Source organism: Streptomyces seoulensis (assembly GCF_004328625.1).
Lineage (GTDB): Bacteria > Actinomycetota > Actinomycetes > Streptomycetales > Streptomycetaceae > Streptomyces > Streptomyces seoulensis.
Map to the genome: position 1 here is coordinate 5,957,318 of NZ_CP032229.1, position 223,885 is coordinate 6,181,202.

A 223,885-nucleotide genomic window follows, 5' to 3' on the forward strand; every position below is an offset into this window, starting at 1 on the left:
GTCGAGCCCGGCGACCGCGTGTTCGGCGAAGGGACCGACACCTACGCCGAGTTCGCCGTGCTGTCGGCCTGGGCCCGGATGCCCGGGAACCTGACGTTCGAGGAGGCGGCCGGATACCCCTCGGTGGTGGAGACCGCGCTACGTGTCCTGCGCGAGGTCGGCGTGCGGCCCGGAGAGACGCTGCTCGTGAGCGGCGCGTCCGGGGGAGTGGGGTCGGCGGTACTGCAGATCGCCCGCGACCGGGGCATCACCGTGATCGGCACGGCCGGTGCCGCGAACCAGGACTACCTGCGCGGCCTCGGCGCCCTCGCCGCCACCTACGGCCACGGCTGGACCGAGCGGGTGCGGCGGCTGGGCCGGGTCGACGCGGCCCTGGACCTCGCCGGCTCGGGCGTCATCCGCGAACTGACCGAGCTGACCGGCGATCCGGCACGGGTGATCTCCATCGCCGACCTCGACGCGCCCCAACTCGGCGTCCACTTCTCCGGGGTGGCCGGCGACATACGGGCCGCCCTCACGGAGGCCGTCGACCTCATCTCACGGGGGCGCCTGCACATCCCGGTCGACAAGTCGTACCGCCTCGATGAGGCCGCGTCGGCACACATCGACAGCCGGGCGGGGCATACCAGGGGGCGCCGGGTGCTGGTGGTCTGAGCCGTGGGCTGTGAGCGTCGGTACCAACGCTCCCCCAAGACGCCGCCCCGCACGGAAGCGCAGGCACGACGCGCCGATCGCGACGATGACAACCGCTTGACCCGGCTGCCCAATGCCGTCTCCCCTCGGACTGGTTGACCTTTCCCACTCGCGCGATGGTGGCACGCGCCGGTCGGCCCGGTACCTGTCACATTACGGCGGGGTGGCCCCCCGATCGGCCGACAGCCCCGCACACGGCCCGTACCGGGCACCCGGGTCCACCGATCGGTGGACGGACAGTTCAACCGGGTGCCTCTGTCGGAGAACTGTGCACTTCAGCAACGCTCTTGGGCATGAACTCATTCACGGTGCGCGTGGCGCGCTGGAGCGCTCGGCATCCCTGGCGGGCCATCGTCGGCTGGCTCGTGTTCGTGGCGCTCTGTCTGGGAGCCGGCAGCGCCGTGGGTACCAACGGCGCGACAACGGCGGACTACCGCGTCGGCGAGGCCGGCCGGGCGGAGGCGATGGCCGCCGAGGGGCATCTGGAGCGCAGGCCCACCGAGCAGGTGCTGTTCTCCTCCCGCTCCGGACCCCCCGACCGGGCCTCCGCCGATGCCGATGCCGCCGCGAAGGAACTGAGCGCCCGGATGCGGCGGCTCCCCGAGGTGGCCGGAGTCGCCGCACCGCTGCTGTCGCGTGACCACCGGATCACCATGGTCGAGGTGGCCCTGAGAGGCGAGGAGCGGGACGCGAAGGACAAGGTCGACGCGCTGGCCGCACAGACCCGGGCCGTGAGCGAGGCGTATCCGGGGCTGCTACTGCGGGAGACCGGGAGTCCGTCCATCAGCAAGGGAGTTGACCAGCAGCGCGGCGACGACCTGGCGCTCTCGGAGGAACTGACCCTCCCCGTCACTCTGATCACCCTGCTGGTCGCCTTCGGCTCGGTGACCATGGCGGCCGTGCCGCTGCTGATCGCCCTGTCCGCGATCGCCGCGGCCGTCGGGCTGTCGATGGTGGCCTCGCACATCTCCCCGGACGCCGGGGTCGGCACGAACGTCATCCTGATGATCGGCCTGGCCGTGGGCGTGGACTACACCCTCTTCTACCTCAAGCGGGAGCGGGAGGAACGGGCCCGCTCCGCCGGGCGGCTGAGTTCGCGGGCGCTGGTGGAACTGGCCGCGGCGACATCGGGCCGGGCGGTGGTGGTGTCCGGTGTCGCGGTCGTCGCCTCCACGGCGACGCTCTACCTCGCCGCCGACGTCATCTTCTCCTCGCTGGCCACCGGCACGATCGTGGTCGTCCTCGTCGCGGTGGCGAGTTCCCTGACGGTACTGCCCGCGCTCCTGGTCACGCTCGGCGAACGGCTGGAGCGCAGGGCACGTTCCCGCGCTGAGCGCGGAAAGCCACAGCGGAGGGTGCGGGACCACGGCGGGAGCCGGTTGTGGGCCGCTCTGCTGCGGCCCGCGAGCAGGCATCCCCTGGTCACCCTGTGCGTCGCCGTACTCGCCCTGCTCGCGCTCGCCGTCCCGCTGGCCGGACTGCGGATCACGGAGATGAGCCGGGACACCCACTCCCGCGAGATCCCCGCCATGCGCGTGTACGACCTGCTCAACGAGGAGTTTCCCGAGCACCGGGTCACGCATCAGGTCGTGGTGCGGGCCGATGCCGCACGCTCCGCCGAGGTGGTCGCGGCCCTGCAGGAGGTGGCCCGACGCGCCGACGAGGACCCGTTGTTCGCCGGTGCCTCGCCCGTCCGGACATCCGCCGACCGTCGTATCAGCACCCTCGAATTGAAGGTGCCGCACCTCGGCAACTCCGAGCAGGCGTACGCCTCTCTCGGTCACCTGCGGAAGAACTACCTGCCCGCGACCGTGGGCCGGGTGGCCGGAGCGGAGTTCGGGGTGAGCGGGGACGTAGCCCGGTACGCCGACTATCCCGCGCACCAGAACAGCAAACTTCCCCTGGTCCTGGGGGCGTTGCTGCTGGCCACCTTCGCGATGACCGCGTACGCGTTCCGCTCGGTGGTGCTGGGGCTGCTCGGCGTCGTGCTGAACCTCCTGTCCGCGGCGGCGGCGCTCGGGCTGCTCGTGCTGGTCTTCCAGCGGACGTGGGCCGAAGGGTTGCTGGACTTCCACTCCACGGGGTCGATCGGGTCGCGCGTACCGCTGTTCCTGTTCGTGATCCTTTTCGGGCTCTCGATGGACTACCAGGTGTTCGTGGTGAGCAGGGTGAGGGAGGCCGTGGTCGCGGGCGTTCCGACGCGGCAGGCCGTGCTCGACGGCATCCGCCGGTCGGCGAGCGTGGTGACGAGCGCGGCCGTGGTGATGACGACCGTCTTCGCGAGCTTCGTCTTCCTGCACATCATCGAGATGAAGCAGATCGGCTTCGTCCTCGCGGCGGCCGTACTGCTCGACGCCTTCATCGTGCGGATCACCATCCTGCCGTCGGCGATGCTCCTGCTCGGCAGGCGATGCTGGTGGCCGTCGAGGACGGGGCGGGAACCCACGGCGGCATCAACGGGAAAGACCGACAAGCGCCCAGCGGCCGAAGTACGTTGACCCGCATGGCTGTCCTGACCGCATCCCCACCCGACGCCCTGTGGGCCACGTCGCTGCGCCGCTGGAACATGGTGTGCTGGGCGCTGTTCGGGGCGATGACCGTCGGCCTGGTGACGTCGGCCCCGCCGGGCGGGAGCAAGTACGCGGCCCTCGCCCTGCTCGGCAGCGTGATGCTCTGCTACGCGGTGCTCGACCGCTTCCCGGCAAATCCCGTCGTCCGTCCACAGGTCTACCTCTGGGTCCTCGTACTTGCCCTGGGCGGCCTGGCCTACCTGGGCAGCAGTTACGCGGCGCTGTTCATGGTGACGCTCCCGCACTACTGGATGTTCGCGCGCACCCCGCGCGCCTCGATGGGCTTTCTCGGGTTCGCCACGGGTGCCACGCTCGCCGGAAGCCTGAGCCGGCAGGGCTGGTCGGCGGAGTTCTTCGGCGAGACCCTGGTGTCCACGCTGATCGTCGTCGCCGTCGGCGTACTGATCGGCCTGTGGGCGCACTCGGTCGTGGCCCAGAGCAGTGAACGGGCCCGGCTGATCGAGGAACTGGAGCGGACCCAGGCACGGCTCTCCGAGGCGCACCAGCGGCAGGGCGCCGCCGACGAACGGGAACGTATCGCACGCGACATCCACGACACCCTCGCCCAGGGCTTCGCGTCGATCATCGTGCTCGCCGAGGCGGTAAGGGGCGGGCTGTCCGACGATCCGGCGCGCAGCGCCCGGCAGCTACGGTCGATCGAGTTCACCGCGCGGGAAAACCTGGCCGAGGCAAGGGAGTTGGTCGCATCGGCGCAGCCTCCGGGACCGGGCCGGGTCGATTCCGGCTCGGTGGCGCAGACCCTGCGCCGCACCCTGGCCCGCTTCGCGGAGGACACCCAGCTCACCGTGGACGCCGATCTGGCGGACCTCGACTGCGACCAGCAGACCCGGATCGCGCTGCTGCGCTGCACCCAGGAGTCGCTGGCCAACATACGCAAGCACGCGTGCGCGTCCACGGTCGGCGTGGTGCTGGCCCGGCGGCCGTACGGTGTGGAGTTGGAGATCACCGACGACGGGACCGGGTTCGTGGTGGGGGAGTCCAAGGGCTTCGGGCTCGACGGCATGCGCAACCGGCTGACGGAACTGGGCGGAAGGCTCACGGTGACGAGTTCGGTGGGCGACGGGACGCGAATCCTGGCGACGCTCCCGGTGCCGGACGGGGTGGGGGAATGAACGGGAGTGGTCTGCGCGTCGTCGTGGTCGACGACCACACCGTGATGCGCGCCGGAGTCATCGCTCTCCTCGCCGACGAGGACACCATCGAGATCGTCGGCGAGGCGGCGAACGGGCGTGCGGCGCTGGAACTCGTCGAGCGGCTCGACCCCGACCTGGCCCTGGTCGATCTGCGGATGCCCGTCCTGGACGGTGTGACGACTACGGCCGAGGTCGTCGCCAGGTTTCCGCGCACCCGTGTCCTGATCCTGACCACCTACGACACGGACGCCGAGATCGAACGAGCGGTCGAGGCCGGCGCCATCGGCTACCTGCTCAAGGACACCACGCGCGAACAACTCGTCGACGCCGTCCACGCCGCCGCACGCGGCGAGACGGTACTCGCTCCCCGCGTCGCCGCGAAACTCGTGGCGCGGATGCGCCGGCCGGCCCAGGAGCCCTTGACCGACCGCGAGACCGACGTCCTGGACGCGGTCGCCGACGGCCTCACCAACGCCGAGATCGGCAGACGCCTCGTCATCGCCGAGGCCACGGTAAAAACCCACCTCCTCCGCCTCTTCGCCAAGCTGGACGTGAACGACCGCACAAGAGCAGTCGTGGTAGCCCTGGAACGAGGACTCCTCCCGAGACCCCGGCCGTGACCCGCATGACGCTCCGGCCGGCCGTCAGAGCGCGGCGGAAGGCGCGTCGCCGTTCTGGGCCTGTCGGGCCCGCTTGGCGAGCATCGTTGCCAGGTCCCGGGCACGGTCTTCGTTGACGGCGTCCTTGCTCTTCTCCATCGAATCCACCATCGTCCACAGCAGCGTCGTACCGACCCGGGTCTGGGTCACGGTCCTGGGCTCGCCGTGGAAGCCGGGCGAGTCGAATCGGGCGTCGCGCCGCTCACCGATCCGGCCGAGGCTGAACGCCTTGCCCCGCTGTCCCGCTCTCTTGCCGTAGTGGTTCCAGAGCACGTCGTACGCCTCACGGGCGGCCTGCCCACTGTCGTAGGCGACGATCATGAAGGTGACCATGGCGGCGCTGTCGTCGCGTCTGAAGGTCGAGGCGCCGAAGAAGCGGGAGTTCTCGCAGCCCGCGTTGCCCTTGATGGGGCAGGCTTGTGAACGGTAGAGCTTGTCCATCTCTACGGCTGCGGGGCGGGCGGACTCCTTCCAACCCGTCATGGCCCCGTCGTTCGGCAACGTTTCCCGTACCTGTTCCTTCGTGAGCGCCACCGCCTTGCCGTTCGCGCTGTCGATGTCGCCGCCGCCGGCGCAGCCCGCCAGCATCATGGCCGCCGCGATCGCCGCGAACCACCGGTCGGTCCTCATGAACACGTGATCACCCCTCAACTGGTGATCCTAGGGGGGCGTTCCCCGGACAGGAGCTGCTGCCCCAAGTCCCCAGTTGGGCAACGCACCGTAAGGGAAGGAGATCACCACGATGACTACCGCAGTTACAGGGTCCTTGTCGGAGCGGTTGCCGGGGCCTTGGGGATGCTGGTGGTCGGGCGTCGCCGAAGCAGGAGGCGCCAGCTCGGTCAGCGAGGCCGGTAGGCGGTGGCCAGGACGGAGACGGTGACCTGATCGGGCAGGGCTCCGCCGTCGGCGAGGTCTGCGCGGCTCACGTGGCGTGCACTCGGCGTCATCCCGATCAGATCCAGGATGTTCAGCTTGGTCAGGGGAACGCAGTACTCCACCTGCTGGGTGACGACGGCCTCGAAGAGGGGGTCGAGCGCTCGGTGCAGGCGCTGTTCCTTGGCCGGGTCGATCGTGACCATCGCAGGCATCTGGCCACGTAGCTCGGCCAAGTGCCGCCTAGGGGGTGTCTTGTCGATCACGCCGGGCTCGCGACGCCTGGCACCGCACCTCGCCGCGTTGTCGTCGGTCCCCGATGCTCCGCATCGACTCCCTCCTCCGCCTTGCGATGCACGGCACCAGACGCCGCTCCCTGATCCGGCCTGATCGACAAGACACCCCCTAGGTCGTGTCCGGAAAGTGGCGCCGTCTGCCCGGAGGGCAGGGCTCGCGGCGTCTGGTGCGTGCGCTCGCAAGGCGGAGGGTCGCCCTCGTACTGGGCGTACGAGGGCGACCCCGACAACGCCGCTGGGGGTCCCCCCTGCTCGCAGAGCTTGGGGGAGCGTGCCAGGCGTCGCGAGCCAGGCGGGACTTTCCGGACACGGCCTAGTGGGACGGATCACGATCAGGCGGCCGGTCGGGCGCAGAACGCGGTGGAACTCGGTCGGATTGCGTGGGGCGAAGACGTTCAGCACGACATCGGCCGCCCCGTCGGCCAGTGGGAAGGGACGGAAGACGTCCCAGGCCACTGCGGCAGCCCGGTCGTGTGCACGGGCTGCCGAGCGCAGTGCCCGCACCGATGTCTCCAGCCCCAGACCACGGGTAGAAGGCAGTCGGTCGAGTACGCCGGCCAGGTGGTAGCCCGTGCCGCACCCCGCATCCACCACTGTGCCCTGACCGGGGACGGCGTCGACCGCCAGGCGGACGCCGACTTCGCGGAGGGGCTCGTAGGCGCCGGTGGACAGAAAACGGTCCCGGGCCTGGACCATGGCCGCGTCGTCACCGCTGGTGGCGCGGGCGCCCGTCAGCAGACCGGCATAGCCGTGCCGGGCGATGTCGAAGGTGTGACCCACCGGGCAGCGCAGTGCACCGCGGTCGGGGTGCAGGCGCCGCGTACGGCACGTCGGGCAACGCAGCAGGTCGAGGGACAGATCGAGGGCAGGGGGAAGCGACACGGGCACGAGGCACTCCTGGCAAGGGGTGAAGGGAAGGGATCGTGCCTGAGGGGTCAGCGCCGCACTGCCTCGGAAAGGAACGGGCAGCATCGGGACGTGACTCGCGCAGCAGGTACACCAAGGAGGGCGACGCCGTCCGGCATCGCCCTCAGCGCTTTCCCATCACAGGAAGCAGCAGTGCGGGGTGCTCATGAATGCCACGTCATGAGTCTACGAGCATGGCGGGGAACCTCACGCCCGGTGGTCAAGAAGACGCTCCCTTTCGCAATGAGGCGGTCCGACGCGCCGTGGGTGAATCGGTCCGCGGTCAGGCGGGTTGAGGGGCGTCGGTGGCGTGCGGAGGCTGGGCATGATTGTCTAGCGACAACTAATTGTCCCCGCGGCCCAGAAGGAGGAGTGTGCGTCCTTCGGTGTGGGCTTTCAGTCATGCGGCGAGGGCGCTCGCGGCTCCTGTGGGGGCGCTGTGGGGGGTCAGGCTGTGGGGGGACTTCGACGCCGAGTCGATCCACGTCGTCGAGCGGGTCACCTACGAGGTGCTGCACAGCAGCCTCGCGCCCGTGGTGTTCGACCTGCGGCACGTGACCTTCGCCAACACGGCGCTGCTGAACCATCTGATCGCGCTCCGTCGGCACCGGCGCGTCGGCCTCATCGGGGCCGACCGTCTGATGCGGCTGATGATCGAGGTGAGCGGGGCCGAGCTTCCCGTCTTTCCCGACCTGGCCGCCGCCCTCTCCGCCCTGTCGGCGGACGACACGCCCTAGCGGTGCTGCCACCGGGCGAGGGACCGGTCCCGGTACCCAGAGGTGTTGATGTTGTTGGTGATGTCGCCGACGCTGAAGTCGATCAGTCCGCCGCAGGCGAGTAGGCAGAAGCCCGGTGTGGTGCCCGCGGTGGTGAAGGTGGCCGTGTAGCCGGCCTGCCCGTTGGCGTTCACCGCCACGGTGTCGAGCAGGTCGCCGCCGTCGAAGAAGGTGACGCCGAGACCGCCGGTGGGATCGGCGGGGCAGTCGACCGTGGCCAGAAGCTGTACGGGGTTGTTCACCGTGGTCGACTGCGGGCTGGCCGTCACGGTGGTGCTCGACGGTACGGCCCAGGCGGGTGAGGCGAGCCCCAGTACGGCGGTCAGGGCGGCCGCGACGGTCAGTCTCGCTTTGCGTGGCGTGAAGTGCACCGGTTCGGTTCCTTGTTCGCTTCCCGGCCCGCTGGGAGCGGGTGCCGTGGGGAGCCTCACGCTAGGGCGGTCGCTTCCGTCCCCCGGGACATGGCGCCAGAAGCAGCCTGGTTGGATCAGCCGACTGCGCCGCTCGCCGGGCGATCGGGTGAGCGGCTGCGTCAGATGCCGGGCGCGGCGGTGCGTGTGTAGGGCAGCCCGGAGCTGGTACCGCCCGCGGTGGTGACGGTCACGGTGACCGGGCCCGGGGCGCCCGCGGGCGCGACGGCGGTGATCTTCGTGTCCGACACCACGGTGAAGGGGACGGCCGAACATCCGAACGTGACGGCCGTGGCGGTGGCCAGGTTGGTGCCGGTGAGGGTCACCACCGTGCCCGCGGACGCCGGTCCAGCGCTGGGTACCAATGCCGTCAGCGTGGGCGGGACGACGTAGACGAAGGCCAGGGGGTTGCTCGTACCGCCCGGCGTGACCACCGTGATGGGCACGCTGCCCGTCCCCGGCGGGGCGGACGCCGTGATCTGCGTCGCCGACACCACGGTGTACGAGGCGGCGTTGGCGGCCCCGAAGAGGACGGCGCCGGCGTTGAGCAGGTTGCTCCCGGTCAGGGTGACCACGGTGCCACCGGCCGTCGGGCCCTGTACGGGGTCGGCGCTCTGGAGCACGGGCGGCGCGGCGTAGAAGAAGAACGCGTCCGGCGCGCTGGTGCCTCCCGGGGTGGTCACCCGCACCTCGGCCGCCCCGGGGATTCCGGAGGGCGTGACGGCGGTGATCCGGGTCGCCGAGTTCACCAGGAACTACGTGGCCGGAACCCCCGCGAAGGTGACCGCCGTGGCCCCGGTGAATCCGGTCCCCGTCAGGACGACACCGGTGCCGCCCGCCGTCGGGCCGTTGGCGGGCGAGACTCCGGTGACCTGGGGCACCTGCGCCACCACGTAGGTGAATGTCACCGAGTTGCTGTTCCCGGTCGGATGGACGACCGTCACGGCCGTCGCTCCGGCGGCACGGGGCGGGCTGACGGCGGTGATCCGGGTGGCCGAATTGACGGTGAAAGATGTGGCGTTGGTGCTGCCGAAACGTACGGCGGTGCTCCCGGTCATCCCCGTGCCGGTGAGGGTGACGGTCGTACCCCCGGTGGTGGGCCCCTGTGTGGGATTGATGGTGTTGATCGTGGGCGGCATGAGGATGCTCCAATGGCAGCCTGGGCGAAGCCCGGGGCGACGGGGCTGCCGCCCGGTCCGGACCGGGCGGCAGCTGGGGGTGGGTCAGATACCGGGTCCGGCGACGTAGGTGAAGGCGTCGGCGGCCGTGTCGGAACCGGCCGCGTTGGTCACCACCACGTCGACCGGACCGGCGGCACCGGGCGGGGTCACCGCCGAGACCGTGGTGCTGTTCACCACGGAGAACGGCGCCGGGGTGCCGTCGAAGGTGACGGACTCGGTGGTGTCGAGGTTGGTGCCGGTGATGGTCACACCCGTACCGCCCGAGGGCGGCCCGGAGGCGGGCGCGACCGTGGTCACGGTGGGGGCGTCCACGTAGGTGTAGGACAGGCCGTTGTTCGTCCCGCCCGCCGTGGTCACGCTCACCCCCACCGGGCCGGCCGCCGCGCCCGCCTGGCGAGCAACTTCGTCTGGCAGCACCCGACCATCGCGTCCCTGGCCACCGCCCTGGCGGCGCGCATGGGCCTCGCCCTGCGGGAGGAGGCGAGCTGATCGCCGTCGGCTCACACCGGTAAGCACAGGCGTTCGCCCGGACGGGCGGTTCCGGTCCGGCAGGACTACCGGGCCGGAACCGCCCACCAGGGGGCCTCCCGGCGTTTCGCCGACCCTGTCCGGCTGCCGGAGAAGGGCCGACGGACGGGTGAGTCATGGTCGTTGCTCTCTGGTGGGAGCCGGTCCCGGCGTGTAGCGTCGCTGACAGATGCCGTGTTCCCGCCCGCGCTCTGCGTGGGCTTTTTGCTGTGCCCTCGGGAGCGGGGCATCACCTTCGGGTTCGCACGGTGCGGGCCCGATTTCGACCGGAAGGCTCAGTATGACCAGCGGTACCGTCAAGTGGTTCAACGCCGAGAAGGGCTTCGGCTTCATCTCTCAGGACGGCGGCGGCCCGGACGTCTTTGCGCACTACTCGAACATCAACTCTTCCGGCTTTCGCGAGCTCCTCGAGGGCCAGCAGGTGACGTTCGACGTCACCCAGGGTCAGAAGGGCCCGCAGGCGGAGAACATCACCGTCGTCTGACCGGGCGTCCGGCCGCAGGCCCCGGATCACGCTCCGGGGCCTGCGCCGCCGGCCGGACACGATCGGGTGAGTGACCGCGCGCGTCCCGTCGGTTCACCCGGATGGCAGCGCCTGCATGCCGAGGCGGAGGGGCTGCACCAGTGTGATGCTCTCAGGCTGTCACTGCGGCGGCCTGCCGTCGAAGGAGCGTCATGCGAACATCCGGTAAGTCACGGCGTCGCGTCCACGCACTCCGCTGGGGTGCGGGCGCACTGGTCCTGTCGGGCACCGTCTCGGTGGTCGCGGCCATGGGGGCGTACGCGGGCGGACCGCCCAGCGGGCCCAGCGGGGAGAAGCCGACGATCGTGCTCGTGCACGGCGCCTTCGCCGACGCCTCCAGTTGGAACGGCGTGGTGGGCGCGCTGCAGAAGAACGGCTACAAGGTGGTCGCGGCGGCCAACCCGCTCCGTGGCATACCCCAGGACTCGACCTACGTGGCGAGCCTCCTGAAGAGCATCAAGGGGCCGATCATCCTCGCCGGCCACTCCTACGGCGGCGAGGTCATCTCCCAGGCCGCGGCGGGGAACAGCAACGTCAAGGCGCTGGTGTACATCAACGCGATCATGCCCGACGTCGGCGAGTCCTTCTCCAGCCTCTCGGCGAAGTTCCCGGCCCCGCCCCTCACGACGGCGCTCGACCAGGTGCCCTTCCGCAACGGCGACGGCACCGGCGGCACGGATGTCTACGTCCAGACCGACAAGCTCCGCCAGGTCTTCGCCCAGGACCTCCCCGTCACGCAGACCGACCTGCTCGGCGCCACCCAACGGCCCCTCGCCCTCTCCGCCTTCAACGACAAGCTCACGGCCGCGGCCTGGCACGACAAGCCCGTCTACGTCCTGGTGGGCAAGCAGGACAGGTCCATCGACCCCGGGCTGGAACGCTACGAGGCGAAGCGCGCCAAGGCCCGCAAGACGGTCGAGATCAACTCCTCCCACGTCTCCCTGATCTCCCACCCCCAGGCGGTGAAGGACCTCATCGTCAACGCGGCGGAGGACTACCAGTGGAACAGGTAGGGAGCGTTGGGGCGCGCCGCTGCGTGATCGGCACCAGGTGAGCCGGTCGGTGAATGCGGGGCCGCGATGCCGTGTGGATTTCTCCCGAACGGATATGCGTATGTCGCCGGTCGTCCTTGCGGAGTGACCGGCGACAGTCCCGGCGGAAACCTCTTGGGGTCCACCTCGGGTTCGTCCAGAGCACTCGTCGAAAGCAAAGGAAGCACACCGTGGGCATCATCGCCTGGATCCTCATCGGCCTCATCGCGGGCGCCATCGCCAAGGCGCTCATGCCCGGCAAGGACCCGGGCGGCTGCCTCGTCACGATGCTCATCGGCATCGTCGGCGGTCTGCTCGGCGGCTGGCTCGGCAAGGTGATCTTCGGTGTGCACTCCATCAACGGCTTCTTCCACCTGTCGACGTGGATCGCCGCGGTCGTCGGCTCGGTGATCGTGCTCCTGCTGTACCGCCTCGTGACGGGGCGCCGCTCGCACTGACCGCGACCGGCGGAACGGAACGGCATCGGCCTCGGGGCTCGTCCCCGCGACCGGTGCCGTTCGCCGTTTTCCGTCGCGGATCTGTTCACCCGCCCGCCTGACAGGTCTAGGCGGTGTCCGCCCGCTGCATCTTCTTCTCCTGACCGTGGGCCTCGGTGACCCGCAGGGTCTTAGACGCGCCGTCGGGCAGGCCTTTGCCGATCGCCCAGGTGATCAGGGCGCAGGTTGCGAATCCGGCTCCCAGGAGGCTGGATCCGACCCATCCGTGGGAGGCGAAGACGGTGGTCGTGGCGGCTGCTCCGAGGGCGGAGCCGAGGGAGTAGAAGACCATGTAGGCACCAATGACGCTGCTGGTGCGTTCCGCGTATGCGCTGGTAAGCGTGTGCTGGTTGCTCACGTGCACGACCTGGACCGCGAAGTCGAGCAGCACGATGCCGATGATGGGCAGCCACAGGGACCAGGACAGGGGGGCGATCGCGGCCCAGGAGACGATGAGAAGGGCCAGCGCGAAACCCGCCATCGGCACTGCCCGTCCGGCGTCCGCCCAGCCTCCCGCGCGAGCAGCGCCCAGCGCGCCTGCGAGTCCAGCGAGACCGAACAAGCCGATCTGGCCCTCACTGAAGTGCCATGGCGCGTCCGCCAGCGGCAGCGATAGTCCGCTCCACAGCGTTCCGAAGGAGGCAAACAGGAAGAACGCGATGAGGCCGCGCGTCAGAAAGAGACGCTCCCTGAACAGTGTGCCAAGCGCGGCGAGGGCCTGCCCGTATCCCGCAGGCCGGCGAGATCGCTCTTCCGGGGACAGGGCACGCGGGACGAGGACGGCGATCCCGAGGGCCAGCACGCCGAGCAGTACGTAGATGCTCCGCCAACTCCACTGCTCGGCGAGCAGGCCGGTGACAATTCGCGCGCCAAGGATGCCGATCACCACGCCGGAGGTGACGATCCCGATGTTCCGCCCACGTTCGGCGGGCGGTGAGACCGATGCAGCATAGGCCACCGTGGTCTGCACCACGACCGCGAACATCCCGGCCAGCGCGAGTCCTGTGAAAGCCATCCAGGCGGTCGAGGCCGCCGAAGTCAGGAGAAGGCCGGCGGCGGTGATCACGAGGTGCACCGCAATGAGTCGACGTCTGTCGGTGACCACGTCGCCGAGCGGGACCAGCAGCACCAGGCCGGCCAAGTAGCCGAACTGACCGACCGAGACGATCCATCCCAACTGTCCCGCCGGGATGCCGAGGCTGTCTCCCATCGGTGCGAGAACCGGTTGCGCGGCGTAGACGCTTGCCACCGCGACACCGCACACGACTGCGAGTAGTAACCGCCGCCAGACGTCCATCGCTCTCCGATCAGAAAATCAGTAGCAGAGTGAAACTTATTTGAGCCTAGGGCATAATGGTCTCGATCTGCAACTCATCTAGGAGGTGTTATGCCGCGCTCCTCCACCGGCGCCCCGAACGACGCCTGGACCGATCCCCACTGCCCCGTCGCCCGCGCGCTCGACCTCGTAGGCGACCGCTGGAGCCTCTTGGTCGTCCGGGACGCGATGGACGGGGCCCGCTCCTTCACCGAGTTCCAGCGCCGCACCGGCATCGCCCGCAACATCCTCAGCGACCGTCTCCGGAAGCTCAGCGCCCACGGGCTCCTCGCTAAGCAGACCGCACCCACGGGCCGCCGCCTGGAGTACGTGCTCACCGACAAGGGCCGCGACCTGTTCCCCGTACTCCTCACCTTGCGCCAGTGGGGAGAACACCACGCCTTCGAGCCCGGCGAACCCCACTCCACCCTGCTCGACGAGCAGGGCGTCCGCGTCCCGGACCTCACGCCCACCGGAGCCGACGGCGCTCCTCTCACCGCTGACTCCACCTGGGTACGAAAGATCGACAGAAGCCGATGAGGCACGCGCGGAATGCGTCAGCGCGCCTGCCCGTGCACGCTGAGCCGCAGCGCGCGACCGGACGCCTGACGAGCCGCTCCCGCGGGCCAGACGACGTCCACCGGAATGCCGTGGGCACGTGCGTACGCCACCATGTGGGCGGTTGCGTCGTGGCCGCAGGACGGAGAGCCGTCCCAGATCGCCCACAGTCTGCCGCAGCCGCGGATGAGCTGCTCGTCCGCGCTGACGCAGGCGTCCCGGTCCAGCGGGTCGAAGGGCAGCACCTTTATCCCCTCGGCCAGTGCCAGCAGTTCCCGGTGCGCCTCCTCGTCCTGGGGCGAAGCTCCCATGGAGGTCTCTGAGTGTTCGGGGAAGCACACCACCAAGCTCCGCCCCGCCTCACGCACCATCCGCCCGAACTCCAGAGGCAGTCCCGCGCCGGCGCGTACAAGCCCGGTCGCGTCCATCGGCAGGCCGTTCAGACGTGCCCGTAGATCGTCCCGGACCAGCCCCCATGTGTCCGGAGTCAGGTCGACGTGTCCCAGTGCTGTGATCATCCGCCCGCTCCCCTCTTCACCATGTGCCGTGTTCCGCTCGTGTCGTTCCTGTCTGGTCCCTCATGGTCAGTCGGCACGGTCTGCACGTGTGAGCTCGGTGTGTAAGAGGTCCAGGCCCATCGGCCCCAGGTTCAGGGCCTGCTGGTGGAACTGCTTGAGGTCGAAGTCGGTGCCGTCGCGGCGGCGGGCCGCTTCACGCGACTCCAGCCACACCTTCTCCCCGAGCTTGGACGCGATGGCCTGCCCGGGGCGCCCCAGGTACCGGTCGATCTCGAAGTCGACGAAACCTGCCGGACCGAGTCCGCAGTGCTCGGTGAGGAACGTGCGGCCCAGTTCCGGAGTCCACCGCTCACCCTCGTGGAATCCGGTGCCTTTGGGAATGGGGAGTCTCAGGTGCAGGCCGATGTCGAGGACGATCCGCGCGGCGCGCAGCAGCTGTCCGGTGGCCAGCATGCCCAGACGGTGTGCGGGGTCGGCGAAGTACCCCAATTCGTCCATCAGTCGTTCGGCATAAAGGCCCCATCCTTCGCAATGTCCTGGGTGCAGCTCGAACGCCAGCCGCTGGAACCGATTGAGGGTGGTGGTGTTCAGCGCTGTTGTGCCCAATTGGAGGTGATGGCCTGGAGCCCCTTCGTGGAACATCGTGCCCGGTACCGTCCACGTCGGAATCAGCCCGTCCGGGGCTGCCCGCGTCCACCAGATCGTTCCGGGGCGCGACAGGTCCTCGCTGGGCGCCAGGTAAACGGCGGGCCCCTCGCTGACGGATATCCGGCAGTCGATCCGCCGCAGGGGCGCGGGGAGCGTGAAGTGCGTCCCGTCGATGTCGGCGATGGTGCCGTCGGCGAGTTCCTGCAGCCAGTCGCGGAAGGCAGCCGCACCCTTGATCTGATATCGGGGGTCTTCGTCGAGCGTCGCCAGCACAGTCGGAACCGGTTCGCCCGGTGCGATTCGTGCTGCGGCTTCGACCATGTCCCGCTGGATCCGGGCCAGTTCCTCCCAGCCCCACGCATAAGTCTCCTGCAAATCCAGCTGGATGCCGAGGAACTCGCGCACCCCCAGCTGGTATCGGTCCTCGCCCAGCGCGTCCAGTTCGGGTGCCAGCGGTGCGAGTTTCTTCGTCAGGTATCCGGCGAACCGCGTCAGCGCCACGTCCGCAGCGGCCACCGCTCGGTCCAATGCGGCCCGAGGCACGCGGGCGCCCGGCGGGTCCCGTCTCGTCGGGCGCGGCTTCGACAGCCCCGGCTCCCTGGTCCGCGCCCTCACCACGGACGTCCACCACTGGACGGGAGGCGGACAGCAGGACGACATGGCCATCCTCGCGGTCGCCCGGGAGCCGGTGGCGGACGGCCCGCTCCCGGGCGGGGTCAGGTAAGCCGCCGGCCCAGCTTCGCCGACCGCCGGTTGTGTCCCTTCGTGTCCCACCACTCCTCCAGGTGGGTGTGGACGAGGTGCACGAGCTGCCGCAGCCGGTCGGGCGGGGGCGCGGGTGAGCCGAGGACATCCGCCCAGGACTTGTCCTCCCAGGGGAGGGCGACGGCCCACCGTTCATCCGGGTGGCCCTGGCGGCGCACCGTCAGCGAGTACCGCAATGTCGCGCTGCGGTCCGGATGGTGCTCGACCGTCATTCCGCCGACCTCGAACCGGAGTCCGTCAGCGGTGATGTACGAACGGCTCAGGGCCTGCTCGGCCGGTGTCTGTTCCTCCACGGGTATCCGCCCTTTCACCTCGGCCCACACCGACACCCTGTTCAGCAGCGAGCGGCACCGGCGGCGGCCGGCCGGTCGACGTTGTAGGCCGTCAGGAGGTCGCCCCGCCCGGCCGGTGTACCGAGGATGGTGCGGAACTTCTCCACTCGCGGGCACTGGTTGAGATAAGTGGAGTAACCGCCACGGCCGTTGGGGCTCCCGGTGTCGATGGCGGCGCTGATCTTCCGGTCCATCGTGCTGTTCCAGCCGTGCCGCGCCTTGATGTGCTTCCAGCCCCAAGTGCTGGTGCCACAGCGCAGGGTGTAATAGCTGGGCGGGCCGACGGGCACCCGGCGGTAGTACTTCTTGAGGACGTAGGTCCGGCTGTGGCTCCTGCACGTCGCGTCATAGCTGTTGGCCCGCGCGGTGACGGTCGTCCCGGACACGGGTGACGCGGCGGACGCGGAACCGGCTGCCGGGATCAACAGAGCGGATACGGCGGTGGCAGCGGCGAGCGCTGCCCTGGCCGCAGTCCTGTGCAGCATGTGTTCCCCCTTGATCTCCCCGTGGTCAGCGAGGAGTTGAAGTTTGTACCAAGCGCCTCATTTGTGACGCTGCTTCACCGTTTCATCGCTGATCACATGCCGTCAACCGGATTTGCGGGGCGAGTTGACGGGAGACGCCGGACCCGCGCCGCATCTGCGTGAGGTACGAAAGGCCCCGCGGCCGCGAGAATTCGATCATTCTTGCCTCGTCGGCGGCGGGAAGCGCCGAGTCTGCTGGGTAGTCTCATTGATCTCGTTCGATGGCGAGGACACAGGGGCGGCGGGGGGCCGGCCAAGTACCGTGTCGGCGCTCCGGCATCGACCGGAGGTCGTTCCGCTCGATCACAGCCCCCGCAGCATGTTCCCAACGCACTGTCGGGCAAGAGGCATGCCCGCGCGAGACAGGAGTTGTAGTGGCACTGAAGATACCCAGATCACGGACCGCCGTCGCCGCGTGCGCGGCGGCAACCGCGACGGTACTCGCGGTGGGCACGGCGCTGCCTGCCGCCGCTGCTGGGTACGCGGCGTCGGCTGGCCCCTTCGGTTCCGCGGTCGGTCTGTCCGGCACCGGCAGCCGGCAGAGCCTGATCGACGTCAAGGTGGCGGGAGACGGCACCGCGTTCGCCCTGTGGCGCAACAAGGCTCCCGGCGCCCCCACTTGGGACATCCAGGCTGCGGTCAGGCGCGCGGGCAGCGACACGTGGTCCGCTCCCCGCTCCCTGTTCACGAGCGACAACGAGACCGCCCCGGCCGTACTGACGGTGACCGCCGACGGGCACGCCGACGTTGCCTGGACGACCGGCAGCTACACCGACAGCTCGCTGGCCGCCGTCTCGGCCGGATGGGACTCTGCGACGGGCCGGTGGTCGGAGCCGGTCACGCTCACGTCCTACGCCGGAATGGATCTGTCGATGCCCCAGTTGGCCACGGCGGCGGACGGCACCGTCACCGCCGTATGGGTACAGGGCGACGCAGGCTGGAACTATGAGGCGATGACGGCCACGCTCGCCCCCGGCGCGACGGCATGGTCGACGCCTCACCGTCTGGGAAGGTTCTCCGACGGCTTCATCGAGCAGTTCTCCCTCGCGGTGGCTCCCGATGGAGCGGCCACGACGGTCTGGGACGCCTGGGACAGGAACACCGACTCCGACGTCGATTCCATCGTGACCCGGGCCACTCCCGACGGAGACTGGAGCGCCCCGGCCGCCCTGCCGGGGACGGACGCCAGGTCCACCGACGTCCAGGTGTCCATGTCCGCCGGGGGCGCCACCACCGTCCTGTGGCAGAAGGCCACCAACGGGATCGAGGCGCTGAAGTCGATCACCAGAGCCTCTCCGAAGGGCAGTTGGGGAGCCGCGCAGACCGCCGTGCCGATCGTCCAGGACACCGACGACAGCGGCCCCCTCACCGGCCCCAACGGGGACATCACCTATGTGTGGGCGGGCTGGACCGGCAGCGCCGGCATGCCGATCATCCAGGCCGTCACCCGCAGCGCGAGCACGGGCGCCTGGTCCGCGCCGAAGACACTGTCCACCGGGTACGTCAACTGGCAGGTGGACGCGTCCATCGGTGCGGACGGGACGGTACAGGTCGTGTGGCCGCAGACACCCGGCATGGACAACGGCAACGACCACTACCTGGAGTGGGCCGTCCGCACCGCCGGCTCCTGGAGCAAGGCCACCGCGCTCAACGCCACACCGGTCCCGGACATCCCCGACGTGGACGCCCTGACGGGCGAGGTGGCGGCAGGATCGGACGGCCGGGCCACCGTGCTGGGACGCACCGCCCTCTACGCCCCCGGTTCCTCCGACCGCTACACCTCACAGGTGTGGAGCCGGTCGCAGACCCTGCTGACCAAGCCGAACATCACCCAGCAGGCCACGGTGACCGGCACCGCCCGTACCGGGTCCAAGCTGACCTGCTCCGCCGCCTGGTCCGGCTACCACGCGACCGCCACATGGTCATGGCTGCGTGAGGGCAAGCCCATCTCCGGCGCCACCGGCACGACGCGCACCCTGACCTCGGACGACTACACCCACAAGATCGCGTGCAAGGTCATGGTCAGCAACGGCGCCGGTACGGTCAACTCCACGGCACAAGCCGCCACAGTCGCCGCCGGCCCTCCTCTGAAGGCGACCAAGGCCCCCGCCCTCAGCGGCACCCCCAAGGTCGGCCACCGCCTGACCGCCGCACCCGGCACCTGGTCGCCGACGGCCACCTCGTACTCCTACACCTGGAAACGCAACGGAAAGGCCATCACCGGGGCCACCAAGCCCACCTACCTGCCGCTGAAGGCCGACAAGGGCCAAAGGCTCACGGTGACAGTGACCACCCATCGTTACGGCTGGACCAACGGAACGGTCACCACCGCAGCGGTGACGGTGCACTGAGGAAAGCTGTGGCCTATGGGGCTGATTCAGCTGCGGATGGAGGACACAGGCTATGACCCGGCCGCGGAGGATGATGCGGCCGAGGTGGGCCACGGCGGAAGCGTCGAACGAGGGGCGGTGTCGTAGGCGACGAGAACGGCAAGGGTTCCGCCGACCAGGCCGGGCGGCCAAGGTAGGAGCGGGTCGACCACGCGGCCGCACCCAGCGCCGCCCCGGGCGACAGGCGCGCACGGACGAGCCGCTCGATCTCCGAGGTGACGGTTCCGCACGGAAACCTGTCGGTGCCGGCCAGGATGGTGACCTCGTGTGCGGCCGCCACTTGGCAGCATCGCGTCCCATCCGGCCCGTCACGCGCTCACTGGACCGCGAGGCCGCCGCGTCAGCGAAGGCGACGTTGGCAGTGGGTTCGCCGTCCCGGACAGCCCACAACGCGTCCAGGCCGCCCGGCGGCACAAGCGTCGGGCCCGAATCAGCAGACTGAGGCTCTCCTCTGCCGCCATTGAGACCTCACGGGAGCCCTGTGGCCTGCCGAAGTTTCGTTCGCTGACCAGGACCGGCCAGTTTCTCCGCCAGTGTCGCCACGACACCCGCATGCTGCGCGAACACCGCCCGGCACTGCTCGCGTTCGGGATGTTCGCTGTCACTGCCGAACCAGAGCACCGACGCCTCGGCGCCGGCGTCGATCGACTCGGAGAACTCTGCGATCGTGACCAGAAGGTCCCGTAGTCCGGACCGCGCAGGGACCCGGGGGTCATCGGCCAGGCGTAACAGGAACGGCAGGGCCATCGGCGCGGCAACGTTCATCGCCGTGATGCCGTCGAGAAGGGAGTTGGTGAGCGCTCGGTTGGCTTCGGATGCTGCTTCCCGGTCGAGAAGGGTGCGCAGCAGCATCGGAATCCCGGCGGGGCACTCCGGGAACCCGGACCAGCGGACATCCTCGCACCCCTGGAGGGCGGGATGGCCTTGGCCGGCATCAATCGCCCGTGGGTACGCATCGAGGAACCGACCGATCGCCGCCTCCTTGGCAACCACATCCACCCTGCACACCAGGCTGTCCCCGTCCTGCCGACAAGAGGCCCAGGTTCCGCATCTATCGCACTCTTACGCACCCGCGCCGTCAAGGAGAGCCACGCGGAAATGGCTACGGGAACGCGGCATCGTCCCGCGCATCGCACGTCGAGAGCCCCGGCGCCCCGCCCCTCGGCTATACGCCCTCGGGACGCGAGTCCCTTTCCCGTTGCGCCCGGAGCGCACCGCCACTGTCACCGGGTGGCGTCCTCCGCGCCGGAGCAGCGGCGACCAGCAGCGCGGCGAACACGAGGGGAGCGGCTGTCTGGTACCCCATCCACACCTCACCCCCCGCGCCGCTGCCCTGCCTCGCCATCAGGAAGCCGACCAGGGCTGCCAGCATCCAGCCGCTGTCATAGACGATCATGAGTCGTACGTAAGTGCGCATCGACCGGCTTCCCGAGTACCCGAGCTCGGCGCCGCCGCCGAACAGCAGGGCCAGCCCTGCGACGACCATCAGCCAGGTTGCCGTGCCGAGCAACCTGCCGAGCGGGGCGGCACCGGCGATACAGGCAACAGCGAGCAACACCTTGAAGACGCCGTCGGCGAGGGCACCTACCGTCTGGCGGGTCACCCGCGACCCCGCAACTTCGGCCATGAGCATCCTCCTTGAAGCTCGTCCCGACCGATCTCGTAACGAGATTACGGTAATAATCGAGCTATGAGAATGACGAGAGCAGAAGCCAAGGAACGCAACCGGCGAGCCTTGCTGGACGCGGCGTTCGAGATCGTTTCCCGGGACGGATACCGGGCCAGGCTTGACGAGATCGCCGAACGCGCCGACCTGACGACCGGCGCCGTCTACTCACTGTTCGGGAGCAAGAACGGCCTGGTGGTCGCCCTGGTGACCGACTACCTGCGGCCGTACTACGAAGAGGTCGAGCGGGCGGTCCCCGCTGGACTGGATCTGCTGGAAGCGGTGGACGCCTTCGCGCGGCACTACCGGCGCGGCTGTGACGGTCCTGACGCGCTGCCTCGTCTGTCGCTCCAGATCACCCTGCTGGACATGGCCCTCCATGACCCGGAGTTGGGGTCCCAGCTCGCCACGTCCGTCCGATCGCAGGAGAACCACCTGATCGCGCTGTTCACCGGAAGGGCGCATAACAGAGGGCATGTGACGTTGCGTCAGGCAGAGCGTCTGACCACCGCACTCAGGGCGCTGCTCGTCGGCCTCAGCCAAGGCGTCCCCCTCGGCCTGGCCCCTGGCGCCGACGAGGATTACTTCGCCGCGGCTGCTCGTGCTCTGGTGACCGACGTATCCCTCATCGACCACGACTCGGCCCCTTCGCGAGGGCGCCGCGGAAAACCTACGGACGCCGCAACGAGGCCGAGCACGCGACCATGCTAGAGATCAGTCCTCGCCGGCCCCAGCGATTGCTGTGCGCAACAACTCGGCCATCGATCTCCCCGCCACCCGCAGCGGTTCCGGGTCACGGGCGGCCCGGCTGAGCATGAAAGCCCCCTCCAGCATCATGATCATCGAGTACGCAAGGGACTGCGCAGCCTTCGGTTCAGCCACCCAACGGCTGAACCACTCCGTCGCCGCGCCGACCCACTCCTCGAAAACCTCCGCCGTCGCGATCCGCAGCCCCTCGTTGCTGCTCGCGACCTCCAAGGCCACCGTCCCGATCGGACACGCGTCGGCATAGTCGGCCGCCGCAAGGTCGTCCGCGGCGGCTTCGAATGCGTGCACGAGCGACTCCGCCGGGTCCGGCACGCTGTCCAGCAGAGCCAGGACCAGGCGCCCGTACTCGGTTCCGGATGTTCGAATCATCTGCTCGGCCAGTTGCTGCTTGCCGCCGGGGAAGAAGTGGTAGATCGACCCGAACGGCGCGTCCGCCTCAGTCGCGATGCGCTTCAGGCCGGTGGCCGAGTAGCCGTATCGGCGGAACAGCATCGCGGCGGCGCCCTGGATCCTGGCGCGCGTGTCCGGCTTTCCCATTGCGTCCCCCTCTTCCCTTCGACAAGATTACAGTAGAACGATCTATCAAGGGGGTAGAAGTGCCGAGGATCCAGCTGTCGTCCGGACCGATCGACTACCAGGACACCGGCGGGGAGGGGCCTGTGCTGGTGTTCGGCCACGGCCTGCCGATGAACGAGACCCAGTGGCGCAAGGTGGTCCCGCTGCTGCACGGATACCGCTGCGTCCTGCCCACCCTGCCCCTGGGGGGTCACCGTCAGCCGATGAACCCGGATGCCGACCTGTCGCAGCGCGGTGTCGCCCGGCTTTTGGGCGAGTTCATCGAGGAACTCGGTCTGGACCAGGTGACTCTCGTCCTCAACGACTGGGGCGGGGGCCAGTTCCTGGTGTCGGAAGGGCGGGATCAGCGGATCGCGCGCCTGGTGCTGGTGGCATGCGAGGCCTTCGACAACTTCCCTCCGGGGCCGGCCAAGGCCATGGCGCAGGTGTGCAGGATTCCCGGCGGCGTCTGGCTCCTGACGCGGCTCATGCGCGTTCCCGCTTTCCGTCACCACCCGGGCGGATACGGCGGGATGAGCCTGCGGAGGGTCCCCGACGAGATCATGGACGACTGGTTCGCCCCCGCCACCCGCAGCAGAGCCATCCGCAGGGACTTCGCCAAATTCGCCACCGGGGCACCCGGGCGCAAGACCTTGCTCGCCTGGAGCGAGCGTTTGCGTGCCTTCGACCGCCCGGTACTGGTCGTCTGGGCGACCGAGGACCGGTTGATGCCGCGCGAGCACGGCCCCCGGCTGGCCAAGCTGTACCCGCAGGGTCGGCTGGTCGAGATCGCCGACTCGTCCACCCTCATCCCGGAGGACCAGCCCGAGCGACTTGCGGAAGCACTCACCGGGTTCCTGATCGAAACTGGAGCAGATCCGGTTCGACGCGTCTCCTAAGCCTAGTTGGCGCAGACCCGGGTGCATCCGAGCGGGGGGGGGACTCCGGAGCCCTGATCGACGGCTGCGCCGTCATTCCGATCACACGGTTGTCACATTCAACTGAGAGAATCGGGCTCGTTCCCGGCCGAGTGTGGCCGGAGCGCTTCGAGTGTTGTCCGAGTGGTGGAGGAGGCCGTGGCGTCCATGTCGCGTCCGCTGCGCAAGCTGGGGTTTTTGACGATCGGGCTGTTCGATCCGGCGGAGCCCGCCCGGGGGCACGCCGAGACGTTGGAGATCATCGAGCTGGGCGAGCGGCTGGGCTTCGACAGCGCCTGGGTACGGCACCGGCACCTCCAGTACGGCATCTCGTCGCCCGTCGCCGTGCTGACGGCCGCCTCGCAGCGCACCCGGCGCATCGAGCTGGGCACGGCGGTGATCCCGCTGGGCTGGGAGAACCCGCTGCGCCTCGCCGAGGACCTGGCCACGGTGGACGTGCTTTCCGGCGGCCGCCTCAATCCCGGGGTCAGCGCAGGGCCGCCCGTCCACTACGACCAGGTCAAGGAGGCGCTCTATCCGGCCTCCGCCGAGACGGAGGACTTCGGGTACGGGCGAGTGCGGCGGCTCCTCGACTTCGTCGAGGGTGAGCCGGCCACCCACTTCAAGGGCGCCGAGGGCTTCGAGGAGTACTCCGACGTCGTCCAGCCGCACTCTCCCGGTCTCGCCCGACGCATGTGGTACGGCGGCGGCAGCCTGGCCTCGGCGCGCTGGGCCGGTGAGCAGGGCATGAACCTGCTCACCAGCAGCGTGGTCAAGGCCGAGGACCCCGACGCCCCGCTGGACTTCGCGGCGATCCAGGCGGCCCAGATCCGGGAGTTCCGCGCGCGGCACCCCGAGGGGGCGGCGGCCCGGGTCTCCCAGGGCCTGGTGGTGATCCCGACCGACTCCGCGACGGCCGAACAGCGCGCGCGGTACGCCGAGTTCGCCGCCGCCCGGCTGCCCCGCACAACCTCCCCACAGGGTCCGGCGCGCCTGCTGTTCGCGCCGGACCTGGTGGGCACCAGCGTGGAGATCGCCGACCGGCTGCACGCGCACGCGGGGTTCCGCGAGGTGGACGAGGTGGCGTTCGCGCTGCCGTTCACCTTCCGGCACGAGGACTACGTACAGATCCTCACCGACATCGCGACGAAGCTCGGCCCCGCGCTGGGGCGCGCTGACGGCGGGCACCTCAGCGGCTGATCACCAGGGGTCCGGTGACGTACTCGTCGAGGGGTCTCTGTTCGGAGGACGATCGCCGGCGGTGTCGGTGAGCTGGGATGTGACAGCGGGCTGGTGGAGGAGTTCGGGTGAGGACCCCCGACGGGCTGGATGAGTGTCGCTGATGTGGGACCAGACAGGCCCGTCCGGTCTGCAGGCGCAGTTGGCACAGGAAATGCCGAGCAGCGTCACAGCGTTCGCGTTCGGGCAGAGCGTTCGGCTTGTGCGTGGGGTCATTGAATGACCCGGAGCGACATGATGTCGGCCGTGTCGTGTTGTGGGACGGTCAGCAGCTGGACACATCAGTTGCCGTTGACGTGCCACTCACGGACACACACGGAGCGATCATTTCGGCAGGGGATCTTGGGGCCGCCCTGCGAAGCGCAGTGGCCGACTTGTCCGACGGCGAGGTCGAGGAGGCACCACGCGATGCCTTCGGAATCCCGGCGGTCGACGCCTAGCCGTTCCGGGAGTGAACCGCGACGGAACTGACTTGGTCGAGGCGCCCACGGCTGTGCGCTGGTCCCTGACTGTCGGTCGGGGCGGACCCGCCCAGGAAGAGTCACCAGGGACGACGTGAACTCTCCAGAGGCTTCACAGCCACGGCCCGACCGATGTGCGAGCTGCCGCCCGTCGAGCAGGTCCTGGGGGACGCAGCAGCGTCGTGCCGACCCGGGCCTGGGTGATGGTGCCGGGCTCGCCGTGGATGCCGGAGGTGCCGAACCGTGCGTCGCGCTTGTCATCTATCGCGCCGAGGGCGAACGGTTCGGCCCGCTGTCCCCGCCGTCGCGGCCTGTTCGCCGTCGTATGGCCCGCCCCCCGACACTGCGGCCGTGAGGGTACTTCCCCACCGCCGGGGGAGCCTGTCGGCGGATTCGATGCTCACAGATCGTCGCCGCGCTCAGTGGTGGCTTGCCGCGTCGATGTACATCCTGGTGACGCCGGCGATGAGGACGCGGCTGCCGGCGGGGCTGAGAGCCTGGGCCTGAAGGCGGTCGTGCAACACGCTGTAATGCTGCACGTCGGACGGCTCGTCCAGGTAGGGGTCGCTGGTGAACCGTCCCAGACACACCACCTCCGCCGCGGGACCGTCGGCGCACCGCGTGGGCGTAGGTGCCCGGATTCCTTGGCCATCTGCAGCAGGGCATCGGTGGCCTGCTGGTCCGTCACCCCGTAGAGCACACAGGTCGCGCACATCGCGGGGGGCTGATGGCGCGGCGGCCGTTCTCCAGGTGGCTGACCCTTGGGCTGGGACACCATGAGCTGCTCGGCCACTTCGGTGCTCTTCAGCCCACTGGCCTGGCGGAGCCGGCGGAGCTTCCTGGGCAGTGCGCCGACCTGGCGAGACGGTCCGTGCCCACGCCGACGCCAAGAGCTCGGTCTTCGCACCGTGGCCGTCTCGTTGATCAAGCGTGTGGTGCACAGCGTCTCGCGGGCCGGCAGTAGCGAGGCCACCGTCATCGACATTGCCTCGCCGGGTACGCGGAAGAGTGCCCCGAGCCGTAAGGCGGCGGCGCAAGAGCGTGCCTCACGGGGCAGGTACGCTAAGGCAGTTGCAGAAGCCTCCTCGCTCCATCCGGGTTCTCGCGGTGAGCCATGGCCTGCGGCGAACGGGTCTTCGGGCATGGGGAAAGAGACAGGGTGCTGATAGCGGGCCGATACCGGCTGCGGGACGTCATCGGGCGGGGGGCGATGGGCGAGGTCTGGCGCGCCGTCGACGAGATACTGGGCCGAACGGTCGCCGTGAAACTGATGCTCACCCAGCATGCCGACCCCACCGCGGTATCCCGCTTCCGGCTGGAGGCACAGACCGCCGGGCGCCTCAACCACCCCTACGTGGTCGGTGTCCGTGACTTCGGCGAGTACGACGACCGGCTGTTCCTGGTGATGGACCTGGTCGAGGGCGACAGTCTCGCCGGGGCGCTCAACGCTCAGGGAACCTTCCCTGCCGAACGCGTCGCCCGGGTCGCCGCCGAGGCCGCGGACGGGCTCGCCGCCGCCCACCGTCAGGGCATCGTCCACCGCGACATCAAGCCCGCCAACCTCCTGCTGGACGCCGACGGCACCCTGAAGATAGGCGACTTCGGCATCGCCCGCTTCCTGGACGACCCCGGCAACGCCCTCACCGCCACGGGCCAGATCGTCGGCACCAGCCTCTACCTCGCGCCCGAACGCGCCCTGGGCCGCCCTGCCGGCGCGGCCTCCGACGTCTACTCCCTGGGCTGCGTCCTCTACCAACTCCTCACCGGACGGCCGCCGTTCCAAGGCGACTCCGCACTCGCAGTGCTGCACCAGCACCTGGACGCCGTCCCCGTACCGCCCAGACAACTCTGCGCCGATCTCTCGCCCGCCTTCGAGAACTACCTGCTCGGCCTGCTGGCCAAGGAGCCTCAGGATCGGCCCACGGCCGAAGAAGCGGCGGCCTGGTTCGCACACGGCCACTGGCGCGGAGCCCCGGCGCCCCTCCCACGTGAACACGCCCGCCGCGACGAGCGACCCGCCCCCAGCGCGGCACTCGGCGGTCCCACGACGTCCCCGCGCACCGCGCCCGTCGGGAGTGCCTTGCCCCCCTCGACGGACACCGAGTGGACGACGAGCGTCCACCGAGCCGTGCCCCGCCGCACTCGCGCGTCACGGCCGCGCCGGACCGGACTCGTGGCCGCGCTGGGCACCGTCGCCCTGTTCGCCGTGGCGCTCCTCATCGGCATGAGCTGGTTCTCTCCTGACACCGGTGCGGCGAAGAAATCACAGGCCGATCCGTCGACTCCCGCCTCCTCCTCTCCGTCCGTACCGGCGTCCTCCGCCTCTTCGGCACAGCCCGCCGTACAGGAACCCCGGAAGCCGGACGACCACACCAAACCCTCGCCCGACGAACAGGGCAAGCCCGACAAGCCTGACAAGCACGCCGGCAAGGGCAAGGGCAAGGGCAAGCACTGACGAGAGCCGAGCATTGACGCATCCTGGAGGCCCGGAGCTTCGCTGACGCGGCGTACCCGCTTCGTGAGGTGGCCCTGGTGTGGCCCGCAGCCCCTTCGCGCAGGCCGGGGCGGAACAGCCCGGTGCGCAGGTCGGGGAGGAAGGCTTTCTGCACGATGCGGCGGAAGCGCCGGCGTTGGGCGAGGGTGGGGTGTCGGAGGTCGGCGGCGAAGCGGGGGAGTGAGTTCGACGAGCAGTGGCTTCGACGCTGCCTGAGCAACCCTGAAATGTGCTGCTGACTCGGCACGCTCATCCGTCCCCGCCTGAGCACTTTCCGGAGTGCGCCGGCAGGACGAAACGCGATGATCACGCATCCTGCTGGATCAGCGCGGCCGGCCGGTGAGGTCAGGGCTGCACGAGGCGGTGCAGTGCGAGGCGGGCCAGGGGCGCGTAGGTGAACAGGACGAGCCTCGGGCCGTGCATCGTCAGGCTGGTGGTGGTGCCGGGCCCCTGTGGCTGCACCTCGTGGTGCAGCCGGAGCTGGACGCGTCCAAGGCGTACGCGCCACGTCCAGGTGCGGCGGTCACCGTCGACGGCATCCACGACGAAGGCGGCGCGGATACCGGCGACCGATTCGACCGTGCCGCTCATACCGGGCCGCAGGCGGCGGGCAACGCAGTGCACTGTCTTGATGTGCGGAGACCACGACGCCCACTGGTCGACGCTCGCGTAGCGCTCCCAGGCCGTATCGGCACTGGCCGCGCCGCTGGCGCACAGGGTCACGCGCGCCATGACGGGTCAGAGCGCCGTCGGGGCGAGGGGCTGGTACGAGCTGGTGTCATCGGTCCGGTCCTGACGCTGGGTGAGGGCTGCGCCCGCGGTCTCGTCCCAGCATTCCGACGGGCATGGCGGCTGTCACGGCGAATTGCGGCAAAGGGAGCAGGACGCCTCGTGCACTCGGGCCCACGGACGAGGCGTTCGGGTGGCGGAGGTTTCCCGCCCGGTTCGGCCCCGAGCGTCGACCGGCTCAACAGGCCTTCCACAGCCCGCAGGGTCCACGGTCAGTTGGCGCCGCGTTCGGCGAGGGTGTGGGCGACAAGGGCGTTGGCGTGCCCGTGACCGAGGCCGTGCTTCTTCTCGATCGACGGGAAGTAGCTGGCGGGGCCCTTCAGCGGTGAGGTCATGACGCGGCGTCCTGTCTGTCTGAGTAGGTGGTCTCGGGGTGCTGCCGCGCGTGCGGGAACCGGGGCCGCTGTCGCAGCACGGTCGGGGCGAGGCCGGCCGGCCGGGCGATGGCTGCGGTGAGTGCGAGCAGGCCGAGGCCGGCCGCGGCGGTGAAGGCCGGCCGCCCGCGGCCGGTTGTGGGGCAGCTTGCCCAGCATGACCGGCGTGCCGAGGTGGCACGAACACGGTGACTGCCGTCGTCCCGCAGCGATCGTGTGCGGCTCAGAGGCTCGCGGTGTGATCGGGGACGTAGTTCTGCAGATCGCGCGGCGGTCGCTCGTATCCGGTCGACGGCGGCCGAGGCGGCAGTTCGAGAACCGGTGGCGGTACCTCGTGGTACGGCACGGAGTCCAGCAGGTGGGCGATCATGTTGAGGCGCGCGCGGTGCTTGTCGTCACTCTCGACGACGTACCAGGGAGCCTCGGCGGTGTCGGTGTGGACCATCATCGCGTCCTTCGCCCGTGAGTACGCCTCCCAGTGGGTGATCGACTCCAGGTCCATCGGCGACAACTTCCAGCGGCGCAGTGGATCCTCCAGCCGGCGCCGGAACCGCTCCTGCTGCTCGGTGTCGCTCACCGAGAACCAGTACTTGCGCAGCAGGATTCCGTCCTCCGCCAGCATCCGCTCGAAGATCGGGCACTGCCGCATGAAGAGTTGGTACTCCTCCTTGGTGCAGAAGCCCATCACATGCTCGACGCCGGCGCGGTTGTACCAGGACCGGTCGAAGAGCACGATCTCGCCGGCGGCCGGCAGATGCTCCACGTACCGCTGGAAGTACCACTGTGTACGCTCGCGCTCGGTCGGCGTCGGGAGTGCCGCGATCCGCGTCACCCGCGGATTGAGACGCTCCGAGACCCGCTTGACGGCGCCGCCCTTGCCCGCCGCGTCCCGTCCCTCGAAGACGACGACCAGCCGGGCGCCCTCCGCCCGCACCCACTCCTGCATCTTCGCCAACTCGGTCTGCAGACGCAGTAGTTCCTTCTCGTACGTTGCGCGCCGCAGGTTTGCCGCCTTCTTGCCGGCCATGCCGCTCCACCGCCTGCCGAGTCAGGACGTCACCCAGGACCAAGGTCGAACACCAGGACATCACCGTGGTTCCGACGCAGAACGCTACGCCACCGCGACAGGCCGTGGGCGGCCGCCACGCGCGTGCGCCGTCGTGGCCAGGGCGACGGAACCGATCCGTTCGAGTCTCCTGGCCGGAACTGGACCAGCCGTCCATGTCGTCACGATGAAGTGGTGTGGGTCTTTGCGGGCAGCGCTCGTCCGGCCCCGGGTTGCGCCCGGCAACCGTCGTTTCTTCGCATCGAACTGCCCGGGCAACGGCATCCCGATCACCGACGTCGCCGAATTGATGGGTCACAAAAGCCGTGAGAACCGGAACCGCCCGTCGGTGGTTCCGGTTCTGTGAGAGGCGCAGCGTGGCCGACCGCCCGGTCACGGTCCGTGCTGTGACGCCGGCCGCCCCCCCCCCGTGCGGGCATCGACGCGCTCGACTCACCGCCCCAGGGGTGGCCGTTGTGGTACTGAGCCGTTTCCGCGAAGCGCATCGGCCGCCGGCTTGTCGCGGATCGCCTGACCGCATGGTTTTCAAGGTCCTGCGGACGCACCAACCGCATCACCGGTTACGGGACAACCTCTCGTTCATCTCCGCACAGAGCTCGCCGACGTGGGCCGATGCGTCCGATCGGGCGTCCTCAGAAGGAGCCTCAGGCCCCCCACTCCGCATAGTCTCCGATGATCCTGTCGCCGAGGTTGCACCATGCGACGCTCTCCGCGCTCGCCCATACCCAGGGACCGTAGTGCGTGTACTGGTAGCCGCCCAGGGTCTCGCACTTGATCACTTCACGGTACCGTCCCGAGTCGCACCAGGTCTTGTTCCCCTGATGGCCCGCGCTGCCGGTCACCCGTTGGCCCCAACATGAGGCCAGCGCGGAGTCGCTGGACGCGGGGAGGGCGGTCACCGACGAGCCGCTGTCCGCCACCGCGCTCGGCGCGACCGTCATCGCTCCCCCCAGGACGAGCGCCGTAGAGGCCAACGCCTTTGCGATACGACCTTTGATCATGCAGATCTCCCAGGTGTCGACGAGATGTGTATGCGTCGCCGGGTCGCTCCGCCCGGCGCTTGATCGCTCGTCGACGACCGTACGCGCAACCCGCGACCCGCGAGCACCCATATGCGCACCGTGACTCTCCAATTCGTGCACGGTGCACAATTGGGACTGAACAGCACATGCGCACAGGGGGCTGGGGGTACATCGGCATGACCGACCGCAAGGATTCCCGATTAAGGGGAACCGAGTCGTTCGAGGCAGTCGCCTCGGCCTTGTTCGCCCCGTTGCGGGTGACTGATCCCGGTCCGCAGGGGTTCGAAGCCGTGGTGGACCACGCGGTCATCGGACCCGTGGTCGTCGCCCGTATCCAGGCCACCGCCGCGACGGTGACGCGGGACAACCGCAGCATCACCTCCGGCGACGTGGAGTGGATGCATTTCACTCTGCACCACCACGGCCCGGTCACGGCGATCCAGGACGACCGGACCACGGCGGTGAGGCCCGGTGAACTGTTCGCCTGTGACAACACCCGGCCCTACCGGCTCATCGGTGCCGACCCCAGTGACATGACCGTGCTCTGCGTTCCCCGGGCAAGTCTGGGCAGGCACGCGGACTCCATCAGCCGGCGCACGGCGCTCCCCATGTCCACTCAGGACGGGATCGGCAGACTGCTCGGCCACGCCCTGTCCGCAGCCGACGAGGACCTTCCCGTTCAGCGTGTGTCACGTACGTATCTGGCCGACGCGCTCACCGCACTCCTCCTCGCCGCCTTCGCCGACACCACCCCCGAGCGGGCGTCCGTCGCCAGCGACCTTGCCGACCGCATCCGCGCCTACGCGCTGGCCCAGCTCGGCGACCCCTGCCTCAGTGCAGAACGAGTCGCGCACCAGCACCACATCTCCGTCAGGTACCTCCATGCGCTCTTCAAGGGCGGTGACCTGACCTTCGCCTCCTGGGTCCGCCATGAACGCCTGCTACGGATCCGCCGAGACCTTCTCGACCCCGCCTCCGCGGACATCCCCACGGCCAGGATCGCAGCACGATGGGGAGTACACGACACCAAACACCTCGGCAGGTCCCTGAAACGCGAGTTCGGCGAATCCGTCAGCGACCTACGCCGCAAGCAAATGGACTGAGCGGCAGTACGCGCCCGCCGCTCCACTGCGACGAAGGCGGCAAGCAGGGGGGGGACTCCGAAAAGCCCTGGCTCCCGCGCACCCACAGCGCGGCGCAGACCAGGACCAGAACTCCTACGGGCGCGTTGATGAGCAGCATCCGCCCCGACGTGCAACTGCTCAGGAGCCCGGCCGATTTCAGCCGTCTGTGCGCCGCGTGTATCTGCCTCAGCCTAGGCGTACGCGAGGGTCGATGCCCCTGTCTGTCCTCATCTGATGTTGATTGGCTGCCTGAGAAGTCATCTCATTTGGCGAGTCTGCGGTAGCAGATGAGGGTGCAGGCGATGGCGGTGAAGGCGAGGAAGTGCTCGGCCTCGCGCTCGTGGCGACGATGGAGGCGACGGCATCCGGCGAGCCAGGACATCGTGCGTTCGATGGTCCAGCGGTGGCGGCCGAGCCGCTGCGAGGTCTCGATCCCTTTACGGGCTATGCGGTGCCGGATGCCTCGCCGGGATCGGAGGTATGCCCTTCACGAGCGGGATCAGGGCCTGGCTGTCGTGGACGTTGGCACCGGAGATTCCGACAGACAGGGGCAGACCGGTCCGCTCGGTGAGCAGGTGGATCTTCGAGCCGTACTTGTCCCGGTCGGCAGGATTCGGACCTGTCAGGTCCCCCTTTTCAGGGCTCGCATGTTCACCGATTCGATCGCGCAGCGGGACCAGTCCAGGTCACCACGGGAGCCGAGCTCGTCGAGGACCAGGCGATGCAGCTTGGCCCACACACGGGCCTTCGACCACTCGGTGAACCGCCGGTGAGCCGTGGCACCGGACGGTCCGAACGACGCTGCGGGAAGCTGCTGCCACGTGCAGCCCGACGTCGCCACAAATACGATCGCCGCCAGTACCTCGCGGTCGCCGTGCCGGCGTCGGCCGCCGCCTTGAGGCCGCGATGGCGCCTCCGGCACGACCCGCCGGAACAGTTCCCACAACTCGTCCGGCACCAATCGCTCGACAATCTCCACCACAGCCGACAGCCTACTCAGCCAAATGAGTTGAATTCTAAGGGAGGGACGTCTCTCGGCCCACCTTGAAGCCCGCACCCGACGCCGTAGAACCAGGTGTTAGCCGGGGCTGACAGATGTCGCTTGCTCTGTGATATCGACTCGCATCGGGTTGATCTGTTCCCGCCGCCCCTAGATACTTCCGCAAAGAACGCAACAGTGGATGCGTCCAGTCAGTCTGTGAAATGGTCGTCCGCTGTCTGGGGATTTTCGCCCAACGCCGGGGTCGGTTGGGGGAGGAGGGGCCAAGTGACAGGGGCCGAGTTTCTGGCAGGACAGACGCACTGGCATTGCCACGCGGGGGAGTTGAGCGTGAGGCGCTGGCAGAAGGCACCCTTCGTTGGCCTCTTGTTGGGGATGCGTTCATTTTCGGTCTTGTGCCCTCTCCGGCCTTTTCAGGTCAACCTGAGCTGACTAATTCGTCACTGCGAGCTGTCGACCAGGGCGAGTGTCGTGAGGGCTACCTCGAACCTCCGGCGCGTTTCGGTCTCCGTCATCAGGTCCCCTTGATCGACAGGCTGAATTGATCAAGCATCACTGGGCCCACTCTTCACTTCGACCCCTCAGGTGATTCATCATGCGCACACGCGCGCGAAGATCTGTCATAACCATCCTGGCCATGGTCTTACTGGCCGTAGCGGGTGTGGTCCCCTCCTGGGCGGCGCCCGAGCAAGACCCGCCCTCCGTGCCGACCGCTGCGGTGATTGAGTCCAAGCCCCGTACCGCCGCAGACCTGCCCAAGCCGCCCAAGGCCATGACGCTGGGCGAGCGACGCAAGCAGGTCACCAGGCACCGACTGGACCGGTCCCCGGTCAGTGACTACATGAAGGCGCCGGGCAGGAAGCCGACCGGCAAGCTCGGCCGACCTGACGGCCAGGGTGTCACACGCGGTCCCGCCGCCCAGTCGCCGAATGCCGTTCGTCCCGGCGTAGCGGCCGCGCCGGAGAACCCGACCTGGGTGTCGTCCTGGGCAACGGCCTATCCGGGTCTGCTGTCCATCGGCGGACATGTGAAGCTGCCCAAGCGTGGGTCGACCTACAGCGGAATGTGGTTCTACGTCCTGGACGAGGCGGGCAACTTCGTCATCCAGCAGGAGATCAAGAAGTCGACGGACGACCCCAGCGGCGACACGTCGCCTACCGGGGTCTGGTGCTACGACTGGTGGTCAAGTAACTCCTACCCAACCGACGAGTGCTTCTGGTGGGCCAGCAACGCTCTTGGCGGCCCTCTCCAGGACGGCAAGAAGTACTACGCGTGGATCTTCCTGAACAGCTCTGACGGATCATCCAGCCCGCAGGGAACGACCTCCCCGCTGGTGGAAGCCTTCTACACCCCGGTCATCCCCGGCGCTCAGGCCGGCATCTGCACCTGCTACGCGCAGGCCCACCGTGCCGACCCGGTCAACACGGCGACCGGCATGTTCTACGAACAGCTCACCGACGCCTCCCTGGTGGGCGCCGGTGTTCCACTCACTCTGGAGCGCACCTACCGGTCTGACTCGACCGTCACCGGCCTCCTCGGACGCGGCTGGTCCACCCCGTTCGACACGAGTCTGGCGGTCGCGACGGGCAAGGTGACGTACCGGTCGGACGACGGGGCGTCGTTCGTGTTCACGCAGGCCAGTGACGGCTCCTACACATCCCCAGCGGGGTCTGCGGCCAAGCTGGTCAAGGGCACCAGCACCTACACGATCACCACTCCGGACCACATCAAGCGGACCTTCGACAGCGCCGGGCTGCTCACCGCTGTGGTCGACACCGCAGGCAAGGGCCTGAGCCTGACCTACACCTCCGGGAAGCTCGCGTCCATCAAGGATGCAGCCGGCCGTACCACCTCCTTCACGGTCGGCAGTGACGGGCTGCTGTCCAAGGTGGCTCTGCCTGACGGCACTTCGGTGTCCTACACCTACACGGCCGGCTTGCTGACCTCGGTGACCGACCCTGCGGGCAGAGCGTCGTCCTACGCGTACGGCACCGACAAGCGGCTGTCCTCCTACACCGACCCGGCGGGCGGCAAGGTCGCCAACTCCTACGACACTTCCGGCCGGATCAAGTCCCAGACCGACCAGAACGGCAAGACGACCGCGTTCACCTGGGACGGCAAGAGCGAGTCGCACACCACGGCGCCCGACGGTGGCGTGTGGACAGATGTCTACGCCGGCAACGTCCTGATGGAGACGATCGACCCGTACGGCAAGAGCGTCAGCTACGACTACGACCGCTACCTGCATCCCGTCGCGATCACCGACCAGCGCGGCAACACCACCTCCATGACCTACGACAGCGCCGGGCGCATGCTCACCCGCAGCGCACCGTCGGCGCTGGGCTACTCGGAGAGCTGGACCTACGACTCGGCCGGCAACATCACCAGCCACACCGACGGCCGAGGCAACAAGACGACGTACACGTACAACTCTTCGAACCAACTGACGGCTGCCACTGACCCGTTGACTGGCAAGATCGCCTACACCTACACCGGACTCGGCGCCCTGGCGACCGTGACCACCCCGCGCGGCAAGACCACCACCTACGGGTACGACACGGCGGGCAACCGGACCTCGGTCACCACCCCGCTGAACGAGAAGACGACCTTCACGTACGACAAGGCCGGCCGCGTACTGACCAAGACAGACCCACGCGGCAACGTCTCAGGCGCCGACCCGGCCGCCTTCACCACGACGTACACCTACGACGGCCGGGGACTGCTCAGCTCGGCCACCGACCCGCTGGGTCACACCACGGCCTACGAGTACAACGGCGCCGAGCAGGTGACGTCCGTGCGGAACCCGGCGGGCGACAACAGCACGTTCGCCTACGACGACACCGGAAACCTGACCCGCGCCACCGATCCCTCCAACGCCTTCGTCAGCCGCGTCTACGACGCGAGCGGACGCCTCACCTCCGAGACCAACGAGGCTGGCGGCAAGACCACTTACACCTACGACAAAGTCGGCCGCCTGCTGAGCAGCGTCTCCCCGCGCGGCAACGTCTCCGGCGCCGACCCGGCCGCCTACACCACGAGTTACACCTACGACGCCGCCGGGAACCGCACCGCGGTCACCGGACCCACGGGGGCGTCCACGACGACGACCTACGACGCGATCAACCGGCCGCTCGTGGTCACCGACCCCCGCAAAAGCACCACGAGCTACACCTACGACGCGAACGACAACGTCACCAAGGTCACGGATGCCGCGTCCAAGACGGTCACCTCCGTCTACGACAAGAACAACCGGCTCACCAGCAGCACCAACCAACTGACGAAGACCACCGCGTACGCCTACGACACCGACGGCAACCTGCTCAGCCGCACCTCCCCCCTGGGCGGCAAGGCAAGTTGGACCTACGACGCGGACGGGCGGCAGGCCACCTCGGTCGACCCGCGCGGCAACGTCTCCGGGGCGGACCCGGCCCAGTACACGACCACCTACGGCTACGACCCGGCCGGCAACACCACCACGGTCACCGACCCGCTCGGGGGCGTGACAACCACCGCCTACGACGCGGTGAACAACGTCCTCAAGCAGACCGACGCCGACAAACGCGCCACCGACTACGGCTACGACAAGCTCGACCACCTCACCGAGGTCACCGCCCCCGGCGGCGCGAAGACCGCCTTCACCCGTGACAGCACCGGCAACGTCACCACCCGCACCGACGCCAACGACCACGTCACCACCTACGGCTACGACACGGCCCACCGCCTCACGTCCGTCAGCGATCCGCTGAAACGTGAGACGGCCTACGAGTACGACGCCGAGAACAACCTCACCAGGAAGACCACCCCACGCGGGATCACGGGCTACACCTACGATCCCCGCGGCCTGCTCACCAAGGTCGACTACTCCGACTCCACACCGGACGTGACGTACGGCTACGACGCAGCCGGACAGATGACCGCCCGCGCCAACTCCAAGATGTCCGAGGACTTCGTCTACGACGCCCTCGGCAACCTCACCAAGACCCGCGGCTTCGCCTACACCTACGACGCCGCCGGACAGATGCTCACCCGCAAGTACTCCGACGGCAACACGATCACCTACACCCACGACAACGACGGCCGCATCGCCACCATGGCGGCCGACGGCAAGACCACCACCTACACCTGGGACGTGGCCGGCAACCTCACCACGTCCGCACTGCCCAACACCGAGACAGAGGACCGCACCTACGACCGCGCGGGCCGTCTCACCGCCGTCACCTCGGCCAAGGCCGGCACCACGGTCACCAAGACCGCGCTCACCCTCTCGGCCGCGGGCCTGCCCTCCCACATAGACGTCACCAGGGCCAGTATCGGAAGCGGCGGCTACGACCTCACCTACGACCCCGCCGGCCGCCTCACCGCCGGCTGCGCACCCCAGCCCTGGGCCACCGGCTGCCCCACCACCCGCGCCACGTCCTACACCTACGACAAGGTCGGCAACCGCCTGACCTCCACCCTGGGTACCACCTCGACCAACTACGCCTACGACGCGGCCGACCAGCTCACCTCAAGCACCACCGGCTCCGCCATCACCGCGTACGGCTACGACGACGAGGGCAACCAGAACAAGGCGGGCAACGACACCTTCACCTACGACCTCGCCGGCCAGATCTCCGCCGCCACCGTGGCAGGGGCCGCCTACACCTACGACCACGACGCCGAGGGCAACCAGGTCACCGCCAGCAAGGACGGCGCGGTCACCAATCGCACCCAGTGGGACCCGAACGCCGCGCTGCCCATCCTGGCCAGCGAGTACGACAGCGCCTGGGCCCTGAAGCAGTCCTACCGCTACGACCCGCTCGGCCAGCCCACCGCCACCGCGACGGGCACCGGGTCACTCTTCTACTACCACCACGACACCCAGGGCTCGCCGGTCGACGTCACCGGCAACACCGGCACCCTGTACCAGCGCTGGTCCTACGACTCCTTCGGCACCCGAGTCCTGGCCACCGCCACCAGCGGCGCCCCCGCGAGCACCCCGTCCTACACCGGCGCCCGCTACGAGACCACCACCGGCAACCTCGACCTCCACGCCCGCCAGTACAACACCGGCACCGGCCGCTTCACCCGAACCGACCCCGCCACCCGCGACCAGGCGACGCCGTACGTCTCGCCCTACGCCTACGCCGACAACACACCCAGCCTGCTGACCGACCCCAGCGGGCTGACCCCCGCCGACCCTGATGACGAGCACGTCCACAGCCTCGGCCAAGTCCTCGGCATCTTCGGCAACGCCTTCGTCGACGTCTTCAAGTCGCCGTTCGTGTTCATGGGCGACGTCCACGACGCCTTCACCGGCGAGAACGGCGGCGCCGGCGGCTTCGTCGACAAGTACCTCCCCATCCGCCCCGCCTACCGCCTCTACCGCGCCGAGAGCATGCTCCGCGACCAGGGCTGCGACACCTTGGCCGACCTGTACAGGGACGCGGCAGATGAACTCACCCAGCAGATCGCCGTCACCGGGGTCGGCGGGCTGACCGGCTGGCGCCGGGACGTCTACGAGTCCGAGACTTCCGTCCTGAGATCGGAAGGAGCGGTTCCCAAGCGTGGCGTGCTCGATCAATCCGCCAAGACGTTCGATGAGGCCGAAGGGCGCATAGCCGAGCTTCTCCTGTCCGAGGGGAAGAACGTAACGGCGCTCGTGGAGTCGGTCATTGACGGTGTGAGAACACCGGATGCCGAAGTGAACGGAGTCAGGACGGAGTTCAAGAGCCTGGAACCGGGTGCCTCTGCGAACACCGTCAAAAACGCGCTGAACAAGGCAAAGGGGCAGGCGCGGCACGCCATCATCGATGTGCGTGGAACTGGTCTGAGCGAAGACGGGGCCCGCGATGGACTGGGCAAGTTCTTGCGCAATAATCCGCCCGGCCGGATGGATTACATCCGGATCGTAGGAGACGCCTACGACATCACCTACCCCTAGGAGCATGATCGATGACCGCATATCACGAGATCTTCATGCATCCCGGTCATCCCGAGGAGACGCTTCTGGCGGACCTGGCCGAGGCCTGCGGTGTGAGGTTGCGGCTCATTGGCCATGAGGGAGTGGACTACGCCGCAAACGTAGGGGACGCAGCACTCGAGCTCGAGCTGGATCACGACTACGAGGAGGACAAGGGCGTCCCGTTCGAACGCTACCGCGCGGTGCTGACCGTTCGGGATTTCACCGGCGACAAAGATCGTGAACGGTTGGTGGCCGAACGTCTCTTCCATCGCCTGGCAGCCCTCCAGCGGTACTGGCTCGTCCTGGTCCACGACCTCCAGCGAGTCATCGACCGCAGTGCCCCGCCGGGAGAGGAACTGTACCCGCCGGTCTGAGTCGGTGCGCTCTCGTGAGACGACGAAGCCCCAGCCCCGTTCGGCTGGGGCTTCGTCGTAGCGTGATCGGTAGTCACACCAACGCGTGCGTTCCTAGACTCCATCCCGAGGTTCAATTGGTAGCCCACCTCTAGCGGGAGGCGGCCATCAGTGGAGTCGGATAACGCAGTGTGGGGGGTTGGCCGCAAGGGATGCCGCGGAGACGGGTGCAGTGGTCGGTGCGCTGCCCGGGAGAGCGGCACAGGTCGAGCATGCAGCGAATGCGGCGGCGCTGGTCGGAGAACCGACGGAGACACCAAGACTGTGTTCACGAGAGTAGGCCGCGACTGAAGTAGGGCGCGAATGTGCTGCTGCTTCCTGAGTGAGGCGCCGGCCCCGGGGCGCCTCAGGTGCCCCGGGGCCGGCGCTTCGTGCTACCGGAGGCGTTCGGCCGTCAGAACAGTGGTGTAGGCGATGACGGAATACGGTCGGACGCCGAGTTTGCCGGTGTCGCCCTGCAACTGTTCTTCGGTGGCAAGGAGGTTGCCGGTGGCCTGGTCGAAGACCAGGGTGCGCTTGTTAGGGAGACCGCCGAAGCGGCCGGTGAGGGAGAACGCTTCGAGCGCGGTCGCTCGTGGTCGGCTTCGGTCCACGGGTGTACGCCCCTCGCTGTTGGTGTTTGTCGAGACTTCACAACTGTGACGCTGCTGTCTCGCTGCCGGGATGCAATTGAAGCGGTCGGGTGTCTCATGGGCGTGATGGCTCGCTGTGACGTGCGGTGTGGACGGCGCCGCCGGCAAGCGGGATAGGTGGGGTTAAAGCGTGAGCGATGTCCAGTCCCAACCTGACAAGCCGTCAGTAAAGTCAGCATTGGGTCAGCATCAGTCCGGCCAAAGCTGGCCACGGTTGGCGAAGCGTGCACTTCGCCACTGGGCGAATCGGGCCAGCTAAGGTCGTTTGCTTCAGCGACCTGGCGAACCGTGGCTGGGGCTTCCGGGTAGGCGCACTCGGTGATGAGGACCGACGAGGAAGTTCCAGTTCAGCGCACTCTCCCTCGTGGCTTCAGTGGTGCGGCGGGGAGTTGAGGGGCTGTCAGTGGAGCGCCGTCATACCCCTTCACCTCCCCAAATCGCAAACCCTTCATCCAGTCCTCCCGAGCCCGGCTGATGTCCTCCTGCGTCCGCCCCACGAAGTTCCACCACATGAGCAGCTCCTCCGCGAACGGTTCGCCGCCCAGCAGCATGACCGAGGCGTCGGAGTCCGCGTGGAGGGGGAGGGAGTGGCGGCCGCAGCCGAGGTAGAGCATGGAGCCCGGGGTGACGGGGACGCCGTCCACGTGGACGGAGCCCGACATGGAGAGGACGCCGTACTCGAAGTCGGGGTCGAGGGGGAGGCGGGTTCGGGTGCCTTCGGTGAGCGTCAGGTCGGCGCCGACCAGGGGGGTGTACGTCGTGCCGGGGGACGTCGTGCCGTCCAGGGTGCCCAGGATCACCGTGGCCGTGAGGCCGGGCGCGGTCACCGTAGGCAGGTCGGCGTGGTACTCGAAGTGCGGCTCGGTGTGGCGGTGTTCGTCCGGGAGGGCCACCCACAGCTGGGCGCCGTGCAGATAGCGCGCGTGGCGCTTCGGGCTCTCCTCGGAGTGGCTGATCGCCCGGCCCGCCGTCATCAGGCCCAGCTCGCGCGGGCGGATGGTCTGCAGGCTGCCCGTGGAGTCCCGGTGCAGCACCTCGCCCTCGTGCAGCCAGCTCACCGTCTGGAGGCCGATGTGCGGGTGCGGGGGTACCTGCATGCCGGGCTCGTCCGCGATGTCGTCCGGGCCGTAGTGGTCCACGAACGCCCACGCGCCGATCATGCGCCGCCCCAGGTTCGGCAGCAGCCGGCGGACCTCGGTGGACTCCCCGAGCTTCACCGTACGGGGGCTCAGCAGCTCACGGACCGGTTCGGCGACGACAAAGCCACGGCCACCGCATGCGCTCGGCTCGGGCGCGAGGTCAAGGTTGCTCATACCGCCAACTTAGCGCCCGGCCCGCCGGACCCCGTCGCCCCGGCATCGACCTGACGAGAGTCCCGGCACAATCGCGCCCCCTCACCCCGCCAGCTCCCGCGCCCTCTCCGTCGTGGCCTCCAGCGCGGTGCGGACCGATTCACCCACCCGGTGCTCGCGCAAGGTGGCGATGCCCTCGGCGGTGGTGCCGTTCGGGGTGCTGGCCTGTCGGTAGAGGGACTGGGGGGTCACGGCCGGCTCGGCGAGGACGTCCGCCGTGCCCCGGAGGACCTGGGTGGTCAGCAGCAGGGCGTCGTCGGGGGTGAAGCCCGCGCCCCGGGCGAAGTCGGTGAAGGACTGGGCGAGGTAGGCGACCAGGGCCGGGCCGCTGCCCGCGACGGCGGTCGCCGCGTCGAGGAGGGACTCGTCCTGGACCACCAGGACCTTGCCGATCACCGACAGCGCGGCCTTCGCCCGGTCGACCCCGGCGGCGGGGACCTGCTCACCGGGGCAGAGGACCGTCATGCTCTGCCCGACCCGCGAGGCGAGGTTCGGCATGGCGCGCAGGACCCTGCCCGTGCCCAGCGCCGACGCCAGGGTCTCCAGCCGTACTCCCGCCATGATCGAGACGACGATGGTCTCCGCGCACGCGCCGTGCGGCAGGCCGTCCGCGAAGGAGTCGAACGCCTGGGGCGGGATGGCGAGGACGAGGAGGTCGTCCGGGCGGGGCTCGTACGCGGCGACCGCCTCCGCGCGGCTGTCCAGGGTGGCCCGGCGCTCCGCCGAGGGCTCCACGATGACGACCTCGACCTGCGGCATCCCGTCCAGCAGGCCCCGTACGACGACCGACCCCATGTGGCCGGCACCGACGACGACGATTCGTTCCACAGCCGCCACACTCCTCGTTTCGGATGCCAGCAGTGATACCAAAAGGGCCGTTCCGGCCCCCGTACGGGCGACCACAACGCGCCGACCCGCTGCCCCGGCCGGTGCAATGGAGGGGTGACCGCCGCCCCGGACGACTGCCTCGCGCGCAACGAGTGGATCTGCGGCGACTATCTGAGCACCCGCCGCCAGATCCTCCTCGACGCGGTCGGCCAGCACCTGGAGCTGACCGCGCTGTCCGTGCTGATCGGGCTCGTCATCGCCGTGCCGCTCGCCGTGCTCGCCCGCCGCTGGGGGTGGGCCGCCGGGCCGGTGCTCGCCGTCACCACCGTGCTCTACACCATCCCGTCCCTGGCGATGTTCTCCCTGCTGCTCCCCGTCTACGGGCTGTCCGCCACCCTCGTCGTCGCCGGGCTGGTGCTGTACTCGCTCACGCTGCTCGTCCGGAACATCCTCGCCGGGCTGCGCGCCGTACCCGAGGAGACCAGGCAGGCCGCGCGCGGGCTCGGCTTCGGGCCCGTACGGCTGCTGCTCACCGTGGAGCTGCCGCTCGCGCTGCCCGCCGCGATGGCCGGGCTGCGCATCGCCACCGTCTCGGCGGTCTCCCTGGTCACCATCGGCGCGATCGTCGGCTTCGGGGGGCTCGGCAATCTGATCTACGCGGGCATGAACACCTACTTCAAGGCGCAGGTCCTCACCGCGTCCGTGCTGTGCGTGCTCATCGCCGTCGCCGCCGACCTGCTCCTGCTGGGCGTGCAGTGGCTGCTCACCCCGTGGGCGAGAAAGGGCCGTACATGAAGGTGCTCGGCTCCACCTGGGACTGGCTCGCCGACCCCGCCCACTGGTCCGGCGACGACGGGGTCTGGCACCGGCTGCTGCAACACCTGCTGCTCACCGTGGTCTGCCTGATCGTCAGCTGTCTGATCGCGCTGCCGGTCGCACTGGTCCTCGGGCACCTCGGCAAGGGCGGCGCGCTGGCCGTCAACATCTCCAACGTCGGCCGGGCCGTGCCCACCTTCGCCGTGCTGGTGCTGCTCCTGCTGACGCCGGTGGGGAAGTGGGGGGAGGGGCCCACCGTCGTCGCCCTGGTGCTGTTCGCCGTACCGCCGCTGCTCACCAACGCCTACGTCGGCATGCGCGAGGTCGACCGGGGCGTGGTGCAGGCCGCGCGCGGCATGGGGATGACCGGGCGGCAGACACTGACCCGGGTCGAGGTGCCGCTCGCGCTGCCGATGATCCTCAACGGGGTACGGATCGCCGCCGTCCAGCTCGTCGCCACCGCCACCATCGCCGCGCTGGCGGGCGGCGGCGGCCTCGGCCGGATCATCACCGCCGGGTTCAACCTGGCCAGCACCCCGCAGGTCGTCGCGGGCGCGATCCTCGTCGCCGTGTTCGCCCTGCTCGTGGAGGGCGTCTTCGAGGTCGTGGAACGGCTCGGGCCCGCCTGGGCGAGGGCCGGCCGATGAGGGCCCGCGCGGTCCTCGCCGCCGCCACCCTCGTCACCCTCACCGCCTGCGGCTCCGGCCCCTCGCTGGAGAACCAGGACGCCGTCACCGCGCCGCCCGGCGACAGCCACCACCTGACCATCGGCTCGGCCGGCTTCACCGAGAGCGACCTGCTCGCCCAGCTCTACGCCCAGCTCCTCGACCAGGCCGGATACCAGACCTCGCTGATCACCGTCGCCAACCGGGAGCTGTACGAACCCGCCCTGGAATCCGGCCAGATCGACGTCGCCCCCGAGTACGCCGCCACCTTCGCCGACTGGCTCAACGCCAAGGAGCACGGCGCCGACGCACCCCCCGCCGGCTCACCCGACCTCGCGAAGACCATGAGGAACCTGCGCGCCCTGGCCACCCCGCGCGGACTCACCGTCCTCCCGCCGGGCCGGGCCGTCGACCAGAACGCCTTCGCGGTCAGCGCCGACTACGCCCGCCGCCACCACCTCAGGACCCTCAGCGACCTCGGTGCCTCCGGCCTCAAGGTGCGCCTCGCGGCGGGCGACGAGTGCGTGAAGCGGCCGTACTGCGCGCCCGGCCTGAAGAAGGTGTACGGGATCGACATCACCGCCGTCGATCCCAAGGGCGTCGGCACCACCCCGGCCAAGCAGGCCGTGCAGTCCGGGCGGGACCAGATGGTGCTGACCACCACCACGGACGCCACCCTCGGCTCCTTCGGCCTGGTGCTGCTCGCCGACGACAAGCACCTCCAGAACGCCGACTACATCGTCCCCGTCGTCAACCGCGCCCGCGCCGGCAGCGAGCGGGTCGCCAAGGCGCTCGGCAAGCTCAACGACGTCCTCACCACGCAGGACCTCGCCGACATGAACCAGCAGGTCGACAGCTGGCGCCGGCTGCCCGCCGACGTGGCCCGCGCGTACCTGGAAAAGCACGGCCTGATCAAGTGACCTACGCGTCCGACACCGAGTCGAACGGCACCTGACCCCGCGCCACCCCCAGCGCGTCCGCGTCCACCGACCGGCGCAGCGCCTCGTGCAGCTTGGCCGGGGTCAGCACGCCCAGCAGGCGGGAGCCGTCCAGCACCGCGACCCACCCGGCGTCGTACTGGAGCATCACGCCGAACGCCTGCTTCAGCGGGGCGCCCACCGGGACCCAGGCCGTCATCCGGTGGGCCAGTTCGCCGACCGTGCCGCCCGCCGCCAGTTCCTCCAGGCCGACCCAGCCGTGCAGGTCGCCGTCCGTGTCCAGGACGACCGCCCAGCGGGCGCCCTCCTCGCGCAGCCGCCGGGCCGCGTTCCCGGCGGGCTCGTCCGGGCGGGCCACCGGGGGCTGTTCCAGGTCGTCCGGCTCGATCGCGGTCACCGACAGCCGCTTCAGACCCCGGTCGGCGCCGACGAACCCGGCGACGTACGGGGTCGCGGGGGCGCCCAGCACCGCGCCGGGAGTGTCGTACTGCTCGATGCGGCCGGCGCCGTACACCGCGATCCGGTCGCCGAGGCGGACCGCCTCCTCGATGTCGTGCGTGACCAGCAGCACCGTCTTGCGCACCGCCTGCTGCATGCGCAGGAACTCGTCCTGCAACTGCTCCCGCACCACCGGGTCGACCGCGCCGAACGGCTCGTCCATCAGCAGCACCGGCGGGTCGGCCGCGAGCGCCCGCGCCACCCCGACCCGCTGCCGCTGGCCGCCGGAGAGCTGCTCCGGGTACCGGGCGCCGAACGTCCTGGGGTCCAGGCCGACCAGGTCCAGCAGCTCGGCTGCGCGTTCCCGCGCCTTGGCCCGCTTCCAGCCGAGCAGGGACGGCACGGTCGCGGTGTTGTCCAGCACCGTGCGGTGCGGGAAGAGGCCGACCTGCTGGATGACGTACCCGATCCGGCGGCGCAGCCGGACCGGATCGACCCCCGCGATGTCCTCGCCGTCCACGACGATCCGGCCCGCGGTGGGCTCGATCAGCCGGTTCACCATCATCATGGTGGTCGTCTTGCCGCAGCCCGAGGGGCCGACCAGCGTGACGAGTTCGCCCTCGGACACCTCGAAGGAGAGGTCGTCCACGGCCGTCGTACCGTCCGGGTAGCGCTTGCTGACCTGCTCGAACCGGATCATTCCCCCACGCTAGCCGGGGTCCCGTCCGCCTGCCCGGTCCCGCCGACCGAAGGGATGACCCCGGCCAGCACGACCTCCAGTGTGCGCGGCCCGTGTACCCCCTCCACCCGGTCCAGCTCGATGTCGCTGGTGGCCGAGGGGCCGGAGATCCAGGTCAACGGGCGGGTGGGGGAGAGGCGTTCGAGGGCCTGCGGTACGGACGCCACGACCTGCTCGGGAACGCGGACCACACAGATGTGGTGGTCCGGCACCAGGGTGATCCGGCGGCGCCCCTGACCGGGCCCGCCGTCCAGCACGAGGGTGCCGGTCTCGGCGACGGCCACCGCGCAGCCGGTGACCACGCTGTCCACGGCGTCCAGCTCGTACGGGGTGCTCGCCGCCAGGTCCGGGACGGCCACGAGGTCGGCATCCGCCAGCCACGCCGACGGGAGTCCGTCCGGCGCCAGCACCTTCCGGGCGCCCCGCGCCACCAGCAGACGGGCGAGCAGCGCGGGCAGCTCCGCCTCCGCGCACCGGTGCACCACGGCCCGGTAGTCCGCCAGGTTCTCCGCCAGCAGCTCCACCGTCTCCGCGACCGTCCGCGTGCCGTGCTCGCGCGCGTAGTCACGCGGGACCGCCCGCTCGTACGGCGTGTCGTCCTCGGGTACGTCGGCCAGCGCGCGCCGGACCCGGCCCAGGACGCGTTCCCGGTCGCTCACGTCGTCTCCTCCTTGCCGCCTCGGGTGCGTTCCCACCAGTCCCGGAACGGCTCGGCCGGCACCTCCGGCAGATCGCGCGTGGCCGTCCAGGCCGCGCCGGGCCCCGGCAGGGTGCGCGGGCGCAGACGGCGGGCGCGGGAGGCGAGGCGCTGGCCGGTGCGCAGGGCGCCGGGGTGGGTGAAGGTCCAGCGGGCCGCCCGCATGGCCGCCCGTTCCGCCGCGTGCCCCCGGGCCGGCCGCAGCACCACCCGGTTGCCCTCACGTACCGCCGGACCACCCTCCACGACCCGCTCGCGCAGCCGGACCAGTACCTCGGGGATGTCGATGGCGACCGGGCACACCTCGTAGCAGGCACCGCACAGCGAGGACGCGTACGGCAGCGAGACGTCGATCTCGCTTGCCGTGCCGCGCAGTTGGGGGCTGAGGATGGCGCCGATCGGGCCGGGGTAGACCGAGCCGTAGGCGTGGCCGCCCGCGCGCTCGTACACCGGGCAGACGTTGAGGCAGGCCGAGCAGCGGATGCAGCGCAGCGCCTGGCGGCCGACCTCGTCGGCGAGGGTGTCGGTGCGTCCGTTGTCCAGCAGCACGAGGTGGAAGGCACGGGGTCCGTCGCCGTCGGTCGTGCCGGTCCACATGCTGGTGTACGGGTTCATCCGCTCGGCCGTGGAGGAGCGGGGGAGGGTCTGGAGGAAGACCTCCAGGTCACGCCAGGTGGGGACGACCTTCTCGATGCCGACCACCGAGATCAGGGTCTCGGGCAGGGTCAGGCACATCCGCCCGTTGCCCTCGGACTCCACGACCACCATCGTGCCGGTCTCCGCCACCATGAAGTTGGCCCCGGAAACCCCCACCTTGGCCCGCAGGAACTTCTCCCGCAGATGCAGCCGCGCCGCCTCCGCCAGCTCGGCCGGACGGTCGGACAGCCCCTCGGGCGCCGGACGGCCCCAACCGGCCATCGCGGTACGGAAGATGTCGCGGATCTCGGCCCGGTTGCGGTGGATGGCCGGGACCAGGATGTGCGAGGGGCGGTCCTCGCCCAACTGCACGATCAGCTCGGCGAGATCGGTCTCGTAGGCCCGGATGCCGGCCGCTTCCAGGGCTTCGTTGAGCCCGATCTCCTGTGTGGCCATGGACTTGACCTTCACGACCTCCGACTCGCCGGTCTCCCGGACGAGTTCGGTGACGATCCGGTTGGCCTCCGCCGCGTCCGCCGCCCAGTGGACCGTGCCGCCCGCCGCGGTGACCGACTCCTCCAACTGCTCCAGATAGCGGTCGAGATGGCGGAGCGTGTGCTCCTTGATCCGGCTGCCCGCCTCGCGCAGCTCCGCCCAGTCGGACACCTCCGCCACGGTCGCCGCGCGCTTGGCGCGGATGGTGTGGGTGGCGTGCCGCAGATTGCCGCGCAGGGTGGTGTCGTCCAGCGCTTCCCGTGCCGCCTCGGGAAAGGCGGGCATTCCGACGAAGGTCTCGTTCACCGGGCCGGTTCCTCCTCCGTGCTCGCCAGGATCTCCGCGATGTGCACCGGTCGCACCACGGAGCCCGCCCGGCTCATCGTGCCACCCAGGTGCATCAGGCACGAGTTGTCGGCCGCGCACAGCACCTCCGCGCCGGTCGACTCCGCGTTGCGCATCTTGTCCGCGCCCATCGCCGCCGACACCCCGGCGTTCTTGACCGCGAAGGTGCCGCCGAACCCGCAGCACTCGTCGGCGCCGGGCAGCTCGACCAGCTCAAGACCGCGCACGGCCTCCAGCAGCCGGCGCGGCCGGTCGCCGAGACCCAGCGAGCGCAGGCCGTGACAGGTGGGATGGTAGGTGACCTTGTGCGGATAGACGGCGCCGACATCGGTGACGCCCAGCACGTCCACCAGGAACTCCGTCAGCTCGTACGTCTTCGGCACCACCGGCGCCAGTACGCCGGCCAGTTCCTCCCCGCGTCCCTCGGCGCGGGCCCGCTCGCCCAGCCTCGGGTACAGCTCGCGGACCATCGCCGCGCACGAACCCGACGGCGTGACGATCGCGTCGTACTCCCCGAAGACCTCCGCGTGGTGCCGGGCCAGCGGTTCCGTCTCGTGGCGGTAGCCGGTGTTGTAGTGGGCCTGGCCGCAACAGGTCTGTGCCAGGGGGAAGTCGACGTCGACCCCGAGGCGGCCGAGGAGTCTCACCACGGCGCGGCCGGTGTCCGGGTAGAGCGTGTCGTTGACACAGGTCAGGAACAGGGCGACACGCATCGCGGCTCCTCGGGCCTCGGAGATCGGACAGGGGCAGCGTAGCCAGAGCCCGTACCCTGGCCGCGATGCCTGATCACATACCCCTCCTGCGCGCCGACTGCGCCGACTGCTTCGGCCTCTGCTGCGTCGCCCTGCCCTTCGCCCGCTCCGCCGACTTCGCGCACGGCAAGCCCGCCGGGAAGCCCTGCGCCAACCTGCGCGAGGACCACGCCTGCGGCATTCACACCGAGCTGCGCCCCAAGGGCTACGCCGGGTGCACGGTGTACGACTGCTTCGGCGCGGGCCAGCGCGTCTCCCAGGTCACCTTCGGCGGCCGGGACTGGCGCACGGGCGGCAAGGAGCACGCCCGGCAGATGTTCGAGGTGTTCCCGGTGGTCCGGCGCCTGCACGAGCTGCTCTGGTACCTCACCGAGGCCCTCGGCCTCGACGCCGCCCGGCCCCTCCACCCGGAGCTGCGGCGCGCGTTGGAACAGACCGAGCGCCTTGCCGCGCGGCAGCCCGAGGAACTTGCCGTGCTGGACCCGGCCGAGCACTGGCACGAGGTGGCGGAACTGTTGCTTCAGGCGTCGGAGCTGGCCCGCAAGGGCCGGAGGAAGGGCCGGGACCGTCGGGGCGCGGATCTGGCGGGCGCCAAGCTCAAGGGCGCCGATCTGCGCGGGGTCAGCCTGCGCGGTGCCTGCCTCATCGGAGCCGACCTGACCGGGGCCGATCTGCGGCAGGCCGACCTGATCGGCGCGGATCTGCGCGGCGCCGAGCTGACCGGCGCCGACCTCACCGGCGCCCTGTTCCTCACCCAGCCGCAGGTCAACGCCGCCCGAGGGGGACCCGGCACCCGGCTGCCGGCCTCACTCGTCCGTCCCGCGCACTGGGCAGCGTCCCGCTGACCCGGCGTCCGGCCCGGGAGCGGCGGCCGGAGCGGCGACGGGGGCCTTCCGGCGCTCCAGGCCCAGGCGCAGGCCGTCCGGCATCAGCGTCAGGCGCTCGGTGACCTTCAGACGGTAGCCGGGGTCGGGGATCAGCTCGTACCGGCGCAGCAGCAGGCCGAGCACCAACGTGGCCTCGTGCAGGGCGAACTGGCGTCCCACGCAGGCCCGCGCGCCGGTGCCGAACGGCTTGAAGGTGTGCGGTGGGCGGGCCCGTACCGCCTTGGCGTCGAAGCGGTCCGGGTCGAACCGCTCGGCGTCCTCGCCCCAGACCTCGGGGTCGCGGTGCAGCATCGGGGTGAGCACCAGCGCCCAGCCGCCCCGGCGCATCGGGTGCTCGCCGGCCAGCACGGTGTCCTCCGTGGCCTCCCGGGCGAAGGCGGGCGCCGTCGGCCACAGCCGCAGCGACTCGTCCAGCACCCGGCGCAGATAGCGCAGCCGGGCCACCTGGTCGTAGCCCGGCTCGGGGGTGTCGCCCCAGACCCGGTCCACCTCGGCGCGGGCGCGGGCGGCGATCTCGGGGTGCTCGGCGAGGTAGTACAGGGCGAACGAGAGGGCGCCGGAGGTGGTCTCGTGGCCCGCGACCAGGAACGTGATCACCTGCTTGCGGACGTTCTCCGCCGACAGCCGCTCCCCGGTCACCGGGTGGGCCGTCTCCAGCATCCGGTCCAGCAGGTCGCCCTCCCCGCGCCCGGAGTCGCGGCGGGCGGCCACCAGGGCGTCGACCGTGTCGTCCAGGTAGGCGATGTCGGCGGCGTTGCGCCGGGCGGCCCGCCGCTGGAGTACCGGGGGCATCGGCAGGCTGTTGAGCCGCTGGGCGTGGGCGAGGGTGCCGACCATGGCGGTGACGAAGGGGTGCGGCCGGTCGCGCTCGAAGGAGCCGAAGTCGTGCCCGAAGCCGGTGCGGGCGATGGTCTCCAGCGTCAGCCGGGTCATGTCGCCGGGCACGTCCACCGTGCGCCCGGCCGCCAGTTCGCGGTCCCAGTGGCCGGTCAGCCGGCCCGCGACCGCCAGCATCATCGTGTGGTACCCGGCCATCGCCTCCCGGCTGAAGCCGGGCGCCAGCACATCGTGCGCCAACTGCCAGTTGGGCTCGTGGTTGTACGCGGTGAACAGCCCGTCCCCGGCCACCGGGCGCAGGTTGGCCACCCCGAGGCCGACGTGCTTGGCGAACCGGGTCTCGTCCGCCATGTCGGCGGCCGGCTTCGCGCCCCACAGGAACACGAACTCCCGGTTCAGCACCCGGCGCCGGAAGATCGGGCCCAGTTCGCGGGCGAGCCGCATCGAGTCCTGGAGCGGGGTGCGCCGGTCGACGCCCAGGACGTCACCGAGCAGCGGGAGCCTGCGGGGCGGATGCGGGATGCGGTCCAGCTCCGGCCAGCCCTGCTCGGCACCCCGGAACCCCTTGGGCAGCCCGGCCCCGGTCGTCTCGGCCATGACGTGATCTCCCTTGATCCGGCGGCCTGTTGTGTGTCCAGCACCCGCGTGTTGAACGCGAGTTCAATAGTGCTGGCAGTCTGGTCCGCCTACTGAACCCACGTCAAGCAACACGTCCAGTAGGGTGACGGCATGGCCGCCAACCAGGGGGAACGCGCCCGGCGCCGGCTGAGCACCGAGGAGCGCCGCGAGCAACTGCTGGCGGTCGGGGCGCGGTTGTTCTCCGAGAGCCCGTACGACGACGTGTGGATCGAGCGGGTCGCCGAGATCGCCGGGGTGTCCCGGGGGCTGCTGTACCACTACTTCCCGACCAAGCGGGACTTCTTCGCCGCCGTGGTGGAGCGGGAGAGCGAGCGCATGCTCCGGATGACCGCCGCCGTGCCCGGTGTGCCGGTCCGCGAGCAGCTCGGCGCCGGTCTGGACGCCTACCTCGGGTACGTCGAGGCGCACGCCCACGGCTTCCGCGCCTTCCACCGCGCCGACGCGGCCGGCGACCAGGCCGTACGCCGGGTCTATCAGCGTGCGTTGGCCGCGCAGGAGCGGCAGATCCTCGCCGCGCTGGCCGCCGACCCCGAGTTCGGGTCCGCCTTCGAGGGCTCCCCGCAGGCCCGGCTCGCCGTGCGCGGCTGGCTCGCCTTCACCACCGCCGTCTGCCTGGAGTGGCTGCGCGAAGGTGAACCCGGCCGGGGCCAGGTGCGCGAGCTGTGCGCGCGGGCGCTGCTCGGCGCCATCGCCTGACGGCGGGTTTCCGTAACTCCGTGCACGTCACCCGATCGGGGCGGCGTGGTTGGCGTATGCCCGGATCTTCGATAGGTTAGGCAAGGCTTACCTAAGGAGGGCACGGGATGGGTGACACGCAGGACTGGGCGGCAGGGCCCGGAGCGGCGGAGCGGGCGCGGTCGGTCCTTGCCGCCGCGTGGTCGTGTGCGGTGACCGCGGACGGCGCCCGCGAGGAGTACGTCGGCGCGCACACCGTGACCGGCGACGGCGGGGTGCTGCTCGACGTGCCCGAGGACAGCGCCCTGTTCGCCGCCGCGCTGTGCGCCCCGCGCGGCGAGCCCACCGCGGTGCTGGAGTTCGCCGACGTGGCGCCCGTACCGGTGCGCCGGCGCATCCGGGCCCGGCTGTGGCTCGCCGGCTGGTTCTCCCGGCGCGGCGCGCGGCTGCTGTTCACGCCCACCCGCGTGGTGCTGCGCCGGCCGTCGGGGGCGGTGCTGATCGAGTCGGCGGAGTACGCGGCCGCCCGGCCCGACCCGCTGGCCACCGCCGAGGCGCAGCTGCTCACCCACCTCGCCGACTCCCACCCGGACGCGGTGGAGCGGCTCACCCGGCTGGTCCGGCCGGAGAGCCTGCACGCCGTGACCCGGGTGGCACCGCTCGCGGTGGACCGGCACGGGCTCACCCTGCGCGTCGAGCGCGCCCGCGCCCACGGCGACGTACGGCTGGCGTTCCACACGCCCGCCGACGACGTCTCCCAGCTCACCGAGCGCATGCACGCGCTGCTCACCCAGGCCGGTGCCGCTTCCTGCCCGCGCGCCCTACAGCGGCACCGCGCAGACGGCGACCGGTGACGCGAACGGCTCACCCGCGAGGCTGAGCGCTCCGGTACCGGTGTCGACGTGGAACACGCTCACCGTGCCGGAGCGCTGGTTCGCCGCGAACAGCAGTCGCCCGTCCGGGGCGAGCGCGAGCTGGCGGGGGAAGTCCCCGTCCACCGGCACCGTGTCCAGCAGCCGCAGCCGGGCGCCGTCCTCCTCGACGGCGTACCGGGCGACGCTGTCGTGCCCCCGGTTGGCGAGGAAGGCGAAGCCGCCGCCCGGCGTCACCACGAACTGCGCCGGGTAGTTGGTGGCGTCCCCGGTCACCCCCGAGGACTGCGGCTCGCCCACGGTCAGCCGCCCGGTCTCCGGGTCGTACGCGCAGACTGCCACCGTGTCGTCCACCTCGTTGGCCAGGTACGCGTACCGCCCGTTCGGATGGAACGTCAGATGACGCGGGCCGGCGCCCGGCCGGGTGTGTGCCTGGGAGACCTCGGTCAGCGTGCCGTGGTCGGTGTCCAGCCGGTAGGTGTAGACGGTGTCGGTGCCCAGGTCGACGGAGAGCACATGGCCGCCGTCCGGGCTGGTGATGAACTGGTGCGCGTGCGGCCCCTGTTGGCCCGGTCCCGGCGCCGGGCTGGAGTGCGTGACCAGCGCGGTGCGCTCACCCAGCGCGCCCGAGGCGTCCAGGGGATGCACGGCGACACTGCCCGAGCCGTAGTTCGCGCTCAGCAGCCAGCGCCCGCCGGGGTGCACCGACAGATGGCAGGGCCCCGAACCGCCCGTGCTCCGGCTGCCCAGCACCTGACCGTCCGCCAGCCGTACGGCGGTCACCGCGCCGTCCTCGCGCTCGTCGACCGCGTACAGCGTGTGCCCGTCCGGGTGGACCGTGACGTACGACGGGTCGGGGATCTCGGCCAGCGACTCCGCGTCGGTGACCGCGCCGGAGACCGGGTCGTACTTCGCCACGGTCACGCCCTTGCCGCCGCCCTCGACGGAGGTGTAGGTGCCCAGGTACAGCGGGCGGGGACCCGGTGCGGCCTGCGGGCGGTGGGGTGCCGGAGCGGCGTCCGGGGGCGGTGCGGCGGGCGCGGGGACCGTCACGACGGCGGCCGTGCCCGCCATGGCGCCGACGAAGCGCCGCCTGCTCCAGCCGTCCCAATTCGTCCGCGCGTCCATGTCCCCACCGTCCCTCGAATGCTCCCCCGTCACCGTGGCCACCCTGTCGCGGACCGGGCGCCGAAGGCAAGACGGGGCGCGTGCTCACCAGTCCCCGTCGGCCACCGGCCTGCCCGGCGCGTCCTTCAGCGGGACCACCTGACCCGGCGCCGGCTGCTCCCAGGGGTCCAGGTCGTCGCCCAGCCAGTCGCCCACCGGGCGCACCGGCTTCAGGGGTCCGGCGGGGGAGAGGTCGCCGGCCTCGTCGTCGTAGTGCTCGAACCAGGGCAGGCCCGCCCTGGTGTAGGCGGCCCGGTCCACGGGGGAGGGCGGGGGTTCCTCGCCGGTGATGCGGCGCCACTCGGGCGGAGTGACCAGGTGGACGAAGACCCGGCCGGCCGGGGCGTCGGACCAGTCCGACGCGGGGCGTTCGTCCCGGTACACCTCCTGGCGCATGGAGCCGCCCACGCCCAGACCCATCGCCGCCGCCTGCCGGGGAGCGGCGCCCGGTGCCGGGGCGGCGAAGGCGGGCGGGGCGCCGTAACCCCCGGCGAGCGGCGCGCTCCTGGCACGCTGGGCCTCCCGCCACCGGGCGAGCGCCTCCGGGCGCAGCCCGTACGCCTGCAACTGCACCCCGCCCCAGGTCTCCTCGCCGGTCACCTGGCCCTCCACGGTCGCGCCGAGCCCGAGGGGTACGGCGACGAACTGGCGGACGGTGCCCTTGCCGGAGTTGATGCCGTCCAGCCAGGGCTGGCGGGGGAGCGTGAGGTAGTTCTGCGGGTCGCGTGCCAGCGCGGCTTGCCAGGGCTTGCCGGAGACCGCGCACACCTTGCCGACGCCGACCTGGAGGGCGGCCGGTTCCGTCGTCCCGGAGAAGCTGAGCCACATCGCCTCGCGCAGGTACATCGGCAGCAGCACCCCGCCCCGCGCCCGCCACGCCTGCGGCACCCGGTCGGCGTGGTCCGCCACCCGGCGCAGCGGGAACTCGCCCAGCCCCGGCGGCAGCGGATGCGTACCCCGCTCCGGCAGCCGCAGGGTGCGCACGAAGCGCACCACCACCCCGTCGCCCAGCCGCAGCGTGTTCCCCTCGATCCGCACCCCGGCCCGCCCGGCCATCGGCCCACCCCCGTCAAGTCCCGGCACCGGTCGTCCGGTGTCCCGTCACCCAGAACGCCCGCCGACCCCCGTACGGTTCCGCCACAGGTCCTCCTGGACGCCCAGGCGCTGGCGCAGGCGGTTCACGCGGGGCATCTTCGCGCGTTGCTGGCGGGAGACCCGGTCCAGTTCCTCCAGCAGGCGGCGGCTGCGGTGCTCGGTGTCCAGCTCGTCGATGATCCGGTTGATCTCGGTGAGGATCGCGCCGAGCAACTGCCAGTCCTCGCGGTCCTCCTGGACATGCTCGACGAGCTGCTCCGCGAGCCGGTCACGGGTGGCGGCGGCCGTGTGCAGCTCGGCGGTCAGCCGCGACTCGGCCGACTCGGCGTTGGCGCTCAGGTCGGTGGTCACCAGGACCGCGAAGCTCACCACCGCGTCCGCGATCTCGGACAGCACCTGTTCCACGGTCTGCCCGATCGGCGGCGGGAAGAGCTCCTTGGCGCCGCGCGCCTTGGCCAGGTCGGTGAAGGAGCGGGCCAGTACCCGCAGGACGACCGTGCAGATCTCCAGGGTGTCCAGACCGGTGCGCAGCACCACCCGGTGCAGCAGGCCCTCCTTGACGCGCGGGTTGAGCCGCAGGCTCTCCTCGGCCTGCCGCAGGGCGGCGTCGACCTGGATGATGTCGTGGTCCAGCCGGCGCGCCTCGTGCAGCCGTTCGGCGGCCCGCTGCCAGGGGATGGAGCCCGCGGCCTCCTCACCCATCCGGAGCATGAGCTGACGCAGCCGGCGGGCCAGCCACTCGATGGACCGCCCGGCCGCGTCCACCCACACCGGGGGCGGCAGCAGCAGATTGCAGGCCATGCCGATGATGGCGCCGATCAGGGTCTCCACGATCCGCGCCCACGCGGTGAACCCGACGGTGGTGACGCCGAGCACGAGCATCGCGCTGATCGCCACCTCGTTCACGTACTCGTCCACGCGCACCAGATGACCCACGCTCAGCGCGGCCACCAGCAGCAGGGCCAGGCTCCACCAGGTCAGGCCGACCAGGAGGCTGAAGACGATGGCGACCAGCACGCCCGTCACCACCGCGTTCACCCGGCGGATGCCGTTGGTGAGGGTGGCGAAGAAGGTGACCTGGACGACCAGCAGCGCCGTCAGGGGCGCGGTCAGCGGCGCCGGTTCCGGGCTGAGCTTGAGCGCGATCACATAGGCGACCGTGGCCGCGGCGGCCGACCGCAGTGTCTGGACGACCACCGGCTCCCGGCGGCGCGCGACCAGGCGGCGCAGCGCGTCGGCCCACTTGCGTCGCGCCTGCGCGTCCGTCCACTTCCGTACGTCTGGCATCCTTTGGCGTCTTCCCTTTCCGTAACCGTGCCGAACGGGGCCGTTCGAGCACCGTGTACGCGAAAGGGGCGCCCCTCAGACGTACAGGCGCTCGACGAAGGCGGCCAGATTGCCGCGCGCTCGGGCGATCTGCTCCTCCGTCGTGAGGCTCTCCTCGAACCTGCTCCCCGACTCCGGCACCTTCTTCCCCCGGACATACAGGGAACACGCCAGGTCGGCGCACATGTACACGCCGACCGAGTTGCCCTCGCGGCCCGCCGGCCCGGCCTTGCGGGCGGTCATCAGGGAGACCCCGCCGCCGCGATGGGTCGTCAGGCACACCGAGCACATGCTGCGGTGCTGGGAGCCGCGCCGGACCGTCGGACAGCGCAGCGCGATGCCGGCGAGGCCCCCGTCGCGTTCGAGCACGAGGTAGCTGCGGTCCGGCGCGCCCGGGTCGCGCCAGCCCAGGAAGTCCAGGTCGTCCCAGGGGCGTTCGGTCAGGTCGCGGGGGACGGTCAGCCGCTTGGCGTCGCCCTTGGAGCAGTTGACGAAGGAGGCGCGGATGTCCTGCTCGGTGAGGGGTCGCATCGGAGGATTCCTTCTGCTGTAGCCATGAGCCTAGGGGGTCTAGGTTTCCGAGGGTATAGAGCGCCCGGGCGCGGGGCCAAACGGTTTTCCGCGTGCCGTCCCCTACTCGGCCCCGGCATCCCGTACCCGGGGAGGCCACACGCCCGGCGCGAGCACGCCCAGGGCGTAGGCGCGGGCGACCAGCTCGGTGCGGTTGGCCGCGTGCCAGCGGGCCGACAGGCGGCGCAGGTGATAGGCGACACCGTCCCGGCTCAGGCCCAGCTCACGGGCGGCCCGGCCGGTCGTGGCGCCCTGCGCCAGCAGCGCCAGCACCGCGCCCTCGACCGGGGTGACGGGCTCCGGGCCGGGAACGGTCTCCGGCTCGCTCTCCCCGAGCACCCGGAGCATCACCAGCAGCGCCGGGGTCTCGTCCGTGGAGTCGCTCACCGGGTCGGCGGTCAGCTCCCCGTACCGCTCGGTCCCGCCGGGCGCGCTCCAGCTCACCGAGATCTGGTAGCGGGAGCGGTGCCGCAGCCGCAGCGCCTGGGCGATCCGCGCGACCTGGCCGGCCTCCTCGGGGCGGAACAGCTCCAGCACGTCACAGCCGCGCAGCCGCCCCGGTGACGTTCCGCACTCGGCGGCCATCGCCGGGTTGGCCATCAGCACCTTGCCGTACACGTCGCAGACCGCGACCGGCACCGCGACCCGGTCGAACAGCATCAGGGCCCGGTTGCGCCACACCACGGCATCCGCCAGCCCCCACTCCACGCCAGCCTCCCAAGATGCCGTACCGTCCCCACCATCCAAGACGAAAACCCAGGTCAGCGGCAACTTAGGGTGCGAAGGGGAGCCGGTGCGCAAGGCTCCGCACCCACTTTCCACTGCACGTTCGTGTAGTGCCCCGGCCCGGCCGCCCTCCCCGGCGGGAGCACGCTGGAAGAAGCCAGCCCCCACGCGAAACGCCAGCCCCGCGAAAGGCAGTTGCCGCGCATGCCCCCCACCGCACCGCACCCCGAACCCCCCGCACTCACCGGCGTCCCGGTCGTCGACATCTCCGCCACCGGACCGACCCGCACCCCCATCCAGCAGGTCATGGAGCTGATGCGGACCCACGGACCGGTGCTGGTGCGCCGCCTGCACGGGCGCGACGCCCTCTTCGTAGCCGACGCCGACCTGATCGCCGACCTCGCCGACGAGGACCGGTTCACCAAGCACATCGGGCCCGCGCTGGAGAACGTGCGCGCCTTCGCCGCCGACGGGCTGTTCACCGCCTACAACGACGAACCGAACTGGGCCAAGGCCCACGACATCCTGATGCCCGCCTTCGCGCTCGGCTCCATGCGCGCCTACCACCCGGTGATGCTGAAGGTGGCCCGGCGGCTCATCGAGGCATGGGACCGCTCGGCCCGTACCGGGCAGCCGGTGAACGTCCCCGACGACATGACCCGGATGACGCTCGACACCATCGGCCTCGCCGGGTTCGACTACGACTTCGGCTCCTTCGAGCGTGCCGAGCCGCACCCCTTCGTCGAGTCGATGGTGCGCTGCCTCCAGTGGAGCATGACCCGCCTGGCCCGCGTGCCGGGCGGCGACTACACCGAGGCGGACGCCGCCTTCCGCGAGGACGCCGACTTCCTCGCCGGAGTCGTGGACGAGGTCATCGCCGCCCGCACCGGCACCGACCAGAGCGAGGCCACCGACCTGCTCGGGCTGATGCTCACCGCCCAGCACCCCACCGACGGCACCACCCTGGACCTGGCGAACATCCGCAACCAGGTCATCACCTTCCTCATCGCCGGCCACGAGACCACCTCCGGCGCGATGTCCTTCGCCCTGTACTACCTGGCCAAGCACCCCACCGCGCTCCGCATGGTCCAGCGCGAGGCCGACGCCCTGTGGGGCGACACCGCCGACCCCGAGCCGTCCTACGACGACATCGGCAGGCTCACCTACACCCGGCAGGTGCTCAACGAGGCGCTCCGGCTGTGGCCGACCGCCGCCGCCTTCAGCCGGGAGGCCCGCGAGGACACCCTGCTCGGCGGGCGGGTCCCGCTGCGCGCCGGACAGGCGGTCAGCGTGCTGGTGCCGATGCTGCACCGCCAGCCCGTCTGGGGCGACAACCCCGAGCTGTTCGACCCCGACCGCTTCACCGCCGAGGCCGAGGCGGCCCGCCCGGTGCACGCCTTCAAGCCCTTCGGCACCGGTGAACGCGCCTGCATCGGGCGACAGTTCGCACTGCACGAGGCGACCATGCTGCTCGCCATGCTGGTCCACCGCTACCGGCTGCACGACCACGCCGACTACGCGCTGGACATCAAGGAGACCCTCACCCTCAAGCCCGAGGGCTTCACCCTCACCCTGACCCCGCGCACCGACGCCGACCGCGTCCACTCCCCGCTGCCCGGCGCCGCCGCCGTGACCCCCGCCGAGGACACCGGCGCCCAGGCGCTCCCCGCCCGCGTCCGCCCCGGCACCGCCGCCCTGTTCCTGCACGGCAGCAACTACGGCACCTGCCGCGAGTTCGCCGGACAGCTCGCGGACGAGGCCGCGGCCCTCGGCTGCGCCACCGAGGTCGCCCCGCTGGACGCGTACGCCGACGGCCTGCCCACCGACCGGCCCGTGGTCATCGCCGCCGCCTCCTACAACGGCCGCCCCACCGACGACGCCGTCGCCTTCGCCGCCTGGCTGGAGGGCGAGCACGACCTCAGCGGGGTCACCTACACCGTGCTCGGCGTCGGCGATCGCAACTGGGCCGCGACCTACCAGCACATGCCGACCCGTATCGACGCCCGCCTCGCCGAGCTGGGCGCCACCCGGCTCACCCCGCGCGCCGCCGCCGACGCCTCCGGCGACCTCACCGGCGCCGTCCGCGACTACACCGCCGGCCTGCGCATCGCCCTGCTCACCGAGTACGGCGACCCCGACGCCACCGCCCCGGCCGACGAGCCCGAGAACGCCTACGAGGTCCGCGCCCTGACCGGCGGCCCGCTGGACGCCCTCGCCGAGCGGCACGAGCTGGTCCCGATGACCGTCACCGAGGCGTACGACCTCACCGCGCCCGGACACCCGCGCGTCAAGCGGTTCCTGCGCGTCGCCCTGCCCGACGGCGTCACCTACCGCACCGCCGACCACCTCACCGTGCTCCCGGTCAACGCCCCCGGCACCGTGGAGCGGGCCCTGGCCGCGCTCGGCGCCCACCCGGACACGGTGCTCGACATCCGCGCCACCCGCCCGCGCCGTGACGGCCTGGCCGTGGACCGCCCGCTCACCGTGCGCGAACTCCTCACCCGGCACGTCGAGTTGCAGGAGCGGCCCACCGCGCGCCAGCGCGAACTGCTCGCCGCCGCCAACCCCTGCCCGCCCGAGCGCGCCGCCCTCGCCGCCCTCACCGGCGACGACCCGCGCACCCTGCTCGAACTCCTGGAGGACCACCCCGCCCTGCGCGAGGCCCTCGACTGGCCCCGCCTGCTCGACCTGCTCACCCCGCTGCGCCCCCGGCACTACTCGATCTCCTCCTCCCCGGCCGCCGACCCGCACCACGCCGACCTCATGGTCTCCGTGCTCGACGCCCCCGCCCGCTCCGGCAACGGCCGCTACCGGGGCACCGGTTCGGGCCACCTGGCCGGCATCGCACCCGGCGACACGGTGTACGCCCGGGTCCAGCCCTGCCGGGAGGCGTTCCGCACCGACACCTCCACCCCCGTCGTGCTGATCGCGGCCGGCACCGGACTCGCGCCGTTCCGGGGCGTGGTCATGGACCGGGCCGCCGCCCGTGCCGAGGGCGCCGAACTCCCGCCCGCGCTGCTCTACTTCGGCTGCGACGCGCCCGATGCCGACTATCTGCACGCCGGGGAACTGGCCGCCGCCGAGGCCGCCGGAGCCGTCTCGCTGCGCCCCGCCTTCAGCGCGGCCCCGGTCGACGGCGCGCGGTTCGTCCAGCACCGGATCGCCGCCGAGGCCGACGAGGTCTGGGACCTGCTCGGCGCCGGGGCCCGGGTCTACGTCTGCGGCGACGGCGCCCGCATGGCACCCGGTGTCCGCGAGGCGTTCCGCACCCTGTACCGCGAGCGCACCCCCGGCGCGGACGAGACGGCGGCGACCCGCTGGCTTGACGAGCTGGTGGGCGCGGGGCGCTATGTGGAGGACGTGTACGCGGCCGGCTGAGCCGCACCCGCCCCACCCGCACCCCCTGGAAATCTCACAGCATGAAATAAGGGGGCCCGCGAAGTCGTGCCCGGCCTGCTCCGAAGGGTATGTTGCAGGTCGGGCACGGGTCGGAAGGGGCCACATGGCGGGGCGGAACGGGCGCACGGTACGCGATCTGAGGCGGGGCAACCGCACGGCCGTGCTGCACAGGCTGTACTTCGACGGCCCCCTCAGCCGCTTCGAGCTGGGCCCGGCCACCGGACTCAGCTCAGGCTCGGTGAGCAACGTCGTGGCCGACCTCATCGCCGACGGACTCGTGGAGGAGGCCGGCAGCGTCGACTCCGACGGCGGCCGCCCCCGCACCCTGCTCCGGGTCGCCCCGCACAGCGGCCAGATGATCGGCGTGGACGTCGGGGAGACCCGCGTCCGCGTCGAGCTGTTCGACCTGGCTCTCACCGAACTCGCCCGCGCCGACCGCCCGTTGACCCGCCCCGGCTACGACGTGGACGACATCACCGGCCACATCCGGGACGGCGTCGCCGAGGTGCTGGCCGCCGAGGGGGCGCGGCCCGAGCGGCTGCTCGGGGTCGGGGTGGGCGTACCCGGCATCGTGGAGCACACCGCGGACCGGGGTGCCGTGGTGCACGGCCAGACCATCGGCTGGGACGCCGTCCCGCTGGAGCGGCTGCTCCGGGCCACCTCCGGGCTCCCCGAGACCGTGCCGTACTTCATCGACAACGGCGCCAAGACGCTCGGCCAGGCCGAGATGTGGTTCGGCGCCGGGCGCGGCGCGCGCAACGCCCTGGTGGTGCTCTTCGGCTCGGGCGTCGGCGCCTGCCTGGTCACCCCCGAGGTGGAGCAGGGCCGCGCGGTCGAGTGGGGGCATCTGACGGTACGGGTGCGCGGGCGCCGCTGCCGCTGCGGGGCGCCCGGCTGCCTGGAGGCGTACGCGGGCGCCGAGTCGCTGCTGGCCCGCTGGCGCGAGGAGGGCGGACGCCCGCCCGAGGGCACCGACGAGGAGACCGCGCTCACCGCGATGCTCGCCGCCGCCTACCCGGCCGGGGACGCGGAGCCCGACCCGGTGGCGCTCGCGGTGCTGGAGGAGACCGCCGAGTACCTGGGGGCGGGCCTTTCCGACCTGATCAACCTCTTCCAGCCCGAGCGCATCCTCATCGGCGGCTGGGCCGGGCTCCAGCTCGGCACCCGCTTCCTGCCCTCGGTACGCCGGCACGCGGCCACCTACGCGCTGCGGCACCCGGCGGACCGGGTCACCATCGACCTGGGACGGCTCGGCCCCGACGCGGTCACCGTCGGCGCGGCCATCCTGCCGCTGGCCGACTTCTTCAGCCGGGGCGGCCGCCGCGCCGAACCGGCGCCCGAGGACCGGCCGCCCGCCTGGCGGGCCGCGCTGGACGAGCGCGCCCCGCGCTGAGCCCGGACACGGAGATGCCCCGGCCGTGACGGGGGAATCACGACCGGGGCGGTCCATCGCGGACGGGGTCCAGGTCAGGGCGGGCCCGCGTCCACATCTGGTTCAACGGAGAACCAGGGGGTGGCGTTCCCGGACGGCGCCGTGATCCGAGTCACGCGCTCTCACGGCGTGGGCACGCGCCCCTCCCGGGTCCAGTCCAGCAGCTGGTCCGCCGTCCAGGTGTTCACCACCCGCCCGGCAGGCACCCCGCACTCCTCGGCGCGGGCACAGCCCAGGATCTGCCAGTCCAGCTGGCCCGGCGCGTGCGCGTCGGTGTCCACGGAGAACAGCGTCCCGGCGTCCACCGCCCTGCGCAGCAGCCGTCGCGGCGGGTCCAGCCGCTCCGGGCGGCTGTTGATCTCGACTGCGGTGCCCGCCTCGGCGCACGCGGCGAACACCTCGTCCGCGTCGAAGGCCGACTCGGGCCGCCCGCGCCCGGTGACCAGCCGGCCGGTGCAGTGGCCCAGCACGTCGGCGTGCGGGTCGGAGACGGCGGCCACCATCCGGCGGGTCATCGCGGCCGCGTCCATCCTCAGCTTGGAGTGCACCGACACCACCACGACGTCCAGCCGGTCCAGCAGCTCCGGCTCCTGGTCCAGCGAGCCGTCGTCCAGGATGTCGCACTCGATACCGGTGAGCAGCCGGAACGGCGCCCAGCGCTCGTTCAGCGCCTCGACGAGGTCGAGCTGCTCGCGCAGCCGCTCGGGGGAGAGGCCGCGGGCCACGGTGAGCCGGGGGGAGTGGTCGGTGAGCGCGGTCCACTCGTGGCCCAGCTCGGCGGCCGCCCAGCCCATCTCCTCGACGGTGCTGCCGCCGTCCGACCAGTCCGAGTGGGTGTGGCAGTCGCCGCGCAGCAGCGCCCGCAGCTCCTCGCCGCCGTCCGCCGTCAGTGGGCCCCCGGCCTCCTCCTCCAGCGAGCGCAGATAGGCGGGCGTCTGACCGGCCACCGCCTCCTCGACCACCTTCGCGGTCTTCGGGCCGATGCCCTTCAGCGTCTGGAGCGTCCCCGTCGAGACCCGCCGGGCGATCTCGTCCCCGGGGAGGTCCTTCAGTACGCGCGCGGCCGTGCGGAACGCCCGCACTCGATAGGTGGGCGCGAGCGAGCGCTCCAGCAGGAAGGCGATCCGGTCCAGCGCCGCGACGGGTTCCATGGCCACCTCCCGGCTCCGTACGGACCTCCAGGGTTGCCCACCGGGACGGTCCCCGCACGGTGGCGGCCCGGACGGCCTGTGCGGACGAGCCGTCCCCGCGCCTCGCGTTCTACGCTCGGAGGCATGACCGAACAATCAGCTCCGTACATGTCCAATCCGCGCATCCGGGTGCTCGGGGTCTGTCCGGGCAAGCCGGGCTCGCCGCCCTTCCGGGTCATGGAGATCGACGGAGAGGTGATCGGCGAGGTCACGTCCATCACGGGGGTGCTGGAGGCCGCCGCCGCCCGCGGCATCGTCATCCACGACCTGGACGACCCGGACGTGGTCCGCTGGGTCGGCGGCGACAAGTTCACCTGGCGGGTGCGCGGCACCCGCCGGGGTCAGGGCTGATCAGCCCACGGTCCACTTCTGGGCGGCGGTGCCGTTGCAGGTCCAGAGCTGGAGGCGGGTGCCGTTGGCCGAGTTGGCGCCCGTCACGTCCAGGCACTTGTCGGCCTGTGGATTGACGATGTCGTTGGCCGAGGACACCACCCATTTCTGGTTGGGGCCGCCCGCGCAGTCCCACAGTTGCAGGGGGGTGCCGTCCGCCGTGCCGTTGTCCTTGAGGTCCAGGCACTTGCCGAGCGCCCGTATCGTGCCGTCCGAGCCGACCGTCCACTGCTGGGCGGCCGAACCGTTGCAGTCGTAGAGCTGTACGGGGGTGCCGTTGGCGGAGTTCGCCGCGGCCACGTCCGCGCACTTGCCGGCCAGGCCCCGGATGGCCTTGCCGCCCGTCGAGCCGCCGCTGGTGGTCACCGACACCGAGTCCACGACGAGCTGCGCCGGGAACTGGGTCGAGCCGTCCGGGTCACCGGGCCAGTAGCCGCCGACCGCGAGGTTCAGGATGAGGAAGAACGGCTTGTTGAACACCCAGGTCTTGCCGCCGAGGTCGGCCGGGGTGCGCCGCTGGTAGACGTTGCCGTCCACCGTCCAGGTGATGGAGTCCGGCGCCCAGTCGACCGCGTAGGTGTGGAAGGCGTCCGCGAACGCCTGCCCGTTCGGCAGCGAGTAGCCCGCGCCGATGCCGCCCGAGCCGGAGTAGCCGGGGCCGTGGATGGTGCCGTGCACGGTGGAGGGCTCGAAGCCGACGTTCTCCATCACGTCGATCTCGCCCGAGTCCGGCCAGTTCACCGGCGTGCCCAGCATCCAGAACGCGGGCCACATGCCCTGCCCGCGCGGGATCTTCATCCGCGCCTCGACATGCCCGTACTGCGCGTTGAACTTGCCCGAGGTGTTCAGCCGGGCCGAGGTGTACTGGCAACTGCCGTACCAGCACTGGTAGTTCGCGGGGTTCTCACGCTTGGCCGTGATGACCAGATGGCCCTGGCCGTCCAGCGCCGCGTTCTTGGTGCCCGAGGTGTAGTACTGCCGCTCATGGTTGTTGACGTTGTCTCCGGTCTCCAGCGTCCACTTGGAGCCGTCGACGGCGGAGCCCGCCGGGCCGTCGAAGGAGTCCGAGAACGTCGCCGCCGCGACGGCCGGGGCGGCGGCCGTATCGGCCCTGGCGGGACCGACGGCCGCCGCGCCGACCAGCGCGGCGGAGAGAGCGGCAAGGAGGCATCTGCGGAGCAGGCGTGGGGATGCCATGACTCTCCGTTTCACATGGGGGGAGTGACGCCTCTTGTTGTAGAGACCGGGACCGGGGCCGTCAATAGCTTGGTACAGACCAGTGCTCGGCGGCCCGGACAAACCGGTGGAGGACGCTCAGTCCGCCACCACCTTGGGCCGTCGCGCGTGCACCGCCCGTCCCAGCCGGCGCCCCAGCAGCAGCCAGCCCAGCAGCGCGCCGGTGGTGTTGAGGATGACGTCGTCGATGTCGAAGGCCCGCCCGGTGATCAGCGCGCCCTGGGTCAGCTCCACCATCAGCATCACCAGTGCGGTCAGGAACAGGACCTGGAGCACGCCCCGCGCGCGGGGAGCCAGCACCGGCACCAGCACGCCGAACGGCACGCCCAGCAGGACGTTGCCGCCGATCTGCTTCAGGGTGTCGCGCACCGTGCCGTAGTCGAAGTACGCCTTCAGGGAGTTGCCCGGCCGCAGGTTGCTGTGCGTCAGCGCCTCCGACGCGGGCGACGGCTCCAGGGTGATCCGGGCCAGCGCGATGGCGAACGCCACCATGAAGATGAACGCCAGCAGCATGATCGGCAGCCGGATCGGCAGTGGCAGCGGCCTGCGCTCCGCCACCGGCGCCGGCTCGGTGACCCGCTCCGGCTCGACGACCGGCTCCGGCTCGGTCTTCTCCAGGCGCCCCCGCCGCAAAGGGGTGCGCAGTACGGTCGGCAGGCGAAGGGCGGTACGGGCCATGCGGTGGTCCTCCAGTCGTGAACATCCCCGTGAGAAGCAGCGAGTGCCCGGGAAACGGCCGGTGATGCCGGACCGGGCAGGGCGTCAGGAGCCGTACGACACGCGTACGTCCGTGAAGCCGAGGGAGCGCAGCAGGCCCTGGAGCATGCCGGTGGTGTTGGACTCGGCGCGCGCGGTCAGCTCGCTGTCCTGGGCGGCCTCGCCGATGTGCTTGACAGCCAGCTTCTGCACCGCCTGCTCGCCGTTGGGGTTGTCCGAGAACAGATCGCCCAGCCGGTCCAGCAGGCCGCGCTGCTTGGAGACGGCGTAGGAGCGGTCCGGGTCCAGCGCGGGCTTGCCCAGCTGGGCGTGCGGCAGCTTCAGCACGGCGGAGGTGCGGTCGTCGTTGACCGTCACGTCCTTCTCGCCGACCTTGCCGAGGTCCACATAGGCGTCCACGGTGCCCGCGCCGACGTACAGCGTGCGGGTGCCGCGCAGCGCGTCCGGCAGGTACTTGGCGTTCTTCTCCAGGTCCACGACGACCTGGAAGTTGCCCGAGGCGGCCTGGTAGCGGCTCATGTCCTGGATGGACTGGAGCAGCGCCGGGCCCGAGCGGTCCCGGGACTCGGTGCCGAACAGGTCCTTGATGCCGGGCAGCACGGCCAGCCGTATCCCGGCGAACAGCAGCACCAGTACCAGCGCGATACCCGCCAGCACCTTGACCCAGACCGGCGTCCGCCGGGGCCGCTGCTGGACCGGAGCCGTACCGCCGGCCGTAGTCGTCTTCTCCACGGTTCTCCCTTCCCCCTCCTCGGATGCCCACCAAGTAAGCGAACAGGCAAGCGAGTTGACCATCCCCCATCACTGACGTACGTATCCCTGCCGCTCCGGTACGAGACCCGCCACGCCCGGCGTCCCGGCCGGGCGAGAGGTGGCCGGTAGCATGGCCGCCCAGCCCGTACCGATCATGCGAGGAGCGGATCGTGCGAGACATCGCCGTCTTCAGCGGCAGCGCCCACCCCCGGCTGGCCGAGGAGGTGTGCGCGCACCTGGGCGTCGCGCTCAGCCCGGTACGGGTCAGCAGGTTCGCCAACGACTGCCTGGAGGTCCAGCTCCGGGCCAACTGCCGGGAACGGGACGTGTTCCTGATCCAGCCCCTGGTACGGCCGGTGCAGGAGCACCTGGTGGAGCTGCTGATGATGTGCGACGCGGCGCGCGGTGCCTCGGCGGCCCGGATCACCGTCGTCATGCCGCACTACTCCTACGCCCGCTCGGACAAGAAGGACACGCCCCGCATCTCGCTCGGCGGCCGCCTGGTCGCGGACCTGCTGGTGGCGGCGGGCGCCAGCCGGGTGCTCACCATGACGCTGCACGCCCCGCAGGTGCACGGGTTCTTCTCGGTGCCGGTCGACCATCTGCACGCGCTGCGCGAACTCGCCGCGCACTTCCGGCAGTACGACCTCTCCCGCACCACGGTCGTCTCCCCGGACCTCGGCAACGCCAAGGAGGCCGCCGCCTTCGCCCGGCTGCTCGGCGCCCGGGTCGCGGCCGGTGCCAAGCAGCGGTTCGCGGACGACCGGGTCAGCATCAGCTCGGTGATCGGCGACATCACCGGCCGGGACGTCATCGTGCTGGACGACGAGATCGCCAAGGGCAGCACGGTGCTCGAACTGCTGGACCGGCTGCGGGAGCTGGGCCCGCGCTCGATCCGGGTCGCCTGCACGCACGGGCTGTTCGCGGCGGGGGCGCTGAAGCGGCTGGGGGAGCAGCCGGACGTGCTGGAGATCGTCTGCACCAACACCGTGCCGGTGCCGGAGGACGAGCGCACCGACAAGCTCAGGGTGCTGTCCATCGCGCCCGCCCTGGCGGAGGCGATGCGGCGCATCCACGACGGGGAGTCGGTGAGCGCGCTGTTCGAGCAGCCGGCGGAGACCTAGGGGGTGTCTTGTCGATCAGGCCGGATGAGGGAGCGGCGGCTGGTGCGGTGCCAGGCGTCGCGAGCCCGGCGTGATCGACAGGACACCCCCTAGGAGCCGCCAGAGGCCCGCAGCGCCGACTCCAGGGTCGGGTGCGGGGGCAGGACGCGGGTCAGGCCCGTGACTCCGAGGACGCGCAGGGTCAGCGGGTGGACGCAGACCAGATGGAGGCGGCCGCCGCGTTCCAGGACGCGGTGCCGGGCCCGGCTGACCAGGCGCAGCCCCGAGCAGTCGAAGAACTCCACGGGGCGCAGGTCCAGCACCACCCGGGCGTGCTCGCGGCCGGTGAGCCGGTCCAGCAGGGGTGAGATCTCCGCCGCCGAGGCGATGTCGATCTCCCCCCGTAACTCCAGCACGATGTGTCCGTGCTCCTCGCGCATCCGCAGATGCCGGCTGAGCGGGACGGGTTCCTCCCGCACGACGGCATCACCTCCCACCCGTCCCACCCGCGCCCGCGACGGACCGCGCCGCGTGGCGACCAGCTCGACAGGAGGAATTTGAGCATGTTCGCTTGACATATGTCTTCGAGTTTGACGGAGCAGGTTCGAATCTGTGTGTTTGTGATCCGCTCGTTGCCTCCGGCCCGGTGGACGGCCGGGTGACTCAGCGTTTGGCCGCAACCGCGTTCGGGTGCGGCCAGGTGCCGGTGGAGCGGGCGACCGCCTTGGCCCGGGTCCGGTCCACCACGCTGCGGGCCACCGCGAAGATCGCCCCCTGCACCGCGGCCGCCAGCAGGATCTCGCCCCAGCCGCGGTCCGGGTCCAGCGGGTCGGGCGCCTCCTCCTCGTGCCGCAGCACCATCCACGCCCTGCGGAAGGCCAGCCCGGCCAGCGCGCCGCCGGCCCAGCTGAGCGCGAAGCCCACCGGTTTGTGCAGCAGGGGCGCCTTGATCTTGCTCACGTTCCTGTTCTTCTTCGCCATGTGTCACTCCTTCCTCACCGGGCCCGCGTCCTCCCCGCAGAGCCCCCGACCTCCCCCGTCCGGGCCCGTGTGATCCTCTCCACCCGGGGCAGTCGGCGACAGGTGAGCGCTACTTCGGAAACACAGCCGGAAACGAAGACCGGCGACAGCGACGGCCAGGAGGCCGCCAACTCCGACGGACACACCCGCGTCACCGTCCTCGTGGCCCTCGCCGCGAACCTGGTGATCGCGGTGGCCAAGGCCGTGGGGGGTGTCTTCGCGGGCTCGCCCGCCCTGCTGTCGGAGGCCGCGCACTCCGTGGCCGACAGCCTGAACGAGGTGTTCCTGCTGGCCGCGCTGAAGCGCAGCCGCCGTCCGCCGGACGCCCGCCATCCCTTCGGCTACGGCAAGGAACGGTTCTTCTGGTCGCTGCTCGCGGCCGTCGGCATCTTCGTGATGGGCGGCTGCTTCTCCTTCTTCCAGGGCTTCGAGGCGATCCGGAACGGCAGTGAGGAGACGTTCAGCGGCTACATAGCGGGCCTGATCGTGCTCGGCGTCGCCTTCGTCGCCGAGGGCATCTCCCTGATCCGGGCGGTGCGCCAGGCGCACCGACAGGGGGAGAGCGTCGGCGACGTCCAGGACCCCGCGCTGCGTACCGTGCTGGCCGAGGACGGCACCGCGGTGCTCGGCGTGACCTTCGCCGCCGTCGGCATGGTGCTGCACATGCTCACCGGGCAGGCCCTCTGGGAGGGCTGCGCCTCGATCCTGATCGGCGCCCTGCTGGTCTACATCGCCTACCGGCTCGGCAGCGACGCCCGCGACCAGCTCATCGGCGAGGCCGCCGACCCCGAGCTGACCGGGCGCATCCGGGAACTGCTTCGCGCCCAGCCGGAGATCGACAGCGTGGAGGCGCTGTTCACGATGAAGACCGGCATCGACTCCGCCCTCGTGGCCGCGCGCGTCGACCTGGCGCCCGGGATGGACAGCGAGGAGGTCGAGGAGGTCGCCGTCCGCATCAAGCGCTCCGTCGCCGACATGTTCCCCGACGCCGGGCAGATCTTCCTCGACGTGACCGACCGCGACCACATGGGCCGTCACCACACGGACCACGACCACACCGGGCGTGACGCACAGGAGAGCCCCGCCGCGACGGGGGAGCGCGGCGGGGCCTGACCCCCGCGTGCCCTTGGGGGGACGGTTCACACCCGCCGTACGCGGAAGGGGTGAACCGTCCCCCGCATCGTTCAGCTCGCGTCGGCCGGCTCCAGGACGAAGACCGGGATCTCGCGGTCGGTCTTCTCCTGGTACTCGGCGTAGGGCGGGTAGGCCGCGACGGCCCGGTCCCACCACTTCGCCTTCTCGTCGCCCGTCACCTCACGGGCGCGCATCTCCCGCTTGTCAGGGCCGTCCTGGAGCTCGACGGTGGGGTCGGCCTTGACGTTGAAGTACCAGACCGGGTGCTTCGGCGCGCCGCCCACGGAGGCGACGATCGCGTACTTCCCGTCGTGCTCCACCCGCATCAGCGGCGTCTTGCGGATCTTGCCGCTGCGGTTGCCGCGCGTGGTCAGGATGATCACCGGCATCCCGGTGTCGCGCAGCGTCGTCCCCTCCGTCCCGCCGGAGCTCTCGTACTGCTCGACCTGATCGCGCACCCACTGCTCCGGGCTCGGCTCGTACTCGCCCTCAAGAGGCATGGCTTCGTCCCCTCTGTCGTGTCCGTCGTGTCTCGTCCTGCCTGCGGCTTCACGCCCGCGGTCCACCGCAACACCGGGGGCCGCCGGAATCATCCGTACCGCGCATCCTCTGCGCCACACGGATGAATAGCCGGATCTCTCGGTCCGTTCGCGGCCGGGGGTGGCCGAAAAGGGGCGTACGCGACGACACTGGAGGGACCGATGTGCGTCGGACGACCGGATTCCGGTGCCCGGACACCTCGGGCGGACGTGCTTCTTCGGCCAGATCCCACGGGTCGCCGATCTGGCCGAACTTGCCGTCGCCCTATAGGTGCCCTGGGCATCTAATGAAGATCGGTTCGAGGTACTTCTTCGTCTGCGAGGTCCATCCATGACGGAACTGACGGACACCACCGGCCCGGCGAAGGCGGCCGATCCCGTCGCCTTCCCGCAGGACCGCACCTGTCCCTACCACCCGCCCACCGGGTACGGCCCGCTGCGCGAGGGCCGGCCCGTGTCCCGCGTCACCCTGTACGACGGCCGCGAGGTCTGGGCCGTCAGCGGGCACTCGGCGGCCCGCGCGCTGCTCGCCGACCCCCGGCTCTCCAGCGACCGGCGCCGCCCCGAGTTCCCCATCCCCACCGCCCGGTTCGCCGGCGTACGGGACCGCCGGGTCGCCCTGCTGGGCCTGGACGACCCCGAGCACCAGATCCAGCGGCGGATGATGATCCCGTCGTTCACCGTCAAACGCGCCACCGCGCTCCGGCCCGCCATCCAGGCGATCGTCGACGACCTCCTGGACGCGATGATCGCACGGGGGCCCGGGGCCGAGCTGGTGTCGGCCTTCGCGCTGCCCGTGCCGTCCATGGTCATCTGCGACCTGCTCGGGGTGCCGTACGCCGACCACGAGTTCTTCGAGGAGCAGTCCCGCAAGCTGCTGCGCGGGCCGACGGCCGACGACAGCCAGAACGCCCGCAAGGCGCTGGAGGACTACCTCGGCGGACTCATCGACGCCAAGGCCGGCCACCCCGAGCCGGGCAAGGGGGTGCTGGACGACCTCGTCCACAAGCAGCTCAGCGAGGGCGCGCTGGACCGGGCCGAGGTCGTCTCGCTCGCCGTCATCCTGCTGGTCGCCGGGCACGAGACCACCGCCAACATGATCTCGCTGGGCACCTACACCCTGCTCCAGCACCCCGACCGGCTGGCCGAGCTGCGCGCCGACCCCACGCTGCTGCCCTCGGCCGTCGAGGAACTCATGCGGATGCTCTCCATCGCCGACGGCCTGCTCCGGGTGGCCGTCGAGGACATCGAGGTCGAGGGGGTCACCATCCGGGCCGGGGAGGGCGTCATGTTCTCCACCTCGGTGATCAACCGCGACGACTCCGTGTACGTCGACCCCGACGCCCTCGACTTCGGCCGCTCCGCCCGCCACCACGTCGCCTTCGGCTTCGGCATCCACCAGTGCCTGGGCCAGAACCTGGCGCGCGCGGAGCTGGAGATCGCCCTCGGCACCCTCCTCGCCCGGCTGCCCGGCCTGCGCCTCGCGGTCCCGGCCGAGGAGATCCCCTTCAAGCCCGGCGACACGATCCAGGGGATGCTGGAACTCCCCGTGACCTGGTAAGAGGCTGCTCGCCATGCACACCGACATCGAGATCGACAAGGACCTCTGCATCGGCGCGGGCCAGTGCACACTGGCCGCCCCGAGCGTGTTCACCCAGGACGACGACGGCTACAGCACGGTGCTGCCCGGCGCCGAGGACGGAGCGGGCAGCCCCATGCTCCGGGAGGCCGCCCGCGCCTGCCCGGTCGGCGCGATCACCGTCACCGAGAGCTGACCACCGTCCAGTTGGGCCTATAGGGTTTCCCGGTGACCGAACTCGCCGGGAAACCCTTCCTCTACGTCGTCGTCTGCGCGGCCGGGATCGCCTCCGGAGTCGGCACGCTGATCGCCGAGGCCCAGGAGCGGGGCTGGGAGGTGGGCGTGATCGCCACCCCGGCGGCGATGAACGGCTTCTTCGACGTGGCCGGCACCGAGTCCCGCACCGGCCGCCCGGTCCGCTCCGCCTGGCGCTCCCCGACCGATCCGCGCCCCTTCCCGCCGCCGGACGCGGTCGTGGTGGCCCCGGCGACCTTCAACACCGTCAACAAATGGGCGCTCGGCATCGCGGACACCCTGGCCGTCGGGACCCTGTGCGAGGCGCTGGGGCTCGGCGTGCCGATCGCGGTGCTGCCCAGCGTGGGGGAGGCGCTGGCCGCCCACCCCGCCTACCGGGAGAGCCTGACCCGGCTGCGCGGGCTCGGCGTCCGCTTCGGCGAGGGGCGGGTGCCGGACGGGTTCGCGTGGACCAGCGGTCTCGAGCTGCTGGACCGCCCCTGACGGCATCAGCGCGTGCGGCGTACGTACCCCGCGTCGCCCGGTGTGGAGACGTCCAGGTCGCGGCGGACGATGCTGAGCCGCGAGCCCCATCCGGCCAGCGCCTTGCGCAGGCCGCTGTCGGTGTACTCGATGTCCAGCACCCGGTCGTCGTAGGCGTGGGCGTAGGTCCCGCACTCGTCGTACTGGCCGCACTCCTCGGCCACCGCGAAGTCGAGGCCGGCGCTCTCGCGCTTCCCCGCCAGCTCCGGGGTGTTCTTCTGGCCCACGGCCAGGTGGCGGGCGTGGGCGTGCCGGGTGAGCAGGCGCATGAAGGCGGTCGCGTCGGCGGGGTCGAGCAGGTGACGGGAGCGGGTGTAGCTGTCGTAGTTGTCGGGCTCGACCGCGTCGTAGCCCTTGTCCGCGCAGCCGTCGGTCCAGCGGTTCACCCGCTCGGCGATCCGCTTCCGCTTGGCCGGGGTGCCGATGTCGAGCAGCGGCTCGTCCCAGTCCTCGTCGATGACGACCTTGCCCGCGCGGTCGCGCAGCAGCAGGTCGGCCGGCCAGTCGGCGCGCTCCTGCGGCTGGGCCTGGAAGGCGTTGACGTAGCAGACGTTGTACAGCCCCTTGGCGGGGGAGTCGGCGCGGTCGCGGGTGACGACGCGGACACCGGCGGGCGGGGGGTAGGCGCCGCCGATCTGGTAGTCGAACCCGGCGTGCCTCGGCGGCAGTTCAGGAGCTTTCGGCGCCTGGTCGTTCCCGGTGGCGCAGCCGGCCAGGAGCAGGGTGAGGGCGAGGAGCAGGGCTCGGCTCCCGCCGCGCGGGCTCGTCTCGGTCGGCACCCGGATGATCCAACCCGGCGGCCCGGACCACGTCAACTTCGCGCCTGAACCGTGCCCGTGAATGCCCGTCCGGACTTTTTTGACGCATCAACGATTTCACCCTTCCTGAATTCTGGTCAAAGATCTCCCGTGAACCTGTTTTCGGACGGGAGATCTCTTGTTACCCGCTGTCGCCCTGTGCGAAAGTGTGCGACGCCGTGACGGGGGTGATTGCCCTTCACTGAAAGGGAGTTGATGTCCCCTCGTCCGCCGTCCTGCCGATTGGTACGGACTTGATTCCGGGTGATTTCTGGAGGAACAGCGCGTGAAGGGCGAAGGGCCGTCGAATTCCCAGGATTCCGCCGGGCCGTTCGGTATCTCCGACGGCGAACTCAGCGCGGAACTCCAGAAGTGGACGGGATCGGCGTCCGCCCTCCACCCCGTCGGCGAACTCCTCGACCGGCACTGGGCCGCCGCCTTCGCCTACGCCCGTCTGTGTGCCGACGGGCCGCGCGCGGCCGGGATGCTGACCACGGCCGCGTTCACGCGGCTGTTCGGGGAGTCGCTGCGCCAGGCCGGCCCGTCCGCCGCCTGGCGGCCCCAACTCCTGGTCACCGTACGGCGGATCGCCGCCGAGTGGGACACCGACGGCCGCCAGGAACTCCTGCACCCGGCCCTGCGCCCCGACCCCGCGAGCGGGGAGCGCGCCGCCGCCCGGCTGCTTCCGGCGCCCGGCCGGCGGCTGCTGGCCCGCGCCTTCCAGCGGCTGCCCCAGCCCTCCCGCGCCGTGCTCTGGCACGCCGAGGTCGAGGGCGAACCCCTCGCCGTGCCCGCCGCGCTGCTCGGGCTGGACGAGGAGAGCACGGCCGTCGAACTCGGCCGCGCCCGCGAGCGGTTGCGCGAGGAGTGTCTCCAGACCCACCGCGAACTCGCCCCCGACGCCGAGTGCGGACGCTACTTGCGGATGCTGGACGTCACCTTCCGGCGCGGCGGCGGCCTCGCCATGGACCCGGATCTGCGCGGCCACCTCGACGGCTGCGGCCACTGCGCCCGTACCGCCGACCAGCTCGCCCGGTTCCACGACGGACTGCCCCTCGCGCTCGCCGAGGCCGTTCTCGGCTGGGGCGCCGCCGCCTACCTCGCCGCCCGCGCCGACGACAGCGCCGCACCGCCCGTACCGATGCCGCCCCTGCCCGCCGGCGGCGAGGAGTTCGTCCCCCCGGTGACACCCGACGTGGCGGACCGTCCCGCCGGCCGGAGCGCCCACCGCGCGGCCCGGCGGGTCCGGCGCCGCAACGTCTCGCTGGCCGTCGCCACCGTCAGCGCGCTGGTCGCGCTGCCCCTGGTGCTGTGGTCGGTGTTCGGCTCCGACGACGACCGCACCGCTGCCCACGGCGCCAGTCCCTCCCCGGTGCCGGACACCTCCCGGCCCGCGCCGCAGCCGTCCTGGGCGGGCGCGGACACCAACCGGCCGACCGCGCGCGGCCGGCTGCACAACGTGGCCTCCGGGCGCTGCGTCGGCATCGTCGGGAAGAAGGCCGTCGAAGGGGCCGAGACCGAGGTCGTCACCTGCTCCTCCACCCCCGGCCAGCGCTGGCGGTACGAGGCGGACGGGCGGCTGCGCAGCGACGCGGCGCCCGCGCTCTGCCTGGACTCCCGCCTCGGCTACTCGGTCCGGCTCGCCCCCTGCTCGGCCACCGGCACCGACGGCCGCTTCATCCGCTACGACTTCACCCTCCAGGGCACCCTCGTGCCCCGCTGGAACCAGAACCTCGCCCTCACCCCGGCCGCCACGGACGGCTCCGGCGCGCTGGTGCTGAAGAACCGCGCCGAGACGGCCGTACAGCGCTGGGTCGTGGACACCGCCCGGAACGACCCGCAGATGGAGGTCGTCAACTGGGACAAGGGCAGCCCGACGGCCTCACCCCACCGCACCCCGGCGAGGCCGAGCCCGACCGCGCACTCCGCGAGCCCGGCACCGAGCCCCACCCCGACTCCCACCGTGAGCCCCACGCCCAGCGCGACGGACGAGGACGACACCTGCACCTCGTACCGGGACCGCTGCGGCCGGTACGGCGGGGGCGGCGGGCGCTGGGGCGGCGGCTACGGGGGCCGGCACCGCTGAGCCGTCCGGTCAGCGGTGGTGCGGCGGGGGCGGGATCGTGCCCAGGTCCGGGGTCTCGCCGGGCCAGACCAGCAGGACCGGGCAAGGGGCGTGGTCCACGATGAACCGCGCCGCGGGACCCAGGCTGTGCGGGCCGAGGCGGGTGCGGTCGCCGTCGCGGGCCAGGACGAGGAGGTCCGCTCCCTCGGCCGCCGCGACCACCTCGCGCTCCGGCCGGCCCGAGCGCTCCTCACGTACGCAGGGACGGCCCAGGCGTGCGGCGGCCGCGTCCAGCAGCTCCGCCGCCGAGCCGTCGCCGAGGGCCTCCAGACGGTCGCCCGGGTCAGCCTCCCAGGCCCGCCCGCGCCCCATCAGCCCCGCGAACGCGCCGTGCGCCACATCGGGCACCTCCGGCCCCGACACATGCAGCAGCACCACCTCACGGGCGTGCGGGGCGTGCACGCGCACCGCGTCCACACAGGCGGGCCAGGTACCCTCGACGAGCCAGACGACCGCACGCATCCGATGTCCTCCTCGCATCCACGCTCGCATCCACGCCGCCGCGTCAGAAGATCTGCAGCGCACCCCACAGTGCCACCACCGACACCGCCAGCGCCGAGGGCACGGCGATCAGGCCGAGCCGGGTGAACTCCCCGAGGTCCACGCCCTCGTCGTGCTGGTGCACGATCCGCCGCCACAGCAGGGTGGCCAGCGAACCGGCGTAGGTGAGGTTCGGGCCGATGTTCACACCCAGCAGCACCGCCAGCACCGCGCCCGCCCCGCCCGGCGCGGCCAGCGGCAGCAGCACCAGCACGGCGGGCAGGTTGTTGATCAGGTTGGCCAGTACGGCGGCCAGCGCGGCGATCCCCAGCAGCGCGAGCAGCCCGCTCCCGGACGGCAGCAGATGCCCGAGCGCGTCCGAGAGCCCGTTGTCCACGACCGCCCGCACCACCACGCCCAGCGCCAGCACGAACGCCAGGAACGGCGGGGAGGCCGCCCGCACCACGGACAGCGGGGTCGCCTGCCGCCGCAGCACGGCCCGCCCGGCCATCACCAGCGCGCCCGCGGCGGCCGCCCAGGCCGGGTCGACGCCGAACGCCGACGCCACCACGAACCCGGCGAGCGTGCAGCCCACGGTCACCAGCGCGAACACCGGCAGCGGCGGCTCCTCGCCGGTGTCCCGCGCGGCCGGCGCCGCCGCCGACAGGTCGCGGCGGAAGAAGCGCCGGAACACCCCGTACTCCACCGCGATCGCCGCCAGCCACGGCAGGGCCATCAGCGCCGCGAACCGGGTGAAGGACAGCCCGCTCGCCGCGAAGGCCAGCAGGTTCGTCAGATTGGACACCGGCAGCAGCAGTGACGCCGTGTTCGACAGATGCGTACAGGCGTAGACGTGCGGCTTGGGACGGACGCCCGAGCGGGCGGCCGTGGCGAACACCACCGGAGTGAGCAGCACGATCGTCGCGTCCAGGCTCAGTACGGCCGTGATCACCGACGCCAGCGCGAACACCGCCGTCAGCAGCCGGACCGGCCGACCCCGCGACCAGCGGGCCATCCACGCCCCGCAGGCCCGGAACAGGCCCTCCACGTCGCAGAAATGGGCCAGGACGAGCACCGCGGCCAGGAACCCCACCACCGGGCCCAGCCGGGCCACCTCGTCGCGGGCGTGGTCCAGGGAGATGGCGCCGGTCAGGATGGCGATACCGGCGGCGGGCACGGCGAGCCACGCCTCCGCCCGGCCGAAGGGGCGGACGACCGCCCAGGCGAGGACGGCGACGAGCAGGACGGCCGAGAGGGTCTCGGCGAGCGGGGTGTTCAGGGCGATCCTCCGGACCCGTGGTGATGTGCCCGCTCATGAAAACAGACGCCGGTGCGCCGGGCCGACCGGGACCCGGCGCACCGTCGTGTCAGGTCAGGCGCCCGAACCGGGGGCGAAGACGGTCAGGCGGACCGAGGACGAGTTCCCGGAGACCGGCACCGTACCGCCCGTCCAGGTCACCTTCAGCGGGTCCCGCTCATCGGGCGGGGTGATGACCAGTGAGGCCGGCTTGCCCGTCTTCGCGCCGCTGATCTGCGGGTTGGAGAAGGTCAGCCCGGCCCAGGCGCTCTGCCCGGGGCGGAGCGTGACCGTCACCGGAGAACCCGAGGTGCGCTGGGGGTCGGGGCCGAGCTGGGTGCCGGAGGCGTTCACGAAGGCCGCGCCCGGATAGCCGCGCAGCGTGCAGGTCCGGGACGACTTGTTGGTGAGGACGACGGGGAAGTTCTCCTGCCCGGCGCCCGGATCGTTGCGCCCCACGGCGGCCCGCAGCTCCGAGGTGTGGCAGCGGGTGCTCTTCGCGCTGTCGGGCTTGACGGTCCTCGTCGCCGTGTCAGGCGCCGAGCTGGGCTTCGTGGTACCGCCGCTCTGGGTCACCGGCGACGGCGTGCCGGCCGGGTCGGGCGAGCCGGTGGACTCGGCCGGACTCGACGTCTCGGTCGCGGGGGCCGCCGAGCCGGACACCGTCTTCGCCGGGGCCGCGCCCACGTCACCGTTGCCGCAGGCGGTCAGGAGGCCCAGTACGGCGGCGGAGCCCACGAGCAGGGTCCCGCGCCGCCTGGCCGGGGATGAGTTCGCCATGTCGCACAAGCCTCCCTGTCATTCACGGCCCGCGAGGTCCGCGTGCCGTCGGCGCCGGATGCGCCGTCACAGCTTCCGATGCGCCGTCCGGCGGAAAAGTTCGGGACGAGAGGAAAGAATTTTCCGCGCCCGAAGAAGTCTCCGCCCGCCGGGGTCTCCCCGCCACGCCGGACGCGGGTTCCCCCCGATCAGGTGACCCGGAGCGAGCGGAGTATGCCGTCGGTGGCGTCCGGGCCGCCGCGCTGGCGCACCTGCACGTACACCCGCGGGCCGTGCGCGCCGTCCGAGGGGCGCAGCGCGGACTCCGTGACCGAGCTCCCGCCCGCGCAGCCGCTCCACACCCGGACCGTGCCCCGCCGGCCGGACCCCGTGAACGCGCGCCGGTCCGTGCCCCGGCAGCCGGAGTGCGCCAGCGCGTCCACCCGGCCGGTGAGATCCCCCTCGCCCACGCCGACGAAGACCCCGTTCACCGGTGCGCCGAGGTCGGACCAGCGCGACAGGTCGTCGGCGACCACCAGCCCCGGCTCCCGCCCGCCGGACAGCCCCAGCGCGTGCGGGTCCCAGCCGGAGTCGCGCAGCTCCCGGTTCCAGCCCGCGGGCACCTGGACGGCGATCCGCCCGGAGGAGTCCCGTACCCGCGCCGCCTCCGCGCCCCCGGCCGGACGGTGCAGCACCAGCGCCACCGCGCCCCCCGCCGCCACCAGGGCCACCGCGGCCGCCACGCCGAGGACCGCGCGCCTGCCCCGTAACGCGCCGGACCACCGGGGCCGGGCGGGGGCCGCCGCCAGCCGGTCCAGTTCGTCGGCGAACGCGCGCGCGGACGGCCAGCGCCGCTCCCGGTCCGGCTCCAGCGCCCGCAGCACCGCCCGCTCCACAGCGGGGTCCAGACCCGGCCGCAGCCGGCTCGGCGGCACGGCCCGGCCCGGTGGGCCCGGCACGGTCCCGGTGAGCAGCTCGTAGCCCACCGCGCCCAGGCTGTAGACGTCGGCGCGCTCGTCGATGCCCGCCCCCGGCTCGGCCTGCTCCGGGGGCTGATAGCCCGCCGACCCCGCCGCCAGGGTCAGCGCCGACGCCTGCGCCAGGCTCTTGGCCAGCCCGAGGTCGGCCAGCAGCAGCCGGCGCCCGCCGTCCCGGGCGGTGGCCAGCAGCAGGTTGGTCGGCTTGATGTCCCGGTGCACGATCCCCGCCTCGTGCAGCGCGGCGGCGCCCCGCGCGGCCAGTGCCGTCAGCTCCAGCGCCTCGGGCACCGGCAGCGGGCCGTCGGCGCCGAGGTCGGCGAGGGTGCCTCCGTCGGCGTACTCCATGACGAAGTACGGCCGGCCGTCGTCCAGTTCCCCGATGTCGTGGACCTGCACCACCCGGCTGGACCCCGCCCGGCGCAGCAGCCGTGCCTCGGAGAGGAAGCGCTCGCGCACGTCGAGGCGGTGGGACCAGTTGTCGGCGAGCACCTTGACCGCCACCAGGGCGTCCAGTTCGTCGTCGTGGGCGAGCCACACCGTGGCGAACGCGCCGCTTCCCAGGCGCTGTCGCAGGCGGTAGCGGCCGATCCGCTCCGGGGAATGCATAGGACTATCATGCCTGGCCCGAGATCGACTTCGAGAGGGGAGCCGACGTGCCGGACGCCGCGACGGCCGAGGAACTGGCCCGTCTGGCGGCCGCGGGCGACGGGGCGGCCCTGGACCGGCTGCTCACCGAGCTGCGGCCGGAGGTGGTGCGCCGCTGCGGGCGCTTCCTGCCCTGCCGGGAGGACGCCGAGGAGGCCGCCCAGGACGTGCTGCTCCAGGTGGCCCGGCACATCGGCGGCTTCGAGGGACGCAGCCGCTTCAGCACCTGGCTCTACACGGTCGTCGCCAACTGCTGCCGGCAGAAGTACCGCGAGCTGAAGCGGCGGGCCGCCGAACAGCCCGCCCCCGCCGAGGTGCCGGAGCCCGCCGACCCCCGCACCACCAGCGTCATCGCCGGCTCCCGGATCGACCTGCTGGAGGCGCTGGACCGGCTGGAGCGCGAGCACCCGCAGCTGGTCGCCCCGCTGGTCTACCGCGACCTGTGCCAACTGGAGTACGCCGAGGCCGCCGAACGCGCGGGCATCCCGCTGGGCACCCTGAAGTCCCGGCTGCACGAGGCCCGCAGGCTGGTACGGCCCTGGCTGCGCGCCCACTGACCCGCCACGGGGGCGGGTCCGGGATCACTCACGCGGGCCGACTCACTTCTTGTAGCCGAGCACCGTCATCATGCCGCTCTCCGAGTGGTACTGGTTGTGGCAGTGCAGCATCCACAGGCCGGGGTTGTCGGCGTCGAAGTCGATGACCAGCTTGCGGTGGGGGAGCACCACGGCGGTGTCCTTGCGGGCGCCCACCGCGTCGAGGCCGGTCAGCGCGAAGGTGTGGCCGTGCAGATGCAGCGGGTGCCACATGTCGGTGGCGTTGATCAGGGTCATCCGCACCCGCTCCCCGGCGCGCACCGCGTGCCGTTCGCGCACGTCGTACTGCTTGTGGTCGAAGCCCCAGTCGTACTTCGCCATGGTGCCGGTGACCTTGATGCGCATCTCGCGGTCCGGCTCGCGGTGGTCCAGGGCGACGGAGTCGGCGGGCACCAGACGGCGCGCCGGGAGCACCTGGCGGTCCAGCTCCGGCAGCTTCACATCCGCAGGAGGAACGGTTCTGCCGTTGTCCGTGCGGAGCACCGCGAGCGCCTGTCCGGACTTGCCCTCGGCCAGCGCGACCAGCGGGAACACCCCGTCCTTGGCCGTGATCAGCACGTCGTACCGCTCCGCCATGCCGACCAGCAGCGCGTCCGTCTCCCGGTGCTGGACCGGGTAGCCGTCGGTGTGCGTCACCGTCAGCTTGTGGCCGCCCAGCGCCACCCGGAAGGCGGTGTCCGAGCCCGCGTTGATGATGCGCAGCCGCACCCGCTCGCCGGGACGGCACTTGAACGAGGTCGGCGCGCCCGGCCGGCGCCCGTTGATCAGGTAGATCGGGTACGCGACATTGCCGCCGACCCCGTCCAGGACGCGGCTCTTCGCCCCGTGCAGCATGCGGTTGGGGCCGGTGTTCTTCGGCGGGTCGGGCATCGCCGTCATCGGGGGCTCGTGCGGGTGGGCGGTCGGGCGGCCCGGGTGTTCGGGGCCCATCATCGCCATGCCGCCGCCCGGCTTGAGCTGGCGCAGCACCTTCTCCGGGGTGGAGCCGTCGACGCCGTCCACCCAGTCGTCGAGGACGACCACCCACTCCTTGTCGTACTTCAGCGGCTCCCTGGGGTCGTCCACCACGAGCGGCGCGTAGAGCCCCCGGTCCGGCTGCATGCCGACGTGGCTGTGCAGCAGGTAGGTGCCGGGGTCGGCGACGGTGAAGCGGTAGTTGAAGTCCATCCCGGCCGGGATGGAGTCCTGGGTGAGGCCCGGCGCGCCGTCCATGTCGCAGCGCAGCCGGACGCCGTGCGAGTGGAGCGTGGTGGTCTCCGGGAGCCGGTTGGCGAGCGTGATGCTCAGCACGTCACCGGCGGTCGCCCGCACCAGCGGTCCGGGCAGCGCGTCCTGGTACGCCCAGGTGCGCACCGACCGGCCCCCCAGGTCCAGCGTGGTCTCACCGGCCGTGAGCGTGAACATGCGCACCCGGCCCGACCCGCGCCGCCGTTCGGCGGCCCGGACCTCCGGGCCCGACGGTTCGACGTAACCCGCGGGCCCCGGCGGGACGAAGTTCCCCGCCGCCATCATCGTGCCGCGCGGTCCCGGACGGGGCCGGGGGCCCGAGTCGGAGCAGGCGGCCAGGAGTCCCGCGCCCGCGGCAGCGAGCGGGACGCGGAGGAGAGTACGCCGCGAAGGTGTATGCATAAAGGAAATAAGACACTTTTTGTGCTCATATGTGATGGATCTGAGGGCGGCGCGTCTGCTGGTGTCGGCCCGGCGAGGGGTCCCCGACGCCGGGTACCCGGGGGGCGCGCGGCTGATCTGGCTCGATTTACGGGTGAGTACCCTCGCGGTACCGTGAGGGCATGCCAGCTCTCAACGTGGAGTTCAGCGAGCGCGAACTAGCGGACCTGCGGCAGATCGCCAAGGAACGCGGTACGTCGATGAAGGCCCTGGTGCGGGAGGCGGCCGCGGCGGACATCGCCCGGCACCGGGCGCTGAAGGAAGGCGCCGAGACGTTCCGGGCCTTCTTCACCGCGCACGCCGAGGAGTTCGCCGCCGCCTTCCCCGAGGACGAGGCCGTAACAGCCAGGGGAGAGGCCGCCTGACCGGCGATGTCCCCCGTCATCCACATCGACGTCCCCTGGCTGCTCCAGCGTCATGAGGACGTCCTGCCCGAACAGCCCTCGGTGGACGACTTCTCCGCCCTGGTCGCCGCCGTCGCCCGGCACCGCGTCGACCCGCCCCGGCTCGGCGTCGACTCCGACCCCGCCTGGCGGGCCGCCGCCCTGCTGCACACCCTCGCCGTGCTCCGCCCGCTGCCCGCGGCCAACGCCCGCTTCGCCTGCGCCACCGCCGTCGCCTATCTGCACATCAGCGGCGCCGGCATCGACCCGCCCTACGGCGCCCTCGTCGACCTCGTCCGCGACCTGACCGACGGCCGCGCCGACGTGTACGGCGCGGCCGACCGGCTGAGGTCCTGGCGGATCTGACACCGCCCCGGCGGACGGGGGAAGCCGTCACGGCGATCGGCCGGGGGGTCTTCCGGGCGGGACCTGGCCCAGTCCACACCGGTGCCGTGCGCGGGGAGAAGCGTGTGCGGGCGGCCGTCGTGTGCGCGGGCTTCACACGGGGCGCGCGAAACCCTCCCGACTCCGACTTCCCTGCAAACCCGGCGATGTGGGACGCTCTCCTTGTTGCGTGTGGAGAAGTTGTGCGAGGGTTGACACTCCCGCGCGGGGGGTGAAGTCCGAAACCGTTTCGGCAGTTTGGCCACCGGGACGGGGGACGCCGGGGCGGAGCCGTGGGTCCCGTTCACTCCGTGCGCACCCCGGAGGACCGCTCCCACGCTCCGCACGCGCCAAAGGAAACCGCTCAGTGACCACCCCTCAGCCTCCCCTTCCCCCCTACCTGCCCGGCATGGCGGCGGGGGAGTCCGACGAGTCCACGGCCGCCGCGCTGCGCGCCGGTTCGGACCCGGAGGCGTCCCGGTCGGCCGCCCTGCTGATGGCCCGGCACTGGCAGCCCGCCGCCGACTACGCCGTGATCTGCCTCGCCGGTCCCGGCCCGCTCGCTCACATGGTCACCGCCGCCGTGTTCCACCAGACCCTGGACCGCCTCGCCCTCGGCGAGCCCGCCGAGGCGCTCCGGCCCCGGCTGCTCGTGGCGGTACGGGACACCGTCCTCGACTGGGCGGCCACCGACCGCCTCACCGCCGCCCTGCCCGGCCTCGCCAAGCCCGCCGGGGGACGCGGGATGCGCGCCGCGAACTCGCTCACCCCGGACAACCGGGTCCTCGCCGAGCGGGCCTTCCATCTGCTGCCCCGGCTGGAACAGACGCTGCTCTGGCACACCGAGGTCGAGGCCGAACCCGTCACCGTCCCCGCCGCGCTGCTCGGCGTGGACCCGGTGGGGGCGGCCGCGGCGCTCGAACAGAGCCGGGAGAAGCTGCGCGCGGGTGTGCTGCGCGCACACCGTGAGCTGGCGCCCAGTGGGGAGTGCCGCCACTACAACCGGCTGCTCGATGTGCCGGTGCGCCGGGGCGGGGGCGTACTGCCCGACGTCCGCGAGCATCTGGACGCCTGCTCCTACTGCCGGTACGCCGCCGAGCAGCTCGGGCAGATCGACAGCGGGGCCGGACTGCTGCTCGCCGAGGCGGTCCTCGGCTGGGGAGCCCGCCGCTATGTCGACTCCCGGCCGGGGCGGGGTCAGGCCGCCGCCGTGCCGAGCGAGGCCCCGCGCTCCGGCGGGCGGCGCAGGGCCGGGAGGCGGGGCGCCGGGCGGCGTGGCGGCGGATGGTCGCTGCGGGCCGGGGCGGGTGTCGTCTCCGCCGGGCTGCTGGCGACCGGGCTGGCCTTCGCCGTCTGGCCCGAGGCGGAGGGCGGCCGCACCCCGGTGGCCTCCGCCGGTGCCGCGCCCGCCGCCGATCCCCGTACCGCCGGGCCGTCGGCGACCGCCTCGGCCACTCCGCCCCTGGCCGGGCGGCCCATCCGGCTGCGCAACGTGGGGGCCGCGCTCTGCCTCGGCATCAAGGGCGAGCCGGAGCGCGGCGGGCTGGTGACGCTCGCCCTGTGCTCGGACACCGTCACCCAGCAGTGGACGTACGACGCGGACGGCCTCCTGCACAGCCAGGCCGACCCCGAGCTGTGCCTCGACTCCCACGCGGACGCCGCCGTCGTCATCCTCGGCACCTGCGACGACGCGGGCACCGAGCGCGGGGAGGACGTGCGGTACGACCTCACCGTGCGGGGCGAGCTGCTGCCCCGCTGGGACGAGACCCTCGCGCTGGCCTCGGCGGACGCGCGTCCCGGCGCCGACATCGTGGTCTCGCTCCGGGACCGCTCACCCGCCCAGCACTGGCTGGCCGACACCGCCACGGCCACCCCCGGCACGCTCTCGGCGGCAGAAGCCTCCGAGACCCCTGCGTGACCGACGGGCCGCACCCTAGTCTTGGCCCGTGATCACATGCGTGGTGCGGTACACCATCGACCCTCGGAAGATCGCGGCCTTCGAGCGGTTCGGCCGGCGCTGGATGGAGCTGGTGCGGGCCCACGGCGGGGTGCACCACGGCTACTTCCTGCCGGCGGAGGGCGCGAGTGACGAGGCACTGGCCCTGTTCACCTTTCCCGGCCTGGCCGCCTACGAGGAGTACCGGCGACTCTTCGGCCGGGACCCCGAGTTCATCGAGGCGGACCGCATCCGCGACGAGAGCGGATGCGTGCTGCGCCACGAGCGCACCTTCATGCGCCCCCTGCTCCCCGGTGACCTCACATCCGAAGGGCCGGGAGAAGCCTCCTAGTCGGACCCTTCCGTCAGCACGGACGGGTCCAGGGTGGCGGGGGAGGCGTGGCCGGAAAGGGCGAGGGTGAGGTCGAGTTCCGCGAGGACGCTCCGGACGACGTGCTCCACGCCCGCCTGTCCGTCCAGCCCGAGCCCGTACGCGTAGGGGCGGCCGAGCAACACCGCGCGGGCGCCCAGGGCGAGGGCCTTGGCGATGTCGTCGCCGGTGCGGATGCCGCTGTCGAACAGCACGTCGAGCCGGTCGCCGACCGCGCCCACGACACCCGGCAGGGCGTCGGCGGCGGCGACGGAACCGGCCACCTGACGGCCGCCGTGGTTGGAGACCACCACCCCGTCCATCCCGGCGTCGGCGGCCGCGCGGGCGTCGTCCGGGTGCAGGATGCCCTTGAGGACGATCGGGCCCTCCCAGTGCTCCCGCAGGAACGCCAGGTCCGGCCAGGTGTGCGCGGCGTCCCCGAAGAGGCCGAGGAAGCGGAGGACGGCCGCGTTCGGGTCCTCCTCCACCGGCTTGTCGAGCCCTGCCCGGAAGGCCGGGTCGGTGAAGTAGTTGGCGGTGCCGACCCCGTGCAGGAACGGCAGATACGCCCGGTCCAGATCGCGCGGGCGCCAGGACAGCAGAGGGGTGTCCAGCGTGACGACCAGCACCGAGAACCCGGCCGCCCGCGCCCGGCCCAGGAAGCTCCGGGTCACCTCGCGGTCGCTGCCCCAGTAGAGCTGGAACCACCGCTCGGCGTCTCCCATCGCCTCCGCGACGGTCTCCATCGGCGTGCTCGACGCCGACGACAGGATGAACGGCACGCCCTGCGCGGCGGCGGCCCGCGCGGCCCCGCACTCCGCGTCCGGATGCATGATCGACAGCACCCCGACCGGCGCGAGGGCCAGCGGCGCGGGCAGCGTACGGCCGAGCACCCGTACGGAGAGGTCCCGTTCCTCGACGTCCCGCAGCATGCGCGGGACGATCCGGCGGCGCTCCAGCGCGGCACGATTGGCCCGCTCGGTGCTCCCGTTCCCGGCGCTCCCCGCCACATACCCGACCGGCCCCGGCCCGAGCCGGTGCTCCGCCAGCTCCTCCAGCCGCGTCAGATCGGTGGGCAGCCGGGGCACCGTCCCGTTCATCCCGTTCAGATAGATCTCATACTGAAAATCAGCCCACCGAGCACCCACGCCGCCGCTCCTCTTCATTGGGATGTCATGCTCGGCTCAGTCTGCCTCAGGAGGCGGGCGCGACCGGAGCCTGGTCGGCGGCGGGGCTCCACCGCCAAGAAGGCAACACTCAGGCCGAGTTGTCCCGGAGCCAGGTGAGGCGTTCGGTTGTGGTGCGGGTCAGGGGGTGGTGGGGGCCGAAGGTGCGGGTGTAGTCCGTGTGGCAGCGGGTCAGGAGGGTCGCGGCCTCCTGGTGGTCGCCGTTGTCGATGAGGACGTTGGCGAGGTTGTCGCGGGCGTGGAGGGTGTCGGGGTGGGCGTCGCCCTTGTGCTGGGTGGTGAGGGCGAGGACTTCGCGCAGGATGCGGGCCGCTTCGGCGTAGTGCTCGCGGGCGTGCAGGACGGCGGCGAGGTTGTTGCGGGTGGTGAGGGCGTCGGGGTGGGCCGGGCCCTTGGCCCGCTGCTGGGCGGTGAGGACCGAGCGCATCACCGCCTCCGCCTCGTCCAGCCGGTCCAGCCGGCACAGCGCGGCGCCCAGGTTGGACCGGGCGGCCAGACCGGTGTCCTCGTCCTGGAGGCCGCGCCGCTCCAACCTGGCCACGAGCGTGCGTAGTTCGCGTTCAGCCTCGGCCCAGTGGCCGGCCTTGACCAGGGTCGCCGCGTGGCTGCTGGTGGCGGAGAGGACCGCCGGGTCGTCCGGGCCGAGCAGGCGCTTGCGGCGTTCGAGCACATCCCGGCGCAGGGCGGCCGCCTCCGGCTCGCGGCGCAGGTCCTCCAGGACCGAGGCCAGGGAGGACGCGCTGTCCAGGGTGTGGGGGTGGTCCGGCCCGAGGAGTTCGGCGCGGCTGGTCCACACGCTGCGCCACACCTCCTCCGACTTGGCCAACTCGCCCGTGACGTGCATCAGTCCGGCCAGGTCGGCGGAGGTCGTCAGGGTGTCCTCGTGGACGTAGCCGAGGGTCCGGGACTGGGTGTACACCAGGGCCATCAGCCGCTCGCGCGCCTCCTCCTGGCGGCCCTGCATATGGGTCAGCACCCGGGCGTAGTCACGGAACGCCCGCAAGGTCTCCGGGTGTTCGGGGCCGAGCCGCTGATGGGCGGAGTTCGCGCGCAGGCCGTAGAACTCGTCCGGGGGCAGACCGACGCGGCTGATCTCCTCCTCCGTACCGTCGTCGTTGAGCATCGTGACGACCAGATCGGCGGCCGGGGGCAGTCCGGGCCCGGGGGTGTCCCGGCGGCCGTCGTCCCCGCGTTTCCTGCGCCATCCGAGGGCCATGTTCCGACCCCTCCTCTCGTCGTCCGGCTCCGGCGGCCCTACGCCCCGGAGTGCACATGGGCGGCCCACAGGCTGGGGCTGCCGGGGAAGGCCGCCCGGCACTCCCGTACGGCGTGGTGCAGGGCGAGGGCCGCGTCCAGCTCCGCCGTCCCGGAGAGGGCGTCGCGCAGCCCGCCGTACAGGGTCCGCGTCACGCGTACCGCCACCGCGTCGTGCACCGGCCAGAGCGTGCCGATCGCGTGCGGGTAGCCGGCGGTCTGGAAGGCGGAGGTGATGTGGATCGACTCGTCCGCCAGCAGCTCCGAGCCCCGCGCGGTCTCGCAGGCGGACAGCACGGCGAGCCGGGCGTCCGGCAGCTCGAGGCGGGAGATGTGACGTACCGTCAGCGGGTGCTCCCGGTGGTCGTGCACCAGCAGCCGTGCCCCGGAGGGGTCGTCCGGCTCGCTCACCCCGTGGCAGGCGAAGTGGACGTACGGATGGGCGGGCAGCGCCGCCAGCACCGCGGCGAAGGTGGCGCGCGGGCCCGCGATCACCTCGGCCGGCAGCAGCGCGCTCAGCTCCCGCACCTCCCGGCGCACCCCGCCCAGCCTGCGGGCACCGGGCGCGTCGGGCACGACCACCGCGAGCAGGCGCCCGGCGGGCGGGGGACCGGCAGCGCGGGCGCGGGCGTACACCAAGGCGCGGACGGTCGGCGTGTAGGAGGAGACCGCGAGGTCGAGCACCGTACGGGAGGGGTCGCCGTGGTGCCCGGCCGCGTGCAGCGGCAGCGCGGCCAGCGGGCCGCCCGGCGACCACCACAGCCTCGGCCGGGCACCGTCCGCCGGCGGAGCCGACAGCCCCAGCGCGCCCAGGACCGGCCCTGTGACGTGGTCCCACGTCCAGGCGAGCACCTCCGCGACCGTCGCCTGCGCGGCCCGCTCCCGCTCCGGCACGGCCGCCTCGGCGAGCGCGGTGCCGAGCCGCCGCGCCCGCGCCTCCACGGCCGCGAGGCCGGCACCCGGCAGCGGGACCGGCAGCACCCGGTCCGGCAGCAGGACCAGCGCGTCACTGCGGTACGGGCTCGCGTACAGCAGCACCACCGGCCCCCGCCCGGCACACGCCCGCACCTCGGCGGCCGTCGGCCCGTCCAGGAAGCCGCCGAAGCCGGGCAGCGCGCGGATCTCGGCGACCAGATCCTCCCAGCGGGCCGCGAGCACGTGCCGTTCGTCGGTGTCCTCCTCGCCGGGGTCCAGCGCGTCGATGAGGTCCCGCAGCTCCATGAAGCGGTCGGCGGCGTCCGGATGCGCGGCGCGCAGCCGCTCCAGCTCGGCGCGGGCCGCGATGGTCTGCCCGAGCAGCACCCCGCGCCCCCGCTCCAGCAGCAGCACCGCGTGGTCGGGCCGGCCCAGGTGCACCGCGCACGCGGCGGCGTCCGCGGCGAGCCCCTGCACACCGGTCAGCCCGTGCTCCTGGTCGTCGCGGGTCAGCCGTCTGCCGATGCTGAACGGCAGCAGCGCGAGGGCGAGTTCGAACCCGGCGAGCGCCTGCTCCCAGCGGCCCGCGTCCGCCGCCGCGATGCCCCAGGAGTACGCGGCCCGCACGCGCCGCGCGGCGGGCAGCACCGTGATCCCGGCGACCTGCCGGTAGGCGTCCTCCGCCGCGAGCAGCACGGCCGGGTCCTCGGTCACCGCGTGCAGGGCGCGCAGCGCGGACGCGTACGACTGGAGCCGGTTGGCGGTCGGAGCCGTGCCGGGCGCCGACGCCCACACGGACCGGCCGAGCGTGGTCACCGCCTGGTTCAGCAGAGTTGGGTCCTCGGCCGCGCGGGCGCCCGTGAGCTGGGTCAGGCCCAGGTTGTGCAGATAGTCGGCATGGTCCGAGGTGCCGTACGCCGTCCGCTCCACGGCCTCGGTCAGCATGGCGACGGACTCCGCGAGGTCGGCCGGGTCACCGCCGGACCCGTACCGCTGGAAGAGGGCGTTGCCGAGGTGGTTCAGCCGCATCGCCCGCTCCGCGCCGCCCGGCGGGGTCCGGGCCAGCACCCGGCGGGCGGCGTCGACGGCCTCGGCGGCGGCGCCCGCGTCGCCGGTGCGGTCGTGCCAGGTCTGGAGGACGACGCCGAGGTTGGCGAGCTGGGTGTCCGAATCCCCGGCCGTACGGGGGGCGTTCAGCGTGAGCCGGGCCAGGCGGGCCGCCTCGCGCAGGGTCTCCAGATCGCCCGTCTGGTGGTAGCGCTCGCGCAGGGCCAGGGCGAGGTTCGCCACCCGGCCCACATGGCCCTCCTCCCGCGGTGACGGCTCCGCGACGGCGGCGCGCAGGACGCGTACGGACTCGTCCAGCAGGGCCGCGTCGCCGGTGCGCTCGCCCAGCCGGTGCAGGGCGTTGCCGAGGCTGTTGAGCCGGTGCGGTCGGGCCCGGCTGCCCTCCGGAGTCTCCCCGACGGCCTCGTCGAGCAGGGCCACCGCTACGCGCAGCGGTTCGGTGTCGTCGGTGTGCTCGGCCGCCAGCCGGAGGGCCACGCCCAGGCCGGTGAGGGCGCGCGGCCGTAGCGGATGGCCCCTCGGGATCGCGGCCAGGGCGGCGTCATGGGCGGTGACCATGGCCTCGACGTCGGCCGGGAAGCCGGTGAGTTCGGCCGTCGTCCGCCAGGCCGTGGCCAGGTGGAGGAGGGCCTGCGGGCGGCGGGGCGCCGGGGTGTCCGCGAGGGCCGCGCCCAGCAGTTCGACGGCCTCGCGGGCCCGGTCGGGGTCCCGGTGCAGCGCGGCGGTGTGGCGGAGGCTCGCCGCCAGGTTGTTCCGTACGGTCGGCAGCTCCGGGGAGCCTTCGGGGAGCAGGGTCAGGGCCACCCGGCGCAGGTGCTCCGCCTCCGCGAGGTCGGCGGTGTCGCCCGTCGCCTCGCCGCGCTCGGCCAGCAGACCGCCGAGGGTGTCCAGGACGAACGGCCGGTGGTCCCCGCCGCGTCCGGGCAGCTCGGCGGCACGGCGCAGAGCGGTGATACCGGCCGCCAAGTCGGCGGGATCGCGGGTGAGTTCATGGCGGTCGGCCAGCATGCGGCCCAGGAGACGGAAGTCCTGTTCGTCGGGGCCGGGTCCGGTCGTGAGGGCGTTTCCCTCGGTGATCGACTCGTCCAGGTCCCGCCGGTCGCGGAACTCCGACCAGCGCATCACGAGGGTGCTGCGCAGCGCGGCCCGGCACACGGTGTGTACGGGGTCCCCGGGGGGTGCCGCGCGAAGGGCCTGCCGACAGATCCCGACCGCGTCGTCCAGCGGGTGGCGGTCACCCGACCGGTTGAACTCATCGATCAGCGCCGCGACTTGGCGGAGCGCCTGCCCAGCCGCTCCGTGCGCGTCCGACATCGACCGGCCCCCGTGTGTGACGCCATGGGCTCTGGAATCCCGAGAAGTCCCGAGCCCGATTTTACCCAAGTGGTCCCCCGGGCGCCCTCGTTATGCTGAGTCGCCGATCGGCCGGTGCGGGAAGGTACGACGATGAGCGGACTCGGGGACGACGAGGGTGACGGGGACGGCGTCCCGGGGCACGAGCGGCTGGCGGCGCTCTGCCACCGGTCGGCCGAGCTGGCGCGCGAACTCGGGACTGAGGGGCGCCGGTTGGCCGACCACATCGCCACCGAGCTGCGCGGCGGCCGCTCACCGGGCGAACTGGAGGACTCCTTCGACGAGTTGGAGGACCTCCTGCTGGCCGCCGGCCTCACCGCGGGCCTCGGCTCGTACCGCACCGACTCCCCGCCCGTCTACCGGCGCTTCCCCGGCGCCGGGCACCCGCTGCTGCGCGTACTGGCGTGTCCCGGCGGCGGCTGCGCCCGCGTCGAGGCACCCGAGCCCGAAGGGCCGCCGGCGCAATGCCGGATCTTCGGACGGCCGTTGCGCGAGATCGGGCTGCGTCCGTGACCGCGTTCCTCAACGCGCTCGGCGGCAAGCTGGCCGAACGCTGGTTCGCCCTGCTGGCCGTCCCTGGCCTGGTGTATCTGGTCGCGCTGGCCACCGCCGTCACCCTCGGCCGGCGGCACTGGCGGGACACCGGGCGGCTGCGCGAACGCCTCGACGCCCTCGCCGCCGCGCCGGGCGCGCACAGCGCGGGTGTGCTCGCGGTGTGCGCGGTCGCCGTGCTGGCCGGGGCCGCGCTCACCGGCACCGGGGTGCAGGCGATGGGCGCGCTGGTCGAGCGGGTCTGGCTGACGGCTCCGCGCGGACCGGTGACCCGGTGGCTGACGGAGCGCCGGTCGCGCGGCTGGCGGGCCGCCGACGACGCCTACCGTACGGCCCTGGTCGCGGCCGGCCGGGCCCGGCTGAGCGGCGCCGCAGACGCGGACGGCCTGGTGGCGGAGGCGGAGGCGCGGTACGCCCGGCGCAATCGGATCGGTCTGGTCGCCCCGCGCCACCCGTTCTGGACCGGAGACCGGGTCACCACCCCGGACCGGCGCGTCTGGCGGGCGTACCGCCTGGACCTGACCGCCGCCTGGCCCCATCTCTGGTTGCTCGCCCCCGACAGCACCCGCGCCGAACTCGGCACCTCGCGCACCGCGTTGACCGCCGCCGCCCGGCTCACGGCCTGGGGCGTGGCCTACCTGCTGCTGGCCCTGTGGTGGTGGCCCGCCGCACTCGTCGGCGCGGCCACACTGGCGACGGGCGCCGTACGGGGCCGTACGGCGGCGGCGTCCTTCGCGGAGCTGGCGGAGGCCCTGGTGGACCTCCAGGGCGCCGATCTGGCCCGCGCCCTCGGCCTGGAGTGCGAGGGCCGGCTCACCCCGGACACGGGGGAAGAGCTGACCCGGCTGCTGAGCAAGCCCGACTGAAGGCCGGGCGGCCGGAACAGCGCGCCCGCGTCGCGGGGGTCTCGGGGCCCGATCAAGGCTTCAACCATCCGCAGGGCGCGGCGAAACCCGTGCGAACGCAAGGAATCGTGAAGGTGTCACGAGCGGATCGTGAAGGCGGCCCCGGCATGGGCGGGCGGAATGTTTCAGGCCGATTGCTCAGGCGGTGATTTCCGGCCATCCGGCCGATCGGAGTGTTCGGAAAGCCCGGCGTTGAGGGGCCGACCTGTTCGAATTCCGTGACTTCACGCCACTGATTCAATACGCAATGTTACTGAAAGTCATGGGTGGGATGTGTGTTCCGGCTGCGGACTCGGCAGAGTGGCGCTCGCCGTCGCGGCGCCCCACCGGGCAACGGACGGCACACCCTCGAATCGAGCGGAAGGATGCACACCATGCGGAACACCGCGCGCTGGGCCGGGGCCCTTGGCCTGACCGCCGCCGCCGTCTGCGGACCCCTGACCGGGTCCTCCGTAGCCGCGCCCGCCTCCCTGTACGCACCCTCGGCACTGGTCCTCACCACCGGGCACGGCGACGGCGCGACCACGGTCACCCCGGAACGCGCCGTCACCCTGAGCTGCGCGCCCACGGCCAGTGGCACCCACCCCGCGGCGGCTGCCGCCTGCGCCGAACTGCGCGGGGTCAGAGGTGACTTCACCGCTCTGAAGGCCCGCCCCGACGTGTACTGCACCCGGCAGTACGACCCCGTGGTCGTCACCGTCCAGGGTGTCTGGCAGGGCCAGCGGGTCGCCTACGAGCGCACGTTCGGCAACGCTTGCGCGAAGGACGCGCTCGACAGCAGCGTCTTCGCGTTCTAGACCGGGATCGCACGGGCTCCGTGCCGCAGGGTCGGTTTCGCAACTGGGGAGTGCGGCCCCTGGGGCGGAGCGACCGGCGATCCCGTACCGGGAGGGTGTGGCGGAGTGGGGCCGCCGCCTTCCGGACCCACAGCCGCTTCCCGGCCAGGCCCGTGGGGGGCCTCGCCGGGAAGCGGCACATCCGTTCCTACGCGAGCTGGCGGCGCACCAGTTCGTGCAGCCGGCCACCGGTGTCGGCGAGGAGTTCGGCGGGGGAGCCCTGCTGGATCACCTTGCCGTCCTCCATCACCACCACCCGGTCCGCGTCCATCACGGTGGACAGCCGGTGCGCGATGACCACCCGGGTCGCGTTGAGCTTGCGGGTGGACTCGATGACCGTGCGCTGGGTGTCGTTGTCCAGGGCGCTGGTCGCCTCGTCGAAGAAGAGGATGCGCGGCCGGCGGATCAACGCCTGGGCGATCATCAGCCGTTGGCGCTGACCGCCCGAGACCGCCCCGCTCCCGGCGACGATGGTGTGCAGCCCCATCGGCATCCGCGCCACGTCCTCCGCCAGGCCCGCCAGCTCGATGGCCGCCATGACCTCCTCCGGCGTGTACGGCTCGGTGCCGCAGACCACGTCCATGATGGAGCCGTTGAACGGCTGTGCGTGCTGGAGCACCACCCCGCACTGGCGTCGCACCGCCGACTGGTCGAGCGCGCCGAGGTCCTGGCCGTCGTACAGCACACTGCCGGAGACCGGCTTGTCGAAGCCGATCAGCAGGCGCAGCAGGGTGGACTTGCCGCAGCCGCTCGGGCCGACCACCGCGACGAACTCGCCGGGCCGCACCGCGAAGGACACGTCGTCCAGCACCAGCGGACCGTCGTCGGAGTACCGGAACGACAGCCGCCGGGCCTCCAGCGCGCCGGTCAGCGGGCCCGGCCGGGTGCTGCCCGCCCGCACCTCCGGGGTGGCGTCCAGCACCGGGCGCAGCTCCTCGAACAGCGGCAGCGCCGCCACCGCCGACACGAAGGCGCCGGTCAGCTGGGTGACCGAGGTCAGCACCATCGTCACCGCCGTGCTGAAGGTGAGGAAGGACGCCGCCGACATCGCGCCCTTCGCGGGGCCGGCCAGCAGCATGAACATCACCAGCGTGCACACCGGCAGATACACCGCGCCCAGCACCGAGCTGAGGTTCTTGATCCGGCCGACCCGCTGCTGGAGCTCCCGGCTGCGCGCGAACTCGGCGGCCCAGGCGGCGTAGGCGTAGTTCTCCGCCGACGCCACCCGCAGCTTGGGCAGCCCGCGCAGGGTCTGGAACGCCTGGTTGTTCAGCTTGTTGCCGAGGGTCACCAACCGCCGCTGCCAGCGCACCTGCCACAGCCCGAGCCCGGTGAAGACGGCACCGATCACCAGCAGCATCCCGATCGCGGCCAGCGCCATCGGCACGCTGTAGTACAGCAGCAGGCCGACGTTCATCGCGCCGATCGTCACCGACTGCGCCACCACCGGGCCGACGCCCGCCAGCAGCCGCCGGATCGAGCTGATGCCCATCGCGGCACTCGCCAGCTCGCCCGTGGACCGCCCGCTGAAGAAGCGGGTCGGCAGCCGCAACAGCCGGTCCCAGACGGCCGGTTGCAGCGAACCCTCGATCCGCCCTTCAAGACGCAGGATGGTGAGGTTCTCCAGCAGCGTGAACGCCGCCGACACCACCCCGCTGAGCATCACCGCGAGACACACCTGCGCGATCAGGTTCTCCCGCGCCTGCGGCACGTACTCGCCGAGCACCTTGCCGGTGGCGATCGGCACCAGCGCGCCGATCGCCACCGTGACCAGCCCCGCCAGCAGCAGGTTCAGCACGTCGCCGCGGGTGCCGCCCAGGCTGAACCGGAGCAGGCCCAGCGGGCCGAGCCGTTTCTCGGGCAGCGGCCGGTAGAACATCACCGCGCGCGGCTCGAACTCCTCCGCGTTCGCCTTCTCCACCGGCGTCTCCCGGCCGTTCGCCGGCTGCACGGCGACATAGCCGCCACGCCGCCACAGCAGCGCCACCGGCGCCCCGGACAGCGCCCGGTGACCGACCAGCGGGCCCACGTTCTCCCGCCACCAGTGACCCTCAAGACGTACCGCCCGGACCCGGACCCGGGAGGCGAGCGCCACCCGCTCCACCGGGTCCAGCCGCTCGCTCTCGCCGATCCCGCGCGCCGGGTCGGCCAGCGTGATCCCGGCCGCCCGCGCGACCAGCTTGCAGGCCGCGTACCCGGCGTCCGCGTCGGCCGCCGTGCTCCGCCGGTCCGAACGCTTGCCGATGGAGGCGAGCAGGGTCCGGTCGGCCTGGGCGCGTACCGCCTCCCCGGCCTTGATACCGGCCGCCGCCCGCGTCTCGTGGGTGCGCTCCAGCTGCTCGATCCAGCGGTCCAGCGCGGTCAGCAGCCGGTACTGCTGGTCGACCAGGCTCTGCCACAGCCCCGGGTCCATCAGCAGGTCGGCCGCCGCCTCCGCGCCGTACACCGAGCCGTACTGCACGCTGCCCGGCGGCACCTGCATCCAGAACACGTCGTCGTCCGAGGGCGCCACCGACCGGTCCTCGGCGAGCGGCGCCTGGAACAGCACCGACAGGCCCCGGCCGACGCCGAGGGCGAGGGCGTACTCCAGCGGGCTGGAAGAGGGGGGCACGTACTGCGGGTTGCCGTACTCGTCGTAGGACCAGGTCTCGGTGGGCGCGCCCTGGTACAGCTCGCGCAGGTTCACCCGGTGCACCACACAGTCCCGCACCGGGCGGGCCACCAGGGTGTGCTGGGGTCCCGCGACCGGGCCGAGCAGCAGCGCGCCCGCCTCCAGCCGGCCCAGGTGGTGCCAGTGGCCCTGCTCGGCGGCGTCCACCGCGAACAGGTCGAGCGCGCCGGCCGTCACCAGCCAGAGCACCTGGGGCCCCTCCAGGTCCAGCCGGTTCAGCCCGGCGCAGTCGACCCGCGTACCGAGCGAGCCGAGGGCGCCCAGCACCAGATCACCGTCGTGCGTGGTCGTCATCTCACCGCTCCCTGACCAGCGCGGCGTACGCGCCACCGCGCGCCACCAGCTCCTCGTGCCTGCCCCGCTCCACGACCGTGCCGTGCTGGAGCACCACGATCTCGTCGCTGTCGCGGACCGTGGACAGCCGGTGGGCGATCACCACACAGGCGCAGCCGCGCCGGCGCAGGTTGTCCATCACGGTCAGCTCCGTCTCGGCGTCCAGCGCGCTGGTCACCTCGTCCAGCACCAGGATGCTGGGGCGGCGCACCAGAGCCCGCGCGATCTCCAGCCGCTGGCGCTGCCCGCCGGAGAAGTTGCGGCCGTCCTGCTCGACCTTGCTGTGCACCCCGCCCGGCCGGCGCGCCACCACGTCGTACAGCGCCGCGTCCCGCAGCGCCTCCTCCACCGCCTCGTCCGGGATCGAGGGGTCCCACAGCGCCACGTTGTCGCGGACCGAGCCCTCGAAGAGGAACACGTCCTGGTCCACGAAGGACACCGAGGCGGCGAGGGCGCCGCGCGGGATGTCCTCCAGCCTGCGGTCGTCGATCCGGATCACGCCTTCCCAGGGCGAGTACAGCCCCGAGATCAGCCGGGACACCGTCGACTTGCCGCTGCCCGAACCGCCCACCAGGGCCACCTGCTGCCCCGGACCCACCGTGAGGTCGAAGTCGGTCAGCAGCGGCTTGTCCAGCGGGCTGTAGCCGAAGGTGACCCCCTGAAGCTCGACGTGCCCGCGCAGCCTGCGGGTGTCGTCGGCGCCCTGGGGACGCGCGTACAGCGGGTCGGCCTGGAAGTTCTCCACGTCCTTCAGCCGGGCCACGTCGGCCGCGAAGTCCTGGATGCGGCCCGCCACGCCGTTGAGCCGGGTGAGCGGCGCGGTGAAGCGGGCCACCAGCGCCTGGAACGCCACCAGCAGACCGACCGAGATGTGCCCCTCGACCGCCCTCAGGCCGCCGATCCACAGGATCAGCGCGCTGTTGAAGGTGGCCAGCGTCGGCGCGACCACGCCCAGCCAGGCGCTCGGCACCCCGAGCTTCTGCTGCTCCTCCAGCGTCGCCGCGTGCTGCCCGGCCCACTTGCGGAAGTAGCCGTCCTCCCCGCCGGTCGCCTTCATCGTCTCGATGAGCTGGAGCCCGGTGTACGAGGTGTTGGTCAGCCGCGCGGTGTCCGCCCGCAGTTTCGCGGCACGGGTCGCGCGCAGCCGGATCACCAGCCGCATCGCCACGATGTTCAGCAGCGCCACGCCGATGCCGACGAAGGTGAGCTGCGGGTCGTAGGTGTACAGCAGCACCGCGTACAGCACGACCACGATCGCGTCCACGCCCGCCGCCGCGAGGTCGCGGGCCAGGGTCTCGGCGACCTGGTCGTTGGACTGGAGCCGCTGGACGAGGTCGGCGGGGGAGCGCTGGGAGAAGAAGGTGACCGGCAGCCGCAGCAGATGGCGCAGGAAGCGGGCGCTGGACAGGGTGGAGGAGATGATCCGGCCGTGCAGCAGGTTGGCCTGCTGGAGCCAGGTCAGCACCAGGGTCAGCGCCACACAGGTCGCCATCGACGCGAACAGCACGCCGAGCAGCGAGGTCTGGCCGCCGATCAGGAACATGTCGATATAGGTACGGCTCAGCGCGGGCACCGCCGCGCCCACCGCGACCAGCAGCAGGCTCGCCAGCACCGCCGCGGGCAGGGTGCCCGCCGTCCCCCGCAGCCGGGCGGGCATCGCGCCGAGCACACCGGGTTTGCGGCCGCCCTTGCTGAAGCCGTCGCCCGGCTCCAGCACCAGCACCACACCGGTGAAGCTGCCGTCGAACTCCTCCATGGGCACGAACCGGCGGCCCTTGGCGGGATCGTTGATGTACACCCCGCGCCGGCCGAAGCGGCGCCCCATGCCGTCGTAGACGACGTAGTGGTTGAACTCCCAGAACAGGATGGCCGGGGCGCGCACCTCGGCGAGCGCCGCGAGGTCCATCTGCATGCCCTTGGCGGTCAGGCCGTAACTCCGGGCCGCCTTCAGCAGGTTGCTCGCGCGCGAGCCGTCGCGGGAGACACCGCAGGCGATGCGGAGTTCCTCCAGCGGGACATGGCGGCCGTAGTGGCCGAGCGCCATGGCGAGCGAGGCGGCGCCGCACTCGACGGCCTCCATCTGCAGCACGGTGGGCGTACGGACCGTGCCGCCACGGGGTTTGGGCACCGGGCGGCGGGCCGGGGCGGCCCGTCTGCGGCCTCGGTTCTCCTGCGCGGTGTCGGTCGGGGTGGTCACGGGAGCAGCCAATCGATCGGGCGCTGGTCGCTCAGATGGACCGCGCCGGAGGCCAGGGTCATGGAGTCGAGCCCGAAGGGCGGCCCGCCCGCCGACGACCAGCGGTAACCGCTCTTCGAGGAGCCCGACTTGTCGAGCGCGACGAGGACGGCGACCGGGCGGCCCTTGCTGGTGAACTGCCGGCCGAGCTGGCTGTCGCCGAGGAACGCGCCGATGGACTGGGCGCTCTGCGCCGCGCGGTCCACCGACTTCACCGTGCCGCGCAGCACGCCGTAGCGCTCGGCCGGTACGGAGGACACGGTCAGGTCGACGGTGGCGTGCGCGGGGATGGAGGCGGCGTTCTCGGCGGGGACGTACACCGTCGCGTACAGCGGGTCGGAGTCGTGCGCGACCTTCTCCACGGCGGCCACGTCGGCGCCGGTCTGCACGATCTGCCCGATGGTCGCGGCCAGCGCGGTGATCCGCCCGGCGGCGACGGTACGGATCAGCGCATCGCCCTGCGCGGTACGGACCTTGAGCACGGGGGCGTTCGCGGGCAGCCGCTGCCCCTGCCTGGCGAGCACTCCGGTGACCTGACCGGCCACCGGGCTCTGGAGGACGTAACTGCCCTGCCCGTGGTTGAGGATGGCCGGGGCGCTCACGGTGGAGGCGACCGAACCGGTCACCGCCCACACCGAGGCGGCCGCCATCACGACGACGGTGATGCCCAGCACGAGCCACCCCTGCGGGCGTGCCAGCCGCACCGGGAGGTCGAGATCCTCCGGCGACTGGAGTTTGGCGAGGGCCTGTTGGCGGAACTGCACGGAACTTCCCTCACCTGAGGAGAGACGACGGCACGGAACTGTTTCGGGACGCCCGAAAGTCCCGGACCCGCGAGGGGGTCCGGGACTCTCGGTGACACCGAGGTGCGGTCAGAGACCGGCGACCAGGCCGGTGACCGGGGCCGTGTTGAGGCCGGTGACACCCTCGACGGTGCCGACGACGGTGTCGACCAGGCCGGAGACCGGGGCGATGCCGTTGACGGCGCCGGTCACGGTGGAGAGGGCGTTCACGGACAGGCCGCCGGAGACGTTGTCCAGCTCGGCGTCCGAGATCTCGACGGTCTCGACACGGGGGGTGGAGTTCATGATGGAACTTCCCTTCCTATGGGTCTTCACAAGGGGGGAGCGGCCCCCTCTGGGGACAGATGACGGCCGCGGCCGCGAGGAGTTCCAGACCTTCGGGCCGCCGTCTCCGGCAGCCCTGGGGCGGTTCCTGCGATGCGATGGATCAAAGCACGCACGTCGTGCCCGATTCCACTTGCTCAGGGCTCTCACCAGCGACTTCGGTCCGTGGTGCGGTTCATTCGTGCAGGGGCGCGCACGCCGTGAGTGGTTCTCCTTCACAATCCCCGCGCCGCCGTCGCGCCGTCTCCACTACCGCCGGTAACGCGAATCCGGCACTCCTCCCCAAAGGCGTGTCCGGGACATGCGCGCCGGTGCGCGGACCTCCCGGTCCGTGCCCTGCCTGGGTGCGGGATGTGCAGATTCCCTGAAGCGGGGATTCCGTTACCGGTGTTGGACGCGGTGCTACGTGCCAGTGACGCGGGGTGACCGAGGTGGCGGTGTGTCAGAAGAGGTGCGGGCGTGGCCGATTCCCCACCCGCGCAACGAAGTTGGCAATCGGGATTGAACGCGCCGGGCCGGACGCCCGTACCTGTAGCCAGCCGGCACCCCCCTACGAACTGCCCGACAGCGGCAGACCCCCGCACCCAGGAGGTCGAGAAGTTGAGTCACAAGCGCATGCCCAAGAGGAAGGCCGCGATAGCGGTCGGCGGTGTCGCGGCGCTCGGAGCGGCGGCCCTGCTGCTGCCCAACGCCAACGCGTCCCAGGACAAGGACACGGCCGCGGCGGGCACCGCGAGGACCCTCAAGGCCACCGACGCGACCACGCTCGCCGCCCAGTTGAAGCAGTCCCTCGGCGGCCAGTTCGCCGGCTCCTACTACGACGGCGCCAAGCAGCAGCTCGTCGTGAACGCGGTCGGTGACGGTGCCGCCGTCGCACGTGCGAAGAGTGCGGGCGCTGTCGTGCGGCAGGTGGAGAACAGCACCGCCGACCTCCAGTCCGCCGCGAAGACGCTGCGCACCAAGGCGGCCATCCCCGGCACCGCCTGGGCCGTGGACCCGCGCACCAACAAGGTGATCGTCAGCGCCGACTCCACGGTGACCGGCGCCAAGTGGGACCGGCTGGAGTCCACCGTCGACGGCCTCGGCTCCGGCACCGCCACGCTGAAGAAGACCGGCGGCACCTTCAAGACCTTCGTCTCCGGCGGCGACGCGATCTTCTCCCAGGTGCAGGGCGGCGGCGTGCGCTGCTCCCTCGGCTTCAACGTCACCGCCTCCGACGGCAGCCCCGCCTTCCTGACCGCCGGTCACTGCGGGGTCGCGGCCAAGCAGTGGTCCGACTCGCAGACCGGGCAGCCCATCGCCACCGTCGACCAGGCCACCTTCCCCGGCGAGGGCGACTTCTCCCTCGTCAAGTACGACGACCCGGCGACCGAGGCGCCCAGCGAGGTCAACGCGGGCAACGGCCAGGTCGTGGCGATCACCCAGGCCGCCGAGGCCACCGTCGGCTCCACCGTGTTCCGCATGGGCTCCACCACCGGGCTGCACGACGGCCAGGTCACCGGCCTCGACGCCACCGTGAACTTCCAGAGCGAGACCGACCCGGGCGGCGTCGACACCGTCACCGGTCTCATCCAGACCGACGTGTGCGCCGAGGCCGGCGACAGCGGCGGCTCGCTGTTCACCCAGGAGGGCGCGGCGATCGGGCTGACCTCCGGCGGCAGCGGCGACTGCGCCAGCGGCGGCGAGACCTTCTTCCAGCCGGTCACCGCCGCCCTCGCGGCCACGGGCGCCACCCTGGGCGACGGCGGCGCGGGCGCGGGTGCCGGTGCGGGCGACGACCAGGCGGGCGCGGGCGACCAGGCGGGCGCTGGGGACCAGGCAGGTGCGGGCGACCAGGCAGGTGCGGGCGACCAGGCCGGTGCCGGTGCCGGTGACCAGGCGGGCGGCGACCAGATCGGCGGCGCCGACGACCAGGCCGGTGCCGGTGCGGACGCGGGCGCGGGTACCGCGCAGGAGAAGGGCACCGAGCACCACCACCGCAACCGTCACCAGGACGGAAGCTCCGCCAACTGACCGGCCGGGTCCGGCCCTTCGGCGGAAGGGCCGGACCCTCCGCGGGCCGGGCGCTCATCTGCCGTCCCGAGCCCGCAGCAACAGCACCGCCACGTCGTCCACCCGCTCCCGGCCCGCCGTCCCGTGCCGGACCAGCGCGTCCGCCACGTCCTCCAGCGGACCGTCACCCGCCTCGGAGAACAGCGCGCCCAGGTCGACCAGCGCGTCCTCGATGTCCACACCGGGCGACTCCACCAGTCCGTCCGTATAAAGAGCGAGCACCGAACCCGGCGCCAGCGTCACCTCCGTCGTCGGGTACACCGCCTCCGAGTCGATGCCGAGCAACGGGCCCCCGGCCAGGTCCAGCACCCGTACCCGCCCGTCCGGACGACGGAGCAGCGGCGGCGGATGACCCGCCCGCGCCATGACGGCCCGGCCGTGCGCGGGGTCGAGGCGGAGATAGAGGCAGCTGGCGAACAGCTCGGTACCGAGGTCGATCAGCAGCCGGTTGATGCTCCCCATCACCTCGCCCGGCGCCTGCCCCACCGCGCTGTAGGCGCGCACCCCGGTGCGGATCTGGCCCATCAGCGCCGCCGCCGTCACGTTGTGCCCCTGGACGTCGCCGATCACGGCGGACGCCTGCGGCCGGGTCGGCACCAGATCGTAGAAGTCGCCGCCGATCTCCATGCCCCGGGTCGCAGGGAGATAGCGCGCGGCGGCCTCGATGCCGGGCGGCGGGCACAGCGAGTGCGGCAGCAGCGCCTCCTGGAGCCCGTGCGCCAGCCGGTGTTTGGCGTCGTACAGCATCGTCCGCTCCAGCGCCTGGGCGATCAGCCCGCCGAGGCTGGTCAGCACCGCCCGCTCCTCGGCGGGGAAGGAGTGCGGCTCGGCGTACGCCAGGACACACGTCCCCACCGGGCGCCCGGAGGCCACCAGCGGCAGATACGCCCAGGCCGCGAAGCCGTCCCGGGTCTCGCGCCGGACCGGGTACAGCCGCTCCATGTGCTCCACCGACTCGAAGAACGCGGGCACCCCGCTCGTCAACGCCTGCGCGCCCGGCGTCCGTTCGGTCAGCGGCATCCCGTCGAACCGGTGCACCACCCGCTCGTCCGGGAACCCACGGTGCCCGAGCACCCGCATCCGGCCCTCCTCGGCGGCGAGCAGGACCAGCGCCCGGCTGCCGACCGCCGGACCCACCTCGTCCGCGACCAGCTGCACCAGGTCGTCCACCGCCACCGCCTCGGTCAGCGCCCCCGTCAGGCTCAGCAGCCGCGAGATCGTCACCAGCCGGTGCGGCGCGCCCGCCGGTACGTCCGTGCGCTCGGTGAGCACCCGGACCCGGGTGATGCGCACGCTCAGCCCGGTGCTGCCCGGATAGAGCCGGAAGGACAGCCAGTGGCCGGGCGGCCGCAGCGCCACGAACGAGGTCGGCATGCGGCTGATCAGCGCGGCCCGGTAACGGTCCTCGTACAGCGGGTCGTTGAGCCACGGCACCGACACCCAGGGCAGGGTGCCGAGGAGTTCGGTGGCGGGCCGGCCGAGGAGTTCGGCGGCCGCCGCGTTGACGTGGCCGATCCGGCCGTGCAGGTCGAGCGAGACCAGCCCGTACGGCAGCCGGGCCACCATCCGCGCCGCCTCCAGCGGACCCAGCTCGTCCGCGACTGCCGCGTCCGGAGTCGCCACGAGGTCCCGCTCGGCGCCCAGGGGCCGGTGCTCGGCCGACGCCCGCGCCAGCAGCCGGGTCAGCCGCTCGCCCCCCGCCGTCAGCAGCGTCCGCTCCCGCTCGGTCAGCTCCGGGCCGTGCCCGGCCGGCCAGGTCACGAACACCGAGCCGAGCACGGCGTCGTCCGTGGCCAGCGGCAGCGCGGCCAGCGCGAACGGGTACGGCAGCACCACGGCGACGCGCGGGAAGCGGCGCGCCATCTCCTCACCGCCGCCGACCCACACCGGCCGCCGCTGCCGCACCGCCTGCGCGACCGGGATCGGCGCGCTCACCCCGACCCGCTCCCACGGCGCGGCGAACGCCCTCGGCAGGCCCGCCATCACCGCCATCTCCAGCACCGGCACGTCCGGCCGCAGCAGATAGACCGCACCGGAGTGCGCGCCCACGTCCTCCATCATCGCGGCCAGGGCGACCGAGAGCAGCGGCCGCCCGGCCTCCGGGGGTTCCCGCGCGGGGTCCGGCGTGTCGGACACGCCGACCACCTCCTCGTACGGCCCTCGTGCCCCGGCCTGCGGACGAGTCCCACCTCTGGGAATTCGCCGAGTACCCCCTCCCGACACCGCTCATGCCGAGCGGAAAGGACCGATACGCGCACCCGGAAGGCTTTCGGGGCAATCGCGCGGTAGGGAAAAACCACGTGCGGTCGGTGCACAGGGGCTGCGCCGCGCGCCCGTACGCGCTGTAATGGCCAACGTGGCGAGTGAGGGTGCTGCGGTGCGCAGGACGGGAGCCGGGCGTGCCGAGCACGTCCTCGCCACACTCATGGCCGCGCCCGCCTCCGACGACCGGCTCCGCCGCGTCCTGGAACAGGCGCTCGTCCTCGCCGGCGCCTCGTTCGCCGGGGTGTACGCCCCCGGCGACGACCCCGCCGTGCTGTGCCTGGCCGAGTCCGCCGGCCTGCCCGGCTCGCTGTACGGCCTGCGCGACGGCTACCCCACGGGCGGCGGCGCCCCGGTCGCCGAGGCCCACCGCACCGGCCGTCCCGTCTGGCTCGCCCCCGCCGACGTGGCCGACCGCGCCGAGGGCCGCCGCACCCCCGCACCGGACTTCTCCCTCGCCGCCCTGCCCCTCGCCGGACCGGGCGGCGGCGCGCTGCTGGCGGTCGCGGAGCGGCCCGGAGGGTTCGACGCGGGGGAGCGGGCCACGCTGGAACTGATCGCCCGCGCCGTCGCCGTCCCCGAGCCCGGCCCCGCCGACTCCCGCGAACCGGCCGCCGACGCCTTCAGCCTCGCCATGGACACCGGCCGGGTGGAGGTCGGCGACGAGATCCTGCGCCTCTTCGGGATAGGGCGCGACGAGTTCGACGGCAAGGTGGAGACGCTTCTCGGGCTCACGGTGCCCGAGGACCTGCCCTCGCTGATGTCGGTGGTGGAGCCCGACCACATGTCCCTGGACGAGCGCGAGCTGGAGTTCCGCGTCCGCCGGCCGTCCGGGGGGCTGCGCTGGCTCCGGCTGCGCGGGCGGCTGGTGCCCGGCGGGGAGGGCAGACCGGCCCGGCTGGTGGGCACCGTCGCGGACGCCACCAAGCTGCGCTCCGACGTCACCGACGTGGCCCGCGTCCAGCGCCTCGCCGCCGACCTCGCCACCGCCGGCACCGTCAAGGACGTGGGGCACGCCGTCGTCGACGCGCTGCGCAAGCCCCTGCGCGCCGACCGCATCGCGCTGGCCGAACTGGAGAACGACCGCCTCGTCGTCACCGTCCTCGACCCGCCCGAACCCGAGGCATGGCCCGAACTATGGCGGGCCGAGTGGCGCGGGGAGTGGCCCGACGCCCCCGTACGCGCCATGCCCGCCCTCGCCGCCGCGCTGCGCGACGGCCGCGCCCACATCTGGCCCGCCGGCTCCGTCCTGGAACCCGGTCTCTCCGGGGTCGGCCCCGGCGGGCTCGCCGTGCTGCCGCTGCCCGCGGGCGGACGGATGGCCGGGGCCTGCCTGATCGGCTGGGACCGCCCGCACGAGTTCGCCCCCGACGAGCGCGCCCTGCTCACCGCCTGCGCCGCCCTCGCCGGACAGGCCCTGCGCCGCGCCCACGCCTTCGACGCCGAGCACGAACTCGTCGGCATGCTCCAGCGCACCCTGCTGCCCCACCGGCTGCCCCGGCTGCCCGGCGCCAAGGCCGTCGCCCGCTACCTCCCCGCCACCGAGGGCCTGGAGGTCGGCGGCGACTGGTACGACGTGATCCCGCTCGCCGACAACCACGTGGCCTTCGTCATCGGCGACGTCCAGGGCCACAACGCGGGCGCCGCCACCCTCATGGGCCAGATGCGCACCGCCCTGCGCGCCTACGCCGCCGAGGGCCACCCGCCCGACGTGGTCGTCGCCCACGCCAACCGGCTGCTCCTGGACATGGAGACCGACCTCTTCGCCACCTGCGTCTACGTCGACATCGACATGGAGCAGGGCACCGCCCTCTGCGTACGCGCCGGGCACCCGCAGCCGGTGCTGCGCCACCCGGACGGCAGTACGGAGACCGTGCAGGCCGAGGGCGGACCGCCACTCGGGGTGCTCACCCGGGCGGAGTACCCGATGACCCCGCTGAAACTCAGGCCCGGCACGGTCCTCGCGCTCACCACCGACGGCCTGGTGGAGTCGTCCGGCACCGACCTCGACACCGGCATGGACCGGCTGGCCCGCGACCTCGCCGCCGCCGACCCCGCCCACCTCGGCCGGACCGCCGACGCCCTGCTCGCGGGCGCCCACCGGGGCGACGACGTGGCGCTGCTGCTGGTCCGCTACGACGGCATGGCCGTGCGCCCGCGCCGCGAGAGCTGGAGCGTGTGGCGGGTCCCGGAGGCGGTACGGCACGCCCGGCGGTTCGTCCGCCGCACCCTGCGCGCCTGGGAACTGCCGAAGGACACCGCCGACACCGCGCTGCTGGTGGTGTCCGAGCTGGTCACCAACGCCCTCGTGCACACCGAGGGGCAGGTACGGCTCGACCTCAGCCTGGTCGGCCACCGGCTGCGCATCGCGGTCACCGACTCCTCGCCGCGCGGACCCCTCAAGCCGACCAGCGTCGGCTGGGAGGCCACCGGCGGCCGGGGCGTCCTGCTGGTCGAGGCGGTCTCGCACGCCTGGGGCACCGTCCCGGTCAGCGGCGGCAAGCAGGTGTGGGCGGAGCTGGTGACCGACGGGACGTGAGGAGCGGGTGGGGGATGAGAGAGCTCGACGAGGCGGGCGACGAGGCCCGGCGACAGGCAGCGGCGGACGGCGCGGACGGCCGTCCCGAGTGGCGGGTTCGCCCGGCGTGCCTAGGGTCGGTTGGTGTGGCACACACCTTCGAAGAACTGGTCCAGAAGCAGCGCGCGGCCGCCGCGGCACACGCCATGGTGGACGAGCTGCGGGAGACCTACGGGCCCCCGGCCGAGCGGGCCATGACCGGCGCCCAGTCCGGCACGTACGAGACCGCCCTGCGCGCCTGGCGCGACCTGGCCCGCGATGTGCAGACCGCGCTCAGCGAGTACGCCCGCGACACCGGGCGGGCCCGCGCCGAGATCGAGGCCGAGGTGGAACGGGCGGCGGCCGCCGGGGACTGACCCGGACAGCGGGCACGCGAAGGCCCGGCACCCGTGCGGGTACCGGGCCGTCCCGCCGTGCTCAGCCGTGGGTCTTGGCCAGCAGTTCGAGGATCTCCGCCGTCGTACCGCTCTCCCCGAGGCGGGGGAAGATCCGCTCGACGCTGTTGGTGTGCGCCTCCGCGTCGGCGTCGGCCATGGCGTCGATGGCCAGGGTGACGTTGTAGCCGGCCGCGTACGCGTCCCGGGCGGTGGACTCCACGCCGATGCTGGTGGCGATGCCGGTGAGCACGATCTGCGTGACGCCCCGGCGGCGCAGCTGCACCTCCAGGTCGGTGCCGAACAGGGCGCTCCAGTTGTGCTTGGTGACCAGGACGTCACCGGCGTGCCCGGTCAGCTCGTCCACGATCACGTCCCAGCCCTCGGGGAAGGACAGCCCGCGCGCCTGGCGCTCGGTACGGCCGGGCACCGCGTCCGCGCCGTCGGCGGCGAAGGAGACCCGGACCAGCACCACGGGCAGGTCACGGGCGCGGAAGGCGTCGGCCAGCTCGGCACTGCGGGCCACCACATCGGCGGCGCTGTGCGGCTGGACGGGCATCGCCGTGATCCCGGCCTGGAGGTCGATCACGACAAGGGCGGTACGGGGGTCGAGCGTGGTGACGGACATGCGTCGGCCTTTCGAGAAGGGTGGGGGGTGTTCAGGGGCGGGACAGCCGCTCCAGCAGCTCCAGCGCGGTCAGCACCGTCTCCCGCTCGTCCTCGGTGAACCGGTCCTGGAAGGCGCGGGCCAGCCACTCCTCGCGCAGTTGCCGGTTGCCCTCCACGCGGGCGCGGCCCGCCTCGGTGAGGGTGACGAGCTGACGGCGGCCGTCGTCCGGGTCGGGGGCGCGGCGGATGAGTCCCTGCTGGTCCAGCGCGGCGAGGGTGGCGGCCATGGACTGCGGGCGTACGCCCTCGGCGGCGGCGAGCGCGCTCGCCGTGGCCGCGCCGTGCTTCCCGACCAGGGAGAGCGCGGACTCCTGCGGGGGCGTGAGATCGGCGTCCCGCGCCACCTCACGGATACGGCGCCGCAGCCGGCTGAACACCACCCGCAGGTCGCGTGCCGCGCGGGCGGCCGAACCGGAGATGTGGACCATGCCCGCCACCGTAAGGAGAGGCAGCCCAGCCTGTCCAGTTCGGACTGTTCAGTTTTACCTGTCTATTGCGCTTGCCTACGCTGGAGCCGTGCGCCTCCTGCTGATGTCCGACACCCACCTGCCGAAGCGGGCCAAGCGGCTCCCGGACCGCCTGCTCGCCGAACTCCCCCACGCCGACGTGGTGTTCCACGCCGGTGACTGGGTGGACACCGCCACCCTCGACCTGCTGGAAACCGGGAGCCGCCGCCTGATCGGGGTGTACGGCAACAACGACGGCGACGACCTGCGCGCCCGGCTGCCCGAGGTGGCGTACGCCGAGCTGGGCGGCCTGCGTTTCGGCGTGGTGCACGAGACCGGCCCGGCCCGGGGCCGCGAGGCCCGCTGCGCCGAGCGCTTCCCCGACCTGGACGTCCTCGTCTTCGGGCACAGCCACATCCCCTGGGACACCACCGCCCCCGGCGGCCTCCGCCTGCTCAACCCCGGCTCCCCGACCGACCGCCGACGCCAGCCGCACGCCACCTACATGACCGCCACCGTCGCGGACGGCGCGCTCACCGACCTCACCACGCACACGCTTCCGTAGCCCCCGCGTCGGCGCGCGCGATCCGGGTACTGCTGTTCTGCTGGAGCGAGGGCCCGCGCGGGCTCTTCGTGACGTTCTCCGGAGAGGCGTATGAGTACCTATCGAGTGGCGCAGGTGACGGAACCCGGCGGCGGCTTCGAGCTGGTCGAGCGGGAGGTGCGGCAGCCCGGCCCCGGCCATGTGCGGATCGCCGTGGAGGCGTGCGGGATCTGCCACAGCGACGCCATGTTCGTCGAGGGCGGGCTGCCCGGCATCTCCTTCCCCGAGGTCGCCGGGCACGAGATCGCCGGGCGGATCGCGGAGCTGGGCGAGGGCACGGCGGAGCGGGACTGGAAGGTCGGGGACCGGGTCGCGGTCGGCTGGTTCGGCGGGAGCTGCGGCTGGTGCAAGCCGTGCCGCGAGGGCGACTTCATCACCTGCGTCCGCCTCCAGGTGCCCGGCTGGGCCTACGACGGCGGCTTCGCCGAGCAGGTGATCGTCCCCGTCGACGCGCTGGCCCGCATCCCCGAGGGACTGGACGCCGTCGACGCCGGGCCCATGGCCTGCGCGGGCGTCACCACCTTCAACGCCCTGCGGCGCACCGACGCCCGGCCCGGCGGGGATCTGGTCGCGGTCCTCGGGGTCGGCGGGCTCGGGCACCTCGGGGTGCAGTACGCGGCCGCGATGGGGTTCGAGACCGTCGCCATCGCGCGCGGCGCCGAGAAGGAGGACTTCGCGCGGGAGCTGGGCGCGCACCACTACATCGACAGCACCTCGGGGACACCGGTCGCCGACGCGCTCCAGGCGCTCGGCGGGGCCAAGGTGGTGCTGGCCACCGCCGGGAACTCCGACGCCATGTCGGCCACCGTGGACGGCCTCGCCCCGCGCGGCCAGCTCGTCGTCATCGGCGCCACCACGGAGCCGCTCGGCATCAGCCCGGTCCAGCTGCTGATGGCCGGCCGCGAGGTCAAGGGGCACCCCTCCGGCACCTCCCAGGACGTGCAGGACACCATGGAGTTCAGCGTCCTGCACGGCATCCGCCCGATGAGCGAGTCCGTACCGCTGGACGACGTCGGCTCCGCCTTCCAGAAGATGCTCGCGGGCAAGGCCCGCTTCCGGATGGTCCTCACCACCGGCTGATCACGGAGTCCGGGCCGGTCATCGACCGGCCCGGACCCGCCCCGCGCCTACTCGTCCCAGGCCTGGATGAGGATCTGGTCCGAGATCCGGCCGTCGCGCAGCGTGACCATCGACTCGGCGTAGACCTTGTTGCCGTCGGGGTACTGGCACGACTCGGTGAAGGCCGCGTGGTCGCCGTCGATGACGCACTGGTCGAGCCGGTGGATCATCTCGCGGCTGTAGATGTCGGCGAGCATCTCCTCGATCTCGCCCCGGCCGCGCAGCACCTTGGGGTGGCTCGGCTGGTCGGCGTGGTCGATGACGCGGATCTGCGCGTCGTCCTCGTACAGCGCGAGCAGGCCCTCTCCGGAGTCCGCTTCGATGGCCTCGCGCAGTACCTCCGTGGTGAAGCCGGAGTCCTTCTTGCTGCCCATGGTGACCTCCTTCGTCCGCCCGCGGCCCGGCGGGCGGCGGACCGTGGGGGCCCACATCCGAGACTCCTCCGCCCCGGCGGCGACGGCAAACGCAGGCGACCGGGTCCGCCTCACGGGTGAGCGACGGCCACCGCCCGTGTCCGGCGCGGGGGTACGGGCGTTGCTCACGGCATGATCTCAACACGACGTATCGTCGCCGCCGTCGGTCTGGCCGTCGGTGTCACGGGCTTTGTCGCCCCCCTGGCCGACGCGGCCGACGCGAGCGCTCCTGCAGGCGGGCAGATCAACCCGATGACCATGCTGGACGACGTCGCCGTCAGCGAACTCCCGCCCCAGGCCCAGAGCCAGGTCCCGCGCGTCGGCGAGCAGGTGCGCGGCCTGAACCAGGTGAGCGAGCTGAACCGGCTGAACGAACTGCACCAGCTCACCGACCTCGCCGCCCCCGTCACCGGGCTGCTCCCCGGCCTCTAGAGGCGGCCGTATCTGAACAGCCGTACCCGTGAGGGCCGTCCATGACCGGGCGGCCCTCACTCGTGCCGGGAAACCCGCTGGTCCACGCCCTCGCGGAGCCCTCCCGGGGGCCCGTGGTGGCGTAGGGTCGAAGTGACAGGAACACCGACGGAGAGGGGCCTGACCATGGCGCAGGAAGTACGCGGCGTCGTCGCACCGGGGAAGGACGAGCCGGTACGGATCGAGACGATCGTGATCCCCGATCCGGGCCCCGGTGAGGCCGTCGTGGACATCCAGGCGTGCGGGGTCTGCCACACCGACCTGCACTACAAGCAGGGCGGTATCTCCGACGACTACCCCTTCCTGCTCGGCCACGAGGCCGCCGGTGTCGTGGAGTCGGTGGGAGAGGGCGTCACCGACGTGGCGCCCGGTGACTTCGTGATCCTCAACTGGCGTGCGGTGTGCGGCAATTGCCGTGCCTGCCTGCGCGGCCGCCCCTGGTACTGCTTCAACACCCACAACGCCGAGCAGAAGATGACCCTCGCCTCCACCGGCCAGGAACTCACCCCCGCGCTCGGCATCGGCGCCTTCGCCGAGAAGACCCTCGTCGCGGCCGGCCAGTGCACCAAGGTCGACCCGTCCGTCTCGCCGGCCGTCGCCGGGCTGCTCGGCTGCGGTGTCATGGCGGGCATCGGCGCCGCCATCAACACCGGCAACGTCGGCCGGGGCGACTCCGTCGCCGTCATCGGCTGCGGCGGCGTCGGGGACGCGGCCATCGCCGGTGCCGTGCTGGCCGGGGCCGCCAAGGTCATCGCCGTCGACATCGACGACCGCAAGCTGCGGACGGCGCGCACGCTGGGCGCCACCCACACGGTCAACTCCAAGGAGACCGACCCGGTCGAGGCCGTCCGCGAACTCACCGGCGGCAACGGCGCCGACGTGGTGATCGACGCGGTCGGCCGCCCGGAGACCTACCGGCAGGCGTTCTACGCCCGCGACCTGGCCGGCACCGTCGTCCTGGTCGGCGTGCCCACCCCGGAGATGAAGCTCGAACTGCCCCTGCTGGACGTGTTCGGCCGCGGCGGCTCCCTCAAGTCCTCCTGGTACGGCGACTGTCTGCCCTCGCGGGACTTCCCGATGCTGATCGACCTGCACCTCCAGGGGCGGCTGCCGCTGGACGCGTTCGTCACCGAGACCATCCAACTGGACCAGGTGGAGCAGGCGTTCGAGCGGATGCACCACGGCGACGTGCTGCGCTCGGTGGTGGAGTTCTGATGACCGCCCGTATCGAACGCCTCGTCACCTCCGGCCAGTTCACCCTCGACGGGGGAACCTGGGACGTCGACAACAACGTCTGGATCGTCGGCGACGACCACGAGGCCGTCGTCATCGACCCGGCGCACGACGCCGAGGCCGTCCTCGCGGCCGTGGGCGACCGCCGGGTCGCCGCCATCGTGTGCACCCACGCGCACAACGACCACGTGAACGCGGCCCCCGCCCTCGCCGACCTGACCGGCGCCCCCATCTGGCTCCACCCGGACGACCTGCCGCTCTGGCAGCTCACCCACCCCGACCGCGAGCCCGACGAGCACCTGGTCGACGGCCAGGTGCTGGAGGCCGCCGGAGCCGACCTGACCGTGCTGCACACGCCCGGCCACGCCCCCGGCGCCGTCTGCCTCTACGACCCCGGTCTCGGCGCGGTGTTCAGCGGCGACACCCTCTTCCAGGGCGGCCCCGGCGCCACCGGACGGTCGTACTCGCACTTCCCGACGATCATCGACTCGATCCGCGACCGGCTGCTCACCCTCCCCCCGGAGACCAAGGTGCTCACCGGCCACGGCGACCCCACGACGATCGGCGAGGAGTCGGGCCACCTCCAGGAGTGGATCGAGCGGGGCCACTGAGCCCCGCGACCTGAGCGGGGACCATCGCGGCCGGACAGCCTCTGTCGCGGCGGTCCCCGCTGCCCTACCGTCGGCCCATGACCGATCTCATCCATCGCTTCACGGGCCACGGCGCCCTCGTCACGGGCGCGGGCCGGGGCATCGGCGCGGCCGTCGCCCGGCGCCTCGCCCAGGAGGGCGCCCAGGTCCTGGTCACCGACCAGGACGCGCCCGAGGCGGAGCGGACCGCCGCCGCGCTGCGCCGACAGGGGCTCACCGCCGAGGCGTTGGTGTGCGACGTGGCCGACCGGGCCTCGGTGGAGGCGGCCGTCGCCCGCGCCGTCGACGCCTTCGGCTCGCTCGACGTGCTGGTGAACTGCGCCGCCCACTGCTCACCGGACGCCGGCACCAAGTTCGAGGACGACCCGGACGACTCCTGGGCCCGTGACCTCGACATCACCCTGGGCGGCGTGCGTCGCTGTTGCCAGGCCGCGCTGCCCCACCTCGCCGCCTCCGGACGCGGCGCCGTCGTGAGCATCGGCTCGGTCAACGGCCTGATGGACTTCGGCAACCACGCCTACAGCGCCGCCAAGGCCGGCCTCGGCTCCCTCACCCGCACCCTCGCCGGGCGCTCGGCCGCGCGCGGGGTCCGGGTCAACATGGTCGCGCCGGGCACCGTGCGCACCTCCGCCTGGGAGGGCCGCGACGACGACCTGGACGCCGTACGCGACTGCTATCCGCTCGGCCGGGTCGGGGAGCCCGAGGACATCGCGGCGGCCGTCGCCTTCCTCGCCTCCCGCGACGCCGCCTGGATCACCGGCACCACCCTCGTCGTCGACGGCGGCCTGACCTCGGTGCACACCGGGTTCCGGACCGCGATGGACGGCAGCCGTGGCGGGCCGGGTTAAAGTTCACCGTTTCGTCACAGCATGCCGGAAACACAACCTTCCGGCCGATGAGCCGGTCTAGTAGACCGAAAGCCTCGGGAACGAGCGGGGCCGTGAACCCCGGGGGACCTCCCCGGGGCCCGCAGGGGAGAAGGGATGGGGCCGACCATGGGTGACATACGCAGACGGGGAGCCGTCGCACTCGGGGTCGGCGCGCTGGTCGCGCCGCTCACCATCGCCGCCACCGCAACTCCGGCCCAGGCTGCGAGCTGCACCGCCACGACGGGCCCGTACCAGAAGCAGGTCGAGCGGTTCCTCGGCCGCACGGTGGACGGCAAGCAGTCCTCGGGGGACTGCTCGGCCATCCGCAGCTTCCAGACCAAGCACGGCATCACCCCCAACATCGGCTACGCCGGACCGGTCACCTGGGGTGTGATGGACCTCATGAACCGGCAGAAGGCCGTGGGGAAGAACCCCAACAAGGACGGCAAGTGCCCGACCAACAAGGGCCGCATCGCCTGCGTGAACCTCACCCTCCAGCTCAGCTGGGTACAGGACGGCAAGAAGCTGGTCCACGGCCCCGTCCCGGTGCGCACCGGCCGCGACAAGTACGAGACGCGAACCGGCCTGAAGAAGATCTACTGGCGTGACATCGACCACGTCTCCAACCTGTACGACGTGCCGATGCCCTACAGCCAGTTCTTCGACGGCGGGCAGGCGTTCCACTCCGTCGGTCTCAGCATGTGGAACCCGCCGGGCTCCCACGGCTGTGTGAACATGACCACGAAGGACGCGAAGAAGTACTGGTCGCTGCTGAAGAACGGCGACGACGTCTTCGTCTACGGCCGCAAGCCCGGCACCTGAACTCGCCCTCCCGCGCGGCTTCTTGACGTGATGAGCAACACGGTCCGAAATGCCCGGATCGCACCTACTTATTCACGGCGCCTTCACGGGGACCGGCATATGCTTCACACCATGTCCACCACTGCTGAAGCCTCCTGCGGGCGCTCGGCCGCGGAGGTCAACGAGGAGATCCGGGCCCTGTGGCGCCGGTCGGGTGGCATCCTGACCAGCGACCAGCGCGCGGAGTACCAGCGCCTCGTGATGGAGTGGGCCGCCGCGGCCCCGACGCCGCGCCGCCCGGTCTGACCGGACCCCGCAGAGCCGTCGCCGAACCGCCCAGAGGGCACCCGTGACCGGGTGCCCTCCTTTGTCGTGCTTTCCCTGGCGCCGGGCTCAGCCCCAGGTCGCCGAGTAGTACCGCTGGTACGCCTTGCGGTCCTGCTCGGCGCGGATGTACCGGGTGGCGACCAGCGCGATCACGCTGCCCGCGATCACCAGCAGTCCGGGGCCGACGTTACGGGTGTCGGTGAGGCGGGCCAGCAGCGTCTGCCCCTCCACGCCGGTCACGGGGGCCGAGGAGCCGGGGCGGGCCGCGCTGGGCGTCATCCCGCTCTGGCCGGCCGCGGTCGCGGGGGTGGGGGCGGCGCTCTGGGCGCCGGGGGGCGGGGTGGCGGTGATGAGCTTGACGTTCAGCGCGGTGAGCGCCTTGGTCACCGGCTGGAAGAAGGTCGTACCGCCCGTGGTGCAGTCGCCGTTGCCGCCCGAGGTGACGCCGAGCGCGATTCCCTCGGAGAACATCGGGCCGCCGCTGTCGCCGGGTTCGGCGCACACATTGGTCTCGATCAGGCCGGTGACGGTGCCCTCGGGGTAGTTCACGGTCGCGTTGAGCGCGGTGACCTGGCCGTCGTGCAGGCCGCTGGTGCTGCCGCTGCGGAACACCTGCTGGCCCACGGCCGCGTCGCCCGCGCCGGTGATCCGGACACCCTTGCCGCCGCCGACCGCGACGACGTCGGCGCCCTGCCCTGCCTTGTCGGTGTCGTACTGGACGAGGGAGAAGTCACCGCCTGGGAAGCTGCTGTTGACCGTCGCGCCGAGCTGCCGGGTGCCCTGGCCGTCGGCGAACCAGATCGAGCCGGTCGGCCCGCAGTGCCCGGCGGTGAGGATGAAGTCCCGTTGTCCATTCGTCACGTTGAAGCCCGCCGAGCAGCGGCCGCCGGTGGAGAGGATCGGCTGGGCGCCGTTGAGCCGCGTGGTGAACCTGCCCTCGGTCCGTTCCATGCTGACGAAGTCGCCGATGCGGGAGGCGACTTGGGTCATCCTGGTCCAGTCCCCGGACGACACCGTGCGGTCCCCGCTGACCACGATCCGGTTGGTGCGGTAGTCCACCGCCCAGGCGGTGCCCGGCACCCGGGGAGCAGAACGGAGCGCGCCGGTCGCCGACTTCAGCTCGTTCATGCTGTGCCCGACGACCTTCGCCTGCGCGCCCGCCGCGCGTACCTCGGCGGCCGCCCGTTCGTCGGTGACGGCGACGACCGGACGGCCCTGGGCGTCCACCCAGTTGCCCGCCGAGCGGGCCGTGCCGAGTTTCTCCGCGAGCGCCGCGCCCCTGGTCCCGGCCGTACCGGCGGCGCTGAACGTGGTGGCCGGCGCGGCCGGGGTCTCGCTCGCCATGGCCGCCTGCGCGACCATCCCTCCTCCCAGGAGGAGTCCGCCGACCGCCGCCAGCCGTGTCACTCGCCGGACGACCCGCCGTCGTGCGTGCCTCATGCCAGACTCCCGAACCCCGAGCGCGCACCGCCCGTACCGGCGGCACGGGGCCCTCCGGTCGTGAGCGCCCCCCGTCAGTACGGGGGAGGGGCCGGGAGCGTTCACCGGACGGCGCGATTCCGCCCGGCCGGCGGGGTCAGTCCTTGCGGGCCACCCCGCCGAACATGGCGACCTCCTCCGGCTCGGTGTCCCCGCTGTCCTCGGGGCGCCAGCGCGAGCAGGAGACCACGCCGGGCTCCAGCAGCTCCAGGCCGTCGAAGAAGCGGGTCACGTCCTCGGGGGTGCGCTGGGTGAGCTTGGGGGTGCCGTGCTCGTTCCAGAACTTCACCGCCTCGTCCACGTCCGGCATCGACGGGCTGGTGACGGTGTGCGACAGCACCAGATAGCTCCCGGCCGGCAGCCGGTCCACCAGCTGCCGCACCAGGCGGTACGGGTCCTCGTCGTCGCCGAGGAAGATGACCACGCCCAGCAGCATCAGGGCCACCGGCCTGCTGAGGTCCAGGGTCTTCGCCGCGTGCTCGAAGATCGCGTCGATGTTGCGCAGATCCTCGTCGAGATAGTCGGTACGGCCCTCGGGGGTGCTGGTGAGCAGGGCGCGGGCGTGGGTGAGGACCAACGGGTCGTTGTCGACGTAGACGACCCGTGTCTCGGGGGCCACGCTCTGGGCGACCTCGTGCGTGTTGTCGGCGGTGGGCAGGCCGGTGCCGATGTCCAGGAACTGCCGTATTCCGAGGTCGCCGACCAGATGACGCACCGCGCGGCCCAGGAAGAGGCGGTCGTGGCGGGCGTACTCCCCGATGCCCGGGTGCAGTTGGCGGATCTGGTCGCCGGCCGCGCGGTCGACCTCGTAGTTGTCCTTGCCGCCGAGCCAGTAGTTCCAGATCCGGGCGGTGTGCGGCTGGCCGGTGTTGATACGGGCGCGCAGGGACACGGCGACGTCATTGGTGGCGGCGGCCGGGTTGTCGGTCACGGGAGTCAGCTCCTGGGGTGCCTGGGGCGGGCGGTACCGGTCAAGACGCAATCTAGACGCCGGAGTTGCTCCGCGCCGAAGGTCCGCGGCATTGGGGGTGTCCGCGCGACCGCGGCGAGATCCCCTCGTAGACTCGAAGGCATGGACGACGCGCTTGTGACCCGGCTCGGCTCGGGCAAGTACCTGCTGGTCACCAGCTACCGCAAGGACGGCTCCCCGGTGGCCACCCCGGTCTGGGTCGTCCCCGACGGCGACGACGCCCTAGGGGTGTGGACGGCCGCCGACAGCTACAAGGTCAAGCGCATCCGCCGCCGCGCGGACGTCCTGGTGGGCCCCTGCGACATGCGCGGCCGCCCGACCGGCGCCCCGCACCCCGCGCACGCCGAGATCGCCGACCCCGCCACCACGGCCCGCTACCGCACCCTGATCGCCCGCAAGTACGGCCTCTTCGGCCGCCTCACCCTCCTGGGCAGCAAGCTCCGACGCGGCACGGAGGGCACGGTGGGAATCCGGGTGACGTTCCCCGCCTAGCGGGCCGTCGGCCTCAGGTCCACGCCCGGCACGACTCGTCCAGGAGCTGGAAGACCGGTTCGCCGCGTACCGGGTCCTTGGCGGTCGAGAGGCGGACCCGGTCGCCGCTGTGGATGCCGATCGGGGGGCCAATGACGCGGCCGCGTACGACGAAGCCCTCGGCGAGTTCGACGAGGGAGACGTTGCGGGCGGCGGGGCTGTTGCGGTGGACGGTGGTGGAGTGGCGGACCGTGCCGATGCCCTCGCTGCGCTCGGTGCGCAGGTCGCTGCCCTGGCAGACCGGACAGAGGAGCCGGTGGTACATCGCGGTGCCGCACCAGCCGCAGCGCTGGTACTCGATGGAGTCGGCGGGGCGCTCGGTGAGGAGGCCCGCCGAGCCTGCCGGCGGCTGGGCCGTTCCGCTTGAGTGGTGGTACACGCTCGTCAACTCCCCGCACTGGGCCGGAATCCGCTCGTGCCCGATGCCGTGCCACCGTGCACGAGCGACAGCGTATGGCACTCAGTGTCACTCGTAAAGGCACTGCGTACCCTTAATTACCGGCTCTCGCCCTGTGTCGCCTCGAACTGCCGGACCACCTGCCACAGAGGGGTGTCCCGGCGGGCCACCAGCACCACCACGTCGTCGGGGCGCGGGGATTCGGGCGGGAACGGGGACGCGGGCCGGGCCGGCGCGTCGGCGAACGCCGTCTGCACGCAGGCGAGCGCGTGGTCCACGGCCGCCTCCGCGTCCCCCTTGCCGTCCGAACGCAGCCAGGAGCGCAGGGCGTTGTTGTGCGCGGCGACCACCGCGGCCGCGATCACGTCCGCCCGCAGCGTGCCGTCGGGCCGCCCGGCGAACCGCCCGCGCAGATACGCGGCGAGCGCGCGCTCGTAGCGCCAGACGACCGACAGCTCGTACGCCCGCAGCCCCGACACCCGGCGGGTCAGTCGGTAACGCTGGACCGAGAACGCCGGGTTCTCCGCGTACATGCGCAGCACCAGCCGGGCCGCGTCGCACACCCGCCGTACCGGTTCCGTGTCGCTCTCGCCCGCCGCGAGGAACGCGGTCATGTCGGCGAGGCAGCTCTCGTGGTCGGGGAAGACCACGTCCTCCTTGGAGGGGAAGTAGCGGAAGAACGACCGCCGTCCGACCTCCGCCAGCGCCACGATGTCGTCCACCGTGGTCTGCTCGTACCCGCGCTCCATGAACAGCTGGAAGGCGGCCGCCACCAGGGCGTCGCGCATCGGCGGCTTCGCGGGCGGCGCCGCACTGCTGGTGCTCATGGACGGGAACGTAGCATTCGGAAGCTCGCTCTGGCACTGAGTGCAGCCGACAGGCACCCGTGAGGGAACCGAGTGCTTCGGACCGGCCCGGCGATCATCGTCCGTCCTCTGCGACGTAACCTTTCTCCACCCTGTCGGCACCCGGCCCGTACGAGGAGATCCCGTATGCCCTCCGCCCGCCCCCGCCTGCTCTACGTCACCGACCTGGCGTACCCGGCCCGCGGGCGTCGCTACGGCGACGAGGACGTCTTCCTCACCTCCCGGCTGCGCGACCGCTTCGACCTCGCCCTGTGCCACCCGAAGGACGCGGCCGCGCTGATGGACGGCTTCGACGCCGTCGTGGTCCGCAACAGCGGCCCGGTGCTGGGCTACCGCACCGAGTACGACGCCTTCCGCGCCCGCGCGCTGGAGACCGGCACCCTGGTCTACAACCCGCTGACCGGCAAGGCCGACATGGCAGGCAAGGGGTATCTGCTCGACCTCACCGAGGCCGGCCTCCCGGTCATCCCGACCGTCGACCGCGCCGAGGACCTGCACCGGCTGCCCGCCGTCGACCGGTACGTGGTCAAGCCGGCCTACGGCGCCGACTCCCTCGGCCTGCGCACCGTACCGGCGAGCCGCGCGGCCGAGGCCCCGGTCGCGGACGGCTCGGTCCTGGTCCAGCCGCACATCGACTTCGTCCACGAGGTGTCCTTCTACTTCGTGGACGACGACTTCCAGTACGCCCTCTACGCCCCCGACCCCCGCGACCGCTGGGAGCTGAAGCCGTACCGGGCGACCGCCGCCGACCTGGAGTTCGCGCGCGGCTTCATCGACTGGAACGGGCTCGGCCACGGCATCCAGCGCGTCGACGCCTGCCGCACCCTTCAGGGCGAGCTGCTCCTGGTCGAGCTGGAGGACCTGAACCCCTATCTCTCCCTCGACGTCCTCCCCGAGGAGGAGCAGGACGCGTTCGTGGGCACGCTCACCGCGTCCCTGAGCCGCTTCGTGCTCGCGGGCGCCCTGGCCCCGGCGTGACGGGGGCCCGCTGAACGGCGCCGCCCCGCGCTCCGTAATCCCCGGCGAGGGACGGAAGGAGAGCAGCGTGCCGACACCCCCCGATCCCGAACGCCCGCGCCCCGCACGGGTCGTGGAACCCGTACGCGTCCTGCGCGCCCGCCCCACCGACGCACTCGCGGAGCTGATGCGCGAGCTGATGCCGGAACCGGGGGAGGGGGCGTGGAACAAGCCGCGCGCCGAGGCCGAGGAAGACACCGAGGAGCTGCCGCCGGTCCCGGCCGAGGACCCGGCGGCCGCCCCGAGGCCACGCCGTCGGAGCTGGGCCGTGGCAGCGGCCCTGGCGGCAGCCGTCCTCGTCGGCTTCGGCTGCGCCCTCCTGCTCCCCGGCCGGCAGGAACCCACCGCGCACCCCGCGCCGTCCCCCGTCCCCACCACTCCCGCCGCTCCCTCGACGGCGGACCCGGACGGCCCCGGCACCCTCCGCCAGGGCGACTCCGGCCCCGAGGTCACCGAGCTGCGCCGCCGCCTCCTGCGCATCCCCGACGTCTTCCACGACGGCCCCGCCACCGGCCCGTACGACGCCCGACTCGCCGCAGCGGTGGCCCGGTTCCAGCTCTGGTACGGCATCCGGGGCGACGAGACCGGCGTCTACGGCGACGACACGCGCCGCGACCTGGAGTCCCGCACCGGTCCCGGCTGAGCCCTCACTCCTTCGGCAGCCGGATGTCCACCACGCACACGTCGTCGCGGTGCTCGTCCACCAGCATCGTGGCGAGCAGCGAGTCCAGGCTGTCGCCGCCCTGGGTGCGGACCGCGTGGGCGAGCCGGGCGAAGCCCGCGTGGACGTCCTCGCCGGGGCGTTCCACCAGCCCGTCGGTGAACAGCAGCAGCCGGTCGCCGGGCTCCAGCCGGGCCTCGGCCGAGTCGTACACCGGGGTGGCGCTCGCGCCGAGCAGCATGCCGACGGGCCGGCCGAGGAAGCGGGCCGTGCCCCCGCGCACCAGCAGGGGCGGCGGGTGTCCGGCCTGGGCCCAGCTCAGTACGCGGGTCGTGGGGTCGTAGCGGGCCAGCACCATGGTGGCGGTGGAGCGGCCGTCCCGTGAGTCCAGCAGCAGGGTGTTCAGCCGGGTCAGAGCGCCGGTCAGCGAGGAGCCCGTACCCACCATGCCCTTGGCGGTGAACCGGAGTTGAGCCATGGTGGCCACCGCCCCGATGCCGTGCCCCGCCACGTCGCCCACCACGAACAGCGCCATGCTGTCGGAGAGTTCGACGGCGCTGAACCAGTCACCGCCGACCTGGATGCCGGACTGGGCGGGCAGATAGGCGACTTCGACCCGCAGCCCGGCCAGCCGGACCGGTCCGGCCGGCAGCGGGAGCAGCGCGTGCTGCAGCCGGTCCGCCAGCGCCCGTTCGGCCTGGAGCACCCCGCGCTGGAGCAGCATCGCCCGCTCGCTCTCGACCAGCGCGAGTTCGGCGCTGCGCTGGGCGGTGAGGTCCTGTACGAACCCGTGCACCTCGGCCGGTGTGCCGTCCGGCTCGGTCACCGCCTCCGCGACGATCCGCAGATGCCGTACCCCGCCCGGCGCGTCGACGCGGAAGGGTACGTCGAAGGCACGGGCGTGGCGTACGAGTTCGGTGATCGCGGCGCGCAGCGGAGCCGCGTCCTGCGGTGCCACCAGCGCGGGCAGCTCCGCCAGCGGGACCGGCCCGCGCGCCGCGTTGAGACCGAGCACGGCGTAGGTCTGCGCGGACCAGGAGGTCTCGCCGGTGACCAGATTCCAGTTGGCCCAGCCCAGGTTGCCCAGCCGCTGCACGTCCCACAGCCGCTGTTCCTGCCGGTCCACCGGGTCCAGTCGCAGCCAGGTCACCAGCAGCCCGTCGCCCAGCGGCGCCGCCCGCACGGAGTACGTGGCGGTCACCGGTGCGCCGTCCACCACGTCCTGGTAGGCGAACGGCGCGCTCTCGAAGGGCACGCCCGTGCTCAGCGCCGTCAGATAGCCGTGCCACAACTGCTCGCCCGCGACGGTCGGATAGCTCTCGAGGATCCGCCGGCCCAGCATCTCGCGCCCGGTGTTGCCGAACACGTCGACCGCCTCCGGGCTCGCGGCCTCGATCCGGTAGTCCTCGACCGCGCCGGACGCGGCACGCAGCGGGCGCAGCAGGATCGCGGCACCCGGCAGCGCGTCGAGCACCGTCTGCACGTACCCGGTGATCCCGCTCGCCTCGCCGGCCCGGTCCGCGTCGAAGGCCCGCAGCCGCCCCGCGCACAACCGGGCCGCGCCCAGCAGCAGTTGACGTTCGCGGGAGTCGAACGGCCCCTCCTCGGTACGCAGCACGCCGAGCGCGATGCCCGAGCCGGACCCGCCCGGCACCGGCAGCCAGGCCCGCGACAGCCAGCGCTCCGGCGGGTCCCCGAGCAGGTACTGGCGCCGGTCGTCGGCGAGGTTCTCCAGCCAGCGCGGTTCGCCGGTGCGCAGGCACTCCAGCGGGGCGAGCCTGTTCACCTCGGGCATGTGGTGCCAGCGCCCGCCGAGGGCGGCGTCGATGCCCGCGTACCCGATGAGTTCGAGGCCGTCCCCGGGGAGGCGCTGGTAGAGCAGGACCGCGTCGGCGGCCGCGTCCGGGCCCAGGTGGCGCAGCAGAACCCCGGCCAGCTCCTGCGGCGAGCCGACCCGCACCAGGGCCCGGCCCAGGTCGGCCAGGACGTCCGCGAGGTCACCGGGGGCGGTCGGGGCGGGCTTGCGGGAGACGGACGCCGGCTCCGGCAGAGCGGCCGGGTCCGCGTCCGGCGCGATCGGCTTCGGGGGCTCCAGCGCGCCCAGGGTGAGCCAGCACTCCTCGATCAGGGTGCGCCGCCCGGCCTCGGCGCGGGCGAGCAGCTCCTCGTGGGCGGCCTCGGCGGACCGGCCGGTCAGGGCCATCAGCGCGCCCTTGGCGCGTTCCAGCACCGCCGAGGACCCGGTGAGGTCGCGCAGCCGCTCCATCTCGGCGCGCTGCCGGGCCACGACCTTGGCCAGCGCCGCCACATCGGCGCCGAGGCCGGTCTCCACGGCAGGGGTGGGCTCGCTCGTCACGCGATGAGCATGGCACACCCCGGCCGTTCGCTCACTTGTCCGGCACAGCCGTTCCCATCAGGGACGGCGGGCGTCGGGCGGGGTGGGCGGAAGGCGGGGTCAGCGGCCGGTGCCACGGGTGCCCAGCGCCTCGGAGACGGCACGGACACTGCGCGCGATGTGCTGGAGCTGGAGCAGCTCGGCGGCGTACAGCTTGATGGTGTGCTCGATGACCGACTCCGGCAGCCCGAGCATCGGCAGTTCGGCGCGGGCGGTCTGGAGCGCGGTGCGGGCCACCCGGATCTCCTGCTGCACCTGGAGCCCGGCGTGCCGGGCCAGCAGGACGGGGTGCCGGATCAGCGCCGGATAGCTGGCGTAGCGCGCCGGGATCAGCTCGCGCAGCCACTTGGCCGCCGAGCGTTCCCAGTCGTAGCTGCCCGGCTGCTTGACCTGGCAGGGCCAGTCGGGGCTGATCCGCGTGGTGGTGATCGGCATGCTCATCGCTTCCGGAGTGCCTCGTCGTCCGGGAGCAGTATTTATATATGCCAACCGCTTTTCAAGACGGATGAAAACATTCATCCGCACCGATGCGGGAAGATCCGCGCCGGATCAGTCCCGCAGGAAGAACTGCTGCTGGTCGGCGACCTGCTCGTACTTCTCCAGGCGGGCCTGGGTGCGCCCGGGGTCGGCGTCGGTCATCGCCTGGAGCAGCGCGGCGGCCAGCAGGCCGGGAGCGGCGTAGGAGTCGAACACCAGCCGGGAGCCGGTGCCGGTGGCGAAGGTGACGTCGGCCTCCTCCGCCAGCGGGCCCAGCGCGAGATCGGTGACCAGCGCGACCTTCAGCCCCGCCTCCCGCGCGACCCGCAGCGCGGCGAGCGTCTCCTGCGCGTGCCGGGGCATGGCGAAGGCCAGCACCCAGCTGCCGCCCGCCTCACGGGACTGCAGCAGCGCGTCCGACGCCACGCTGCCGCCCCGCGTCACCAGTCGCACATCGGGATGGATGCGCCGGGCCGCGTACCCGAAGTACTCCGCCAGCGAGCCCGAGATCCGCAGCCCCAGCACGGTCAGCGGGGTGGAGCGGGACAGCTCGCGGCCCACCCGGACCACCCGGTCGGGATCGGCCAGGTCGCGGCGCAGATGCTCCAGGTTCTGGATCTCCGCGTCCACCGCCGCCTGCAGCTCGTTCGCCCGGTCCTCCTCACCGGGACCGCCCGCCAGCGCGCCCAGCGCGATCGACTGGAGCCGTTCGCGCAGCGCCGGATACCCGCTGAACCCCACGGCGGACGCGAACCGGGTCACCGACGGCTGGCTCACCCCGGCCCGGTCGGCCAGCTCGGTGATGGACAGGAACGCGGCCTCGGTGAGGTGCTCGATCAGGTACCGCGCCACCCGCCGCTGCCCGGGGGAGAGCCGGGGCCCGTCGAACAGCGCCCGGAGCTGGGAGGTCGGCGCGGCCCCGGCGCCCGTGGCGGGGCCGCCCGAGGTGATCGCAGATGCCTGGGCGCGTGCCTGCTGCGGCGAGGGCACCGGACCGTCGACTTTGTCTCCCACGACGCATCAACATAGCTCACCGTCCCTGGTGGCTCCGCGTGTTGGCCCGGAGGGTCAGCGCCGGTACACCGTGATCGAGTGCCCCACGTCGTCCACCGGCCGGCTCGTGCGGATCAGCTCCGCCAGCCGCCCCCGCGCCTTGGCCGCGGCCGAGTCCGACACCACCAGCAGCCCCCGCACCCGCTCCGGCGGCACCGCGAGCGGAGCCCCGGCGTGGATGCCGTAGTACGACGGGACCCCGCTGCCCTTGTAGACCAGCCACACCCGCTCGCCCGGATACCGCTCCCGCAGCCGGTCCGCTAGGGCGCCGAGGTCCTGGCCCCAGTCCACGTTGGAGTCGTGCAGCAGCCGGTGCGTCCGCGCGGGCCCGCCGAACGCCTCGTTGGCGTAGGGCAGGTAGTACGGGAACGTCCGCAGCGAACTCACCGCCACCCACAGCACCAGCACCCCGGCCAGCGCCTTCGTCCACCGGGGCCGCCAGAGCGTGACGCAGCCCCCGGCCAGCGCCAGGAACACCGGGACGAACAGCGCGTACCGGGTGCCGAAGTCCCGCGCGCCCGTCATCGCCACCGCCAGCAGCAGCGCGGGCGGCAGCAGCAGGTACGGGGCCGCGGGGCGGGGCCGGGGCACCGCCAGGACGGTCACCGCGCCGGCCGCGCCCAGGGCCGTGAGGCCCAGCGGGTTCTTCACCAGGAGGGCCACCGGCAGGTAGTACCAGAGGGCGCCGGTGTACACCCGGCCGAACAGGAAGCCCTCCCACGGGTAGTACTCCATGGCGAACTGCGCCCGCAGCCCGGCGCCGTACGCGGGCGGCAGCGGGAGCAGGTGGCTCACCAGCGCCCGCTTGCCCGCCAGGGGTGGGACGGGCTCGGCGGGCGCGAACCCGAGCCGGGGGTCGACGACCAGATAGGCGGCCCAGACGACGGCGAGCGCCACCGCCAGCACCGCTCCCGCGCCCCCTAGCGCCGACAGGACCCCGCGCCGCCGTCCGGCACCGGCTCGGGCGTGCCACACCGACCAGCCGGCCAGCACCATCAGCAGCGGGATCGCGGGCAGCGCGCTCATCTTCGTGGCCACCGCCGCGCCCAGCGCCGCCCCGGCGAGCGGCACGTACAGCCGGGGCCGGTCCCGGGCCCGCCAGGTCAGCCAGACCGAGGTGAGCAGGAAGACGGTCATCGGCAGGTCCAGCGTGGCCAGCGAGCCGTGTGCGACGACATCGGGGCAGAAGGCGAACAGAGCGAGCGCCACCAGGCCGGCCGCCCTCCCCGCCAGGTCCCGTGCGAAGGCGAACACCACCAGCCCGCCGAGCAGCGTCAGCGCGATCACCGGCAGCCGCGCCCACAGCATCAGCCGCCAGGGATCGTTGCCGGACTCGTAGAGCAGATGGCGGCCCGCCTCGCCCTGGGTGCCGGGGAGGGCGGGGTCGTAGTGCGGGTCGGCCACGGCGACACCGGCCGCGATCAGGAGTTTGCCGAGCGGCGGGTGCTCGGGGTTGTAGCGCAGCCGGTGCTCGTGGAGGTAGTCGGTGGCGGTGACCACGTACACCGGCTCGTCGATGGTGGGCGTCTGCCGGACGGCCGTGGTGACCATCGCCGCCGCCATCTGGGCCAGGAGCAGCGCCACGAGCAGCTGCACCAGCCACCGGCGTTCACGGCGGCGGGGGAGCGGGGGTGCCGGTGCGGGGATCGTCCCGGTCCCGAGGTGTGCGCTCGCCATCATCCGCCCCACGGTGGCACGGGCCGCACCGGTCCCGGTGCCGAACCGCCCCCGCCGGGGCCGTGTCCGCGCACCGTTCCCGCGACCGGCGGTGCCACCGCCCCCGCCGGTCCCCTCGGCGGACCCTCCGCCGCGCACCCACGGATACGAGCCCCGGCGGGCGCCGGTTCAGTCCCGGCCGGGCACGGGCAGCGCCGAGGCCGGTATCAGCAGGTCCGCCCGGTCCCGCGTGGTGGCGATCAGTTCGGCGTTGCGCTGGTCGGTGCCGAGCACCCAGGCCATCGCCGCCGCGTGCTCCTTGCCGAACTCCACGTGCCGGGCCACCAGCCGCCGTACCCGCTCCGGCTCGCCGACCTCGCAGTACCAGACCTCGTCCAGCAGCGGCCGTACCCCGGCCCACGAACCCTCTTGCAGCAGCAGGTAGTTGCCCTCCGTCACCACCAGCCGCGCCGACGGCGGCACCGGGATCGAGCCCGCCACCGGCTGCTCCAGGTCCCGCTCGAAGGCGGGCGCGTACACCACCTCGTCCGCGTCGGCGGGCGTCTCCCGCAGCCGCCGCAGCAGCGCCGCGTACCCGGCCGCGTCGAAGGTGTCCGGGGCGCCCTTGCGGTCCCGTCGGCCCAGCCGGTCCAGCTCGGCGTCGGCCAGATGGAAACCGTCCATCGGGACGTGCGCCACCCAGGGCGGGCCGTCCGCGTTCAGGGCGCGTACGAGGTGCCCGGCGAGGGTCGTCTTGCCCGCGCCCGGACCGCCCGCGATGCCGAGGATCGCGCGCCGCCCGTCCCTGGCCAGGTGACGGGCGCGGAGGAGAAGATCGTCGAAGGTCGGCGGCATGCAGCAGAGTGTGCCACCGGGCGTGCGCGGGGCGACCGCCGGGCGTCCCCATTTCCGCCCGGCACGGCGTGATCGCCGGGCCCGATCCGGGGAAGGGAGCAGGGTATGACTCAGCTCGGACTGCCCGACACCATCCAGGCGTGCCTGTTCGACCTCGACGGAGTCGTCACCAAGACGGCCGTCGTGCACGCCGCCGCCTGGAAGGAGACCTTCGACGCCTTCCTCCGCGACCACGAGGGCCCCGACGCGCGGCCGTTCGACAAGGTCGCCGACTACGACGAGTACGTGGACGGCCGCCCCCGCGCCGACGGCGTCCGCTCCTTCCTGAAGTCCCGGGGCATCGAACTCCCCGAGGGCGCCCCCGACGACCCGCCGGACGCGGGCACCGTGCAGGGCCTCGGCAACCGCAAGAACGAGCTGCTGCTGGAGAAGATCCGCACCGACGGCGTCGAGGCGTACGAGGGCACCCTGCGCTATCTGGCCGCCGTGCGCGCGGCCGGCCTGGCCACCGCGATCGTCTCCTCCAGCGCCAACTGCCAGGACGTGCTGCGCTCGATCGACGCCGAGGATCTCTTCGACGTACGGATCGACGGCGTGGTGGCCGCCGAGCGCCACCTGCCGGGCAAGCCGAAGCCGGACACCTTCCTCGCCGCCGCGAAGGACCTGGGCGTGTCCCCGGAGCGGGCCGCCGTCTTCGAGGACGCGCTCGCCGGGATGGACGCGGGCCGCGCCGGGGACTTCGGATACGTGGTCGGTCTGGACCGTACGGGGCAGGCCGACGCGCTGTACGCGCACGGCGCGCATATCGTCGTGAAGGACCTCGCCGAGCTGGGAGGCAAGCAGTGATCACTGAGCGGGCGTACACGGTCGAGCCCTGGCACGTGCGCGAGACCACCCTCGATCTGGACGTGCTCGCCCAGAGCGAGTCGGTGTTCGCGCTGTCCAACGGGCATGTCGGCTGGCGCGGCAACCTCGACGAGGGCGAGCCGCACGGCCTGCCCGGCAGCTACCTCAACGGCGTGCACGAGGTGCACCCGCTGCCGTACGCGGAGGCCGGCTACGGCTATCCGGAGTCCGGGCAGAGCGTCATCGACATCACCAACGGCAAGATCCTGCGCCTGCTGGTGGACGACGAACCCTTCGACCTGCGCTACGGCCGCCTGGTCTCCCACGAACGCGTCCTCGACATGCGGCGCGGGGTGCTGGAACGCACCTGCGAGTGGACCTCGCCGGCCGGCTCCACGGTCCGGGTGCGCTCCACCCGGCTGGTCTCCCTCACCCAGCGCGCGGTCGCCGCCGTCGCCTACGAGGTGGAGGCCGTCGGCCGCCCCAGCCGGGTGGTGATCCAGTCCGAGCTGGTCGCCAACGAGAGCCTGCCCGAGCCCAACGGCGACCCGCGCGCCGCGATGAGCCTGCGCTCCCCGCTGGAGCAGGAGGACGGCTTCGCGTCCGGGGAGCGGCTGCGGCTGGTGCACCGCACCAAGCGCAGCGGCCTCCGGGTCGCGGTCGCCGCCGACCACGTCGTCACCGGGCCCGGCCGCACCACCAGCCGCAGCGAGAGCGGCATCGACGTCGCCCGGCTCACCGTCACCTCCGTGCTGGAGCCCGGCCACACCCTGCGGGTGGAGAAACTGGTCTCGCACGGCTGGTCCGGCACCCGTTCGCTGCCCGCCATGGCCGACCAGGTGGACGCGGCCCTCGCCGCCGCCTCCCACGACGGCTGGGAAGGGCTGCTGGCCGCCCAGCGCGAGGCCCTCGCCGACTTCTGGGCCCGTGCCGACGTGGAGGTGCACGGCGACGAGGAGATCCAGCAGGCCGTCCGCTTCGCCCTCTTCCACGTCTTCCAGGCCGGCGCCCGCGCCGAGCAGCGCGCCATCCCCGCCAAGGGCCTCACCGGCTCCGGCTACGACGGGCACGCCTTCTGGGACACCGAGATGTTCGTGCTCCCGCTGCTCACCCACACCGCGCCCCGGGCCGTCGCCGAGGCGCTGCGCTGGCGCCACAACACCCTGGACGCCGCCCGGGAACGCGCGGCCCAGCTGGGGCTCGGCGGCGCCGCCTTCCCCTGGCGGACCATCGAGGGCTCGGAGGGCTCCGCGTACTGGCCCGCCGGCACCGCCGCCTTCCATGTGAACGCCGGCATCGCGGACGCGGTCGTGCGGTACGTCGAGGCCACCGGCGACCTCCGCTTCGAGCGCGAGGTGGGCCTTGAGCTGCTGGTGGAGACCGCCCGGCTGTGGCGCTCGCTGGGCCACCACGACCACCACGGCGCCTTCCACATCGACGGCGTCACCGGGCCCGACGAGTACAGCGCGGTCGCCGACGACAACACGTACACCAACCTGATGGCGCGGCAGAACCTGCTCGCGGCCGCCGACGCCGTCGAGCGCTACCCGGACGAGGCGCAGCGGCTCGGCGCCGACGAGGAGGAGAGCGCCGCCTGGCGGGACGCCGCCGAGGCGATGAACATCCCCTACAACGACGAACTCGGCGTCCACGAGCAGAGCGCCGGCTTCACCCGCTACCAGCGCTGGGACTTCGCCGGGACCCGCCCCGAGCAGTACCCCCTGCTGCTGAACTTCCCGTACTTCGACCTCTACCGGAAACAGGTCGTCAAGCAGGCCGACCTCGTCCTGGCGATGTACAGCTGCGCGTCCTACTTCGACGACGAGCAGGTGGCCCGGAACTTCGCCTACTACGAGCCGCTGACCGTCCGCGACTCCTCCCTGTCGGCCTGCTGCCAGGCCGTCATCGCCGCCCAGGCGGGCCATCTGCGGCTCGCCTACGCCTACACCACCGAGGCGGCGCTGATGGACCTGCACGACCTGGAGCACAACACCCGCGACGGACTGCACATCGCCTCGCTGGCCGGGACCTGGATGGCGCTGGTCGCTGGGTTCGGCGGCATGCGGCGGGTGCTGGACGGCCCGGCCGGGATGAGTTTCGCGCCCCGGCTGCCCGAGCGGCTGCGCAAACTCGCCTTCCACCTCCAGTTCCGGGGGCGGCGGCTGCGCGTGGAGATCAGCGGGGACAAGACGACGTACACGCTGCTCGAAGGGCCGCCGCTGATCATCGAGCACCACGGGGAGACCGTCACGCTGGAGACCGACGAGCCCGCCGTGCGGACCGTGCCCCCGCTCACCCCGCGCCCCGCGCCGGAACAGCCGCCGCACCGGGTGCCGAAGGGGCTCTGAGCCCTCGGCTCACCCCTTTCGTGCCCCAGCCGTGTGCCCGGCCACCGCCGTATGGCCGTACGCGGGCGGCGAGGGATGTGGTTCCGCGTTAGTTTGACCTTGATTTCGCTGTGGCGTCCGGTTTCCCCGGGCGTCGGCGACGGGTGCTTCCGTGGAGGGGGAGGGGTGCCGATGACCCAGGACGCTCCCGAAGTTCTTCCCGTTCCGGCCGGCCGTCCGGCGCCGCGCGTGCGGGGTCTCGTCTGGCAGGTGGGCCTGCTGGTCTGCGTCCTGCTCGTCCTCGCCTACCTCACCCAGCGGTACTGGCCCACCGTGCACGACGGCGCGGTGCGGCTCACCGAGGCCGACCGGGGCTGGCTCTGCGTCGGTGCGGTCGCGGCCGTCGGCACCTGGGCGGCCTCCGCGCTCGCCCAGCAGGGGGCCGTCGTCGAGCGGCTGCCCGGGGTACGGCTGGTCGCGGCCCAGTTCGCCGCGTGCGCCGCCAACCATCTGCTGCCCGCCGGGATCGGCGCCGGGGCGGTGAACCTGCGGTTCCTGCTGCGCTGCGGGCTGCCCATGGGCCGCTCCGCCAATGCGCTCGCCGTCAAGGGCGGGGCCGGGGGCGTGTCCAAGCTGCTGCTGATCGCGGCTCTGGTGCCGTTCTGCCCGGGGCTGCTGCGCGTACCCGAGGTGCCGCTGGTCTGGCTGACCGGCGCGCTCGGCGCGGCGCTGCTGGCCACGGCGGTCGCCGCCGGTCCGCTGTGGCCGCGCTGCCGTCGGCTGCTGAGCGCGCTGATGGCCGACGTACGGGCCGTGCACGCCCGGCCGGCGCGCGCGGCGGCCCTGTGGGGCGGCTCCCTCGGCTTCGCCGCGCTGCACTGCTGCGTGCTGGTCGCGGTGGCGCGTGCCGTCGCGCTGCCGCTGCCCGCGCCCGAGGTGGCCCTGCTCTACCTCGCCGCCAGCGGCGCGGCCGCCCTGCTGCCCACGCCGGGCGGGCTCGGCTCGCTGGACGCGGCGCTCGTCCTCGCGCTCGCCACGTCCGGCGCGCCCGCCGCGACGGCCGCCTCCGCCGTGCTCGGCTACCGCATGCTGACCGTCTGGCTGCCCCTGCCGCCCGGCCTGCTGACCCTCGCCGTACTCATGCGCCGCAAGGCGCTGTGACGGAACCTAGGGGAGCAGCTTCTCGATCGCGGCCGAACCCTCCGTCTCCAGCTTGCGGCGGGCCCAGTCCAGGGTCTTCGGCGTGACGTCCCTGCCCGCCGCCATCACCAGGTCCTCCGGGGTGACGTCCCTGGCCGGGGCGGTGTGCAGCAGGGCGTCGGGCGTGCAGTGGTCGTCGATCGACCGGGACTCTTCGGGCGTGGAACTCGACATGATGCCTCCTCCTCCGGATGGGCGCATCCGTGCCGGTGCCGCCGAACGGGGCACCCTCTCACCATCGGCCGCCGAACCGCCGCCCGCATCCGGAGCGGCCTACTCTGGACGGGCAGCCGTACACCACACCGGGAGGCCGCAGCGATGGCCGAGATGCCCTTTCAGCAGGAGACCCGGCAGAGTCGCCGGTATCTGCCGATCGCCGAGCACGGTCTCATCGGGGATCTGCGCAGCGTGGCGCTGGTCGGCAGTGACGGCACCATCGACTGGTACTGCTCGCCGTCCTTCGACGCCCCCAGCGTGTTCGCCGCGCTGCTCGACGCCGAGCGCGGCGGACGGTTCGAGCTGGCGGCCGCCGTCCCGGCGCACACCAAGCAGTTCTACTTCCCCGACACCAATGTGCTGATCACCCGCTTCTTCACCGAGGAGGGCGTCGGCGAGGTGCAGGACTTCATGCCGGTCGGCACCGCGCGCGGCGGGGAGGAGGGCCGGCACCGGCTGATCCGCCGCGTGGTGTGCGTACGCGGCACCGTCCCGTTCCGCGCCCTGGTCGCACCCCGCTTCGGGTACGGCGCCGACCCGCACACGCTGCGCGAGGACGAGGGCCGGCTGGTGTTCGACGCCGGGGAGCGTGCCCTCGCGCTCACCGCCACCGTGGCCATGGAGTGCGACGAGCGGGACGCGCGGGCCGAGTTCAAGCTCGGCGAGGGCGAGAGCGCGGTGTTCGCACTCGACCAGGCGGGCGGCGAGATCGCCCCGCGCGGCTGTGCGCACGCCGAGGCCGAGCACGAGTTCAACGCCACCGTCGACTACTGGCGCCGCTGGCTCGCCCAGTCCCGCTACCGGGGCCGCTGGCGCGAGATGGTGCACCGCTCCGCCCTCACCCTGAAGCTGCTCACCTACGCCCCCACCGGCGCCATCGTCGCCGCCCCCACCACCAGCCTGCCCGAACAGCTCGGCGGCGAGCGCAACTGGGACTACCGCTACGTCTGGGTCCGCGACGCCGCCTTCGCCGTCTACGCCCTGCTGCGGCTCGGCTTCACCGGCGAGGCCGAGGCGTTCATGCGCTTCCTCACCACCCACATCAGCCCCGGCGACGGAGCCGTCGAGGGCCCGCTGCAGATCATGTACGGCATCGACGGCCGCGTCGAGCTGCCCGAGAGCGAACTCCCGCACCTGGAAGGCTACTTGGGCTCCGCCCCGGTCCGCGTCGGCAACGCCGCCGCCCCACAGCTCCAACTCGACATCTACGGCGCCCTGATCGACTCCATCTACCTCTACGACAAATGGGCCCAGCCCATCTCCAGCGCCCAGTGGGACGACGTGTGCCACCTGGTGAGCTGGGTGTGCGACCACTGGGACCAGCCGGACGAGGGGGTGTGGGAGACACGGGGCGGCCGGAAGAACTTCCTGTACTCCCGGCTGATGTGCTGGGTCGCCATCGAACGCGCCATCCGCCTCGCCAACCGCCGCGGCCTGCCCGCCGACCTGCCCCGCTGGCGCCGCGCCCGCGACGACATCTACCGCCGCATCATGGACCGGGGCTGGTCCGAGGAGCGGGGCGCCTTCACCCAGTGCGAGGACAGCGACGTACTGGACGCGTCCCTGCTGATGATGCCGCTCGCCAAGTTCATCGCGCCGACCGACCCCAAGTGGCTCTCCACCCTCGACGCCCTCACCGAGGACCTGGTCTCCGACTCCCTCGTCTACCGCTACGACCCCGAGGCCAGCCCCGACGGCCTGCGCGGCGACGAGGGCACCTTCTCCATCTGCTCCTTTTGGTACGTCGAGGCCCTGGTCCGCGCCGGCCGCGTCGACGAAGCCCGCCTGGCCTTCGAGAAGATGCTCACCTACGCCAACCATCTCGGCCTCTACGCCGAGGAGATAGGCCGCACCGGCGAACAACAGGGCAACTTCCCCCAGGCCTTCACCCACCTCGCCCTGATCAGCGCTGCCTTCAACCTGGACAAGGCACTGGGCTGATCCGGGGGAGCGTCACGGCAGCGGCTGTTCCGCCCAGATGATTTTGCCGGTCGGGGTGTAGCGGGTGCCCCAGCGGTCGGAGAGCTGGGCCACGAGGAAGAGGCCGCGGCCGCCCTCGTCGGTGCTGGCGGCGTAGCGCAGGTGCGGGGAGGTGGTGGTGCCGTCCGAGACCTCGCAGATCAGGGCGCGGCCGCGCAGCAGACGTACCCCGATGGGGCCCCGGCCGTAGCGGATGGCGTTGGTGACCAGCTCGCTGAGGATCAGCTCCGTGGTGAAGGTCAGCTCCTCCAGGTCCCAGTCGGCGAGCTGGCGGGTCACCTTGGCGCGGATCTCCGAGACGGCCGCCGGGTCGGCGGGCACCTCCCACGTGGCGACCTGGTCCTCGCCCAGGACGCGGGTCTCGGCCACGATCAGCGCGACGTCGTCCGTGGGGCGCACCGGCAGCCGGTCCAGGACGATCCGGCAGGTCTCCTCCGGCGAGGCGCCCGGCGCGTGCCGCAGCGCGTCGCGCAGCAGGTCGAGCCCCTCGTCGATGTCCCGCTCCCGGTCCTCCACCAGCCCGTCGGTGTACAGCACCAGCCGGCTGTCCTCGGGCAGCTCCAGGTCGGCCGTCTCGAACGGCAGCCCGCCCAGGCCCAGCGGGGGACCGGCCGGCACGTCCGGGAACTCCACCGTGCCGTCCGGCAGCACCAGCGCGGGCGGCAGGTGCCCGGCCCGCGCGATGGTGCAGCGCCGGGACGCCGGGTCGTACACCGCGTACAGACAGGTCGCGCCGGTGACGGCGGCCGCGCCGTCCTCCGGGGTCTCGTCCTGGTCGAGCCGGGCCACCAGCTCGTCCAGCAGGCCCAGCAGCTCGTCCGGGGGCAGGTCGAGCGAGGAGAAGTTGTGCACGGCCGTACGCAGCCGGCCCATCGTCGCCGCCGCGTGCAGCCCGTGCCCGACCACGTCACCCACCACCAGCGCCACCCGCGCGCCCGGCAGCGGCAGGACGTCGAACCAGTCGCCGCCCACCCCGGACTGCGCGGGCAGATACCGGTAGGCGATCTCCAGGGCGTCCTGCGCGGGCAGCGTACGCGGCAGCAGGCTGCGCTGGAGGGTCACCGCCATGCTGTGCTCGCGGGTGTAGCGGCGGGCGTTGTCGATGGACACCGCCGCCCGCGCCACCAGTTCCTCCGCCAGCGCCAGATCCTCGGAGTCGAACGGCTGCGGCTTCTCCGCGCGCCAGAAGTTCGCCACCCCCAGCACCAGACTGCCCGCCCGCAGCGGCACCGTGATCAGCGAGTGCACGCCGTACGCCAGGATCTGCTCGGTCCGCTCCAGGTCCTGCGCCTGCCAGCCCGGCGCCTCGCCCAGGTCCGGCTCCACCACGGACTGCCCGGTCGCCAGGCTGCGCGCCTGCGGCGAGGTCGGCACGAACCGGATGCGCTCACCCAGCGGATACAGCGGGGCGTCCTTGCGGACACCGCTGAACGCCGACCGCCGCAGCTCGGTGCCCGGCTTCGGCTCCTCGCCCCTGAGCACCGGGTCGAACAGGTCCACCGTGACGAAGTCCGCGAACCGGGGCACCGCCAGCTCGGCCAGCTCCTCCGCCGTGCGGCTCACGTCCAGGCTGGTGCCGATGCCCACCCCGGCGTCGTACAGCATGTTCAGTCGCTCGCGGGCCACCTCGGCGCGGCCGGACAGGGCGCGCAGCTCGGTGGAGTCGCGCAGCGTGGTGACGCTGCCGGGCGGGCCGCCGTCCAGATCGGTGGGGCGCTGGTTGATGGCCAGCAGGCGGTCCTTGACCAGATGCACCTCGTCCGTGGCGACCCGCCCGGAGGCGAGCAGCCCGGCCGTCTCGTCGTCCAGACCCAGGTCCAGCACGCTGCGCGTCTCGGCGTCCTCGGGCAGGTCCAGCAGCCGGTGCGCCTCGTCGTTGGCGAGCAGCAGCCTGCCGCCGTCGCCGACGATCAGCACACCCTCCCGGACCGCGTGCAGCACCGCGTCGTGGTGCTCGTACATCCGGGTCATCTCGTAGGGGCCGAGGCCGTGGGTCTGGCGCAGCAGGCGCCTGCTGACCAGGGCCGTGCCCGCCGTGGCCAGTGCCAGGGCCGCCGCGGCCGCCGCGAGGAGGAGGGGCAGCTGCTGGTCGGCCGCGCCGCCGACGTGCGCGGTGGTGATGCCGGCCGAGACCAGGCCCACCACCTTGCCGCCCGAGTCCCGCACCGGGACGACGACCTGGACCAGCGGCCCGATCGTGCCGGTCAGCTCCTCGACCACCGTCTCCCCGCGCAGCGCGGGCCCGATCGTGCCGACGAACTTCTTGCCGATCCGGTCCGGGTCGGGGTGGGTGTAGCGGATGCCCTGGGTGTTCATCACGACGATGAAGTCGACGTTGGTCGCCTTGCGGGCCGCCTCCGCGCTCGGCTGGAGGATCGCCGTCGGGTCGGGCGTCCGCAGCGCGGCCGCCGTACCGGGGGCGTTGGCGAACGAACCGGCGGCCGAGAGGGAGCGGTTACGGGCCTCCAGACCGCTGTCGTGCCGTACCTGGAGCACCTGCGCCACCACGGCCGAGACGACCAGCAGCAGCACGATCACCACCTGGAGCAGGAACACCTGTCCCGCCAGGCTGCGCCCCGTCGCCTTGGCACGCAGGACACCGGGCGGACCGCCTTCGCCGGCACCGCCCGGATGCCGCGCGCCCAGGGGCGCGCGCGGGTGCCCGAAGGAACGGGGCGCCCGCGGATCGGGTCGGCCGGGCAGTCGCACCATGTGCCCATGTCTACACTGCCGCGCCCCGTCAGGCGAGGCCGTACCCCGAGGTGAAGGGCGTGCTGGCACTGATCCACGCTCACCTGCGCGGCCTCCCGCTCACCCGGTCGGTGGAAACCCGTACGGGATCACCCGAACCGTCCCGGGGGCGCCGGACGCCCGTGAGAAATCGCTCAGAAGTCGCCGGGCTTGTCAGGCAGCGGGCGTGTCGCGGCACGCATGCTGCGCAGGGCGAGCAGCAGGACGCCGATGTCGTCGAGATAGACCGGGTCGGGCAGCAGATCGGTCGGCAGCACCAGATAGAGGATCGCGCCCCAGAACACCCAGCGCGGCCCGGTCGGCAGCCCCGCGTCCCGCAGCGAGCGCCGCGCCTTCACCAGCCGCACCAGCAGGACGACGGCGAACCCCAGCACCACCGCCGCCGCGACGGCCGCGAGCACCAGCACGATCGTGGAGTTGTCCATGGGCCCTGTCCCCTCCCGACGCGCGGCCTGCCCGCGCCCTCTTCCTTCTGCCCGCTCCCGCGCGCGGCAGCCGCCGGGTCACACCCGGTCGCTGCCCTCGGGTTCCCGCTCCGGGTCGGGGTCGACCTCCGGGGCGGGCCCGGGGGTCTCGGTCCGCTGTCCCCGGCTCGGCAGCCGCAGCCGCTCGAAGGTACGGGTGAGCTGCTGCAACGGCGACTGATTGCGGGCCTGCTGCTGAGGCAGCACGGGCAACGGGGTGTCGCGGTACGCGGCCAGCGCCTCGTGGGCCTGCTCGGCGGCCTCGCGGTACAGATCCCGCGACTTCGTCATCGCCTCCAGCGCCTCCCGGTACCGCTCGACCCGGCGCCGCTCCCGTTCCAGCTCCTCCTGCGGGGTCATCAGCTTCCAGTTGTCCCGCAGCCCGGCCAGCGCCTCACCGAGCCCGCGCGGCCTCGGGCGGGACAGCGCGACGAAGTCCCGCAGGGCCGTGACCAGCTCGGCCGGCTCGGAGCCGTCCAGGAAGACGCTGCGCACGGCGTACGCCTGCCGGTCGTACCCCGAGGGCGTCGGGTCGGGCGGCAGCAGTACGGCACCGCCGCGCGGAACCTGGACCCCGAGGTCCTTCAGCGCCCAGTTGACCGCCCGGAACTGCTGCGGGGTGGCCCGGTGCTCGATCACCCGGTGCCGCAGCCCCGGGGGCAGCAGCCGGGCCAGCGGCAGCCTGCCGCGCTCGTCCGGGGTCATCGCCTCGTGCACGACCAGATTGACGCACCACGCCTCGCGGGCCGCGTCCCGCAGCCGCCGGCGCATCTCCTTGTCGTCCAACGGCAGCGCGTTGACCTGCCGGAACCGCAGCCCCGGCACGGTCGGATGGTGGTCCCACTCGCCGTCCTCGGCGGCGGAGCCGGACTCGGGCCAGAACAGGGTGGCCGGAGAGGGCCACGCCTCCTCCCACAACCGCTCGGCCTCCGCGACGAGCGTCCACTCGTGCTCCGGCCGCTCCGGCACGGAGACGAGGGTCAGCCGGGCCCGCACGGTGATCGTGCCCCCGGCGCGCCAGCGCGCCTCGAAGACGCGGTCGGTGGAGCCCTCGGGGGCGGGCGGCTCCGAGAAGTCGTCCAGATCCCCGCTCGCCCGGCGCTCTCTCAGGGTGCGGCGTACGACGTCCTCGGGGGCGGGACCGGTGTGACGGCCGCGGGCCGCCCAGATCGTCTGCGGGACGGGGGCGCGGTCGGTGGCGGAGTTCGACATGGGCCAATCAGCTGGTGGGGGCCGGTGCGCGTTCCAGTATCACCGGTATGCCCCGTCATCGGGGCGCCGGGTCCCGGGGCGGCGCGTCGGGCGGGGGCGCGCGCGGTCCTGTGCGCCCCTGACGCGCCTCGCACGCGCCCCGTGCCGGGCGGGTACGCGAAACCCCGGCGAGAACCAGGGGTACCGGTCTCGTCGGGGTTCCGTCGTCGGTCAGCGGTGCCGGGTGATCAGGCGCCGCTCTCCCGCAGCATGTCCTCGCGCTCGACGAGCTTCACGCGCTCGCGGCCGTGCGGCTCACCGAGGGCGCGCTCGGCGGCGTCCAGCTTGTACCAGCCGTCCCACGTGGTGAAGCGGACTCCTCGCCCGGACAGGAAGGCGTACACGGCCTCCGGGTCCGGGGCCGACGGCGCGTGCAGCCGGCCATTGGCGTGGTCGTCGAGCAGGTTGGCCACCGTCTCGTTGGCGTCACCCTTGGTGTGACCGATCAGACCGACCGGGCCGCGCCTGATCCATCCCGTGACGTACGTCGACGTCAGGTGGGCGCCGCTCTCCTCGATGACCCGGCCGCCCTCGTCCGGGACGGTGCCCGACTCCAGGTCCCAGGGCAGCTTGGGCAGCTTCTCGGAGAGGTAGCCGACCGCGCGGTACACCGACTGGACGTCCCAGTCCTTGAACTCGCCGGTGCCCTTGACGTTGCCGGTGCCGTCCAGCGCGGTGCGCTCGGTGCGCAGGCCGACGACCTTGCCGTTCTCGCCGAGGATCTCCACCGGGGACTCGAAGAAGTGCAGGAACAGCTTGTGCGGACGGTCGCCGACGTCGCGGATCGCCCAGTTCTCCAGCGTCTTGGCGACCATGTCGGCCTGCTTGTTGCCACGCCGGGTCTCGATGGAGCCCGCGTCGTAGTCGATGTCCTCGGGGTCGACGATGACCTCGATGTTGGGGGAGTGGTCCAGCTCGCGCAGCTCCATCGGGCTGAACTTCGCCTGCGCCGGGCCACGGCGGCCGAAGACGTGCACCTCAAGGGCCTTGTTGGCCTTCAGACCGTCGTAGACGTTCTGCGGGATCTCCGTCGGCAGCAGCTCGTCCGCCGTCTTGGCCAGCACGCGGGCCACGTCCAGGGCGACGTTGCCGACGCCGAGGACGGCGACCTTCTCGGCCTCCAGCGGCCAGGTGCGCGGCACGTCGGGGTGGCCGTCGTACCAGGACACGAAGTCCGCGGCGCCGTAGGAGCCGTCCAGGTCGAGACCGGGGATCGACATGTCGCGGTCGGCCATGGCGCCGGTGGAGAAGATCACCGCGTCGTAGAAGGCGCGCAGATCGTCCAGGTTGATGTCGCGCGGGTAGTCGACATTGCCGAAGAGCCGGATCTGCGGCTTGTCCAGCACCTGGTGCAGGGCGGTGATGATGCCCTTGATGCGCGGGTGGTCGGGCGCCACGCCGTAACGGATCAGGCCGAACGGGGCGGGCATCCGCTCGAAGAGGTCGATGGACACGCCCGGATCGGCGGCCGTCTCGGACTTCAGCAGGGCGTCGGCGGCGTAGATCCCGGCGGGGCCGGCTCCGACGATGGCTACCCGCAGGGGGCGCGGCATGATCAGGTTCCCTTCGAGCGTGGACAGGCGACTCGATCAGGAAGCCTAAGCTAAGGCAGCCCTAACTTAGTACACGGGTCCAGTCTATGGGCTCATAAACAGCTTTTATGTGTGTTCAGGCGGGCCTGATGACCCGGTGGATCGCGGCCTCTCCGGCGCCGTACACCGACTCCTCGCGGATGGTCGCGCCCGGACCCGGCGCGTGGATCATCGTGCCGTTGCCGACGTACAGGCCCACATGCCGCTCATCCTCGAAGAAGAGCACGAGGTCACCGGGGAGCGCGGCGGCGAGTGCCACCTCGGTACCGGCCGACGCCTGCTCGTGCGCGGCCCTCGGCAGCTCGACCCCGGCCGTGCGCCAGGCGCCCTGCGTGAGGCTGGAGCAGTCGAACGAGTCGGGCCCGGTGGCCCCCCAGACGCACGGCTTGCCGACCTGAGCGGCGGCGAACGCGATGGCCTTCGCGGCGCGGACGACGTGGGCGGACTCGGTGGCGGGGCGGGGGGCCAGGGGGGTGGTGGAGAAGGTGCCGGTCTGTGTGGCGGGGGCGGGGGGCGTTGGCGGTGCGGGCTGGAAGGCGGGCGCCGGTGCCGGGGCGGGCGCGGCGGTCGCAGGGGGCGCGGGCTCGAAGGCGGGGGCCGGGGCTGCCTGGGTCGCAGGCGGCGCGGAGGAGAAGGCGGGTGCCGGTGCGGGTGCCGGTGCCGGTGCGGAGGGCGCGGGCTGGAAGGCGGGGGCCGCCGGGAACACACCCGTGCCGTACGCAGGGGCCGGGGCCGCCTCGGCCACCGGAGGTACGCCCGGGAACGAACCCGTCCCGTACGTCGGCACCGGGACCGCCTCGGCCACCGGAGGTACAGCGGGGAACGACCCCGTGTCGTACGTCGGCGCCGGTGCGGCCGCCGCCGGGAACGAACCGGTGCCGTAGCCGGGCGCGAACGCGCTGGTGTCCACGGCCGGCAGCGTGCCCGTGTCGGTCTGCGGGGCCGGGGCCAGGTAGCTCAGACCGCCGGTGTCGCTCAGCGGGCCCGGGATCGGGTACGGCAGCGAGCCGGTGTCACCCAGCGCGCCCGGCATCGGATACGTCAGCGGGCCGGTGTCCGTGACGGAGGCCGGTACCGCCCACTGGCCCGTCGGGGCGGCCGGTGTCTGCGCCGCGCCGGAGCTGGCGATCCCCGGCGCGGCAGTCTGTGCGCCCCACGCCTGGGCCGGGGCGGCGTTCCAGGAGTGACGGGACAGCAGGTCCTTGGCGGAGGCGAGCTTGCGGCGGTTGCCCGCCTTGAGGTCGGCGGGGGAGCGACGGCTCGGCCCGGCGGGCCGGCCCGGCAACGCTCCGGGGGTGCCACCGGTCGGTGCCGGCGCGGGCGCGCCCGTGAGGTCCGGCCCACCGGCCGGCAGGGCGGGGAGATTCGGCTGGGGCGCGCTCGGCGGAGCCGGCAGTGCCGCCACCGGTGCGGCCGGCGGAAGCGCGGCCACCGTACCCGCCGCCTCCAGTGCCGGGGCGGCCGGCGTGCCAGCGGTCAGCTCGGCCACCGGACGCTGCGAGGGGCCCGCGGGCAGCGCGGGCGTCTCCGGTTCGAGGCTGGGCAGGCCCAGCTCGGCGGCGGTCCAAGTGCGTTCCACGGCAGGGCCGTTGTCGGGCATTCGGTCGGCCGGGAGCGCGGCGGCCACGGTCGGTCCCGCCTTGGCGCGGGCCGCGTCGAACCACTGGCGGGTCACGGCGTCGAGCGCCGGGTCCGGACGGCTGCCGGACCGCTTGGCCAGCGGGACACCCCGCCTGCGGGTGGCGGCCGCCATCGCGCGGGTGGCGTTGTAGTTGCCCGTCGCGGTCTCGGCCCGTGCGTAGAGGGAGTCGATCCGCTGCCGAACCTCTTCGTGACTCTCCGGCGCCATGGGAGACGACTCCTTCCTTGCCCCGCGGGGCAGTTGGGCCGGCGCGCCCGGAAGACGGTCGAACCTCCCGTACCAGGCGCCGCTGCGGGCTCCTGGGGACGGGGGAGCCGGGCGGCCTGCGGTCAACCTAGCCAACTTGTGTCACTCGTGTGAAGGTCGTCGGGTGGAATGTCCGATACGTATTTGTGATGTTCGCCGCCGTGTTCGGACGGGCAGACTGGGCGCCCGCATGCGCAACTCCCCTGTATGGGCGCCTGCGTGGCCTCGAATGCCTCATGTGGCCCGGTTTTCTTGAGAGTTCGCCATGAAATCCGGGCCGGGATGAACACACCGGCACCACCCCGCGTATGGGTGTGGGGCGCCACATGCCCCCCACCGACCACGACCCGCAGGGGACGATCTTGGAACCGAACAGGCGCAGGCGCCCGACCGGCGCACGACGCGTGACCCTCGCCGCGGTCGCGCTGATGCTCGGCGGCGGCGGCCTCGTCGCGGCGAACGTCTACGCGTCGGCCAGCGAAGGCGGCTGGAGCGGACAGGGCTCCGGCGACGCGGCCGGCGCGTCACTCAGGTCGGCCGGCATGGCCACCATCGACTGCCCCGACGTCGGCGCCCGGCTGACCGACGTACCGGAGGCGGCCCGGGGAGACGTCGACCGTGAACTGGCCCAGCTGGACCAGCAGATCGCGGAGGCGTACCAGCGGCTCCAGCAGTCGGCGGACGCGCTCCGGCAGGACCCCCAGGCCGCCGACAACTCGGTGATGAACCCGCTGAAGGACAAGCGGACCGCCACCCTGGGCCGTATCGCCGACGCCATCGGCCGGGCCGGCAACCGCCCCGACCAGCTCGACGCGCTCGCCCCCTGCACCCTGCGCCCCGCAGAGGCGGCGCCCGGCGGCGAGTCCGCCGCGCCCTCGCAGAGCGGCGGAGGCCAGGACCAGGGCGGCCAGGGCCAGAACGGCGGCACCGGCCAGGGCGGCAACGGACCCGTCGCCGCCGACTACGCGGACATCAACTCCGTACAGCCCAACGCCCCCAAGGCGCCCCCGGGCGGCACGTTCCGCACCGAGTGCGGGGTCAACGAGAACGGCCTGTTCAACTCGGACAACGTGATCGTGGCCCCCGGTGTCTCCAACGGCGCCCACCACTTCCACGACTACGTCGGCAACCAGTCCAACACCGCCTTCGCCAGCGACCAGGACCTCGCCGACGCCAGGACGAGCTGCGCCGACCAGGGCGACAGGTCCACCTACTACTGGCCGGTGCTGCGTCTGCAGAACGGCAAGCAGGAGCGGGACGCCGGGGCGCCGGGCGGTGGCACGGAGGGGAACGCGGGCCAGATCGTCACGCCCAAGGAGGTGACCCTGACCTTCGTCGGCAGCCCGAGCGGCAAGGTCACCGAGATGCCCCGGCTGCTGCGCATCATCACCGGTGACGCCAAGGCGTTCGTCAACGGGCCGGCCAACGCCAACGCCTCGTGGAGCTGCACCGGGTTCGAGGACCGGCAGCTCAAGGACAAGTACCCGCTGTGCCCGTCGGGCAGCGACGTGGTGCGCAGTTTCCACTTCCAGAGCTGCTGGGACGGCCGTAACGCCGACAGCGCCAACCACCGCACCCACGTGGCCTTCGCCGACGCCCAGGGCAACTGCCCCGAGGGGTTCAAGGCCATCCCGCAGCTCGTCCAGCGGATCGTCTACGACGTGGACGCGCCGAGTCTGGGCGACGGCGGGAAGGGCACCCCGCTGTTCGCGGTCGACTCCTTCCCGGAGCAGCAGCACAAGCCGGTCACCGACCACGGCGACTTCATCAACGTCTTCGACGAGGGCCTGATGCGCACCATGGTCGACTGCATCAACTCCGGCCGTGACTGCGGCCCCGGCGACGACGGCAAGGGCGACGGCGGGGGCGACGACGACAACGGCAACGGCGGGACGGCCCAGCCCAGCGAGCAGCCCGGCGGCGGACAGAACACCGCCGAGCCGAGCGCGACCGCCGAGCCGGAGAAGCCCGTCGAATCCCAGCCGGAGAAGTCGGAGCAGCCGGGCAAGTCGGAGCAGCCCGGCAAGCCCGAGCAGTCGGCCCGGCCCGCCGACACCGCCCCGGCCGGGCAGCCCGCGCAGTCCGACCCCGCCGACGCGCCTCGCGTCGACGCCACGACCGCGCCCGCCAACACCACCAAGAACCAGGGCGGAACCGCCCAGCGCGACGAGTCCAGCGCCCCGGCCACCGCCGCCGCGCCCCAGGTCTCCGAGTCCGCCCCGGCGCAGGCCGCCGCCGTCACCACGCCGCCGCCCGCGAACCTGGAGCCGCAGGCCGTGGGCAACGGCGGCCTCGCCGAGACCGGCGCCAACCTGTGGCCCGCCGCCCTCGGCGTGCTGCTCGCCGCTTCCGGCCTGGTGATGCTGCTCCGCGCCCGGCGCCTGCGGTACTGAGCCCCGAGCCCCCGGTTCCCTTGCCGGGACCGGGGGTTCAGTGCGCCGTACGCCGGCAGTACAGGAACAGATGCGGCTCCGGCCCGGCGTCGGCGTGGGCCGGTACGAAGGTGGCGTGCGCCTCGGACAGCACGGAGAACCCCGCGTCCGTGGCGAGCTGGGCGAAGTCGTCCGGGGAGAAGCTGCTCACCCGTACCGGCTGCCCCATGAACTCGACCTCCGCGTCCGCCACGTCCACCGGCACCGTGGCCAGCACCGCGAGCCCGCCCGGCCGCAGCGCCCGCGCCAGCGCGGACAGGACGTCCCGCTGTTCGTCGCGGGACATCTGGAGCAGCGAGAAGTACACGCAGACCGCTTCGAACGACCCTTCCTCCAGGTCGACCTCACGGATGTCGGCCACCTTGAACTCGGCGTCCGGCACCTGGCGCGCGGCCAGCTCGACCATCACCGGCGACACGTCGACGCCCAGCACCCGGTGCCCGGCCCGCGCGAGTGCCTCGGCGGTGGGCCGGCCGGTGCCGCTGCCCACGTCCAGCACCCGGCTGCCCGGCATCAGATGGTCCACCAGCCAGCTCAGCGAGGCCAGATGCGGCCCCGACGTGGCGAACGCCTGTTCATAGGCGATGCCCAGGGTGTCGAACACCACCGCCGCCGGTGCCCGCTGTTCTTCCTCTGCCAAGACGGCTCCTCTCACGTTCCCTACCGGTGCCCGGCATCGTCGCACCCATACCGGCCCTCCGGGCAGCCCTGTTTGCGGACCGGTTGGCCGGCAGGGCAGGGTGCGGGCGTGCCCACCTTGCTGATCATCCACCACACGCCGTCGCCGAACTGCCAGGAACTGTTCGAGGCCGTCGTGTCCGGGGCCACCGCGCCCGAGATCGAGGGCGTCCGCGTGGTCCGGCGCGCCGCCCTCGCCGCGACCGCCGCCGACGTGCTGGCCGCCGACGGCTACCTCCTCGGCACCCCGGCCAACCTCGGCTACATGTCCGGCGCCCTCAAGTATTTCTTCGACCAGATCTACTACCCCTGCCTGGACGACACCCGGGGCCGCCCCTTCGGCTACTGGGTGCACGGCGGCAACGACGTGACCGGAGCGGTCCGCTCGATCGAGACCGTCACCACCGGCCTCGGCTGGCGCCGCGCCGCCGAGCCGGTCACCGTCACCGGCACGCCGGGCAGGGACGCCACCGAGGCGTGCTGGGAACTCGGCGCGGTCCTCGCGGCGGGCCTGGCCGGCTGACGCCGGGGTCCCCCGTTCGGCGGTGCCCCGCACACCCCGCGCGGCCCCCGCCCCGCCCGGCGCCGGACCGGAGACCCGCTGGTCCCGGCCCCCGCCACCGGCCGGACGGAGGTGCGGGCCCGGGACCCCTGGCCGACGATGGGCACGAGGCCGCGTCCCCCCGGACGTGGTCGCGTCCCGTCGTACGTCGTCTGAACCGAGGGAGCGTCGGATGCGAGCGGACGGCCACGCACACCGGCGGCCCGCGCCCGGCGGGCAGGACACCGACCGGCGCACCACCGAACGGCTCTTGCGCGACGGCGCCCGCGAGATCGCCGAGGTCGCCGACGGCGTACGCGCCGTCGCCGAACGCACCGCGGACGCCCTGCTCGCCCCACCTCACCGACGCGCCGCCCGCCATCCCCGTACGGGACTCACCGCGCGCTGGGCGCTGCTGCGCGTCCTGACGGACCCGCGCGGTCTGGGCGCCCCCGCCGGGGCCGCGCGCAGAAGGCTCGCCCGGCTGGTCGGCGCCCGCCGGGGCGGGGAGCCGCTGGCCGCGCTGATGGCCGTCACCTCCCTGCGGCTGCGCATCGCCGCCGTGCTCACCGGCCACCCCGAACTCGCCCGCGACCCCGGCATGCGCCGCCTCACCGAGGCCCTCGGCACCAAGGGCGACCGCGAGGCCGTACGCGCCCTGCGCACCCTCTTCCGGGACCCCGGCGCCCAGCGCGCTCTCGCCGCGCTCACCCCCGTACTGGACGAACTCCTGCGCGTGCGAGCCCTGTTGGACGCCGAACCGATCGTCCGCGCGGAACCCGAGATCCACGCGGGCCAGGGCACGGCCGAGGCGGTGAGCCTCACCGACCGGGAGAAGCAGACACTCGCCACCGAGGGCTCGCTGCTCGGCTTCCTGCGCAACATCGACACCCTCGCCCCCGAGGGCCGCGTCCTCGTGCAGAACGTGCGCGGTCCCGACGGTGTGGTCCGGTACGTCGTCCAGGCCCCCGGCACCAGTTCCGGCCGCCCCCGGCACGGCTCCCGGCGCGATGTCGTCGGCGCCTGGCGGGAGCAGCTCACCGCCGACTCGCCGTACACCCGCGCGCTGCGGCCCGCCATCGAGGAGCACGGCATCCCGCGCGGCGCCGAACTCGCCCTGATCGGGCACGGCGAGGGCGGTACCGCACTGCTCAACCTCGCGCGGGACGCCGGATTCTGCCGCGCCTACCGGCTCACCCACGTCATCGCGGTCGGCGCGCCGGACCCCGCCGGACGCCCCGCCGACCCCCGCACCTGGGTCGGCCACGTCACCAACGAGCACGACCTCGTCCCGGCGGCCGCCCCCGCCGACCCGCACCCGAACCGGTACGACGCCCGCTACACCGGGCCGACCCGCGCCTTCCCGGAGTCCCACCTGCTGCGCGAGTACATCGGCCATCTGCGCACCGTCGCCCCCGAGGCCCGCGCGCACCTGGACGAGGCCCTCACACCGTTCCGGGGCCCCGTCGTGCGCAGCCAGGCGTACCAGCTCAAGGACCCGGCGCACCCCCCCGAGGGCCACCCCTTCCTCACCCTGCCGACCTCCTCGGTGCCGACCACCACCGGCCCGGTCGGCGTGCCCGTGCGCTACCAGGACACCGCCGCCGCCCACCTCTGCTTCCCGGTCGACACCGAGGCGGTACGGGCCCTACTGCCCGACGTGCCCTGGATGCGGCCCAGCGGCATCGGCCCGCGCACCCTCGCCGTGCTCTCGCTGTACGAGCACCGCTGCTCCACCCTCGGCCCGTACACCGAGATCGCGCTGTCCGTGCCGGTGGACGACCTGTGGCGGCCCCGCCCGGCCGACTTCGCCACCGACCTGCTGCGCCGCGCCGACCTGCGCCGCACCGGCCGCCACGTCCTCTCCCTCGCCGTCACCACCGAGGAGGCCCGGGTGGCGGCGCGCGAGCTGTGGGGGCAGCCCGCGATACGCGCCGCCGCCGAGGTCCACCTCACCGGCCCCCGGCTCCGGCTCAGCGCACCCGGCCTCGGCATCGCCGTCCTCGGCCGCCTCGGACCCGGCGTGCGCTGCCCCGAGCCGGACTGGGCGCTGTACGGGCGGCGCGGCGACAGCACCGTACGCACCGCGGTCCGCACCTCCGGGCGCCCCCGGCTGCACGCCGGGGCCGGGGTGCGGCTCCGGCTGGACACCGCCGCCGCCGAACCCATGGCCGGGCAGTTGCGCAGGCTCGGCATCGACACCGCCCGGCCGCTGTTCGTCGTGGCCTGCCCGCAGTTCATGGTCCACCGCGCCGCGGGTGCCGTCCTGCCGCGCTGAACCTCCGCCCCCGGGAGCCGTCATGGTGAGCCACTCCACGCCCACCCACCCGATCGCCGCCGAACTCCTTGACCGAATAGCCCAGTTGCGCACCGACGCCGACCTGATGGACGACTACGCCCGCCGCCTCCTCGCCACCGCGGCCGCCCTCAGCGGCCGGGTCGCCGCCCCGGAGTGGAGCAGACCCACCCTGGCCCGCCAGGCCGCCGCCTGCCGCACCACCGCCCGCCAACTCCGCCTCGCCGCAGAGACGTTGCTCAGCCAGAGCGGCCCCCGCCGGTCCCGGCCCCGCCGCCGCCCCGCCGTGCCCGCCGCGCTCCCGCCCACCGACCGTACCTGACGCGCCACGTCAAGGACGTTCGGGCATCCGGGTGGTAGCCCGTGGCGTCCTGGGCCGAACGGGTCGTGGCGGCCGGGGGAGTGCGCGCGAGGTCCGGATAATCACCGCTCATGCAGCTCGTGAACGCAGGTCAAGCGACCCGGCGCGCCCCCGTGGCCGTCACCGGACTCGGACTGGTCACCCCGGCCGGCGTCGGACAGGCGGCCGCCTGGGAGGGCCTGTGCGCCGGGACCTCCACGGCCACCGCCGACCCCGGACTCGACGGGCTGCCCGTGGCGTTCTCCTGCCAGGTGCCCGACCTCGACGCCCCCCGGCTGCTCGGCCACCGGCTCAGCCGCCGCCTGGACCGATTCACCACCTTCGCCCTGCTCGCCGCCCGTGAGGCCGTCGCCGACGCCGGACTCACCCCCGGCGACTGGGACGGCCCGCGCATCGGCATCGTCATGGGCGTCGGCACCGGCTCCATGCAGGGCTGGCAGGCCGAGTTCGACCGGCTCGCCGCCCGCGTCCCCGACCGGGTCTCCCCGCTCGCCCTGCCACGCAGCGTGCCCAACATGGCCGCCGCCGAGATCGCCCTCGACCTCGGCGCCACCGGACCCAACCTCGTCGTCTCGACCGCCTGCGCCTCCGGCACCAGCGCCATCGGGCTCGCCCGCGAGCTGCTGCTCTCCGGCGCCTGCGACCTCGTCCTGGCCGGCGGCAGCGAGTCCGCCCGGCTGCCGATGACCGCCGCCTGCTTCGCCCAGATGCGCGCCCTGTCCCGCCGCGCCGACGCCCCGCACGAGGCGTCCCGCCCCTTCGACCGCGACCGCGACGGCTTCGTGCTCGGAGAGGGCGCCGCCGTGCTCGTCCTGGAACGCACCGCCGACGCCCGCGCCCGCGCAGCCCGGCCCACCGCCCTGGTCGCCGGGTACGGCGCCTCCTGCGACGCCCACCACTTCACCTCCCCGCATCCCGGCGGCGACGGCGCCGCCCGCGCCATCCGCAGCGCCCTCCTCGACGCCGGGCTCGCCCCCGAGGACGTCGACCACGTCAACGCGCACGGCACCTCCACCCCGCAGGGCGACCTCGCCGAGCACAACGCCCTCCACCAGGTCTTCCACCGCCCGCCCCCGGTCACCGCCGTCAAGGGCACCATCGGCCACGCCATCGGCGGCGCCGGCGCCATCGAGGCCGCCTGCACCGCCCTCACCCTGCGCCACCAGCTCATCCCGCCCACCGCCAACCTGCACACCCAGGACCCGGCGATCGACCTCGACGTCGTCGCCAAGTCCCCGCGTCCCACGCCGATGCGCGCCGCCATCAGCAGCTCGTTCGGCTTCGGCGGCCAGAACGCCGTACTCGCCCTCACCGCCGCCGAGTAGCCACCCCCACCGGGCCCACCCAGCGCCCGTGTCCAGCCGAAAGGTCCCGCCCGTGCCGGAAGTCCCGGAAGCGCCGCAGATCCCGGACGCCGTACCGCCCCTCGGCCGGGCGTGGTCCTGGCCGAACGCCGAGCAGATCCTCATCGGGGTCTTCGTCGCCGTCCCCTTCCTCGCGCTCCTCGCCGCCGTCCCGCTGGCCTGGCGCAACGGGCTCAGCCCGGTCGACGTCGTGCTCGCCGCCGTGTTCTACCTGGTCAGCGGGCTCGGCATCACCGTCGGGTTCCACCGGTACTTCACCCACGGCTCCTTCAAGGCGCGCCGCCCGCTGCGGATCGCACTCGCCGTCGCGGGGAGCCTCGCCGTGCAGGGGCCGCTGTTCACCTGGGTCGCCGACCACCGCAAGCACCACCGCTACTCCGACCGCGACGGCGACCCGCACTCGCCCTGGCGCTACGGCCGCACCCCCGGCGCGCTCGCCAAGGGCATGTTCCACGCCCACCTCGGCTGGCTGTTCGACACCGACCACGCCTCCACCGCCCAGTACGCGCCCGACCTGGAGCGGGACCCGGCGCTGCGGCTGATCTCCCGGGGCTTCGGGGTGTTCGTGGTGCTCTCGCTGGCGCTGCCCGCCCTGCTCGGGCTGCTGGTCACCGGGACCTGGGCGGGCGCGGCGACGGCGTTCTTCTGGGCCGGGCTGGTGCGGATCTGCCTGGTGCACCATGTGACCTGGTCCATCAACTCCATCTGCCACGCCGCCGGTTCGCATCCGTTCCGCAGCCGGGACCGCTCCGGCAACGTGTGGTGGCTGGCCCCGCTGTCGTTCGGCGAGTCCTGGCACAACCTCCACCACGCCGACCCGACCAGCGCCCGGCACGGCGTCCTCACCGGCCAACTGGACGCCAGCGCCCGGCTGATCCGCTGGTTCGAGGGGCTCGGCTGGGCCTACGACGTGCGCTGGCCGGACGCCGGCCGGATGCGGGCGCGACGCCGCGAGGGCAAAGCGCCGGAACCGGGAACCGGCGCGCGAGAATTGCGGTCTTAGGCACCGTCAACGACCGGGATCGGCCCGGTCGCGTGGAATCCGGGGAATCGAGACACATGTCCATCCGCATTCGTACGACTCCGCTGACCGTCACCGCCCTCGCCGCGGGCCTCGCCCTGGCCGCCGTCACCCCGGCGCTGGCGGGCACCACCTCCACCCCGGCCCGCCCCGCCGCCGCGACCTCCGCCCAGGGCGACCCGCGCAATGTCACCCAGCGGATCACCGACTTCTACGGCGCCTACATCGACGCCGTCTGGGACACCGAGGACCCGGCGGCGGGCGCCGACGCCAAGGCCCTGCGGAACTTCTACCTCTCCGCGTCCGCCCGCAAGAAGGTCGACGCCTGGGAGAAGAGGAACCACGCCGACGGCATCCTCTTCGCGCAGAACGTCCCCGTGAAGTGGAAGGTCGCCTACACCGGCTCCGGCATGGGCCACGCCACCGCCAGGGTCACGCTGACCTGGAGCGACGGCAAGCACCCCGAGGTCAGCCGGATCGACGTCCAGTCCGACCTGACGACGCGCAAGATCACGGATCTGAAGCCGGCGAAGTGATTCCCGTTCTCTCCGGGTGTGCGGTGTTTCCGGGGGGTACCCGGGGCGTGTCAAATCCACATAAGGACGGGAAGTCCTGAGACTGGCGTCCCGTCCCGGGAGGCGCGATCATGACGGAACGAATGCACACCACGATGGAGACGCACCCGGACGTCCTGGAGATGCGGGAGCGCTTCGTGCTCGCGGAGCGGGCGGCCGCGACGCAAGCGGGACAGGCCGTCGAGGCGATGGCCCTGATCACGGGGCTGTACATGGCGGCGTCCCCGTGGATCACGGGGTTCAACGGCCTCACCACCCTCGCGGTGACCAACCTGATCGCGGGCGTCGCCTACGCCCTGCTGATGAGCGGCTTCGGCCATGCCTACGAGCGCACCCACGCCCGCGCCTGGGCCGCCGCCCTCATCGGCATCTGGATGATCATCTCCCCCTGGGTGGTGGCGGGCAACGTCATCACGACCCGCACGATCATCAGCAACGTCGTCGCCGGAGCGGTGGGCCTGTGCCTGGCTCTGGCGGCCACAGCGGCCAACCGGGCCGGCGGCCCCCGCCACCGGAACCGGGCGGCCGGGATGATGGGCCGATAGAGAACCACACCGGCCGGGACCCGCGACAGCACGCGGGTCCCGGCCGATGGAGTGTCACGTCTCCGCGCCCTTCGCTAGGCGGACCGGATGCCGAGGTCGGCGAGGAGACCGCGGACACGTCGTTCGATGTCGTCACGGATGGGGCGGACGGCGGCCACGCCCTGTCCGGCGGGGTCGTCGAGGGTCCAGTCGAGGTACCGCTTGCCGGGGAAGACCGGACAGGCGTCGCCGCAGCCCATGCTGATCACGATGTCCGAGGCGCGTACGGCGTCGGTGGTCAGGATCTTCGGGGTCCGGGCGGAGAGGTCGATGCCGGCCTCGGCCATCGCCGCGACCACGGCGGGATTGACCGCGTCGGCGGGGGCGGAACCGGCGGACCTCACCTCGACGCGGTTCCCCGCGAGTTGAGCGAGGAAGGCGGCCGCCATCTGCGAGCGTCCGGCGTTGTGGACGCACACGAACAGGACGGAGGGCTTGGTCTCAGGCACGGGCGGTGTCCCTGGGGGTGACGGCGGCGGGGGGCGTTGGGAAGCGGTGCCGGGCGGCGAGGGCGACGTGGACCAGGCCGATGAGGACGGGGACCTCGATGAGCGGGCCGACCACGCCGGCGAGAGCCTGACCGCTGGTGGCGCCGAAGGTGGCGACGGCGACGGCGATGGCCAGCTCGAAGTTGTTTCCCGCTGCCGTGAAAGCGAGCGTGGTGGCTTTGGCGTGGTTCAGGCCGACAACTCGTCCCAGCACCATCGATCCGGCCCACATCAGCGCGAAGTAGACCAGCAGCGGGAGCGCGATCCGGGCGACGTCGAGGGGCCGGGAGGTGATGGCGTCGCCCTGGAGGGCGAACAGCACGACGACGGTGAACAGCAGCCCGTACAGGGCGTACGGTCCGATCCGGGGGAGGAACCGGGCCTCGTACCAGGCGCGGCCCCTGGCCCTCTCGCCCAAGCGGCGGGTGAGGAACCCGGCGAGCAGCGGGATGCCGAGGAAGACGAGCACCGAGCGGGCGATCGCCCACCCCGACACGTCCAGTGCGGTCTGCTCCAGGCCGAGCAGGCCGGGCAGGACGGTGAGGTAGAACCAGCCCAGCACGCCGAAGGCGATGACCTGGAACACCGAGTTGAGCGCGACGAGGACGGCGGCCGCCTCGCGGTCGCCGCAGGCCAGGTCGTTCCAGATGATGACCATGGCGATGCAGCGCGCCAGCCCGACGATGATCAGCCCGGTGCGGTACTCCGGCAGGCCGGGCAGGAACAGCCAGGCCAGCGCGAACATCAGGGCTGGTCCCACGAGCCAGTTGAGGACCAGGGAGGGCACGAGCAGGCGCGGGTCGCGGGTGACGGCGTCCAGCCGGTCGTAGCGGACCTTGGCCAGGACCGGGTACATCATCACCAGCAGGCCGAGCGCGATGGGCAGCGAGACCCCGCTGACGGTGACCCTCGCCAGGCCGTCGCCGAGGCCCGGCAGGAGACGGCCGAGTCCGAGACCGAAGGCCATCGCGGCGAGGATCCACACGGCGAGGTAGCGGTCAAGGAAGGACAACCGCCCCGCAGGCGCCTCAAGTCGAGGCTGCCGCACGCTCACGATGCGGCTCCGGCGGGGCGGGTGAGGATCGCCGCGAGACGGTCGGTCGTCTCCGGCAGCAGGCGGTAGTACACCCAGGTCCCGCGCCGCTCGGAGTCGATGAGTCCGGCCTGCTTGAGCAGCTTGAGGTGATGGGAGATCGTCGGCTGCGACAGGTCGAACGCCGGGGTCAGGTCGCAGACGCACACCTCGCCGCCCGCCCCGGAGGCGATCATCGACAGCAGCCTCAGGCGCACCGGGTCGCCCAGCGCCTTGAACACCTTGGCCAGGGAGTCGGCCTGCTCCTCGTCCAGCGGCGTGGACAGCAGACCGGGGCCGCAGTCCCCGGCGCCCCGGCCCAGCGCCACGACTTCTTGTTTCGACATTCCTCTATGTTGACGTTTTTCGATCCAGGGCGCAAGGTTGCATCGACCGAGATCGATACAGCCTGACAGGGAGACCGGTATGTCCCGTGTTCAGCTTGCCCTCAACGTCGCCGACCTGGAAGCCTCGGTGACCTTCTACTCCAAGCTCTTCGGCGCGGAGCCGGCCAAGCGCCGCCCCGGCTACGCCAACTTCGCCCTCACCGAGCCCCCGCTCAAGCTCGTCCTCATCGAAGGCGACCCCGGCCAGGACACCCGCCTCGACCACCTCGGCGTCGAAGTCCCCTCCACCGCCGAGGTCGACGCCGCGACCACCCGCCTCAAGGACGCCGGACTCGCCGCCTTCGAGGAGAGCGACACCTCCTGCTGCTACGCCCTCCAGGACAAGGTCTGGGTCCACGGACCCGGCAAGGAGCCCTGGGAGGTCTACGTCGTCAAGGCCGACACCGACCGACTGACGAAGGACGCCGACACGACAGCCGAGGCGTGCTGCGACAACACCTGGGACCGGAGCCGGCGCCCGGCGGTGACGTCGTGAGCCGCGATCAGCGGTTGACGGCGCGCATTCCCGCCTCGTCGTACCGTTCGCCCGAGACCTCGGGCAACTCCGCGTCGATGGCGGAGAGTTCCTCGGGGGTGAGGACGATGTCGACGGCGGCGGCGTTCTGTTCGAGGTAGGAGCGGCGCTTGGTGCCGGGGATCGGGACGATGTGGTCGCCCTGGGCGAGGACCCAGGCGAGGGCGAGCTGGGCCGGGGTGACGCCCTTCTTCTCGGCGATCTCCTTGACCTTGGCCGCGAGGCGCAGGTTGGCCTGGAGGTGCTCGTCGGTGAAGCGGGGGCTGTTGCGGCGGTAGTCGTCCTTGTCCAGCTCCTCGGGGGAGGAGAAGCGGCCCGCGAGGAAGCCCCGGCCGAGCGGGGAGTAGGCGACGAAGCCGATGCCCAGCTCGCGGCAGGTCGGCAGCACCTCCGCCTCCACGTCCCGCGACCACAGCGAGTACTCGCTCTGCACGGCCGTGATCGGGTGGACCGCGTTGCCCCGGCGCAGCGTCTCCGCGCCCGCCTCGCTCAGTCCGATGTGCCCGATCTTGCCCTCGGCGACCAGCTCGGCCAGCGCGCCCACCGTCTCCTCGATCGGTACGTTCGGGTCGACCCGGTGCTGGTAGTACAGGTCGATGTGGTCGGTGCCGAGCCGCTGGAGCGAGCCCTCCACCGAGGCCCGGACATGCTCGGCCGAGCCGTCCTGGCGGCCCACGGTGGACATGTCGCCCGGTACCGCGTCGTCCATCCGGAAGTTGAACTTGGTGGCCAGCACGTACTGGTCACGGTGGCCCCGGATCGCCTCGCCGACCAGGGACTCGTTGGTCAGCGGCCCGTACATCTGGGCCGTGTCCAGGAAGTCGATGCCCAGCTCGCGGGCGCGCCGGATGGTCTCCACGCCCTCGTCCTGGTCGGCCGTTCCATAGAAGGCCGACATTCCCATACAACCCAGACCTATTGCGGAAACTTGCAGGTCACGCAGGCTGCGCTGTTGCATGTGTGTTCCAGCCTTTCGCACGCGCTCGATCGTCACGCCGGACGATTTCGGGCCCCTACATCCATCTAGCGACGGATCTGGCCGCCCGGCATCCCGTGGGGGACGCCGGGCACCGGAGCGACTGCGACGCTACGAGCTGAAGCGCGCTCGAAGTCAAGTCACCCGTTCAGGCGGACGGGCAGCTCGAACAGGTCGTTCTGGGTGACGACGGGCTTGTGGCGCAGCTCGGCCGCCGGGACCGCGAGGTCCAGCTGCGGGAAACGGGCGTACAGCGCGGGCAGCGCCACACCCGCCTCCAGCCGGGACAGCGCGGCGCCGGGGCAGACGTGCGGGCCGTGGCCGAAGGAGATGTGCCGGTTCCCGCTCTCCCGCGTGATGTCGAACTCCCCGGCGCTCGGCCCGTGCGCCTCCTCGTCGCGGCCGAGCGCGCCGTACGACACGATCAGCGCGTCCCCGGCCGGTATCACGCGGTCGCCGACCGGCACGTCCTCGGTGGCGAACCGGATCAGCACGTGCGAGGTCGGGGTGGACCAGCGCAGCGTCTCCTCGACCACCGCCGACCAGTCCGCCTGCCCGGACAGCACCAGCTCCCGCTGACCGGGGTGGGTGGAGAGGTTGACGACCGCGTTGACGATCAGCGAGATCGTCGTCTCGTGCCCGGCGGCGATCATCAGCTGGAGGGTGGCGACGATCTCCTCGTCCGTGAGGTGGTCGCCGTCCGCCGAGGCGAGGATCAGCGCGCTGGTGAGGTCGTCGCCCGGCTCGGCACGCTTCGCCGCGACGGTCGCCGCCATCATCCCGGCCAGCTCGGTCAGGGTGGCTATGACCTCGGCGGGCGGGGTCTGGGTGGAGAAGAACTTCTCGAACAGCACCTTCAGCCGGGGCAGCAGCGCCTCGTCGATGCCCATCAGCTCGGCCACCACGTACATCGGCAGCGGGTAGGCGAAGGCCGCCTTCAGGTCGACCACCCCGGCGTCGGCGGGCAGCGCGTCCAGCAGGTCCTGGGTGAGCTTGCCGATCCGCTCCCGCATCAGCTCCACCCGGCGCGGGGTGAGCGCCTGCGCCACCAGTGTGCGCATCCGGCGGTGGTCCGCGCCGTCCACGGTCAGCATCGAACGGCCCGGGTTGGCCAGCCCGATCAGCGGCCAGTCCGCCGGTATCTCGCCGCGCCGCCAGGCGCCCCACACATTGATGTCCTTCACCAGGCGCGGGTCGGTCAGCAGCGCCTTGGCCTCGGCGTGCCGGGTGACGGCCCACACCGGCACCCCGCCGGGCAGCTCCACGGCCGCCAGCGGTCCGGCCGCGCGCAGGGCCGCGCTCTCGCCGTCCAGGTCGGTGACGAAGGGGTCGAGCGCGATACGGGAAATCCCGGTACCGGTGGTCATCGTGACGTGCCTCCCAGGGCAGGGGTCGAAGTGAACCGCACGGGCAGCTCGGTCAGCCCGCGCAGCCAGGGCGAGGGCCGGCGGGTGAGGGACCCGGCGGACACCGCCAGGTCGATGTCCGGCAGCCGGTCGAGGACGACCTCGATGCCGGTGCGCGCGATGACCTCGGCGATCTCCTGCGCCGGGAAGGGGCAGCGGTGCTCGCCGTGCCCGAAGGAGAAGTGCGCGTTGTTGCCGCCGGTCAGCGCGGAGGCGTCAGTACGCACCTGGGGGTCGGAGTTGGCGCCCTGGAGGCCGAGCAGCAGCAGGTCACCGGCGCGGACCCGGCGCCCGCCGAGGTGGGTGTCGCGCGCGGCCCAGCGGCCCGCCACGTTCTGCGTGGGCGTGTCCTCCCACAGCACCTCGTTCATCGCCTCCGCGACGCTGTTGCGGCCGCCGAACAGGGAGGCCGCGAACCGGTCGTCGGTCAGCATCAGCCGCAGCGAGTTGCCGATCCAGTCGGCGGTCGGCTGGTGGCCGGCCGCCATCATCACCATCAGGTCCTGGACGATCTCCTCGGCCGTGAACCCGCTGTCGTCCGCCAGCATCCGGGAGACCACGTCGTCGGCGGGCTTCTCGGCGCGGTCGGCGACCAGGCGGGCCATGGAGGAGGCGAGGTGGGACTGCCCGGCCAGTGCCCGCTCCCGGCCGTCGATCATGTCGTTGAGCGCGGTGACCAGCCCCGGCCCCTCGTCGTCCGGGAAGCCGTAGAGGTGCGCGAGGACCCGTACCGGCAGCAGGGACGAGTACTGGGCGACCAGATCGGCCTCGCCGGAGAGACAGACGGTGTCGATCAGCTCGTCCGCGAACCGCTCGGCCTGGCGCCGGAGTTCGAAGGGGTCGACCGACTCCAGCGCGTTGCTGATCATCGCCGCGCGCTGCCGGTGCCGTTCGCCGACCGTGTAGAGGACGGAGGGCTGGCGGTGCCCGATCATCGGCAGCAGCGGCCAGTCGGCCGGGATGTTCTCCCACTGGTTCCACAGCTCGGAGTCCCGGCTGAACAGCGCCGGATCACCGGTGACCTGATGCAGCTCGCGGTAGCCCAGCACCAGCCAGGCCGGGATGCCGCCGTCCAGCTCCACCGGGACGACGGAACCGTGGTCGCGCCGCATCTCCCGGTACAGGCAGGCGGGTTCGGTCTGGAAGCGGGGTCCGCCGAGCGGAACGGCCTCGGACATCACACCAGTTCCCCTCTGACCCCGGCGGCCGTGGCGTACCGGGACTGCACATGACGGACCAGGGTGATCAGGACCTCCTTGGCCGACTCGCGGGACCGCGCGTCGCAGTCGACGAGCGGCACGTCCGGGTCGAGGTCGAGCGCCTCGCGCACGTCCGCGCCCGCGCGCACCGGGCCGCCGAAGTCGTTGCAGGCCACGATGAACGGCGTGCCGTGGTGCTCCAGGCGGTCGATGGCGTACCAGGAGTCGTCGATGCGCCGGGTGTCGACCAGGACGACCGCGCCGAGCGTGCCGGAGAACAGCCGGTCCCACAGGAACCAGAACCGCTCCTGGCCGGGCGCGCCGAACAGGTACAGCACGTTGTGCGCGTCCAGCGTGATGCGGCCGAAGTCGAACGCTACGGTGGTGGCCGTCTTGCCGCCCACCTGCGCGATGTCGTCCACCGACTCGCCCGCCTGCGTCATCGTCTCCTCGGTGTTGAGGGGACGGATCTCGCTGACCGAGCGGACCAGCGTGGTCTTGCCGACGCCGAAGCCGCCCACGACGACGATCTTCAGACCGTTGTCGGCGGAGGCACCCAACGGGGTGCGCGCGTCAGAGATTGCGGAGTCCAACGAGCACCTGCTCCAGGATGTCGGGGTCGGTGATGGCGGGGCGGCGCGGATGACGGGCGCTGACATGTCCGGTGGCGAGCAGGTCGGACAGCAGCACCTTGGTGATGCTGACGGGCAGGCGCAGCTCGGCGGCGATCTCCACCACGGAGGTGGGGAACTCCGTCAGCCGCAGGATGGCCACGTGCTCCGACTGCATGCCGGTGGCCGCCGCCGACTCGGCGACGATCAGCGTGACCAGGTCCAGCGGGCTGCCGGCGCCGGTCCCGATCCGTCCCCGCGTGATGGTGTAGAGACGGTCGGGAGCGTCGTCCCTGCCCGGACGGCTCATGACGAGCGGGGCGGCGCGGTCAGGTGTTCGCCGAGCTGCTCCACCAGTTCGCTCATCGTGTGGCCGACCACGCCCGGATCGGCGTCCTCGCTGGTGACCACGGCCAGATGGGCGCCCTCGCCGGCCTCGACGATGAACAGCACACCGCCGTAGAACTCGGCCATCGCCGAGCGGACGCCGCCGCTGCCGTCGCCGAACTCCATGGACGCCCCGTGCGACAGCGACTGGATGCCGGCGGCGATGGCGGCGAGCTGGTCCGCCTGGTCGACGGACAACTCCGGGGTGCGGCACAGCTTGAGGCCGTCGCGGGAGAGGACGAGCGCGTGCCGGGCGCCCGGAGTCTTCTCCAGCAGGCCCTCGAGGAGCCAGGTGAGCGTGTCGTCCGCGGTGGTCGGGCCGGTCATGAAGTGGTGTCGCCTTCCAGGTGCGTGTGCGGTTCGTTGCGGGGATGGGAGACAGCGGGGGTGTCGGCCGGGCCGCCGTCGCGCGGTTCCCCGGCCCGGGTGTGCGGTGCGTCGCCCTCGGGGGTCGTGCCGGGGCGTACCGCGTTGCGGAAGCTGCTGAAGCGGGCCGCGCGGACCCTGGCCTCGTCGGCGCCGGGTGCGGGCCGTGCGGTGTCGTCGCGCGAGCCCGACCGGGACCGCTCGGCCTCGGCCAGCGTGCGGCCGCGACGCCGCTTGGGCAGGCCGCCCACCTCCTCGGCGGGCGGCGCGGGGACCTCGCGCACCGGGGCGGCCGGGCGCTCGGGTTCCGGCGCGGGGGCGGGGGCGGGCGGGGCGGTGGGCGCCGGGCTGGTGAGGATCTCCTGCGGTACGAGCATCAGCACACCGGTGCCGCCGCGCGCCGAGGGCCGGAACGACACCTTCAGCCCGTACTTGCGGGCCAGCCGGCCGACCACCGTGAGCCCGAGCCGGGTGCCGGTCAGGCCGCCCAGTCCGGAGACGTCACCGGTCACCGCCTTCTCGGCGCGCCGCAGCTGGACGTCACCCATCACCAGGCCGCTGTCCTCCACGGAGACGATGACCCCGGCCGGGACCTCCTCCACGTAGACGTGGACCTCGGCGGTGGGCGGGGAGAAGTTCGTGGCGTTGTCGAGGAGTTCGGCGAGCGCGTGCATCACGCCCTCGGCGGCATGCCCGGCGACGGCGACCTCGCTGACGGAGTGCACCCGCACCCGGCGGTAGCCGCCGATCCGGCCCATGGCCCCGCGCAGGATGGACTCCATGGCGATCGGCCGCGCCCAGCGCCGCCCCGAACGCGCCCCGGTCAGCACGGCGATGGAGTCCGCCAGCCGGCCCGCCTGCGCGGTGCGGTGGTCCAGGTGCAGCAGGTCGGTGAGCACGTCCTCGTCGCTGTGCCGCTCCTCCATCGCGCGCAGGTCGGCCAGGGTGGCCGTGGCCAGCGCCTGCATCCGGCCCGCGGTGTTGGAGGTGGCCGACACGGCCGCCGCCCGATCGCGCCGGGCCTTCTCCAATTCGCCGGAGAGCCGCAGCACTTCACGGCGCAGCCGGTCCGCCTCGCGGGCGCCGTCCTTCTCGGTCCTGGCCTGCTCGGTGCTGAACTCGGCGCGCTGAGCGGCCAGTTCGTCGATGAGCCGCTGCTGGTCCCGGCGCGTCTCCTCGGCCGCCGAGGTCCGCTGCCGCTCCAGCCGCTCCACCTCGGCCAGCGCGCTCGCGAGGCGCCGCCGGGCCCGGCGGGCGGTGCCCCGGGCGTGGGCGGCCACGGTCACCGCGACACAGAGCGCGACGGCCGCCGAACTCCCGGCCCACAGCAGCGCGTCGTGCGCCGCGTGCGGGGCCACCGCCACGGCCGCGCCGAGCGCGAGCGCCGACAGGACGGCGGTCGCGGCCAGGGCGAGGGCGGGCGTACGGAGGGCTGGGCGGTCGCCGGGAGGCGTGGGCGCGGTCATCGGTCCGGTCTGGTCCTCGCGGAAATCGGGGGTGGTCGGGAGACGAGAAACGACAAGAAACAGCGTCTTGGGTGAACCGGCGGTCACTATACGAGAGTTGATGATCAAAATGGAAAGAAAGCAGCGGCCTTCCATGAAGTGGACGTCCAAATGGTGGCGTTGGCCGTGAACCGGGCGCCGACGGCGTATCCACCGAAGCCGTAGATCTTGACTCCCGGCCCCCGGCCCGCTGGACTGTGACCGCATGCCCCGGCGGGGTGACGGCGGAGGGGGAGCGGCACGTGGCGGGGGAAGCGGGGGCATGGAGCCTCCTCGTGCGTGCGGCCCGGTTCACCGGCCGCACCCTGCGCGGCGAATGGCACGCCGTCGTGGTCGACCCCGTACGCAGTCTCGCCCACCGGGGACTGTCCGGGCTGCTCCTCGCCTTCGTGGCCGCCTTCGGCGTCATCTTCTTCCACGACCTGGCCCAGCACCCCGCCGGCGCCGCCTGGGTCCGCCGCCTCGGCGGCGTCACCGCCGACCTCCCGCTCTGGCTCTCCCTGCTGCGCACCCCCGTCTCGCTGTACGTCCCCGCGCTCGACCTGCCGGTGTGGGCGGGCATCACCCAGCTGTTCCTGGCCTTCGCCCTCGCCGAACTGGTCCTCGGTCGCGCCCGCACCCTGGCCGTCGCCTACGTCACCACCCTGGCCGGCACCCTCACCGCCCGGCTGATGATCCACCTGGGCCCCGGCTGGTGGGGGTTCGGGCTGCCCGCCGACTGCGGGACCGTGCTCGACACCGGCCCGTCGGCGGCCGTGGTGGGCCTGTTCACCTATCTGGCCGTGGTCCGGCGCGCCCCTGTGGTTTTCACCCTGACAGGCGGATCGATGGTGTGGGAGTCCATCGCCGTACCCAACCTCGCCGGCCGCGAACACCTTGTGGCCGTGTCCGCCGCGATCGTCCTCGGCCTGCTGCGCAGCCGCCGCCTCCGCCTGCCGTACGCCCGCGAGAACCGGCCCGCACCGGTGCCCCCGCCCCCCGCACCACCCGTACCGCCCGCCCCGGAGCCGCGCGCCCCGGCCGTACTCCCCGCCGATCCGGCGCGCGCACGTCAATGTGACGGTTTTCGCACTTCGACCGGCGCCCGCACCCCCTAGTGTTTCCGCGGAGTACGGGGGCAGTGCGTGGCTGACACCATGGTGTTCGTCGCCGGCAGGCTGAAGGGAATCCAGATGTTCCGCAAGGTGCTGGTAGCCAACCGCGGAGAGATCGCCATCCGCGCGTTCCGGGCGGGCTACGAACTCGGCGCGCGCACGGTGGCCGTCTTCCCCCACGAGGACCGCAACTCGCTGCACCGGCTCAAGGCCGACGAGGCGTACGAGATCGGCGCGCCCGGCCACCCCGTCCGGGCCTATCTCTCCGTCGACGAGATCGTGACCGCCGCCCGCCGCGCCGGCGCCGACGCCGTGTACCCCGGCTACGGCTTCCTCTCGGAGAACCCCGACCTGGCCCGCGCCTGCGAGGAGGCCGGGATCACCTTCGTCGGCCCCAGCGCCGACACCCTCGAACTCACCGGCAACAAGGCCAGCGCGGTCGCCGCCGCCCGCGCCGCCGGGGTCCCCGTGCTCGGCTCCTCCGCGCCCTCCAACGACGTGGACGAACTGGTGCGCGCCGCCGACGAGATCGGCTTCCCCGTCTTCGTGAAGGCGGTCGCGGGCGGCGGCGGCCGGGGCATGCGCCGGGTCGAGGAGCCCGCCCAGCTCCGCGAGTCCATCGAGGCCGCCTCCCGCGAGGCCGCCTCCGCCTTCGGCGACCCGACCGTCTTCCTGGAGAAGGCCGTCGTGGACCCCCGCCACATCGAGGTGCAGATCCTCGCCGACGGCGAGGGCAACGTGATCCACCTCTACGAGCGCGACTGCTCGCTCCAGCGCCGCCACCAGAAGGTCATCGAGCTGGCGCCCGCCCCCAACCTCGACCCGGAGCTGCGGGACCGGATCTGCGCCGACGCCGTGCGCTTCGCCCGTGAGATCGGCTACCGCAACGCGGGCACCGTGGAGTTCCTCCTCGACCGGGACGGCAACCACGTCTTCATCGAGATGAACCCCCGCATCCAGGTCGAGCACACGGTCACCGAGGAGGTCACCGACGTCGACCTCGTCCAGGCCCAGATGCGCATCGCCGCCGGGGAGACCCTCGCCGACCTCGGGCTCTCCCAGGACCGGATCACCCTGCGCGGTGCCGCCCTCCAGTGCCGGATCACCACCGAGGACCCGGCCAACGGCTTCCGCCCGGACACCGGCCTGATCAGCGCCTACCGCTCGCCCGGCGGCTCCGGCATCCGGCTCGACGGCGGAACCACCCACGCCGGCACCGAGATCAGCGCACACTTCGACTCCATGCTGGTCAAACTCACCTGCCGGGGACGGGACTTCCAGGCCGCCGTCGGCCGCGCCCGGCGCGCGGTCGCCGAGTTCCGCATCCGGGGCGTGGCCACCAACATCCCCTTCCTGCAAGCCGTGCTGGACGACCCCGACTTCCGCGCCGGACGCGTCACCACCTCGTTCATCGAGGAGCGCCCGTACCTGCTGACGTCCCGTCACTCGGCCGACCGGGGCACCAAGCTGCTCACCTTCCTGGCCGACGTCACCGTCAACAAGCCGCACGGCGAGCGCCCCGAACTCCTGGACCCCGTAACCAAGTTGCCCGCGCTCCCGGCGGGCGAGCCCCCGGCGGGCTCACGGCAGCGCCTGGTCCACCTCGGCCCCGAGGGCTTCGCCCGCGAGCTGCGCGAGTCCCCGGCGCTCGGCGTCACCGACACCACCTTCCGTGACGCCCACCAGTCGCTGCTGGCCACCCGCGTGCGCACCAAGGACCTGCTCGCGGTCGCCCCCGTCGTCGCCCGCACCCTGCCCGAACTGCTCTCCCTGGAGTGCTGGGGCGGCGCCACCTACGACGTGGCGCTGCGCTTCCTCGCCGAGGACCCCTGGGAGCGGCTGGCCGCGCTGCGCGAGGCGGTGCCCAACATCTGCCTCCAGATGCTGCTGCGCGGCCGCAACACCGTCGGCTACACCCCGTACCCCACCGAGGTGACCGACGCCTTCGTACGGGAGGCCGCCGCCACCGGCGTCGACATCTTCCGCATCTTCGACGCGCTGAACGACGTCGGCCAGATGCGGCCCGCCATCGACGCGGTACGGGAGACCGGCACCGCCGTCGCCGAGGTCGCCCTCTGCTACACCGCCGACCTCAGCGACCCCGCCGAGCGGCTCTACACGCTCGACTACTACCTGAGGCTGGCCGAGCGGATCGTCGAGGCCGGCGCCCATGTCCTCGCCATCAAGGACATGGCCGGCCTGCTGCGGGCGCCGGCCGCCGCGAAGCTGGTCACCGCGCTGCGGAGCGAGTTCGGGCTGCCGGTGCATCTGCACACCCACGACACCGCGGGCGGCCAGCTCGCCACCTACCTCGCCGCGATCCAGGCGGGTGTCGACGCGGTGGACGGCGCGGTCGCCTCCATGGCCGGGACGACCTCGCAGCCCTCGCTCTCCGCGCTGGTCGCCGCCACCGACCACTCCGAGCGCCCGACCGGCCTCAGCCTCCACGCGGTCGAGGAACTGGAGCCGTACTGGGAGGGCGTGCGCAAGGTCTACGCCCCCTTCGAGGCGGGTCTCGCCTCCCCGACCGGCCGGGTCTACCACCACGAGATCCCCGGCGGCCAGCTCTCCAACCTGCGCACCCAGGCGGTCGCGCTCGGCCTCGGCGACCGCTTCGAGGAGATCGAGGCGATGTACGCGGCCGCCGACCGCATCCTCGGCCGCCTGGTCAAGGTCACCCCGTCCTCCAAGGTGGTCGGCGACCTCGCCCTGCACCTGGTCGGCGCGGGCGTCTCGCCGGACGACTTCGAGGCCGACCCGGACCGCTTCGACATCCCGGACTCGGTGATCGGCTTCCTCCGCGGCGAGCTGGGCACCCCGCCCGGCGGCTGGCCGGAGCCGTTCCGCACCAAGGCGCTCCGCGGCCGCGCCGAGGCCAAGCCGGTGCGGGAGCTGTCGGCCGAGGACCGCGAGGGGCTGGAGAAGGACCCGAAGCCCACGCTCAACCGGCTGCTGTTCCCCGGCCCGACCGGCGAGTTCGACACCCACCGGCAGGCGTACGGCGACACCAGCGTCCTGGACAGCAAGTCGTTCTTCTACGGCCTGCGCCCGGCCAAGGAGTACGCCGTCGACCTGGAGCCCGGCGTGCGGCTGCTGATCGAGCTGCAGGCGGTCGGCGAGGCCGACGAGCGCGGTATGCGCACGGTGATGTCGACCCTGAACGGCCAGCTCCGGCCGATCCAGGTCCGCGACCGCTCGGCGGCCACCGACGTACCGGTGACCGAGAAGGCCGACCGCTCGAACACGGGCCATGTGGCGGCGCCGTTCGCCGGGGTGGTGACGCTCGCGGTGGAGGAGGGCGCCGAGGTGGCGGCCGGGGAGACCGTGGCCACCATCGAGGCGATGAAGATGGAGGCGACGATCACCGCGCCGAAGGCGGGCCGGGTGTCCCGGCTGGCGATCAACCGCATCCAGCAGGTGGAGGGCGGAGACCTGCTGGTCGAGCTGGCCTGAGCCGCCCGCGTCCGCTCCGGCCCCTCGTGCGAGAGGGCCGGAGCGGACGGCGTACGGGCGGGATCAGCTCCAGAGCGGGTAGACCATGGTCTGCGTGAAGCCCTTCGGGCGCGCGTCGTCGTACGTCACGCTCATCCGGGTCCAGCGCTTGACGTCCGGGCTCTTCTGCCACGCGGCCGGGCGGTCGAGGCGCACGGTCACGTGGTAGGAGCGGAAGACGCCCTTGGCGCAGTAGGGCTTGCAGTCGTTGACCACGTTCACACCCTCGGCCACGGCCGACCGCGAGTCCCACTTGACCCACTTGAGCCCGCTGAGCCGGCTGTTGCCGTCACCGCAGGCCAGGATGAAGTCGGCCGGGCGCACGTTCTTCTTGAACTGGCAGTCGACGAGCACGGGCGCGGTCCGGTGTGGCACGGGGGCCGTCGTCGGCGGGCTGGCCGACGCCGTCGTCATCGCCGCGGTGAGCAGGGCTCCCGCAGCCAGGGTGACCGTCGTTCCCACCAGTGATCCGCGCATGGTCGCTCCCACCTGTCGTGCTGTGTCCGACCGTGTGCCGACGCTACGACCGTTCGCCCGAATGCACCACTCGCGCAGGTGGGAGCAGGTCACCCGTGCTGGACGGTCAGCCCGTAGAACGCGACCCGGGCCCCGTTGGTGGTCGAGTCCGAGGAGGACTGGTTGTAGGACCCGGCCTTGAAGTACTGCTTGTACGGGTTGAACGACGCGGGGATGGGGTAGCGCGTGGTGCTGCCGTTGACGGTCAGCTCGATGGTGTTCCCGCCGGTCACGGCGATGCTGTAGGTCCAGGTCTTGCCGAGGGACACGTGCCCCACCGTGTGCGGGGTCTGGCCGCCGGAGGGGGAGTTCTCGGTGCCCAGGACGATGTCGCCGTCCGCGTGGTAGTACAGCTCCAGCAGGGGCTTGGTGGAGGAGCCGCCGGAGCCGAGGTGGATCTGCCCGACGCAGACGTTCTTGGTCACCGACACCACCCGGAGGGTCGCGTTCATCCGGTGCGTGCCGCCGAGCGACCAGTCGGCCGCGCCGCCGTCGCGGTTCATCTCGCGCAGCTCGGAGCGGGCGTAGTTCGAGTTCGGCGTGGTGACGCCCTTCTCGGGCGCCCAGAAGGTCATCGCGCCGTCGCGGGTGTCGGTGTAGAAGTACGCGTCCTGGTAGCCGTTCGCGCCGCGCAGCCGGGACGAGGGGATCGTGGTGGGGGAGCCGGGGGAGCCGACCGGCTCCTGGAGCTGCCAGACGGCGAGGTCGAAGTTGCCGCCGGGCGCCTTGTCCGGGTCGGCCGCGTGCGCGGTGCCGCCGAAGGCGCCGAGGGTGAGGGCGAGGCTCGCGGCCGCAGCCGTGAGAAGCCGGGAACGGATCATGTGGGGGGTCCTCCCGCCGGGCCGGATGCGTTCAGCATGCTGAACACCGAACGCATCCTTGGACGTCGATGACCCGTGAAGCTAAAGGTCCGGTCCAGGCCCGTCAAGGGGTCACGCCATCAGCAGGAGCCCTCGTCCTGCCACGGGCCCCAGTCGGAGCCGTTCGGGGTCTCGTTCTGGGTCCACCACTTGGCCTTCCAGTTGTGGTGGTTGTAGGACGCCTCGTCCCCGGCGACGTAGACCGCCGACGAACTCCATGCGGCCTTGCAGGAGTTGCCCGGGTTCGGGGGCGTCGGGGTCGGGGTGGGCGTGGGGGTCGAGCCGGGCGGGGTGGCACCGGCGAACTTCACCGAGAACTTGGCGAAGTCCCAGGCGTTCTGGGCCACGCTGGAGCAAGTACCGGACGTACGGCCGCCGTTGTCGGCCGGGCTGCACTGGCGGTCCCGGTTCAGGGACCAGAAGGTGAAGCGGTCCATGTGGTGGCCGGTGGCGAAGTCCAGCACGGTCTGGAAGTCGGCCTGGGAGAAGTACTCCCCGGTGTCGCTGCGGCCGTTCATCCCGGAGAAGCCCTCGTGGGCGTAGGCCGTGGCCTCGTCCCAGCCGAAGGTGGAGCGCAGGACGCCGTTGAAGGCGGCCAGCGCGCTGGTCTGGCTCGCCGCGCCGTTGAAGCCGCCGTCGAAGGGCATGATGGAGAAGTTGTTCGGGGTGAACCCCTGGGACTTCGCCTCCAGCAGCATCTGCTTGCCGAACCAGCCGGTGCCGTCCGCCGTGCCGGCCGTGGTGACCGAGACGTACAGGCCGGGGTTGTTCTGCTGGAGGATCTTGGCCGCGCCGATCTCGTTGTGGACGGCCGCCGTGTTCTCGTACTCCGGCTCCTCCAGGTCGAAGTCGATCGCGTGCAGGCCGTACTTGGTGATGACCTGCTGGTAGGCCGCCGCCGTGGCCGCCGGGTCGGCGCAGGTCTGGCCCAGCTTGGTGCCGCCGTACCCGCCGATCGAGATGGAGACGTCACCGCCCTTGGACCGGATGGTGTTGATGACGGACTGCACGGCGGTGTCCGAGGAGACCGGCGAGGTGCCGCCCCAGGTGGGCGAGCAGCCGCCGCCGTTGGGCGCCAGCACGAAGGCCAGCTGGAACGCCTTGAGGCCGGTCGCGTCCATGATGGCGGCCGCGTTCGGCGGGTCGTTGTCCGTCGGCATCAGATACGGGGCCGCGGCGTACCAGCGGTTGTCGAGCGCGTTCGTGGCGCCGGACGCGCTGCCCGCGACCAGTGCCGTCGTGCCGGCCGCGGCCAGCGTGACGGCGGCCGCCGCGCCCAGACATGCCCGAAGTCGTCTCACTACGAGCCTCCAGAGGGGGTGGGGGATGGGGGAGTTGCCAGACTCGTGGACGGCGTCCCTGTTGGTCTAGTCCAATGCACGTCTTTGGACCGGACCAAACCATCTCTTTACCCGGCGGTAAGTGAACGGCCGGTCTGTGCAGGGGACTTGCCTGTGCCGCCGATCTGCGCGGAACCGTGGCGGACGGTCGGCCCTCTGAGGCACCCTGGACCCTGTGCGTACTGTTTCGCCATGTTTGAGCGGCGGTGCGCGAGGGGGAGCGATCACATGAAGGGCGGGGCGAACCACGGTGGAGATCACCATTCACAGACCCGGCGAACTGACCTCCGCGCTGCGCGGGGCCTGGCACCGGGCGATGGACGAGTCACCCGAGTACGCCAACCCCTTCCTCGCGCCGGAGTTCGCCATCGGAGTGGGCCGCCATCGCGGCGGTGTACGCATCGCGGTGCTGCGCGAGGGCGGCGAACCGGTCGGCTTCCTCCCGTACGAGCGGGGGCCGCTCGGTACCGGACGGGCCATCGGGCTCGGGCTCTCCGACTGCCAGGCGCTCGTGCACCGGCCCGGCGTCACCTGGGACCCGGCCGAACTGCTGCGCGCCTGCGGGCTCAGCATCTTCGAGTTCGACCATCTCGTCCAGGAACAGCGGCCGTTCGCCCCGCACCTCACCGGCACCTTCGCCTCACCGGTCATCGACGTGAAGCCCGGCGACGGCACCTACGCCCAGTGGCTGCGCGCCACCTATCCCGGGCTCGCCAAGACGACCCTGAAGAAGGAACGCCGGCTCGGGCGGGACGTGGGCGAGGTGCGGTTCGTCTTCGACGAGCGGGACCCGAAGGCGCTGCGCACCCTCATGCGCTGGAAGTCGGCCCAGTACCGCCGCACCGGCCGCATGGACCGGTTCTCCCGCCCCTGGATCGTGGATCTGGTGAACCACCTCTTCCATGTCCGCGAGGAGCACTTCACCGGCGTGCTCTCCGTGCTGTACGCGGGGGACCGCCCGGTCGCCGCCCACTTCGGGCCCCGCTCCAGCACCGTGCTGGCCGCCTGGTTCACCGCCTACGACCCCGAACTGCACTACTACTCACCGGGGTTGATGATGCACCTGCGCACGGCCGAGGGCGCCGCCCGCAGCGGGGTGACTCTGGTCGACCTCGGGCGGGGCGACAAGGAGTACAAGGACTGGCTCAAGACCCGTGAACTCCGGGTCGGCGAGGGCTTCGCGTCCCGCCCGCACCCCGTCTCCGTGGCCCAGCGGGTGTGGCGCCGGCCGGTGCGCGGACTGCGCAACACCGTGCTGGCCCACCCCCAACTCCTGGCGCCCGCAGATCGGTTGCTGAAGACGGTCGGTCAACTGCGCACCCAGGGGCGGCCGGGCAGCTGACCCCGCCGGGCGGGGCTGCCGGGACCAAAGCACATGGTCCGGACAGTCCCGCCCCGATGTGAACGGCCGCTGGGTGTGAACGCCCTTGTGCGTGAAGGATTTGGCTTCCGAAGGCTTGCGCCGCGTTGGTTCATCCCTTAAATCAAAACATGAACTAAGCAGGGGCCGGTCTCCCCGGTCCCGAAGTCGCAGGGAGCCGCAATGAGACTGAGATCCCTGGGGACAGCGCTCGCCGCCACGGCAGCGCTGCTCGCCCTGCCCACCCTTCAACCCCCGGCCGTCGCCGCGACGGACGCCGCCCAGGCCGGCTGCAACACCGCCAACGCCGCGCAGGGCAGGCCCGCCACCGCCTCGTCCACCGAGAGCGCGGGCACCCCGGCCTCCGCCGCCTTCGACGGCGACACGGGCACCCGCTGGTCCAGCGCGTTCGCGGACCCGCAGTGGCTCCGCGTCGACCTCGGCTCGGTGCAGGACCTGTGCGGCATCGACCTGAACTGGGAAGCCGCCTACGGCAAGGACTTCCAGCTCCAGAGCTCGACCGACGGCACCAACTGGACCACGCTCAAGACCGTCACCGGCGGCACGGGCGGCACCTCGTCGTACGCGGTCAGCGGTTCCGGCCGTTACGTCCGCATCAACGGGACCGCGCGCGCCACCACCTACGGCTACTCGCTGTGGGAGATGGCCGTGCACACCGGCACCACCGGCGTCCCGCCGGTGCAGGGCGGCGGTGACCTCGGCTCGAACGTGATCGTCGTCGACCCGAGCACGCCGAACCTCCAGCAGAAGTTCGACAGCGTCTTCGCCGGCCAGGAGTCGAACCAGTTCGGCTCCGCCCGCTACCAGTTCCTGATGAAGCCGGGCACGTACAACAACATCAACGCCCAGCTCGGCTTCTACACCTCGGTCTCCGGCCTCGGGCTCAACCCCGACGACGTGCAGATCAACGGTGACATCACCGTCGACGCGGGCTGGTTCAACGGCAACGCCACGCAGAACTTCTGGCGTTCGGCGGAGAACCTCGCCATCCGCCCGGTCAACGGCACCGACCGCTGGGCCGTCGCCCAGGCCGCGCCGTTCCGCCGTATCCACGTCCAGGGCGGGCTCAACCTCGCGCCCAACGGCTACGGCTGGGCCTCCGGCGGCTACATCGCCGACTCCAAGATCGACGGCACGGTGGGACCGTACTCCCAGCAGCAGTGGTACACCCGGGACAGCTCGGTCGGCGGCTGGACCAACGGCGTCTGGAACATGGTCTTCAGCGGTGTGCAGGGCGCGCCCGCGACCAACTTCGACAGCGGCCCGTACACCACGCTGGACAACACCCCGGTCTCGCGTGAGAAGCCGTTCCTCTACCTCGACGGCTCCACCTACAAGGTGTTCGTCCCGGCCAAGCGCACCAACGCGCGGGGCGTGTCCTGGCCGGCCAACGCGGGCTCCTCGCTGCCGCTCGACCAGTTCTACGTGGTGAAGCCCGGCGCCACCGCGGCCACCATCAACCAGGCGCTCGCCCAGGGGCTCAACCTCCTGTTCACCCCGGGTGTCTACCACCTGGACCGGGCCATCGAGGTCACCCGCGCCAACACCGTGGTCCTCGGCCTGGGTCTCGCCACCATCGTCCCGGACAACGGCGTCGACGCCATGCACGTCGCCGACGTGGACGGGGTGAAGCTCGCCGGCTTCCTCATCGACGCGGGCAGCACCAACTCCGACACCCTGCTGCGGATCGGCCCGGCCGGCTCCACCGCCGACCACTCCGCCAACCCCACCACCATGCAGGACGTGTTCGTGCGCATCGGCGGTGCCGGACCCGGCCTCGCCACCAACTCGGTCGTGGTCAACAGCAACAACGTCATCATCGACCACACCTGGCTGTGGCGCGCCGACCACGGCAGCGGCGTCGGCTGGAACACCAACCGCGCCGACTACGGCCTGCGCGTGAACGGCAACGACGTGCTGGCCACCGGCCTGTTCGTCGAGCACTACAACAAGTACGACGTGTACTGGGCCGGTCAGCGCGGTCGCACGATCTTCTTCCAGAACGAGAAGGCGTACGACGTGCCCAACGCCGCCGCCATCACCCATGACGGCATCGTCGGCTACGCGGCCTACAAGGTCGCCGACTCGGTCACCTCGCACGAGGCCTGGGGCCTGGGCAGTTACTGCAACTTCACCACGGACTCCTCCATCGTCCAGGCGCACGGCTTCCAGGTCCCGGTGAACTCCGGGGTCAAGCTGCACGACATCCTGGTGATCTCGCTCGGCGGCAAGGGCCAGTACGCCCACGTCGTCAACAACACCGGGGCCCCGACCTCGGGGTCGGACACCATCCCGTCCAAGATCACGCAGTTCCCGTAGAGCAGCGGGTGCGCGGAGTCCGGAAGGCGGGCTCCGCGGGCCGCGCCTAGGGTGGCGTGCACGGCGGGCCACGCGGCCCGACGTCCCGGCCCCCGGGCCCGGTCAGACGTCCGAGCGGCCGGCCGTCCAGGTCAACACCTGGGCGGCCGGGCCGACTTCACCCCACCGGGAGCCTCCCGCTCCCGCCTCGGACGGTCCCCGGACCGGGGGCCGCCGCCCGAACGGAGTACCACGGCGGGCGCACCGCCCCCGCTGCCGCTGTGATGGAGGGGTCCCCACCCTCGATTCAGTGAGGCAACCTCATGCGTATGCGCAAGCTTGCTGCAACGGCCGTACTCGCGGGCGCCCTTGCCCTCTCCGGCGCCACGGCGGCCCAGGCGGCCGACCCGGACCCGACCACCGGCGTCGCCGCCAACAGCCCCGGCGTCGCCTCCGGCAACGTCATCCAGGTCCCGGTGGAGGTCCCGGTCAACCTGTGCGGCAACACGATCGACGTCGTGGGCCTGCTGAACCCCGCGTTCGGCAACATCTGCGCCAACTCCTGACGGCGCGACGCGAAGGGTGCCGGTCCCTCTCACCAGAGGGGCCGGCACCCGGCTGCCGTGGGTCAGTCGGCGGCGACCGGCTCCTTCTGGACGGCGGACCGTTCCTTCGTCTCCTTCGGCCGGCCGCCGCGCAGCAGCAGGCGCCGGACCGGGCGCTCCACGCCCTCGAACAGCGCCCAGGACAGCGCGAGGGAGATCGCGAACGCGGCCGCCGTCACCCCGATCCCGGCCACGGCGCCGAAGCGCGGCTTGTCACCCAGGACGGAGATGCCCGCGCGCAGCACCAGCAGATGCACCATGTAGAACGCGAACGACAGCTCCCCGAGCCGCACCAGCCGCTTCCCCCGCCACAGCGTGGGCAGCCCGCGCAGGTCCGCGACGGCCGCCGCCGGGATCAGCAGGGTGAACCCGGCCAGGGTGCAGGACGTGGCCGCGTAGCCCGGCGCCACCTGGGGGACGAGGAAGTAGCCGAGGATGGCCAGGGCCAGCGAGCCCTCCACGCCGGGGCCGCGCCAGCGCCCGAGCAGCACCAGCCGGGCGGTGACCGTGCCGAGCACGAACTCCGGCAGCCGGGCCAGGGGCAGCGAGTACATCGGCTGATTCAGCCAGTGATGGGCGTCCGCCCAGGCCAGCACCAGCGCGACCACCGCCGCGAGGCCGCCGAGCACCGCGGTGCCCCGCGCGTTCAGCCGGCGCAGCAGCCAGAAGAGGGCCGGGAAGAGCGCGTAGAAGAACGCCTCGCAGGCCAGCGACCAGCTCACCGGGTTGAGCGTCTGCCACCAGGGCTGCCACCAGGAGTGCACCAGCGACGCGTTCGCCAGGGTCTGCTTCCAGGTGGGGAGGGCCGGCTTGCCCATGGCGAAGGCGATCACGACCGCGAGCAGTGCGGTGGCCAGGTGCACGGGGTAGACCCGGGCGATCCGCCGTCGCCAGAAGCCGGGTGCCCGGTCGCCGGGCCGGGCCGACCAGGTCAGCACGAAGCCGGACAGGATGAAGAAGAACGACACCCCGGTGCCGCCGGGCGTGAAGGCCCAGGAGACCAGGCGTCCGGCCTGGCCGCCGAGGTAGCCGAAGTTGTTGATGTGCAGCCCGAACACCAGAAGGGCCGCCACCCAGCGCAGTCCGGTGAGCGAGGGCAGCGCGGGTCTGACGCCGTCCGGTGGGACGGGGGCACCGGCCGCGCCGGGCCGTGCGGGCGGCGTCCGGGGCGTCCGGGTCGTCGCCGTGGTCATCCGATCACCTGCCGCTGGAGGTTCGCGTGGGGCATGAAGGGGACTGGTGCCCTGCCGTGCCCCGACATTCACGTCATGACGGAAACATCACACTGCTGCCGAACGAGAGAGTCCGCGCCCTGCCACGGATGGCGGGCCCGGAGCACCCGCACGAGTGAGCGCGGCCCTGGCGGGGAACCACCTTGACGGGTTCCGTTTTGTCCGTTCCATACCGGTACGTACTGGTGTCGACCGATAGCTCAAAGGAGTCAAAAACTTGCATGGCTCGTTTTCTTGAATCATTCGTGTTTAAGGCGCTAGGGTTCCCCACATGACCGCATCCCAGCCTCCGACCACCGCCGCCGCGGAACTGCGCGGTGCGGGCCTCCGCGTCACGGCGGCCCGCGTCGCGCTGCTGGATACCGTCCGCGCGGGCGATCACCTCGGTGCCGAGGCGATCGCCGCCCAGGTCCGTGAGCGAGTCGGCCACATCTCCGTACAGGCCGTCTACGAGGCCCTGCACGCGCTCACCGCGGCGGGGCTCATACGCCGCATCGAACCGGCCGGCAGCGCCGCCCGGTTCGAGGGACGCGTCGGCGACAACCACCACCACGCCGTATGCCGGTCGTGCGGTGCCGTCGCCGACGTCGACTGCGCGGTGGGCCACGCGCCCTGCCTGACCGCCTCCGACGACCGGGGCTTCGCCATCGACGAGGCCGAGGTCGTGTACTGGGGCATCTGCTCCGACTGTTCCACCGGCCGCAGCTCCTAGCGCCGGGTTATCTCGCCCTTTCCGGAAGGATCGACATGCCTGACAACGAAGACGCGATCGTCACCGACCAGAAGCCCGAGGAGACCGGCGGCTGCCCCGTCGCGCACGGTGCGAGTGCCACGTCCCTGCACCCGGCCCTCGGCAGCGGCAACGACCGCTGGTGGCCCAAGCAGCTCAACCTGAAGGTCCTTGCCAAGAACCCGCCCGTCGCCAACCCGCTGGGCGAGGACTTCGACTACGCCGAGGCGTTCCTCTCGCTCGACCTCCCGGCCGTGAAACGCGACATCGCCGAGGTGCTCACCACGTCCCAGGACTGGTGGCCGGCCGACTTCGGCAACTATGGCCCGCTCATGATCCGCATGGCCTGGCACAGCGCCGGCACCTACCGCACCCTTGACGGCCGCGGCGGTGGCGGCACCGGCCAGCAGCGCTTCGCCCCGCTGAACAGCTGGCCGGACAACGTCAGCCTGGACAAGGCCCGCCGCCTGCTCTGGCCGGTGAAGAAGAAGTACGGCAAGAACATCTCCTGGGCCGACCTCATGATCCTCACGGGCAACGTCGCGCTGGAGAGCATGGGCTTCAAGACCTTCGGCTTCGGCGGCGGCCGCGTCGACGCCTGGGAGCCCGACGCCGACGTCTACTGGGGCCCGGAGACCACCTGGCTCGGCGACGAGCGCTACACCGGCGACCGTGAGCTGGACAAGCCCCTCGCGGCCGTCCAGATGGGCTTGATCTACGTCAACCCGGAGGGCCCCAACGGCAACCCGGACCCGATCGCCGCGGCCCGCGACATCCGCGAGACCTTCAGCCGCATGGCGATGAACGACGAGGAGACCGTCGCCCTGATCGCGGGCGGCCACACCTTCGGCAAGACCCACGGCGCGGGCCCGTCGAGCGACGTCGGCCCCGACCCGATGGACGCCCCGATGGAGCAGCAGGGCTTCGGCTGGAAGAACTCCTACGGCACCGGCAAGGGCCCCGACACCACCACCTCGGGCCTGGAGGTCACCTGGAGCAACACCCCCACCCAGTGGGGCCAGGGCTTCTTCGACAACCTCTTCGGCTACGAGTACGAGCTGACCGAGAGCCCGGCCGGCGCCAAGCAGTGGAAGCCGAAGGACGGCGCGGGCGAGGGCACCGTGCCCAGCGCCTTCGACCCGGACAAGAAGATCGCGCCGAACATGCTCACGACGGACCTGTCGCTGCGCTTCGACCCGATCTACGAGCCGATCGCCCGCCGCTTCCACGCCAACCCCGAGGAGTTCGCGGACGCCTTCGCCCGCGCCTGGTACAAGCTGACCCACCGCGACATGGGTCCGAAGTCGCTGCTGCTCGGCCCCGAGGTCCCCGAGGAGACGCTGCTCTGGCAGGACCCGCTGCCGCAGCCGGTCGGCGAGCCGATCGACGCGGCCGACGCCGACGCGCTCAAGGGCAAGATCCTCGACTCCGGCCTCACCGTGGCGCAGCTCGTCAGCGCCGCGTGGGCGTCCGCCTCCACCTTCCGCGGCAGTGACAAGCGCGGCGGTGCCGACGGCGCCCGCGTCCGCCTGGAGCCGCAGCGCGGCTGGGAGGTCAACGACCCGGACCAGCTCGCCCTGGTGCTCCGCACGCTCGAGGGCGTCCAGGAGGAGTTCAACGCCTCCGCCGGCGCCAAGCACGTCTCCCTGGCCGACCTGATCGTCCTCGGCGGCGACGCCGCGGTGGAGAAGGCCGCGAAGGACGGCGGCTTCCCGGTCGACGTGCCCTTCACGCCGGGCCGCGTGGACGCGAGCCAGGAGCAGACCGACGTCGAGTCGTTCGAGGCGCTCAAGCCCGCCGCCGACGGCTTCCGCAACTACTCCGGCAAGGGCAGCAACCCCGGCCGCGCCGAGTACGCGCTCGTCGACCGCGCCAACCTGCTGACCCTCACCTCCCCGGAGCTGACCGTCCTCATCGGCGGCCTCAGGGTCCTGGGCGCCAACTACCAGGACTCCGACCTGGGTGTCTTCACCGAGACCCCGGGCGTGCTGACGAACGACTGGTTCGTCAACCTGCTCGACCTCGGCACCACCTGGAGCTCCACCTCCGAGGACCAGGCCACCTTCGAGGGCCGCGACGCCTCCACCGGCGCGGCCAAGTGGACCGGCACCCGTGCCGACCTGGTCTTCGGCTCCAACGCCGAGCTGCGCGCCGTCGCCGAGGTGTACGCCTCCGACGACGCCAAGGAGAAGTTCGTCAAGGACTTCGCCGCCGCGTGGCACAAGGTGATGAACCTGGGCCGCTTCGACCTCGCCTGAGCCGGAGCACCCCGGAAGGCGCCCCCGTACCGACCGGTCCGGGGGCGCCCCCATGTCCGCGGCAGGCCCTCCCACCTGGGGTTCTTCCGCCCCGGCCGCCCGTACTGCGGGTTCGCCGGGTCGGGTGCACGATGGTGATGTGGGCAGGCGAGAGGAGGCGGCTGCCGATGACTCGGACACCTCCGCAGACGATCACCCCGATACGGCTGTGGCGCTGGCGGCGCAATCCGCTGCGCAGACACGGCGACCTCGTCGAGGCGTGGGTCGTGCTCCTGACCTGGATCCTCGTGGTGCTCGGCGGGGCGCTCGCGGGCTGGGCCGCCGCCAGTTCGGTGGATTCCGCGCTCGCCGTGCGCCGGGACCAGGTGCACGAGGTCCGCGCTGTCCTCACCGGCCCGGCGCCGAAGACCGCGCCCTCACGGGGCGGCTACGACGACGACCGGGTGTGGACCAAGGTCCGCTGGACCGACGCCAAGGGCGCCGTGCACACCGACAAGGCCAAGGTGAGCCCCGGCACCCCGGCCGGGACCTCCGTCACCCTGTGGACGGACGGCTCCGGACGCACCGTGCCGCCGCCCGCCTCCGAGGCCGAGTCCCTGCTCCAGACCGTGCTCACCGGCGTTCTCGTCGCGCAGGTCACCGGCACCGCCGTCTGGGCCGCCGGACGGCTGGCGTGCGGCACGCTCGTCCGGCGCCGGCTCGCCGAGTGGGACGAGGAGTGGAGCCGGGTCGGCCCGGAATGGCGGCGGCTCAGCGGCGGCAGGGGCTGACCCCCGGCCTCACTTCCGCAGCGCCTCGAACGCGCGCCGGGCGGCGGCCCCGATGGCCAGGTCGATGTCCGGCGCCAGGGCCGCCCTGCGGTCGGCGCGGGTCAGCGCGGCCAGCGCCACCCGGTCGCCGGAGTCCGCCTCCACCACGCCGATCTCGTGCCGCAGGTGCAGGAACGACCCCGTCTTCCCGCTGAACCGCAGCGAGTCCGCGCGCAGCTCGCTCACCATCCGGTGGGCGAAGACCTGAAGGCCCATGAGCCGCCGCAGCTCCGCCGTCGCCGCCGGCTCGGAGATCTCGTCCCGCCACACCCGCTCCAGCAGGGACACCAGCGCCCGTGCCGTCCCGGTGCTGGCGTGCGCCGGGTCCAGCGTCTCGATGGTGTGCCGGCCGGTGCGTTCGTCGCGTACGGCCAGCTCCAGGGCGAGCGAGAAGTCGTTGCCGGCGGCTCCGGCCGCGCAGGCGTACATGTGGTGCAGCCGGTGCCGTACCCGCAGGTCGGGGCAGTCCCAGGAGTGCAGCCGGGCGGCCACCTCCGGCACCGGGACCAGATCGAGGAGGAGGTCGGCGGCGGAGTTGTCGCTCACCGAGAGCATCATCAGCAGCAGGTCGCCGACGGCCAGTGTCACCGGATGGCGGAACGCCGCGAGCCCGGTCGGACCGGCACTCCCGGCGGAGGGCACGTAGGTCACGGGCCGGGCGGGGTCGAGTTCCCCGGCCGCGATCCGGTCCAGCACCACCAGGGCGAGGGGCACCTTCACCACCGAGGCGAGCGGCGCCGGTACGTCCACGGCGAAGCCCAGCTCCTCGCCGGTGTCGATGTTCCGGGCCAGGAACGAACCCCGGACGCCGAGTGCCTCCCACGCGGAGGCGATGCCGTCCGCCACCTCGGCGCTCATCGCGTCACCTCCGCCAGGGTCTCCGCCAGCCACCGGGGTACCTCGCCCGTCCCCCCGTGGGACTCGCTCGCGCCCATCTCGTACCCCCGGTGCAGGGCGGTGTCGGCCAATGGGGTCCAGCTCGCGCCGTGCTGCCGGGCGAACGGCTCCGCGCACAGCAGCCGCGCCCGCCCTGCCAGCGTGCCGGCCAGCGCGGCGGCGGCCGGACCGGCCGGCCGCAGCAGAGTCTCCGGCAGTCCGGCACGGGCGGCGGCCCGCGCCAACCGGTCGCGTGCGTACGGCACTTCGTCCTCCTTCAGAGTCAGGATCGGCAGCCCGGCCACGCCTCGCGGCGGGCGGAGGTCCTCCAGATGGAGGGAGCGCCGCGCGAGCCGCTTCGCCGCCGCCAGACCGAGCGGGACCCGGAAAGCGGCGCGTTCGGGGGCCACCCGGAGCAGGGCATAGGCCAGCGAACCGTCCCCGATCCCCGACTCCCGTTGCTGCGGCGGGAGTTCGCGCACCGCCAGCGTAGTGCCCTGCTCGCTGCCGGCGCGGAGCACGGCCGCCAGGGCCACCGGCGCGCAGTGCGCGGGCACGCCCACGACCCGTACCCGCGCGGCACGCGCCGAGAGGGCGGCCTCGTCCAGCCGGCCGGCGCGCTCCAGCACGTCCCGTGCGTACGGGAGCAGCGAGCTGCCGAACTCCGTCACGGTGACCTGGCGCCGGGAGCGGTCGAACAACTGGCCGCCGAAACGCGTCTCCAACGACTTGATGCGGCGGCTGAGCAGCGGCTGCGCGATGCCCAGCCGGTCGGCGGCGCGCGAGAAGCTCACCTCGTCGGCTGTTGCGGTGAACGCCGCCAGATGCGCGAGCAGATCCATCCAGGAGTCATATCAATAAGTCATGGAGCGTTCAAAGTTCACTCTTGGACATGAGCGGTGCCCTGCTGTTTCGCTGTCACCCCGTCGGTGATCCATCCGGCCCGACGGCACAACTCCCCTGGAGGAAACCGCACATGACCCGTGCCACCCCGGTCCCGCGCCGCACCCTGCTCCGCGCGGGCGCCGCCCTCACCGCCGCTGCCGCCGCGACCTCCGCCACCCCCGCCTTCGCCGCCCCGAGCGGCCCGGCCGTGCTGCGTCCGGAGCTGGCCGAGCTGGAGAAGCGGTACGGCGCGCGGCTCGGTGTGTACGCGCACAACACGCGCACCGGCGCCACGGTGGCGTACCGCGCGGACGAACCCTTCGCCATGTGCTCGACGTTCAAGGCCATCGCCGCCGCGGCGGTCCTGCGCGACCATGGCGGCCGCGCCGCGCTCGGCGAGGTGATCCACTACCCGCCGGCCGACATCCTCTCCAACTCCGAGCACAGCCAGGCCCGTCAGGAGACCGGGATGGCGCTGGGCGACGTGTGCGCGGCCGCCATCCAGTACAGCGACAACACGGCGGGCAACCTCATGCTCCGCCGGATCGGCGGCCCGGCCGGGCTCACCCGCTTCTTCCGCTCCCTCGGCGACCGGGTGAGCCGGCTCGACCGCTGGGAGACCGACCTGAACACCGCCGTACCCGGTGACCCGCGCGACACCACCACCCCGCGCGCCCTCGGCCGCACCTTCGAACTGCTCACGCTGGGGCGGGCGTTGAGCCACGGCGACCGGGAGCAGCTGGTCGGCTGGCTGCGTGGCAACACCACCAGCGCCAAGCGGTTCGGCGCCGGACTCCCGTCGGACTGGGTCCTCGCGGACAAGACCGGCACCGGCTCCTACGCCAGCGCCAACGACCTCGGCGTGGCCTGGACCGGCAAGGGCACCCCGCTGCTGCTCTCCGTGCTCTCGACCAGGCCCGCGCCCGACGCGCCCGTGGACGAGGCGCTGATCGAGGAGACGGCACGCCTGCTCGCGGCCACCCTCGCGCCGGGGGAGTAGCCGCCGTACCGGCCCCGCCACGGCGGGCGGGGCCGACCCGTGCAATTCGGGGATGTCGGGTCCCGTACCGAAATCTGCCATCCGTGCTGACCTGCGTATTCGGTTCCGACATGACTGTGATGATGCTCAACTCGTGGAAAATTGACGGGAGTTGTAAAGGCGACAAGACTCTGACCGTCCTCGCTTCCGCCTCGGGCGGGCGAAGGGACACGGGGCGCCGCGCGCCGGTTGGCGCGCGCCCTGCCACCTCCCACACCTTTGAACGGACAGAGGCTCACCTTGGCACGCTCGCAACCAGCCAGATTTCTCGCCACGGCCGCCGCGGCCTTCCTCGCGGCGACCGCCGCGCCCCTGATCGGCGCAGGCGCCGCCCACGCCCAGGAGGGCGGCGCCTGCGCGTCCGCCACCGTGCAGTACCGCCTGGTCGACGCCGACGGCAAGGTCGTCGGCGCCGACTGGTCCTCGCAGGGCGGGTTCCACCAGTGGGACACCGTCCCCGGCACCGTCGAGGTCCGCCTCGCGCCCGGCCAGAGCGTGGGCGAGGGGTGCAGCTACGCCGTCTCCCTGGCCGAGTACACCACCGAGGGCCCGAACTGGGCCTCCTCCGGTCACCAGGAAATGATCGACAAGGCCACCGTCCACCTCACCGCGAAGGACGTCGCGGGCAGGGACGACGACGGCCGCACCTGGCAGAAGCTCGGCGTCAAGGCGCCGTCCTGCTTCGGTCAGATCGACCTGTACGGCGAGGACACCGCCTACGACGGCAAGGAGGGCGAGGGTCACGGCCCGCTGCCCGACGTGCGCGCCGGCGTCCTCACCCCGTACCACCTGATAGCCGCCTGGAACGGTGGGGACAAGCGGTGCGAGTCCGGTACGCCGGAGTCGGCCACGCCGAGCCCGTCCGCGCCGGAGACCTCCGCGAGCCCGGCGCCCTCCGCGCCGCCCGCCGGCAGCGAGCCGAGCGCGCCCGCCGAGGACAGCTCCAAGCCCCCGGTGAGCCCGAAGCCCGGCGCCACGCCGTCCACCGACGCGGACGTGCCGCCGGCCCAGTCCAGTCCGCCCGCGCCCAAGTCCTCGCCCAACGGCGGTAACCCGCCGCTGGCTGAGACCGGTGCGGGTGCCCCGGTCGGCATGCTCGCGGGTGGGGCCGCGCTCGTGCTGGCCGTGGGAGCCGGAACGGTGTACGCCTCGCGCGCACGCCGTTCCTGACCCCTCCCGCGCCACCGGCGCGGGAAGGGGAGGCAGGAGGGGGAACCGTCGGCGGACGGTTCCCCCTTTTCGGCTTCGGCCCTTTCGGCTTCGGCCGGGCTGGTTTCCCAGTACCGGCAGTAACATGATGATCTTTCTCCGGAAGTTACTCACCAGTTTCGACAAGGCGCCGTCCGCGTGGTCCGCGTGGCCGGCCCCTCCTCCGGAGATGACCATGTCCGCTGTCGACGAGGCGTTGGCCAACGCCCGTACCACCTATGAGCAGCACGTACAGACCTGCCGCCAGTGCCGTGCCGACGGCGCGGCCTGCGCCGTGGCCAAGGTCCACCTGCGTACGTACAACAACGCCCGCCGCGACCATCTCCGGGCCACGGGTGGCGCGGCTCCCAGAGGCTGAGGCTCAGAACGGGGGAGCGTCCCCGGTCTCCAGCAGTGAGCGGGCGCCCTCCGGCCCCACCGCGGCGGCCGGGAAGAGCCGGGTCCAGGCGCGGGCCTGGCCCAGCGCGCCCAGCCGCCAGGCGAGGTGGGCCGCGCGGCGGAGTTCCGCCGTCGACAGGCCGAGGTCCGTCCAGGGGGCCAGGTAGGCGTCGCGCAGCCGGGGGAGCACCCCGGGCCCGAGGCGCTCGGCCGCCCGCTGGGCCGGGATGCGCAGACTGGCGAAGGGGTGCGAGACGAGGGCGTCTCCCCAGTCGAAGTAGGTGAACCGGCCGGGGCCGGGGTGGAAGAGCTGGCCCTCGTGCAGGTCGGCGTGGTCGAGCGAGTCGGGGACGCCGAGCGCGTCCAACTCCGCGCACCAGTCGGCCAGCCGGGTCCTGAGGGTGTCGAGCCGGTCCCGTTGGCCCACCTCCAAGGCGCCGGTCCCGGCCCGCAACCGGTCGAAGGACGCGGGCACTTCGCCCACCCGGAGCCTCGGTACGCCGAGCGCGCCGAGTTCACCGACGCGCGGAACCAGGGCGCGCTGCATCCTGGCGTACCCGCAGAGCAGCTCCTCCCAGGCGCCCGGCGTGGCCTCCACCTCCCGGAAGAGCGGCCCGCCGTCCGGCAGCAACGACCACCCCCGCCCGGCGTCCACCGCCAGCGGCCGCAGCACGTACTCCGGCACCCACCGGGCCAGCGCGGCGGTCAGCGGCCCCTCGAAGGCACTCGCGGGCGGATTGGCCTTGAACCACACAGGCGCCTGCCCGCCCACCGGAACCCGCATCAGCACCGACCAGGGCCGCACCCGGACCCGGGGCACCCCACCCGACCGCAGACCGTGCCGCGCGAGTTCCCCCTCGACCCAGTCGAAGGCGGCCTCCCGCCACTCCTTCTGCTCCCAGGGCGTCACCGCGTCGGGGTACGCGCCCCGGTCCACCTCGACTGTGCGCTCCATCGGGCCATCCCAGCACGCTCCACCGCCCCTGGCCAGGGGTTTTCAGCGCCCGTAACGCCGCTCGCGGGCCGCGTACGAGCGCAGCGCGCGCAGCAGGTCGAGCTGGCGGAACGCGGGCCACAGCACGTCCACGAAGTGCACCTCCGCATAAGCCGACTGCCACAGCAGGAACCCCGACAGGCGCTGCTCGCCGGAGGTGCGGATGACGAAGTCGGTGTCGTGCCCGGCGGGGGAGTACAGGTTGTCGGTGATGTGCTCCAGGTCGAAGTCGGCGGCCAGGTCGCGCGGGTCGCCCCCGGCGCGGATGTGCTTGTCGAAGGCGGCCCGGACCGCGTCCACGATCTCCCGGCGCCCGCCGTAGCCGACGGCCACGTCGACCTTCAGGCCGCCCCGGCCGGTCGTCGTGGCGGCGGCCTCCTTCAGCACCCGCGCGGTGTCGCCCGGCAGCAGGTCCAGCGCGCCGATGATCTCGATCTCCCACGGCGCGTCCGTCGCGCACACCCGGCGCACGGTCTCCTCGATGATGTCGAGCAGCGGGCCGAGTTCGGCGGCCGGGCGGTGCAGGTTGTCGTCGGAGAGCATCCACAGGGTGACGTGGCTGATCTCGGCGTCGGCGCACCAGTGCAGGAAGTCCGTGACCTTCGCGCCGCCGACGCGATAGCCCTCACGGACGTCGGTGTGCCCCGCGCCGCGCGCCCAGCGACGGTTGCCGTCCAGCATGATCGCCACATGCCGGGGCCGGGGCAGACCCTCCAACTTGCGGTTCAGCCGCCGCAGGTAAACCGCTTCCAGCGCCGAGCGCAGTGCCTTCCATGCCACGCCGAGATCCTTCCGAGGCCGGGGGGAACGAGGTCGCAAACGATAGCGGCAATTGCCGGGGGCGCAGCGCCCGGCCACCCTCCGGCCGCTCCCGGCACGGGCGTTACGCTGCCGCGATGACGGGCCGACGGATCAGCCGACGCGGGCTGCTGCGGTCCGCCCTGATGGGCGGACCGGCCCTCGCGCTGCCCGGCTGCGCCCGGGACGACGGTCCGCACCGGCTGCTCACCCTGGCCACGGGCGCCCCCGGCGGTCCGTACCACGCCTTCGGGCACGCCCTCGCCGCCGAGGCCGCCCGCACCCCGCCGCATCCGCGCGTCACGCCGGTGAGTACGGCCGCCAGCGTGGACAACCTGCGGCGCCTGGCGGCCGGTTCGGCGGACCTCGCCCTCGCCATGGCGGACGCCGCCGAGCAGGCGCTGCACGGCGCGGAGCCCTTCACGGCCCCGGCCCGGGTGACCGCGCTCGCCCGGGTCTACGTCAACTACACGCACGTCCTGACCCGTGCCGACGGCCCGGTGCGCTCCGTGGCCGACCTCGCCGGCCGCCCGGTCGCCACCGGTGCCACCGGCTCCGGGGCCCAGGTGCTCGCCGGGCGGCTGCTGCGGGTGGCGGGGCTGACGGGCGGGCACGCGGTACGGGAACGGCGGCTCGGGCTCGCCGAGTCGGTGGCCGCGCTGCGCCGGGGCACCGTGGACGCCGTGATCTGGGCGGGCGGGGTCCCCACCCCGGCCCTGTCCGCGCTGGCCCGGCAACTTCCCTTGCGCGTGCTGTCGTTGGAGGCCGAGGCGGAGGCGCTGCGGGCCGAGTACGGCCCGGTGTACTCGGCCGTCACGCTGCCGGCGGGGGTCTACGGGCTCGCCGCGCCGGTCACCACCATCGGCGTCGGCGACTATCTGCTGGCCCGCCCCGAGGTGCCGGAGCGGGACGCGCGGGACATACTCCGGGTGGTGTTCGACCGGTGGCGGGTGCTGCTGCGCGAGGTGACCGCGGGCGCCCGGCTGGAACCCCGCTTCGCCGTCGCCACCGGCGACCTCCCGCTGCATCCGGGGGCGGTCGCGTACTACCGCTCGGTGTACGGCTGACCCGGCAGCCACAGCTCCACCACCAGCCCGCGCGGAGTCCCGGCCCGCGTGGCCAGCCGCCCCCCGCTGAGCCGGGCGATCTCGTCCGCGATGGCCAGCCCCAGACCGGTCCCGGGCACGTTCTGGTGCTCGGGCGCCCGCACGAAGCGCCGGGTGAGCAGCGGGAGTCGGTCCCCGGGGACACCGGGGCCGTCGTCGGCGACGCGCACCACCACCTGGCCGTCCTCGACGGCTTCCGCCGACACGGTCACCCGCCCGCCCGCCGGTACGAACTTCACCGCGTTGTCCAGCGCCGCGTCCAGCACCCGCCCCACCGCGTCCGGCACCGCCCGCACCCGCAGCCCCGGTGGCACACCGGCCGCGGTGAGCGTCAGCTCCGAGGCGTCGAGCACCGGCTCCCAGGCCGCGACCCGGGCCGCCACCGCGCCGGAGAGATCCTGCCCGGTCCGCTCGGCCGAACCCGACTCCACCCGGGCCAACGCCAGCAGTCCGTCCAGGAGTTCGGCCAGCCGCTCCGCCTCGTCCAGCGCGCGGGTGTGCTCCTCGCGACCGGGCCCCGGCGCGAGATGCGGTTCCACGTTCTCCAGTTGCAGCACCAGGGTGGCCAGCGGATTGCGCAACTGGTGCGAGGCGTCCGCGACAAAGGCCCGCTGGCGCCCGATCGAGTCCGCGACCGCCTCCGCCATAGCGTTGAACTGCACGCGCAGGCTGCGGAGTTCGGGCGGCCCGGTGTCCGACACCGCCCGCGCCTCCAGCCGCCCCGAGGCCAGCCGCGCCACCGCCCGGTCGAGATCCCGGACCGGACGAATCAGCCAGCGGGTGATCCCGGCCGCGACCAGGCCCGCCGCCGCGAAGGCCGCGAGCGCCCCGCCCCCGATCAGCAGCCAGCGGACGGTCACGTCCCGGCGCGCCGCCCCGGTCGGCACGGCCATCACCACCGCTCCGCTCACCCGCTCGTCCCGGCCCACCGGCTCGGCCAGCACCAGCCGGTGCGGGCCCCACGGCCGTACCGTCGGCAGGCGCTCGGTGGACCGCCCGGTCAGCGCCCGGCCGAGAGCCTCCCGCGCCTGCGGAGAGGGCACCGGAGCCCCGGCCCGCGCGACGGTCCGGCCCGAGGTGTCCGACACCGCGACGGAGGCCCCGTACAGCCACGCGTACCGGCGGATCTCGGTGGACAGTTCGGTGCGGTCGGCGGGGGAGCGGACCCGGTCCGCGAGATCGGCGAACCGTACGGCGTCCGCCCGGCGTCGGAGCAGCAGATGCTCGGTGCGGCCGGCCGCGTAGGACTCGGCCAGCGGGACGGACAGCAGCAGGGCCGCCGCTCCCATCAGTACCATCAGCACCGCCAGCAGCCTGCGCCTCATCGCGGGCCCAGTCGGTAGCCGAATCCCCTTACCGTACGCACCAGTTCGGCCCGGCCGGTCTTGGCGCGGATGCCCGCCACATGCACGTCCAGCGAGCGGGAAGCGGCGAGGAAGGCGTCGCCCCAGATCCGGTCGAGGATCTCCTCGCGGGAGTGCACCTCCTCCGGGCGCGCGGCCAGCATCGCCAGCACGTCGAACTCCCGCCGGGTCAACCGTACTTCCGTACCCGCGACGGTGACCGTGCGGCCCGCGAGGTCCACCTCCACGTCCCCGGCGCGCACCGGGCCGGGACCGGCGTCCGGGCGCGGGGCCAGGGCGCCGGTGCGACGGCGGACGGTGTCGATGCGGGCCATCAGCTCGTTCATCCGGAACGGCTTGACCACATAGTCGTCCGCGCCCGCCCGGAGCGCCTGCACGATGTCCCGCTCCTCGCAGCGGGCCGTCACCACGATCAGGGGCGCCGCGCAGACCGTGCGCAGCCGCCGGAGCAGCTCCAGCCCGTCCAGGTCGGGCAGCCCCAGGTCCAGCAGCACGAACTCGGCCTCCCGCACGTGCCGCAGGGCGTCCAGGGCGCGGGCGGCCCGGCGCACGGTGTGGCCGCGCTGGGCCAGGGCCGTGGTGAGCGCCTGGGCCATGCGGTCGTCGTCCTCGACGAGCAGGGCGTGCATGGGAAGTCCTCGTGCCGGGTGCTGACCTGGGCCGCAGCCTATGCGGCGACCCGGGTCCGGTACCGCACCGGGTCAGCCGGCCGCCTTCGCGGGGGCGCGCCCGGCACCGGTGTCCGCGTCCGCCTCGGCCCGGCTCAGCGCCGCGTCACGGGTGTCCGGCATCAGCACATAGGTGACCAGCGAGACCAGCGCGCACCCCGAGACGTACCAGAAGAACATCTTCTCGTGGCCCGCGTCCTTGAACCACAGCGCCACATACTCCGCCGTCCCGCCGAACAGGGCGTTGGCCAGCGCGTACGGCAGGGCCACGCCGAGCGCGCGCACCCGGGTCGGGAACAGCTCCGCCTTCACGGCCGCGTTGATGGAGGTGTACCCGGTGACGATCACCAGCGCCAGCAGGGACAGCGCCAGCGCCGACCAGTACGAGTGTGCCGACCCGAGCGCCGTCATGATCGGGTACGTGCCCACCGTGCACCCCACCGCGAAGGTGATCAGCAGCGGCCTGCGCCCGATCCGGTCGGACAGCATCCCGGCCGCCGGCTGGATCGCCGCGAACACCGCGAGCGCGGTGAAACTCACCAGCGTGGCCGTGGATTTGGCCATGCCCGCGCTGCCGATCAGATACTTGGTGAGATATGTGGTGTACGTGTAGTAGGCCACCGTGCCGCCCAGGGTCAGCGCCATCACCAGACCGGCCTCCCGGCGGTGCTCCCACAGCGCCTTGAGCGAGCCGCGCGCGGTGTCGGTGCCGCCGCCGTTCTCCTCGGTGAACGCCTCCGTCTCCGTCAGCCGCCGCCGCAGCCAGAACACCACCAGCGCGAACACCGCGCCCAGCACGAACGGCACCCGCCAGCCCCAGCTCTGCAACTGCTCGGTGGTGAGGGTGTGCTGCATCGTGATCAGGATCGCCAGACCGAGCAACTGGCCGCAGGTCATGGACACATACTGGAAGGACGAGCCGAGCCCGCGCCGGTTCCGGGCGGAAGCCTCGGTCAGATAGGTCGCGCTGGCCGCGTACTCCCCGCCGATGCTCAGCCCCTGGAGCAGCCGCGCCAGCAGCAGCACCAGTGCGCCGAAGTAGCCCGCCTGGCCGTAGGTCGGCGCGACGGCGATCAGCAGGGCGGCGACCGACATCAGGGTGACGGTGAGGGTCAGCGCGCTCTTACGGCCGTGCCGGTCCGCCGCCCGCCCCAGCACCCAGCCGCCGACCGGACGCATCAGAAACCCGACCGCGAAGATGCCGGCCGTGTTCAGCAGCTTGGTCGTCGGGTTGTCGCCGGGGAAGAAGGAGTCCGCGAAGTAGATCGCGAAGCTCGCGTAGACGAACCAGTCGTACCACTCCACGAGATTCCCCAGCGAACCGCCGATCAGGGCGAAACGACGGGCTGCGGGGGTCACCGCGGGCGGTGCGGCGGACGCGGACATGGCGGCTCCAGACATGGGGGGACGGGGCCCGCCGCCATGGAACGCCGGACCCGGATGCCGCCCGAGCATGCGCCGCCCGCCCACCCCGGACAAGGGTCGACGCGCAGATCTAACACACCGCTAAGGAAGCGGCTCACCGGACGGACTCGCGGCCCTGGTGCCACGGCCGGTGTGGATGTATCGTCCAGAACTGGAAATCCTGTCCAGCGACTGGGGAGGCGGTGCCGGTGGAGTCCGAGGACGAGCACCTGCTGGTGGAGGCCGAGAAGGTCGCCGTCGCGCTGGGGAAGATGTTCCCGGGGCTGTGCGAGGTCGTGCTGCATGATCTGCGGGACCCGGAGCACGCGATCCGGGTCATCGAGAACAACCTCTCCGGCCGCGCCCCCGGCGACCCCGCGACCGAGCTGGGACTGGCCCGGATCGCGGACCCCCGCTATCCGGACGTCGTACAGAACTATCCCAACCGCTTCCCCGACGGGCGCCCCGCCAAGAGCACCTCCATCGGCATCCGGAACGGCGCGGGCGAGTACATCGCGGCGCTCTGCCTCAACCTGGACGTCTCCGTGCTCTCCCCGGTCGCGCTGGCGCTCGCCAATCTGGTCGCCACCGGCACGGAACACGGCTCCGAGCCGTTGGAGACACTGCGGGACCGGCGCGCGCGGGAGCTGCGCGGGACCGTGGAGGAGCTGGCCGCGCGGCGCGGGGCCACCCCGAGATCGCTGGGCCGGGACGCCAAGCGCGAGCTGGTACGGCAGCTGCACGGCGAGGGCTGGTTCGACTCGCGGGACGCCGCCCGGACCATCGCCGGCCTGCTCGGGGTCTCCCGGGCGACCGTCTACAACTACACGAAGTAAGAGCCCACACCACTTACTGGGGGAACCGCCATGCCCGCCGAACCGCACCTCACCCTCGACGACGTCCGCGCGGCCGCCGCCCGCCTGGAGGGCGTCGCGCACCGGACCCCCGTCCTCACCTCGCGCACCCTGAACGCCCGCGTCGGGGCGGAGGTGTTCATCAAGTGCGAGAACTTCCAGCGGGTCGGCGCCTTCAAGTTCCGGGGGGCCTACAACGCCGCCGCCCAGCTGCCGCCGGACCAGCTCGCCAAGGGCATCGCCGCCTTCTCCTCCGGCAACCACGCCCAGGCCGTCGCGCTGGCCGCCCGGGAACTGGGCACCACCGCCGTCATCCTGATGCCCGAGGACGCGCCCCGCTCCAAGATGGAGGCCACCCTCGGCTACGGCGCGGAGGTCGTCACCTACGACCGCTACACCGAGGAGCGCGCGGCGCTCGGCGAGGGCCTGGCGAAGGACCGGGGGCTGGCCCTGATCCCGCCCTACGACCACCTCGACGTCATCGCCGGGCAGGGCACGGCCGCGCTCGAACTGCTGGAGGAGACCGGGGAGCTGGACGCGCTCGTGGTGCCGGTCGGCGGGGGCGGGCTCATCGCGGGCAGCTCGGTGGTGGCGAAGTCCCTGTACCCGGCGGTGCGGATGATCGGCGTCGAGCCGGAAGCGGGCGACGACACCAAGCGCTCGCTGGAGTCGGGGGAGCGCGTCACCATCCCGGTGCCCCGCTCCATCGCCGACGGGCAGGTGCTGCCGAGCCCCGGCGAGATCACCTTCGCGCTCAATCAGCGGCTGGTCGACGCCATCGCGCTGGTCAGCGACGAGGAGATCGTCGAGGCCATGCGGTTCGCCTTCGAGCGCCTGAGGATCGTCCTCGAACCGAGCGGAGCCACGCCGCTCGCCGCCCTGCTGTCCGGGCGGGTGGAGAACCTTCCGCCGCGGGTCGGCGTCATCGCCTCGGGCGGGAACATCGACACCCGGCGCTTCGCGGAACTCACCGCGGGCTGAACCGGGCACGGCCGCCGTGCCCCCGGCGTGCGGGGGCACGGCGAATGGCGGGGCGGATCAGACGGTGCCGCTCGCGGAGATCTCGACCTTGGCCTTCGGCGCGCCGCTGCCGCTGCCGAGGGACTCGACGCGGTCCACGACGTCCTGGCCCTCGACGACCTCGCCGAAGACGACGTGCTTGCCGTCCAGCCAGTTGGTGACGACCGTGGTCACGAAGAACTGCGAGCCGTTGGTGTTCGGGCCCGCGTTCGCCATGCTCAGCAGGTACGGCCGGTCGTGCTTGAGGTTGAAGTTCTCGTCGGGGAACTTCTCGCCGTAGATGCTCTTGCCGCCCGTGCCGTTGCGGTTGGTGAAGTCACCGCCCTGGAGCATGAACTGCGGGATGACCCGGTGGAACGGGGAACCGGCGTAGCCGAAGCCGTGCTCGCCGGTGGCCAGCTCGCGGAAGTTCTTGGCGGTCTTGGGCACGACGTCGTCGAAGAGGCGGAACACGATCCGGCCCGCCGGCTCGTCGTTGATGGTGATGTCGAAGTACACGTTGTCGCTCATGTAGATCAACCTACCGTCGCTCGGCCCCGGACGTTCGCCGGAGCGGGGCATGCCGGACCGGGTCGGGACGGCTCGTTCGGGTGCGCTCGGGGACAGATGTGCGCTCGCAAACAGCCTGTGACCCTGCCAACTGGGCCCATATCGCTTGACATTGCCCCGAACCCGGGCCTCCCGCGTACGCAAGGGCAAACCCTGCCCGGAGCTACCAGGTCACCGGCAGTGTTCTCGGACCGCGAATCAGCCCGTCCCGCTGGAACTCGACCTCCTCGGCCGGTACGGCGAGCCGCAGCTGAGGGAACTCCGTCATCACGGCCTCGATCAGCACCTCGGCCTCCATCCGCGCCATCAGCGCGGCCAGGCAGAAGTGCGGGCCGTGCCCGAAGGCGACATGCCCCGCGCCGGAGCGCTCGAAGTCCAGCAGATCCGGGGTGGGGAAGGCGGAGGGGTCGCGGTTGGCGGCGACGTAGGCGTTGTAGACCACGTCCCCCTTGTGGATCAGATGGCCGCCGATCCGGACGTCCTCGGTGGCGATCCGGGGGATGCCGACGCCGTTGCGGTGCGGGACGAACCGGAAGAGCTCCTCCACCGCCTTCGGCAGCAGCTCGGGCTCCCGGCGCAGCCGCTCGAACTGGTCCGGGTGGGTGAGCAGGGCGTACATCATGGAGCCGCTGTTGTTGCGCACCGCGTGTCCGCCGCTCACGTACACGGCCATGGCCAGCGAGATCGCCTCGTCCTCGGTGATCTCACCGCTCGCCGAGGCCGCCGCCAGCACTCCGGCGAGGTCCTCGCGGGGCTCGGTGCGGCGGCGCTCCAGCAGCGCGACCACCCGGCTCCGGGTGTCCTGGCGGGCGGCCTGGTTGCGCTCCTTGGCGTTCACCTTGGTCAGCAGCGCCTCCGAGTTGCCGGCCCAGTTGCGCCAGTCGTCCTCGTCGGCGCCCAGGAAGGCGCAGACCACCGCGATCGGGAACGGCGTGTACAGGTGCTCCATGAGATCGCCGGGCGCCCCCGCGCGCCGCATGCCCTGAAGCATCTCGCGGGCGGTGCGCTCGGCCAGCGGCCGCAGCCGGGCCATGCTCCTGGCGGTGAACGCCCGCGCCACCACCCGGCGCAGCACGGTGTGCCGGGGCGCGTCGATGTACTGGAGCCCGGCCGTCTGCGAGGCCACCGTCTGCGGCGCCATCGTCGTCACCGAGCGGCCCAGCAGCTCCGCGCGGGAGAAGCGGGGGTCGGAGGTGACGAAGCGGACGTCCTCGTAGCGGGTGACCAGCCACGCGTGCCCCTCCCCGTAGGGCAGGCGGATGCGGGTGACCGGCTCGTCACGCAGCAGCGAGTCGAGGAACGGGTCGGGGTCCAGTGCGGGCAGGTCCTCGACCAGCCAGGGCCGCACGGGCGGCGGAGGCGGCGAGGACGGGGGTACGGGCTCGACGGACGCGGAGTCGAAGGTCATGGCGGGTCCCTTCTCCAGCAGTGTCCGTCAGCCTTCCGCAGCCGCACGGGTCCCGCATGCGGGGTTCCGCCACATCAGCGGTCCCCCTGGCGCACCGGAGTGCATCAGGGGGACCGACGGGCCGAGAGGTCACCTGCGACGGGTCACCAGTAGTGCCGACGGCCGGCGACCGCGTGACCGGTGGCGCCGAGAACCCACAGGATGGCGCCGATCACGGCGAGAATGATGCCGATCGTCCACAGGATCGAGATCCCGGTGAGAAAACCGATGATGAGCAGAATGACACCGATGGCGAGCATGGTGTGCCTCCAGCCGTAGGAGAAGTACCTGTTCTCCTAGTGCCCCGATGCGGGGCACATTCTCACGCCGGAGCGGGAAACCTGTACATCCTTTCGAGCCGATCCGGACCGGCCCGCGTTTGTGCAGGTCAGCGGTGTGGCGGTGGATCGTCGGGGGAGGTCGGCAGGGCCAGATGACCGAGGTCACCGGGGGGCGCCGAGCGTACGGGCCACAGCGGGGCCGCCTGCCCGTCCGCGACCGCGGCGGGCGCGTCGGTCAGGTTCATCCGTTCGCGCAGCCGCCCGTAGAAGTCCATCGGGCCCAGCCGCACCGCCCGCAGCCGCCGGGGCGAGGCGTACACGCCGATCCAGTCGCCGGGGTTCAGCACCCCGCGCACCTGGCCGTCGATGCTGACGGCGGCCTGGCCGGAGCGCTCCAGCACCCGGAACGCGATGGGCTCGTCCGGCGCCGCCAGCACCGAGCGGTCGAACGTCATGTGCGGCGCGACCGGCGTGAACAGCAGCCCCTCCATCCGCGGCGAGACCACCGGCCCTCCGGCGGCGAAGCTGTACGCGGTCGACCCCGTCGGGGTGGCCACCAGCAGGGCGTCGGCGGAGTACGAGGCGAGGAGCTGGCCGGCGATGTACACGCCGACCGACACCTGCCGGTCCCGGGTCAGCTTCTCCAGGACCACGTCGTTGAGCGCGGCGACGTTCAGCGCCACGCCCCAGTCGTCGCCGACCGTGCACTCCCCGCGCACCCGGGGCGGCGGCAGCATCGGGCCGCGCCCGTAGCGCACCAGGTCCGCCATGTGCGGGGGGACGCCCAGCGGGCAGGAGGCGCGCATGGTGAGCAGCATCCGGCTCTCGACCTCGTACCGGCCCTCGTAGACCGCGTCCAGCGCGGCCCGTACGGCCGGGGCGGGCACCTCGGTGAGGAAGCCGACCCGGCCGAGGTCGACGCCGAGCACCAGGGCGTCGTTCTCGGCGGCCAGGCGGGCGCCGCGCAGGAAGGTGCCGTCGCCGCCCAGGGTGACGATGAGGTCCGGGTCGCCCGCGCTGTCGACCTCCTCGCGGGCGCTGTGCCGGGCGCCCTCCTGCCAGACGTCGATGTCGGAGCAGCCCACGTCGTGCCCGGCACACCACTCGCGCACCGCGTCCGCGGCAGCGACGGCGGCCGGGCGCCCGGCGTGCACGACCAGCCCGATACGGCTCACCGTCATCCCGACACCCGCCTCTCAGCCGACCCGCACGAGAGCCCCATCCTCACCGGGCGGCGGACACGCGCACGGCACGCCACGCCGCCGGGGTGTCACCCGGCGGTGCCGAAGTCCTGGGTCCAGTAGCTGCCGGGCTGCGCGAGGCCGACGCCGATCTCCTGGTACGAGCAGTTGAGGATGTTCTCCCGGTGGCCGGGGCTGTCCATCCAGCCGGCCATGACCTGCTCGGGCGTCGCGTAGCCGTAGGCGACGTTCTCGCCGTACGCGCTCCACCGGTAGCCGGCGGCGGTGATGCGCGAGCCTGGGTCGGAGCCGTCGGAGCCGGTGTGCGACATCGTGTTGTGCGCGGCCATGTCGGCGCTGTGGTCCTGCGCGGCCTTGGTCAGCGTGGAGTTGAGGTTGACCGGGGAGCAGCCGACCTTGGCGCGCTCGGCGTTGACCAGTTCCACGACGCGGGCCACGTCGCCGGAGGCGGTCGCGGCGGGCTGCGGGGTGCTCGGCGCGGCGGCGGTGGCGGTCGGCACGGGGCGGGTCGCGGTGGAGACCTGGCGCACGGTCGGGGTGGAAGCGGGCTTCGCGGAGGCCGACTTGACGGCGGCGGGCTTGGCGGAGGCCGGCTCGGCGGTCTCGGTGGGCCGGGCGGCCGCGGTGGCCTTCGCCGCCTGGGGGGCGTGCCGCGCGGTGCGGGTGGGCGCCGAGGCGGGCCGGTGCGCGGTGGGGGTGCTCGGGGAAGCGGAGGGGGTCGCGGGGGCGGTCTGCTTGCGCGGCTGGTGCGGCGCGTGACGGGGGCTCTGCTCCGTCTGCCAGGCGGTGGCCTCGGTCTGCCGGCCGGAATCGCCCTTCCAGTCGACGCAGGCCACGGCGGCGGTCGGTACGCCCACCGCGCCCACGGCGACGGCGGCTATGAGCACCCGCCGGTACTGCTGGTCCTTACGGTGCTTTCCCATGCGTGAAACCTCATTCGGTAGGCGCCGGGCGCCGCCGCGCGGCTTCCTCTTGCTGGAACCCGCCTCCCGAACAGCAAAAAGACGCCCTGCGAGTCGTCATTCTTAGGACGGTCACACAAGGCGTGCAAAGGGACGGTCGTACTACCGCGCTTCGTAGACCTGGGAGCCCCTTGCCAAGGTCACACAGGCGTGCCGACCCGGCGGCAGCGGCTCGCCGCGGCTGCTGCCGGGCCGTCAGAACCCCGCATGATTTGCGAAAGCGAGGTTTCGTGGTGAGTGGATCGACCGCTCCGGGAGACAGCGTGATCCAAATACCCGCCAAGACGGACAAAGCGTACTTGTCGTCACGGTTCGTCATCTACTAAGGGGCACCCGTAGGTCATCGGAGCCTGTGAGGGATGTCACGGAACCATCCCCTTGTCCGGCCGCTCGGGGCGGCGCGGCGGCTCAGCCCGACACGTCCATCCGCTGGGTCCCCACGACCGACAGCAGCCGCAGCGCCTCCTCCGAGGCGGAACCCGGCGTGGCGGTGTAGAGGATGAGCCGCTGGTCCCGGTCCGGGACGTGCAGGGCATCGCAGTTGACGGTGAGCGGGCCGACCACCGGGTGCTGGAAGGTCTTGGCCAGGGTCGGCAGCACGGACACGTCGTACACCTCCCAGAGCCGGGTGAACTCCTCGCTGCCCGCCAGGAGTTCGGCCACCAGGCCGGTCACCTCGGGGGAGTCGGGGTAGCGGGCGGAGGCCGCGCGCAGCCGCTGCGCCGAGTCGCGGGCGAACTCGGCCCCGTCCGAGACGCCGTACAACGCGCCCTGGCGGGAGTCGAGGAAGACGCGGCGGATCAGATTGCGGTCGCGGCGCGAGAGCGCGGAGAAGTCCTCCATTAGCGCCGCCGCGAGGTCGTTCCAGGCGAGCACCTCGCCGATCGCCGACGTGACGATGGCGGCCGTCCCCGGCAGCCGGGTCAGCAGGTCCAGGATGCTCTGCCGCACCTCGCGCGGCGGACCGGGCGGCGGGGCCGGCGGCGCCCCGGCCAGGTGGTGCAGATGGTCGCGCTCGGCGTCCGTCAGGCGCAGCGCCCTGACCAGCCCGGACAGCACTTCGCGGGACGGGCGCGGGCCGCGCGCCTGTTCCAGCCGGGTGTAGTACTCGGTGGAGATGAACGCCAGCTGCGCCACCTCCTCCCGCCGCAGCCCCGGCGTGCGACGGCGCGGCCCGGCGGGCAGCCCCACCTCGGCCGGCCTGATCCGCTCGCGCCTGTCCCGCAGGAATGCCGCCAGTTCGTCCCTGTCCACGGGGCCCAGTGTGCGCCGGTCCGGATGCGTCAGCCAGGTACCGCCTGTGCCTGGATGCGCGGGGCCGGACGGCGCAGGCTCGACGGTATGAACCCCACAGCGACAGATACTTCCGCCACCGCCGGACTGCTCCCCGGCAAGGTCGCCTTCGTCACCGGCGCCGGACGCGGCATCGGCGCCGCCGCGGCCCGCCTCTTCGCCCGCGAGGGGGCGCGTGTCGTGCTCGCCGCCCGCAGCGAGGACCAGCTCAAGGCGGTCACCGAGGAGATCCGCGCCGAGGGCGGCACCGCCGCCTACGTGGTCTGCGACCTGGCCGACGGGGACGCGGTGCGCGCGGCCGTCGACCGTGTCGTACAGCTCCACGGACGCCTCGACATCGCCTTCAACAACGGGGCCGCCAACCAGGCGCCCGGCCCGCTGGACGAGCTGTCCGAGGACGAGTTCGACCGGCTCTACACCGTCAACCTCAAGGGGCAGTGGCTCGCCATGAACGCCGAGGTCGCGGCCATCCGGGCCACCTCGGGCAGCGGGGCGATCGTCAACAACTCCTCCGTCGGCAGCCTGCGCGGCAACGCCGAACTGCCGGGCTACGGCGCGATGAAGCGGGCCCTGAACAGCATCACCGAGTCGGCCGCCGTCACGTACGGCCCGGAGGGCATCCGCGTCAACGCCATCGCGCCCGGCAACACGGCCACCGCGATGATGCGCTCCTGGGAGGAGAAGTCGCCCGGCCTCCAGGACCGGCTCCAGGCGAACACCCCGCTGCGGCGGGACGCCCGGCCCGAGGAGATCGCGGAAGCGGCCGCCTGGCTGCTGAGCGACCGCGCCTCCTTCGTCACCGGCGCGGTCCTCCGGGTGGACGGCGGCGCCCTCACCTGAACCGCAGGCGGGGCGCCGTGATCGTGGACGGGGTGCGGGTCAGACCTTGCGCCACCGGGCGTTGCACCAGGAGAAGGCGCCGAACGCGACCAGGCCCACCGCGATGAGCGCCAGCAGCCAGGGCCCGGCGGGCAGGTCGCGGAACGACCGCAGGGTGTCGTCCATGCCCTTGGCCTTGCCCGGCTCGTGCTGGACGGCCGCGATCAGGGCGAACACCCCGGCCACGGCGAAGACCACACCGCGCGCCGAGCCGCCGCCCACGCCCAGGACGTCGACGACCTTCCGTACGGTGGGGGACATCTCGCCGGTGCGCAGATGCTTGCGGAACTTCCGCATCACCGCCCGCGTCGCGATGTACACGCCCGCTCCGATCACCACGAGCCCGGCGGCACCGACGATCCACTGGCCGCCGGGCCACTTCAGCGCCATGGCCGTCACGTCCTCGCTCCGCTTGTCCGAGGAGCCGCCGCCGCTGCTCTTCTCCCCGGCGGCGTAGGACAGCACCGAATAGGAGACAAAGGCGTAGAACACCGCGCGTGCGGCGGACATGGCCCGCTTGGACGCCTTGTCGCCGTCCGGCCCGGCGCTGCCGACCACCGCCTCCGACAGCCGCCACAGCGCCATGCCGACGAGGGCGATGCCGACCACCCACAGCATGGCGGCGCCGAACGGCTTCTCCGCCAGCTCGGCCAACGCGCCGCCCCGGTCGGCCTGCTTCTTGCCGCCGCCACCGCCCAGGGCTATCTGAAGGGCGATGACGCCCACGAGCAGGTAGATCAGTCCACGGGCGAAGAAGCCCGCCTTCGCCGCCGCGGTCATCACCGGGCTGTCGGCCGCTCGCCGGGCCTGCCCCCGACCGCGCTGTGCCAGAACGCTTGAGTCCATGACACACCCGATGCCCCGGCGTGTCCGCGTCACGCCCGACCGGCACAGACATGCCAAGGTGAGGTGTGACCGACTCCGGCGAAGACCCCTCCCGGCGGCGCCCGCGCCCCGGCTACCTCGCCGCGGCGGGCGTCTTCGCCGTGGGCATGATGGGCACCACCCTGCCCACCCCGCTGTACGGGCTGTACCGGGAGCGGATCGGGTTCTCCGAGCTGATCGTGACCGTGGTGTTCGCGGTCTACGCGGTCGGTGTCATCGTCGCCCTGCTGCTCGCCGGCGGCGCCTCCGACGTGCTCGGACGGCGTCCGGTACTGGTCGTCGCGCTGGTGCTGTCGGCGCTCAGCGCTTTGTGCTTCCTGCTGGAGGGCGGGCTGCCGCTGCTGTACCTCGGCCGGGTGCTGTCCGGGTTCTCGGCGGGGCTGTTCAGCGGCACCGGTACGGCCGCCGTCCTCGACCTCGCGCCACCCGAGCGCCGGGGGCGGGCCGCGCTCGCGGCGACGGCGGCCAACATGGGCGGACTCGGGCTCGGGCCGCTGGTCTCCGGGCTGCTCGCCCAGTACGCGCCCCGGCCGCTGATCCTGCCCTTCCTCGTCCACCTCTGCCTGCTCGCCGTCGCGCTCGTCGTCACCCTGCTGCTCACCGAGACCGTCCACCACGAAGGAGGCCGGCCCCCGCTCAGGCCACAGGGGATGCGGGTGCCGCCCGAGGTGCGCGGGGTGTTCGGGCCCTGCGCGCTGGCCGCGTTCGCAGGGTTCTCCCTGCTCGGCCTGTTCACCGCCGTCGCGCCCGCCTTCCTCACCGAGACCCTCGGCGAGCACAACCTCGCGGTGACCGGCGCCGTCGTCTTCAGCGTCTTCTGCGCCTCCACCGGCGGCCAGCTCCTCATGGGCCGCATCGGCGCCCGCGCCGCCCTCCCCTGGGGCTGCGCCGTCCTCGCCGCCGGCCTGATCCTGGTCGGCGCCTCCCTGCTGGTGGAGTCCCTCCCGCTCCTGCTCGTCGGCGCCCTCACCGGCGGCGCGGGCCAGGGCATGGCCTTCCGCGCGGGCCTCACCGCCGTGGGCGCGGCGGCTCCCGAGGAACACCGGGGCGCCACCATCTCCGCCTTCTTCGTCGTCGCCTACCTCGGCATCTCGCTGCCGGTCGTCGGCGTGGGCGCGCTGACGGTGGGGCTGGGAGTACGCGGGGCGGCCATGGTCTTCACGGCCTGCGCCATCGTGCTGGTGGTGGCGGTGGGGACGCGGGTGCGGCTGCATCCGCCGCGCACGCCGTGAACCGGCCCCTCAGAGGGTGACCTCCGGGTACGTCTCGACGTAACTCTCCTCGCCCGCGCCGAAGTACGTGCAGGTGCGGGCGGTCAGGTCCACGTCGTACCGGACCACGCCCGCCTGCCAGCAGCCCCGGACGAACTCCGGGAAGGCGGTCTCGCCCGCCTGGTCGGCGCGGAGCGCGGCGATCAGGGCCGCACGGTCGAAGGGCGGTATGTCGGACATGCCGGTGAACAGGGGCTCGCCCTGGACGGCCACGGGACCGGCCTCGGTGAGGTACAGCGTCGCGTTCGACGGCACGGTCATCGCGCAGCGGGTCACTCCCGCCTGGCGGAGCGCCTCGGCGAGGTAGGGGAAGCCGCCCACCTTGGGACGGACCTCGGCGGCACGGGTCATGGCGGCCTCAAGGGTGGGGATCGCGGGGGTGGACATGGGGAAGCCTCCTGCCGTGGACTGTGCGGCTGATGTCAATACGTTGTCATTATGAAAACATGTTGTCAATCAGAGTCATGGCAAGCTGCCGTACTGGCAGCGCGTTGTCATGCGGGAGGCGTGGATGCGGGACGAGGCAGCCCTACTGGTCGCCGATGTGTACGAGGCGGCGGGGGCCCTGCGGCGGCTGGGGGAGCGGACCGCCGGCACCGAGGGGCTCACCCAGGCGCGCTGGCAGGTGATGAGCGCGGTGTCCGAGGACGGGCTGACCGTGCCCCAGGTGGCCCGGCGGCTCGGGGTGAGCAGGCAGAACGTGCAGCGCGTCGCCAACGACCTCGTCCAGCTCGGCCTCGCCGCCTTCACCGCGAACCCGGACCACCGGGGCTCGCCCCTGCTCGGGCTCACCGAGAGCGGTGGGGTCGCCCTCGGCCGCCTCACCGAACGGGCCGAGGCGACCCACCGGGACCTCTTCGGGGACATCCCCGAGGACGAGATCAGGGCGACCCGGACCGCCCTGCGCCGGCTGCTCGCCGCGCTCGACCGGCACGAGGACGGCTGACCGGGTCAGCTCGGGGTGCGCACCGTCGTCGTCACCCTGACCTGGCACGGCGTGCGCGGAGTCGAGCCGAAGCCGAAGCGGACTGGTGGGTCCACCGGGGCGAGGGGGCCCAGGTCGCGGCCCTCGTAGGTGGCCGTCGCCGCCGTGAGCCGGTGCAGGTCGCGGGCGCCGTACCACTCGTAGCGGCCGTTCCCGGCGGAGCCCCGGGTGCGGAGGCCCATCAGCAGGCGGGCCACCGGGTCGGTCAGGGCGGCGAAGGCGGGCCGGGAGGTGACCGGGGACGCCAGCCGGAGCAAGGTGCCCAGGGCGCCCCGGCGGCCGACGGTGAAGCAGAGGTCGAGCAGCGCGGCGGATGTCACCGTCCAGCGGTTCCCGGCGATCCGCACCCCCACGGGGACGACCCGCACCTCGTCGAAGGCGTACGTCCCCGCGATGAAGTCGGCCACCTCACGGGTCGGCGCCAGCAGGGTGCGATGGCCGTCGGCCCGCTCCAGCATGACGTCGCTGAAGGGGCCGAAGGGGGTGTCGGGCCAGTGGCCCAGGACCAGGCGGGTTCCGGAGGCCGTGCCGATACCGGTGATCCAGCCGTCGAAGCGGAGGTCCACGGAGTCGCGCGCGGGGGGCATCACGGGCAACGGATGCCCCTGGCGGTCAGCGGTGAAACGGATCAGACGCCCGATGGGGTGGCCCTCGACAGGATCTCGGCGGCGACCGGCAGCGCCTCGGCCCGGTCCTCCAGGACCAGGCCGATGCGGGTGCGGCGGTCCAGGAGGTCGGACGGGTCGAGGGCGCCCTCGTGGCGGGCGGCCCAGAGGAGTTCCGCGCGGGTGACCGGATGGCCGGGGAGTACCGGCTCGGCGAGCGCGGGGTCCCGCTCGGCCAGGGCCAGGACGGCCGGGGCCTCGGTGCCGTAGCGGCGGACCAGGCGGGCGGGGGCGGGCAGGTCGCGCAGCCGCTCCGGGGCGGCCGCGCCGACCAGCGGGAGCGCGGCGGTGGGGGACGGGGCCGAGGTGAGACCGCACGCGTCCACCGCGTCCTGCGCCATCCGCCGGTACGTCGTGAGCTTGCCGCCGACCACGGTGACCACCCCGTCCGCCGAGGTCAGCACCGCGTGCCGGCGCGAGATGTCCGAGGTGCGGGCCGCGTCCGGGGAACCCGGCACCGAGGTGTCCAGCAGCGGACGCAGCCCGGCGAACGCGCCGTCCACCTCGTCCCGGCGCACCGGCGTGTCCAGCACGGAGCCCAGTACGTCCAGCAGGAAGCCGATGTCCGTCTCCGGTACCTCGGGCACGTCGGGCACCGCGCCCTCGACCGGCTCGTCGGTGAGGCCCACATAGGTGCGGCCGTCGCCCTGCGGGAGCACCAGCACGAAGCGGTTGGTCTCGCCGGGCACCGGTATGTGCAGGCCCGCCGGGAGCGCGCCGAGCCGCTCGGAGCGCAGCACGAGATGGGTGCCGCGCGAGGGCCGTACGCGGAGACCGTCGACCAGGCCGCCGGCCCACACGCCGGTCGCGTTGACGACGGCACGCGCCCTGATCTCCCCTTCCTCGCCGGTGAGTTCGTCCCGGAAGCGGGCTCCGGTGGGGCCGAGCGACAGGGCGCGGACGCGGGTGAGGACGCGCGCGCCGTGCGCGGCGGCGGTGCGGGCCAGGGCGGTGACCAGGCGGGCGTCGTCGGTCACCTTGCCGTCCCAGGACAGCAGGCCGCCGCGCAGCCCGGCCGCGCGCACCGAGGGCGCCAGATGCCGCGCCTCCGCCGCCGACAGCCGGCGCGGCACCGGCAGCACCTGGCGCGGAGTACTGGCGGCCATCCGCAGCATGTCCCCGGCCCGGAACCCCGCCCACGCCAGCGACGCCTGCGCCCGGGAGACCAGCGGGGTCAGCGGCAGCACGAAGGGCTGCGCGGCCACCAGATGCGGTGCCGTACGGGTCATCAGCACCCCCCGCTCGACCGCGCTCTCGTGCGCCACGTCGAACTGCCCGGCCGCCAGATAGCGCAGTCCCCCGTGGATCAGCTTGGAACTCCAGCGGGAGGTGCCGAAGGCCAGGTCGTGGGCGTCGATCGCGACCACGTCCAGACCGCGCGCCGCCGCGTCCAGGGCGACGCCCGCCCCCGTCGCGCCGAGGCCCACCACCAGCAGGTCGGCCGTGCCGCCCCCGGCCGCCGTGGCCAGCTCGCGGGTGCGGCGGGCGGCGTCGAGCGACGAACCCGGTGCCGCCGTACGGTCGGCGCGGTCGCGGTTGCTCATGGGGTGAGGGTCCTCTCCAGAAGGGTGCGCAGCTCGCCCAGGAAGGCGGTCGCGTCCAGCTCGGCGTCGTCCTCGTCGGTCATGGTGCGCAGCGACAGCGCGAAGGACTGCACCAGCAACAGCACGGCGCGGGCCTGGCGTTCGGGGTGCGTCACGCGCACCGAGCCGTCCGCGTGGCCCTCGCGCAGGGCGTCGGTCAGGAGTGTGAGCAGAGCCTCCTGGGTGGCGCCGCGCCGGTCGAGGACGTAGGGGAGCAGCAGCTCGGGGTCGACGTCCAGGATCTTGTGGAACAGGGGGTGGTCCCGGAACTCGGTGACGCCCGCGACCAGTCCGGTCACGATCCGGGCGCGGGTGTGCGGGCCCTCGGACGCGTCGGGCATCGCGCGGGTGGCCACGGCGAGCCACTCGCGAGTCATCAAGTCGCCGACCAGCGTGCCCAGATCGGGCCAGCGCCGGTACAGGGTCATCCGGGAGACCCCGGCGCGGCGGGCCACGTCGGCGAGCGTGGTGCGGCGGACACCTACGGCCAGGACGCAGTCGCGCACCGCGTCGAGCACGGTGTCGGCGTCCGAACGGTTGTGACGGATGGACGTCATGTGTAACAGTGTAACGCCCCGGCGGCCGGGGTGAGATGGCGCCGCACACACCGAACCGACTGGGTGAGGACGACCGTTCGATGGACATGCTGTGGAACGGCTGGGGCGACCCGGCGAAGGCGGCCCCCCTGCCCGAAGCGGTGGCCGGGCTCCTGCACGACCTGCTCGGCGTCCGCCCGAGCCCCTCGACTCCCGTCGCGCTGAACGGCCTTGAGCTGCCCGAGCCCACGCTCACCCCGGCCGCCCTCAAGGACCTCGCCGACGCGGTGGGCGGCGCGGACCACGTCCGCACCGACACCGGGAGCCGCGTCCGGCACACCCGGGGCAAGTCCACGCCCGACCTGCTGCGCATCCGCGCGGGCGATCTCACCGACGTACCGCAGGCCGTCGTCCTGCCCGCCTCCCACGAGGAGGTGCTCGCCGTGCTGCGGGCCTGCGCCGCGCACAGGGTGGCGGTCGTGCCGTTCGGCGGCGGCACCAGCGTCGTCGGCGGACTCGCCCCCGAGCGGCGGGAGTTCATCGCGCTCGACCTGCGCCGGATGGACGCCCTGCTCGACCTCGACCCCGTCTCCCGCACCGCGGTCCTCCAGCCCGGCCTGCGCGGCCCACAGGCCGAAGCCCTGCTCGCCGCACGGGGGTTCACCCTCGGCCACTTCCCGCAGTCCTTCGAGTGGGCCACGGTCGGGGGCTTCGCCGCCGCCCGCTCCAGCGGCCAGGCGTCCGCCGGGTACGGCCGGTTCGACGAGATGGTCCTCGGCCTCACCCTCGCCACCCCCGAGGGCACCATCGAGACCGGCCGGGCCCCGCGCTCCGCCGCCGGACCCGACCTGCGCCAGCTGATCCTGGGCTCCGAGGGCGCGTTCGGCGTCATCACCTCCGTCACCGTCCGGGTACGGCCGCAGCCCGAGCAACGCCTCTACGAGGGCTGGCGGTTCGCCTCCTTCGCCGAGGGCGCCACCGCGCTGCGCAGGCTCGCCCAGGACGGACCCCGGCCCACCGTGCTCCGGCTCTCCGACGAGACCGAGACCCTGGTCGGCCTCGCCCAGCCCGACGCCATCGGCGCCGCCCTCGCCGACGGCGGCACCGGCTGCCTCGCCGTCACCGGCTACGAGGGCACCGTGGCCGACACCGCCCGGCGCCGCGAGGAGGCGGCCGCCGTGCTGCGGGAGTGCGGCGGCACCCTCGTCGGCGCCGAACCCGGCGAACGCTGGGCCGAGGGCCGCTACGCGGCGCCCTACCTGCGCGACGCCCTCCTCGACGCCGGCGCCTTCGCCGAGACCCTGGAGACCGCCGCGTTCTGGTCCCGGATACCCGAGCTGTACACCGCCGTACGCACCGCCCTCACCGACACCCTGACCGGCGCCGGCACCCCGCCCCTGGTCATGTGCCACATCTCCCACGTGTACGAGAACGGCGCCTCGCTCTACTTCACCGTCGTCAGCGCCCAGGGCGCGGACCCCGTCGCCCACTGGACCCCCGCCAAGCACGCGGCCAACGAGGCCGTGCTCGCGGCGGGCGGCACCATCTCCCACCACCACGGCGTCGGCACCGACCACCGCGACTGGTACGTCCGCGAGGCCGGACCCCTCGCCGTCGGCGCGCTGCGCGCCGTCAAGGACCGCCTCGACCCCGCCGGGCTGCTCAGCCCCGGCGTCCTGCTCCCCACCGACTGACCGCGCCCGGAGGCACACCGATGCGAGAGTTCACCGCCGTGGTCAACCCGACCGCGGGCGCCTCCACCGGGGCCGCCACGCTGCTCCAGGTGGCCCGGCACCTCCGCGAGGCCGGCGCCGGCCTGGAGACCGAGTACAGCCACAGCCTCGCCCACGCCCGTGAGACCGCCCTGCGCGCCGGGGAGAACGGCCGCGTCGTCCTCGCCGTCGGCGGCGACGGCATGGCCGGCGGCATCGGGGGAGCGCTCAGCGGTACCGGCGCCGTGCTCGGGCTCGTACCCGCCGGACGCGGCAACGACTTCGCCCGCGCCCTCGGCCTGCCCGCCGACCCCGCCGCCCTCGCCGAGATCCTGCTGCACGCCGAGCCCCGGCGCGTCGACACCATCGAGGTCGAGTCCGCCGTCCACCCCCGCACCGTCGTCCTCGGCAGCGTCTACGCCGGGGTCGACGCCCTCGCCAACCGGTACGCCAACCAGTCCCGGCTGCTGCGCGGCGCCGCCTCCTACTACGCGGGCGGCCTGCGCGCCGTGGCCGGCTGGCGCACCGCCGACTACCGGATCACCCTCGACGGCGAGGAACAGCACCACCGCGGCTACACCGTCGTCGCCGCCAACTCCCCCTACTACGGCTTCGGCCGCGCCATCGCCCCCGCCGCCGAACTCGACGACGGCCTCCTCGACATCGTGCTGATACGCGAGGCCCCGCGCCGCCTGTTCTTCACCCTGATGAACGAGCTGAAGACCGGCGCCCACCTCCGCCGCCCCGAGGTACGCGTCCTGCGCGGCCGGGAACTGCGCGTCGAGGCCGACCGGCCCGTACCGTACGGAGCCGACGGCGAGGTGGAGGCCGTCCTCCCCGTCACCGTCCGGGTCCGCCCCCGGGACCTGGCCGTGCTCGCCCCCTGATCCGGCCCCGACGGCACGAAGCGGTAACGTCTGGCAACCGCGCCCGTGTCGACAAGGTCTGGACCGGCATGAAGATCTCTTTCCTGCTCCACAACGCGTATGCGATCGGAGGGACGATCACCACCACCTTCAACCTGGCCGGAGCGCTCGCCGAACGGCACGACGTGGAGATCGTGTCCGTACTCCGCAGCCGCGAACGCCCCCCGCTCACCCTGGACCCCCGTGTCCGGCTGCGCCCCCTGGTGGACCTGCGCGAGGAGCAGGACCACCCGGCGCACCGCGAACCCGCACGGGTCTTCCCGGCCGCCGAGGGACGCCACCACGAGTACAGCAGGCTGACCGACGAGCGGATCGCCGCCCACCTCACCGGCACCGACGCCGAGGTCGTCATTGGCACCCGCCCCGGCCTCAACGTGCACCTCGCCCGCCAGGCACCCGGCCGGATCCTGCGCGTCGGCCAGGAACACCTCACCTGGGACCACCACTCCCGCCGGCTGCGCACCGTACTGCGCCGCGCCTACCGCGGCCTCGACCTGATCACCACCGTCACCGACGCCGACGCCCGCGCCTACCGGCACGGCACCTGGCTGCCCGGGGTCCGGATCGAGGCGTTGCCCAACAGCGTCCCCGACCCCGAACTCCCGCCCGCCGACGGCGACTCCCGGCTGATCGTCGCCGCCGGCAGGCTCGTCCCGATGAAGGACTACGACACCCTGATCCGCGCCTTCGCGCACGTCGCCGCCGCCCACCCCGACTGGCGGCTGCGCGTCTACGGCAGAGGCGAGGAACGCGACCGGCTGCGCGCCCTCATCCAGCGACTGGGCCTCAGCGACCACGCCTACCTGATGGGCGCCGCCGTGCCCATGGAGTCCGAGTGGGTCAAGGCGTCCATCGCCACCGCCTCCTCCACCTTCGAACCCTTCGGCATGACCATCGTCGAGGCGATGCGCTGCGGGCTGCCCGTCGTCAGCACCGACTGCGCCCACGGGCCTCGCGAGATCATCCAGGACGGCGTCGACGGACGCCTCGTGCCGGTCGGCGACCCGGACGCCTTCGGCGCCGCCCTGCTGGAACTCGTCCGCGACGACGAACGGCGCCGCACCATGGGCAAGTCCGCCCTGGAGAACGCCCGCCGCTACGCCCCCGAGGTCGTGGTGGCCCGCGCCGAGCACCTGCTCGCCGACGCGCTCGCCGCCAAGCGGGCGGGACGACGGCCGCCCGGCGAACCCGGTGCCGGGCGCCGCAGGCTGACGGCCGCCGGGCAGAGCGCCCACGACCTCGCCCACACCGCCGCCGCCCGTGCGGTGCGCACCGTGCGGGGGTGGCGCCGATGAACGCCGTGATCCGCGCGACCTGCGTGGCGGACGCCGACGGCCGCCTCACCTTCGCCCTCCCGCTCCCCGCCCCGGACTCCGCGCACCTGCTCCTGAAGGCCAGGCCCCGCAAGGGCGTCCCCGACCCCGCCGTACGCAGGCTCCCGCTGGAAGCCTCCGGCGATGGGCGGTCCCTCGCCGTGCTGGAGGCGCGGCCCCCGCTGCAGGAGGGCCGCTGGGACGCCTTCCTGGAGCGCGAACCGGACGCCGAGCCACAGCAGTTGACCTCCGGCCCGCTGGACCTGCGGGTCCTCGTCGACGGCGCCCGCGTCGACCGGCCGTCCCCGGTGGCGGTCCGCGTCCCGTACCGGGCGATGGACGGCTTCCTCGCCGTACGCGCCTGGCTGCGCCCCGCGCACGCGGAGGCCGGGCCGGTCGAGGTCGGCGACACGGCCACCACCGTCACCGCCCGACTGCACGGCACCGCGCTGGGCGAGGACGCCGTCGTACGGCTGCGCGGGCGGCGCAGCCGCGAGGAGCGCGTCCTGAGCCCGAACGCCGACGCGGACGGCCGGGGTTTCCGGTTCAGCGTCGACCACGCGGACCTCACCGGCGTGGACGTCCGCTACTGGGACGTCCACGTCCTGCCCGCCCCCGACGCGGCCCCCGTCCGGGTGGGCCGCGTCCTGGACGACGTCGCGGACCGCAAGCACTCCTTCGTGTACGCGGCCGCGCCCGGGGGCGGTCAACTCGTCCGCCCCTACTACACGGTCGACAACGACCTCTCCTTCGAGGTCACCGACCCCGGCTGAGCTACGGCAGGGTCCGGCACAGCAGAGCCGCCGGACCCTGCCGGGCGCCGAGCCGGGTGGTGAAGGCGATCCCGGCCGCGTACTCGTTCACCGCGCACTGTCCCTTGTACGCACCCTCGGCGAACTCGCCGCCCGCGCCGTCGGCGGGGCGGTTGTCGGAGCGGTCGAACCACACGGTCCGCCCGCCGCCCGCCAGCGCGGAGCGCCCCGGTGCGCACAGCGCCGACGACACCCGCTCGCCGCGCAGGCCGTAGCCGATCAGGAACGCACCGGACGGGCACTGCAGCTTGGTGTAGCCGGAGGCCCAGTCGCCGCCGGAGACGAAGCGCTCGTCCTTGACGACGCTCTGCGCGCCGTCCGCCGCGCGCAGACCGGGCGCCCCCGCGTCCGTGCACAGCCCGCGCCCGCCCGTGTGGCTCAGCCCGGCCAGCCGCAGCCCGTCCGGGCAGGCCGCCTTGTACGCGCCCGAGTCCCAGTCGCCGGTTCCGCGCACCCGCAGCGACTCCACCGCGTCCCCGTGGTCGGTGTCGAGCATCTTCCAGACGGCGGCCGCCGGCACGGACCCCGTCTTCCCCGGAGTGTCCATCAGGTGCCGCCAGACCGGGGCCCGCCAGTCGCCGGAGTCGAGGAGCCCGGAGCGGCGGCCGCCCTCGTCGTAGCGGAGCAGCGCCCAGTCGTCGTGCCCGTCGAAGCCGACCAGCGGCCAGTACGCGAAGTCGGCGTCGTGGTCGGTGAAGTAGTCCGTGACGTTGCCGAACCAGGCGCGGGTCGCCGGGTTGGTCTCCCCGGCACCGGCGCCGAACTCGCTGATCCACACCGGCGCGGTGTAGTGGCGGCCCGACTCCTCCACGTAGAACGCCTCGTCGGTGAGCGCCGCGTTCAACTCGTCGCGGGACAGGTCCTGGTAGCGGGCGTCGTGCGTCTCGCCGATACCAGTGGCGCCGCTGTGCCGGGGGCCGGTGTAGCCGTAGAAGTGGGCCGAGTAGACCAGCTTGTGGGAGTCCACCAGGGTGTGCGAGAGGGTGCGGGCCGGGGTCAACTGGGGGCGCCCGTGCGGGAGTCCGTCGACCGGGATGCCGGTCCAGTTGATGCCCTCGATCACGATGAGCAGCCGGGGGTTGGCCTCGGTGAGGATGCGGTCGCCGGCCGTCTGGGCCGCCGCGTACCAGTCGTGGGCGTCGCCCAGGCCCCAGTTGGGATCGTCCAGGATGTCCCGGCGGACCTCGTTGTACAGGTCGGCGCCGACCACGCCGGGCACGGAGGCGTAGCGGCGGGCCATGAACACCCAGTCGTCCGCCCACTGCCCGGTCGACTGGCTGCTGTTCCAGCGCTCGTTGCCGTCGATGCCGCAGCACCAGCGGGAGGTGTTGGTGTGGTTGTTCAGGATCACGGCGAACCCGGCCTGGCTGAGCGCGTCCACGACCGCGTCGTACACCTGGAGCGGGGTCTTGCCGCGCAGCTGCGGGTTGGCGGTGACCGCCGCGTCCGGGACGGGTGTCGTGCGGTGCACCAGCTCGTTGGAGAAGGGCAGCCGGATGGTGTTGACGCCCAGCTCCCGGAAGTCGGAGAGCAGCCGGGCGATCGGCACCCGGTCCAGGCCGAGCGGGATGTCGTGCGCGTTCTGGCCCGCGTGGTGGCTGGCCGGGTCGTCCACGTCGCCGCTGCCGTTGTAGGAACCCTGTGCTCCGTCCCAGTTGGCGGCCTTCAGCCGGAAGCGGTTGCCCCGGCTGTCCACGATGTACCGGCCCTGCGTCGACAGCGGGGCCGACCAGTCGGCGGCGGCCCGGGTGGCGGCCTGCGCGGCCGGGGCCGGTGTGGGCACCGGTGCGGCATGGGCCGTGATGGTCATGCTGGAGGCGAGCAGCAGCCCGGCGGCGGTGGCGGCCAGGCGCAGGGAACGGGGAGCGGTCGGCATGGAGGCGGCCCTCGGCTGTGATGGGGGGTGGGAGCGCGGAATGCGTGGAGCGCAGTGTCCACCACGGCACAGCCGTCACGGAAGGCACCGGGCAGCCGATCGCGTCACACCCGTTCACACCCCAACTCTCATACGTGGACAGCGAGTTCGGCCCAGATCGTCTTGCCCCGGTGCTCCCGCCGGGTGCCCCAGCGCTCGGTGAGCTGGGAGGTGATCGTCAGCCCGCGTCCGTGCTCGTCGTCGTCATCGGCCTGCCGCAGCTGCGGGGCGGTGCTGCTGTCGTCGGTGACCTCGATGATCAGGGCCCGGTCACGGACCAGCCGCAGCCGGACCGGCCCGTCGGAGTAGCGGACCGCGTTGGTGACCAGCTCGCTGACCACCAGGGTCGCGGTGAACGCCAGGTCCGCCAGATGCCAGTGCCCCAGCCGCTCGTCGGTGCGCTCGCGGGCCAGCGAGACCGCCTGCGGCTCGTTCGGCAGCGACCAGGAGGCCACCTTGTCGGCGCCCAGGGTGAGCGTACGGGCGACCAGCAGGACCCCGTCGTCGGCCGGATGGTGCGGCGCCAGATCGTGCAGCAGGGCGTCGCAGATCTGCGGCAGGGGGCAGTCCCGAGGCTGCAACGCGCTTTCGAGCCGGGTCAGTTGATCCGCCGAGTCGGGGCTCGCGTCGCGCAGCAGCACCGGGTTGCACAGCACCATCAGCGTGCCCTCGGGCGCGTCGAAGTGCCCGGCGCGGTAGCGGGGCGCGCCCCGGCCCAGCGCCGGGCCGACCGGCACCTGCGCGAAGGTCACCGGTTCGTCGGGCCGGGCCACGGCCGGCGGCGGATGGCCCGCGCTGGCCACCGTGCACCGGCGCGCCACCGGGTCGTAGACCGCGTACAGACACGAGGTGCCCGCGCGCAGACTGTCCAGGGACTCGTCCGGGTGCCGCGACTCCTCCGCGTCCAGCCGGCCCACCAGATCGTGCAGCCGCTCCAGCAGCTCCTCGGGCGGCAGGTCCAGCGAGGCCAGCGCGCCGATCGCGGCCCGCAGACCGCCCATCGTGACGGCGGCCCGGATGCCCCGCGTCGGCGGCTCCCCGACCACCAGCGCCACCCGCGCCCCGGACAGCGGGATGATGTCGAACCAGTCCCCGCTGGTGCTGCTCGGCAGATAGCTGTGCGCGGTGGCCACCGCGCTGTGCCCCGGAACGTGCGCGGGCCGCAGACTGAGCTGGAGGATACGGGCCACCGAACGCTCCCGCGTGTACAGCCGGGCGTTGTCCAGGCACAGCGCGGTGTGCCGGGTCAGCTCGGTGGCCAGGCGCAGGTCGTCCTCGGTGAACGGCGCGGTGCCCCGGCCCCGGTAGAACCGCGCCAGGCCCAGCACCCCGCCCCGCGCGGCCAGCGGCACCGCCATCTTGGAGTGCGCGCCGTTCGCCTGCGCGACCTCCTGCCCGCAGTTCCCGGCCGGCGCCCTGTCGTGCTCGGTGATCAGCACCGGGCGCCCCTCGGTCAGCACCTCCTTGTACTGCGAGGTGAGACCGGGCTCCATCACACAGCCGACCTCCACCGCCCGGTGCCCGTTCGCCGCCCGCACCGACCGGAACCCGGCACAGCGCAGCAGCAGATCCCGGCCCAGCGACTCCACCGCCGGAACGTCGCCCCGCAGTACCGCGTCCAGTACGTCCACCACGATGGTGTCGGCCAGGTCCGGCACCCCGATGTCGGCGAGTTCCTGCGCGGTGCGCACCGTGTCCAGGCTGGTGCCGATCCGGGCGCTCGCCTCCCGCAGCACGCCCAGCCGCACCTGCGCCCGGTGCCTCTCGGTGGCGTCCACCACGCTGAGCGCCACCCCGGGCAGTCCGCCGTCCGCGTCCCGCAGCCGGAACGCGGACAGCGCCAGCACCCGGTCCGGCGTGCCCGGCGAGGCCCCGCCCGCCACCTCCACGTCCCGCCGGGGCTCCCCGGTGGCCAGCACCCCGCGCAGCATCGTCTCCACCGGCTCCTGGTGCAGACCGGCCGCCCAGTGCTTCAGCGGCTGCCCCAGCGCGCCGCCCAGCGGCAGGGGGCCGAAGTCGCCGGCCGCGTCGTTGAAGCCCACCAGCCGCAGCGTGCCGTCGAGCACGTACAGCGGGTGCGGCGAGTCGGCGAACAGTGCGTCGAGCACGGCCCTGTCCAGGTCACGGCCTCGGTCCGGGGCCCGGTTGTGCGATGAGTCCACCCCTCCAGACTGCGCCGCGAGCCCCGTCGTGTCGTGCCGACCGGACTCCGCCCACCGGCCGTCCGCACCGTTCGTGCGCCACGGTCATCTGTGCCAAGCTCGACACATGACTCCCGCGAACACGACCGGCGACGAAGGCACCACGCTGTACTACGGCGACCTGTCCGCGCCGCATGTGCTCCAGGTCTTCCTGGAGATGCGCGACCGTGCCTCCGCCCGGATGGCGAAGGCGCTCCTGGACACCATCCAGAAGGGCGCCGACGACGGAAAGTACGCGGTGAAGTTCCACTTCGCCGGGACGATGGACGACACCGTGGGCGGCAACGGCGACCAGAAGGCGCTCGGCGCGCTCGCCGCCGCGAGCGACGAGGGACAGAAGCAGTTCATCGCCTACCTCGGCGCCCTCTTCGACCACCAGCCCTTCCCACCCGCCGAGGACAAGTTCTCCCAAGGCTCGGTGCTGCTGTCGGTCGCCGGTGACGTGGACGGCCTGCGCTCGGACGGCTTCGACCGCAAGATCTCCGACGACACCTATCTGACCTGGGCGGGGGAGTCCATCTCCACCTTCGAGACCTTCGGCCTGCCCGGCACCCCGGCCGTCTGGTTCGACCAGGAGAACATCCCGGTCACCACGGTCGAGGGCGAAGTGGACACCGACCCGCAGAAGTTCCTCGCCGCGATCAGGACGTCCTGACTCCGCCGGGTGCACCGCCCGGCCGCTGGGTAGGGAACGACCGTCCGGCCGTCGGGCCGGGCGGTCGGCGTGCGTACGGGGAGGGGACGGGGCGATGACTACCGAGCGGGAGGCCGGCGGCCGGGTACTGGCGGTCGCGGTGTACGACGGAAAGCTGCTGCTGGTGACCCAGGGGGACGGCGCCCCCTGGACGCTGCCCTCCGGCACCGCCGAACCGGCCGAGACATGGGGCGCGACCGCCGAGCGGGCCGTCTACGAACTCACCGGCTACCTCGTCGACGGCACCGAGCCGCTCGGCCCGGCCGACGGCGAGTCCCCGGACGCTGTCCCGGCGGTGGTGTGCCAGCTGCTCACCGACTCGCCCTCCGGCGGGGCCTCGCTGCCGGACGGACAGATCCGCTGGGTCGCCTTCGAGGAGGCCGAGCGGGACGCGCTGCCGCCGGCCGTGCACGACTACCTCCAGGGCCACAGCCCGGTCTGATCAGCCGGCCAGGAACGCCTCCCGGTCGACCACGGCGCGGTCGATCTCGCCCTCCGCGACCGGCGCGCCCGAACCGTCGACGGCCCGCACCGCGAAGGTGAGCCGACCGCCCGACGCGTCCGGCGCAGGTTCGGCGGACACCGTCACGCGCCCGCCGACCGGCGTGGCCCGCAGATGCCGTAACCGCACGGCCGTGCCCACCGTGGTGCGGCCCGGCCCGGTGAACGGCTGCGCGGCCCGCACGGTCGCCGCCTCCAGCCACGCGATCAGCCGCGGCGTGCCCAGCACCGGCACGTCCCCGCTGCCCAGCGCCACCGCTGTGTCCGCGTCGGTCACCTCGTACTCACCCGTCTCACCCATCCGTCCACGCCAGCGCCCGCACACACGACAGGGGCGGTACGGAGAGATCCCCGTACCGCCCCGTCAGTTGTACGTGTCACTCGGTGGACTCGACCTCGTCCGGCTCCCCGTGACGGACGCTCAGGTGCAGCGAGTCGTCCTTCACGTCGGCGACGATCGTGTCGCCCTTCTCGGCGCCGCCGGACAGCACCAGTTCCGCGATCCGGTTGTCCAGCTCGGTCTGGATCGTGCGGCGCAGCGGACGCGCGCCGAACTCCGGCTTGTAACCGTGCGCCACCAGCAGCTTCTTCGCCGCCTCGGTGACCTCAAGACCGATCCCCTGCGCCCGCACCCGCCGGGCGCTGCGGTCCAGCAGCAGGTCGATGATGTGCCCGAGGTTCTGCTCGCTGAGCGCGTGGAAGACGATCGTCTCGTCGATCCGGTTCAGGAACTCCGGCGGGAAGTGCCCCTGGAGCACCGCTTCCAGCTCACTCCGGATCTCGTCGACCTTGCCCTGGTGGGCGAGGATCAGCTGCGAGCCGATGTTGCTGGTCAGGATGATCACCGTGTTGCGGAAGTCCACGGTGCGGCCCTGCGAGTCGGTCAGCCGGCCGTCGTCCAGCACCTGGAGCAGCGTGTGGAAGACATCCGGGTGCGCCTTCTCCACCTCGTCGAACAGCACGACGCTGTACGGCTGGCGGCGCACCTTCTCGGTGAGCTGGCCCGCCTCGTCGTAGCCGACGTAACCCGGCGGGGAGCCGACCAGGCGGGAGACCGTGTGCTTCTCCTGGAACTCGCTCATGTCGAACCGGATCAGCCGGTCCTCGTCGCCGAACAGCAGCTCCGCGAGCGCCTTCGCCAGTTCCGTCTTGCCGACACCGGTCGGACCGAGGAAGAGGAAGGACCCCACCGGGCGGTCCGGGTCGCCCATCCCCGCCCGGTTGCGGCGCACCGCCTGCGCGATGGCGAGGACCGCCTCCTCCTGGCCGACCACGCGGTCGTGCAGCGCGTCCTCCAGCTTGAGCAGCCGCTCCTTCTCGCTCTCGGTCAGTTGCGCCACCGGGATGCCCGTACGCCGGGACACGATCTCCGCGATGTCGTTCTCGGTGACCGCGACCACGCCCTCGCGGCGCTCCTCGATCTGCGCGAGTTCCGTCTCGATCCCGGCGATCCGGTGCTTGAGCTCCTTGGCGCGGTCGAACTCCTCGGTGGCGACCGCCTCGTCCTTCTCCCGGTTCAGCCGGGCGAGGGAGTCCTCGCGGTCCTGCACCTCCTTGGACTTGCCCCGCGAGCGCAGCCGCACCCGCGCACCGGCCTGGTCCAGCAGGTCGATCGCCTTGTCGGGCAGAAACCGGTCCGCGATGTACCGGTCGGACAGCTCGGCCGCCGCGACCAGCGCCGCGTCGCTGAACCGGACCTGATGGTGCGCCTCGTAGGCGTCGCGCAGGCCCTCCAGGATCTGGACGGTCTCCTCGACGGTGGGCTCGGGCACCTTAACCGGCTGGAACCGGCGCTCCAGCGCGGAGTCCTTCTCCACGTACTTGCGGTACTCGTCCAGCGTGGTGGCGCCGACGACATGCAGCTCACCGCGGGCGAGCGCGGGCTTGAGGATGTTCCCGGCGTCCATCGAGCCCTCGCCGCCGGAACCGGCGCCGACGACCGTGTGCAGCTCGTCGATGAAGAGGATCACGTCCTGCGAAGCGGACGTCACCTCGTCGATGACCTTCTTCAGCCGCTCCTCGAACTCGCCCCGGTACTTCGCCCCGGCCACCAGACCGGCCAGGTCCAGCTCGACCACCCGGCGGCCCTCCAGCGTGCGCGGCACGTCACCGGAGACGACCCGCTGGGCGAGCCCCTCCACGATGGCCGTCTTGCCCACGCCGGGCTCGCCTATCAGCACCGGGTTGTTCTTCGACCGGCGGGACAGGATCTCGATGGTCTGCTCGATCTCCTCGCCGCGCCCCACCACCGGGTCGAGCTTCCCGGCGCGGGCGTCGGCGGTCAGATCGCGCCCGTACTCGTCCAGCGTGGGCGTGCTGCTCGGCTCCTGCCGGGCCTCGGCCTTCGCGGCGGAACCGGCGTCGCGGGCCACCTTGTCGGTGTCGACGCCCAGATTGCGGGCCACCGAGGCGGCCTGGTCGTTGCCCGGGTCCAGCAGCGCCTGGAGGATGTGCTCCGGCCCGATGTACGAGGCACCGGTGGCCTGCGAGCGGGCGTGCGCGCCGATCAGCACGCGCTTGGCGGCCGGGGTCAGGCCCGGCTCGGCCGAGGGGGTGCCGCTGCCCGAGGGCAGCGCCGCCTCCAGCTCCTTGGCCAGGTCGTCCGGGTCGGTACCGGCGCGGGCGAGCAGGGTGCGGGACGGCTCGACCTGGGTGGCCGCCCACAGCAGATGCTCGGTGTCGAGGTCCTCGCTGCCGTCCTCGGCGGCGCGCCGCGAGGCGCGCGCGATGAGTTCACGCGCGGAGTCTGTCAGCAGCCGGCCGACCGGAACGCGCTGCACCGCCGGCGGCGAAGACGCCGTGGACATACCGAAGAAACGATTCAGTAGATCGGAAAACGGGTCCGACGAACCAAAGGATCCGAACGCACCCATAGGTGGCACTGACATATGAGCATCAGCCTCCTCTGTCTTCCCTCGCGGGAACCCCACCTAATCACAGAGGAGTTACGGAAGTCGTGGGCAACGGCACATCCAACTGCCGCCCCAATCAGTGATGGAGAAGCCGCGCCAGCAGCAGGTACGCGCGCTGTTCCGCCGCCGCGAGGGCCGCCGGGTCGATGCCCGCCGACAGCAGTTCGCCCGCCGCCGCGTCGTCCGCCTCGCGCAACTCGACCACGCTGACGGCGAGATGGACCGGGACCACCGGATGCGGCGGCCGGGACCGCAGGACGAGCGCCCGCTCGGCCCGCTCGGTCGCCTCGGTGCACTGCGCGAGCGCCCGCTCCACCCGTACCGCCGCCCGGTCGTGCACCACCAGCAGCGCGCACACGAGCCCGATGACGATGCCGAGCAGCGACCCGAGTCCCCGGTCCACGATCAGCTCCTCCGGCGACTCCGGGTCGGCCAGATCGCTCAGCAGCAGCGCCAGCGGGGTCAGGAAGACCACGCCCAGGCCATAGTTGCGTACGACCATGTACTCCATCAGGAACTCCAGCGCCACGATCACCAGCGCCAGCAGCACCGGCGCCGGATGCCCGGCCAGCACCCCGAGCGCGATCATCAGCCCGAGCGCCGTGCCCAGGGTGCGCTGCACCGCTCGCTGGACCGTGGTGCGGACGTTCACCGAGTGCAGCACGGCCGCCGCCGAGATCGCCGCCCAGTAGCCGTGCCCCAGTCCCAGCGCCAGCGCGGCGCCGCCCGCCACCAGTGTGCCCAGCACCATCCGCAGCGCCGGCACCAGCAGTACCGACACCGGCTTGCGCCCGCCGGGCCGCCCGCGCACCAGCACCCAGGCCCGCCGCGCCCCCGGGTCGTCCGGCACCGGCGCGCGCGGCGAGAAGCGGCGCCCCGGCTCCGGGGGCAGCGAGGAGTACGCGGCCAGATCGGCCAGCACCTGCGGATACCGCTGGTGCCGGTCGGCCAGCATGCCCGCCTGGGTCCGCAGCAGCCGGGCCAGCTCCGGAGGGTCCTCGGGGGTGCCACGGGTGGAGTCGATCAGCAGCGACCAGGACAGGTCGGTCAGCCGGACACAGGTGTTGTCCTCGCCGGGCCGCTTGGAGGTGGTCGGCGGCGCCAGCCCGAGACAGTCGTACGCCTGGAGCACCGCGGCCGTCGCCTGGTGCCGGGAGCGGCCCACACCGCCTCGGGCGGAGTCCAGCAGCTCGGCGAGCCGGCGCAGCGCGGCGGCCACCGACAGCCGCTGCGGCCGGTCGGGATGGATCAGGCGGCCCAGCAGCGCCAGTGCCCACGCCAGCAGCGAGCCCAGCGCGGCCATGCCCGTGCGGGGGAGTACCTGGCCCGGCGTGGTCGTGGCGTTGGCGGCCACGGCGAAGGAGAACAGCAGCAGGATCGCGCCCAGCCCGCCGAGCCCGGTCGCGTCGCACACGTACTTGCTCACGCCCGCCACCAGCGCCGTCGCCGCGACCACCACCGCCGCCCCGGCCACACTCGACCAGGGACGCGCCACCGACGCCAGCGCCGAACCGACGCCCACACAGGCCGTCATGGCCAGCGCGACCCACGCCAGCGCCCACGCCCGGCGGCGGTAGGGCAGATTCCGGCCGAACGTCGTGGTGAACGCCCCGAGCATCCCGTACACCGCGAGGTCGGGACGGCCGGCCAGCACCACCGGCAGGCCCGCCAGCGCCATCGCCAGGGCCGCGCGCACCGCGAACAGCAGCGCGCCGTCCACCCGCTGGAGGGCCAGTACCCCGCGCGGGAACAGCACGTGCCCGACACCGGAGGCGTCCCACCGGCGCCCGCCGCCACCGGCGGGGGAGGAACGGCGTGAAGGGGGCATGTTCGGTGTATACCACCTGCTCCCGGCCCAGTCCTGATCGACTTGTGCAGGCCGTGTGCATGGCGTCGTACCGCAGGCGGGAATGTGGTGACAGGGCCTAGGGTGGGGCCGTATGAGCATGTGGCTGCCGTTGTCCGCGGTTCCCAGGCTCGGCGGCTGTCTTGCCGTCGGAGCGATCGTCGGCCTTGCTGTCGGCCTGACCGGTAATCCGGCGCCGCTGGCCATCCTGTCCGGCATCGCCGCCGTCGGCACCGTCTTCGTGGTCACCGGCTGGATCGTGCTGTGGCCCATGGACGCCGAGACCACCCGCGCCGACGCCCGCCGCGAGGACTTCCGGCCCGCCGTGGACGAACTCGTGGTCGTCGCCGTCTCACTGTGCGGGCTCGGCGGCATCGTGCTGATGCTGGTCGCGCACCGCTCCGGCGCCGACACCGGGGCCGCCGCCGCCATCGCGCTGCTCGGCGTCCTCATGGCCTGGGCCGCGCTGCACCTGATGTACACGGCCCGCTACGCCTACCTGTACTACGGTCCGGCCGAGGGCGGCATCGACTTCAACTCCGAGCTGAAGCCCGCCTATCCGGACTTCTTCTACTTCAGCTACAACCTCGGCATGACCTACCAGGTCTCCGACACCAGCGTCTCCCACCCGCTGATCCGGGCCGTGGCGCTGCGGCACTGTCTGCTGTCGTACCTGTTCGGCATCAGCGTGCTGGCCACCACCATCAACCTGGTCGCGGGCGTCGTCACCGGCTGATCAGCAGGCGCCGACCCACTCCGTGGCACCGTCGGCGAAGATCTGCCGCTTCCAGACCGGCACCTCGTGCTTGAGGGTGTCGATGAGCTTGCGGCACGCGGCGAACGCCTCCGCGCGGTGCGGACAGGAGACCGCCGTGATCACCGCGACGTCCCCGATCGCCAGCAGACCCGTACGGTGCACGGCGGCCAGCGCGCGCACCGGGAACTCGGCCGCGACCTCCTCCGCCACCCGGCGCAGCTCGGCCTCGGCGGAGGGGTGCGCGCTGTACTCCAGGGACGACACGGACCTGCCGCCGTCGTGGTCACGGACCGTGCCGACGAACAGCGCGGTACCGCCCGCCGCGTCGTCACCGACCGCGCCGTACACCTCGTCGAGGGAGAGCGGGGTGTCGCGCAGGCCGAGCAGGCGGATGGGGGAGGGGAGCAGGGTGGGGAGCGGCATGAGGTGATCCGGTTTCCGGGTGAAGGGGGAGGTGGGTGAGGTACGGGGCTGCTCAGCCACCGGCGAAGGGCGGGAGCACCTCGACCACGGCGCCGTCCCGCAGCGCGACCGAGGCGTGGTCGCGGACGCCGACCGGGTCGCCGTCCACCAGGAAGGAGCAGACCCCGAGGACCCGCGCGAAGCGCGGCTCGTCCGCGTGGCGGGAGCGCGCCTGCTCCAGTGCCTGGGCGAGGGTCCCCGCCCGGTAGGACTCCTCCGCCGTGCCGGCCGCGCTCTTGGCCGCGGCCCAGTAGCGGATGGTGCCGGTGGTCGCCGTCTTCGTCTCCATGTCCTTCGCCTTCTCGGGGGGTCTGTGAGGTGGTCGGGGGGTGGGTCAGCCGGTGGGCAGCGGCAGCAGCTCCACCGCGTCCCCGGCCGCGACCCCGCCGGGCGGGACCACGGCCAGCGCGTCGGCCAGGGCCAGCCCGCGCAGCATCGCGGGGCCGTCGTACGGCAGCGGCGCCACGCCGGTGCCCGCCGTGCGCACCGGCAGCAGCCGGGTGTCGCGCGGATGGCCGGGCAGCGCCTCGGCGGTCACCGCGCCGCGCGGGCCGGGTTCGGCGTGCCCGCCGAGCGCGCGCAGCAGCGGCGCGGCCAGGGTGGCCGTACCGGCCACGGCGGCCAGCGGGTTGCCGGGCAGGCCGACCAGGAGGCGGACGCGGCCGTCCGCCGTGGCGGGCAGCCGGGCCAGCAGCATCGGGTGGCCCGGCCGTACCGACACGGAGTCGACGATCAGCTCCGCGTCCAGCAGCCGCAGCGTCTCGTGCAGGAAGTCCACCGGCCCGGCAGCCGTGCTGCCGGTGGTGATCACGACGTCGGCGGGTGAGTGGGCCACCGCCTCCCGCAGCTCCGTCAGCCGGTCCGCCACCCGGTGCCGGCCGATCACCTCGGCGCCGAGTCCGCGCAGCCAGGACGGCAGCAGCGGACCGAGCGCGTCGCGGACCCGGCCGCCGCGCGGCACCCCGGTGTCCAGCAGCTCGTCGCCCAGGACGAACAGCTCCACGCTGGGCCGGCGGTGCACCACCAGCCGGTCGTAGCCGCTCGCCGCCGCCAGGCCCAGCACGGACGGGGTGACGCTGGTCCCGGCCGGGAGCAGCGGCTCACCGCTCGCGCACTCCTGCCCGCGCGGACGCACGTCGTGGCCCTCGGGGAGGGGGCCGGGGGCGGCGAGGTGGAGCAGGCTCGTGGACCGCTCCACCTCGCCGTGCTCGCGGCGCAGTACGGCGCTCGCCCCCGGCGGCAGCGGCGCGCCGGTGGCGATCGGCACGGCGGTACCGGCCGCGAGCGGTTCCGGCTGCTCGCCCGCGAGCACACCCCGCGCCCCCGTCTGCCAGGGGCCGGGTCCGGACACGGCCCAGCCGTCCATGGCGGAGGTGGCGAACGGCGGCAGGTCGGTCAGCGCCGTCAGCGGCTCGGCCAGGGCATGGCCGAGCGCGTCCTCCAGGGTGCGCGGCACACCGGGGAGCGCGGCCCCGGCGGCGGCGCGTGCCAGGGAGCGGGCGCGCTCCCAGGACGGGTGCTGCGCCGGGCCGCCGGTCACAGCGCCGCCGTGCCGTTCTCGTGCTCGGCGGCCCACCGCTCGGCCAGCTCGGTCACCTTCCGGTTCGCCTCCGACACCGCGCCGGTGCCGCCGCCCTGGAGCGCGGCCGCGTAGCCGACCAGGAAGGAGGTGAGCGGGGCGGCCGGGCGGGCCACCTCGTGCGCGACCACCTTGGTCATGTCCAGCAGCCCGGCGATGTCGACATCGAGGTCGATGCCCAGCTCGGCCTTGGCCGCCGCGATCCATTCGTGCATCCGGTTCACTTCGTCGGTCCTCACTCGTCGTGTCCGTACGGGGTGTCCGTACAGCGTGTCGGTACGGGGTGTCGGTACGGGTCTCAGCCGCCGATGGCCGACATGGGCCGGTCGGGGCGGCGGAAGTCCTCGCTGTTGATGGCGTGGCCGGGGCCCTTGACGGCGATGCAGGAGCGCCAGGCGACCTCCAGCGCGTCGTCGTCGGCGCCCGCGCGGAGCAGGGCGCGCAGGTCGGACTCCTTGGTGGCGAACAGGCAGTTGCGCAACTGCCCGTCGGCGGTGAGCCGTACCCGGTCGCAGTTGCCGCAGAACGGCCGGGTGACGCTGGCGATCACGCCCACGTACGCGTCCGTGCCGTCGATCCGCCACTCCTCGGCCGGGGCGTTGTCCTCGCGGGGGACGGGGGTGAGGGTGAAGCGCTCGCCGATCCGGTCCAGGATCTCGGCGGCGGTGACCATCTTCTCCCGCTCCCAGGCGCCCTGGGCGTCCAGCGGCATCGACTCGATGAACCGCATCCGGTAGCCGTTCTCCACGGCGAACGCGGTCAGGTCCGCGATCTCGTCGTCGTTCACCCCGCGCACCGGCACCGCGTTGACCTTGACCGGGTCGAGACCGGCGGCGCGGGCCGCGCGCAGCCCCTCCAGCACGTCGGTCAGCCGGTCGCGCCGGGTGATGGCGGCGAACCGCTCCGGGCGCAGGGTGTCCAGGCTGACGTTGACCCGGCCGAGCCCGGCCTCCCGCAGCGCCCCGGCGGTACGGGCGAGCCCGATGCCGTTGGTGGTGATGGACAGCTCGGGCGTCTTCGGAAGCCCGGACAGCCGGGCGACCAGACCGGGCAGACCCCGGCGCACCAGGGGCTCCCCACCGGTCAGCCGGACCTCGGTGATGCCGAGCCGCCCGGTGGCGATGCCGACCAATCGGACGATCTCGTCGTCGCCGAGCAGCTCGTCCTTGGGCAGCCAGGCCAGGCCCTCGGCCGGCATGCAGTAGGTGCAGCGCAGGTTGCAGCGGTCGGTCAGGGAGAGGCGGAGGTCGGTGTGGACGCGGCCGAAGCGGTCCACCAGCGGCTTCGGGGCGGCGGTGTCGCCGTGCTGGTCGGTGAGCGGTCGGGACACGGGCCTGCCTTCTTCCTGTGCTGCCGGTCGGCGGTCGTACGGTGTGCGGTCCGCCCGCACCGGGCGGCGGTGGCGTGCTCCGGGTGGACGTGCGGCGCACACCGGACCGCTCAGATGATCATCACGGTCGGTGCCCCGGCCCCCGGTCATCGCCACGCCGGGGGCCGCCGCACCCCGGCCGGCGCGCTCGGCGCGTGGGCGGTGACGGGGATGTGCTGGACGCCGATCCGCTTGCGGAACACCCAGTAGGTCCAGCCCTGGTAGAGCAGCACCAGCGGAGTGGCGAACCCGGCGACCCAGGTGATGATCCCCAGCGTGTACGAGCCGGCGGCCGCGTTGGCCGCGGTCAGGCTCCACGCCGCGTTGAGGCTGGACGGCATCACCTGCGGGAACAGGGCCAGGAAGAGCATCGCGGTGGACGCCACCACGCTCAGCCCGGAGGCGACGAACGCCCGCCCCTCGCGGGCACCGAAGTTGAAGCCCAGCGACACCAGCACCGCGAGCACGGCGACGGCCTCCGCGACCAGGCTGCGCACATTGCCGGTGTCGACCTGGGTCCAGGTCAGGAAGGCCAGCAGCAGCAGGACGGTCAGCACACCGGCCTTCTGGGCCAGATGCCGCGCCCGGTGCCGGATGCTGCCCATCGTCTTCAGCGAGGCGAACACCGCGCCGTGGAAGGTGAACAGCACGGTCGTGGTGACGCCGCCCAGCAGCGCGTACGGCTGGACCAGTTCGGCGGGGCCGCCGTGGTACTCGTGGTCGGCGCCGATCGGCAGGCCGTGGACCATCGCGGCGAACAGCACGCCCCACAGGAAGGCCAGCACCAGCGAGGTGACGAAGACGATCGCCTCCCAGTTGCGCTTCCAGCGCTCGCCGTCGCGCTTGTGCCGGTACTCGAAGGCCACACCGCGCAGGATCAGGCAGAGCAGGATGACGAACATCGGCAGATAGAAGCCGCTGAACAGGGTGGCGTACCAGTCGGGGAAGGCGGCGAAGGTCGCGCCGGCCGCGGTGACCAGCCAGACCTCGTTGCCGTCCCAGACGGGGCCGATGGTGTTGAGCAGGACACGGCGCTCGGTCTCCCCGCGGGCGAGCACCCGGGTCAGGATGCCCACCCCGAAGTCGAAGCCCTCCAGGAAGAAGTAGCCGACCCACAGCAGGGCTATGACGAAGAACCAGAGGTCATGGAGATGCACGGTTCCGGACTCTCTCTTACGGATCAGTAGGCGAAGGCGAGCGGCTTGTCGGCGTCCCTCGGGGAGCCCTCGAGCGTGGAGGCGCCACCGAGCTTGATGTCCCTGAGCGGTGGCCGTTCGGTGGTGACCGGTCCGGCGCCCGCGTACTTCACCAGCAGCTTGAGCTCGACCACGGCGAGCGCGATGTACAGCAGGCTGAAGCCGATGAGCGTGATGAGCTGCTCGGTCAGCGAGACGTTCGGGGAGACCGCGTCCACGGTGCGCAACAGGCCGGTGACGGCCCAGGGCTGACGGCCCATCGCGGTGAAGATCCAGCCGAAGGAGTTGGCGATCACCGGGAAGGCCATCGTGAGGATGCCCGCCCGCCAGGCCAGACCGGCGCCCACGGCGCCCAGTTCGCGGTTCCTGGTGAGCATCAGCCGGGGCACGTCGAAGGAGCCGGTGCGGTGCTCGGGGGCGACCCAGAACTTCCTTCGCGTCAGCCAGAGTCCGGCCGCGCCGAGGGTGAAGGAGGTCATGCCGAACAGGATCATCGCCCGGAAACCCCAGTACGTCATGGGGACGTTCGGGATGTACTCGGCCGGCGAACCGCCGTACGCGGCCGCCTCGGCCTTCGCCGTGTCGTTGATGCCGGGGACCGCCGAGTGGAAGTCCTTGTGCGCCAGGAAGGAGAGCAGGCCGGGGACCTGTACGTCGACGCTGTTGCGCTGGTGGGCGACGTCCGGGACCGAGAAGGCGGAGAAGGGGGCCGGTGCCTCCTTGTCCCACAGTGCCTCGGCTGCGGCCATCTTCATCGGCTGCTGCTCGAACATCACCTCGCCGAGCTTGTCACCGCTGATCGCGGTGCCGAGGCCGAAGACGACGGCCAGCACCAGGCCGAGCCGGAGCGAGGTCCGCATGGCCGCGACCTGCTTGAGGTCGGTGGGCCTGCCCCGGCGCTGGAGCCGGGCGGCACGCCACAGGTGCATGGCCGAGATCCCCATGACGAAGGCGGCGCCGGTCAGGAACGCGGCCGTCAGGGTGTGGGCGACCACCACCAGGTTGAGCTTCTGGAAGAGCACCGCGCCGATGTCGGTCAGATGCGCCTTGCCGGCCGCCTTGTCCAGGCTGAAGCCGACCGGGTTCTGCATGAAGGAGTTGGCGGCGAGGATGAAGTACGTCGACAGGATCGTGCCGATCGAGACCATCCAGATGCACGCGCAGTGGATCTTCTTGGGCAGCTTGTCCCAGCCGAAGATCCACAGTCCGATGAAGGTGGACTCGAAGAAGAAGGCCAGCAGGGCCTCCATGGCGAGCGGCGCGCCGAAGACATCGCCCACGAAGCGGGAGTAGGCGGACCAGTTCATCCCGAACTGGAACTCCTGCACCAGCCCGGTGACGACACCCAGCGCGATGTTGATCAGGAAGAGCTTGCCCCAGAACTTGGTGGCGTGGAAGTACTTCGTCCTGCCCGTGCGGACGTACGCCGTCTCCAGGCCCGCCGTGATCGCCACCAGACTGATGGTGAGGGGCACGAACAGGTAGTGGTAGACGGTGGTCATCCCGAACTGCCATCGCGCGATGGTGTCCGGGGCCAGTGCCAGATACACGGCAGGCATCTCCTGAATGTGAATTATCGATTTGGCGTTCGCCGGACAGCGTCGGCCAATTTGTCGCCCGAGTCAAAGAGGGGTGGTCGATCGGGTAATAGGCGGTAGTTATCCTCGCCCCGAGAGGCGCCCTCCTCGCCCCATCATGCCTGGTCAACGCCGTACGGCGAAATGTGCGATGCTTCGTGCGGCGAGCGGAACCGGGAGATAAGCGATACCTATCGCGTGATCGACGCGGCCTCTTTGACTTTCCTTCGCGGGATCAAAGAAAATACCGCTCGGCGGGATTCGTATTCACGAAAGAGGCAGACACACCATGAGCAGCAGCATCGAGGACCCGATCGACGAACTGACGGTCACGCCTCCCAAGACGTGGGCGACCGGTGTCCCGGCCGTGACGCACGCGCTGGAGTACTCGCTCAGCCAGACCTCCCCGCGGCGCACCATGCTCACGCTGCTGAACATCAACCAGATCGACGGCATCGACTGTCCCGGCTGCGCCTGGCCCGAGGACAAGAAGCGGCACTTCAACGAGTACTGCGAGAACGGCGCCAAGCACATCAACGACGAGGCCACCTCGCGCCGCGTCACCCGTGAGTTCTTCCAGCAGTACTCGATCGCCGAGCTGGACTCGAAG

General features: G+C 72.5%; 207 protein-coding genes and 4 pseudogenes (2 of these 211 cut by a window edge). 93 read left to right on the top strand and 118 right to left on the bottom strand.

All coding sequences use genetic code 11. The features are described from left to right. From D0Z67_RS27330 to D0Z67_RS27345, 4 genes are all read left to right on the top strand, one after another. Positions 1 to 654, top strand: partial view of an NADP-dependent oxidoreductase gene (locus tag D0Z67_RS27330; protein WP_031179257.1) — the 3' portion only. The gene continues 240 nt to the left of window position 1, outside the view; the window shows 654 of its 894 coding nt (coding positions 241-894); its start codon lies beyond the left edge, outside the window; the stop codon is at positions 652 to 654. A 332-nt stretch (positions 655 to 986) separates the two neighbouring features. Further along, entirely contained in the window at positions 987 to 3,191 is a 2,205-nt protein-coding gene (locus D0Z67_RS27335) for an MMPL family transporter (RefSeq protein ID WP_031179258.1), read from the top strand. A 5-nt stretch (positions 3,192 to 3,196) separates the two neighbouring features. After that, positions 3,197 to 4,396: a sensor histidine kinase gene (locus D0Z67_RS27340; RefSeq protein ID WP_031179259.1), complete on the top strand. Its 1,200-nt coding sequence runs from the start codon at positions 3,197 to 3,199 to the stop codon at positions 4,394 to 4,396. Continuing rightward, a complete protein-coding gene (locus D0Z67_RS27345; protein WP_031179260.1) occupies positions 4,393 to 5,037 on the top strand; it encodes a response regulator in 645 nt (214 codons plus the stop codon). The genes D0Z67_RS27340 and D0Z67_RS27345 overlap by 4 nt, the downstream gene beginning before the upstream one ends. Before the next feature lie 24 nt (positions 5,038 to 5,061). On the opposite strand, the gene D0Z67_RS27350 is transcribed toward D0Z67_RS27345, so the two are convergent. The 3 genes and pseudogenes from D0Z67_RS27350 to D0Z67_RS27360 all read right to left on the bottom strand — a co-directional run. Further along, entirely contained in the window at positions 5,062 to 5,706 is a 645-nt protein-coding gene (locus tag D0Z67_RS27350; RefSeq protein WP_234312593.1) for a hypothetical protein, read from the bottom strand. A 209-nt stretch (positions 5,707 to 5,915) separates the two neighbouring features. Then, a pseudogene (locus D0Z67_RS27355) lies at positions 5,916 to 6,194 on the bottom strand (methyltransferase type 11); the annotation flags it as partial. Between the two features lie 366 nt (positions 6,195 to 6,560). Beyond that, positions 6,561 to 7,133 (bottom strand): annotated as a pseudogene (locus D0Z67_RS27360) (putative RNA methyltransferase); the annotation flags it as partial. Between the two features lie 446 nt (positions 7,134 to 7,579). On the opposite strand from D0Z67_RS27360, the gene D0Z67_RS27365 reads away from it, so the two are divergent. Beyond that, a complete protein-coding gene (locus D0Z67_RS27365) occupies positions 7,580 to 7,888 on the top strand; it encodes an STAS domain-containing protein (RefSeq protein WP_031179263.1) in 309 nt (102 codons plus the stop codon). Here D0Z67_RS27365 and D0Z67_RS30290 read toward each other — a convergent pair. From D0Z67_RS30290 to D0Z67_RS27380, 4 genes and pseudogenes are all read right to left on the bottom strand, one after another. Beyond that, positions 7,885 to 8,298: a hypothetical protein gene (locus D0Z67_RS30290; RefSeq protein ID WP_051887452.1), complete on the bottom strand. Its 414-nt coding sequence runs from the start codon at positions 8,296 to 8,298 to the stop codon at positions 7,885 to 7,887. The two genes, D0Z67_RS27365 and D0Z67_RS30290, sit on opposite strands and share 4 nt — an antisense overlap. A gap of 161 nt (positions 8,299 to 8,459) precedes the next feature. Next, positions 8,460 to 9,086, bottom strand: a complete 627-nt coding sequence (locus D0Z67_RS30295; protein WP_234312594.1) for an IPT/TIG domain-containing protein — start codon at positions 9,084 to 9,086, stop codon at positions 8,460 to 8,462. A gap of 6 nt (positions 9,087 to 9,092) precedes the next feature. After that, positions 9,093 to 9,476, bottom strand: a complete 384-nt coding sequence (locus tag D0Z67_RS30300; protein WP_234312596.1) for an IPT/TIG domain-containing protein — start codon at positions 9,474 to 9,476, stop codon at positions 9,093 to 9,095. 84 nt (positions 9,477 to 9,560) lie between these two features. Next, positions 9,561 to 9,908 (bottom strand): annotated as a pseudogene (locus D0Z67_RS27380) (IPT/TIG domain-containing protein); the annotation flags it as partial. Positions 9,909 to 10,326: 418 nt separating this feature from the next. Between D0Z67_RS27380 and D0Z67_RS27385 the strand changes: the two are divergent. The 3 genes from D0Z67_RS27385 (at position 10,327) to D0Z67_RS27395 (ending at position 12,058) form a co-directional block, all read left to right on the top strand. Continuing rightward, a complete protein-coding gene (locus tag D0Z67_RS27385) occupies positions 10,327 to 10,530 on the top strand; it encodes a cold-shock protein (protein ID WP_031179266.1) in 204 nt (67 codons plus the stop codon). A gap of 191 nt (positions 10,531 to 10,721) precedes the next feature. After that, positions 10,722 to 11,582, top strand: coding sequence for an alpha/beta hydrolase (locus D0Z67_RS27390; protein WP_037774302.1), 861 nt, complete (start codon positions 10,722 to 10,724; stop codon positions 11,580 to 11,582). Between the two features lie 209 nt (positions 11,583 to 11,791). Beyond that, a complete protein-coding gene (locus D0Z67_RS27395) occupies positions 11,792 to 12,058 on the top strand; it encodes a GlsB/YeaQ/YmgE family stress response membrane protein (RefSeq protein ID WP_031179268.1) in 267 nt (88 codons plus the stop codon). A gap of 106 nt (positions 12,059 to 12,164) precedes the next feature. On the opposite strand, the gene D0Z67_RS27400 is transcribed toward D0Z67_RS27395, so the two are convergent. Further along, entirely contained in the window at positions 12,165 to 13,394 is a 1,230-nt protein-coding gene (locus D0Z67_RS27400) for an MFS transporter (protein WP_051887453.1), read from the bottom strand. 90 nt (positions 13,395 to 13,484) lie between these two features. On the opposite strand from D0Z67_RS27400, the gene D0Z67_RS27405 reads away from it, so the two are divergent. Next, on the top strand, positions 13,485 to 13,952 hold the full coding sequence (locus tag D0Z67_RS27405) for a winged helix-turn-helix transcriptional regulator (protein ID WP_031179270.1): 468 nt from the start codon (positions 13,485 to 13,487) through the stop codon (positions 13,950 to 13,952). A gap of 17 nt (positions 13,953 to 13,969) precedes the next feature. Here D0Z67_RS27405 and D0Z67_RS30305 read toward each other — a convergent pair whose 3' ends face one another. From D0Z67_RS30305 to D0Z67_RS30310, 4 genes are all read right to left on the bottom strand, one after another. Next, positions 13,970 to 14,281: a hypothetical protein gene (locus D0Z67_RS30305; protein ID WP_234312598.1), complete on the bottom strand. Its 312-nt coding sequence runs from the start codon at positions 14,279 to 14,281 to the stop codon at positions 13,970 to 13,972. A gap of 273 nt (positions 14,282 to 14,554) precedes the next feature. Next, positions 14,555 to 15,802, bottom strand: coding sequence for a DUF885 domain-containing protein (locus D0Z67_RS27415; protein WP_078873028.1), 1,248 nt, complete (start codon positions 15,800 to 15,802; stop codon positions 14,555 to 14,557). A gap of 50 nt (positions 15,803 to 15,852) precedes the next feature. Continuing rightward, positions 15,853 to 16,194: a hypothetical protein gene (locus D0Z67_RS27420; RefSeq protein WP_051887454.1), complete on the bottom strand. Its 342-nt coding sequence runs from the start codon at positions 16,192 to 16,194 to the stop codon at positions 15,853 to 15,855. Between the two features lie 41 nt (positions 16,195 to 16,235). After that, positions 16,236 to 16,718 carry a hypothetical protein gene (locus tag D0Z67_RS30310; protein WP_234312602.1) on the bottom strand — a complete coding sequence of 161 codons (483 nt, stop codon included), beginning with the start codon at positions 16,716 to 16,718 and terminating at the stop codon, positions 16,236 to 16,238. Positions 16,719 to 17,131: 413 nt separating this feature from the next. Between D0Z67_RS30310 and D0Z67_RS27430 the strand changes: the two genes are divergently transcribed. After that, positions 17,132 to 19,108: a hypothetical protein gene (locus D0Z67_RS27430; protein WP_031179275.1), complete on the top strand. Its 1,977-nt coding sequence runs from the start codon at positions 17,132 to 17,134 to the stop codon at positions 19,106 to 19,108. A gap of 507 nt (positions 19,109 to 19,615) precedes the next feature. Here the strand turns inward: D0Z67_RS27430 and D0Z67_RS27435 are convergent. After that, positions 19,616 to 20,146 carry a hypothetical protein gene (locus D0Z67_RS27435; protein ID WP_131589722.1) on the bottom strand — a complete coding sequence of 177 codons (531 nt, stop codon included), beginning with the start codon at positions 20,144 to 20,146 and terminating at the stop codon, positions 19,616 to 19,618. A gap of 166 nt (positions 20,147 to 20,312) precedes the next feature. After that, the gene (locus D0Z67_RS27440; protein WP_031179277.1) at positions 20,313 to 20,774 is read right to left on the bottom strand and encodes a hypothetical protein; all 462 of its coding nucleotides are present in this window, start codon (positions 20,772 to 20,774) and stop codon (positions 20,313 to 20,315) included. Positions 20,775 to 20,843: 69 nt separating this feature from the next. Between D0Z67_RS27440 and D0Z67_RS27445 the strand changes: the two genes are divergently transcribed. Next, positions 20,844 to 21,524 (top strand): TetR/AcrR family transcriptional regulator, encoded by a 681-nt coding sequence (locus tag D0Z67_RS27445; RefSeq protein ID WP_051887480.1) that lies wholly within the window; start codon positions 20,844 to 20,846, stop codon positions 21,522 to 21,524. 3 nt (positions 21,525 to 21,527) lie between these two features. Here D0Z67_RS27445 and D0Z67_RS27450 read toward each other — a convergent pair whose 3' ends face one another. After that, entirely contained in the window at positions 21,528 to 22,118 is a 591-nt protein-coding gene (locus D0Z67_RS27450) for a TetR/AcrR family transcriptional regulator (RefSeq protein WP_031179279.1), read from the bottom strand. 59 nt (positions 22,119 to 22,177) lie between these two features. Here D0Z67_RS27450 and D0Z67_RS27455 point away from each other — a divergent pair, with 59 nt between their 5' ends. Both D0Z67_RS27455 and D0Z67_RS27460 read left to right on the top strand, forming a co-directional pair. Next, the gene (locus tag D0Z67_RS27455) at positions 22,178 to 23,035 is read left to right on the top strand and encodes an alpha/beta fold hydrolase (protein ID WP_031179280.1); all 858 of its coding nucleotides are present in this window, start codon (positions 22,178 to 22,180) and stop codon (positions 23,033 to 23,035) included. A gap of 177 nt (positions 23,036 to 23,212) precedes the next feature. Then, positions 23,213 to 24,253, top strand: a complete 1,041-nt coding sequence (locus D0Z67_RS27460; protein WP_031179281.1) for an LLM class flavin-dependent oxidoreductase — start codon at positions 23,213 to 23,215, stop codon at positions 24,251 to 24,253. A 919-nt stretch (positions 24,254 to 25,172) separates the two neighbouring features. Here D0Z67_RS27460 and D0Z67_RS30315 read toward each other — a convergent pair. Further along, the gene (locus D0Z67_RS30315) at positions 25,173 to 25,343 is read right to left on the bottom strand and encodes a Scr1 family TA system antitoxin-like transcriptional regulator (protein ID WP_234312603.1); all 171 of its coding nucleotides are present in this window, start codon (positions 25,341 to 25,343) and stop codon (positions 25,173 to 25,175) included. 569 nt (positions 25,344 to 25,912) lie between these two features. Here D0Z67_RS30315 and D0Z67_RS27470 point away from each other — a divergent pair. Beyond that, positions 25,913 to 27,208: a serine/threonine-protein kinase gene (locus D0Z67_RS27470; RefSeq protein ID WP_031179283.1), complete on the top strand. Its 1,296-nt coding sequence runs from the start codon at positions 25,913 to 25,915 to the stop codon at positions 27,206 to 27,208. A gap of 79 nt (positions 27,209 to 27,287) precedes the next feature. Further along, positions 27,288 to 27,431: a hypothetical protein gene (locus D0Z67_RS29815; protein ID WP_158713882.1), complete on the top strand. Its 144-nt coding sequence runs from the start codon at positions 27,288 to 27,290 to the stop codon at positions 27,429 to 27,431. A gap of 161 nt (positions 27,432 to 27,592) precedes the next feature. Here D0Z67_RS29815 and D0Z67_RS27475 read toward each other — a convergent pair whose 3' ends face one another. The 4 genes from D0Z67_RS27475 to D0Z67_RS27485 all read right to left on the bottom strand — a co-directional run bounded on the left by D0Z67_RS27475 (position 27,593) and on the right by D0Z67_RS27485 (position 30,477). Further along, positions 27,593 to 27,979: an SRPBCC family protein gene (locus D0Z67_RS27475; RefSeq protein WP_031179284.1), complete on the bottom strand. Its 387-nt coding sequence runs from the start codon at positions 27,977 to 27,979 to the stop codon at positions 27,593 to 27,595. Between the two features lie 269 nt (positions 27,980 to 28,248). After that, positions 28,249 to 28,371, bottom strand: a complete 123-nt coding sequence (locus tag D0Z67_RS30015; RefSeq protein WP_223179115.1) for a DUF4287 domain-containing protein — start codon at positions 28,369 to 28,371, stop codon at positions 28,249 to 28,251. Positions 28,372 to 28,633: 262 nt separating this feature from the next. Then, entirely contained in the window at positions 28,634 to 29,437 is an 804-nt protein-coding gene (gene ppk2 / locus D0Z67_RS27480) for a polyphosphate kinase 2 (RefSeq protein ID WP_031179285.1), read from the bottom strand. A gap of 683 nt (positions 29,438 to 30,120) precedes the next feature. Then, entirely contained in the window at positions 30,121 to 30,477 is a 357-nt protein-coding gene (locus tag D0Z67_RS27485; protein ID WP_131589723.1) for a hypothetical protein, read from the bottom strand. A gap of 197 nt (positions 30,478 to 30,674) precedes the next feature. Here D0Z67_RS27485 and D0Z67_RS27490 point away from each other — a divergent pair, with 197 nt between their 5' ends. Beyond that, complete coding sequence (locus D0Z67_RS27490; RefSeq protein ID WP_234312604.1) at positions 30,675 to 31,601, top strand: AraC-like ligand-binding domain-containing protein; 927 nt, start codon at positions 30,675 to 30,677, stop codon at positions 31,599 to 31,601. A 283-nt stretch (positions 31,602 to 31,884) separates the two neighbouring features. Here the strand turns inward: D0Z67_RS27490 and D0Z67_RS27495 are convergent. After that, positions 31,885 to 32,604: pseudogene (locus D0Z67_RS27495) on the bottom strand (IS5 family transposase). A gap of 790 nt (positions 32,605 to 33,394) precedes the next feature. On the opposite strand from D0Z67_RS27495, the gene D0Z67_RS27500 reads away from it, so the two are divergent. Together D0Z67_RS27500 and D0Z67_RS27505 are read left to right on the top strand one after the other, a co-directional pair. Then, positions 33,395 to 38,545 (top strand): DUF6531 domain-containing protein, encoded by a 5,151-nt coding sequence (locus D0Z67_RS27500; RefSeq protein ID WP_078873056.1) that lies wholly within the window; start codon positions 33,395 to 33,397, stop codon positions 38,543 to 38,545. 11 nt (positions 38,546 to 38,556) lie between these two features. Continuing rightward, positions 38,557 to 38,940 carry a hypothetical protein gene (locus D0Z67_RS27505; RefSeq protein WP_031179290.1) on the top strand — a complete coding sequence of 128 codons (384 nt, stop codon included), beginning with the start codon at positions 38,557 to 38,559 and terminating at the stop codon, positions 38,938 to 38,940. Positions 38,941 to 39,353: 413 nt separating this feature from the next. Here the strand turns inward: D0Z67_RS27505 and D0Z67_RS27510 are convergent, their stop codons facing one another. From D0Z67_RS27510 to D0Z67_RS27520, 3 genes are all read right to left on the bottom strand, one after another. Then, positions 39,354 to 39,572 (bottom strand): hypothetical protein, encoded by a 219-nt coding sequence (locus D0Z67_RS27510; protein ID WP_031179291.1) that lies wholly within the window; start codon positions 39,570 to 39,572, stop codon positions 39,354 to 39,356. 386 nt (positions 39,573 to 39,958) lie between these two features. After that, positions 39,959 to 40,924, bottom strand: coding sequence for a pirin family protein (locus tag D0Z67_RS27515; RefSeq protein WP_031179292.1), 966 nt, complete (start codon positions 40,922 to 40,924; stop codon positions 39,959 to 39,961). A gap of 81 nt (positions 40,925 to 41,005) precedes the next feature. Beyond that, a complete protein-coding gene (locus tag D0Z67_RS27520) occupies positions 41,006 to 41,791 on the bottom strand; it encodes a pyrroline-5-carboxylate reductase family protein (RefSeq protein ID WP_031179293.1) in 786 nt (261 codons plus the stop codon). 114 nt (positions 41,792 to 41,905) lie between these two features. On the opposite strand from D0Z67_RS27520, the gene D0Z67_RS27525 reads away from it, so the two are divergent. The 3 genes from D0Z67_RS27525 to D0Z67_RS27535 are packed head-to-tail and all read left to right on the top strand — an operon-like array spanning position 41,906 to position 44,192. Then, the gene (locus D0Z67_RS27525; RefSeq protein ID WP_031179294.1) at positions 41,906 to 42,586 is read left to right on the top strand and encodes an ABC transporter permease; all 681 of its coding nucleotides are present in this window, start codon (positions 41,906 to 41,908) and stop codon (positions 42,584 to 42,586) included. Then, positions 42,583 to 43,254 (top strand): ABC transporter permease, encoded by a 672-nt coding sequence (locus D0Z67_RS27530; protein WP_031179295.1) that lies wholly within the window; start codon positions 42,583 to 42,585, stop codon positions 43,252 to 43,254. The genes D0Z67_RS27525 and D0Z67_RS27530 overlap by 4 nt, the downstream gene beginning before the upstream one ends. After that, positions 43,251 to 44,192 (top strand): ABC transporter substrate-binding protein, encoded by a 942-nt coding sequence (locus D0Z67_RS27535; protein WP_031179296.1) that lies wholly within the window; start codon positions 43,251 to 43,253, stop codon positions 44,190 to 44,192. The genes D0Z67_RS27530 and D0Z67_RS27535 overlap by 4 nt, the downstream gene beginning before the upstream one ends. Before the next feature lies 1 nt (position 44,193). Here the strand turns inward: D0Z67_RS27535 and D0Z67_RS27540 are convergent, their stop codons facing one another. Genes D0Z67_RS27540 through D0Z67_RS27555 form a run of 4 tightly spaced genes read right to left on the bottom strand, consistent with a single transcriptional unit; the run spans position 44,194 to position 48,273 of the window. Beyond that, positions 44,194 to 45,348 (bottom strand): betaine/proline/choline family ABC transporter ATP-binding protein, encoded by a 1,155-nt coding sequence (locus D0Z67_RS27540; protein ID WP_031179297.1) that lies wholly within the window; start codon positions 45,346 to 45,348, stop codon positions 44,194 to 44,196. Further along, positions 45,345 to 46,046, bottom strand: coding sequence for a LutC/YkgG family protein (locus D0Z67_RS27545; RefSeq protein ID WP_031179298.1), 702 nt, complete (start codon positions 46,044 to 46,046; stop codon positions 45,345 to 45,347). Before D0Z67_RS27545 ends, D0Z67_RS27540 begins: the two co-directional genes overlap by 4 nt. Then, complete coding sequence (locus D0Z67_RS27550; protein ID WP_031179299.1) at positions 46,043 to 47,521, bottom strand: LutB/LldF family L-lactate oxidation iron-sulfur protein; 1,479 nt, start codon at positions 47,519 to 47,521, stop codon at positions 46,043 to 46,045. Before D0Z67_RS27550 ends, D0Z67_RS27545 begins: the two co-directional genes overlap by 4 nt. Beyond that, positions 47,518 to 48,273: a (Fe-S)-binding protein gene (locus D0Z67_RS27555; RefSeq protein ID WP_031179300.1), complete on the bottom strand. Its 756-nt coding sequence runs from the start codon at positions 48,271 to 48,273 to the stop codon at positions 47,518 to 47,520. The genes D0Z67_RS27550 and D0Z67_RS27555 overlap by 4 nt, the downstream gene beginning before the upstream one ends. A gap of 65 nt (positions 48,274 to 48,338) precedes the next feature. Between D0Z67_RS27555 and D0Z67_RS27560 the strand changes: the two genes are divergently transcribed. Continuing rightward, positions 48,339 to 49,157, top strand: coding sequence for a pentapeptide repeat-containing protein (locus tag D0Z67_RS27560; protein ID WP_031179301.1), 819 nt, complete (start codon positions 48,339 to 48,341; stop codon positions 49,155 to 49,157). On the opposite strand, the gene D0Z67_RS27565 is transcribed toward D0Z67_RS27560, so the two are convergent. After that, entirely contained in the window at positions 49,119 to 50,633 is a 1,515-nt protein-coding gene (locus D0Z67_RS27565) for a cytochrome P450 (RefSeq protein WP_031179302.1), read from the bottom strand. The genes D0Z67_RS27560 and D0Z67_RS27565 overlap by 39 nt on opposite strands. A 132-nt stretch (positions 50,634 to 50,765) precedes the next feature. On the opposite strand from D0Z67_RS27565, the gene D0Z67_RS27570 reads away from it, so the two are divergent. Together D0Z67_RS27570 and D0Z67_RS27575 are read left to right on the top strand one after the other, a co-directional pair. Beyond that, a complete protein-coding gene (locus D0Z67_RS27570) occupies positions 50,766 to 51,371 on the top strand; it encodes a TetR/AcrR family transcriptional regulator (RefSeq protein WP_031179303.1) in 606 nt (201 codons plus the stop codon). Positions 51,372 to 51,478: 107 nt separating this feature from the next. Then, entirely contained in the window at positions 51,479 to 52,204 is a 726-nt protein-coding gene (locus tag D0Z67_RS27575) for a DUF2470 domain-containing protein (RefSeq protein ID WP_031179304.1), read from the top strand. Here D0Z67_RS27575 and D0Z67_RS27580 read toward each other — a convergent pair. The 5 genes from D0Z67_RS27580 to D0Z67_RS27600 all read right to left on the bottom strand — a co-directional run bounded on the left by D0Z67_RS27580 (position 52,172) and on the right by D0Z67_RS27600 (position 57,040). Beyond that, positions 52,172 to 53,350, bottom strand: coding sequence for a lactonase family protein (locus D0Z67_RS27580; protein ID WP_234312605.1), 1,179 nt, complete (start codon positions 53,348 to 53,350; stop codon positions 52,172 to 52,174). The genes D0Z67_RS27575 and D0Z67_RS27580 overlap by 33 nt on opposite strands. 84 nt (positions 53,351 to 53,434) lie before the next feature. Then, positions 53,435 to 54,445, bottom strand: a complete 1,011-nt coding sequence (locus D0Z67_RS27585; RefSeq protein ID WP_031179306.1) for a hypothetical protein — start codon at positions 54,443 to 54,445, stop codon at positions 53,435 to 53,437. Between the two features lie 45 nt (positions 54,446 to 54,490). Continuing rightward, on the bottom strand, positions 54,491 to 55,771 hold the full coding sequence (locus tag D0Z67_RS27590) for an FUSC family protein (RefSeq protein ID WP_199812123.1): 1,281 nt from the start codon (positions 55,769 to 55,771) through the stop codon (positions 54,491 to 54,493). Between the two features lie 75 nt (positions 55,772 to 55,846). Beyond that, entirely contained in the window at positions 55,847 to 56,341 is a 495-nt protein-coding gene (locus D0Z67_RS27595; RefSeq protein WP_031179308.1) for an FBP domain-containing protein, read from the bottom strand. A 102-nt stretch (positions 56,342 to 56,443) separates the two neighbouring features. Further along, positions 56,444 to 57,040, bottom strand: a complete 597-nt coding sequence (locus tag D0Z67_RS27600) for a helix-turn-helix transcriptional regulator (RefSeq protein WP_382849230.1) — start codon at positions 57,038 to 57,040, stop codon at positions 56,444 to 56,446. A 270-nt stretch (positions 57,041 to 57,310) separates the two neighbouring features. Here D0Z67_RS27600 and D0Z67_RS27605 point away from each other — a divergent pair, with 270 nt between their 5' ends. Next, positions 57,311 to 60,484 carry a cytochrome P450 gene (locus D0Z67_RS27605; RefSeq protein WP_031179310.1) on the top strand — a complete coding sequence of 1,058 codons (3,174 nt, stop codon included), beginning with the start codon at positions 57,311 to 57,313 and terminating at the stop codon, positions 60,482 to 60,484. Positions 60,485 to 60,608: 124 nt separating this feature from the next. Next, a complete protein-coding gene (locus D0Z67_RS27610) occupies positions 60,609 to 61,898 on the top strand; it encodes an ROK family transcriptional regulator (RefSeq protein WP_031179311.1) in 1,290 nt (429 codons plus the stop codon). 161 nt (positions 61,899 to 62,059) lie between these two features. On the opposite strand, the gene D0Z67_RS27615 is transcribed toward D0Z67_RS27610, so the two are convergent. Then, positions 62,060 to 63,088, bottom strand: coding sequence for a PHP domain-containing protein (locus tag D0Z67_RS27615; RefSeq protein WP_031179312.1), 1,029 nt, complete (start codon positions 63,086 to 63,088; stop codon positions 62,060 to 62,062). A 123-nt stretch (positions 63,089 to 63,211) separates the two neighbouring features. On the opposite strand from D0Z67_RS27615, the gene D0Z67_RS27620 reads away from it, so the two are divergent. Beyond that, a complete protein-coding gene (locus D0Z67_RS27620) occupies positions 63,212 to 63,478 on the top strand; it encodes a hypothetical protein (protein WP_031179313.1) in 267 nt (88 codons plus the stop codon). On the opposite strand, the gene D0Z67_RS27625 is transcribed toward D0Z67_RS27620, so the two are convergent. From D0Z67_RS27625 to D0Z67_RS27635, 3 genes are all read right to left on the bottom strand, one after another. Continuing rightward, positions 63,479 to 64,714, bottom strand: coding sequence for a ricin-type beta-trefoil lectin domain protein (locus D0Z67_RS27625; protein ID WP_031179314.1), 1,236 nt, complete (start codon positions 64,712 to 64,714; stop codon positions 63,479 to 63,481). 117 nt (positions 64,715 to 64,831) lie between these two features. Next, on the bottom strand, positions 64,832 to 65,431 hold the full coding sequence (locus D0Z67_RS27630; protein WP_199812124.1) for a VanZ family protein: 600 nt from the start codon (positions 65,429 to 65,431) through the stop codon (positions 64,832 to 64,834). A gap of 84 nt (positions 65,432 to 65,515) precedes the next feature. Continuing rightward, positions 65,516 to 66,202, bottom strand: coding sequence for a DUF4230 domain-containing protein (locus D0Z67_RS27635; RefSeq protein WP_031179316.1), 687 nt, complete (start codon positions 66,200 to 66,202; stop codon positions 65,516 to 65,518). Between the two features lie 191 nt (positions 66,203 to 66,393). Between D0Z67_RS27635 and D0Z67_RS27640 the strand changes: the two genes are divergently transcribed. Continuing rightward, positions 66,394 to 67,347 carry a ribose-phosphate diphosphokinase gene (locus D0Z67_RS27640; protein ID WP_031179317.1) on the top strand — a complete coding sequence of 318 codons (954 nt, stop codon included), beginning with the start codon at positions 66,394 to 66,396 and terminating at the stop codon, positions 67,345 to 67,347. Positions 67,348 to 67,436: 89 nt separating this feature from the next. On the opposite strand, the gene D0Z67_RS27645 is transcribed toward D0Z67_RS27640, so the two are convergent. Beyond that, a complete protein-coding gene (locus tag D0Z67_RS27645; RefSeq protein ID WP_107059507.1) occupies positions 67,437 to 67,766 on the bottom strand; it encodes an anti-sigma factor antagonist in 330 nt (109 codons plus the stop codon). A gap of 223 nt (positions 67,767 to 67,989) precedes the next feature. Beyond that, complete coding sequence (locus D0Z67_RS27650) at positions 67,990 to 68,307, bottom strand: DUF4235 domain-containing protein (protein ID WP_031179319.1); 318 nt, start codon at positions 68,305 to 68,307, stop codon at positions 67,990 to 67,992. A gap of 102 nt (positions 68,308 to 68,409) precedes the next feature. On the opposite strand from D0Z67_RS27650, the gene D0Z67_RS27655 reads away from it, so the two are divergent. Beyond that, positions 68,410 to 69,459, top strand: coding sequence for a cation diffusion facilitator family transporter (locus D0Z67_RS27655; protein WP_234312606.1), 1,050 nt, complete (start codon positions 68,410 to 68,412; stop codon positions 69,457 to 69,459). 71 nt (positions 69,460 to 69,530) lie between these two features. Here the strand turns inward: D0Z67_RS27655 and D0Z67_RS27660 are convergent, their stop codons facing one another. Then, positions 69,531 to 69,980 carry a nitroreductase family deazaflavin-dependent oxidoreductase gene (locus tag D0Z67_RS27660; protein WP_031179321.1) on the bottom strand — a complete coding sequence of 150 codons (450 nt, stop codon included), beginning with the start codon at positions 69,978 to 69,980 and terminating at the stop codon, positions 69,531 to 69,533. A 370-nt stretch (positions 69,981 to 70,350) separates the two neighbouring features. Between D0Z67_RS27660 and D0Z67_RS27665 the strand changes: the two genes are divergently transcribed. Genes D0Z67_RS27665 through D0Z67_RS27675 form a run of 3 tightly spaced genes read left to right on the top strand, consistent with a single transcriptional unit; the run spans position 70,351 to position 72,336 of the window. Beyond that, positions 70,351 to 71,580: a cytochrome P450 gene (locus tag D0Z67_RS27665; protein WP_031179322.1), complete on the top strand. Its 1,230-nt coding sequence runs from the start codon at positions 70,351 to 70,353 to the stop codon at positions 71,578 to 71,580. A 13-nt stretch (positions 71,581 to 71,593) separates the two neighbouring features. Continuing rightward, complete coding sequence (locus tag D0Z67_RS27670; RefSeq protein ID WP_031179323.1) at positions 71,594 to 71,794, top strand: ferredoxin; 201 nt, start codon at positions 71,594 to 71,596, stop codon at positions 71,792 to 71,794. Between the two features lie 32 nt (positions 71,795 to 71,826). Next, positions 71,827 to 72,336 carry a flavoprotein gene (locus D0Z67_RS27675; RefSeq protein WP_031179324.1) on the top strand — a complete coding sequence of 170 codons (510 nt, stop codon included), beginning with the start codon at positions 71,827 to 71,829 and terminating at the stop codon, positions 72,334 to 72,336. Between the two features lie 5 nt (positions 72,337 to 72,341). Here D0Z67_RS27675 and D0Z67_RS27680 read toward each other — a convergent pair whose 3' ends face one another. Next, positions 72,342 to 73,097, bottom strand: coding sequence for an endo alpha-1,4 polygalactosaminidase (locus D0Z67_RS27680; protein ID WP_234312614.1), 756 nt, complete (start codon positions 73,095 to 73,097; stop codon positions 72,342 to 72,344). Positions 73,098 to 73,458: 361 nt separating this feature from the next. Here D0Z67_RS27680 and D0Z67_RS27685 point away from each other — a divergent pair, with 361 nt between their 5' ends. After that, entirely contained in the window at positions 73,459 to 75,258 is a 1,800-nt protein-coding gene (locus tag D0Z67_RS27685; protein ID WP_031179326.1) for a ricin-type beta-trefoil lectin domain protein, read from the top strand. Positions 75,259 to 75,267: 9 nt separating this feature from the next. Here D0Z67_RS27685 and D0Z67_RS27690 read toward each other — a convergent pair whose 3' ends face one another. The 4 genes from D0Z67_RS27690 to D0Z67_RS27705 form a co-directional block, all read right to left on the bottom strand. Then, the gene (locus D0Z67_RS27690; protein ID WP_031179327.1) at positions 75,268 to 75,759 is read right to left on the bottom strand and encodes a universal stress protein; all 492 of its coding nucleotides are present in this window, start codon (positions 75,757 to 75,759) and stop codon (positions 75,268 to 75,270) included. Positions 75,760 to 75,802: 43 nt separating this feature from the next. Further along, positions 75,803 to 77,056 carry an arsenic transporter gene (locus D0Z67_RS27695; protein WP_199812129.1) on the bottom strand — a complete coding sequence of 418 codons (1,254 nt, stop codon included), beginning with the start codon at positions 77,054 to 77,056 and terminating at the stop codon, positions 75,803 to 75,805. A 93-nt stretch (positions 77,057 to 77,149) separates the two neighbouring features. Next, positions 77,150 to 77,854, bottom strand: a complete 705-nt coding sequence (locus tag D0Z67_RS27700) for a DUF4232 domain-containing protein (protein ID WP_031179329.1) — start codon at positions 77,852 to 77,854, stop codon at positions 77,150 to 77,152. A gap of 188 nt (positions 77,855 to 78,042) precedes the next feature. Next, positions 78,043 to 79,419, bottom strand: coding sequence for a serine/threonine-protein kinase (locus D0Z67_RS27705; protein ID WP_031179330.1), 1,377 nt, complete (start codon positions 79,417 to 79,419; stop codon positions 78,043 to 78,045). 47 nt (positions 79,420 to 79,466) lie between these two features. On the opposite strand from D0Z67_RS27705, the gene D0Z67_RS27710 reads away from it, so the two are divergent. Beyond that, positions 79,467 to 80,015: an RNA polymerase sigma factor gene (locus D0Z67_RS27710; RefSeq protein WP_031179331.1), complete on the top strand. Its 549-nt coding sequence runs from the start codon at positions 79,467 to 79,469 to the stop codon at positions 80,013 to 80,015. Positions 80,016 to 80,057: 42 nt separating this feature from the next. Here D0Z67_RS27710 and D0Z67_RS27715 read toward each other — a convergent pair whose 3' ends face one another. Next, a complete protein-coding gene (locus D0Z67_RS27715; RefSeq protein ID WP_031179332.1) occupies positions 80,058 to 81,683 on the bottom strand; it encodes a multicopper oxidase family protein in 1,626 nt (541 codons plus the stop codon). 161 nt (positions 81,684 to 81,844) lie between these two features. On the opposite strand from D0Z67_RS27715, the gene D0Z67_RS27720 reads away from it, so the two are divergent. From D0Z67_RS27720 to D0Z67_RS27735, 4 genes are all read left to right on the top strand, one after another. Beyond that, positions 81,845 to 82,087: a hypothetical protein gene (locus tag D0Z67_RS27720; protein ID WP_078873038.1), complete on the top strand. Its 243-nt coding sequence runs from the start codon at positions 81,845 to 81,847 to the stop codon at positions 82,085 to 82,087. 6 nt (positions 82,088 to 82,093) lie between these two features. Then, entirely contained in the window at positions 82,094 to 82,471 is a 378-nt protein-coding gene (locus tag D0Z67_RS27725) for a hypothetical protein (protein ID WP_031179334.1), read from the top strand. Between the two features lie 385 nt (positions 82,472 to 82,856). Then, positions 82,857 to 84,407 carry an RICIN domain-containing protein gene (locus tag D0Z67_RS27730; RefSeq protein WP_031179335.1) on the top strand — a complete coding sequence of 517 codons (1,551 nt, stop codon included), beginning with the start codon at positions 82,857 to 82,859 and terminating at the stop codon, positions 84,405 to 84,407. A 28-nt stretch (positions 84,408 to 84,435) separates the two neighbouring features. Then, the gene (locus D0Z67_RS27735) at positions 84,436 to 84,777 is read left to right on the top strand and encodes an NIPSNAP family protein (protein WP_031179336.1); all 342 of its coding nucleotides are present in this window, start codon (positions 84,436 to 84,438) and stop codon (positions 84,775 to 84,777) included. Here the strand turns inward: D0Z67_RS27735 and D0Z67_RS27740 are convergent. From D0Z67_RS27740 to D0Z67_RS27750, 3 genes are all read right to left on the bottom strand, one after another. Continuing rightward, positions 84,774 to 85,943 carry a lactate 2-monooxygenase gene (locus D0Z67_RS27740; protein WP_107059500.1) on the bottom strand — a complete coding sequence of 390 codons (1,170 nt, stop codon included), beginning with the start codon at positions 85,941 to 85,943 and terminating at the stop codon, positions 84,774 to 84,776. The genes D0Z67_RS27735 and D0Z67_RS27740 overlap by 4 nt on opposite strands. Positions 85,944 to 86,052: 109 nt before the next feature. Then, entirely contained in the window at positions 86,053 to 87,198 is a 1,146-nt protein-coding gene (locus D0Z67_RS30460; protein ID WP_051887456.1) for a tetratricopeptide repeat protein, read from the bottom strand. Between the two features lie 38 nt (positions 87,199 to 87,236). Continuing rightward, positions 87,237 to 90,533, bottom strand: coding sequence for a CHAT domain-containing tetratricopeptide repeat protein (locus tag D0Z67_RS27750; RefSeq protein ID WP_031179339.1), 3,297 nt, complete (start codon positions 90,531 to 90,533; stop codon positions 87,237 to 87,239). Positions 90,534 to 90,665: 132 nt separating this feature from the next. Between D0Z67_RS27750 and D0Z67_RS27755 the strand changes: the two genes are divergently transcribed. The 3 genes from D0Z67_RS27755 (at position 90,666) to D0Z67_RS27765 (ending at position 92,826) form a co-directional block, all read left to right on the top strand. After that, entirely contained in the window at positions 90,666 to 91,085 is a 420-nt protein-coding gene (locus D0Z67_RS27755) for a hypothetical protein (RefSeq protein ID WP_051887457.1), read from the top strand. Further along, on the top strand, positions 91,082 to 91,990 hold the full coding sequence (locus D0Z67_RS27760) for a hypothetical protein (RefSeq protein ID WP_031179341.1): 909 nt from the start codon (positions 91,082 to 91,084) through the stop codon (positions 91,988 to 91,990). Before D0Z67_RS27755 ends, D0Z67_RS27760 begins: the two co-directional genes overlap by 4 nt. A 413-nt stretch (positions 91,991 to 92,403) precedes the next feature. Further along, complete coding sequence (locus D0Z67_RS27765) at positions 92,404 to 92,826, top strand: subtilase-type protease inhibitor (RefSeq protein WP_031179342.1); 423 nt, start codon at positions 92,404 to 92,406, stop codon at positions 92,824 to 92,826. 187 nt (positions 92,827 to 93,013) lie between these two features. Here the strand turns inward: D0Z67_RS27765 and D0Z67_RS27770 are convergent, their stop codons facing one another. The 4 genes from D0Z67_RS27770 to D0Z67_RS27785 all read right to left on the bottom strand — a co-directional run bounded on the left by D0Z67_RS27770 (position 93,014) and on the right by D0Z67_RS27785 (position 99,193). Beyond that, a complete protein-coding gene (locus D0Z67_RS27770; RefSeq protein ID WP_031179343.1) occupies positions 93,014 to 95,830 on the bottom strand; it encodes an NHLP bacteriocin export ABC transporter permease/ATPase subunit in 2,817 nt (938 codons plus the stop codon). Position 95,831: 1 nt separating this feature from the next. Beyond that, the gene (locus tag D0Z67_RS27775) at positions 95,832 to 97,997 is read right to left on the bottom strand and encodes an NHLP family bacteriocin export ABC transporter peptidase/permease/ATPase subunit (protein ID WP_051887482.1); all 2,166 of its coding nucleotides are present in this window, start codon (positions 97,995 to 97,997) and stop codon (positions 95,832 to 95,834) included. A 65-nt stretch (positions 97,998 to 98,062) separates the two neighbouring features. Next, positions 98,063 to 98,869: an HlyD family efflux transporter periplasmic adaptor subunit gene (locus D0Z67_RS27780; RefSeq protein ID WP_031179345.1), complete on the bottom strand. Its 807-nt coding sequence runs from the start codon at positions 98,867 to 98,869 to the stop codon at positions 98,063 to 98,065. Between the two features lie 108 nt (positions 98,870 to 98,977). Continuing rightward, positions 98,978 to 99,193, bottom strand: coding sequence for a hypothetical protein (locus D0Z67_RS27785; RefSeq protein ID WP_031179346.1), 216 nt, complete (start codon positions 99,191 to 99,193; stop codon positions 98,978 to 98,980). A 654-nt stretch (positions 99,194 to 99,847) separates the two neighbouring features. Between D0Z67_RS27785 and D0Z67_RS27790 the strand changes: the two genes are divergently transcribed. Continuing rightward, positions 99,848 to 101,245: a S1 family peptidase gene (locus D0Z67_RS27790; RefSeq protein WP_037774307.1), complete on the top strand. Its 1,398-nt coding sequence runs from the start codon at positions 99,848 to 99,850 to the stop codon at positions 101,243 to 101,245. Positions 101,246 to 101,299: 54 nt separating this feature from the next. Here the strand turns inward: D0Z67_RS27790 and D0Z67_RS27795 are convergent, their stop codons facing one another. Continuing rightward, entirely contained in the window at positions 101,300 to 103,429 is a 2,130-nt protein-coding gene (locus D0Z67_RS27795) for a SpoIIE family protein phosphatase (RefSeq protein ID WP_382849114.1), read from the bottom strand. A gap of 202 nt (positions 103,430 to 103,631) precedes the next feature. Between D0Z67_RS27795 and D0Z67_RS27800 the strand changes: the two genes are divergently transcribed. Further along, positions 103,632 to 106,085 carry a SpoIIE family protein phosphatase gene (locus tag D0Z67_RS27800; protein ID WP_031179349.1) on the top strand — a complete coding sequence of 818 codons (2,454 nt, stop codon included), beginning with the start codon at positions 103,632 to 103,634 and terminating at the stop codon, positions 106,083 to 106,085. 125 nt (positions 106,086 to 106,210) lie between these two features. Then, a complete protein-coding gene (locus D0Z67_RS27805) occupies positions 106,211 to 106,480 on the top strand; it encodes a hypothetical protein (RefSeq protein ID WP_031179350.1) in 270 nt (89 codons plus the stop codon). A 61-nt stretch (positions 106,481 to 106,541) separates the two neighbouring features. Here D0Z67_RS27805 and D0Z67_RS27810 read toward each other — a convergent pair whose 3' ends face one another. Beyond that, entirely contained in the window at positions 106,542 to 107,126 is a 585-nt protein-coding gene (locus D0Z67_RS27810) for a hydrolase (protein WP_031179351.1), read from the bottom strand. Positions 107,127 to 107,157: 31 nt separating this feature from the next. Continuing rightward, complete coding sequence (locus tag D0Z67_RS27815; RefSeq protein WP_031179352.1) at positions 107,158 to 107,595, bottom strand: MarR family winged helix-turn-helix transcriptional regulator; 438 nt, start codon at positions 107,593 to 107,595, stop codon at positions 107,158 to 107,160. Between the two features lie 88 nt (positions 107,596 to 107,683). On the opposite strand from D0Z67_RS27815, the gene D0Z67_RS27820 reads away from it, so the two are divergent. Together D0Z67_RS27820 and D0Z67_RS27825 are read left to right on the top strand one after the other, a co-directional pair. Further along, entirely contained in the window at positions 107,684 to 108,178 is a 495-nt protein-coding gene (locus D0Z67_RS27820; protein ID WP_031179353.1) for a metallophosphoesterase family protein, read from the top strand. 90 nt (positions 108,179 to 108,268) lie between these two features. Further along, on the top strand, positions 108,269 to 109,297 hold the full coding sequence (locus D0Z67_RS27825) for an alcohol dehydrogenase (RefSeq protein ID WP_031179354.1): 1,029 nt from the start codon (positions 108,269 to 108,271) through the stop codon (positions 109,295 to 109,297). 47 nt (positions 109,298 to 109,344) lie between these two features. On the opposite strand, the gene D0Z67_RS27830 is transcribed toward D0Z67_RS27825, so the two are convergent. After that, positions 109,345 to 109,710 (bottom strand): nuclear transport factor 2 family protein, encoded by a 366-nt coding sequence (locus D0Z67_RS27830; protein WP_031179355.1) that lies wholly within the window; start codon positions 109,708 to 109,710, stop codon positions 109,345 to 109,347. 171 nt (positions 109,711 to 109,881) lie between these two features. Here D0Z67_RS27830 and D0Z67_RS27835 point away from each other — a divergent pair, with 171 nt between their 5' ends. The 6 genes from D0Z67_RS27835 (at position 109,882) to D0Z67_RS27860 (ending at position 114,079) form a co-directional block, all read left to right on the top strand. Beyond that, complete coding sequence (locus D0Z67_RS27835) at positions 109,882 to 110,181, top strand: hypothetical protein (RefSeq protein ID WP_031179356.1); 300 nt, start codon at positions 109,882 to 109,884, stop codon at positions 110,179 to 110,181. Between the two features lie 165 nt (positions 110,182 to 110,346). Continuing rightward, entirely contained in the window at positions 110,347 to 111,435 is a 1,089-nt protein-coding gene (locus D0Z67_RS27840; RefSeq protein WP_031179357.1) for an S-(hydroxymethyl)mycothiol dehydrogenase, read from the top strand. Next, positions 111,435 to 112,064, top strand: coding sequence for an MBL fold metallo-hydrolase (locus D0Z67_RS27845; protein ID WP_031179358.1), 630 nt, complete (start codon positions 111,435 to 111,437; stop codon positions 112,062 to 112,064). Before D0Z67_RS27840 ends, D0Z67_RS27845 begins: the two co-directional genes overlap by 1 nt. A gap of 77 nt (positions 112,065 to 112,141) precedes the next feature. Further along, the gene (locus D0Z67_RS27850) at positions 112,142 to 112,951 is read left to right on the top strand and encodes an SDR family NAD(P)-dependent oxidoreductase (protein WP_031179359.1); all 810 of its coding nucleotides are present in this window, start codon (positions 112,142 to 112,144) and stop codon (positions 112,949 to 112,951) included. Positions 112,952 to 113,098: 147 nt separating this feature from the next. Continuing rightward, a complete protein-coding gene (locus D0Z67_RS27855) occupies positions 113,099 to 113,794 on the top strand; it encodes a L,D-transpeptidase family protein (RefSeq protein WP_031179360.1) in 696 nt (231 codons plus the stop codon). A 99-nt stretch (positions 113,795 to 113,893) separates the two neighbouring features. Beyond that, a complete protein-coding gene (locus D0Z67_RS27860) occupies positions 113,894 to 114,079 on the top strand; it encodes a hypothetical protein (protein ID WP_031179361.1) in 186 nt (61 codons plus the stop codon). A gap of 87 nt (positions 114,080 to 114,166) precedes the next feature. Here D0Z67_RS27860 and D0Z67_RS27865 read toward each other — a convergent pair whose 3' ends face one another. Next, on the bottom strand, positions 114,167 to 115,540 hold the full coding sequence (locus tag D0Z67_RS27865; protein ID WP_031179362.1) for a S1 family peptidase: 1,374 nt from the start codon (positions 115,538 to 115,540) through the stop codon (positions 114,167 to 114,169). A gap of 136 nt (positions 115,541 to 115,676) precedes the next feature. Beyond that, positions 115,677 to 116,510: an SAM-dependent methyltransferase gene (locus tag D0Z67_RS27870; protein WP_031179363.1), complete on the bottom strand. Its 834-nt coding sequence runs from the start codon at positions 116,508 to 116,510 to the stop codon at positions 115,677 to 115,679. Positions 116,511 to 116,651: 141 nt separating this feature from the next. Here D0Z67_RS27870 and D0Z67_RS27875 point away from each other — a divergent pair, with 141 nt between their 5' ends. After that, entirely contained in the window at positions 116,652 to 117,041 is a 390-nt protein-coding gene (locus D0Z67_RS27875) for a PPOX class F420-dependent oxidoreductase (protein ID WP_031179364.1), read from the top strand. 13 nt (positions 117,042 to 117,054) lie between these two features. Here D0Z67_RS27875 and D0Z67_RS27880 read toward each other — a convergent pair whose 3' ends face one another. Next, positions 117,055 to 117,459, bottom strand: coding sequence for a Zn-ribbon domain-containing OB-fold protein (locus tag D0Z67_RS27880; protein ID WP_031179365.1), 405 nt, complete (start codon positions 117,457 to 117,459; stop codon positions 117,055 to 117,057). 116 nt (positions 117,460 to 117,575) lie between these two features. Then, positions 117,576 to 118,304, bottom strand: coding sequence for a TetR family transcriptional regulator (locus tag D0Z67_RS27885; protein WP_031179366.1), 729 nt, complete (start codon positions 118,302 to 118,304; stop codon positions 117,576 to 117,578). 165 nt (positions 118,305 to 118,469) lie between these two features. Between D0Z67_RS27885 and D0Z67_RS27890 the strand changes: the two genes are divergently transcribed. Both D0Z67_RS27890 and D0Z67_RS27895 read left to right on the top strand, forming a co-directional pair. Next, positions 118,470 to 119,321 carry an ATP-grasp domain-containing protein gene (locus D0Z67_RS27890; RefSeq protein ID WP_031179367.1) on the top strand — a complete coding sequence of 284 codons (852 nt, stop codon included), beginning with the start codon at positions 118,470 to 118,472 and terminating at the stop codon, positions 119,319 to 119,321. Between the two features lie 67 nt (positions 119,322 to 119,388). Next, a complete protein-coding gene (locus D0Z67_RS27895; RefSeq protein ID WP_031179368.1) occupies positions 119,389 to 120,003 on the top strand; it encodes a peptidoglycan-binding domain-containing protein in 615 nt (204 codons plus the stop codon). A 4-nt stretch (positions 120,004 to 120,007) separates the two neighbouring features. On the opposite strand, the gene D0Z67_RS27900 is transcribed toward D0Z67_RS27895, so the two are convergent. From D0Z67_RS27900 to D0Z67_RS27920, 5 genes are all read right to left on the bottom strand, one after another. After that, positions 120,008 to 122,353 carry a SpoIIE family protein phosphatase gene (locus D0Z67_RS27900; protein WP_031179369.1) on the bottom strand — a complete coding sequence of 782 codons (2,346 nt, stop codon included), beginning with the start codon at positions 122,351 to 122,353 and terminating at the stop codon, positions 120,008 to 120,010. Positions 122,354 to 122,476: 123 nt separating this feature from the next. Further along, positions 122,477 to 122,857: a hypothetical protein gene (locus D0Z67_RS27905; protein WP_031179370.1), complete on the bottom strand. Its 381-nt coding sequence runs from the start codon at positions 122,855 to 122,857 to the stop codon at positions 122,477 to 122,479. Positions 122,858 to 122,965: 108 nt separating this feature from the next. Next, the gene (locus tag D0Z67_RS27910; RefSeq protein ID WP_031179371.1) at positions 122,966 to 123,883 is read right to left on the bottom strand and encodes a MurR/RpiR family transcriptional regulator; all 918 of its coding nucleotides are present in this window, start codon (positions 123,881 to 123,883) and stop codon (positions 122,966 to 122,968) included. 78 nt (positions 123,884 to 123,961) lie between these two features. After that, positions 123,962 to 125,623 (bottom strand): phospholipid carrier-dependent glycosyltransferase, encoded by a 1,662-nt coding sequence (locus D0Z67_RS27915; protein WP_051887483.1) that lies wholly within the window; start codon positions 125,621 to 125,623, stop codon positions 123,962 to 123,964. A gap of 168 nt (positions 125,624 to 125,791) precedes the next feature. Further along, the gene (locus D0Z67_RS27920; protein ID WP_031179373.1) at positions 125,792 to 126,457 is read right to left on the bottom strand and encodes a nucleoside/nucleotide kinase family protein; all 666 of its coding nucleotides are present in this window, start codon (positions 126,455 to 126,457) and stop codon (positions 125,792 to 125,794) included. 105 nt (positions 126,458 to 126,562) lie between these two features. Here D0Z67_RS27920 and D0Z67_RS27925 point away from each other — a divergent pair, with 105 nt between their 5' ends. The 3 genes from D0Z67_RS27925 to D0Z67_RS27935 all read left to right on the top strand — a co-directional run bounded on the left by D0Z67_RS27925 (position 126,563) and on the right by D0Z67_RS27935 (position 130,791). Beyond that, on the top strand, positions 126,563 to 127,303 hold the full coding sequence (locus tag D0Z67_RS27925) for an HAD family hydrolase (RefSeq protein WP_031179374.1): 741 nt from the start codon (positions 126,563 to 126,565) through the stop codon (positions 127,301 to 127,303). Further along, complete coding sequence (locus tag D0Z67_RS27930) at positions 127,300 to 129,651, top strand: glycoside hydrolase family 65 protein (protein WP_031179375.1); 2,352 nt, start codon at positions 127,300 to 127,302, stop codon at positions 129,649 to 129,651. The genes D0Z67_RS27925 and D0Z67_RS27930 overlap by 4 nt, the downstream gene beginning before the upstream one ends. A gap of 171 nt (positions 129,652 to 129,822) precedes the next feature. Continuing rightward, on the top strand, positions 129,823 to 130,791 hold the full coding sequence (locus tag D0Z67_RS27935; protein ID WP_031179376.1) for a lysylphosphatidylglycerol synthase domain-containing protein: 969 nt from the start codon (positions 129,823 to 129,825) through the stop codon (positions 130,789 to 130,791). A gap of 6 nt (positions 130,792 to 130,797) precedes the next feature. Here D0Z67_RS27935 and D0Z67_RS27940 read toward each other — a convergent pair whose 3' ends face one another. Continuing rightward, positions 130,798 to 131,004 carry a hypothetical protein gene (locus D0Z67_RS27940; protein ID WP_030805020.1) on the bottom strand — a complete coding sequence of 69 codons (207 nt, stop codon included), beginning with the start codon at positions 131,002 to 131,004 and terminating at the stop codon, positions 130,798 to 130,800. Between the two features lie 144 nt (positions 131,005 to 131,148). Here D0Z67_RS27940 and D0Z67_RS27945 point away from each other — a divergent pair, with 144 nt between their 5' ends. After that, positions 131,149 to 132,987, top strand: coding sequence for a glycoside hydrolase family 15 protein (locus tag D0Z67_RS27945; RefSeq protein WP_031179377.1), 1,839 nt, complete (start codon positions 131,149 to 131,151; stop codon positions 132,985 to 132,987). A gap of 12 nt (positions 132,988 to 132,999) precedes the next feature. Here the strand turns inward: D0Z67_RS27945 and D0Z67_RS27950 are convergent, their stop codons facing one another. The 5 genes from D0Z67_RS27950 to D0Z67_RS30330 form a co-directional block, all read right to left on the bottom strand. Further along, complete coding sequence (locus tag D0Z67_RS27950; RefSeq protein WP_078873040.1) at positions 133,000 to 135,738, bottom strand: SpoIIE family protein phosphatase; 2,739 nt, start codon at positions 135,736 to 135,738, stop codon at positions 133,000 to 133,002. 173 nt (positions 135,739 to 135,911) lie between these two features. Continuing rightward, positions 135,912 to 136,202 (bottom strand): YkvA family protein, encoded by a 291-nt coding sequence (locus D0Z67_RS27955; RefSeq protein WP_031179379.1) that lies wholly within the window; start codon positions 136,200 to 136,202, stop codon positions 135,912 to 135,914. A 78-nt stretch (positions 136,203 to 136,280) separates the two neighbouring features. Further along, positions 136,281 to 137,453 carry a hypothetical protein gene (locus tag D0Z67_RS27960; protein ID WP_031179380.1) on the bottom strand — a complete coding sequence of 391 codons (1,173 nt, stop codon included), beginning with the start codon at positions 137,451 to 137,453 and terminating at the stop codon, positions 136,281 to 136,283. A gap of 227 nt (positions 137,454 to 137,680) precedes the next feature. After that, positions 137,681 to 139,045 carry an FAD-dependent oxidoreductase gene (locus D0Z67_RS27965; RefSeq protein WP_031179381.1) on the bottom strand — a complete coding sequence of 455 codons (1,365 nt, stop codon included), beginning with the start codon at positions 139,043 to 139,045 and terminating at the stop codon, positions 137,681 to 137,683. 115 nt (positions 139,046 to 139,160) lie between these two features. Continuing rightward, entirely contained in the window at positions 139,161 to 140,933 is a 1,773-nt protein-coding gene (locus D0Z67_RS30330; RefSeq protein ID WP_051887458.1) for a C40 family peptidase, read from the bottom strand. A 467-nt stretch (positions 140,934 to 141,400) separates the two neighbouring features. Here D0Z67_RS30330 and D0Z67_RS27975 point away from each other — a divergent pair, with 467 nt between their 5' ends. Continuing rightward, positions 141,401 to 143,365 (top strand): DUF1996 domain-containing protein, encoded by a 1,965-nt coding sequence (locus D0Z67_RS27975; RefSeq protein WP_031179383.1) that lies wholly within the window; start codon positions 141,401 to 141,403, stop codon positions 143,363 to 143,365. Between the two features lie 37 nt (positions 143,366 to 143,402). Here the strand turns inward: D0Z67_RS27975 and D0Z67_RS27980 are convergent, their stop codons facing one another. After that, positions 143,403 to 144,044 (bottom strand): class I SAM-dependent methyltransferase, encoded by a 642-nt coding sequence (locus D0Z67_RS27980; RefSeq protein ID WP_107059502.1) that lies wholly within the window; start codon positions 144,042 to 144,044, stop codon positions 143,403 to 143,405. 108 nt (positions 144,045 to 144,152) lie between these two features. Between D0Z67_RS27980 and D0Z67_RS27985 the strand changes: the two genes are divergently transcribed. From D0Z67_RS27985 to D0Z67_RS28015, 7 genes are all read left to right on the top strand, one after another. Then, positions 144,153 to 144,605, top strand: coding sequence for a flavodoxin family protein (locus D0Z67_RS27985; protein WP_031179385.1), 453 nt, complete (start codon positions 144,153 to 144,155; stop codon positions 144,603 to 144,605). Between the two features lie 211 nt (positions 144,606 to 144,816). Further along, complete coding sequence (locus tag D0Z67_RS27990) at positions 144,817 to 146,901, top strand: acetoacetate decarboxylase family protein (protein WP_051887459.1); 2,085 nt, start codon at positions 144,817 to 144,819, stop codon at positions 146,899 to 146,901. Between the two features lie 22 nt (positions 146,902 to 146,923). Next, positions 146,924 to 147,241, top strand: coding sequence for a hypothetical protein (locus tag D0Z67_RS27995; RefSeq protein ID WP_031179387.1), 318 nt, complete (start codon positions 146,924 to 146,926; stop codon positions 147,239 to 147,241). Between the two features lie 110 nt (positions 147,242 to 147,351). Beyond that, a complete protein-coding gene (locus D0Z67_RS28000; RefSeq protein ID WP_051887460.1) occupies positions 147,352 to 148,605 on the top strand; it encodes a beta-ketoacyl-[acyl-carrier-protein] synthase family protein in 1,254 nt (417 codons plus the stop codon). 52 nt (positions 148,606 to 148,657) lie between these two features. Beyond that, the gene (locus D0Z67_RS28005) at positions 148,658 to 149,647 is read left to right on the top strand and encodes an acyl-CoA desaturase (RefSeq protein ID WP_031179389.1); all 990 of its coding nucleotides are present in this window, start codon (positions 148,658 to 148,660) and stop codon (positions 149,645 to 149,647) included. 56 nt (positions 149,648 to 149,703) lie between these two features. Then, positions 149,704 to 150,201, top strand: a complete 498-nt coding sequence (locus D0Z67_RS28010) for a hypothetical protein (protein WP_031179390.1) — start codon at positions 149,704 to 149,706, stop codon at positions 150,199 to 150,201. Between the two features lie 110 nt (positions 150,202 to 150,311). Next, positions 150,312 to 150,785, top strand: a complete 474-nt coding sequence (locus tag D0Z67_RS28015) for an SPW repeat protein (protein WP_031179391.1) — start codon at positions 150,312 to 150,314, stop codon at positions 150,783 to 150,785. 74 nt (positions 150,786 to 150,859) lie between these two features. Here D0Z67_RS28015 and D0Z67_RS28020 read toward each other — a convergent pair whose 3' ends face one another. The 3 genes from D0Z67_RS28020 to D0Z67_RS28030 all read right to left on the bottom strand — a co-directional run bounded on the left by D0Z67_RS28020 (position 150,860) and on the right by D0Z67_RS28030 (position 152,731). After that, complete coding sequence (locus tag D0Z67_RS28020) at positions 150,860 to 151,273, bottom strand: arsenate reductase ArsC (RefSeq protein WP_031179392.1); 414 nt, start codon at positions 151,271 to 151,273, stop codon at positions 150,860 to 150,862. After that, positions 151,266 to 152,279 carry an ACR3 family arsenite efflux transporter gene (arsB, locus tag D0Z67_RS28025; RefSeq protein ID WP_234312621.1) on the bottom strand — a complete coding sequence of 338 codons (1,014 nt, stop codon included), beginning with the start codon at positions 152,277 to 152,279 and terminating at the stop codon, positions 151,266 to 151,268. Before arsB ends, D0Z67_RS28020 begins: the two co-directional genes overlap by 8 nt. A gap of 83 nt (positions 152,280 to 152,362) precedes the next feature. Continuing rightward, a complete protein-coding gene (locus D0Z67_RS28030) occupies positions 152,363 to 152,731 on the bottom strand; it encodes an ArsR/SmtB family transcription factor (protein ID WP_031179394.1) in 369 nt (122 codons plus the stop codon). A 79-nt stretch (positions 152,732 to 152,810) separates the two neighbouring features. Between D0Z67_RS28030 and D0Z67_RS28035 the strand changes: the two genes are divergently transcribed. Continuing rightward, positions 152,811 to 153,266 carry an ArsI/CadI family heavy metal resistance metalloenzyme gene (locus tag D0Z67_RS28035; protein WP_031179395.1) on the top strand — a complete coding sequence of 152 codons (456 nt, stop codon included), beginning with the start codon at positions 152,811 to 152,813 and terminating at the stop codon, positions 153,264 to 153,266. A 7-nt stretch (positions 153,267 to 153,273) separates the two neighbouring features. On the opposite strand, the gene D0Z67_RS28040 is transcribed toward D0Z67_RS28035, so the two are convergent. From D0Z67_RS28040 to D0Z67_RS28070, 7 genes are all read right to left on the bottom strand, one after another. Further along, complete coding sequence (locus D0Z67_RS28040) at positions 153,274 to 154,263, bottom strand: aldo/keto reductase (protein WP_031179396.1); 990 nt, start codon at positions 154,261 to 154,263, stop codon at positions 153,274 to 153,276. A gap of 158 nt (positions 154,264 to 154,421) precedes the next feature. After that, positions 154,422 to 155,648 (bottom strand): cytochrome P450 family protein, encoded by a 1,227-nt coding sequence (locus D0Z67_RS28045; RefSeq protein ID WP_031179397.1) that lies wholly within the window; start codon positions 155,646 to 155,648, stop codon positions 154,422 to 154,424. Then, entirely contained in the window at positions 155,645 to 156,865 is a 1,221-nt protein-coding gene (locus D0Z67_RS28050) for a cytochrome P450 (RefSeq protein WP_031179398.1), read from the bottom strand. The genes D0Z67_RS28045 and D0Z67_RS28050 overlap by 4 nt, the downstream gene beginning before the upstream one ends. Beyond that, positions 156,865 to 157,446 (bottom strand): GTP-binding protein, encoded by a 582-nt coding sequence (locus D0Z67_RS28055; protein ID WP_031179399.1) that lies wholly within the window; start codon positions 157,444 to 157,446, stop codon positions 156,865 to 156,867. Before D0Z67_RS28055 ends, D0Z67_RS28050 begins: the two co-directional genes overlap by 1 nt. Positions 157,447 to 157,459: 13 nt before the next feature. Further along, positions 157,460 to 157,807 carry a DUF742 domain-containing protein gene (locus tag D0Z67_RS28060; RefSeq protein ID WP_031179400.1) on the bottom strand — a complete coding sequence of 116 codons (348 nt, stop codon included), beginning with the start codon at positions 157,805 to 157,807 and terminating at the stop codon, positions 157,460 to 157,462. Beyond that, a complete protein-coding gene (locus D0Z67_RS28065; RefSeq protein ID WP_031179401.1) occupies positions 157,804 to 158,211 on the bottom strand; it encodes a roadblock/LC7 domain-containing protein in 408 nt (135 codons plus the stop codon). The genes D0Z67_RS28060 and D0Z67_RS28065 overlap by 4 nt, the downstream gene beginning before the upstream one ends. Further along, on the bottom strand, positions 158,208 to 159,716 hold the full coding sequence (locus D0Z67_RS28070; protein WP_031179402.1) for an ATP-binding protein: 1,509 nt from the start codon (positions 159,714 to 159,716) through the stop codon (positions 158,208 to 158,210). The genes D0Z67_RS28065 and D0Z67_RS28070 overlap by 4 nt, the downstream gene beginning before the upstream one ends. A 314-nt stretch (positions 159,717 to 160,030) precedes the next feature. Between D0Z67_RS28070 and D0Z67_RS28075 the strand changes: the two genes are divergently transcribed. Both D0Z67_RS28075 and D0Z67_RS28080 read left to right on the top strand, forming a co-directional pair. After that, entirely contained in the window at positions 160,031 to 160,852 is an 822-nt protein-coding gene (locus D0Z67_RS28075) for a hypothetical protein (protein WP_338058808.1), read from the top strand. 75 nt (positions 160,853 to 160,927) lie between these two features. Continuing rightward, positions 160,928 to 164,302, top strand: a complete 3,375-nt coding sequence (locus D0Z67_RS28080; protein ID WP_031179404.1) for a pyruvate carboxylase — start codon at positions 160,928 to 160,930, stop codon at positions 164,300 to 164,302. Between the two features lie 63 nt (positions 164,303 to 164,365). Here D0Z67_RS28080 and D0Z67_RS28085 read toward each other — a convergent pair whose 3' ends face one another. The 3 genes from D0Z67_RS28085 to D0Z67_RS28095 all read right to left on the bottom strand — a co-directional run bounded on the left by D0Z67_RS28085 (position 164,366) and on the right by D0Z67_RS28095 (position 167,018). Continuing rightward, on the bottom strand, positions 164,366 to 164,818 hold the full coding sequence (locus D0Z67_RS28085; protein ID WP_031179405.1) for a hypothetical protein: 453 nt from the start codon (positions 164,816 to 164,818) through the stop codon (positions 164,366 to 164,368). 89 nt (positions 164,819 to 164,907) lie between these two features. Next, positions 164,908 to 165,678 (bottom strand): polysaccharide lyase family 7 protein, encoded by a 771-nt coding sequence (locus D0Z67_RS28090; RefSeq protein ID WP_031179406.1) that lies wholly within the window; start codon positions 165,676 to 165,678, stop codon positions 164,908 to 164,910. Between the two features lie 119 nt (positions 165,679 to 165,797). Continuing rightward, positions 165,798 to 167,018: a carbohydrate-binding protein gene (locus D0Z67_RS28095; protein ID WP_031179407.1), complete on the bottom strand. Its 1,221-nt coding sequence runs from the start codon at positions 167,016 to 167,018 to the stop codon at positions 165,798 to 165,800. Between the two features lie 289 nt (positions 167,019 to 167,307). On the opposite strand from D0Z67_RS28095, the gene D0Z67_RS28100 reads away from it, so the two are divergent. The 3 genes from D0Z67_RS28100 to D0Z67_RS28110 all read left to right on the top strand — a co-directional run bounded on the left by D0Z67_RS28100 (position 167,308) and on the right by D0Z67_RS28110 (position 171,302). After that, on the top strand, positions 167,308 to 168,399 hold the full coding sequence (locus D0Z67_RS28100; protein WP_031179408.1) for a GNAT family N-acetyltransferase: 1,092 nt from the start codon (positions 167,308 to 167,310) through the stop codon (positions 168,397 to 168,399). A 201-nt stretch (positions 168,400 to 168,600) separates the two neighbouring features. Then, on the top strand, positions 168,601 to 170,757 hold the full coding sequence (locus D0Z67_RS28105; protein WP_031179409.1) for a discoidin domain-containing protein: 2,157 nt from the start codon (positions 168,601 to 168,603) through the stop codon (positions 170,755 to 170,757). A 308-nt stretch (positions 170,758 to 171,065) separates the two neighbouring features. Further along, positions 171,066 to 171,302 carry a chaplin gene (locus D0Z67_RS28110; RefSeq protein WP_031179410.1) on the top strand — a complete coding sequence of 79 codons (237 nt, stop codon included), beginning with the start codon at positions 171,066 to 171,068 and terminating at the stop codon, positions 171,300 to 171,302. Between the two features lie 62 nt (positions 171,303 to 171,364). Here the strand turns inward: D0Z67_RS28110 and D0Z67_RS28115 are convergent, their stop codons facing one another. Then, on the bottom strand, positions 171,365 to 172,534 hold the full coding sequence (locus tag D0Z67_RS28115; RefSeq protein ID WP_031179411.1) for an acyltransferase family protein: 1,170 nt from the start codon (positions 172,532 to 172,534) through the stop codon (positions 171,365 to 171,367). Between the two features lie 310 nt (positions 172,535 to 172,844). Here D0Z67_RS28115 and D0Z67_RS28120 point away from each other — a divergent pair, with 310 nt between their 5' ends. The 3 genes from D0Z67_RS28120 (at position 172,845) to D0Z67_RS28130 (ending at position 176,331) form a co-directional block, all read left to right on the top strand. After that, entirely contained in the window at positions 172,845 to 173,285 is a 441-nt protein-coding gene (locus D0Z67_RS28120; protein ID WP_031179412.1) for a Fur family transcriptional regulator, read from the top strand. A gap of 35 nt (positions 173,286 to 173,320) precedes the next feature. Beyond that, positions 173,321 to 175,561 carry a catalase/peroxidase HPI gene (katG, locus tag D0Z67_RS28125; RefSeq protein ID WP_031179413.1) on the top strand — a complete coding sequence of 747 codons (2,241 nt, stop codon included), beginning with the start codon at positions 173,321 to 173,323 and terminating at the stop codon, positions 175,559 to 175,561. 167 nt (positions 175,562 to 175,728) lie between these two features. Continuing rightward, positions 175,729 to 176,331, top strand: a complete 603-nt coding sequence (locus D0Z67_RS28130) for an Rv1733c family protein (RefSeq protein WP_031179414.1) — start codon at positions 175,729 to 175,731, stop codon at positions 176,329 to 176,331. Between the two features lie 9 nt (positions 176,332 to 176,340). On the opposite strand, the gene D0Z67_RS28135 is transcribed toward D0Z67_RS28130, so the two are convergent. Both D0Z67_RS28135 and D0Z67_RS28140 read right to left on the bottom strand, forming a co-directional pair. Further along, positions 176,341 to 177,228: a serine hydrolase gene (locus D0Z67_RS28135; RefSeq protein WP_037774317.1), complete on the bottom strand. Its 888-nt coding sequence runs from the start codon at positions 177,226 to 177,228 to the stop codon at positions 176,341 to 176,343. Then, on the bottom strand, positions 177,225 to 178,088 hold the full coding sequence (locus D0Z67_RS28140; protein ID WP_051887462.1) for a LysR family transcriptional regulator: 864 nt from the start codon (positions 178,086 to 178,088) through the stop codon (positions 177,225 to 177,227). Before D0Z67_RS28140 ends, D0Z67_RS28135 begins: the two co-directional genes overlap by 4 nt. Before the next feature lie 134 nt (positions 178,089 to 178,222). Here D0Z67_RS28140 and bla point away from each other — a divergent pair, with 134 nt between their 5' ends. The 3 genes from bla (at position 178,223) to D0Z67_RS28155 (ending at position 180,737) form a co-directional block, all read left to right on the top strand. Then, positions 178,223 to 179,131, top strand: a complete 909-nt coding sequence (bla, locus tag D0Z67_RS28145) for a class A beta-lactamase (RefSeq protein WP_031179417.1) — start codon at positions 178,223 to 178,225, stop codon at positions 179,129 to 179,131. A gap of 279 nt (positions 179,132 to 179,410) precedes the next feature. Next, positions 179,411 to 180,340 (top strand): hypothetical protein, encoded by a 930-nt coding sequence (locus tag D0Z67_RS28150; RefSeq protein ID WP_031179418.1) that lies wholly within the window; start codon positions 179,411 to 179,413, stop codon positions 180,338 to 180,340. 214 nt (positions 180,341 to 180,554) lie between these two features. Beyond that, the gene (locus D0Z67_RS28155; RefSeq protein ID WP_031179419.1) at positions 180,555 to 180,737 is read left to right on the top strand and encodes a hypothetical protein; all 183 of its coding nucleotides are present in this window, start codon (positions 180,555 to 180,557) and stop codon (positions 180,735 to 180,737) included. 3 nt (positions 180,738 to 180,740) lie between these two features. Here the strand turns inward: D0Z67_RS28155 and D0Z67_RS28160 are convergent, their stop codons facing one another. Next, a complete protein-coding gene (locus tag D0Z67_RS28160; protein ID WP_031179420.1) occupies positions 180,741 to 181,712 on the bottom strand; it encodes a phosphotransferase family protein in 972 nt (323 codons plus the stop codon). Between the two features lie 42 nt (positions 181,713 to 181,754). Next, entirely contained in the window at positions 181,755 to 182,531 is a 777-nt protein-coding gene (locus D0Z67_RS28165; RefSeq protein WP_031179421.1) for an isoprenyl transferase, read from the bottom strand. A 116-nt stretch (positions 182,532 to 182,647) separates the two neighbouring features. Between D0Z67_RS28165 and D0Z67_RS28170 the strand changes: the two genes are divergently transcribed. Continuing rightward, entirely contained in the window at positions 182,648 to 183,616 is a 969-nt protein-coding gene (locus D0Z67_RS28170; protein ID WP_107059503.1) for a TAXI family TRAP transporter solute-binding subunit, read from the top strand. Here the strand turns inward: D0Z67_RS28170 and D0Z67_RS28175 are convergent. From D0Z67_RS28175 to D0Z67_RS28185, 3 genes are all read right to left on the bottom strand, one after another. Further along, the gene (locus D0Z67_RS28175) at positions 183,595 to 184,980 is read right to left on the bottom strand and encodes a sensor histidine kinase (RefSeq protein WP_037774319.1); all 1,386 of its coding nucleotides are present in this window, start codon (positions 184,978 to 184,980) and stop codon (positions 183,595 to 183,597) included. The two genes, D0Z67_RS28170 and D0Z67_RS28175, sit on opposite strands and share 22 nt — an antisense overlap. Next, complete coding sequence (locus D0Z67_RS28180; protein ID WP_031179424.1) at positions 184,977 to 185,648, bottom strand: response regulator transcription factor; 672 nt, start codon at positions 185,646 to 185,648, stop codon at positions 184,977 to 184,979. The genes D0Z67_RS28175 and D0Z67_RS28180 overlap by 4 nt, the downstream gene beginning before the upstream one ends. A gap of 72 nt (positions 185,649 to 185,720) precedes the next feature. Further along, positions 185,721 to 187,073, bottom strand: coding sequence for an MFS transporter (locus tag D0Z67_RS28185; protein WP_037774321.1), 1,353 nt, complete (start codon positions 187,071 to 187,073; stop codon positions 185,721 to 185,723). A 227-nt stretch (positions 187,074 to 187,300) separates the two neighbouring features. Here D0Z67_RS28185 and D0Z67_RS28190 point away from each other — a divergent pair, with 227 nt between their 5' ends. Both D0Z67_RS28190 and D0Z67_RS28195 read left to right on the top strand, forming a co-directional pair. Next, a complete protein-coding gene (locus D0Z67_RS28190) occupies positions 187,301 to 187,927 on the top strand; it encodes a helix-turn-helix transcriptional regulator (RefSeq protein WP_199812127.1) in 627 nt (208 codons plus the stop codon). 30 nt (positions 187,928 to 187,957) lie between these two features. Continuing rightward, positions 187,958 to 188,926: a threo-3-hydroxy-L-aspartate ammonia-lyase gene (locus tag D0Z67_RS28195; protein WP_031179427.1), complete on the top strand. Its 969-nt coding sequence runs from the start codon at positions 187,958 to 187,960 to the stop codon at positions 188,924 to 188,926. A 57-nt stretch (positions 188,927 to 188,983) separates the two neighbouring features. Here D0Z67_RS28195 and D0Z67_RS28200 read toward each other — a convergent pair whose 3' ends face one another. The 6 genes from D0Z67_RS28200 to D0Z67_RS28220 all read right to left on the bottom strand — a co-directional run bounded on the left by D0Z67_RS28200 (position 188,984) and on the right by D0Z67_RS28220 (position 194,660). Continuing rightward, on the bottom strand, positions 188,984 to 189,475 hold the full coding sequence (locus D0Z67_RS28200; RefSeq protein ID WP_031179428.1) for a peptidylprolyl isomerase: 492 nt from the start codon (positions 189,473 to 189,475) through the stop codon (positions 188,984 to 188,986). Between the two features lie 202 nt (positions 189,476 to 189,677). Then, entirely contained in the window at positions 189,678 to 190,922 is a 1,245-nt protein-coding gene (locus D0Z67_RS28205; protein WP_031179429.1) for a cytochrome P450, read from the bottom strand. 143 nt (positions 190,923 to 191,065) lie between these two features. After that, positions 191,066 to 191,221 (bottom strand): DUF6131 family protein, encoded by a 156-nt coding sequence (locus D0Z67_RS29820; protein WP_165507363.1) that lies wholly within the window; start codon positions 191,219 to 191,221, stop codon positions 191,066 to 191,068. A 128-nt stretch (positions 191,222 to 191,349) separates the two neighbouring features. Then, the gene (locus tag D0Z67_RS28210) at positions 191,350 to 192,423 is read right to left on the bottom strand and encodes an NAD(+)/NADH kinase (RefSeq protein ID WP_031179430.1); all 1,074 of its coding nucleotides are present in this window, start codon (positions 192,421 to 192,423) and stop codon (positions 191,350 to 191,352) included. 89 nt (positions 192,424 to 192,512) lie between these two features. Next, the gene (locus D0Z67_RS28215) at positions 192,513 to 193,367 is read right to left on the bottom strand and encodes a CAP domain-containing protein (protein ID WP_031179431.1); all 855 of its coding nucleotides are present in this window, start codon (positions 193,365 to 193,367) and stop codon (positions 192,513 to 192,515) included. Positions 193,368 to 193,814: 447 nt separating this feature from the next. Then, complete coding sequence (locus tag D0Z67_RS28220; protein ID WP_031179432.1) at positions 193,815 to 194,660, bottom strand: helix-turn-helix transcriptional regulator; 846 nt, start codon at positions 194,658 to 194,660, stop codon at positions 193,815 to 193,817. An 87-nt stretch (positions 194,661 to 194,747) separates the two neighbouring features. Between D0Z67_RS28220 and D0Z67_RS28225 the strand changes: the two genes are divergently transcribed. After that, the gene (locus D0Z67_RS28225) at positions 194,748 to 195,539 is read left to right on the top strand and encodes an SDR family NAD(P)-dependent oxidoreductase (RefSeq protein WP_031179433.1); all 792 of its coding nucleotides are present in this window, start codon (positions 194,748 to 194,750) and stop codon (positions 195,537 to 195,539) included. A 39-nt stretch (positions 195,540 to 195,578) separates the two neighbouring features. Here the strand turns inward: D0Z67_RS28225 and D0Z67_RS28230 are convergent, their stop codons facing one another. Next, the gene (locus D0Z67_RS28230) at positions 195,579 to 196,424 is read right to left on the bottom strand and encodes a DUF1206 domain-containing protein (protein WP_199812128.1); all 846 of its coding nucleotides are present in this window, start codon (positions 196,422 to 196,424) and stop codon (positions 195,579 to 195,581) included. Positions 196,425 to 196,489: 65 nt separating this feature from the next. On the opposite strand from D0Z67_RS28230, the gene D0Z67_RS28235 reads away from it, so the two are divergent. Beyond that, positions 196,490 to 197,695: an MFS transporter gene (locus tag D0Z67_RS28235; protein WP_031179435.1), complete on the top strand. Its 1,206-nt coding sequence runs from the start codon at positions 196,490 to 196,492 to the stop codon at positions 197,693 to 197,695. Positions 197,696 to 197,704: 9 nt separating this feature from the next. On the opposite strand, the gene D0Z67_RS28240 is transcribed toward D0Z67_RS28235, so the two are convergent. Further along, the gene (locus D0Z67_RS28240; protein ID WP_031179436.1) at positions 197,705 to 198,121 is read right to left on the bottom strand and encodes a DUF1398 family protein; all 417 of its coding nucleotides are present in this window, start codon (positions 198,119 to 198,121) and stop codon (positions 197,705 to 197,707) included. A 124-nt stretch (positions 198,122 to 198,245) separates the two neighbouring features. Here D0Z67_RS28240 and D0Z67_RS28245 point away from each other — a divergent pair, with 124 nt between their 5' ends. Next, entirely contained in the window at positions 198,246 to 198,680 is a 435-nt protein-coding gene (locus tag D0Z67_RS28245; RefSeq protein ID WP_031179437.1) for a MarR family winged helix-turn-helix transcriptional regulator, read from the top strand. Between the two features lie 5 nt (positions 198,681 to 198,685). Here D0Z67_RS28245 and D0Z67_RS28250 read toward each other — a convergent pair whose 3' ends face one another. The 3 genes from D0Z67_RS28250 to D0Z67_RS28260 are packed head-to-tail and all read right to left on the bottom strand — an operon-like array spanning position 198,686 to position 201,524. After that, positions 198,686 to 199,306, bottom strand: coding sequence for a hypothetical protein (locus tag D0Z67_RS28250; RefSeq protein ID WP_031179438.1), 621 nt, complete (start codon positions 199,304 to 199,306; stop codon positions 198,686 to 198,688). Between the two features lie 41 nt (positions 199,307 to 199,347). Further along, positions 199,348 to 200,928 (bottom strand): glycerol-3-phosphate dehydrogenase/oxidase, encoded by a 1,581-nt coding sequence (locus D0Z67_RS28255; RefSeq protein ID WP_031179439.1) that lies wholly within the window; start codon positions 200,926 to 200,928, stop codon positions 199,348 to 199,350. Continuing rightward, entirely contained in the window at positions 200,925 to 201,524 is a 600-nt protein-coding gene (locus D0Z67_RS28260) for a TetR/AcrR family transcriptional regulator (protein WP_031179440.1), read from the bottom strand. The genes D0Z67_RS28255 and D0Z67_RS28260 overlap by 4 nt, the downstream gene beginning before the upstream one ends. An 80-nt stretch (positions 201,525 to 201,604) precedes the next feature. Here D0Z67_RS28260 and D0Z67_RS28265 point away from each other — a divergent pair, with 80 nt between their 5' ends. The 4 genes from D0Z67_RS28265 (at position 201,605) to D0Z67_RS28280 (ending at position 206,227) form a co-directional block, all read left to right on the top strand. Beyond that, positions 201,605 to 203,197, top strand: coding sequence for an FAD-binding oxidoreductase (locus D0Z67_RS28265; protein WP_031179441.1), 1,593 nt, complete (start codon positions 201,605 to 201,607; stop codon positions 203,195 to 203,197). 20 nt (positions 203,198 to 203,217) lie between these two features. Then, positions 203,218 to 204,102, top strand: coding sequence for a diacylglycerol kinase family protein (locus D0Z67_RS28270; RefSeq protein ID WP_031179442.1), 885 nt, complete (start codon positions 203,218 to 203,220; stop codon positions 204,100 to 204,102). A 68-nt stretch (positions 204,103 to 204,170) separates the two neighbouring features. Further along, entirely contained in the window at positions 204,171 to 205,436 is a 1,266-nt protein-coding gene (locus tag D0Z67_RS28275; RefSeq protein WP_031179443.1) for a glycosyltransferase family 4 protein, read from the top strand. Further along, a complete protein-coding gene (locus D0Z67_RS28280; RefSeq protein ID WP_031179444.1) occupies positions 205,433 to 206,227 on the top strand; it encodes a hypothetical protein in 795 nt (264 codons plus the stop codon). The genes D0Z67_RS28275 and D0Z67_RS28280 overlap by 4 nt, the downstream gene beginning before the upstream one ends. A 1-nt stretch (position 206,228) precedes the next feature. On the opposite strand, the gene D0Z67_RS28285 is transcribed toward D0Z67_RS28280, so the two are convergent. Both D0Z67_RS28285 and D0Z67_RS28290 read right to left on the bottom strand, forming a co-directional pair. Further along, positions 206,229 to 208,142, bottom strand: a complete 1,914-nt coding sequence (locus D0Z67_RS28285; protein ID WP_031179445.1) for a glycoside hydrolase family 5 protein — start codon at positions 208,140 to 208,142, stop codon at positions 206,229 to 206,231. Between the two features lie 128 nt (positions 208,143 to 208,270). Further along, complete coding sequence (locus D0Z67_RS28290; protein ID WP_037774325.1) at positions 208,271 to 210,289, bottom strand: SpoIIE family protein phosphatase; 2,019 nt, start codon at positions 210,287 to 210,289, stop codon at positions 208,271 to 208,273. A 160-nt stretch (positions 210,290 to 210,449) separates the two neighbouring features. On the opposite strand from D0Z67_RS28290, the gene D0Z67_RS28295 reads away from it, so the two are divergent. Continuing rightward, positions 210,450 to 211,037 (top strand): DsbA family protein, encoded by a 588-nt coding sequence (locus tag D0Z67_RS28295; RefSeq protein WP_031179447.1) that lies wholly within the window; start codon positions 210,450 to 210,452, stop codon positions 211,035 to 211,037. 94 nt (positions 211,038 to 211,131) lie between these two features. Further along, positions 211,132 to 211,518 (top strand): NUDIX hydrolase, encoded by a 387-nt coding sequence (locus tag D0Z67_RS28300; RefSeq protein ID WP_031179448.1) that lies wholly within the window; start codon positions 211,132 to 211,134, stop codon positions 211,516 to 211,518. Here D0Z67_RS28300 and D0Z67_RS28305 read toward each other — a convergent pair whose 3' ends face one another. The 3 genes from D0Z67_RS28305 to D0Z67_RS28315 all read right to left on the bottom strand — a co-directional run bounded on the left by D0Z67_RS28305 (position 211,519) and on the right by D0Z67_RS28315 (position 216,317). Further along, positions 211,519 to 211,878, bottom strand: a complete 360-nt coding sequence (locus D0Z67_RS28305; RefSeq protein WP_031179449.1) for a thioesterase family protein — start codon at positions 211,876 to 211,878, stop codon at positions 211,519 to 211,521. 76 nt (positions 211,879 to 211,954) lie between these two features. Further along, positions 211,955 to 214,465 carry an ATP-dependent Clp protease ATP-binding subunit gene (locus tag D0Z67_RS28310; protein ID WP_031179450.1) on the bottom strand — a complete coding sequence of 837 codons (2,511 nt, stop codon included), beginning with the start codon at positions 214,463 to 214,465 and terminating at the stop codon, positions 211,955 to 211,957. A gap of 100 nt (positions 214,466 to 214,565) precedes the next feature. Further along, entirely contained in the window at positions 214,566 to 216,317 is a 1,752-nt protein-coding gene (locus D0Z67_RS28315) for an FUSC family protein (protein ID WP_031179451.1), read from the bottom strand. Between the two features lie 112 nt (positions 216,318 to 216,429). Here D0Z67_RS28315 and D0Z67_RS28320 point away from each other — a divergent pair, with 112 nt between their 5' ends. Then, entirely contained in the window at positions 216,430 to 217,071 is a 642-nt protein-coding gene (locus D0Z67_RS28320; RefSeq protein WP_031179452.1) for a DUF1345 domain-containing protein, read from the top strand. Here the strand turns inward: D0Z67_RS28320 and D0Z67_RS28325 are convergent, their stop codons facing one another. From D0Z67_RS28325 to D0Z67_RS28350, 7 genes are all read right to left on the bottom strand, one after another. After that, a complete protein-coding gene (locus D0Z67_RS28325) occupies positions 217,072 to 217,515 on the bottom strand; it encodes a molybdenum cofactor biosynthesis protein MoaE (RefSeq protein ID WP_031179453.1) in 444 nt (147 codons plus the stop codon). Positions 217,516 to 217,567: 52 nt separating this feature from the next. Beyond that, positions 217,568 to 217,843: a MoaD/ThiS family protein gene (locus tag D0Z67_RS28330; protein ID WP_031179454.1), complete on the bottom strand. Its 276-nt coding sequence runs from the start codon at positions 217,841 to 217,843 to the stop codon at positions 217,568 to 217,570. A gap of 45 nt (positions 217,844 to 217,888) precedes the next feature. After that, entirely contained in the window at positions 217,889 to 219,130 is a 1,242-nt protein-coding gene (locus tag D0Z67_RS28335) for a molybdopterin molybdotransferase MoeA (RefSeq protein WP_382850627.1), read from the bottom strand. Beyond that, complete coding sequence (locus D0Z67_RS30335) at positions 219,091 to 219,372, bottom strand: DUF6457 domain-containing protein (RefSeq protein ID WP_338058809.1); 282 nt, start codon at positions 219,370 to 219,372, stop codon at positions 219,091 to 219,093. Before D0Z67_RS30335 ends, D0Z67_RS28335 begins: the two co-directional genes overlap by 40 nt. Before the next feature lie 59 nt (positions 219,373 to 219,431). Next, entirely contained in the window at positions 219,432 to 220,463 is a 1,032-nt protein-coding gene (gene moaA, locus D0Z67_RS28340) for a GTP 3',8-cyclase MoaA (protein WP_031179457.1), read from the bottom strand. 146 nt (positions 220,464 to 220,609) lie between these two features. After that, positions 220,610 to 221,659 (bottom strand): cytochrome d ubiquinol oxidase subunit II, encoded by a 1,050-nt coding sequence (cydB, locus tag D0Z67_RS28345; RefSeq protein WP_051887464.1) that lies wholly within the window; start codon positions 221,657 to 221,659, stop codon positions 220,610 to 220,612. 23 nt (positions 221,660 to 221,682) lie between these two features. Beyond that, on the bottom strand, positions 221,683 to 223,248 hold the full coding sequence (locus D0Z67_RS28350) for a cytochrome ubiquinol oxidase subunit I (RefSeq protein ID WP_031179459.1): 1,566 nt from the start codon (positions 223,246 to 223,248) through the stop codon (positions 221,683 to 221,685). Positions 223,249 to 223,564: 316 nt separating this feature from the next. Here D0Z67_RS28350 and D0Z67_RS28355 point away from each other — a divergent pair, with 316 nt between their 5' ends. Next, a protein-coding gene (locus tag D0Z67_RS28355; protein ID WP_031179460.1) for an FdhF/YdeP family oxidoreductase crosses the window boundary here: on the top strand, positions 223,565 to 223,885 show its start. It continues 1,980 nt past the right edge of the window; the window shows 321 of its 2,301 coding nt (coding positions 1-321); its start codon is at positions 223,565 to 223,567; the stop codon falls past the right edge of the window.

What these genes read in the sequence shown, in the direction of transcription:
- D0Z67_RS27335 (WP_031179258.1), top strand. Translation starts at nt 987, where the DNA reads ATGAACTCATTCACGGTGCGCGTGGCGCGCTGGAGCGCTCGGCATCCC.
- D0Z67_RS27340 (WP_031179259.1), top strand. Translation starts at nt 3,197, where the DNA reads ATGGCTGTCCTGACCGCATCCCCACCCGACGCCCTGTGGGCCACGTCG.
- D0Z67_RS27345 (WP_031179260.1), top strand. Translation starts at nt 4,393, where the DNA reads ATGAACGGGAGTGGTCTGCGCGTCGTCGTGGTCGACGACCACACCGTG.
- D0Z67_RS27350 (WP_234312593.1), bottom strand. Translation starts at nt 5,706, where the DNA reads ATGAGGACCGACCGGTGGTTCGCGGCGATCGCGGCGGCCATGATGCTG.
- D0Z67_RS30300 (WP_234312596.1), bottom strand. Translation starts at nt 9,476, where the DNA reads ATGCCGCCCACGATCAACACCATCAATCCCACACAGGGGCCCACCACC.
- D0Z67_RS27385 (WP_031179266.1), top strand. Translation starts at nt 10,327, where the DNA reads ATGACCAGCGGTACCGTCAAGTGGTTCAACGCCGAGAAGGGCTTCGGC.
- D0Z67_RS27390 (WP_037774302.1), top strand. Translation starts at nt 10,722, where the DNA reads ATGCGAACATCCGGTAAGTCACGGCGTCGCGTCCACGCACTCCGCTGG.
- D0Z67_RS27400 (WP_051887453.1), bottom strand. Translation starts at nt 13,394, where the DNA reads ATGGACGTCTGGCGGCGGTTACTACTCGCAGTCGTGTGCGGTGTCGCG.
- D0Z67_RS27405 (WP_031179270.1), top strand. Translation starts at nt 13,485, where the DNA reads ATGCCGCGCTCCTCCACCGGCGCCCCGAACGACGCCTGGACCGATCCC.
- D0Z67_RS30305 (WP_234312598.1), bottom strand. Translation starts at nt 14,281, where the DNA reads ATGGGAGCTTCGCCCCAGGACGAGGAGGCGCACCGGGAACTGCTGGCA.
- D0Z67_RS27415 (WP_078873028.1), bottom strand. Translation starts at nt 15,802, where the DNA reads ATGGCCATGTCGTCCTGCTGTCCGCCTCCCGTCCAGTGGTGGACGTCC.
- D0Z67_RS30310 (WP_234312602.1), bottom strand. Translation starts at nt 16,718, where the DNA reads ATGCTGCACAGGACTGCGGCCAGGGCAGCGCTCGCCGCTGCCACCGCC.
- D0Z67_RS27440 (WP_031179277.1), bottom strand. Translation starts at nt 20,774, where the DNA reads ATGGCCGAAGTTGCGGGGTCGCGGGTGACCCGCCAGACGGTAGGTGCC.
- D0Z67_RS27445 (WP_051887480.1), top strand. Translation starts at nt 20,844, where the DNA reads ATGACGAGAGCAGAAGCCAAGGAACGCAACCGGCGAGCCTTGCTGGAC.
- D0Z67_RS27450 (WP_031179279.1), bottom strand. Translation starts at nt 22,118, where the DNA reads ATGGGAAAGCCGGACACGCGCGCCAGGATCCAGGGCGCCGCCGCGATG.
- D0Z67_RS27475 (WP_031179284.1), bottom strand. Translation starts at nt 27,979, where the DNA reads ATGGCGCGCGTGACCCTGTGCGCCAGCGGCGCGGCCAGTGCCGATACG.
- D0Z67_RS30015 (WP_223179115.1), bottom strand. Translation starts at nt 28,371, where the DNA reads ATGACCTCACCGCTGAAGGGCCCCGCCAGCTACTTCCCGTCGATCGAG.
- ppk2 (WP_031179285.1), bottom strand. Translation starts at nt 29,437, where the DNA reads ATGGCCGGCAAGAAGGCGGCAAACCTGCGGCGCGCAACGTACGAGAAG.
- D0Z67_RS27485 (WP_131589723.1), bottom strand. Translation starts at nt 30,477, where the DNA reads ATGATCAAAGGTCGTATCGCAAAGGCGTTGGCCTCTACGGCGCTCGTC.
- D0Z67_RS27490 (WP_234312604.1), top strand. Translation starts at nt 30,675, where the DNA reads ATGACCGACCGCAAGGATTCCCGATTAAGGGGAACCGAGTCGTTCGAG.
- D0Z67_RS27500 (WP_078873056.1), top strand. Translation starts at nt 33,395, where the DNA reads ATGACGCTGGGCGAGCGACGCAAGCAGGTCACCAGGCACCGACTGGAC.
- D0Z67_RS27505 (WP_031179290.1), top strand. Translation starts at nt 38,557, where the DNA reads ATGACCGCATATCACGAGATCTTCATGCATCCCGGTCATCCCGAGGAG.
- D0Z67_RS27515 (WP_031179292.1), bottom strand. Translation starts at nt 40,924, where the DNA reads ATGAGCAACCTTGACCTCGCGCCCGAGCCGAGCGCATGCGGTGGCCGT.
- D0Z67_RS27530 (WP_031179295.1), top strand. Translation starts at nt 42,583, where the DNA reads ATGAAGGTGCTCGGCTCCACCTGGGACTGGCTCGCCGACCCCGCCCAC.
- D0Z67_RS27535 (WP_031179296.1), top strand. Translation starts at nt 43,251, where the DNA reads ATGAGGGCCCGCGCGGTCCTCGCCGCCGCCACCCTCGTCACCCTCACC.
- D0Z67_RS27540 (WP_031179297.1), bottom strand. Translation starts at nt 45,348, where the DNA reads ATGATCCGGTTCGAGCAGGTCAGCAAGCGCTACCCGGACGGTACGACG.
- D0Z67_RS27555 (WP_031179300.1), bottom strand. Translation starts at nt 48,273, where the DNA reads ATGCGTGTCGCCCTGTTCCTGACCTGTGTCAACGACACGCTCTACCCG.
- D0Z67_RS27560 (WP_031179301.1), top strand. Translation starts at nt 48,339, where the DNA reads ATGCCTGATCACATACCCCTCCTGCGCGCCGACTGCGCCGACTGCTTC.
- D0Z67_RS27565 (WP_031179302.1), bottom strand. Translation starts at nt 50,633, where the DNA reads ATGGCCGAGACGACCGGGGCCGGGCTGCCCAAGGGGTTCCGGGGTGCC.
- D0Z67_RS27570 (WP_031179303.1), top strand. Translation starts at nt 50,766, where the DNA reads ATGGCCGCCAACCAGGGGGAACGCGCCCGGCGCCGGCTGAGCACCGAG.
- D0Z67_RS27575 (WP_031179304.1), top strand. Translation starts at nt 51,479, where the DNA reads ATGGGTGACACGCAGGACTGGGCGGCAGGGCCCGGAGCGGCGGAGCGG.
- D0Z67_RS27580 (WP_234312605.1), bottom strand. Translation starts at nt 53,350, where the DNA reads ATGGACGCGCGGACGAATTGGGACGGCTGGAGCAGGCGGCGCTTCGTC.
- D0Z67_RS27585 (WP_031179306.1), bottom strand. Translation starts at nt 54,445, where the DNA reads ATGGCCGGGCGGGCCGGGGTGCGGATCGAGGGGAACACGCTGCGGCTG.
- D0Z67_RS27590 (WP_199812123.1), bottom strand. Translation starts at nt 55,771, where the DNA reads ATGCCAGACGTACGGAAGTGGACGGACGCGCAGGCGCGACGCAAGTGG.
- D0Z67_RS27595 (WP_031179308.1), bottom strand. Translation starts at nt 56,341, where the DNA reads ATGCGACCCCTCACCGAGCAGGACATCCGCGCCTCCTTCGTCAACTGC.
- D0Z67_RS27600 (WP_382849230.1), bottom strand. Translation starts at nt 57,040, where the DNA reads ATGCTGTTCGACCGGGTCGCGGTGCCGGTCGCGGTCTGCGACGTGTAC.
- D0Z67_RS27605 (WP_031179310.1), top strand. Translation starts at nt 57,311, where the DNA reads ATGCCCCCCACCGCACCGCACCCCGAACCCCCCGCACTCACCGGCGTC.
- D0Z67_RS27610 (WP_031179311.1), top strand. Translation starts at nt 60,609, where the DNA reads ATGGCGGGGCGGAACGGGCGCACGGTACGCGATCTGAGGCGGGGCAAC.
- D0Z67_RS27615 (WP_031179312.1), bottom strand. Translation starts at nt 63,088, where the DNA reads ATGGAACCCGTCGCGGCGCTGGACCGGATCGCCTTCCTGCTGGAGCGC.
- D0Z67_RS27620 (WP_031179313.1), top strand. Translation starts at nt 63,212, where the DNA reads ATGACCGAACAATCAGCTCCGTACATGTCCAATCCGCGCATCCGGGTG.
- D0Z67_RS27625 (WP_031179314.1), bottom strand. Translation starts at nt 64,714, where the DNA reads ATGGCATCCCCACGCCTGCTCCGCAGATGCCTCCTTGCCGCTCTCTCC.
- D0Z67_RS27630 (WP_199812124.1), bottom strand. Translation starts at nt 65,431, where the DNA reads ATGGCCCGTACCGCCCTTCGCCTGCCGACCGTACTGCGCACCCCTTTG.
- D0Z67_RS27645 (WP_107059507.1), bottom strand. Translation starts at nt 67,766, where the DNA reads ATGCGCGAGGAGCACGGACACATCGTGCTGGAGTTACGGGGGGAGATC.
- D0Z67_RS27650 (WP_031179319.1), bottom strand. Translation starts at nt 68,307, where the DNA reads ATGGCGAAGAAGAACAGGAACGTGAGCAAGATCAAGGCGCCCCTGCTG.
- D0Z67_RS27660 (WP_031179321.1), bottom strand. Translation starts at nt 69,980, where the DNA reads ATGCCTCTTGAGGGCGAGTACGAGCCGAGCCCGGAGCAGTGGGTGCGC.
- D0Z67_RS27665 (WP_031179322.1), top strand. Translation starts at nt 70,351, where the DNA reads ATGACGGAACTGACGGACACCACCGGCCCGGCGAAGGCGGCCGATCCC.
- D0Z67_RS27670 (WP_031179323.1), top strand. Translation starts at nt 71,594, where the DNA reads ATGCACACCGACATCGAGATCGACAAGGACCTCTGCATCGGCGCGGGC.
- D0Z67_RS27690 (WP_031179327.1), bottom strand. Translation starts at nt 75,759, where the DNA reads ATGCGTGCGGTCGTCTGGCTCGTCGAGGGTACCTGGCCCGCCTGTGTG.
- D0Z67_RS27700 (WP_031179329.1), bottom strand. Translation starts at nt 77,854, where the DNA reads ATGGCGAACTCATCCCCGGCCAGGCGGCGCGGGACCCTGCTCGTGGGC.
- D0Z67_RS27705 (WP_031179330.1), bottom strand. Translation starts at nt 79,419, where the DNA reads ATGCATTCCCCGGAGCGGATCGGCCGCTACCGCCTGCGACAGCGCCTG.
- D0Z67_RS27715 (WP_031179332.1), bottom strand. Translation starts at nt 81,683, where the DNA reads ATGCATACACCTTCGCGGCGTACTCTCCTCCGCGTCCCGCTCGCTGCC.
- D0Z67_RS27720 (WP_078873038.1), top strand. Translation starts at nt 81,845, where the DNA reads ATGCCAGCTCTCAACGTGGAGTTCAGCGAGCGCGAACTAGCGGACCTG.
- D0Z67_RS27725 (WP_031179334.1), top strand. Translation starts at nt 82,094, where the DNA reads ATGTCCCCCGTCATCCACATCGACGTCCCCTGGCTGCTCCAGCGTCAT.
- D0Z67_RS30460 (WP_051887456.1), bottom strand. Translation starts at nt 87,198, where the DNA reads ATGGCCCTCGGATGGCGCAGGAAACGCGGGGACGACGGCCGCCGGGAC.
- D0Z67_RS27750 (WP_031179339.1), bottom strand. Translation starts at nt 90,533, where the DNA reads ATGTCGGACGCGCACGGAGCGGCTGGGCAGGCGCTCCGCCAAGTCGCG.
- D0Z67_RS27755 (WP_051887457.1), top strand. Translation starts at nt 90,666, where the DNA reads ATGAGCGGACTCGGGGACGACGAGGGTGACGGGGACGGCGTCCCGGGG.
- D0Z67_RS27765 (WP_031179342.1), top strand. Translation starts at nt 92,404, where the DNA reads ATGCGGAACACCGCGCGCTGGGCCGGGGCCCTTGGCCTGACCGCCGCC.
- D0Z67_RS27770 (WP_031179343.1), bottom strand. Translation starts at nt 95,830, where the DNA reads ATGACGACCACGCACGACGGTGATCTGGTGCTGGGCGCCCTCGGCTCG.
- D0Z67_RS27785 (WP_031179346.1), bottom strand. Translation starts at nt 99,193, where the DNA reads ATGAACTCCACCCCCCGTGTCGAGACCGTCGAGATCTCGGACGCCGAG.
- D0Z67_RS27790 (WP_037774307.1), top strand. Translation starts at nt 99,848, where the DNA reads ATGCCCAAGAGGAAGGCCGCGATAGCGGTCGGCGGTGTCGCGGCGCTC.
- D0Z67_RS27800 (WP_031179349.1), top strand. Translation starts at nt 103,632, where the DNA reads ATGGCCAACGTGGCGAGTGAGGGTGCTGCGGTGCGCAGGACGGGAGCC.
- D0Z67_RS27810 (WP_031179351.1), bottom strand. Translation starts at nt 107,126, where the DNA reads ATGTCCGTCACCACGCTCGACCCCCGTACCGCCCTTGTCGTGATCGAC.
- D0Z67_RS27815 (WP_031179352.1), bottom strand. Translation starts at nt 107,595, where the DNA reads ATGGTCCACATCTCCGGTTCGGCCGCCCGCGCGGCACGCGACCTGCGG.
- D0Z67_RS27825 (WP_031179354.1), top strand. Translation starts at nt 108,269, where the DNA reads ATGAGTACCTATCGAGTGGCGCAGGTGACGGAACCCGGCGGCGGCTTC.
- D0Z67_RS27830 (WP_031179355.1), bottom strand. Translation starts at nt 109,710, where the DNA reads ATGGGCAGCAAGAAGGACTCCGGCTTCACCACGGAGGTACTGCGCGAG.
- D0Z67_RS27835 (WP_031179356.1), top strand. Translation starts at nt 109,882, where the DNA reads ATGATCTCAACACGACGTATCGTCGCCGCCGTCGGTCTGGCCGTCGGT.
- D0Z67_RS27840 (WP_031179357.1), top strand. Translation starts at nt 110,347, where the DNA reads ATGGCGCAGGAAGTACGCGGCGTCGTCGCACCGGGGAAGGACGAGCCG.
- D0Z67_RS27845 (WP_031179358.1), top strand. Translation starts at nt 111,435, where the DNA reads ATGACCGCCCGTATCGAACGCCTCGTCACCTCCGGCCAGTTCACCCTC.
- D0Z67_RS27850 (WP_031179359.1), top strand. Translation starts at nt 112,142, where the DNA reads ATGACCGATCTCATCCATCGCTTCACGGGCCACGGCGCCCTCGTCACG.
- D0Z67_RS27855 (WP_031179360.1), top strand. Translation starts at nt 113,099, where the DNA reads ATGGGTGACATACGCAGACGGGGAGCCGTCGCACTCGGGGTCGGCGCG.
- D0Z67_RS27860 (WP_031179361.1), top strand. Translation starts at nt 113,894, where the DNA reads ATGCTTCACACCATGTCCACCACTGCTGAAGCCTCCTGCGGGCGCTCG.
- D0Z67_RS27865 (WP_031179362.1), bottom strand. Translation starts at nt 115,540, where the DNA reads ATGAGGCACGCACGACGGCGGGTCGTCCGGCGAGTGACACGGCTGGCG.
- D0Z67_RS27875 (WP_031179364.1), top strand. Translation starts at nt 116,652, where the DNA reads ATGGACGACGCGCTTGTGACCCGGCTCGGCTCGGGCAAGTACCTGCTG.
- D0Z67_RS27885 (WP_031179366.1), bottom strand. Translation starts at nt 118,304, where the DNA reads ATGAGCACCAGCAGTGCGGCGCCGCCCGCGAAGCCGCCGATGCGCGAC.
- D0Z67_RS27890 (WP_031179367.1), top strand. Translation starts at nt 118,470, where the DNA reads ATGCCCTCCGCCCGCCCCCGCCTGCTCTACGTCACCGACCTGGCGTAC.
- D0Z67_RS27905 (WP_031179370.1), bottom strand. Translation starts at nt 122,857, where the DNA reads ATGAGCATGCCGATCACCACCACGCGGATCAGCCCCGACTGGCCCTGC.
- D0Z67_RS27915 (WP_051887483.1), bottom strand. Translation starts at nt 125,623, where the DNA reads ATGGCGAGCGCACACCTCGGGACCGGGACGATCCCCGCACCGGCACCC.
- D0Z67_RS27920 (WP_031179373.1), bottom strand. Translation starts at nt 126,457, where the DNA reads ATGCCGCCGACCTTCGACGATCTTCTCCTCCGCGCCCGTCACCTGGCC.
- D0Z67_RS27925 (WP_031179374.1), top strand. Translation starts at nt 126,563, where the DNA reads ATGACTCAGCTCGGACTGCCCGACACCATCCAGGCGTGCCTGTTCGAC.
- D0Z67_RS27935 (WP_031179376.1), top strand. Translation starts at nt 129,823, where the DNA reads ATGACCCAGGACGCTCCCGAAGTTCTTCCCGTTCCGGCCGGCCGTCCG.
- D0Z67_RS27940 (WP_030805020.1), bottom strand. Translation starts at nt 131,004, where the DNA reads ATGTCGAGTTCCACGCCCGAAGAGTCCCGGTCGATCGACGACCACTGC.
- D0Z67_RS27945 (WP_031179377.1), top strand. Translation starts at nt 131,149, where the DNA reads ATGGCCGAGATGCCCTTTCAGCAGGAGACCCGGCAGAGTCGCCGGTAT.
- D0Z67_RS27950 (WP_078873040.1), bottom strand. Translation starts at nt 135,738, where the DNA reads ATGGTGCGACTGCCCGGCCGACCCGATCCGCGGGCGCCCCGTTCCTTC.
- D0Z67_RS27955 (WP_031179379.1), bottom strand. Translation starts at nt 136,202, where the DNA reads ATGGACAACTCCACGATCGTGCTGGTGCTCGCGGCCGTCGCGGCGGCG.
- D0Z67_RS27960 (WP_031179380.1), bottom strand. Translation starts at nt 137,453, where the DNA reads ATGTCGAACTCCGCCACCGACCGCGCCCCCGTCCCGCAGACGATCTGG.
- D0Z67_RS27965 (WP_031179381.1), bottom strand. Translation starts at nt 139,045, where the DNA reads ATGCCGCGCCCCCTGCGGGTAGCCATCGTCGGAGCCGGCCCCGCCGGG.
- D0Z67_RS30330 (WP_051887458.1), bottom strand. Translation starts at nt 140,933, where the DNA reads ATGGCGCCGGAGAGTCACGAAGAGGTTCGGCAGCGGATCGACTCCCTC.
- D0Z67_RS27975 (WP_031179383.1), top strand. Translation starts at nt 141,401, where the DNA reads ATGCTCGGCGGCGGCGGCCTCGTCGCGGCGAACGTCTACGCGTCGGCC.
- D0Z67_RS27990 (WP_051887459.1), top strand. Translation starts at nt 144,817, where the DNA reads ATGCGAGCGGACGGCCACGCACACCGGCGGCCCGCGCCCGGCGGGCAG.
- D0Z67_RS27995 (WP_031179387.1), top strand. Translation starts at nt 146,924, where the DNA reads ATGGTGAGCCACTCCACGCCCACCCACCCGATCGCCGCCGAACTCCTT.
- D0Z67_RS28000 (WP_051887460.1), top strand. Translation starts at nt 147,352, where the DNA reads ATGCAGCTCGTGAACGCAGGTCAAGCGACCCGGCGCGCCCCCGTGGCC.
- D0Z67_RS28010 (WP_031179390.1), top strand. Translation starts at nt 149,704, where the DNA reads ATGTCCATCCGCATTCGTACGACTCCGCTGACCGTCACCGCCCTCGCC.
- D0Z67_RS28015 (WP_031179391.1), top strand. Translation starts at nt 150,312, where the DNA reads ATGACGGAACGAATGCACACCACGATGGAGACGCACCCGGACGTCCTG.
- arsB (WP_234312621.1), bottom strand. Translation starts at nt 152,279, where the DNA reads ATGGCCTTCGGTCTCGGACTCGGCCGTCTCCTGCCGGGCCTCGGCGAC.
- D0Z67_RS28030 (WP_031179394.1), bottom strand. Translation starts at nt 152,731, where the DNA reads ATGTCGAAACAAGAAGTCGTGGCGCTGGGCCGGGGCGCCGGGGACTGC.
- D0Z67_RS28035 (WP_031179395.1), top strand. Translation starts at nt 152,811, where the DNA reads ATGTCCCGTGTTCAGCTTGCCCTCAACGTCGCCGACCTGGAAGCCTCG.
- D0Z67_RS28040 (WP_031179396.1), bottom strand. Translation starts at nt 154,263, where the DNA reads ATGCAACAGCGCAGCCTGCGTGACCTGCAAGTTTCCGCAATAGGTCTG.
- D0Z67_RS28045 (WP_031179397.1), bottom strand. Translation starts at nt 155,648, where the DNA reads ATGACCACCGGTACCGGGATTTCCCGTATCGCGCTCGACCCCTTCGTC.
- D0Z67_RS28050 (WP_031179398.1), bottom strand. Translation starts at nt 156,865, where the DNA reads ATGTCCGAGGCCGTTCCGCTCGGCGGACCCCGCTTCCAGACCGAACCC.
- D0Z67_RS28060 (WP_031179400.1), bottom strand. Translation starts at nt 157,807, where the DNA reads ATGAGCCGTCCGGGCAGGGACGACGCTCCCGACCGTCTCTACACCATC.
- D0Z67_RS28065 (WP_031179401.1), bottom strand. Translation starts at nt 158,211, where the DNA reads ATGACCGGCCCGACCACCGCGGACGACACGCTCACCTGGCTCCTCGAG.
- D0Z67_RS28070 (WP_031179402.1), bottom strand. Translation starts at nt 159,716, where the DNA reads ATGACCGCGCCCACGCCTCCCGGCGACCGCCCAGCCCTCCGTACGCCC.
- D0Z67_RS28080 (WP_031179404.1), top strand. Translation starts at nt 160,928, where the DNA reads ATGTTCCGCAAGGTGCTGGTAGCCAACCGCGGAGAGATCGCCATCCGC.
- D0Z67_RS28085 (WP_031179405.1), bottom strand. Translation starts at nt 164,818, where the DNA reads ATGCGCGGATCACTGGTGGGAACGACGGTCACCCTGGCTGCGGGAGCC.
- D0Z67_RS28090 (WP_031179406.1), bottom strand. Translation starts at nt 165,678, where the DNA reads ATGATCCGTTCCCGGCTTCTCACGGCTGCGGCCGCGAGCCTCGCCCTC.
- D0Z67_RS28105 (WP_031179409.1), top strand. Translation starts at nt 168,601, where the DNA reads ATGAGACTGAGATCCCTGGGGACAGCGCTCGCCGCCACGGCAGCGCTG.
- D0Z67_RS28110 (WP_031179410.1), top strand. Translation starts at nt 171,066, where the DNA reads ATGCGCAAGCTTGCTGCAACGGCCGTACTCGCGGGCGCCCTTGCCCTC.
- D0Z67_RS28115 (WP_031179411.1), bottom strand. Translation starts at nt 172,534, where the DNA reads ATGACCACGGCGACGACCCGGACGCCCCGGACGCCGCCCGCACGGCCC.
- D0Z67_RS28120 (WP_031179412.1), top strand. Translation starts at nt 172,845, where the DNA reads ATGACCGCATCCCAGCCTCCGACCACCGCCGCCGCGGAACTGCGCGGT.
- katG (WP_031179413.1), top strand. Translation starts at nt 173,321, where the DNA reads ATGCCTGACAACGAAGACGCGATCGTCACCGACCAGAAGCCCGAGGAG.
- D0Z67_RS28130 (WP_031179414.1), top strand. Translation starts at nt 175,729, where the DNA reads ATGACTCGGACACCTCCGCAGACGATCACCCCGATACGGCTGTGGCGC.
- D0Z67_RS28135 (WP_037774317.1), bottom strand. Translation starts at nt 177,228, where the DNA reads ATGAGCGCCGAGGTGGCGGACGGCATCGCCTCCGCGTGGGAGGCACTC.
- D0Z67_RS28140 (WP_051887462.1), bottom strand. Translation starts at nt 178,088, where the DNA reads ATGGATCTGCTCGCGCATCTGGCGGCGTTCACCGCAACAGCCGACGAG.
- bla (WP_031179417.1), top strand. Translation starts at nt 178,223, where the DNA reads ATGACCCGTGCCACCCCGGTCCCGCGCCGCACCCTGCTCCGCGCGGGC.
- D0Z67_RS28155 (WP_031179419.1), top strand. Translation starts at nt 180,555, where the DNA reads ATGTCCGCTGTCGACGAGGCGTTGGCCAACGCCCGTACCACCTATGAG.
- D0Z67_RS28160 (WP_031179420.1), bottom strand. Translation starts at nt 181,712, where the DNA reads ATGGAGCGCACAGTCGAGGTGGACCGGGGCGCGTACCCCGACGCGGTG.
- D0Z67_RS28170 (WP_107059503.1), top strand. Translation starts at nt 182,648, where the DNA reads ATGACGGGCCGACGGATCAGCCGACGCGGGCTGCTGCGGTCCGCCCTG.
- D0Z67_RS28175 (WP_037774319.1), bottom strand. Translation starts at nt 184,980, where the DNA reads ATGAGGCGCAGGCTGCTGGCGGTGCTGATGGTACTGATGGGAGCGGCG.
- D0Z67_RS28180 (WP_031179424.1), bottom strand. Translation starts at nt 185,648, where the DNA reads ATGCACGCCCTGCTCGTCGAGGACGACGACCGCATGGCCCAGGCGCTC.
- D0Z67_RS28185 (WP_037774321.1), bottom strand. Translation starts at nt 187,073, where the DNA reads ATGTCCGCGTCCGCCGCACCGCCCGCGGTGACCCCCGCAGCCCGTCGT.
- D0Z67_RS28195 (WP_031179427.1), top strand. Translation starts at nt 187,958, where the DNA reads ATGCCCGCCGAACCGCACCTCACCCTCGACGACGTCCGCGCGGCCGCC.
- D0Z67_RS28200 (WP_031179428.1), bottom strand. Translation starts at nt 189,475, where the DNA reads ATGAGCGACAACGTGTACTTCGACATCACCATCAACGACGAGCCGGCG.
- D0Z67_RS28205 (WP_031179429.1), bottom strand. Translation starts at nt 190,922, where the DNA reads ATGACCTTCGACTCCGCGTCCGTCGAGCCCGTACCCCCGTCCTCGCCG.
- D0Z67_RS29820 (WP_165507363.1), bottom strand. Translation starts at nt 191,221, where the DNA reads ATGCTCGCCATCGGTGTCATTCTGCTCATCATCGGTTTTCTCACCGGG.
- D0Z67_RS28210 (WP_031179430.1), bottom strand. Translation starts at nt 192,423, where the DNA reads ATGACGGTGAGCCGTATCGGGCTGGTCGTGCACGCCGGGCGCCCGGCC.
- D0Z67_RS28215 (WP_031179431.1), bottom strand. Translation starts at nt 193,367, where the DNA reads ATGGGAAAGCACCGTAAGGACCAGCAGTACCGGCGGGTGCTCATAGCC.
- D0Z67_RS28225 (WP_031179433.1), top strand. Translation starts at nt 194,748, where the DNA reads ATGAACCCCACAGCGACAGATACTTCCGCCACCGCCGGACTGCTCCCC.
- D0Z67_RS28230 (WP_199812128.1), bottom strand. Translation starts at nt 196,424, where the DNA reads ATGGACTCAAGCGTTCTGGCACAGCGCGGTCGGGGGCAGGCCCGGCGA.
- D0Z67_RS28240 (WP_031179436.1), bottom strand. Translation starts at nt 198,121, where the DNA reads ATGTCCACCCCCGCGATCCCCACCCTTGAGGCCGCCATGACCCGTGCC.
- D0Z67_RS28245 (WP_031179437.1), top strand. Translation starts at nt 198,246, where the DNA reads ATGCGGGACGAGGCAGCCCTACTGGTCGCCGATGTGTACGAGGCGGCG.
- D0Z67_RS28250 (WP_031179438.1), bottom strand. Translation starts at nt 199,306, where the DNA reads ATGCCCCCCGCGCGCGACTCCGTGGACCTCCGCTTCGACGGCTGGATC.
- D0Z67_RS28255 (WP_031179439.1), bottom strand. Translation starts at nt 200,928, where the DNA reads ATGAGCAACCGCGACCGCGCCGACCGTACGGCGGCACCGGGTTCGTCG.
- D0Z67_RS28260 (WP_031179440.1), bottom strand. Translation starts at nt 201,524, where the DNA reads ATGACGTCCATCCGTCACAACCGTTCGGACGCCGACACCGTGCTCGAC.
- D0Z67_RS28265 (WP_031179441.1), top strand. Translation starts at nt 201,605, where the DNA reads ATGGACATGCTGTGGAACGGCTGGGGCGACCCGGCGAAGGCGGCCCCC.
- D0Z67_RS28270 (WP_031179442.1), top strand. Translation starts at nt 203,218, where the DNA reads ATGCGAGAGTTCACCGCCGTGGTCAACCCGACCGCGGGCGCCTCCACC.
- D0Z67_RS28275 (WP_031179443.1), top strand. Translation starts at nt 204,171, where the DNA reads ATGAAGATCTCTTTCCTGCTCCACAACGCGTATGCGATCGGAGGGACG.
- D0Z67_RS28280 (WP_031179444.1), top strand. Translation starts at nt 205,433, where the DNA reads ATGAACGCCGTGATCCGCGCGACCTGCGTGGCGGACGCCGACGGCCGC.
- D0Z67_RS28285 (WP_031179445.1), bottom strand. Translation starts at nt 208,142, where the DNA reads ATGCCGACCGCTCCCCGTTCCCTGCGCCTGGCCGCCACCGCCGCCGGG.
- D0Z67_RS28295 (WP_031179447.1), top strand. Translation starts at nt 210,450, where the DNA reads ATGACTCCCGCGAACACGACCGGCGACGAAGGCACCACGCTGTACTAC.
- D0Z67_RS28300 (WP_031179448.1), top strand. Translation starts at nt 211,132, where the DNA reads ATGACTACCGAGCGGGAGGCCGGCGGCCGGGTACTGGCGGTCGCGGTG.
- D0Z67_RS28305 (WP_031179449.1), bottom strand. Translation starts at nt 211,878, where the DNA reads ATGGGTGAGACGGGTGAGTACGAGGTGACCGACGCGGACACAGCGGTG.
- D0Z67_RS28310 (WP_031179450.1), bottom strand. Translation starts at nt 214,465, where the DNA reads ATGTCAGTGCCACCTATGGGTGCGTTCGGATCCTTTGGTTCGTCGGAC.
- D0Z67_RS28315 (WP_031179451.1), bottom strand. Translation starts at nt 216,317, where the DNA reads ATGCCCCCTTCACGCCGTTCCTCCCCCGCCGGTGGCGGCGGGCGCCGG.
- D0Z67_RS28320 (WP_031179452.1), top strand. Translation starts at nt 216,430, where the DNA reads ATGAGCATGTGGCTGCCGTTGTCCGCGGTTCCCAGGCTCGGCGGCTGT.
- D0Z67_RS28325 (WP_031179453.1), bottom strand. Translation starts at nt 217,515, where the DNA reads ATGCCGCTCCCCACCCTGCTCCCCTCCCCCATCCGCCTGCTCGGCCTG.
- D0Z67_RS28330 (WP_031179454.1), bottom strand. Translation starts at nt 217,843, where the DNA reads ATGGAGACGAAGACGGCGACCACCGGCACCATCCGCTACTGGGCCGCG.